Annotated in this window: 215 protein-coding genes and 1 riboswitch (1 of these 216 only partly in view); of the genes, 120 read left to right on the top strand and 95 right to left on the bottom strand. The window is 59.8% G+C overall.

From position 1 onward, the window contains the following. The first annotated feature begins 101 nt into the window (after nt 1-101). Together AB1E34_RS07145 and gad are read left to right on the top strand one after the other, a co-directional pair. Complete coding sequence (locus AB1E34_RS07145; RefSeq protein WP_372571649.1) at nt 102-1,529, top strand: amino acid permease; 1,428 nt, start codon at nt 102-104, stop codon at nt 1,527-1,529. After that, on the top strand, nt 1,526-2,911 hold the full coding sequence (gene gad, locus AB1E34_RS07140) for a glutamate decarboxylase (protein ID WP_372571648.1): 1,386 nt from the start codon (nt 1,526-1,528) through the stop codon (nt 2,909-2,911). Before AB1E34_RS07145 ends, gad begins: the two co-directional genes overlap by 4 nt. 123 nt (nt 2,912-3,034) lie before the next feature. Here the strand turns inward: gad and AB1E34_RS07135 are convergent, their stop codons facing one another. Further along, on the bottom strand, nt 3,035-4,858 hold the full coding sequence (locus AB1E34_RS07135; RefSeq protein ID WP_372571647.1) for a BCCT family transporter: 1,824 nt from the start codon (nt 4,856-4,858) through the stop codon (nt 3,035-3,037). A 328-nt stretch (nt 4,859-5,186) separates the two neighbouring features. Here AB1E34_RS07135 and AB1E34_RS07130 point away from each other — a divergent pair, with 328 nt between their 5' ends. After that, on the top strand, nt 5,187-6,071 hold the full coding sequence (locus AB1E34_RS07130) for a LysR substrate-binding domain-containing protein (RefSeq protein ID WP_372571646.1): 885 nt from the start codon (nt 5,187-5,189) through the stop codon (nt 6,069-6,071). A 150-nt stretch (nt 6,072-6,221) separates the two neighbouring features. Here the strand turns inward: AB1E34_RS07130 and AB1E34_RS07125 are convergent, their stop codons facing one another. Next, the gene (locus tag AB1E34_RS07125; protein WP_372571645.1) at nt 6,222-7,460 is read right to left on the bottom strand and encodes an MFS transporter; all 1,239 of its coding nucleotides are present in this window, start codon (nt 7,458-7,460) and stop codon (nt 6,222-6,224) included. A gap of 72 nt (nt 7,461-7,532) precedes the next feature. Between AB1E34_RS07125 and AB1E34_RS07120 the strand changes: the two genes are divergently transcribed. Then, nucleotides 7,533-8,399 carry a LysR family transcriptional regulator gene (locus AB1E34_RS07120; protein WP_372571644.1) on the top strand — a complete coding sequence of 289 codons (867 nt, stop codon included), beginning with the start codon at nt 7,533-7,535 and terminating at the stop codon, nt 8,397-8,399. Between the two features lie 93 nt (nt 8,400-8,492). On the opposite strand, the gene AB1E34_RS07115 is transcribed toward AB1E34_RS07120, so the two are convergent. The 13 genes from AB1E34_RS07115 to AB1E34_RS07055 all read right to left on the bottom strand — a co-directional run bounded on the left by AB1E34_RS07115 (nt 8,493) and on the right by AB1E34_RS07055 (nt 17,718). Then, entirely contained in the window at nt 8,493-9,023 is a 531-nt protein-coding gene (locus tag AB1E34_RS07115; RefSeq protein ID WP_372571643.1) for a hypothetical protein, read from the bottom strand. After that, nucleotides 9,013-10,011, bottom strand: coding sequence for a hypothetical protein (locus AB1E34_RS07110; RefSeq protein ID WP_372571642.1), 999 nt, complete (start codon nt 10,009-10,011; stop codon nt 9,013-9,015). The genes AB1E34_RS07115 and AB1E34_RS07110 overlap by 11 nt, the downstream gene beginning before the upstream one ends. Next, nucleotides 10,008-10,571: a hypothetical protein gene (locus tag AB1E34_RS07105; RefSeq protein ID WP_372571641.1), complete on the bottom strand. Its 564-nt coding sequence runs from the start codon at nt 10,569-10,571 to the stop codon at nt 10,008-10,010. Before AB1E34_RS07105 ends, AB1E34_RS07110 begins: the two co-directional genes overlap by 4 nt. A gap of 11 nt (nt 10,572-10,582) precedes the next feature. Further along, nucleotides 10,583-11,164: a hypothetical protein gene (locus AB1E34_RS07100; protein ID WP_372571640.1), complete on the bottom strand. Its 582-nt coding sequence runs from the start codon at nt 11,162-11,164 to the stop codon at nt 10,583-10,585. Between the two features lie 9 nt (nt 11,165-11,173). Continuing rightward, nucleotides 11,174-12,166, bottom strand: coding sequence for a polyprenyl synthetase family protein (locus AB1E34_RS07095; protein ID WP_372571639.1), 993 nt, complete (start codon nt 12,164-12,166; stop codon nt 11,174-11,176). Nucleotides 12,167-12,237: 71 nt separating this feature from the next. Next, nucleotides 12,238-13,077, bottom strand: a complete 840-nt coding sequence (locus tag AB1E34_RS07090; protein WP_372571638.1) for a class I SAM-dependent methyltransferase — start codon at nt 13,075-13,077, stop codon at nt 12,238-12,240. Then, on the bottom strand, nt 13,074-13,577 hold the full coding sequence (locus AB1E34_RS07085) for a hypothetical protein (protein WP_372571637.1): 504 nt from the start codon (nt 13,575-13,577) through the stop codon (nt 13,074-13,076). Before AB1E34_RS07085 ends, AB1E34_RS07090 begins: the two co-directional genes overlap by 4 nt. 3 nt (nt 13,578-13,580) lie before the next feature. Beyond that, nucleotides 13,581-14,222 carry a hypothetical protein gene (locus tag AB1E34_RS07080; protein WP_372571636.1) on the bottom strand — a complete coding sequence of 214 codons (642 nt, stop codon included), beginning with the start codon at nt 14,220-14,222 and terminating at the stop codon, nt 13,581-13,583. Continuing rightward, on the bottom strand, nt 14,219-14,947 hold the full coding sequence (locus tag AB1E34_RS07075) for a hypothetical protein (RefSeq protein ID WP_372571635.1): 729 nt from the start codon (nt 14,945-14,947) through the stop codon (nt 14,219-14,221). Before AB1E34_RS07075 ends, AB1E34_RS07080 begins: the two co-directional genes overlap by 4 nt. Continuing rightward, nucleotides 14,940-15,383 (bottom strand): hypothetical protein, encoded by a 444-nt coding sequence (locus tag AB1E34_RS07070; protein ID WP_372571634.1) that lies wholly within the window; start codon nt 15,381-15,383, stop codon nt 14,940-14,942. The genes AB1E34_RS07075 and AB1E34_RS07070 overlap by 8 nt, the downstream gene beginning before the upstream one ends. Nucleotides 15,384-15,604: 221 nt before the next feature. Further along, nucleotides 15,605-16,126 (bottom strand): cupin domain-containing protein, encoded by a 522-nt coding sequence (locus AB1E34_RS07065; protein WP_372571633.1) that lies wholly within the window; start codon nt 16,124-16,126, stop codon nt 15,605-15,607. Further along, the gene (locus AB1E34_RS07060; RefSeq protein ID WP_372571632.1) at nt 16,123-16,665 is read right to left on the bottom strand and encodes a sigma-70 family RNA polymerase sigma factor; all 543 of its coding nucleotides are present in this window, start codon (nt 16,663-16,665) and stop codon (nt 16,123-16,125) included. Before AB1E34_RS07060 ends, AB1E34_RS07065 begins: the two co-directional genes overlap by 4 nt. Before the next feature lie 105 nt (nt 16,666-16,770). Continuing rightward, on the bottom strand, nt 16,771-17,718 hold the full coding sequence (locus tag AB1E34_RS07055; RefSeq protein WP_372571631.1) for a hypothetical protein: 948 nt from the start codon (nt 17,716-17,718) through the stop codon (nt 16,771-16,773). 390 nt (nt 17,719-18,108) lie between these two features. On the opposite strand from AB1E34_RS07055, the gene AB1E34_RS07050 reads away from it, so the two are divergent. Continuing rightward, a complete protein-coding gene (locus tag AB1E34_RS07050; RefSeq protein ID WP_372571630.1) occupies nt 18,109-20,844 on the top strand; it encodes a trypsin-like peptidase domain-containing protein in 2,736 nt (911 codons plus the stop codon). 6 nt (nt 20,845-20,850) lie between these two features. Here the strand turns inward: AB1E34_RS07050 and AB1E34_RS07045 are convergent, their stop codons facing one another. Genes AB1E34_RS07045 through AB1E34_RS07035 form a run of 3 tightly spaced genes read right to left on the bottom strand, consistent with a single transcriptional unit; the run spans nt 20,851 to nt 22,903 of the window. Then, a complete protein-coding gene (locus tag AB1E34_RS07045) occupies nt 20,851-21,648 on the bottom strand; it encodes a metal ABC transporter permease (protein WP_372571629.1) in 798 nt (265 codons plus the stop codon). Continuing rightward, the gene (locus AB1E34_RS07040) at nt 21,648-22,388 is read right to left on the bottom strand and encodes a metal ABC transporter ATP-binding protein (protein ID WP_372571628.1); all 741 of its coding nucleotides are present in this window, start codon (nt 22,386-22,388) and stop codon (nt 21,648-21,650) included. Before AB1E34_RS07040 ends, AB1E34_RS07045 begins: the two co-directional genes overlap by 1 nt. Before the next feature lie 2 nt (nt 22,389-22,390). Then, nucleotides 22,391-22,903 carry a transcriptional repressor gene (locus AB1E34_RS07035; protein ID WP_372571627.1) on the bottom strand — a complete coding sequence of 171 codons (513 nt, stop codon included), beginning with the start codon at nt 22,901-22,903 and terminating at the stop codon, nt 22,391-22,393. A gap of 56 nt (nt 22,904-22,959) precedes the next feature. Between AB1E34_RS07035 and AB1E34_RS07030 the strand changes: the two genes are divergently transcribed. The 5 genes from AB1E34_RS07030 to AB1E34_RS07010 all read left to right on the top strand — a co-directional run bounded on the left by AB1E34_RS07030 (nt 22,960) and on the right by AB1E34_RS07010 (nt 27,551). Next, nucleotides 22,960-24,072 carry a zinc ABC transporter substrate-binding protein gene (locus tag AB1E34_RS07030; RefSeq protein WP_372571626.1) on the top strand — a complete coding sequence of 371 codons (1,113 nt, stop codon included), beginning with the start codon at nt 22,960-22,962 and terminating at the stop codon, nt 24,070-24,072. A 240-nt stretch (nt 24,073-24,312) separates the two neighbouring features. Beyond that, entirely contained in the window at nt 24,313-25,437 is a 1,125-nt protein-coding gene (locus tag AB1E34_RS07025) for a CobW family GTP-binding protein (RefSeq protein ID WP_372571625.1), read from the top strand. Further along, complete coding sequence (locus AB1E34_RS07020; protein WP_372571624.1) at nt 25,430-26,644, top strand: GTP-binding protein; 1,215 nt, start codon at nt 25,430-25,432, stop codon at nt 26,642-26,644. The genes AB1E34_RS07025 and AB1E34_RS07020 overlap by 8 nt, the downstream gene beginning before the upstream one ends. Continuing rightward, nucleotides 26,641-27,276, top strand: coding sequence for a DUF1826 domain-containing protein (locus tag AB1E34_RS07015; protein ID WP_372571623.1), 636 nt, complete (start codon nt 26,641-26,643; stop codon nt 27,274-27,276). Before AB1E34_RS07020 ends, AB1E34_RS07015 begins: the two co-directional genes overlap by 4 nt. Further along, nucleotides 27,276-27,551, top strand: coding sequence for a DUF6525 family protein (locus tag AB1E34_RS07010; RefSeq protein WP_372571622.1), 276 nt, complete (start codon nt 27,276-27,278; stop codon nt 27,549-27,551). Before AB1E34_RS07015 ends, AB1E34_RS07010 begins: the two co-directional genes overlap by 1 nt. A gap of 157 nt (nt 27,552-27,708) precedes the next feature. Here AB1E34_RS07010 and AB1E34_RS07005 read toward each other — a convergent pair whose 3' ends face one another. The 3 genes from AB1E34_RS07005 to AB1E34_RS06995 form a co-directional block, all read right to left on the bottom strand. After that, on the bottom strand, nt 27,709-30,501 hold the full coding sequence (locus AB1E34_RS07005; RefSeq protein WP_372571621.1) for a bifunctional aconitate hydratase 2/2-methylisocitrate dehydratase: 2,793 nt from the start codon (nt 30,499-30,501) through the stop codon (nt 27,709-27,711). Nucleotides 30,502-30,722: 221 nt separating this feature from the next. Further along, nucleotides 30,723-31,589: a CobW family GTP-binding protein gene (locus tag AB1E34_RS07000; RefSeq protein WP_372571620.1), complete on the bottom strand. Its 867-nt coding sequence runs from the start codon at nt 31,587-31,589 to the stop codon at nt 30,723-30,725. Continuing rightward, nucleotides 31,582-33,162 (bottom strand): amidohydrolase, encoded by a 1,581-nt coding sequence (locus AB1E34_RS06995; protein WP_372571619.1) that lies wholly within the window; start codon nt 33,160-33,162, stop codon nt 31,582-31,584. The genes AB1E34_RS07000 and AB1E34_RS06995 overlap by 8 nt, the downstream gene beginning before the upstream one ends. A 165-nt stretch (nt 33,163-33,327) precedes the next feature. Between AB1E34_RS06995 and AB1E34_RS06990 the strand changes: the two genes are divergently transcribed. From AB1E34_RS06990 to AB1E34_RS06950, 9 genes are all read left to right on the top strand, one after another. Then, on the top strand, nt 33,328-34,260 hold the full coding sequence (locus AB1E34_RS06990) for a LysR family transcriptional regulator (RefSeq protein WP_372571618.1): 933 nt from the start codon (nt 33,328-33,330) through the stop codon (nt 34,258-34,260). Between the two features lie 199 nt (nt 34,261-34,459). Beyond that, on the top strand, nt 34,460-36,040 hold the full coding sequence (locus tag AB1E34_RS06985; protein WP_372571617.1) for an ABC transporter substrate-binding protein: 1,581 nt from the start codon (nt 34,460-34,462) through the stop codon (nt 36,038-36,040). Nucleotides 36,041-36,094: 54 nt separating this feature from the next. Continuing rightward, nucleotides 36,095-37,072: an ABC transporter permease gene (locus tag AB1E34_RS06980; protein WP_372571616.1), complete on the top strand. Its 978-nt coding sequence runs from the start codon at nt 36,095-36,097 to the stop codon at nt 37,070-37,072. Continuing rightward, complete coding sequence (locus tag AB1E34_RS06975) at nt 37,069-37,935, top strand: ABC transporter permease (RefSeq protein ID WP_372571615.1); 867 nt, start codon at nt 37,069-37,071, stop codon at nt 37,933-37,935. The genes AB1E34_RS06980 and AB1E34_RS06975 overlap by 4 nt, the downstream gene beginning before the upstream one ends. After that, the gene (locus AB1E34_RS06970; protein ID WP_372571614.1) at nt 37,932-39,575 is read left to right on the top strand and encodes an ABC transporter ATP-binding protein; all 1,644 of its coding nucleotides are present in this window, start codon (nt 37,932-37,934) and stop codon (nt 39,573-39,575) included. Before AB1E34_RS06975 ends, AB1E34_RS06970 begins: the two co-directional genes overlap by 4 nt. A 993-nt stretch (nt 39,576-40,568) precedes the next feature. After that, nucleotides 40,569-41,201, top strand: a complete 633-nt coding sequence (locus AB1E34_RS06965) for a DedA family protein (RefSeq protein ID WP_372571613.1) — start codon at nt 40,569-40,571, stop codon at nt 41,199-41,201. 92 nt (nt 41,202-41,293) lie between these two features. Then, nucleotides 41,294-42,259 (top strand): HlyD family secretion protein, encoded by a 966-nt coding sequence (locus AB1E34_RS06960; RefSeq protein ID WP_372571612.1) that lies wholly within the window; start codon nt 41,294-41,296, stop codon nt 42,257-42,259. Beyond that, nucleotides 42,256-43,182 carry an ABC transporter ATP-binding protein gene (locus tag AB1E34_RS06955; protein WP_372571611.1) on the top strand — a complete coding sequence of 309 codons (927 nt, stop codon included), beginning with the start codon at nt 42,256-42,258 and terminating at the stop codon, nt 43,180-43,182. Before AB1E34_RS06960 ends, AB1E34_RS06955 begins: the two co-directional genes overlap by 4 nt. Next, the gene (locus tag AB1E34_RS06950; RefSeq protein ID WP_372571610.1) at nt 43,179-44,324 is read left to right on the top strand and encodes an ABC transporter permease; all 1,146 of its coding nucleotides are present in this window, start codon (nt 43,179-43,181) and stop codon (nt 44,322-44,324) included. The genes AB1E34_RS06955 and AB1E34_RS06950 overlap by 4 nt, the downstream gene beginning before the upstream one ends. A 52-nt stretch (nt 44,325-44,376) precedes the next feature. Here the strand turns inward: AB1E34_RS06950 and AB1E34_RS06945 are convergent, their stop codons facing one another. The 5 genes from AB1E34_RS06945 to AB1E34_RS06925 all read right to left on the bottom strand — a co-directional run bounded on the left by AB1E34_RS06945 (nt 44,377) and on the right by AB1E34_RS06925 (nt 49,795). Beyond that, nucleotides 44,377-45,654, bottom strand: a complete 1,278-nt coding sequence (locus tag AB1E34_RS06945) for an amylo-alpha-1,6-glucosidase (protein ID WP_372571609.1) — start codon at nt 45,652-45,654, stop codon at nt 44,377-44,379. 9 nt (nt 45,655-45,663) lie between these two features. Then, complete coding sequence (locus tag AB1E34_RS06940; protein ID WP_372571608.1) at nt 45,664-46,707, bottom strand: ABC transporter ATP-binding protein; 1,044 nt, start codon at nt 46,705-46,707, stop codon at nt 45,664-45,666. A gap of 30 nt (nt 46,708-46,737) precedes the next feature. Continuing rightward, on the bottom strand, nt 46,738-47,574 hold the full coding sequence (locus AB1E34_RS06935; RefSeq protein WP_372571607.1) for a carbohydrate ABC transporter permease: 837 nt from the start codon (nt 47,572-47,574) through the stop codon (nt 46,738-46,740). Then, nucleotides 47,571-48,416, bottom strand: coding sequence for a carbohydrate ABC transporter permease (locus AB1E34_RS06930; RefSeq protein ID WP_372571606.1), 846 nt, complete (start codon nt 48,414-48,416; stop codon nt 47,571-47,573). The genes AB1E34_RS06935 and AB1E34_RS06930 overlap by 4 nt, the downstream gene beginning before the upstream one ends. Nucleotides 48,417-48,523: 107 nt before the next feature. Further along, on the bottom strand, nt 48,524-49,795 hold the full coding sequence (locus tag AB1E34_RS06925) for an ABC transporter substrate-binding protein (RefSeq protein WP_372571605.1): 1,272 nt from the start codon (nt 49,793-49,795) through the stop codon (nt 48,524-48,526). 212 nt (nt 49,796-50,007) lie between these two features. On the opposite strand from AB1E34_RS06925, the gene AB1E34_RS06920 reads away from it, so the two are divergent. After that, nucleotides 50,008-51,015 carry a LacI family DNA-binding transcriptional regulator gene (locus tag AB1E34_RS06920; RefSeq protein ID WP_372571604.1) on the top strand — a complete coding sequence of 336 codons (1,008 nt, stop codon included), beginning with the start codon at nt 50,008-50,010 and terminating at the stop codon, nt 51,013-51,015. 838 nt (nt 51,016-51,853) lie between these two features. Here the strand turns inward: AB1E34_RS06920 and AB1E34_RS06915 are convergent. From AB1E34_RS06915 to AB1E34_RS06900, 4 genes are all read right to left on the bottom strand, one after another. Next, nucleotides 51,854-52,117: a hypothetical protein gene (locus AB1E34_RS06915; RefSeq protein ID WP_372571603.1), complete on the bottom strand. Its 264-nt coding sequence runs from the start codon at nt 52,115-52,117 to the stop codon at nt 51,854-51,856. A 55-nt stretch (nt 52,118-52,172) separates the two neighbouring features. Continuing rightward, entirely contained in the window at nt 52,173-52,484 is a 312-nt protein-coding gene (locus AB1E34_RS06910) for a MocE family 2Fe-2S type ferredoxin (RefSeq protein WP_372571602.1), read from the bottom strand. 29 nt (nt 52,485-52,513) lie between these two features. Then, nucleotides 52,514-53,647 carry a fatty acid desaturase family protein gene (locus AB1E34_RS06905; protein ID WP_372571601.1) on the bottom strand — a complete coding sequence of 378 codons (1,134 nt, stop codon included), beginning with the start codon at nt 53,645-53,647 and terminating at the stop codon, nt 52,514-52,516. Nucleotides 53,648-53,797: 150 nt separating this feature from the next. Further along, nucleotides 53,798-54,823 (bottom strand): LacI family DNA-binding transcriptional regulator, encoded by a 1,026-nt coding sequence (locus AB1E34_RS06900; protein WP_372571600.1) that lies wholly within the window; start codon nt 54,821-54,823, stop codon nt 53,798-53,800. A gap of 183 nt (nt 54,824-55,006) precedes the next feature. On the opposite strand from AB1E34_RS06900, the gene AB1E34_RS06895 reads away from it, so the two are divergent. The 9 genes from AB1E34_RS06895 to AB1E34_RS06855 all read left to right on the top strand — a co-directional run bounded on the left by AB1E34_RS06895 (nt 55,007) and on the right by AB1E34_RS06855 (nt 64,620). Then, nucleotides 55,007-55,735, top strand: a complete 729-nt coding sequence (locus AB1E34_RS06895; protein ID WP_372571599.1) for an SDR family NAD(P)-dependent oxidoreductase — start codon at nt 55,007-55,009, stop codon at nt 55,733-55,735. 12 nt (nt 55,736-55,747) lie between these two features. Next, nucleotides 55,748-56,911 carry a Gfo/Idh/MocA family protein gene (locus AB1E34_RS06890; RefSeq protein WP_372571598.1) on the top strand — a complete coding sequence of 388 codons (1,164 nt, stop codon included), beginning with the start codon at nt 55,748-55,750 and terminating at the stop codon, nt 56,909-56,911. Between the two features lies 1 nt (nt 56,912). Continuing rightward, entirely contained in the window at nt 56,913-57,827 is a 915-nt protein-coding gene (locus AB1E34_RS06885) for a sugar phosphate isomerase/epimerase family protein (protein WP_372571597.1), read from the top strand. A 57-nt stretch (nt 57,828-57,884) separates the two neighbouring features. After that, on the top strand, nt 57,885-58,922 hold the full coding sequence (locus AB1E34_RS06880; protein WP_372571596.1) for an ABC transporter substrate-binding protein: 1,038 nt from the start codon (nt 57,885-57,887) through the stop codon (nt 58,920-58,922). Nucleotides 58,923-58,992: 70 nt separating this feature from the next. Then, entirely contained in the window at nt 58,993-60,477 is a 1,485-nt protein-coding gene (locus AB1E34_RS06875) for a sugar ABC transporter ATP-binding protein (RefSeq protein WP_372571595.1), read from the top strand. Next, entirely contained in the window at nt 60,474-61,415 is a 942-nt protein-coding gene (locus AB1E34_RS06870) for an ABC transporter permease (protein ID WP_372571594.1), read from the top strand. Before AB1E34_RS06875 ends, AB1E34_RS06870 begins: the two co-directional genes overlap by 4 nt. Further along, nucleotides 61,412-62,419, top strand: coding sequence for an ABC transporter permease (locus tag AB1E34_RS06865; protein WP_372571593.1), 1,008 nt, complete (start codon nt 61,412-61,414; stop codon nt 62,417-62,419). The genes AB1E34_RS06870 and AB1E34_RS06865 overlap by 4 nt, the downstream gene beginning before the upstream one ends. Before the next feature lie 12 nt (nt 62,420-62,431). Next, a complete protein-coding gene (locus AB1E34_RS06860) occupies nt 62,432-63,508 on the top strand; it encodes a Gfo/Idh/MocA family protein (RefSeq protein WP_372571592.1) in 1,077 nt (358 codons plus the stop codon). Next, on the top strand, nt 63,505-64,620 hold the full coding sequence (locus AB1E34_RS06855) for a Gfo/Idh/MocA family protein (protein WP_372571591.1): 1,116 nt from the start codon (nt 63,505-63,507) through the stop codon (nt 64,618-64,620). The genes AB1E34_RS06860 and AB1E34_RS06855 overlap by 4 nt, the downstream gene beginning before the upstream one ends. 90 nt (nt 64,621-64,710) lie before the next feature. Here AB1E34_RS06855 and AB1E34_RS06850 read toward each other — a convergent pair whose 3' ends face one another. The 7 genes from AB1E34_RS06850 to AB1E34_RS06820 all read right to left on the bottom strand — a co-directional run bounded on the left by AB1E34_RS06850 (nt 64,711) and on the right by AB1E34_RS06820 (nt 73,678). Next, entirely contained in the window at nt 64,711-66,312 is a 1,602-nt protein-coding gene (locus tag AB1E34_RS06850) for a bifunctional aspartate transaminase/aspartate 4-decarboxylase (RefSeq protein ID WP_372571590.1), read from the bottom strand. A 16-nt stretch (nt 66,313-66,328) separates the two neighbouring features. Beyond that, nucleotides 66,329-68,032, bottom strand: coding sequence for an aspartate-alanine antiporter (gene aspT, locus AB1E34_RS06845; RefSeq protein WP_372571713.1), 1,704 nt, complete (start codon nt 68,030-68,032; stop codon nt 66,329-66,331). A gap of 180 nt (nt 68,033-68,212) precedes the next feature. Then, on the bottom strand, nt 68,213-69,205 hold the full coding sequence (locus tag AB1E34_RS06840; protein ID WP_372571589.1) for a nuclear transport factor 2 family protein: 993 nt from the start codon (nt 69,203-69,205) through the stop codon (nt 68,213-68,215). Between the two features lie 60 nt (nt 69,206-69,265). After that, on the bottom strand, nt 69,266-70,402 hold the full coding sequence (locus AB1E34_RS06835; protein ID WP_372571588.1) for a nuclear transport factor 2 family protein: 1,137 nt from the start codon (nt 70,400-70,402) through the stop codon (nt 69,266-69,268). 47 nt (nt 70,403-70,449) lie between these two features. Further along, nucleotides 70,450-71,334 (bottom strand): carbohydrate ABC transporter permease, encoded by an 885-nt coding sequence (locus AB1E34_RS06830; protein ID WP_372571587.1) that lies wholly within the window; start codon nt 71,332-71,334, stop codon nt 70,450-70,452. A 2-nt stretch (nt 71,335-71,336) separates the two neighbouring features. Continuing rightward, complete coding sequence (locus AB1E34_RS06825) at nt 71,337-72,368, bottom strand: carbohydrate ABC transporter permease (protein WP_372571586.1); 1,032 nt, start codon at nt 72,366-72,368, stop codon at nt 71,337-71,339. Nucleotides 72,369-72,445: 77 nt separating this feature from the next. Beyond that, nucleotides 72,446-73,678 (bottom strand): ABC transporter substrate-binding protein, encoded by a 1,233-nt coding sequence (locus AB1E34_RS06820; protein ID WP_372571585.1) that lies wholly within the window; start codon nt 73,676-73,678, stop codon nt 72,446-72,448. Nucleotides 73,679-73,962: 284 nt separating this feature from the next. Here AB1E34_RS06820 and AB1E34_RS06815 point away from each other — a divergent pair, with 284 nt between their 5' ends. From AB1E34_RS06815 to AB1E34_RS06735, 17 genes are all read left to right on the top strand, one after another. Beyond that, nucleotides 73,963-75,009: an ABC transporter ATP-binding protein gene (locus tag AB1E34_RS06815; RefSeq protein ID WP_372571584.1), complete on the top strand. Its 1,047-nt coding sequence runs from the start codon at nt 73,963-73,965 to the stop codon at nt 75,007-75,009. Nucleotides 75,010-75,116: 107 nt separating this feature from the next. Further along, nucleotides 75,117-75,653, top strand: coding sequence for an ester cyclase (locus AB1E34_RS06810; protein ID WP_372571583.1), 537 nt, complete (start codon nt 75,117-75,119; stop codon nt 75,651-75,653). Beyond that, nucleotides 75,653-76,600: an ester cyclase gene (locus AB1E34_RS06805; protein ID WP_372571582.1), complete on the top strand. Its 948-nt coding sequence runs from the start codon at nt 75,653-75,655 to the stop codon at nt 76,598-76,600. Before AB1E34_RS06810 ends, AB1E34_RS06805 begins: the two co-directional genes overlap by 1 nt. Nucleotides 76,601-76,609: 9 nt before the next feature. Continuing rightward, the gene (gene hisD, locus AB1E34_RS06800) at nt 76,610-77,938 is read left to right on the top strand and encodes a histidinol dehydrogenase (protein ID WP_372571581.1); all 1,329 of its coding nucleotides are present in this window, start codon (nt 76,610-76,612) and stop codon (nt 77,936-77,938) included. A gap of 6 nt (nt 77,939-77,944) precedes the next feature. Next, complete coding sequence (locus tag AB1E34_RS06795) at nt 77,945-78,997, top strand: ester cyclase (RefSeq protein WP_372571580.1); 1,053 nt, start codon at nt 77,945-77,947, stop codon at nt 78,995-78,997. Beyond that, complete coding sequence (locus AB1E34_RS06790) at nt 78,997-79,761, top strand: SDR family NAD(P)-dependent oxidoreductase (protein WP_372571579.1); 765 nt, start codon at nt 78,997-78,999, stop codon at nt 79,759-79,761. The genes AB1E34_RS06795 and AB1E34_RS06790 overlap by 1 nt, the downstream gene beginning before the upstream one ends. After that, a complete protein-coding gene (locus AB1E34_RS06785) occupies nt 79,746-80,774 on the top strand; it encodes a LacI family DNA-binding transcriptional regulator (protein WP_372571578.1) in 1,029 nt (342 codons plus the stop codon). Before AB1E34_RS06790 ends, AB1E34_RS06785 begins: the two co-directional genes overlap by 16 nt. Then, nucleotides 80,771-81,742 (top strand): ester cyclase, encoded by a 972-nt coding sequence (locus tag AB1E34_RS06780; RefSeq protein ID WP_372571577.1) that lies wholly within the window; start codon nt 80,771-80,773, stop codon nt 81,740-81,742. The genes AB1E34_RS06785 and AB1E34_RS06780 overlap by 4 nt, the downstream gene beginning before the upstream one ends. Before the next feature lie 152 nt (nt 81,743-81,894). Further along, nucleotides 81,895-82,857 carry a cupin domain-containing protein gene (locus tag AB1E34_RS06775; protein WP_372571576.1) on the top strand — a complete coding sequence of 321 codons (963 nt, stop codon included), beginning with the start codon at nt 81,895-81,897 and terminating at the stop codon, nt 82,855-82,857. Between the two features lie 69 nt (nt 82,858-82,926). After that, nucleotides 82,927-84,057: a cobalamin-independent methionine synthase II family protein gene (locus AB1E34_RS06770; protein WP_372571575.1), complete on the top strand. Its 1,131-nt coding sequence runs from the start codon at nt 82,927-82,929 to the stop codon at nt 84,055-84,057. A 152-nt stretch (nt 84,058-84,209) separates the two neighbouring features. After that, nucleotides 84,210-85,478, top strand: coding sequence for an ABC transporter substrate-binding protein (locus tag AB1E34_RS06765; protein ID WP_372571574.1), 1,269 nt, complete (start codon nt 84,210-84,212; stop codon nt 85,476-85,478). 58 nt (nt 85,479-85,536) lie between these two features. After that, nucleotides 85,537-86,415: a carbohydrate ABC transporter permease gene (locus AB1E34_RS06760; RefSeq protein ID WP_372571573.1), complete on the top strand. Its 879-nt coding sequence runs from the start codon at nt 85,537-85,539 to the stop codon at nt 86,413-86,415. Further along, nucleotides 86,412-87,239, top strand: a complete 828-nt coding sequence (locus tag AB1E34_RS06755) for a carbohydrate ABC transporter permease (protein ID WP_372571572.1) — start codon at nt 86,412-86,414, stop codon at nt 87,237-87,239. Before AB1E34_RS06760 ends, AB1E34_RS06755 begins: the two co-directional genes overlap by 4 nt. After that, nucleotides 87,239-88,300 (top strand): ABC transporter ATP-binding protein, encoded by a 1,062-nt coding sequence (locus AB1E34_RS06750; protein ID WP_372571571.1) that lies wholly within the window; start codon nt 87,239-87,241, stop codon nt 88,298-88,300. Before AB1E34_RS06755 ends, AB1E34_RS06750 begins: the two co-directional genes overlap by 1 nt. A gap of 123 nt (nt 88,301-88,423) precedes the next feature. Next, on the top strand, nt 88,424-89,452 hold the full coding sequence (locus AB1E34_RS06745) for a LacI family DNA-binding transcriptional regulator (protein WP_372571570.1): 1,029 nt from the start codon (nt 88,424-88,426) through the stop codon (nt 89,450-89,452). Between the two features lie 64 nt (nt 89,453-89,516). Further along, the gene (locus AB1E34_RS06740) at nt 89,517-90,212 is read left to right on the top strand and encodes an alpha/beta fold hydrolase (protein WP_372571569.1); all 696 of its coding nucleotides are present in this window, start codon (nt 89,517-89,519) and stop codon (nt 90,210-90,212) included. Then, entirely contained in the window at nt 90,197-90,907 is a 711-nt protein-coding gene (locus tag AB1E34_RS06735) for an RraA family protein (protein ID WP_372571568.1), read from the top strand. The genes AB1E34_RS06740 and AB1E34_RS06735 overlap by 16 nt, the downstream gene beginning before the upstream one ends. A gap of 188 nt (nt 90,908-91,095) precedes the next feature. On the opposite strand, the gene AB1E34_RS06730 is transcribed toward AB1E34_RS06735, so the two are convergent. Together AB1E34_RS06730 and AB1E34_RS06725 are read right to left on the bottom strand one after the other, a co-directional pair. Further along, entirely contained in the window at nt 91,096-91,650 is a 555-nt protein-coding gene (locus AB1E34_RS06730) for an ActR/PrrA/RegA family redox response regulator transcription factor (RefSeq protein WP_372571567.1), read from the bottom strand. 87 nt (nt 91,651-91,737) lie between these two features. Further along, the gene (locus AB1E34_RS06725; RefSeq protein WP_372571566.1) at nt 91,738-92,358 is read right to left on the bottom strand and encodes an SCO family protein; all 621 of its coding nucleotides are present in this window, start codon (nt 92,356-92,358) and stop codon (nt 91,738-91,740) included. A gap of 90 nt (nt 92,359-92,448) precedes the next feature. On the opposite strand from AB1E34_RS06725, the gene regB reads away from it, so the two are divergent. The 10 genes from regB (at nt 92,449) to AB1E34_RS06675 (ending at nt 105,087) form a co-directional block, all read left to right on the top strand. After that, nucleotides 92,449-93,846 (top strand): sensor histidine kinase RegB, encoded by a 1,398-nt coding sequence (gene regB / locus AB1E34_RS06720; RefSeq protein ID WP_372571565.1) that lies wholly within the window; start codon nt 92,449-92,451, stop codon nt 93,844-93,846. Between the two features lie 63 nt (nt 93,847-93,909). Continuing rightward, entirely contained in the window at nt 93,910-95,415 is a 1,506-nt protein-coding gene (locus AB1E34_RS06715) for a PAS-domain containing protein (RefSeq protein ID WP_372571564.1), read from the top strand. Nucleotides 95,416-95,456: 41 nt separating this feature from the next. Next, complete coding sequence (gene tsaE, locus AB1E34_RS06710; protein WP_372571563.1) at nt 95,457-95,939, top strand: tRNA (adenosine(37)-N6)-threonylcarbamoyltransferase complex ATPase subunit type 1 TsaE; 483 nt, start codon at nt 95,457-95,459, stop codon at nt 95,937-95,939. After that, nucleotides 95,936-96,937, top strand: coding sequence for an aminoglycoside phosphotransferase family protein (locus AB1E34_RS06705; protein ID WP_372571562.1), 1,002 nt, complete (start codon nt 95,936-95,938; stop codon nt 96,935-96,937). The genes tsaE and AB1E34_RS06705 overlap by 4 nt, the downstream gene beginning before the upstream one ends. Next, entirely contained in the window at nt 96,934-97,608 is a 675-nt protein-coding gene (locus AB1E34_RS06700) for a nucleotidyltransferase family protein (RefSeq protein ID WP_372571561.1), read from the top strand. The genes AB1E34_RS06705 and AB1E34_RS06700 overlap by 4 nt, the downstream gene beginning before the upstream one ends. Next, entirely contained in the window at nt 97,601-100,528 is a 2,928-nt protein-coding gene (gene addB, locus AB1E34_RS06695) for a double-strand break repair protein AddB (protein WP_372571560.1), read from the top strand. The genes AB1E34_RS06700 and addB overlap by 8 nt, the downstream gene beginning before the upstream one ends. Next, on the top strand, nt 100,525-103,884 hold the full coding sequence (gene addA / locus AB1E34_RS06690) for a double-strand break repair helicase AddA (protein ID WP_372571559.1): 3,360 nt from the start codon (nt 100,525-100,527) through the stop codon (nt 103,882-103,884). Before addB ends, addA begins: the two co-directional genes overlap by 4 nt. A gap of 61 nt (nt 103,885-103,945) precedes the next feature. Next, a complete protein-coding gene (trxA, locus tag AB1E34_RS06685) occupies nt 103,946-104,266 on the top strand; it encodes a thioredoxin (RefSeq protein WP_249708743.1) in 321 nt (106 codons plus the stop codon). A 105-nt stretch (nt 104,267-104,371) separates the two neighbouring features. After that, entirely contained in the window at nt 104,372-104,722 is a 351-nt protein-coding gene (locus AB1E34_RS06680) for a Lin0512 family protein (protein WP_372571558.1), read from the top strand. Beyond that, the gene (locus AB1E34_RS06675) at nt 104,719-105,087 is read left to right on the top strand and encodes a Lin0512 family protein (RefSeq protein ID WP_372571557.1); all 369 of its coding nucleotides are present in this window, start codon (nt 104,719-104,721) and stop codon (nt 105,085-105,087) included. Before AB1E34_RS06680 ends, AB1E34_RS06675 begins: the two co-directional genes overlap by 4 nt. Nucleotides 105,088-105,144: 57 nt before the next feature. Here AB1E34_RS06675 and AB1E34_RS06670 read toward each other — a convergent pair whose 3' ends face one another. Then, entirely contained in the window at nt 105,145-105,342 is a 198-nt protein-coding gene (locus AB1E34_RS06670; protein ID WP_372571556.1) for a DUF1127 domain-containing protein, read from the bottom strand. Between the two features lie 221 nt (nt 105,343-105,563). Between AB1E34_RS06670 and hslV the strand changes: the two genes are divergently transcribed. Next, nucleotides 105,564-106,121, top strand: a complete 558-nt coding sequence (gene hslV / locus AB1E34_RS06665) for an ATP-dependent protease subunit HslV (protein ID WP_372571555.1) — start codon at nt 105,564-105,566, stop codon at nt 106,119-106,121. A 176-nt stretch (nt 106,122-106,297) separates the two neighbouring features. Here the strand turns inward: hslV and AB1E34_RS06660 are convergent, their stop codons facing one another. Together AB1E34_RS06660 and AB1E34_RS06655 are read right to left on the bottom strand one after the other, a co-directional pair. After that, on the bottom strand, nt 106,298-107,539 hold the full coding sequence (locus tag AB1E34_RS06660) for an MFS transporter (protein WP_372571554.1): 1,242 nt from the start codon (nt 107,537-107,539) through the stop codon (nt 106,298-106,300). A gap of 148 nt (nt 107,540-107,687) precedes the next feature. Further along, nucleotides 107,688-108,083: a DM13 domain-containing protein gene (locus tag AB1E34_RS06655; RefSeq protein WP_372571553.1), complete on the bottom strand. Its 396-nt coding sequence runs from the start codon at nt 108,081-108,083 to the stop codon at nt 107,688-107,690. A 198-nt stretch (nt 108,084-108,281) separates the two neighbouring features. Between AB1E34_RS06655 and hslU the strand changes: the two genes are divergently transcribed. The 3 genes from hslU to AB1E34_RS06640 are packed head-to-tail and all read left to right on the top strand — an operon-like array spanning nt 108,282 to nt 111,994. Then, entirely contained in the window at nt 108,282-109,589 is a 1,308-nt protein-coding gene (hslU, locus tag AB1E34_RS06650) for an ATP-dependent protease ATPase subunit HslU (protein ID WP_372571552.1), read from the top strand. A 54-nt stretch (nt 109,590-109,643) separates the two neighbouring features. Then, nucleotides 109,644-110,756 carry an alpha/beta hydrolase gene (locus tag AB1E34_RS06645; protein WP_372571551.1) on the top strand — a complete coding sequence of 371 codons (1,113 nt, stop codon included), beginning with the start codon at nt 109,644-109,646 and terminating at the stop codon, nt 110,754-110,756. Beyond that, nucleotides 110,753-111,994 (top strand): MFS transporter, encoded by a 1,242-nt coding sequence (locus AB1E34_RS06640; RefSeq protein ID WP_372571550.1) that lies wholly within the window; start codon nt 110,753-110,755, stop codon nt 111,992-111,994. Before AB1E34_RS06645 ends, AB1E34_RS06640 begins: the two co-directional genes overlap by 4 nt. Here AB1E34_RS06640 and AB1E34_RS06635 read toward each other — a convergent pair. The 3 genes from AB1E34_RS06635 to AB1E34_RS06625 are packed head-to-tail and all read right to left on the bottom strand — an operon-like array spanning nt 111,958 to nt 114,250. Then, a complete protein-coding gene (locus AB1E34_RS06635) occupies nt 111,958-112,554 on the bottom strand; it encodes a Smr/MutS family protein (RefSeq protein WP_372571549.1) in 597 nt (198 codons plus the stop codon). The two genes, AB1E34_RS06640 and AB1E34_RS06635, sit on opposite strands and share 37 nt — an antisense overlap. Continuing rightward, nucleotides 112,554-113,597, bottom strand: coding sequence for a murein transglycosylase A (gene mltA / locus AB1E34_RS06630; RefSeq protein WP_372571548.1), 1,044 nt, complete (start codon nt 113,595-113,597; stop codon nt 112,554-112,556). Before mltA ends, AB1E34_RS06635 begins: the two co-directional genes overlap by 1 nt. Beyond that, nucleotides 113,594-114,250 carry a Tim44/TimA family putative adaptor protein gene (locus AB1E34_RS06625; protein WP_372571547.1) on the bottom strand — a complete coding sequence of 219 codons (657 nt, stop codon included), beginning with the start codon at nt 114,248-114,250 and terminating at the stop codon, nt 113,594-113,596. Before AB1E34_RS06625 ends, mltA begins: the two co-directional genes overlap by 4 nt. A 108-nt stretch (nt 114,251-114,358) precedes the next feature. Between AB1E34_RS06625 and AB1E34_RS06620 the strand changes: the two genes are divergently transcribed. Together AB1E34_RS06620 and secB are read left to right on the top strand one after the other, a co-directional pair. Continuing rightward, entirely contained in the window at nt 114,359-114,862 is a 504-nt protein-coding gene (locus AB1E34_RS06620) for an FxsA family protein (RefSeq protein ID WP_372571546.1), read from the top strand. Nucleotides 114,863-114,917: 55 nt separating this feature from the next. Further along, nucleotides 114,918-115,436 carry a protein-export chaperone SecB gene (secB, locus tag AB1E34_RS06615; RefSeq protein ID WP_306200829.1) on the top strand — a complete coding sequence of 173 codons (519 nt, stop codon included), beginning with the start codon at nt 114,918-114,920 and terminating at the stop codon, nt 115,434-115,436. 24 nt (nt 115,437-115,460) lie between these two features. Here secB and dnaQ read toward each other — a convergent pair whose 3' ends face one another. Genes dnaQ through AB1E34_RS06595 form a run of 4 tightly spaced genes read right to left on the bottom strand, consistent with a single transcriptional unit; the run spans nt 115,461 to nt 118,195 of the window. After that, the gene (dnaQ, locus tag AB1E34_RS06610; RefSeq protein ID WP_372571545.1) at nt 115,461-116,186 is read right to left on the bottom strand and encodes a DNA polymerase III subunit epsilon; all 726 of its coding nucleotides are present in this window, start codon (nt 116,184-116,186) and stop codon (nt 115,461-115,463) included. Beyond that, the gene (coaE, locus tag AB1E34_RS06605) at nt 116,179-116,769 is read right to left on the bottom strand and encodes a dephospho-CoA kinase (RefSeq protein WP_372571544.1); all 591 of its coding nucleotides are present in this window, start codon (nt 116,767-116,769) and stop codon (nt 116,179-116,181) included. The genes dnaQ and coaE overlap by 8 nt, the downstream gene beginning before the upstream one ends. Next, nucleotides 116,766-117,599: a shikimate dehydrogenase gene (locus AB1E34_RS06600; RefSeq protein WP_372571543.1), complete on the bottom strand. Its 834-nt coding sequence runs from the start codon at nt 117,597-117,599 to the stop codon at nt 116,766-116,768. Before AB1E34_RS06600 ends, coaE begins: the two co-directional genes overlap by 4 nt. After that, on the bottom strand, nt 117,596-118,195 hold the full coding sequence (locus AB1E34_RS06595) for a Maf family protein (protein WP_372571542.1): 600 nt from the start codon (nt 118,193-118,195) through the stop codon (nt 117,596-117,598). Before AB1E34_RS06595 ends, AB1E34_RS06600 begins: the two co-directional genes overlap by 4 nt. Nucleotides 118,196-118,597: 402 nt before the next feature. On the opposite strand from AB1E34_RS06595, the gene AB1E34_RS06590 reads away from it, so the two are divergent. The 7 genes from AB1E34_RS06590 (at nt 118,598) to AB1E34_RS06560 (ending at nt 125,958) form a co-directional block, all read left to right on the top strand. Continuing rightward, nucleotides 118,598-119,047: a CopD family protein gene (locus tag AB1E34_RS06590; protein ID WP_372571541.1), complete on the top strand. Its 450-nt coding sequence runs from the start codon at nt 118,598-118,600 to the stop codon at nt 119,045-119,047. Nucleotides 119,048-119,170: 123 nt separating this feature from the next. Further along, entirely contained in the window at nt 119,171-120,442 is a 1,272-nt protein-coding gene (gene rho / locus AB1E34_RS06585; protein ID WP_306200817.1) for a transcription termination factor Rho, read from the top strand. 30 nt (nt 120,443-120,472) lie between these two features. Next, the gene (gene mnmE / locus AB1E34_RS06580) at nt 120,473-121,759 is read left to right on the top strand and encodes a tRNA uridine-5-carboxymethylaminomethyl(34) synthesis GTPase MnmE (protein WP_372571540.1); all 1,287 of its coding nucleotides are present in this window, start codon (nt 120,473-120,475) and stop codon (nt 121,757-121,759) included. A gap of 12 nt (nt 121,760-121,771) precedes the next feature. Next, on the top strand, nt 121,772-123,640 hold the full coding sequence (gene mnmG, locus AB1E34_RS06575; protein ID WP_372571539.1) for a tRNA uridine-5-carboxymethylaminomethyl(34) synthesis enzyme MnmG: 1,869 nt from the start codon (nt 121,772-121,774) through the stop codon (nt 123,638-123,640). Continuing rightward, nucleotides 123,637-124,257: a 16S rRNA (guanine(527)-N(7))-methyltransferase RsmG gene (gene rsmG / locus AB1E34_RS06570; RefSeq protein WP_372571538.1), complete on the top strand. Its 621-nt coding sequence runs from the start codon at nt 123,637-123,639 to the stop codon at nt 124,255-124,257. Before mnmG ends, rsmG begins: the two co-directional genes overlap by 4 nt. Then, the gene (locus AB1E34_RS06565) at nt 124,250-125,053 is read left to right on the top strand and encodes a ParA family protein (protein WP_372571537.1); all 804 of its coding nucleotides are present in this window, start codon (nt 124,250-124,252) and stop codon (nt 125,051-125,053) included. Before rsmG ends, AB1E34_RS06565 begins: the two co-directional genes overlap by 8 nt. Nucleotides 125,054-125,064: 11 nt before the next feature. After that, entirely contained in the window at nt 125,065-125,958 is an 894-nt protein-coding gene (locus tag AB1E34_RS06560) for a ParB/RepB/Spo0J family partition protein (RefSeq protein WP_372571536.1), read from the top strand. Here the strand turns inward: AB1E34_RS06560 and AB1E34_RS06555 are convergent. From AB1E34_RS06555 to rph, 4 genes are read right to left on the bottom strand one after another with little or no spacing between them, the layout of a single operon-like run. Beyond that, nucleotides 125,948-126,301: a YbaN family protein gene (locus tag AB1E34_RS06555; protein WP_372571535.1), complete on the bottom strand. Its 354-nt coding sequence runs from the start codon at nt 126,299-126,301 to the stop codon at nt 125,948-125,950. The genes AB1E34_RS06560 and AB1E34_RS06555 overlap by 11 nt on opposite strands. Before the next feature lie 4 nt (nt 126,302-126,305). Next, nucleotides 126,306-127,463 carry a radical SAM family heme chaperone HemW gene (hemW, locus tag AB1E34_RS06550; protein ID WP_372571534.1) on the bottom strand — a complete coding sequence of 386 codons (1,158 nt, stop codon included), beginning with the start codon at nt 127,461-127,463 and terminating at the stop codon, nt 126,306-126,308. Beyond that, nucleotides 127,453-128,067 carry an RdgB/HAM1 family non-canonical purine NTP pyrophosphatase gene (rdgB, locus tag AB1E34_RS06545; RefSeq protein ID WP_372571533.1) on the bottom strand — a complete coding sequence of 205 codons (615 nt, stop codon included), beginning with the start codon at nt 128,065-128,067 and terminating at the stop codon, nt 127,453-127,455. Before rdgB ends, hemW begins: the two co-directional genes overlap by 11 nt. Next, entirely contained in the window at nt 128,064-128,777 is a 714-nt protein-coding gene (rph, locus tag AB1E34_RS06540; protein ID WP_372571532.1) for a ribonuclease PH, read from the bottom strand. The genes rdgB and rph overlap by 4 nt, the downstream gene beginning before the upstream one ends. 114 nt (nt 128,778-128,891) lie before the next feature. On the opposite strand from rph, the gene hrcA reads away from it, so the two are divergent. Continuing rightward, nucleotides 128,892-129,956, top strand: coding sequence for a heat-inducible transcriptional repressor HrcA (hrcA, locus tag AB1E34_RS06535; RefSeq protein ID WP_372571712.1), 1,065 nt, complete (start codon nt 128,892-128,894; stop codon nt 129,954-129,956). A gap of 10 nt (nt 129,957-129,966) precedes the next feature. Next, nucleotides 129,967-130,530, top strand: a complete 564-nt coding sequence (locus AB1E34_RS06530; protein WP_372571531.1) for a nucleotide exchange factor GrpE — start codon at nt 129,967-129,969, stop codon at nt 130,528-130,530. Between the two features lie 28 nt (nt 130,531-130,558). On the opposite strand, the gene mutS is transcribed toward AB1E34_RS06530, so the two are convergent. Next, on the bottom strand, nt 130,559-133,177 hold the full coding sequence (gene mutS / locus AB1E34_RS06525) for a DNA mismatch repair protein MutS (RefSeq protein ID WP_372571711.1): 2,619 nt from the start codon (nt 133,175-133,177) through the stop codon (nt 130,559-130,561). Nucleotides 133,178-133,333: 156 nt separating this feature from the next. Between mutS and AB1E34_RS06520 the strand changes: the two genes are divergently transcribed. Then, nucleotides 133,334-135,589: an NADP-dependent malic enzyme gene (locus AB1E34_RS06520; RefSeq protein ID WP_372571530.1), complete on the top strand. Its 2,256-nt coding sequence runs from the start codon at nt 133,334-133,336 to the stop codon at nt 135,587-135,589. Nucleotides 135,590-135,655: 66 nt separating this feature from the next. On the opposite strand, the gene msrA is transcribed toward AB1E34_RS06520, so the two are convergent. Then, nucleotides 135,656-136,318: a peptide-methionine (S)-S-oxide reductase MsrA gene (msrA, locus tag AB1E34_RS06515; RefSeq protein WP_372571529.1), complete on the bottom strand. Its 663-nt coding sequence runs from the start codon at nt 136,316-136,318 to the stop codon at nt 135,656-135,658. 142 nt (nt 136,319-136,460) lie between these two features. On the opposite strand from msrA, the gene AB1E34_RS06510 reads away from it, so the two are divergent. Continuing rightward, nucleotides 136,461-137,372 (top strand): D-amino acid aminotransferase, encoded by a 912-nt coding sequence (locus tag AB1E34_RS06510; protein WP_372571528.1) that lies wholly within the window; start codon nt 136,461-136,463, stop codon nt 137,370-137,372. Continuing rightward, a complete protein-coding gene (locus AB1E34_RS06505) occupies nt 137,369-138,082 on the top strand; it encodes a sulfotransferase-like domain-containing protein (RefSeq protein ID WP_372571527.1) in 714 nt (237 codons plus the stop codon). Before AB1E34_RS06510 ends, AB1E34_RS06505 begins: the two co-directional genes overlap by 4 nt. Before the next feature lie 14 nt (nt 138,083-138,096). Here AB1E34_RS06505 and AB1E34_RS06500 read toward each other — a convergent pair whose 3' ends face one another. The 3 genes from AB1E34_RS06500 to AB1E34_RS06490 all read right to left on the bottom strand — a co-directional run bounded on the left by AB1E34_RS06500 (nt 138,097) and on the right by AB1E34_RS06490 (nt 141,593). Beyond that, complete coding sequence (locus AB1E34_RS06500; protein ID WP_372571526.1) at nt 138,097-139,137, bottom strand: M48 family metallopeptidase; 1,041 nt, start codon at nt 139,135-139,137, stop codon at nt 138,097-138,099. 18 nt (nt 139,138-139,155) lie between these two features. Next, a complete protein-coding gene (locus AB1E34_RS06495; RefSeq protein ID WP_372571525.1) occupies nt 139,156-140,223 on the bottom strand; it encodes a YjgN family protein in 1,068 nt (355 codons plus the stop codon). A gap of 146 nt (nt 140,224-140,369) precedes the next feature. Continuing rightward, nucleotides 140,370-141,593 carry an argininosuccinate synthase gene (locus AB1E34_RS06490; protein ID WP_372571524.1) on the bottom strand — a complete coding sequence of 408 codons (1,224 nt, stop codon included), beginning with the start codon at nt 141,591-141,593 and terminating at the stop codon, nt 140,370-140,372. A gap of 166 nt (nt 141,594-141,759) precedes the next feature. Between AB1E34_RS06490 and AB1E34_RS06485 the strand changes: the two genes are divergently transcribed. Both AB1E34_RS06485 and ilvA read left to right on the top strand, forming a co-directional pair. Then, nucleotides 141,760-142,485 (top strand): hypothetical protein, encoded by a 726-nt coding sequence (locus AB1E34_RS06485; RefSeq protein ID WP_372571523.1) that lies wholly within the window; start codon nt 141,760-141,762, stop codon nt 142,483-142,485. A 59-nt stretch (nt 142,486-142,544) separates the two neighbouring features. Then, nucleotides 142,545-143,771: a threonine ammonia-lyase IlvA gene (gene ilvA, locus AB1E34_RS06480; protein WP_372571522.1), complete on the top strand. Its 1,227-nt coding sequence runs from the start codon at nt 142,545-142,547 to the stop codon at nt 143,769-143,771. On the opposite strand, the gene AB1E34_RS06475 is transcribed toward ilvA, so the two are convergent. Then, nucleotides 143,772-144,101, bottom strand: a complete 330-nt coding sequence (locus AB1E34_RS06475; RefSeq protein ID WP_372571521.1) for an Hpt domain-containing protein — start codon at nt 144,099-144,101, stop codon at nt 143,772-143,774. A 159-nt stretch (nt 144,102-144,260) separates the two neighbouring features. On the opposite strand from AB1E34_RS06475, the gene AB1E34_RS06470 reads away from it, so the two are divergent. Beyond that, nucleotides 144,261-145,532 carry a PP2C family protein-serine/threonine phosphatase gene (locus tag AB1E34_RS06470; protein ID WP_372571520.1) on the top strand — a complete coding sequence of 424 codons (1,272 nt, stop codon included), beginning with the start codon at nt 144,261-144,263 and terminating at the stop codon, nt 145,530-145,532. Between the two features lie 8 nt (nt 145,533-145,540). On the opposite strand, the gene AB1E34_RS06465 is transcribed toward AB1E34_RS06470, so the two are convergent. Continuing rightward, a complete protein-coding gene (locus tag AB1E34_RS06465) occupies nt 145,541-145,987 on the bottom strand; it encodes an NUDIX hydrolase (RefSeq protein WP_372571519.1) in 447 nt (148 codons plus the stop codon). A 77-nt stretch (nt 145,988-146,064) separates the two neighbouring features. Between AB1E34_RS06465 and hslO the strand changes: the two genes are divergently transcribed. From hslO to AB1E34_RS06425, 8 genes are all read left to right on the top strand, one after another. Then, the gene (hslO, locus tag AB1E34_RS06460) at nt 146,065-147,057 is read left to right on the top strand and encodes an Hsp33 family molecular chaperone HslO (protein ID WP_372571518.1); all 993 of its coding nucleotides are present in this window, start codon (nt 146,065-146,067) and stop codon (nt 147,055-147,057) included. Beyond that, complete coding sequence (locus AB1E34_RS06455; RefSeq protein WP_372571517.1) at nt 147,038-147,646, top strand: CoA pyrophosphatase; 609 nt, start codon at nt 147,038-147,040, stop codon at nt 147,644-147,646. Before hslO ends, AB1E34_RS06455 begins: the two co-directional genes overlap by 20 nt. Continuing rightward, the gene (locus AB1E34_RS06450; protein WP_372571516.1) at nt 147,643-148,800 is read left to right on the top strand and encodes a CCA tRNA nucleotidyltransferase; all 1,158 of its coding nucleotides are present in this window, start codon (nt 147,643-147,645) and stop codon (nt 148,798-148,800) included. Before AB1E34_RS06455 ends, AB1E34_RS06450 begins: the two co-directional genes overlap by 4 nt. A 198-nt stretch (nt 148,801-148,998) precedes the next feature. Next, nucleotides 148,999-150,837 (top strand): ABC transporter ATP-binding protein, encoded by a 1,839-nt coding sequence (locus AB1E34_RS06445; protein ID WP_372571515.1) that lies wholly within the window; start codon nt 148,999-149,001, stop codon nt 150,835-150,837. Continuing rightward, nucleotides 150,834-152,666, top strand: coding sequence for an ABC transporter ATP-binding protein (locus AB1E34_RS06440; protein ID WP_372571514.1), 1,833 nt, complete (start codon nt 150,834-150,836; stop codon nt 152,664-152,666). The genes AB1E34_RS06445 and AB1E34_RS06440 overlap by 4 nt, the downstream gene beginning before the upstream one ends. A 38-nt stretch (nt 152,667-152,704) precedes the next feature. Further along, nucleotides 152,705-153,937 carry a class I SAM-dependent RNA methyltransferase gene (locus AB1E34_RS06435; protein ID WP_372571513.1) on the top strand — a complete coding sequence of 411 codons (1,233 nt, stop codon included), beginning with the start codon at nt 152,705-152,707 and terminating at the stop codon, nt 153,935-153,937. A gap of 20 nt (nt 153,938-153,957) precedes the next feature. Further along, nucleotides 153,958-154,743 carry an ion transporter gene (locus AB1E34_RS06430; RefSeq protein ID WP_372571512.1) on the top strand — a complete coding sequence of 262 codons (786 nt, stop codon included), beginning with the start codon at nt 153,958-153,960 and terminating at the stop codon, nt 154,741-154,743. Nucleotides 154,744-154,804: 61 nt separating this feature from the next. Further along, the gene (locus AB1E34_RS06425; protein WP_372571511.1) at nt 154,805-155,317 is read left to right on the top strand and encodes a L,D-transpeptidase family protein; all 513 of its coding nucleotides are present in this window, start codon (nt 154,805-154,807) and stop codon (nt 155,315-155,317) included. Here AB1E34_RS06425 and AB1E34_RS06420 read toward each other — a convergent pair. The 8 genes from AB1E34_RS06420 to cysQ form a co-directional block, all read right to left on the bottom strand. Further along, nucleotides 155,314-156,747: a sulfotransferase domain-containing protein gene (locus tag AB1E34_RS06420; RefSeq protein WP_372571510.1), complete on the bottom strand. Its 1,434-nt coding sequence runs from the start codon at nt 156,745-156,747 to the stop codon at nt 155,314-155,316. The two genes, AB1E34_RS06425 and AB1E34_RS06420, sit on opposite strands and share 4 nt — an antisense overlap. Nucleotides 156,748-156,753: 6 nt before the next feature. Continuing rightward, on the bottom strand, nt 156,754-158,454 hold the full coding sequence (locus AB1E34_RS06415) for a DUF5927 domain-containing protein (RefSeq protein ID WP_372571509.1): 1,701 nt from the start codon (nt 158,452-158,454) through the stop codon (nt 156,754-156,756). Further along, on the bottom strand, nt 158,451-159,437 hold the full coding sequence (locus tag AB1E34_RS06410) for a glycosyltransferase family 2 protein (protein ID WP_372571508.1): 987 nt from the start codon (nt 159,435-159,437) through the stop codon (nt 158,451-158,453). Before AB1E34_RS06410 ends, AB1E34_RS06415 begins: the two co-directional genes overlap by 4 nt. A gap of 224 nt (nt 159,438-159,661) precedes the next feature. Further along, nucleotides 159,662-160,423: an FkbM family methyltransferase gene (locus AB1E34_RS06405; protein WP_372571507.1), complete on the bottom strand. Its 762-nt coding sequence runs from the start codon at nt 160,421-160,423 to the stop codon at nt 159,662-159,664. 113 nt (nt 160,424-160,536) lie between these two features. After that, nucleotides 160,537-161,589: a glycosyltransferase family 2 protein gene (locus tag AB1E34_RS06400; protein WP_372571506.1), complete on the bottom strand. Its 1,053-nt coding sequence runs from the start codon at nt 161,587-161,589 to the stop codon at nt 160,537-160,539. 1 nt (nt 161,590) lies between these two features. Further along, nucleotides 161,591-162,574, bottom strand: a complete 984-nt coding sequence (galE, locus tag AB1E34_RS06395) for a UDP-glucose 4-epimerase GalE (protein WP_372571505.1) — start codon at nt 162,572-162,574, stop codon at nt 161,591-161,593. 39 nt (nt 162,575-162,613) lie between these two features. Continuing rightward, the gene (locus AB1E34_RS06390; protein WP_372571504.1) at nt 162,614-163,414 is read right to left on the bottom strand and encodes a 3-deoxy-manno-octulosonate cytidylyltransferase; all 801 of its coding nucleotides are present in this window, start codon (nt 163,412-163,414) and stop codon (nt 162,614-162,616) included. Next, a complete protein-coding gene (cysQ, locus tag AB1E34_RS06385) occupies nt 163,414-164,211 on the bottom strand; it encodes a 3'(2'),5'-bisphosphate nucleotidase CysQ (RefSeq protein ID WP_372571503.1) in 798 nt (265 codons plus the stop codon). The genes AB1E34_RS06390 and cysQ overlap by 1 nt, the downstream gene beginning before the upstream one ends. Before the next feature lie 120 nt (nt 164,212-164,331). Between cysQ and AB1E34_RS06380 the strand changes: the two genes are divergently transcribed. Next, nucleotides 164,332-165,153 carry an ABC transporter permease gene (locus tag AB1E34_RS06380; RefSeq protein WP_372571502.1) on the top strand — a complete coding sequence of 274 codons (822 nt, stop codon included), beginning with the start codon at nt 164,332-164,334 and terminating at the stop codon, nt 165,151-165,153. Nucleotides 165,154-165,170: 17 nt separating this feature from the next. Next, complete coding sequence (locus AB1E34_RS06375) at nt 165,171-165,746, top strand: peptide-binding protein (RefSeq protein WP_372571501.1); 576 nt, start codon at nt 165,171-165,173, stop codon at nt 165,744-165,746. Here the strand turns inward: AB1E34_RS06375 and AB1E34_RS06370 are convergent. Beyond that, a complete protein-coding gene (locus AB1E34_RS06370) occupies nt 165,743-166,345 on the bottom strand; it encodes an alpha-ketoglutarate-dependent dioxygenase AlkB family protein (protein ID WP_372571500.1) in 603 nt (200 codons plus the stop codon). The genes AB1E34_RS06375 and AB1E34_RS06370 overlap by 4 nt on opposite strands. Before the next feature lie 216 nt (nt 166,346-166,561). Here AB1E34_RS06370 and dnaK point away from each other — a divergent pair, with 216 nt between their 5' ends. The 13 genes from dnaK (at nt 166,562) to radC (ending at nt 178,123) form a co-directional block, all read left to right on the top strand. Then, on the top strand, nt 166,562-168,472 hold the full coding sequence (gene dnaK, locus AB1E34_RS06365; protein WP_372571499.1) for a molecular chaperone DnaK: 1,911 nt from the start codon (nt 166,562-166,564) through the stop codon (nt 168,470-168,472). Nucleotides 168,473-168,547: 75 nt separating this feature from the next. Continuing rightward, nucleotides 168,548-169,696 carry a molecular chaperone DnaJ gene (gene dnaJ / locus AB1E34_RS06360; RefSeq protein ID WP_372571498.1) on the top strand — a complete coding sequence of 383 codons (1,149 nt, stop codon included), beginning with the start codon at nt 168,548-168,550 and terminating at the stop codon, nt 169,694-169,696. Nucleotides 169,697-169,810: 114 nt separating this feature from the next. Continuing rightward, a riboswitch (TPP riboswitch) is annotated at nt 169,811-169,911 on the top strand. A 45-nt stretch (nt 169,912-169,956) separates the two neighbouring features. Beyond that, complete coding sequence (gene thiD / locus AB1E34_RS06355; protein ID WP_372571497.1) at nt 169,957-170,760, top strand: bifunctional hydroxymethylpyrimidine kinase/phosphomethylpyrimidine kinase; 804 nt, start codon at nt 169,957-169,959, stop codon at nt 170,758-170,760. Continuing rightward, nucleotides 170,757-171,734: an FAD-dependent oxidoreductase gene (locus AB1E34_RS06350; RefSeq protein WP_372571496.1), complete on the top strand. Its 978-nt coding sequence runs from the start codon at nt 170,757-170,759 to the stop codon at nt 171,732-171,734. Before thiD ends, AB1E34_RS06350 begins: the two co-directional genes overlap by 4 nt. Beyond that, nucleotides 171,718-171,912, top strand: a complete 195-nt coding sequence (gene thiS, locus AB1E34_RS06345) for a sulfur carrier protein ThiS (protein WP_372571495.1) — start codon at nt 171,718-171,720, stop codon at nt 171,910-171,912. The genes AB1E34_RS06350 and thiS overlap by 17 nt, the downstream gene beginning before the upstream one ends. A gap of 3 nt (nt 171,913-171,915) precedes the next feature. Beyond that, entirely contained in the window at nt 171,916-172,686 is a 771-nt protein-coding gene (locus tag AB1E34_RS06340; RefSeq protein ID WP_372571494.1) for a thiazole synthase, read from the top strand. Continuing rightward, on the top strand, nt 172,683-173,279 hold the full coding sequence (locus AB1E34_RS06335; RefSeq protein ID WP_372571493.1) for a thiamine phosphate synthase: 597 nt from the start codon (nt 172,683-172,685) through the stop codon (nt 173,277-173,279). Before AB1E34_RS06340 ends, AB1E34_RS06335 begins: the two co-directional genes overlap by 4 nt. Further along, entirely contained in the window at nt 173,276-174,241 is a 966-nt protein-coding gene (locus AB1E34_RS06330; RefSeq protein ID WP_372571492.1) for a ThiF family adenylyltransferase, read from the top strand. Before AB1E34_RS06335 ends, AB1E34_RS06330 begins: the two co-directional genes overlap by 4 nt. Nucleotides 174,242-174,257: 16 nt before the next feature. Beyond that, complete coding sequence (locus tag AB1E34_RS06325) at nt 174,258-175,193, top strand: ABC transporter substrate-binding protein (RefSeq protein WP_372571491.1); 936 nt, start codon at nt 174,258-174,260, stop codon at nt 175,191-175,193. Then, on the top strand, nt 175,190-175,873 hold the full coding sequence (gene tenA / locus AB1E34_RS06320; RefSeq protein WP_372571490.1) for a thiaminase II: 684 nt from the start codon (nt 175,190-175,192) through the stop codon (nt 175,871-175,873). Before AB1E34_RS06325 ends, tenA begins: the two co-directional genes overlap by 4 nt. Beyond that, the gene (locus AB1E34_RS06315) at nt 175,870-176,598 is read left to right on the top strand and encodes an ABC transporter ATP-binding protein (protein ID WP_372571489.1); all 729 of its coding nucleotides are present in this window, start codon (nt 175,870-175,872) and stop codon (nt 176,596-176,598) included. Before tenA ends, AB1E34_RS06315 begins: the two co-directional genes overlap by 4 nt. Next, entirely contained in the window at nt 176,595-177,329 is a 735-nt protein-coding gene (locus AB1E34_RS06310; RefSeq protein ID WP_372571488.1) for an ABC transporter permease, read from the top strand. The genes AB1E34_RS06315 and AB1E34_RS06310 overlap by 4 nt, the downstream gene beginning before the upstream one ends. A 35-nt stretch (nt 177,330-177,364) precedes the next feature. Next, the gene (radC, locus tag AB1E34_RS06305; RefSeq protein ID WP_372571487.1) at nt 177,365-178,123 is read left to right on the top strand and encodes a RadC family protein; all 759 of its coding nucleotides are present in this window, start codon (nt 177,365-177,367) and stop codon (nt 178,121-178,123) included. Nucleotides 178,124-178,172: 49 nt separating this feature from the next. Here radC and AB1E34_RS06300 read toward each other — a convergent pair whose 3' ends face one another. The 3 genes from AB1E34_RS06300 to secA all read right to left on the bottom strand — a co-directional run bounded on the left by AB1E34_RS06300 (nt 178,173) and on the right by secA (nt 183,587). Further along, nucleotides 178,173-179,732, bottom strand: a complete 1,560-nt coding sequence (locus AB1E34_RS06300) for a substrate-binding domain-containing protein (protein WP_372571486.1) — start codon at nt 179,730-179,732, stop codon at nt 178,173-178,175. A 23-nt stretch (nt 179,733-179,755) separates the two neighbouring features. Further along, a complete protein-coding gene (locus AB1E34_RS06295; RefSeq protein WP_372571485.1) occupies nt 179,756-180,736 on the bottom strand; it encodes a hypothetical protein in 981 nt (326 codons plus the stop codon). 100 nt (nt 180,737-180,836) lie between these two features. Beyond that, nucleotides 180,837-183,587 (bottom strand): preprotein translocase subunit SecA, encoded by a 2,751-nt coding sequence (gene secA / locus AB1E34_RS06290; protein WP_372571484.1) that lies wholly within the window; start codon nt 183,585-183,587, stop codon nt 180,837-180,839. 174 nt (nt 183,588-183,761) lie between these two features. On the opposite strand from secA, the gene AB1E34_RS06285 reads away from it, so the two are divergent. Genes AB1E34_RS06285 through mutT form a run of 3 tightly spaced genes read left to right on the top strand, consistent with a single transcriptional unit; the run spans nt 183,762 to nt 186,240 of the window. Next, nucleotides 183,762-184,613 carry a peptidylprolyl isomerase gene (locus AB1E34_RS06285; RefSeq protein ID WP_372571483.1) on the top strand — a complete coding sequence of 284 codons (852 nt, stop codon included), beginning with the start codon at nt 183,762-183,764 and terminating at the stop codon, nt 184,611-184,613. 5 nt (nt 184,614-184,618) lie between these two features. Next, the gene (argJ, locus tag AB1E34_RS06280) at nt 184,619-185,845 is read left to right on the top strand and encodes a bifunctional glutamate N-acetyltransferase/amino-acid acetyltransferase ArgJ (RefSeq protein ID WP_372571482.1); all 1,227 of its coding nucleotides are present in this window, start codon (nt 184,619-184,621) and stop codon (nt 185,843-185,845) included. Next, entirely contained in the window at nt 185,842-186,240 is a 399-nt protein-coding gene (mutT, locus tag AB1E34_RS06275; RefSeq protein ID WP_372571481.1) for an 8-oxo-dGTP diphosphatase MutT, read from the top strand. The genes argJ and mutT overlap by 4 nt, the downstream gene beginning before the upstream one ends. Before the next feature lie 404 nt (nt 186,241-186,644). On the opposite strand, the gene infB is transcribed toward mutT, so the two are convergent. The 12 genes from infB to AB1E34_RS06215 form a co-directional block, all read right to left on the bottom strand. Next, a complete protein-coding gene (gene infB / locus AB1E34_RS06270) occupies nt 186,645-189,131 on the bottom strand; it encodes a translation initiation factor IF-2 (protein ID WP_372571480.1) in 2,487 nt (828 codons plus the stop codon). A 9-nt stretch (nt 189,132-189,140) separates the two neighbouring features. Then, the gene (locus AB1E34_RS06265; protein ID WP_372571479.1) at nt 189,141-189,764 is read right to left on the bottom strand and encodes an RNA-binding protein; all 624 of its coding nucleotides are present in this window, start codon (nt 189,762-189,764) and stop codon (nt 189,141-189,143) included. Between the two features lie 22 nt (nt 189,765-189,786). Beyond that, nucleotides 189,787-191,415 carry a transcription termination factor NusA gene (nusA, locus tag AB1E34_RS06260; protein ID WP_372571478.1) on the bottom strand — a complete coding sequence of 543 codons (1,629 nt, stop codon included), beginning with the start codon at nt 191,413-191,415 and terminating at the stop codon, nt 189,787-189,789. After that, nucleotides 191,415-192,083 carry a ribosome maturation factor RimP gene (gene rimP / locus AB1E34_RS06255; protein WP_372571477.1) on the bottom strand — a complete coding sequence of 223 codons (669 nt, stop codon included), beginning with the start codon at nt 192,081-192,083 and terminating at the stop codon, nt 191,415-191,417. The genes nusA and rimP overlap by 1 nt, the downstream gene beginning before the upstream one ends. Nucleotides 192,084-192,244: 161 nt before the next feature. Continuing rightward, entirely contained in the window at nt 192,245-193,345 is a 1,101-nt protein-coding gene (locus tag AB1E34_RS06250; RefSeq protein WP_372571476.1) for a flagellar basal body P-ring protein FlgI, read from the bottom strand. After that, nucleotides 193,342-194,349, bottom strand: a complete 1,008-nt coding sequence (locus AB1E34_RS06245; RefSeq protein WP_372571475.1) for a flagellin — start codon at nt 194,347-194,349, stop codon at nt 193,342-193,344. Before AB1E34_RS06245 ends, AB1E34_RS06250 begins: the two co-directional genes overlap by 4 nt. 3 nt (nt 194,350-194,352) lie before the next feature. Then, nucleotides 194,353-195,804 carry a flagellar hook-associated protein FlgK gene (flgK, locus tag AB1E34_RS06240; protein WP_372571474.1) on the bottom strand — a complete coding sequence of 484 codons (1,452 nt, stop codon included), beginning with the start codon at nt 195,802-195,804 and terminating at the stop codon, nt 194,353-194,355. Nucleotides 195,805-195,840: 36 nt separating this feature from the next. Beyond that, nucleotides 195,841-197,139 (bottom strand): flagellar hook protein FlgE, encoded by a 1,299-nt coding sequence (locus tag AB1E34_RS06235; RefSeq protein ID WP_372571473.1) that lies wholly within the window; start codon nt 197,137-197,139, stop codon nt 195,841-195,843. An 88-nt stretch (nt 197,140-197,227) separates the two neighbouring features. Continuing rightward, complete coding sequence (locus AB1E34_RS06230) at nt 197,228-198,076, bottom strand: flagellar motor protein MotB (RefSeq protein ID WP_372571472.1); 849 nt, start codon at nt 198,074-198,076, stop codon at nt 197,228-197,230. Between the two features lie 98 nt (nt 198,077-198,174). After that, nucleotides 198,175-198,864 (bottom strand): DNA-3-methyladenine glycosylase I, encoded by a 690-nt coding sequence (locus AB1E34_RS06225; protein WP_372571471.1) that lies wholly within the window; start codon nt 198,862-198,864, stop codon nt 198,175-198,177. A gap of 267 nt (nt 198,865-199,131) precedes the next feature. Next, nucleotides 199,132-200,238, bottom strand: coding sequence for a Gfo/Idh/MocA family protein (locus AB1E34_RS06220; RefSeq protein ID WP_372571470.1), 1,107 nt, complete (start codon nt 200,236-200,238; stop codon nt 199,132-199,134). 10 nt (nt 200,239-200,248) lie between these two features. Next, nucleotides 200,249-200,959, bottom strand: a complete 711-nt coding sequence (locus tag AB1E34_RS06215) for a GntR family transcriptional regulator (RefSeq protein ID WP_372571469.1) — start codon at nt 200,957-200,959, stop codon at nt 200,249-200,251. A gap of 103 nt (nt 200,960-201,062) precedes the next feature. Between AB1E34_RS06215 and AB1E34_RS06210 the strand changes: the two genes are divergently transcribed. The 6 genes from AB1E34_RS06210 to AB1E34_RS06185 are packed head-to-tail and all read left to right on the top strand — an operon-like array spanning nt 201,063 to nt 206,829. After that, nucleotides 201,063-202,217, top strand: coding sequence for an LLM class flavin-dependent oxidoreductase (locus tag AB1E34_RS06210; protein ID WP_372571468.1), 1,155 nt, complete (start codon nt 201,063-201,065; stop codon nt 202,215-202,217). Beyond that, nucleotides 202,217-203,107 carry an aldo/keto reductase gene (locus tag AB1E34_RS06205; protein WP_372571467.1) on the top strand — a complete coding sequence of 297 codons (891 nt, stop codon included), beginning with the start codon at nt 202,217-202,219 and terminating at the stop codon, nt 203,105-203,107. The genes AB1E34_RS06210 and AB1E34_RS06205 overlap by 1 nt, the downstream gene beginning before the upstream one ends. Then, entirely contained in the window at nt 203,107-203,622 is a 516-nt protein-coding gene (locus AB1E34_RS06200; protein ID WP_372571466.1) for a flavin reductase family protein, read from the top strand. The genes AB1E34_RS06205 and AB1E34_RS06200 overlap by 1 nt, the downstream gene beginning before the upstream one ends. Nucleotides 203,623-203,673: 51 nt before the next feature. Further along, nucleotides 203,674-204,264 (top strand): TRAP transporter small permease, encoded by a 591-nt coding sequence (locus tag AB1E34_RS06195; protein WP_372571465.1) that lies wholly within the window; start codon nt 203,674-203,676, stop codon nt 204,262-204,264. Then, nucleotides 204,265-205,740, top strand: a complete 1,476-nt coding sequence (locus AB1E34_RS06190; RefSeq protein WP_372571464.1) for a TRAP transporter large permease — start codon at nt 204,265-204,267, stop codon at nt 205,738-205,740. 24 nt (nt 205,741-205,764) lie between these two features. Continuing rightward, entirely contained in the window at nt 205,765-206,829 is a 1,065-nt protein-coding gene (locus tag AB1E34_RS06185; RefSeq protein ID WP_372571463.1) for a TRAP transporter substrate-binding protein, read from the top strand. 98 nt (nt 206,830-206,927) lie between these two features. On the opposite strand, the gene AB1E34_RS06180 is transcribed toward AB1E34_RS06185, so the two are convergent. Further along, nucleotides 206,928-207,395 (bottom strand): tetratricopeptide repeat protein, encoded by a 468-nt coding sequence (locus AB1E34_RS06180; RefSeq protein WP_372571462.1) that lies wholly within the window; start codon nt 207,393-207,395, stop codon nt 206,928-206,930. A gap of 18 nt (nt 207,396-207,413) precedes the next feature. Here AB1E34_RS06180 and AB1E34_RS06175 point away from each other — a divergent pair, with 18 nt between their 5' ends. The 5 genes from AB1E34_RS06175 (at nt 207,414) to AB1E34_RS06155 (ending at nt 214,176) form a co-directional block, all read left to right on the top strand. Further along, complete coding sequence (locus AB1E34_RS06175) at nt 207,414-208,682, top strand: cytochrome-c peroxidase (protein WP_372571461.1); 1,269 nt, start codon at nt 207,414-207,416, stop codon at nt 208,680-208,682. A 169-nt stretch (nt 208,683-208,851) separates the two neighbouring features. After that, nucleotides 208,852-210,438 carry a peptide ABC transporter substrate-binding protein gene (locus AB1E34_RS06170; RefSeq protein WP_372571460.1) on the top strand — a complete coding sequence of 529 codons (1,587 nt, stop codon included), beginning with the start codon at nt 208,852-208,854 and terminating at the stop codon, nt 210,436-210,438. Between the two features lie 64 nt (nt 210,439-210,502). Beyond that, complete coding sequence (oppB, locus tag AB1E34_RS06165; protein WP_372571459.1) at nt 210,503-211,420, top strand: oligopeptide ABC transporter permease OppB; 918 nt, start codon at nt 210,503-210,505, stop codon at nt 211,418-211,420. Then, complete coding sequence (locus AB1E34_RS06160) at nt 211,413-212,543, top strand: ABC transporter permease subunit (RefSeq protein ID WP_372571458.1); 1,131 nt, start codon at nt 211,413-211,415, stop codon at nt 212,541-212,543. The genes oppB and AB1E34_RS06160 overlap by 8 nt, the downstream gene beginning before the upstream one ends. Before the next feature lies 1 nt (nt 212,544). Further along, nucleotides 212,545-214,176 carry an ABC transporter ATP-binding protein gene (locus tag AB1E34_RS06155; RefSeq protein WP_372571457.1) on the top strand — a complete coding sequence of 544 codons (1,632 nt, stop codon included), beginning with the start codon at nt 212,545-212,547 and terminating at the stop codon, nt 214,174-214,176. Here AB1E34_RS06155 and AB1E34_RS06150 read toward each other — a convergent pair whose 3' ends face one another. Next, entirely contained in the window at nt 214,177-215,076 is a 900-nt protein-coding gene (locus AB1E34_RS06150) for a LysR substrate-binding domain-containing protein (RefSeq protein ID WP_372571456.1), read from the bottom strand. A gap of 96 nt (nt 215,077-215,172) precedes the next feature. On the opposite strand from AB1E34_RS06150, the gene AB1E34_RS06145 reads away from it, so the two are divergent. The 3 genes from AB1E34_RS06145 to phnY are packed head-to-tail and all read left to right on the top strand — an operon-like array spanning nt 215,173 to nt 219,087. Next, entirely contained in the window at nt 215,173-216,360 is a 1,188-nt protein-coding gene (locus AB1E34_RS06145) for a 2-aminoethylphosphonate--pyruvate transaminase (protein WP_372571455.1), read from the top strand. A gap of 18 nt (nt 216,361-216,378) precedes the next feature. Then, entirely contained in the window at nt 216,379-217,623 is a 1,245-nt protein-coding gene (gene phnA / locus AB1E34_RS06140) for a phosphonoacetate hydrolase (RefSeq protein ID WP_372571454.1), read from the top strand. Nucleotides 217,624-217,638: 15 nt separating this feature from the next. Beyond that, nucleotides 217,639-219,087 (top strand): phosphonoacetaldehyde dehydrogenase, encoded by a 1,449-nt coding sequence (gene phnY, locus AB1E34_RS06135; RefSeq protein WP_372571453.1) that lies wholly within the window; start codon nt 217,639-217,641, stop codon nt 219,085-219,087. A 47-nt stretch (nt 219,088-219,134) separates the two neighbouring features. On the opposite strand, the gene AB1E34_RS06130 is transcribed toward phnY, so the two are convergent. From AB1E34_RS06130 to AB1E34_RS06105, 6 genes are all read right to left on the bottom strand, one after another. Then, a complete protein-coding gene (locus tag AB1E34_RS06130) occupies nt 219,135-220,778 on the bottom strand; it encodes a DUF4139 domain-containing protein (protein ID WP_372571452.1) in 1,644 nt (547 codons plus the stop codon). 132 nt (nt 220,779-220,910) lie between these two features. After that, entirely contained in the window at nt 220,911-221,102 is a 192-nt protein-coding gene (locus tag AB1E34_RS06125) for a hypothetical protein (protein ID WP_372571451.1), read from the bottom strand. A 52-nt stretch (nt 221,103-221,154) separates the two neighbouring features. After that, entirely contained in the window at nt 221,155-221,334 is a 180-nt protein-coding gene (locus AB1E34_RS06120) for a hypothetical protein (RefSeq protein WP_372571450.1), read from the bottom strand. A 46-nt stretch (nt 221,335-221,380) separates the two neighbouring features. Beyond that, on the bottom strand, nt 221,381-221,617 hold the full coding sequence (locus AB1E34_RS06115) for a hypothetical protein (RefSeq protein WP_372571449.1): 237 nt from the start codon (nt 221,615-221,617) through the stop codon (nt 221,381-221,383). Between the two features lie 332 nt (nt 221,618-221,949). Next, complete coding sequence (locus AB1E34_RS06110) at nt 221,950-222,972, bottom strand: aspartate-semialdehyde dehydrogenase (protein WP_372571448.1); 1,023 nt, start codon at nt 222,970-222,972, stop codon at nt 221,950-221,952. 111 nt (nt 222,973-223,083) lie between these two features. After that, nucleotides 223,084-224,121 carry a glycosyltransferase family 4 protein gene (locus tag AB1E34_RS06105; RefSeq protein WP_372571710.1) on the bottom strand — a complete coding sequence of 346 codons (1,038 nt, stop codon included), beginning with the start codon at nt 224,119-224,121 and terminating at the stop codon, nt 223,084-223,086. A 146-nt stretch (nt 224,122-224,267) separates the two neighbouring features. Between AB1E34_RS06105 and AB1E34_RS06100 the strand changes: the two genes are divergently transcribed. After that, on the top strand, nt 224,268-225,425 hold the full coding sequence (locus AB1E34_RS06100) for a DUF3095 domain-containing protein (protein WP_372571447.1): 1,158 nt from the start codon (nt 224,268-224,270) through the stop codon (nt 225,423-225,425). Here AB1E34_RS06100 and AB1E34_RS06095 read toward each other — a convergent pair. After that, the gene (locus AB1E34_RS06095) at nt 225,418-226,185 is read right to left on the bottom strand and encodes an HpcH/HpaI aldolase family protein (protein ID WP_372571446.1); all 768 of its coding nucleotides are present in this window, start codon (nt 226,183-226,185) and stop codon (nt 225,418-225,420) included. The two genes, AB1E34_RS06100 and AB1E34_RS06095, sit on opposite strands and share 8 nt — an antisense overlap. 136 nt (nt 226,186-226,321) lie before the next feature. Between AB1E34_RS06095 and hpaR the strand changes: the two genes are divergently transcribed. After that, nucleotides 226,322-226,759 (top strand): homoprotocatechuate degradation operon regulator HpaR, encoded by a 438-nt coding sequence (hpaR, locus tag AB1E34_RS06090; protein ID WP_372571445.1) that lies wholly within the window; start codon nt 226,322-226,324, stop codon nt 226,757-226,759. Nucleotides 226,760-226,803: 44 nt separating this feature from the next. Here the strand turns inward: hpaR and iolB are convergent, their stop codons facing one another. Further along, a complete protein-coding gene (gene iolB, locus AB1E34_RS06085; RefSeq protein WP_372571444.1) occupies nt 226,804-227,631 on the bottom strand; it encodes a 5-deoxy-glucuronate isomerase in 828 nt (275 codons plus the stop codon). A 22-nt stretch (nt 227,632-227,653) separates the two neighbouring features. Further along, nucleotides 227,654-228,655, bottom strand: coding sequence for an inositol 2-dehydrogenase (gene iolG / locus AB1E34_RS06080; RefSeq protein ID WP_372571443.1), 1,002 nt, complete (start codon nt 228,653-228,655; stop codon nt 227,654-227,656). 198 nt (nt 228,656-228,853) lie between these two features. Here iolG and AB1E34_RS06075 point away from each other — a divergent pair, with 198 nt between their 5' ends. Beyond that, nucleotides 228,854-229,243: the 5' end (the start) of an adenosine deaminase gene (locus tag AB1E34_RS06075; RefSeq protein ID WP_372571442.1), read on the top strand. The gene runs 630 nt beyond the window's last position; the window shows 390 of its 1,020 coding nt (coding positions 1-390); its start codon is at nt 228,854-228,856; its stop codon lies off the right edge, out of view.

Raw genomic sequence — 229,243 nt, 5'->3', positions numbered from 1 at the left:
TTAGATAGGAAACATGTTTAGTTGAGGACGTCGGAATACATGAACGACCTATTGAATCTGAACTTGGGCAAACCAGAGCCTGACTAGGTAGGGCACTTTCGTTGACTGAGACCACACACCAGATTGGTGTCATCACTTTGACGTTGATCACTGCCGCCTTGTTTCTGACGTTACGCAATATGCCGATGATGGCACAGACCGGCATGAAAATGGTCGCCTTCAACGCCATCACAATTGTTGTCTATCTTATCCCGGTCGCACTTGTTTCGGCCGAGCTTGCGACGGGTTGGCCGAAAAATGGCGTCTTCCATTGGGTTGAGGCTGCCTTTGGACCTCGTATGGGATTCCTGGCAGTGTGGTTGCAATGGGCCCAAAGCATCTTTGGCATTACATCTATTGTCGCGTATGTCGCCGCATCGCTTGCCTACGCGCTTGATCCCACACTGGGATCAAGCAAGTACTTCATCGTTACGGTTATCCTCGTTGTCTATTGGGGCGCCACGCTGGCAAATTTTCGCGGTTCGAAAAGTTCCGGCATGATCAGCAGCGTTGCTGTGTCCATTGGTGTTTTATTGCCTACAGTCATTCTGATTATCTTGGGTCTTGCATATGCTCGTGCAGGAAACCCGTTGCAAATTGACACAGCACTTACCGCCGAAAACTGGGTGCCATCGATCGGCGAAACCGGCAACTTGACTCTCTTCCTCAGTTTTATCTTCGGATTTGTGGGGGTCGAAGTTTCAGCGAGCCACGCCCGTGAGGTCAAAAACGTCCACCGCACCTATCCGTTGGCGGTATTCAGTGCAGCAATCATCGGGTTTGTGCTGACATTGCTGGGTGGCCTTGCCGTCGCGGCGATATTGCCGGTGGCTTCGATAGACCAGATCAACGGTGCAATGCAGGCCTTTTCCGCGTTTTTCGAGCATTTTGGCCTTGTGTGGCTAACGCCGGTTGCTGCGGTGCTTGTCGCGCTTGGTGCGGCGGGCCAAGTCAGCACCTGGATTGTGGGGCCGGTCAAAGGAATACTTGCGGCAGGGCAAGCGGGCTATCTTCCGATCTGGGCGCAAAAGGTAAACGGCAAGGGCGTGCCAACGAATCTTCTGATTGTGCAGGCATCATTAATCTCGTTGATAGCCATGTCGTTCTTGCTGGTAGACGATGTAAACACAGCCTTTCTGATCCTGACTTCGATCGCGGTCCTGATCTACTCGCTGATGTATGTGCTGATGTATGCGGCGGCCATTCGTCTGCGGTACTCACATCCGGAAGTCCAGCGCGCCTACCGGGTCCCAGGCGGCAACGCCGGAATGTGGATTACAGCCGGACTCGGGTTACTTGCCGCGCTCGCCTGTTTTGCAATCGGGTTTATCCCGCCAGCCGTCGGAGCGCTTTCCATCCTGTCATTCGAGCTGATGATGGCAATTGGTGTTATCCTCGTCTCATCCGCGCCAATCCTAATCTACGCGGCTCGTCGCCCTGGTTGGGCTTCCAAGGGGGCTGTGCAAGCGACAACAAAGGAAGAAACATGACCAAAAAACGAAGCCCCTCGTCTCATTCGGAGTCTGCGTCGGTCCTAACTCCGGCCTATGGGGGACGCTTCATGCGCGAACCCATTCCCAAATTCACGCTGCCCAAAGATGAGATGGACGCGGATTCCGCTTATCGCCTGATCCATGATGAACTCATGCTGGACGGCAACGCGCGTCTGAACCTCGCCACCTTCGTGACCACCTGGATGGAACCGCAGGCACAACGCCTGATGTCGGAAACATTCGACAAGAACATGATCGACAAGGATGAGTATCCCAATACGGCGATGATCGAGGAACGCTGCATCAAGATCGTCGCGAACCTGTTCAACGCGCCGAGCGAGGCGACGGGATCATCGGCCATCGGATCGAGCGAGGCCGTGATGCTTGCTGGTATGGCGATGAAATGGAACTGGCGCGCGCGCCAGCGGGCCAAAGGCAAACCGACAGACAAGCCGAACCTGATCCTAGGCACGAACGTGCAAGTGGTTTGGGAAAAGTTCTGCCGTTATTGGGATGTTGAGCCGCGCTATGTACCGATGGCGCCCGATCGCTATGTGATCGACCCGGAAGACACGATTTCCAAGATCGACGAGAACACGATCGGCATTGTTGCGATTCTGGGCACCACCTTCACCGGTGAATATGAACCGATCAAGGAAGTGCATGACGCACTGGTGGCCTCCAATGCCAGTACCGGCTTTGAGGTTCCGCTGCATGTCGATGCGGCAAGCGGTGGATTTGTCGCGCCCTTCCTGCAACCGGAACTGGAGTGGGACTTCCGGCTACCGCTGGTCAAGTCGATTAACGTGTCCGGGCACAAATACGGGCTGGTCTATCCCGGAGTTGGCTGGGTTGTCTGGCGCGACAAGTCAGAGCTTCCGGAAGATCTGATTTTTCACGTCAATTACCTGGGGGGCGATATGCCCACCTTCACGCTGAATTTCTCACGCCCCGGCAACCAAATCGTGGGCCAGTACTATAACTTTCTGCGACTGGGCCGGACTGGCTACAAACAGGTTATGGAGAACCTGGGCAGCATCGCTCAACAACTGTCAGCCCGAATTGCGCAGATGGGGCCGTTTGAGTTGCTGAGCGATGGCAGTGCAATTCCCGTGTTTGCGTTCAAAGTAAAAAACCCAGAAGATTACAGCGTATATGACGTGTCAGACCACCTGCGGGCGTATGGATGGCAGGTGCCTGCATATTCCATGCCAGAGGGTGCCGAGAGCATTCATGTGTTGCGCATCGTTGTGCGCGAGGGCTTTAGCTACGACATGGGAGAAATGCTTCTCGCGGACTTGACCAAAGTGATAGAGAAGCTGGAGCAGAATTCGAGCGCGCAATCTAACGACAATTCGGGCGGCTTCGCGCATGTCTGAGTCGCGCATCCTCCCATAGCAAAGACCGGTTTCGGCTTTGATGGAATGGACGTCCGCTGATCTCTGATTTGAAAAACGGCGCCTATTGATGGCGCCGTTTCCAATGTCGGGAGTTTTGCTATGTCACTCGGCAGGCTGACTGGCTTCCGCGCTGTCGAACTTGTCGCGAAGACCGTCTCGGTAGAGAGCTTTGGCAAGTGCGATCATCATCAGCGCCATCACCAAGGTGAACGGCAGCGCTCCGATGATCATAGCGTTGGCGAGCGCATCAAGCCCGCCGCCGCCAGCAAGCAGCAAGGTGCCAATGGCCGCGGTGAGGATAACCCCCCAAATGATGCGGTGTTTGACTCCGGTTTCCTGCTCACCTCCTGACATGATGGTGTTCATCACGAGAATCCCCGAGTCCGCTGAGGTCACCAGGAAGGTCATGATGAGAACCACGCACATCACGGTAAGCGCCGACAGGAGGGTGCCATCGATCATTTGAGCCAGTGTCACGAAGAGCTTGGCTGTGTTGGACGCACCGATAATGGTGCCATCGGCCCCACCGGTCATCTCCAAGTCAATGGCTGTGCCGCCCAAAATGGTCATCCAGGCAAAGCAGACCATCGCAGGCGCTATCACGCAGCCCAGGATGAATTCACGCACGGACCGTCCACGCGAGATGCGCGCCAAGAAGAGGCCCACAAACGGAGAGAAGGCGATCCACCAGGCCCAGTAGAAGGTCGTCCAGCCCGCCTGCCAGTTGAACAGGCGTCCACCGGTTCCCGCTTCGTAGGCTGCGATCAGTGTCGCCTCATCCAATTGGGCTGCGGCACCTTCTAAACCAGACCGGAAGCCCTCAAAATCTCCCCAGGCGTTTGTTGCACCCGAATAGAGATCGGAGGCCAGCGGCATCGCTGCCTGCGGCAGCGCGGCAGCAAACTCTCCCTCGGATACCGGACCATATGCGGCGAAGCTCAAAGAGAAGAAGTGAATGAGGTAGTCAATGAGGGCCGACACATAGGTGCTCATCGCGAAGAGGAAGGAACCGAATATGATGAAGGTTGCCAGCAAAATAATCGACAGGACCAGATTGAGGTTAGAGAGGTATTTCACCCCGCGCCCCACCCCGGAAACAGCCGATAAAATGGACAGGCCCATAATGACGATCAGACCAGCGATCAGGCCAACCTTGCCTGGAGCGGGTGCGTCACCGGTCATATTCATCATCCACTCCATGCCGGTGATCGCATAGAGACCGTCGATGAACTGGCTGACGCCGTAACCAATGGTCACCGACACGCCGAGAATCGTCGCAATAACGCCCAGAACGTCGACGATATGGCCCAGTACACCGTTCATCGCCGAACCAAAGAGCGGAGTTAGAGCAGAGCGAATGGTCAGAGGCATGTCGCGCGTGTAGGCATAATAGGCCAGCGAAAGGCCCGTCACCACATAGATGGCCCAGGCATGGAAGCCGTAATGCGCAAAGACGTACCGGTAGCCGGACTTCAGTGCCTCTTCGCTATTGGGCTCAACGCCGCCCGCGACGATGACTGGGTTCGAGCCCCATAATCCCAGGGGCTCTGCCGTCGCGAAGACCATAAGGCCCACGCCCAGGCCAGCTCCGAACATCATGGAAAACCAGGAAAAGTCAGAAAACTCCTTTCCCTCACCAGGGCGCCCCATGATCCGCTTTCCGGTTGACGGAATAATGGCGACAGCTGCGAGAAAGAAGAAGAAGACGCCGACGATAATGATGTAAAACGTGTTGAAGCCGTTCAGCAGCGCCCATTTTGCGCTTCCTAAAACCTCATTGGCGTTCAATGGCCATACCAGCGCCCAAAGCACAACAGCGACCATAATCCCTTTGCTGATTAAGGCGATAGGAAGACTATACCCCTCATAGAATCCAGCTGGGGATTTCTTAATCTCCAGGTCGGTAAAAGGTGGTTTTATTGACATCTATGTCGCGCTCCTCAGCAATTGACTGAATGTGCTATCTGGTTGGGATAGCTGAACAACAACCCGGCGCGGACCGCATCTAAGCTCTGATGCGCTTTGGATACTCTGCATCGGCTTCTGATTTTTTGGTCAGATGCGTAAAGGTGGAGTGATCGCGCCAGCCAGTGGTAGGGGCACTTTAGGGGTGTTAAAGGTTGGTTACTCAAAAAGATTTCGGTGAACACTTGGCTGGAATATTTTCGTCGCCTGCTGGGACCAAAAGTGCAAGTACACTAGTCACGCCGATTGAAACGACGTCCGAACGGGCAGGCCGGAAAGCTATCTACAGATGAAGTATCTTCCCCACTTCACATTTCTTCGATCATTTGAAGCAGCCGCCCGGCACAAGAGCTTTACGCACGCAGCCAAAGAACTGAACTGCACCCAGGCGGCCGTGAGCAACCATGTTCGGTCCCTGGAAGACTTTCTGGGTCGCACCCTCTTTGTGCGCACAACCCGATCACTCGTTCTGACAGAAGCCGGAAAAGCGTATCTGCCGTCAATCCGCGCTTCGATCGAAGAAATTAACGCAGCCACCGAACTCCTGGTCGGTAAACCCAATGCACGAACGGTCGTTGTCTCATGCCCCGTCTCTCTGGCAGCAAGCTGGATGCCCGGACTGATCGCGAGATTTCACGAATTGCATCCCAAAATCGAACTGGAAGTTCATGGGATCATCTGGTCCGAGGATGATGATCTGGTGTCCGATATCAGCATCACGATGGAGGACTCCCACGAAACGAAGTCGTCAGCGCATAAACTGTGGCAGGAAGAGATCTCACTGGTATGTGCTCCGGATTACAATGCCGGAGGGGAGCCGCTCAGCCGGGTCGAGCAGTTGCTGGAGTGCCGCTTGCTGGTTGCCTTGTCCAGATACGCCTTTTGGGAACGGCTTGCGGTGGCGCTGCAATACGACGCATCCCGTATTATGGGCATCGTTCAAACCAACGTTAACAGCCTCGCCTTGGAGATGGCCACAAGCCGGTTGGGCTGCGCGGTGACGCCACGCTCTGTTGCGGCGCCCTATATTGAACGAGGGCTTTTGATCGAGCCTTTCGACATTTCGGTCGAGTGTCCTTGGAGTTTCTTCGCACGCTGCGATTACTCTGCGGCGTCGCCCTCAACCAAGACGTTCTGGAACTGGCTTGTCGAAGAGCACCAATGCAATCCCTAGATGTTCGGTCCCGGCATCTGGTGGATTCGATCGAATGTGATTCTCTCAGGTTCTGAGGCCCCGGTTTTGCAGGAGTATTTGTAGGTGTGAGACCGCTGAGGGTCTTGAGACGGTGAACGAAGTTGCAGGCGTCCAGAGCGCTCGAGATGTTCAACCGGAGCATCCGTCGCTCCGCCGCCGGAAGCTGTAGTTTGTAACCGCCAGAGCTATCGCAGCGGCCATAGAACCAAATGCGATCCGGTACGCGCTTTCATCGCCTACACCGGCACTACGCGCTAGGTCGAGAACAAGACCGAAGGCAGTCTGCATGACCGGTATCGCGCCGATCGCAATGAGCATCTTTAATGCGTTGGCACGACCAAATACCGAGGCAGGCACCGTATCTCTCAATCGCACTCCCAAGGGAATATAAAACTGTTGGAGGAATACTGAGCCTGCCAAAAGTGCCAAAGCACCCAAAAGCGGTGGTGTCGACATCAGTGCCATGACAGCGAGGCATGTGGCCGAACCCGCTGCCGCAAGCACAATCACCTTGTCGCGCCCCCGCCCGGTGCGGTCGATACGGCCAAAAACGACTCCGGCAGCGATTGTTGTGGCAAACAATCCCATGAGAGCTTTGCCGGACTCTTCAGGGCTTAAACCGTGCACATCGTGCAGGTAGGGCCCACCCCAAAGACCGGTGATTGTGACGATGGGCGCATAGGTTACGGCACCAAGACAGAGTATGCGGCGCAGCTCGCTATCCTTGAGCAAAGCGATGAACCCCGTATTTGTCTGGCACTGCTCTGCCTTTTCGGGCGCGGTTGGCTGCAGAAACCATGCGGCGATCCCCATCACGAGAAGAGCCAAAACTGCGCCAAATCCAAAAACAATGATCCAGGGGAGGCGCTCCAACGCGACCGCCAGCGGCCACGTTCCAACGAGGCCGCCGACACCCCCGAGTGTCACGAGCAGGCCGGAAGCGTATCCGTAATCGCCAGATGGCAAGTTCTGCGCAAGCATCATCTGGACGCCTGCTCCGGTTGCGGCAAGCCCCACACCAATAAGAACACGCGCGGCCAGCAATGCTGGCCATGCCGCGTTGCCCAATCCAGGCGCGATCGCAAATAGCGCGTTACCAACGGCCACCAACGCGAGAGTCCAAAGGATGACGCGCTGTGGTCCGAAGCGGTCAAGCGCGATGCCAGCCGGGGCCTGAGACGCGAGCGTCGCTGCGAACATTGCCCCTACGAGGACCCCCAAAGCCGTCGCTGGAATACCTAGTTTCTCAGACAGGACAGGGCCGAATATACTCCCGGATGCACGCTGAAACTGACCCAGTGCAAAGACAGCGATGCACGCAAAGAGTGTCGAGCGCGCGCCGGGAGATGGGGCTGATACGGTTTTCATCCCACCCGTGTAGCGCAAACAAAGAAATCATAATAATATCACATAAGTACCAATTGATACCTGTATGAAATCATGCCCGATGCCCTCGATCACCGCCTCCTTCGTCAGTTCGTCGCCGTTGCGCACGCCGGTGGATTGAGGGCTGGCGCGTCCGCCTTGAACATGAGCCAACCGCCCCTGTCGCGCACCATCAGAGAGTTGGAGACCGCGTTGGGAGTATCGCTTTTTGAGCGCTCCAAGAGCGGTATGACCCTAACGGCTGAAGGCAGCGTATTGTTGGAAGAGGCCGAGGCAATTCTTGCCGCGCTAAGCCGTGCTGAGGCTCGGATAAAACGCATGGGAATGTACTCAAAACCATTGCGAATAGGCTTCGTCTCCGCTGCACTTGATTCACATCTGCCGGATCTTCTGTCGCGCATCTCCGCGCGAGGGTGGCCTGCCCCTGAACTGATCGAGACACCTACGAACCCGCAGGCCAAAGCGCTGGCGCGAGCAGAACTTGATCTCGGCCTTTTGCATCCACCCGTTGATGCTGCGCGCGGCCTTTCTCTGGCGTCGCTGGGCGAGGACGAATTCTTGGTTGCCCTGTATGAAGGACACCCATTGGCCGAACGTAAGGCGATCCGTTCTGCAGATCTGGCGAACCACCCTCTTGTACTGTTCCCGAGGTCACAAGGTCCTGTTCTGCATGCAGCGATAAGGGACGCCCTTGCGCCATATGGCGAGTTGAAGATCGGCGCAGAAGCGGCGCGAAGCCATACCCAGCTGGCACTTATAGCAGCCAAGGTAGGGATCGGCTTGATCGGCGCATCGGTTGCCCGGACGCTAGACTATCACGGTGTCGTCCTTCGTCCCTGGGTCGACCGACCAAAGATGGTTGCGCTGCAATGCTCGATAATGGGGTCAGAAGCGCTGTTGGCAGAACTTAACTATACCTGATCGTCCGAGCCGAACTTTCGGGCAGATTGAAGTGGTCCCAGAAGACTGGGCAGCGATGACAAATCAGGGGATGCCCATTCCATCAGAGCCGTTTCAGTCGAACGAGTTGATCAAGCGCTCGCGACCCAAAAGCGCTCTCTCGCGCTGGGCGGTGGCTCTTGCCGTCGCTATCCGCCTGCGCCGGTCCGAGCGCGGCGCCTCACTATCGGTCGTTGCCAAGAACGTATCGGCAAGCTTTTGAAGGGCCGGGATGCGGGTGCTCGCGTCAACAAGGATCTCGATGATGGCGCAGATTGCCATGACCTCATCCGTCGTGCCGCGTAGACGAACGTAATCCTGCGAGATTGCTTCTGAAACTTCCATGTATCCCAGAAGAAGCGCGGTCACTGTTTGCCTGTCAGTCGCGCCGTTGGGGCTTTTCAGTTTGGCTGTCGCGCGCAACCGGGTGACCCGCAGAACCTCGTCGTGAAATCGCACGGTGACCCGGTCGTCATCCAGTATCATACGTGAAATCTGACCACCGGCGAGTTTGCGGATAGCCCGAGCGCGGTGCGGCGCGGCCTCTTCCAATGCCGCATACAGCGCGATGATCCAGTCACGCAGATGGCTGGGGCTATTCGACATATTCAAACACGCCCACACCTTCGGCCCGCAATAGGCCCTGATCCAGCGTGGCAGTCAGTTTGCATCGCCCCGCCAGTTCGTTGATAAACCCCGCGCCCGGACGCATCGGGTCAGACAGCAAAAGCTGCGCCGCCGTGCCCGTTTCAAACTCCAGCTCAAAGCGGGCCAACGGGCTATCGGCGCGCAAGGTCACGGTTTGCGGCAGATCAGGCGATCGGCGGTCAGGGTAAATAGCTGCCAGGGAACCCGGCAGGCGGCGCATTGTCCGCGTTGGTCCCGCCTGATAGGAAAGCGCGATCTGGTTTGGCGTGAAACCGTAGACGCGGCTGCCATGCACGAGAAAGACATGCGGCGGCTGGCGATTGAAATGGGCCTTGTCCGTGCCGCGCGCCGCAACAATCGTGATGTCGTCACCAAGAACCCATGCGCCCCATTCCCAGGCCACATCCTCGCCCCAGAACCAGCGGCCCCAATTGTGGTCGTGATAGCCCCGCGCATTTTCAAGAGCGATCACCTCGCCGTCGAGTGTCAGAGTGCCCGAGATTGAAAGGACAGGGATCGCGCTCCAGCCGATCCAGCCGCTGCCGAACGCGGCAGTCAGATCGAGGGCCGCGGCAGGCAGCAGCGGCCGGGCCACGATATCGGCCTCAAACCCGTCCCCAGGCCGGGCGACGCGGGCGTGAAGCGCTGCGCCATCGCGCGTGACGGCGATCGAGAGCGTGCTGAGAAAGATGGCTTGCGTATCAATCGTGCTGTCAGCGAAGGCCGCGACCTCGACACCGCCGATCCAGTCACCATCAGCCGCACTTGCCAGCGCCACGCCAACCACGCGGGCGCGATTGTCCCAGGGCGCGCCATGTAATGAAAGGTTTATTAGAACGACACGCCCGCTCTCTGGCAGGAAGATGTTGAGATGGAACCAGTCCTTATAGGCCGCCGCCGTCGGATCGCCGATTGCCGGCGGCCGGAGCGTATCGAAGCGGGTCACCGCAGGATCGGGCCGCGATGCACGGCATCGCCGGGCTCGACCGTGTCCGCGTCCGGTGCGCTGCGGGCAAGCGCCTCGACCGATTGCACGATCTCGCGCGAATGAATCCAGAGACCCATCAGCGTATCGATGAAGGTAATCGCTGCCGGTACGGTCTTGCTGCGATGCACCTTGTTTTCCAGCGGGGCGGGGACGTTTTCGATGGTCTCAGCGAGGTCTTCAGCCAGCAACAGTGCCAGATCGTTGCGGATGTGATCCAGCACCGGTGCTGCAGGCATCCCCTCGGTCCAGCCGGTCACGCGCAGAGCGCTCCACAGTAATTCGCCATTGTCCTTGACCGCGCTGGCCTCAAGCGCGCGGCGGATGCGGGCGCCCTCGGCGGTTTTGGAAATCTCGCGCCCGGCCTCGGCCAGACCGGCGAGGGTGGAGCCAATCACGCTGACCCCGGACGTATAGTGCAGCGTGATCAAACGGCTGGCCAGCGAGGCGAAGAGGCTTGCCGTGGTGCGTCCCGCATCTTCGGGCGGGTCGATGAGGCGGATATTCGCACGGTCGGGCATGGATCGGCTCCTCAAGAGGTTTTGGTGGATTTCGCAGGCTTGCGCGTGGCGGCCTTCTTGGCGGGGGTCTTTTTGGCGGTCGTTTTGCGTTTCGCGGCCGCCGCGCGCGTGGCCTTGGTGACGGTGACTTCCAAAGGAACCACCCCCTCGCTGCAGCCATAGATCATGACGGCCCCGCGATAGACCCCCACGGGCATGTCAGCGGGCGCATCCAATGTCAGCGCAAATTTCAGAACCTCATCGGTTGCCAGAAGCGCCGTGGGGGGCGAGAACGCGGTCTGCGCGAACCATGTCGCGCCGGTATCAGACACCAAAGGCGTGATCATCGGCGTGACCATGCTGTGCACGCGCTGGCGGTTCTCGACATTCACCACCGCCTTGGCCTGCCCCCCCGGTTTCATTTTCAGATCGATGGTGCTGCCCTCGACCTGCTGCACCACCGTGCCCGGCGTGACCGGCCCCACGATCCCCTGCAACTGGCGCAGATACTGCATCGTGGCCTCGCTGAGGCTTTGTTGAAACGCGCTTTGCAGCTTCATCAGCTCTTCGAACGGGCTGGACGGGACGGTTCCGGGGTCATGGTCATGTGGCATGTGTCGTCCTCACTTCAGTCTTGCGATTACATATCTGAGCACTTCGCGCAGAAACTGGCGATGCCGGGTTTCGGGCATGAAACTCAGGTTTTCCGCCTCGAATTTCAGCGCCCGCGTGATGAAATCCTGCGCCAGTTCGCGCCCGTGATCGATCGAGCCCGCCTCGTGCATGGCCTGCAGCAGCCAGCGCACCTCGTCTGGCTCTTTGTCGGCGCGCGGCTGGGTCAACAGCCGGATGGCGCGGCTGCGCTGACGCTTGGGGGCGGTGCGCAGGAAATGTAGCAACATGACAGTGCGCTTTCCTTCATAGAGATCGCCGCTGATCTCTTTGCCATAGAGCACCTCATCGGCGGTGAGGTTCAGCAGATCGTCCTGCACCTGAAACCCGATCCCGGCCAGATAGCCAAGCTCCATGACATCAATCAGCGCTTCTTCGAGATCGGCCACCAGCGACGGGCCAGAGCCCGCCACGATCCCAAGGCGCAAAGGCGCGATCATCGTGTACCAGCAGGTCTTTTTGTAGGCCATGCGCAGGTAGTCTTCGGTCTCCAGATCGAAGCGCGCGTTGCGGATCCAGTCCAGTTCGATCGCCTGCCCCTCGACGGATTCGCGGCTGAGACGTTCGAAATCCTTCAGGATACGCAGCGCCTTGCGCACGCCAAGCTGCTCGACATTGTCCAGGAGCAGCGAGAGGCAGAACACGAAGGTCGCATCGCCGGTATTGATTGCGATGGGAACGCCGTGGCGGCGGAACAGCGTCTCATCCCCGCGGCGAAAGTCAGAGATATCCTCGATATCGTCATGCACCAGCGCGCCGTTATGGAAAAGCTCGATGGCCGTGGCGGTGTTCTCGGCCTGGGCCTGCGTTCCGCCCATGGCCTGACAGGCGGCATAGACCAGCGCCGGGCGCAGGCCCTTGCCCACACGGAACGGATAGTCGCTGATCTGGTCGTAAAGCACATCCATCCCCGTTTCGCGCCGCGCATTGAAAAAGCGGGTCATCGCCTTTTCGGTCCGGGCCCGCGCCGATTTGAGGACCTGCTCAATGAGGTCCCGATCATAGCCCGGATCATTCAAACCGGCTTCTGCGCGCAGGCGATTCCGAAACCGGGAACAAGGTCAATCCAGCCCGTGTTTTCGAACCCTGCCGCCTCAAAAAGGGCCATGAACTGTTCCGGCGTGTGGAACCCGATCCAGCCGGGATCGGCCCAGAGCGCCAGCCCTGACGAGCGTTTCACGAACCATTCAGGCCCGGCATCGATCACGGTGTAGTACCCGCCGGGCCGCAGGGCGCGGAAAATCTCGCGCGTGGCGGCGGGCGGATCGGGGTAGTGATGATGCGCGAGGCAGGAATAGACCAGATCGAACCGGTCGGTGAACACCTCGGGCAGCGCGCCCACATCGGACTGGAAAAAGGCGGTATTGTCGAAAGCCTTGGCGCGCGCCGATTTGTGGGCGGCGTTGACCATGCCAGCGGCCAGATCAATGCCCACTACCTCACCCTCGGGCACCAGCCGCGACAGGCGGCAGAGCTCGCGCCCAGCGCCGCAACCGGCATCGAGCAGGCGAAAATCGGGTTTGATATAGGCCGAAAGCTCCTCAACCGCTGCGTTCATGATCGGGGTTGAGAACGGGCGCACATAGGCGTCGTAGATCTCGCCCATGCGATCAAATTCTGAAACCAGCGGATCGTTTTCCGTGGCATGGCCGAGCAGGACGGGACGATCATAGGTCTTGCAGAAATGTTGGCCCAGACCGTCGCGATTCAGCGGGACGGGCAGCGTACCCATGCTCGTCCGCTCGATCAGGCCCGCGTTACGCCCCTGTTCATAAGGTTTCATCACCAGCGCGGAATAGAGGTGCATGGCCTGCACCAGAATGCCTTCGGCCAAGATGCCTCCTGGGGCGCTCATGGCTTCTTGGCTTTCGCGGCAGCGGCCCCCGGCAGGCGGCGCAGGACAACCGGGATCTCTCGATTGCCGAAGGGGTGAACGCTGACCGAGCCGTGAATGTCCTGATCCAGCTTCATCTTGCCAGTTGGTTTTCCCTTCAAGGTGAACACCGCCTCTTCGCCATGCGCCACCATGCGCCCTGCGGGCTCGACCTTAACGCCCGCTGCGGCGAGGGCATCTGAAACGGCGGGGTCCGCAGCGACCTCCTTGCCGGTATTATTGGTGACCGCAAAGCTGGCCGAGGCGATCTTGTTTGCTTGCGCAGCCAGGATCAGCGGCTGCACTACGGGGGCTGCAGGAGCAGGTCGCGGCGCGGGCGGCGTATCTGCCGCCGCCCCCTTTTCAGCGAGATCGCGCAACGCGCCCAGATAGTCGCGGGTCACGTCGAACAACCCGCCGTAATACTTCATATTCAGGCGCATGGCCTGGCCGAAGAGCTCCTTGAATTGCGAATTTGACATGGCTTACCCGACCGTATCCTTGCCCGGCGTCGGGCGCGTGGACCGGCCATAACAGGAGCGGACACAATAGAAATGGTCGTACCAGTGGTGTTCATAGTCGGGCTGATCGAAGACCTCGACATGATGGCAGCAGGCGCGCGCGGTCTTGCCCACATCCACCGTCCAGCGCAGATAATGGCTGTGGCAGCCGACGATCCAGATCAGCGCCTCGAATTCCGCGCAATGGACCGAATCGTCCAGTTTCGTGTCGAACTCTGCGCGTATCGTGCGGCGTTCTTTGGGGCCAAGGTTAAAACTGTTGGGGGAAAGCTTGACGCGCCCGGCATCAGGTCCCCCTGCAACGGCAGTAAAATTGCGCGGGCGAAAGTCGGTATTGGTCACCCGGATCTCGATGATCCCGGTGCTGCCGGGGCAGAGATCGCAATGGTATTCGCCAAGATCCTTCGGCATCCAGCACGGTTCCGGGATGTCACAGCAGTTATGCGCCTTCTGGCCCTGTGTCAGCGACGACAGAAAGCGCTGCGCGGTTCCGGCGAGGCTATCGACGATCTCTCCGGTCAGGTCCATCTGCCGCAGCATGATATCGGACATGCTGTCCATGGTGTCGCGCATCTCTTGCGCGGTGTCCTTGTGCTTTTTCTTCATCTGCTGTCCCCTTTCTTTTTCGGAGCACTCAGGGTCACGCGAACCACAAGCCGCAGGTGCTGCATGACCAAAGTGGCGTGGAACCGGCGGCCGGTACCAAGCGGTGTGCCGGGGTTCAGTGGCTCGGGCAGCGTGAACTCTCCGGTGATGTCGCGCGCCTCGCCGGGGGGCAGCGGTTTCTTGCTCTTGGCGGTCAGTTTGACGTGCATCAGCCCCAGATAAGACCGGCGCAGGCCCAGAATGAATTCGCCAAACACCTCAAGCGGTGCTTCGGCGTTCGAGCCATAAGCAGCGGCAAACGCACCGGCCAGCCCGTCAGAAGCAAAAAGCCCGGTGACACCGCCCGCAGGCACCGTCAACGCGACATTTCCGGTGTTCTTCACGAGAAACGACGCTTGCACGCTGTCGCCCGGACGCCCCGTGATCTCGATCGAGGAGGGGGACAGCCGCAGCTTTTTCTTTTCGGGCACATCCACGACAACCGGAAACTCGCCCGCGTCGCTGACCAGCACGGCCTTGTGCGCTCCGGGAGGCGCGCCGGTGCCGATCCGGGCCCTGATCCGTGTCTGGCCCTTGCGCGGCAAAAGCCTGGCCTTGACCTCGGCCCCAAGCTCGGACTTCAGATCGCCGTCAAGTTTCAGGACGGCCGAATGCGCGCGCTGCACCTCAAACGGGGCTATGCCCTGGCCCTTGCGCAGGCTGATGGTGTCGCCAAGATCAGCCATCGTCTTCAACGAGGTCTATGCGGTTCACGCTGCCTGCGATGGCCCCTGCGCTGTTGGTACTGCCCACCGGCCCGCAGATTTCGCAGGGGTTGGGCTTGTAATCTTCGGTGATGACTTGGGCCTCGCCACACAGATTGATGCAGAGCAGCTCATTACCGAGCAGCGACAGGCCGACCTTGAAATTCGCAGGCAAATGCGCCCGGATCGCGGGGATTTCTTTGAGCCTGAGCGAAAGGTCAATCGGATCGACGCCCAGCTGCACTTTGGGCAATTCCGTAACGCCGATCTTGATCTCTGGCAGTTCCAGCACCTTCAATTCGATTGTGGGCAATTCACGAACTCTAAGGTCCGTATCCAGGGACAGATCGCCATCAATTGTCGTTCCGCCGCTGAGGGTGAGGTCGATCTCATAGTCGTCAGGTACATCAACGCCCATGGTATTCTCCTTATTCGGGTCGGACCAAGGTATTGACGTTAGGTTAACAGAGATTTGAGATTCTGCGAAGGACGGCGTCAAGATGACCTGCGAGCGGGTTTGTTGTCACCCAATCATCGGGGCTGAATGTGCATCGTGAATTCGTGAAGCGTCGCAGAGACTGCCGTCCCAAAACGCACAATCACGACCAGCGCTGACCTGTCTGGTCAGGCCAAGACGTATCAGAGCGGCCCGTGAATGAAGATCAGAGCGGGCGTTTCGGCGATGACGGGCGGATGAGGGTGGCCACGCTCTGCGAATTGGTAGGCCCCGGCTCCAAAAGTCTGCGATCCAATCCTCAGCGTTCCTTCCAGCACCACGCAATGCTCGTCAACGGGATGTTCGTGCCTCGGGAGCTGACTGCCCTTGGCAAGTTCCACAAAGTAGCTGGCGCGCCCGGCATCGGCATCAATATGCACGATCTTGCGGCGCAGGCCGTCACCAAGCGTTTCCCAGATACCATCGTCGCTTTGCACGGTACGGATTCCTGGAGCGATGTTGGTCTGTGCGGCGATCGACTCCCACAATGCCGCAGGCGGTGGTGGGGCGTCGCCGGTCTCAAGCGCCAGAAAGTGGTCGGCCCAGGCCAATATGTCCGCCTCGGCGGGTGCATCCCGGTCCTGGTCATCGCCATCCAGCCCCAAATATCGCAACGCGGCGTCCGCGTCTGGCGTATCCTTGGGTTTTGTTTCGCGATCACTCATCTGGTCAGGCATTCCTTCAATGCAATCAAGCCACGCCGAAGCTGACTTTTCAATGTCCCAAGCGGCAGGTTCAGATTTTGACTCAGCTCGCTGTGGGTCAGCCCATAGAGATAGGCAAGGCGGATCGCGGAACGGATATGTGGCGCGAGCTCTTTCAGGCACTGCTCCAGCGCCATCCTCTCTTCCGAACCGGTCGCCTGCGACGGGCCAGCCTCATCGGGCCGGATCGCAACCTCCCTGTGCAGCCAGGGGCTTGCTCTCAACCTGTCGAGCGCGCGCCGCCGGACGATGGTGCATATCCACCCCATTGCCGATCCGTTTTCGGGACAAAAGCGCCCGGCACTTTGCCAGATGGATACAAACGCGTCATGCACCGCTTCCTCAGCCAGATCATCGCGGCCCAGAATGCGCCTGCAGATGGCGAGTTGAAGTGCTGCGGTCCGGTCGTAGAGCGCCTTGAAAGCGGCCATGTCACCATCTGATGTCAGGCTGAGTAGATCTTCGAGCGATGGCTCTTCGCGGTGCACAAGCTGGCCCATTCCGGTCTCCGGTCGCTACCTTCATGGTAGGCCAATTCGGGCAAGCTGGCTAGGTCGGCGGCCACACCCCGACACTTGGTCGGGATGCAGCTTCTTGCGCAACAGTTAGGGCTTTATGCACCGGTACAGGAACCTGCGGGCCGTGCGGAACGGATTGACCGCGTCACCTATCAGCGTGGCACGTTCATTCGTTATTCCAACGATCCGCCCACGGCAGTTGGGTCCACAGCGTCTCTGGGCTTCCTGCATGGCATTGACCATCGCATTGTTCAGCGCAAGTTGCTCGGTCGCGCCGCTGCCACCGATTATGAAGTCCCTGACACCAAGAGCCGCACAAGGATCGACCGGCGGAACTGGTGGCGCAGGTGGGACGGCTGGCGGCGTCACCGGTGTCGTCGGCGTGCTCGGCCGAGGCGTGCCGCCCGTACTGGGCAACTTAAGCCCGCCCTGTCCGCGAAAGTCGATGAGGATCAGAACGTTCACAATCGTAATGACAAGGAATTCGGTGTCGCGACGACGCAGGAACACGACAACTGTCACCAGAATAATGATGATCTTGATCATTGTCGGCGGATGCAGTCCGACCTCGGAAAGCGGAATGCCAAAGGAGGCAAGACACTCGACAAGTTCCGCCCTTTCGGGTGTCGGGCGAACCTGCAACGCGGCGGGTGTCAGTTCCAGCACGCGAAACAGCGCGTCCTCGCTTTGCCCGAGAAACCCGGTGAATACGGCCATGTCGTCCATATCCGGAAGCGAGGTCGCCCCGCTCGCGGCGTCCTGACAAAAGACATCGATGAGTGTGCTAAGCGTGTCGACCGCAGGCGCAACGCGCTCTCCCAGTTCGCCATTGTCCCTATCGCCCGGTTTGACCGGAGAACCCAGCCTGCCGTTCAATGACTTGACCGTCGATGTAAGCTTGTCGGCAGCCGTCACGACACCGACATCGCTGTCATCCTCGAAAGGCATCAGCTTCACCGCGTCCGCAAATCGCTCGGTCTCTGCCGCAAAGGCCAAAAATGGTTGTGGTAGCTCAGATGTATTGATCTTAAGCATTTGTAATCTCCTAGTGAAAATACGAAGCCTCTGTTGAGTGCTTCACCCATTAGATCGAGCGCGGAGGCGAAATGGATGCATTGCGCTTGCAAAAAAATCAGAAAGGCGGGCTGCAAAGATGGATCTGATGGGGCTTTGTTGAGGTATTTTACCTGACGATGCCGACCTCAGCGTTTCCTGAGTTCGTTGCGCCCTTCCTTCGCGTTTGGCGTGCATAAACGCTCTGGTGAAAGACCCGCACCTGTCACGCAGTGGCAGGTCGTGAGGGTGTCGACGTACTTGAGTATCAAATGGTGAGATTGTCGCCGATTTGTGCTATATTTCCCTTGTTTATTGCTACCAGCGCTGCGCCGCTGATGATTTTTTATTGAACATATCGGAGGATTTTTCATGCCGAAAATTACACTGAACGATCTTCGTCAAATGATTTTGGATGAAACGGTTTCTGAGGACGAAATCGCCCAGTACCTGATGGAGGACACAGACGCGCCTCCTGCATTTTCGCCACGGGTCAGTATCAATCCCGAGATGGTCGACGACCAGGGGCTTGAAGCTGACGTTGCAATGGCCGCATTTAACTCCTGGTCGAGACGGCGGAGACAACGGAAATACCGCCGCAAGATTGCAGGTGGTTGGACTGGGTTGAAAATCGTCTCGGAAGGCGACTCGTGGTTTCAGTATCCATTCCTGCTCAAGGACACGATTGATCATCTCTTTGATGACTATGCCATATACAGTCTTGGGGCAGCAGGAGACCTGGTCTCTGCCATGCTTGCACAAGACGAAATGCATGACGCGATCCGGGCCGAAAACCCGCATGTCTTTTTGCTCAGCGGTGGCGGAAATGACCTTTTGGGCGACGGGCGGCTTGCCACGGCCGTGCACCCTTTCGACCCGGCACGCGATCCCAAGGATTATCCGAACCAGAATTTTGCCGCGCGCCTCAACGAGGTTCTTGGGATTATGCGTCAGATTTTCGGAAGTCTGACGGCGGAGTTTCCGTCACTGAAAATCCTCTGCCACGGGTACGATTATGCAATACCGGACCGGGGCAAATGGCTCGGGCGACCGATGGCGCAGCTTGGTATCGAAGATAGCGGGCTTCAGGCCGCGATCGTGCGTGTCATGATCGATCGCTTCAACACGGGCCTTGTTGACCTAAGCGATGAATTTCCCGGCAGGGTCCATCGGGTAAACTGCACCAACGCGGTTGGTGCTGATGAATGGCATGATGAGCTTCATCCCGACCGGGACGGATTTGGAAAGGTTGCGGATCGCTATCGAGACCTGATCAACCATCTTTTCTCGGGGGCGGAAAGCCTGCGCAAACCTGCAGAGCCACTTTCACCCGGTCGAGAGGCGATGATCGCAACCGCCAAAGATCTTGGCGCATCAGAGTTCCGCGCCTTGGTGGATCACCGCGGCAGGGAGCTGTTGTCGAAACCACTTGCGCCGACAGCAAAAGAAGGAACCCGGCGAGAGATCGAGCGAGAGATATCAGACCATTTCGAAAAGATCTCGGGCGGAGCTGACTTTTTACCCGCGCATTTCCTGAGCAGAGGCGATACCCGCGCCCGGGCGGTGTGCAAAATCAACCTGCCTGGCGGTTCCGGGTCAGGCTTCCTGATTGGCGAGCGTGGCTTCATCATGACGAACAACCACGTTATCGCATCGATAGATGAAGCCCGGGACGCAATGGCGGAGTTCGACTTTGAAGAAGGGGCATCCAGTTTGACGGTAACGCTGGAACCTGACCGGTTCTTTGTCACGTCGGTTGAGCTTGATTTCACCATCGTCGGCTGCGACCCCTCGGCGGTATCACAAATCGAGCCGATCGCTCTGTTGCGAAGCCCGGCAACCATCACGCGGAACGAGAGGGTGAATATCATCCAGCACCCTCGCGGACGGCAAAAAGAAGTCGCCTTGCATGACAACAAGGTCAAACGCGTCAAAGACAAAGTCGTTTGGTACACGACGGATACCGAGCCGGGATCATCAGGGTCACCGGTTTTCAACAACGAATGGGGTCTGGTTGCCCTGCATCATGCGGGCTGGTTTGAAGCGGATGGAACAACCACGAACGAAGGTGTGCGCATGGCCGCCATCGTCTCGCATCTCATTGCGCTGTCTGCGGCGAATGAAAGCTCGTCAAACCGGTTGCGGGATCTGCTTTCGACCATACCCGATACCTCTCCGCATCTCGGTTTCTTTGATATTATGGGTATCACCGGCGCTGGTGTGCATGAGGTCGAGATTCCTGAATATCGCGGGTCTCAGGAATTTGCCGATGTGGGGTTCTGGAATATCGAGCATTTCAACGATCGGATTTCAGATGCCCGGGTCGACCAGGTGGCCGAGGTGCTGGCACATCTGTCACTGGACGCCATCGGACTGGTCGAGGTGCAGCGCGACGCGATGGAACGTGTGACTACCGCACTGCAACGCCTCGGCTACAGTTATGATTTCAAATATCTGAACGTACGCGGAAGCCAGGATCTGGCAGTTCTGTTTGACAGTTCGACGACTGAAGTCACGATAGCGCAGGACCTGCTGAACCGTCATCGTGATGCCTGGAACGCAAGAACCGCATCAGGGCACAGTGCCTTTCCCCGCCGTCCGATGATCGCCCGGGTAAAGATCGAGCACAAGGTTGCGCCCGCTGGGGCTCGCGAAAACGCCACAGTAGAGTTCATCATGATTGCCGTTCATCTCAAGGCGTTCGGAGATCCCCAAAGCCGATCGCGACGGCGACTGGCGTCGAACATTCTGGCCGAAGTCATAGAGGATATTCGCACGAGCGAAAACCTGCCCGTTGTATTGGGCGGAGACATGAACGAGACACTGAACACCGATGTTCTGAACGCCCTAACCGATGCACCCGATTTGATCGCACTGACGAGCGATGATGCCGACGATAATGCCCTTTCTTATGTCGGGCCGCGTCACCGGTCTTTGATCGATCACATTGTTGTCTCTGATGACGTGAAACTCGCGGATATCAGCGGTGACGATGCAGCCATCGTTCGACTGGACAAAAGCGTTTCCGACTTCGTCTCCGACATTTCGGATCATGTGCCTCTCGTGATCAGGATGATCAGCCGGGATAGCCCCCTGCAATTCAATTGAGGCGCTTTAAGCCCCACGTCGCGATTGCCATCCGATCAGGCTGAAGCATGCAAACAGGATTGCGGCGACGCAGACGATGGATGGGCCTGCCGGGGTGTCAAACAGGTAAGCTGATCTCAGCCCGGCAACAGCAGAAAAAGCGCCGATCGCCGCTGCGATCAACGCCATCGATTCCGGGGATCGCGCCAAACTGCGTGCGGCAGCGGCCGGGATGATCAGCATCGCAGCGATCAGCAAAACACCCACGACCTTGATCGCAACCGCCACGGTTACGGCAAGCGACAAGGTCAGGATCAACTGCTCGCGCTTGGGATCAAAACCGCTGGCATAGGCCAGTTCTTCGTTCAGGGTGGCCGTCAGCAGCTGCGACCATCGCCACGCGATCAGAGCCACCACAAGTGATGCCCCGCCCCAGATCACCGCCAGGTCGGCGCGTGACACGGCCAGAATGTCGCCAAACAGATAAGCCATCAAATCGATGCGAACACCGGACAGGAACGAGACGGCAACAAGACCAAAGGCCAGTGCAGAATGCGCCAGAACGCCCAGAAGCGTATCCATCGCATAGCCACGGCCAGTCAGCAGCGTCACGGTCAGTGCCATGATCAGTGCAACGGCCAGCGCACCAGCGAATATCGACATTTGAAACGTCAGTGAGAGTGCAACGCCGAGGATCGCCGCATGTGCCGTGGCATCCCCGAAATACGCCATGCGGCGCCACACGACAAAGCACCCGAGCGGTGCTGCGGCAAACGCAACGCCAACCCCTGCAAGCGTTGCACGCGTCATAAAGTCATCAAGCATTATTCTGCGGCTTCCTTGGGGTCTTCACCGTGGTCATGATGGTGATCGTGATGGTGCCGATACAGGGCGAGCGCGCCGCCTGTGCCGGTTCCAAACAGGGCGCGATATTCCGGGGCCGAGGCGACGACGGCAGGCGAGCCTTCGCAGCACACGTGCCCGTTGAGGCAAATAACCCTGTCTGATGCGCTCATGACCACGTGCAATTCGTGGCTGATCATCAATATGGCACAACCGGTTTCGCGGCGTACCGTTTCAATCTGTTGGTAAAAGGCCGCTGAACCCCGCTGGTCCAAACCCTGCGTCGCCTCGTCCAGCAGCAGAATGTCGGGCTGGTTTATCAGCGCCCGAGCCAGCAGAACCCGCTGAAACTGCCCACCCGAAAGCTGTGACATCTGGCGCTTCAGCAGATCAGGAACGCCAGCAGAGTCGAGCGCATCCATGCAGCGCTGCCGTGTTACAGGATTGGTCAAGCGCATGAACCGTTCAACCGTGATCGGCAGCGTAGGATCGATATGCAGCTTTTGTGGGACATACCCGATCTTGAGCCCCGGCTTCTGGATGACGCGCCCCGCATGGGGTTTGGTCGCGCCAATCACCGCGCGCAGCAAACTAGTTTTGCCAGACCCGTTTGGCCCCACGATGGTCACGATCTCGCCGGGTTCGATTGTCATGTCGACATGATGCAGAACGGTGTTGGTACCATAGCGGACACTGAGACCTTCGACAGAAACAAGAGACATCTTCAGGCCTTCTTGGTGCAATCGGGGCAGACGCCTTCGGCTTCTACAACCGTTCGCTCAATCTCAAACCCAACCGCGCGGGCGGCAGCGCCAAGCGCCCCTTTGGCCGGGGCAGATTGCGCCTCGGCCACCGCGTCACATTTGCGGCAGATCATGAAAGCAGGTGAATGGGTTGCTCCCGGATGTGCGCAGGCGACAAATGCATTCAGGCGTTCGATCTTATGCACGAACCCGTTCTCGACCAGAAAATCAAGCGCCCGGTACGCCACCGGTGGCTGCGACCCGAAGCCTTCTTCGCGCAAGCGATCAAGGATCGCATAAGCGCCAAGTGCCCGATGTTCCTGCACCAGCATCTCCAACACCTTGCGGCGAACCGGAGTCAAACGCAGCCCTTCTTCCCGGCACCGTTTCTCGGCGTTTGCCAGCGCTGTCTCAACGCAGGTCTCGTGGTCATGCTGTTGAAACCCGATCAGGGCCGAGTCATCGGCTGGCACGGGTCGCGTATCACTTGTCATGTTATTCCATATCATGTATGCCGCTCGCAATGTTATACAATCACATAGAGGGTCTGATGTCCAGAAAGCTCCTTCCAGTTTCGATCACCGCTGCGTTAATGGGTGGAACGGCAATGGCGGATGTTCCGAATGTCGCGGTCGATATCGCACCGGTGCATTCGCTGGTGGCGCGTGTCATGGATGGGGTTGGAACACCTGATCTGATTGTTCAGCCGGGCGCCTCGCCCCATGAATACAACCTGCGCCCCTCCGAGGCGGCAGCGCTGCAAGAGGCGGACCTTGTGTTCTGGCTTGGCGAGGATCTGACACCCTGGATGGGGGGTGCGGTTGAAACCCTTGCTGACGGCGCAACTGTCACGACTCTGCTGGAGTCCGACGGCACTGTCCTTCTGGACTTCCGCGAAGGGGCTTTGTTCGAAGCGCATGACCATGACCACGGCGATGACGAGCATGGCCATGACGATCACGATGATCATGACGCGCATGCCGAAGACGAAGGGCATGAGGGCCACGATCATGAAGAGCACGCGGAAGACCACGGGCACGAGGACCACGGGCACGAGGACCACGCCGAAGACAGGGATCATGACCACGGCGACGAGCATGCGGAAGGGGAAGATCACGCCGGGCATGACGATCACGATGATCATGCCCATGGCGATCACGACCCTCACGCCTGGTTGTCACCTGAAAATGCGAATACCTGGCTGAACCTGATCGCAGCGCAGCTCTCCACTGCCGATCCGGACAATGCAGGCGCTTATTTTGCCAATGCGGCAGCGGCACGCGCAGAAATGGATGCGCTTTCCGCAGAGGTGGCCGCAACGCTCGAACCAGTGCGCGGCGGCAGCTTCATCGTATTCCACGATGCCTATCAGTATTTCGAGAATGCCTTCGATTTCCCGGCTTCGGGTGCGATCTCAATCGCGGATGCGACGGACCCCAGCCCCGCACGCATCGCCGAGATTCAGGCGCGCATCAAGGATGAGGGCGTTGACTGTGTTCTGGCTGAACCGCAATTCAACCCCGGAATTGTCGATACCGTACTCGACGGAACCGATGCCAAGACCGGTGTGATCGATCCGCTTGGATCCGATCTGAACCCCGGAGCGGGCCTGTATCCGCAGGTTATCCGCAACTTGGCCACCACCCTGGCCGAGTGCCTTTGAGCCACGTTATCGGCCCGGTCGAAATGATCCTTCGGTCGGGCCAAGCAACGTCAGGGACAGCACAGGTTAACAGGTACCGTGCCTAAAGAGTCGTCGTTGTCCCTGGCGCCAAAAGGTCGAGCACTCCCAAATCGCTTGATCACCAGTGTTTTCAACTTGAGCTGTCACGATGATTTGGCCCGTTTGTTTTTTCTCCACAAGAAATGTGATGATATTACATAATGAATCAAGGAGAAAGCAGTGATTTCCCAAGCAACAAACAGTGTTGAGGACATAACGGACCGGCGGATACCGGTCACCGTTCTGACCGGCTTTCTGGGGGCCGGAAAGACGACGCTTCTGAACGCGGTGCTATCCGAATCCTCGACCGGGAAAATCGCTGTGATCGTGAATGAATTCGGCGAAGCCGGGCTGGACCACGACCTGATCGAATCCGTTGAAGACGAGATCGTGCTAATGCAGTCGGGCTGCCTGTGCTGTTCCATTCGCGGCGATCTGTCCGGGACCATCGCAGATCTGATCGAGCGACGAGATGACGGAGTCCTTCGGTTTGAACGGATCGTTATCGAAACGACCGGCCTTGCGGACCCGGGCCCTATTCTGCAGACGCTTCTGGTCGATCCCGAACTGGCGCGCGCCACCCGCATGGACGGGCTGGTCACCGTTGTTGACGCGGCCAACGGGCCAGCCACACTGGACGCGCAGTTCGAGGCCGTTTCCCAAGTTGCGATGGCTGATCTCATCCTGCTCAGCAAGACAGATCTGGTCCCACCCGCCGCAGCAGATGCGCTTGCACTCCGCCTGAGTGGTCTGAACCCCACCGCGCAGATCGAACGACCGGTTGGCGGGCGCTTCAAGCTCAACAAACTGTGGGGGCTGAGCGGCCTGCGCAAGGACATCAGCCCGAAAGATGCGATTGCGTGGACCACACCTGCGCTGCCGCCTGAATTTGACCCGCTTGGCAACCTCTCTGGCCTCTCCGGCCCCAAGGCATCGCCCATGGCCATGCCTCCTCATGACAAACGGATCAGCTCGGCCTCGATCGTGCTGGACGCGCCGCTGAAAGACGCGGCTTTTGACCTTTGGCTGGACTCGCTGATCGCGCTCAAGGGCCCGGACATTCTGCGCGTCAAGGGCATCGTGTTCCTCAATGGTATCGAAACACCCTTCGTGTTCCATGGCGTCCAACACATTTTCGACCCGCCCGTCCCGATGAAGAACTGGGAGGGCGACGACCGCCGCTCGCGCATTGTGGTCATCGCCCGCGACCTTGGCCGTCCCGAGTTGCAGCGCAGCCTCGACATGCTGCGCGCCCATCAACCCGATTCCACCACGAAAGATAAGGTGTTTCTGACCCATGACTGATACCCGTCTTCCCGTCACCGTGTTGTCCGGCTTCCTGGGCGCCGGAAAAACCACCCTGCTGAACGGCGTGCTGAACAACCGCGAAGGCAGGCGTGTCGCTGTGATCGTAAACGATATGTCCGAGGTGAATATCGACGCCGATCTTGTGCGCGCCGAAACCGAGCTGAGCCGCACCGACGAGACGCTGGTCGAGATGTCGAACGGCTGTATCTGCTGCACCCTGCGGGATGACCTGCTGGCCGAAGTCCGGCGGTTGGCTGTTGAAGGCCGGTTCGATTACCTGCTGATCGAGTCGACCGGCATCTCTGAACCCTTGCCCGTGGCTGCGACCTTTGACTTCCGCGACGAGCATGACGAAAGCCTGTCGGATGTCGCCCGTCTCGACACGATGGTTACGGTTGTGGACGCGGTGAACCTGCTCAACGATTTCTCAAGCCATGATTTTCTGCGCGACCGTGGTGAAACACTCGGGGACGAGGATGAACGCACACTGGTTCACCTGCTGACGGACCAGATTGAATTTGCCGATGTCGTCATCCTCAACAAGGTGGACGATGCGGGCCCGGATCGTACCGATGCTGCGCGAAAGATCATTCGCAGCCTGAATGCCGATGCCCAAATCATCGAGACGAACCATTCCGAGGTTGCAAGTTCAGCAATCCTGAATACCGGGCTGTTCGATTTCGACGCCGCCCACGAACATCCGATGTGGGCCAAAGAGCTTTACGGCTTTGCCGACCATGTCCCGGAAACCGAAGAATACGGCGTTTCATCTTATGTATACCGCGCGCGCCGTCCGTTTGAGCCCGAGAAAATCCTGGCCGTGCTGAACGACGACATGCCCGGCGTGATCCGCGCCAAAGGTCATTTCTGGATCGCATCCAGACCCGCTTGGGTTGCCGAATTCTCGCTTGCCGGTGCGCTGTCAAGCGTCAAACCAATTGGAACCTGGTGGGCATCGGTACCAAAGGAACGCTGGCCCGATCACCCATCGGCGTTGAACTATATTGAGCAGCATTGGATGGCCCCCTGGGGTGACCGGCGGCAGGAGATCGTCTTTATCGGCGCGGATATCGATTGGCTGGCCCTGAAGTCGAGGCTCGACGGCTGCCTGCTGCCCGAAACCCTTGCCGCAGACCCGGAGAGCCTTCCGCAGGACTTGCCGGATCCCTTTCCACTGTGGCGCCGCGTGGAGGATGCCGCATGAGCTACGCCCGGACCGAGATCAAAAACGCAGCGGTGGGTGTTGGCATCACCGATAAACCAGACGGGTTGGCACGAATTTCTCAGGCCGGATGCGCGGCGACGCTCTGGCGTCGCCAGCTTGCCTCTGAATTTCAAACTTGGATCAATGCACTGGATCCTTCGAAACTGCCCAAGGCGCGGCTCGTGCTGCGCCCGGACGCCGCGAAAAATGCAGTGCGCCACCTATGCGATACCTCGGATATCGAAGACGTCCCCGAACGCGCCTGGCTTGAAGAGGATATCTCGGACCTCGCCACGCGTTTTGCAGAGATGATGCGCGCGCCCTATCTGCGCCTTCGCCTGGATGTGATCACCACAGACGCGTGCAAGAAGTTCCACATCGATGCAATTCATGCCCGGTTGATCTGCACCTATCGGGGAACAGGAACCCAATATGGTATTTCGCCAGATGGCGAAGATCCTAAACGGGTCTTCACCTTGGGCACCGGAGCGCCAATGGTCATGCGCGGCACGCTTTGGCCGCAAAGCCCGCCCTCTGGCCTGCTGCACCGTTCGCCACCCATCGCGAGTACGGGCGAAACACGTCTGGTTCTTGTGCTTGATCCGGTCTTTGACACCGATGAGGTCGAGTGATGGGTCGCAACCTTGGCCAGACAAAACTCCGCAAGCGCCGCCGCAGAGAAGATCCAATGCGCGAATTTGACCGGCTCCCACCGGTTTTGCGGGCCTGGATTACGCAGGCGGCCTTGCCCTGGCGACCGCGTTCGGTCCTGCGCGCTTACAACAAGGCGCTTGCCCAGACAGGAGACCAAAGCCGGGCATTGGACGAATTGGGGCACCTTGAGGCGGCACAGATAGCAAAAGATAGCCAGTTGGCATGTCAAGGAAGCTTTGGCGCCGCCACATGATTTAAACGACTGACCTTACGCGCCTTGAAGGCGCCTCCGATCCCTTACCTTTATGAGTCCGTTCAGTGATAGGAGACAGGTTACGGCCCGGCCGCCCAAGCCCGGCGTCCAAAGGAAACCCTGCCAGCGCTGACCGACAGGGTGAGGGGCAAGCCCGTTAGAAATGCGCAGACCGGCTCAGGGCGGGTTTCGCCAGCGGCGGCGCGAACTTTGTCAGATCGATACCCTCAACGGCGACCTTGTATTCGTCCAAGGTGGGCGTTCGGCCCAAAATCGCGGAAAGGACCACAACCGGGGTCGAGCCCAGCAGGGACTCGCCTTTCTTGGTTGCGGAATCCGCCACAACCCGCCCCTGGAACAGCCGTGTTGAGGTGGCAAGCACCGTGTCGCCCTTGGCCGCCTTTTCCTGGTTGCCCATGCACAGGTTGCAGCCCGGGCGTTCGAGATAAAGTATGTTCTCATACTCTGTCCGCGCCGTCTGCTTGGGCGCGGCGTCATCGAACTCGAAACCGCAATACTTTTGTAGGATGGCCCAGTCGCCCTCTTCCTTGAGCTCATCAATGATATTGTAGGTCGGAGCGGCAACCACCAGAGGCGCCTTGAATTCGACCTTGCCGTATTCGGCCTCAAGGTTGCGCAACATCTGGGCGACAATCTTGATATCGCCCTTATGCACCATGCAAGAGCCGACAAACCCAAGATCGACCTTCTTTTCCGCGCGGTAAAACGAGATCGGGCGGATCGTGTCATGGGTATAGCGCTTGGACACATCCGCGTTGTTCACATCGGGATCGGCAATCATCGGTTCGATGATGTCGTCCAGATCGACGACCACTTCGGCAAAGTATTTGGCGCTGTCATCAGGAGTCAGCGCCGGTTTTTCACCAGATCTGATCTGGGCAATCCGCTGGTCGGCGATGTCGATCAGCGCCTGCAGCATCCGGGCATCATTATCCATTCCCTTTTCGATCATGATCTGGATGCGCGACTTAGCGATTTCCAGCGACTCAATCAGCGTGTCATCGTTGGAAATACAGATCGACGCCTTCGCCTTCATTTCGGCCGTCCAGTCGGTGAAGGTAAAGGCCTGGTCCGCCAGTAGAGTGCCGATATGGACCTCGATAATCCGACCCTGAAAGACGTTGTCGCCGTGCTGCGCCAGCATCTGCGCCTGCGTGGCATGGACCACATCGCGGAAATCCATGTGCGGGGCCATCTGGCCCTTGAAGGTCACCTTGACCGATTCCGGGATGGGCATCGTCGCCTCACCGGTCGCCAGCGCCAATGCCACGGTGCCGGAATCCGCGCCAAAAGCCACGCCCTTGGACATGCGGGTGTGACTGTCGCCGCCAATAATGATCGCCCAGTCATCCACGGTGATGTCATTGAGCACCTTGTGGATCACATCTGTCATCGCGTTATAAACATTCTTGGGATCGCGAGCGGTGATCAGGCCGAACTTATGCATGAACGCCATAAGCCGCGGCGTATTTGCCTGCGCCTTCAGATCCCAGACCGAGGCCGTGTGGCAACCAGACTGATAAGCGCCGTCCACCGATGGGGACAGAACCGTGGCGGCCATGGCCTCAAGCTCCTGGCTGGTCATCAGGCCGGTGGTGTCCTGACTGCCCACGATGTTCACCTTGACCCGCACATCCGAACCTGCGTGCAGAACCTTGCCCGGTGTGTTGCCCCGTGCATTGGCGTTAAAGATCTTCTCAACTGCGGTAAGCCCCTGACCCTCATGGCTGATTTCCCTGGAGCGTGCGAAGGCGGATTTGAGCTCGACGCCCAGCGCCTCGCAGGCAAACGTCTGGAGCTTTTTGCCAAAGACAATGGCATAGGAGCCGCCCGCCTTCATGAACTCCATCTTTTGCGGCGTGAACGAGCCAGCCATGTCCACCAGTTCCTGGCTGCCATCCGCATTATAGAGCTTCTTGTCTTTGGTATTGATCGTCAGGACCGTGCCTGTTTCGACCGAATATTTCTGCTCAAGAATGGGGTTGCCATCATTGTTGAGGATCGGTTTGCCGTCCTCATCGGTTTTCCTGACCCAGTTCTTCAGGTCGACACCGATCCCGCCCGTCACGCCGACAGTGGTCAGAAAGATCGGAGAAATTCCGTTTGTCCCGGCCACAACCGGCGCGATGTTCACGAACGGCACATAGGGGCTGGCCTGTTTGCCGGTCCACAGCGCCACATTGTTCACCCCCGACATCCGCGAGGACCCGACGCCCATGGTGCCCTTTTCGGCAATCAGCATCACGCGTTTGTCGGGATGCTGAAGCTTCAGCGCTTCGATCTCTTTCTGCGCCTCTTCTGAAATCAGGCATTTGCCGTGCAACTCGCGGTCAGAGCGCGAATGTGCCTGGTTGCCGGGCGACAGAAGGTCGGTGGAGATGTCGCCTTCGGCCGCGACATAGGTGACAACCTTGACCTCCTCGTCCAGCTCGGGAAGCTTGGTAAAGAACTCGGCCTTGGAATAGCTGTCAAGGATATCTGCAGCCATGGCGTTGCCCGCATCAAAGGCTTCTTTCAGCCGATCGGTATCCGCCTCGTAGAGAAACACTTGTGTTTTCAGAACCTCGGCCGCATCACGCGCGATCGCCGCATAGGTTCCAAGCGCCAGATCCAGCAGCACCCCAACCGATGGTCCACCCTTCATGTGGGACAACAGCTCGAAAGCAAAGGCCGGCGTGATTTCTTCAACAACCGCCTGACCCAGAATGATCTCTTTCAGAAACCGGGCTTTTTCACCCGCAGCGCTGGTGGTGCCTGGCAGCGTATTGTAGATGAAGTAGTGCAGACAATCCTGACGATGCGCGCTGCTTGAATCCTTGATGTGAGCGATGACCTCTTTGGTCAAAGCGCCCTCATCGATGGGCTTGGGGCTCAGCCCCTGTTCCTTGCGGGCTTCAATTTCGGCTAGATAGTCTGTGTACAGGCTCATGAGGCGTTCCAAATGTGGCGGTCTGGGTAAGGCGTACGAGGCTCAGGGAGCTTCGGTTGTGACCATATGGTATACTTTCGTATACATTGCAAGCGCTGACTTATGCTCTGCGCAACCTTCTGCCCGGTCAGAAGCGGTAACAGGCAAGCAACCAGCACCGCCGACCAAGCTTCTGACCGGAAATACTCGCGGCTGAGGTTTTGCAGCGACTAGGCCAGAGCTCAACTATGGTCTTTCTGGATCACAACAACGCCCGGTTTGGCGGTGGGAGGTGCGCCAGTAATTGAGTAACGCCGACCGACCAACTGCAACGTCACGGGCTGCTGGTTTTGTGCGGAAATCATGTGGCCCTTGGCCCTCAGAATATCCGGATCAGCTGACAACGTTTGGGCAAAAGCCTCGGGGTCAACAGGCTCTGACATCGCAAGGACATTTGTAACGAGACGAATGCTATGTGCGCCTCGACTTTGCCCGGGTTTTTTGAGTGCCTCGATATGGCTTAGGATCAATTCGCTATTGACGTCTTGCCCCCGGCTTTCGACGACACCGGCCAAAGGGGCGTGTTCGTGGACGATGTCGAGGCTTCGGCGCATCTGATCTGGGGAGGCCAAATCGCTCTTCGTCAGGATCACAACGTCAGCAGAGTCAAGCTGCCGGCTGATGGTGTCAGCGATGTATGTGTCGTTGAGATGGCCAGGCAAGGTTTCTGCATCTGCAAGGATGACGATGCCATGGACCCGGATATCGTCCCCGAAAAGTCCTATTGCAGAGCCTATAGCGCCGGGCAATGCGACACCGGATGCCTCAAGCAGGACATGATCGGGCGCGGGATCGAGCTTCTGAATTTGCGTCAAGGCGAACATCAGGTCATCGCCATAGGAACAACAGACGCACCCCCCTGCCAGAACAGTCAGGTCACCTTCCTGCGCCTCGATCAGGTCGGCATCTATCGGCAGGCTGCCAAATTCGTTTACCAGAACCGCGAGGCGTTGCCCTTGCGCGTTTCGCAGCAGGTGATTGACCAGGGTAGTTTTGCCTGCACCGAGATAGCCACCGATAATCGTGAGGGGCAGAGCGGGGTCAGACATCACACGTTCCAAAGACCTTGCCGCCAAGCACGGTTCCCCAAACCCTTGTCTCGTTCAACCGCTCGACGCCCATTTCTTCGGGATCGTCTTCAAGCACCGCAAAATCCGCGCGTTTGCCTGTTTCAATCGACCCGAGTTCCTTGTCCAGATGCAAGGTGTAAGCCGCCCCCAAAGTAATCGCGCGCAGCGCCTGATCCAGGGTGATCTTCTCGGCCTCGCCAAGAATACGGCCGGACGCTGTCCGCCGGTTCATGGCGCACCAGGCCGTGAACAACGGGCCCAGCGGCGTTATGGGCGCGTCGGAATGGACGGCAAAGGGAACACCCTCGCGCACGGCGGTTCCCGCAGCGTTCATGCGTTCGGCGCGCTCTGGTCCAACGGTCAGTTCATAATGCTGATCGCCCCAGTAGTGGTGGTGATTGGCAAACAGGTTCACGCAAAGACCCAGCTCCTTGATTTGTCGGAACTGCGCTGTATCCGCAAGTTGGCAATGTTGCAGCGTAAACCTGTGATCGCGCGCCGGGGCCTTTCGCAAGACGCGCCGCATGGTATCCAGAACCAGCTGTGTGGCCTCATCACCGTTGGTGTGGGTATGGACCTGGATTCCCTTGCGCAGCGCGTGTTCGAGAATATAGGCCAATTGCTCCGGCGCGATGTACCAAAGCCCGTTTGGCGCACCATTGTAATATCCCGGCGCACGCAAGCGGGCCGTAAACCCCTGGATCGAGCCATCGACGACGATCTTTATCCGCCCCAACCGTAGCTTGTCGGTGGATTGCGGCGCCAGCGCCTCGACATGCGCGATCAGGTCTTCCGGGCTGACGCCGTGATGGAACCGCAGCGGTACGATGCGTGCCGGATAGCGGTCGTTTCCGGTTACATGTCGCAGAGTTTCAACCGCATCTTCTGGCAATCGGGCGGCCAGATCGGTTGCGGTGGTCACACCGGCACGTACACACAGCCTGCCAAAGCGCCACATACCATGTTCGTCGCAGGACAGCATATCCCTGTCAAAGCCGACATGGATCGAAACCGGGCTCATGACGTCCGGACCTCTGAGCTCACCCGTTGGCAGACCATCATTCCCAAGGGGCACCCCCTCGTGATTGATACCGGTGCGCATCAGGCCGGCCAGTTCCAGTGCTTTGGAATTGACATTCATGATGTGACCGGAGGCATGCATGACACCAATCGGGCGCGTGCTTGAAATCGCATCAAGCTGGTGGCGGGTGATTTTCTGATTGTCGAAATAGATGGGATCAAGCGACCAGCCGGGAAGCGGCGCGTCCGGACTATCAAGCCTTGCTTCCGCGGCGGCAAGTTTGGCCAGCATTTCATCGACGGTTTTGCACCCTGCCTGCATCTCACCCTCAGGCGACATTCGGTCAAAGAAGCCGACATAGGTGTGGGACCAAAGGGCACCTTCCTGCAAATGGCAGTGACCTTCCACGAGGCCCGGCATAAGAACCTTGTCGGCAAACCGGTCATCTATCCTGTGCTGGCCCCAGCCTCGGAGTTCTTCCAAATCGCCCGCGCCCAGAATGACGCCGTCTCTGATAGCAACATGCCTCACGACAGGACGCCGAGGGTTCATGGTCAGGATTTTTCGGGCGGAGAAAATTGTAATCATTGGCGTGACAGTCCCAGGATGCCTGCTGCACCTGTGAAGCTATGAGGTTTTCAATGCAGCAGAAACTAGATTTAATGATCAGAGAAACTCTGTTTTTTGGAGGAATCCATGTCACTGGCTCTGACCCTGAAACAGATGCGCTATGTCGAGGCTGCCGGGCGCCTTGGATCGATCACTCGTGCCTCCGAGGCGATGAGCATTTCGCAAAGCTCGGTAACCGCCGCGATTGACTCGCTTGAGGCAGAGTTGGGTTTCGACATTTTCAACCGCGTCCCGGCGAAGGGCCTGCAGGCGACACCCGCAGGGCTGGATGCGCTGCGGCTTGTCAGTCGCTTCCTGTCACACCACCGGGATTTCGAGACAGAGCTTCAGGCGATCGGCGGCGTATTGACCGGCACGATACGGCTGGCCTGTTTCGCAACAGCCGCGGCGACGTTTCTTCCACCAGCGATCGAACGGTTTCAGGCAGATATTCCGGGCGTTCGGTTTGAGCTGGTTGAAGGCAATATGGACACTGTCATTGATTTTCTGGAATCCGGACAGGCTGATCTGGCCTTCAGCTACAAAGAGGTCATCACCGATCAGCAGAGTTTCGAACTGATGGTGGATCTGCCCCATTACGCCATGGTGAATGCGCAGGATCCGCTTGCCCGGCAACCCTCGGTCCGGCTGGCTGATCTGACCAATCTTCCGATGATCAGTTTAAGTCTGCCGCGTTCCCGCGCCTATTATTCAGACCTTTTTGAAAAAGCGGGATTATCGGTCAATGTGGTTCATACTTCATCATCGGTGGAAATGATCCGTACTCTGGTCGCATCGGGGTTCGGCTTTACCATCCTCAATGCACGGCCCGCGACGTCGTCGCTGGCGCAGCGTGGATGCTCGGTTGTTCCGATCTCTGATCCGATCCCGGCGCGGCCCTTCGGGATCGTGACCCAATCGCGCATCGTTTCGCCAAGGCCAGTACGGCATTTTATGGAACATTGCACCGCCTTGCGCGACGAAGGCGTGTTTGAAGAGATGGCCGTAAGATTGCCCTGAACAACCCCTCGAAATCTCGGCCGAGGCGCGACAGCTGGCACCTGTCTTGGACATAGCAACCGTGTTTGATCTGACCCGCATTCACCATAAAATGTGGTATATGGCCTCATTAAATCTATTTTGCCGTGGCCATGGCTGAGCCTACGCTCTCAGAAAATCCAACAAAAAAGCTTCTGTTTCCAACCGAGGAGGTCCTACGATGACCACATTTCTAAAGGCATTGACGCGTTCAGCGGTCGCTGCGGCGCTGCTTGTCAGCGCGGCCTATGCCGATGAACCGGTCAAGGGCGGCACTTTGATCACGACTCTGCCGCAGACACCCCGCCACCTGAACCCTGCGGTTCAATCCGGCATTGTGACAGGTGCGCCAGGTGCGCAGCTCTTTGCAGCGCCGTTGCGGTATGACGAAGACTGGACGCCGCAGCCTTACCTTGCAGAAAGCTGGGCCTGGTCCAATGACGGTTTGTCGATGACCCTGAATCTGGTGAAAGATGCGCGCTTTCATGATGGCGAGCCCATCACATCCGAGGATGTGGCGTTTTCGGTAGAGACGATCAAGGCCAATCACCCGTTCAAAACCATGTTCGGTGTCGTCGATTCAGTCGAGACCCCAGACGAGCACACGGCTGTATTGAAGCTCAGCCAGCCCCACCCGGCACTTTTGCTCGCGATGTCTTCACAGCTGATGCCGATCATCCCCAAACATATCTACGGTGATGGACGAGACCCCAAATCCCATCCGCGAAACGGTCAGGATGTCGTTGGCTCTGGGCCCTTCAAATTCGTGGAATTCACACCCGATCAACAGGTTATCCTTGAGCGCAATGATGATTTTTTCATCGAAGGCCGCCCCTATCTGAATCGTATCGTCTATCGCATCATCAAGGATGCCGCCGCGCGCTCCATCGGTATGGAGAATGGCGAACTGCACATGACCACCTTTGAAAACACCGTGCGTAACATCAAACGGATGTCGGAGAATGAAAACATTACCGTCACCGACGAAGGCTATGCCGCGATCGGACCGATCAACTGGCTGGCCTTCAACACCGGTCAAGACGGTCCGCTCGCCGACAAACGGGTGCGTCAGGCTATTGCTTATGCCGTGGACAAAGAGTTCATCCTGAACGCTATCATGCTGGGCCTGAGTCAGGACGCCAAAACGGGTATTCACCCCGGGTCACCGCTCTATTACGAAGGCGTAAACGGATATGACTTTGATCTCGACAAGGCAAATGCGCTGCTGGATGAGGCCGGATATCCGAAAGACGCAAACGGTATTCGTTTTGCCCTGACCATAGATCACGGAAACCCGACCACGAAACCGCAGGCTGAATTCACCAAAGCATCGCTGGCCAAGGTCGGCATTGACGTCACGGTTAACTCCTTCGTGGACTTTCCCACATGGGCCAGCAAGATCTCGAACCACGATTTCGACATGACCTGGGATACCGTGTTCAACTGGGGCGATCCCGTGATCGGTGTGCACCGCACCTATGACAGCCAGAACATCAAGGAGGGGGTCATCTGGTCCAACACGCAGCAATATACGAACCCCAAGATTGACGAGTTGATGAACGCCGCCGGGCAAGAGATCGACTCGGAAAAACGCGCGGCGCTTTATCGCGAGTTTCAGGAGATTCTCGCCGAGGACCTGCCAGTCTACTGGACCAACACGCTGCCCTACCACACGGTTTATTCCAACAAGGTGGGCAACCCGCCTCTGGGGATCTGGGCGTCATCCTCGCCCTATGACCTTGTTTACCTGAAAGAAGAATAAGACAGTCAAGTAACCCTGTCCCGAGCCTCGGGGCAGGCAACTTCGGGGTTGGGCATGGCGTTTTTGAAAGTTCTGGCGCAGCGCATTGGTTACGCAGTGGTGCTGCTTATCGCCGTGCTTGTCCTGAATTTCACGATGATCAACCTCGCCCCCGGCGACGTGGTTGACACGATCGCCGCCGATATGGGCGGCGCGAATGCCGAGTTGATGGCGCAAATCCGCGCCGAATACGGTCTGGACCAACCGATCATTGTTCAGCTTGGGCAATATATCGGCAGGGTCTTGCAGTTCGATCTGGGTTATTCGTATTTCTACAACCGACCCGTCACCGAACTGATCTTCGAACGCCTGCCAGCGACCCTGCTGCTGGTATTCGCGGCCCAAATCTTCGCATTGATACTGGGCATCCTGCTGGGCGTATTCGCGGCCCAAAAGCCAAACGGACTGTTCAGCCATATCGTGACGCTTTTTGCGCTATTCGGATACGCGGCCCCGGTTTTCTGGACCGGAATACTGCTTCTGATTGCCTTCTCGCTCAAGATTCCACTATTTCCGGTGGCCGGTATGCGCGACGTGACGATTGAGGGCGGGTTTTTCCCGCAAGCACTCTCCATCGCGCATCACCTCGTTCTGCCGATGCTCACACTGGGCTCGATCTTCATCGCGCTCTATTCAAGACTTTGCCGGGCTTCGATGCTGGAAGTTCTGGGGTCGGACTATGTGCGGACCGCCAAGGCCAAGGGCCTGCGCCCACGCGATGTCGTCATGAAGCACGCGTTAAAGAACGCCTTGCCGCCGGTCGTGACACTGGCGGGTTTACAGTTTTCGGCGGTGATCTCTGGCGCGGTACTGGTCGAGACCGTGTTCTCCTGGCCGGGTCTGGGACAATTGGCGTTGACCTCGATCCTGGCCCGGGACACGCCTACGATATTGGGCATATTGTTTTTCTCGGCGCTTGTCGTGATCGTCGGCAACCTGTTGACGGATGTTGTGTTGCGCATGATCGATCCCAGAGTCAGGGGGCGCGGATGAGTGATCAGAAGACGATAAAGGCGCGGTCGCCCTTTGCCGAGGCGTTCGAGATGTTCCGCCGTAATCATGCGGCTGTGGCAGGATTGATCGTCTTGCTGTTGATCGTCGGCGTCGCGATATTCGGACCGCTGGTCTATCCCGGCAACCCGTTCGACATGGTCTGGGCGCCTTTCACGCCTCCGGGGCAGGATGGGTACCTGTTAGGCACGGACTATCTGGGCCGCGATATCCTGTCGCTGCTGATCCACGGCGCAAAGGTCTCGCTGACCGTTGGGTTGGCGGCCGCCTTTGTGACCGTCACGATCGGCATCACCGTTGGGGCGCTTGCGGGGTTTTATCGCGGATGGGTTGAAGAAGTGCTCATGCGCTTTACCGAGTTCTTCCAGGTATTGCCGACACTGCTTTTCTCGATGGTCATCGTGGCACTTTTCGGCGCGTCGTTGACCATGATCACCATCGCCATCGGTCTGGTCAGCTGGCCCGCCGTCGCGCGGATCACCCGCGCCGAGTTTCTGCGCATCCGCGAGCTTGAATACGTGACGGCCGCGCGCGCGGGCGGGGTGCGCAATGGTGGTCTGATTTTTCGGGTGATTTTGCCAAACGCCTTGCCGCCGATCATTGTTCAGGCGGCGCTCATGGTCGGCTCAGCGATCCTGTTCGAAGCGGGTCTGAGCTTTCTGGGGCTGACTGACCCGAACGTGGCCAGCTGGGGCCAGATCATCGGATCCAATCGCGAATACATCCTGGATGCGAGCTATACGGTCACGGTGCCGGGTGTGGCGATCTTTGTGACCGTTCTCGCCATCTCTCTCGTCGGGGACGGCCTGAACGACGCGCTCAATCCAAAGCTGAGACAACGATGACCAGCCCGCTTCTGTCCGTCGAAAATCTACGTATTGAACTGGCCGCGCGCGAGTGGATGGTTCCCGTTGTCGATGACCTGTCAATTTACCTGAACGCTGGCGAAACGCTCAGCATCGTGGGTGAATCAGGCAGTGGCAAATCCATGACCGCGCTTGCCGTCATGGGGCTTTTGCCCTCAATCGGTCGGATCGCACAAGGCCGCATCCTGTTTGAAGGCCGCGATATGACCCATATGGATGACGCGTCGCTGCGCGCCATCCGGGGCAACCAGATCAGCATGATCTTTCAGGAGCCGATGACCTCGCTCAACCCGGTCTACACCGTGGGCGAACAGATCGCCGAGGTTTTGCGTCTGCATAAGGGTCTCAGCAATCAGGACGCCTGGTCCCGTGCAATCGATTTGCTGGATGCCGTGCGCATTCCAGATGTCCGACGACGCGCAAAGGCGTATCCGCATGAAATGTCGGGCGGGCAGCGCCAGCGGGTCATGATCGCCATGGCGCTGGCCTGTCGACCAAAGATCCTGATCGCGGACGAACCCACGACCGCGTTGGATGTAACGGTGCAGGCAGAGATTTTCGAGTTGATGCGCGAGCTGGCACGCGAAACCAGAACCGCAACGATCCTGATCACGCACGACATGGGCGTGGTTGCCGAAATGGCCAATCGCGTGGTGGTGATGTATCGCGGTGAGAAGGTCGAGGACGGAGAGGCAGAGGCGGTGATTCAACGTCCTCAACATCCCTATACGCAAACCCTGATCGCAAGCGTACCGCATCTGACGACCGAAGCCGCGCCGACCGTTGCCACGCAGGCGCCCAACACCGAAAAGCCACTGCTCTCGGTCCGCGACCTGACCGTGCAATTCCCGGTGAAGAAGCGGTTCGGAAAGCGCGAAATGTTCACCGCCGTCAATGGAATAAGCTTTGATGTGATGCGTGGGAAAACGCTTGCGATCGTCGGCGAAAGCGGTTCGGGAAAGACAACTGCGGCGCTGGCTGTGGCCCGCCTTGTTGATGCACAGGCCGGACAGGTCACGCTGGATGGGACCGACATGCTTGGGCTTGAGGGGGAAGACCTGCGCCGGGCCCGCGCCAAGGTTCAGGTCATTTTTCAAGATCCCTATAGCTCGCTCAACCCGCGCCTGCGCGCTGGTGACATCGTTCGCGAACCGCTCGACAATCTGGGAACCCTGCCCGCCTCTGAACGCGATGACAGGATCGCCGAGTTGTTTGACAAGGTCGGGCTGCACCGGGATCAGATGCGGCTGTTCCCCCATCAGTTTTCCGGCGGTCAGCGCCAACGTATCAGCATCGCGCGCGCACTTTCTACCAATCCGTCCCTGATCATCTGTGATGAGGCCGTTTCGGCCTTGGACGTGGTCATTCAGGCGCAAATCCTCGATCTCTTGCAAGATTTGCAGCGTGATTTGAATTTGACTTATTTGTTCATCAGCCACGACCTCGGCGTTGTTCAGCAGGTCTGCGACGAAATCGCCGTCATGTATATGGGCGATGTTGTTGAGTTTGGCGATCGGCAAACGATCTTCTCCAATCCAAGCCAAGCCTATACGCGCAATCTGCTCGCGGCGGTGCCGACGATCGATCGTGCCCGCAATGACTCACCTGCCACGCCCTAGCCCGGATCTTTGCCGTAGATCCTGATCGTCCGGTCCGAAGGGCCGCCGATTCATCCGCTAATACGGGTCATGCCTGTGTGCCTTGTGAGCGCGGTGGTTACGGCAAGCTCCGTTGGAGCGGCAATCACGTTGATTTCGGCCACGCGTCCTCGATCGTCTGAATCATGGGGTTGGTTTGAGGTGGAAATAGGCGGGCTGGGGGGCAAACACACACCCACCCGGCCCTGGCCACAACCGACGCACCCCCCAACTCACACAAGGCTCGATCAATGGCTGGAAAAGAGCGTTATTCACTGGCGAGAAGCGTAGCAAGTTAACTTTCGGGCCTGTTTTTGCCACAAATACGCGACTCGCCCGAAGTGGCTTTGCAATCCAGAGATTCCTGAGGTTTCCGGCACTCTGCGGCGGTTTTTTGGCATAGGACCATCTGAGCTTTTGAAAGAACAATCCAAGCCATTCTGAGCAATTGTCGCCAGCTTTTGCATATAGCGCGCATGCTGGTGGGTTTGCGGCGACGCTATCACCGAACAATTGGCGGCTATACGATCCGCCCGCCGGTGAAGATAAATTGAAGTATCCCACCTTAATGCAAATATTTAACAATGGGTTAGCGTCATGCCATTGGCAGGAAGTCTCAAACAGGAACAATACACTCACGAACCGAGAGTCTGAATATTCCTGGTCCTACGGGAATCCCCCAATAGCGCGGTGTTAGCCGTCTGTTTACCACTTTGGACATGAGGTTCGACAGCCCCCTCTTCGGACCTCAGGCTTTGAGGGGATCGATCAATTACAGGTCGATCCCCCTAACTTTTCTGCGAGCCGGTTATCCACTCGACCAACGCACCGGTTCTACTCCGGCTTTGCTGTTCCAACTCCCCGCTGCACTCTCTGAAACAACCTGCGCGCGCTCTTGTTGAGGGACGGCGCAAGAACTGTCGGAGATGATCGGACTTCCCTTCGACCGCCGTTACGATAGAGTCCGATTTCAAGATGCATCACCTTCCAGAACACTTCGCAAGCCTGATCGAAAGTTACGGTCTCATTGTACTTTTTGTGACGCTGTTCTTTGAAACGTTTGGGCTACCGCTACCCGGAGAAAGCGCACTGGTCGCCACGTCCGCTGTTGCGGCCAATGGATCTCTTAACATCGTGGCGGTTGCTGCGGTCGCCGGCCTTGCCGCCATTGCAGGCGACAACGTCGCCTACCTGATTGGCCGACGCTACGGTCGCGCGCTGATCCTGGCATATGGTGGCCGCTTCGGTATCTCTGAGGCGAAATATCAGGCGGCAGAACGCGCAACGGAGAAATATGGCGCCTATGTCGTGGTCTGTGCCCGGTTTTTTGTATTGCTTCGGCAACTCAACGGTCTGGTTGCTGGCTCGGCAAACATGCCCTGGCCAAGGTTCTTTGTTGCCAACGTAGTGGGCTCCGCGCTTTGGGTCTCATTCTGGGCAACACTTGCCTATCAGTTCGGGCAGCACATCTCTCTGCTGCCGAAAGCCCTTCACCACCTGTCGTTGATTGCAGCCATACTGATTCCGGCAATCCTGGTGCTGGTGTTTGTTTTCGGTCGCAGCGGTCTGAAAGCGCGCAGTTCGGGCGCCAGGGAACCATCTCCATGACGCACCACCCAGCCTACACCTAGTGCTTGTTAGATCTTGGCATGGGCCTGTAACCTACCACGAAAAGGAAGCGGTTCAGAGGAGCCAAGCTGTTGTTGAATATATCTGCGCCTTTTTCTCTTGTATTTCTGGCGATCGTCCCTGCCGCCCTGCTGGATCGATGCACTGGCCCGGACTCCAGCGCGGCTCTGGGTGTGCTGGCCCGGGACAGGGTGGCGTTGACCGCGACAGCCAATGAAATCGTTGTCGACCTGCCGATCGCCGAGGGAACGCCGGTAGAGATAGGCGACGTTCTTGTGCAGCTCGACAATACGCTGCAAAGCGCAAAGCTGAATTTGGCGCAAGCAGAGCTTGAGAAATCAAAGGCGACGCTTCTCAAGCTTGAGATCGGTCCCCGTGAAGAAGAAATTGCCATCGCAGAGGCCAAGGTGGCAGGCGCACAAGCACGTCTGTCAGATGCAGAGGCGATGTATGACAGAAACGCGCTACTGGTGCAGAACTCGGTCGTGACCGAGGCGCGCCTCGAACAGGATCTTGCGCTTCGGGACACGGCCCGTGCCGAGCTTGCCAGTGCCATGGAATCTCTCAAGGAACTCCAGAATGGAACGCGAGCAGAGGATCTTGCCGTTGCCGAAGCAAACGTTCGCGCCGCCGAAGCGCTGGTGGAAGCCGAACAGAATGTCCTCGACAATCTGACGGTCGTCGCAACCCGGGACGGTGTTCTGGATTCATTGCCCTGGAATCTCGGGGAACGCGTCACCGAAGGCAGCCCGGTTGCGGTGATAATTTCCGGGGATACGCCCTATGCCCGCGTTTATGTGCCCGAGCCACACCGGGTCAGCATTTCACCGGGCGACATGTTGCAGGTTCATGTAGACGGCCTGCAGGACGCACTGGATGGCACGGTTCGATGGATCAGCGATGACCCGTCATTCACACCGTATTACGGGCTGAACAAGGATGACCGCACGCGGCTTGTCTATCTTGCTGAAATCGACCTGCCCGGCGCGTCACCCGATCTTCCCGCAGGGGTGCCCGTTCAGGTCGAAATGCCATGACCGATCTGGTGGTTGCCACCAACGGGCTGACGCGCCGGTTCGGAGAAAAGACCGCCGTTGACAACCTCGATCTCGAAATCCGAACAGGCCAGATCTACGGCTTCCTTGGCCCGAACGGGTGCGGAAAAACAACCACCATGCGCATGTTGACCGGCCTGCTGACGCCCAGCAGTGGATCAATATCGGTTTTGGGCCGCCCCATGCCCGACTACGCCGAACCTCTCAAGCACGAGATCGGCTATATGACCCAGATTTTCTCCTATTACCGAGACATGACGGTGCTGGAAAATCTTCGCTTCGCGGCCGAGATCTATGGGATGCCGCGCCGAACCACCAAGGATCGGATCGACGAGTTGCTGGGCACCTACGACCTGACGGAAAACGCCAACCAGCTCACCGGCAGCATGAGCGGTGGGCAACGCCAAAAGCTCGCGCTGGCTGCAACTGTCATGCACCGCCCGAAATTGCTGTTTCTGGATGAACCCACATCTGCCGTAGACCCCGAAACCCGCCGCGCATTTTGGGAGCAACTGTTCGATCTGGTCGATCAGGGCGCGACGATGATCGTCTCGACCCATTTCATGGACGAGGCGGAACGCTGCCATCGGCTGGCCATTCTGGAACATGGCGTCAAGAAAGCGGACGGAACCCCCAGGCAATTGATGAATGATCTGAACGCGGTCGTCGTCGAGGTCGAGGGGGATGGCCTGCGCCAAGTCAAACGCGCTTTGGATGGGACCGGCAAAACACTGTCGACCGCTCAGGTCGGTGCCCGCCTGCGCGTACTGGTCGAAATATCCGAAACCGATCCTGTGGCCATGCTACATTCCGTGTTGCAGGGTTTTCCGGACCTGTCCTTGTCCGTGCAGCGTCCAAACCTTGAAGATGTGTTCGTCAGCGCAACGAAGGGAACCTCGTCGTGATTTCCCCGCGCCGCATCACCGCCGTCCTGAAGAAAGAGCTGCTGCAATTGCGGCGTGACCGGATGACGTTTGGCATGGTGATTATAATACCCCTGATCCAGTTGCTGTTATTTGGCTATGCAATCAACACGAACCTGCGCCATGTGCCCGTCGGCCTGGTGGACCAGGCCAACACCGAATTGTCGCAAACGCTTGTACAGATCGTGCAGGCCACCCAAGTCGTCACCGTCAAAGAGGTGTTCCTGACGCCGGAAGACGCCGAGCAGGCAATCACGGAATCAACGATACGCGCCGCATTGATCATACCGCCCGACGTGGATAGCCGTCTGGCGCGAAGCCCGGCAGTCGGTCTTGGATTGCCCGACGCTACGGACCAGACGAGCAGCCGCCCGGTGGCCCACTGGATCGTCGATGGCTCTGACACGATGGTCGCCAGCGCGATCAAATCTCTGCGCACGATGCCCCTGACCGAGTTGCTGAGACTGCCGCCAAACCGCCAGGTTCCGACATTCGAAGTGACGCTCTATTTCAATCCCGAGCAGCGCTCGGCGGTGAACATTGTCCCGGGCCTCGTCGGCGTCATACTGACCATGACCATGATCCTTTTCACCTCGTCCGCAATCGTGCGGGAACGGGAACGCGGAAACATGGAAATGCTGATCAACACACCGATCAAATCCGTGGAACTGATGATTGGCAAGATCATTCCCTATATCTTCCTCGGGCTGATCCAGGTGGCAATCATACTGGGCCTCGGGCATGTCCTTTTCTCAGTGCCCATTCATGGTGGGCTGGGAACGTTGCTGGTCGTGACACTTCTGTTCATCATCGCCAGCTTGTCGCTGGGGCTGGTGATCTCCACACTGGCGCAGAACCAACTTCAGGCCATGCAGATGACGATCTTTGTCCTGCTGCCTTCAATATTGATGTCCGGCTTCATGTTCCCGTTTGATGGTATGCCGAAACCGGTTCAGGTGATTGCCCAGGTTCTGCCGGCCACCCACTTCATGGACATGATCCGTGGTGTGGTGCTGCGCGACGCATCGCTTTATGCGTTGCGCGGCGACATCTTGTGGATGGTCGGTTTTGCAGTTGTGGGGCTACTGGCCGCAACACTACGCTTCAAAAAGCGGTTGGGGTGAGAACCTGTCCAATGTCAGCGCGGATGGGCCAGCTTAGCGTGATCGGATCAATTCACGCCGCAATCTGCTGTGTTTTCAGAATTTCAATCACCATTGCAGCGGTCCAGGTGAATTGGGTTCCACCGCAAGGCGCGCCGGTTGTCGGGTCATAATACTCTGCAAATCCACTTTCATGGATCAATCGCAGGCAATCCTGCCTGATGCGGTCCGCCATCGCAACCTGACTGGCATTATACAACCCGTCGGCGATCATGTAATTCACGATTAGCCAGACCGGGCCGCGCCAGTACCGACGACCGTCAAATTCTGCGGCGTCGGGGTCATGGCTGGGTACCAAATATTCACATCGTTCCGACAGATCACCGATCCTTTGGGCGATTGCTTTGGCCTTGTCTTCCGGGGTGTCCGCGAACACAGCCAGGAGCCCCGCGATGGAGGGGCTATCAATCAGCTTGCCGGCGGTCCTGTCAAAACAAAGATACTGGCCCAGCTTATCGTTCCAGAGCGTGTCCATGGCGGCGCGTCCCTTGCTGGCGAGGCTACGGGATTCTGCGGCGATTTCCGACTCGTTCAGGCGATCCGCAAGCACTGCAAGTTCGGCGCAGGATCTCTGCAAGATCGCATTGAAACCCGGGTCGACGACCTGAAATGGTGAAGCATCGTGCAGCTTGACATTGTCCCACCCAAGGCTCCGGAAACGTTGAACCAGCCAGATGTAGCGCAAATACTGCTCGTCCGTCGGGCGATGGTCGGGATCGGCATGCTGCAGATCTCGACGCTGGAACGGCTGGACATCATCGGTGGGCACCCGTTCAAAAACGTCGTCCCAGTCAACCGAATTATCGCGGCCCGATTCCCAGGGGTGGATGAGGGCAACCAGGCCGGTTCCTTTCGGATCGCGGCACTCAAAGAACCATTTGTGCCAGGCGTGAATACGCGGCAACAGGGCGCGGGCTTGTTTGGTCGCAAGCTCCGTGTCGGAGGCGCGATCAAACATCTTGCTCGCTGCAAATCCCGCAACCGGCGGCTGAGTGATGCCAGATGTCGGCACCGCCGCGCCGGTGCCCCAGATGTCCGGCCCCGGAAAATACCCCTCGTCATGTTCGTGGAAGATGATGTGGGGCACCATCCCATCCTCCCACTGATGCTCAAACAAGGTTTGGATCTCGGTCCAGGCCCGCGCTTCGTCAAAGTGGGAGAACCCCAACGCGCTCAGGGCGCTGTCCCAGTTCCATTGAAAGGGATACAGCCCATGGGTTGGAACCGAGTAGGCCCCTCGATCGTTGCGGCGCAGGATCTCTTTGGCCTGCTCTATCAGGTGATCGCTCATCTCTGCTCCTCAGGCGACGGCGCGTGTTGTCTGAGGGTCAAACCAGCGGATGCGATCCTCTTGGGGCGCCAGTTTCAGCGTATCACCGGCTTTGACGCTCAGATCGCTGTCCAGAACTGCACGGAACATTGACCCTTCAACCTCGCAGGTCACCAGCAGATGCGCGCCCAGCGGTTCCACGATCTTCGCGGTAACTGGAAGGCCCGCTTCATCGATCCGGATATCTTCGGGGCGGATCGCAAATTCCAGCGAGCCGTTGCCGGTATCGGGCCCTGCAAACTGCTGTCCCGCAACATTCCATTTGTGATCACCTGCCGGGTTGGCGGGCAGGAAGTTCATCGGCGGATTGCCGATGAAGCCCGCCACGAAGCGTTCGGCAGGGTTGCGATAGACCTCGACGGGCGAGGCCGCCTGCACGATACGGCCCTCATGCATGACTGAAATCCGGTCGGCAAGGCTCATCGCCTCGACCTGATCGTGGGTCACGTAGATCGCGGTGGTGTTGCTTTCGGCCAGCACGCCCTTGAGTTCGGCGCGCATTTCCAGCCGCAAAAGCGCATCGAGGTTCGACAGCGGTTCATCCATCAGGATCACGTCCGGTTCCATCGCCAAAGCCCGCGCCACGGCAACCCGCTGGCGCTGACCGCCCGACAACTCGCCGGAATAGCGCTTCAGCAGTTGGTCGATATGCATCAGCCCGGCGGTGCGTTCGACCCGGCGTTTGACCTCGTCATCTGGCAGTTTCTGCATCCGCAGGCCAAAGCCAATATTTTCGAACACGGTCAGGTGTGGAAAGACGGCATAGTTCTGGAACACCATGGCGATGCCCCGATCGCGCGGCGGCAGGTGGTCCACTCGGCGCCCGCCGATCCAGACCTCACCCTCAGTCGCAGTTTCCAGCCCGCAAATGATCCGCAGCAGCGTGGATTTACCGCAGCCCGAAGCACCCAGAAGGACCATGAATTCCTGATCGGCAATGGTCAGGTTGATGTCATGCAGCGCCTGATACTCTCCGAAACGCTTTGCGACATTCTTGATTTGAATCTCAGCCATTGTCTTGGCTCCTATCCTTAGAGTTTCGGCTTAGCGGTTGGCGATGCCCCACATCGCAAACAGGTATTTGCGCACCGCAAAGATGAAGATCAGCGCCGGTACGACCAGAATGAACCCGCCCGCAAATTTCAGATGCATCGGCGAGGTATCGAGGTTTTGCAGCAGGAACGCGGTCAGCGTCCGGTTCTCGATGGTCAAAACGGCGGCCGCGAACACCTCGTTCCACGAGATCACGAAGGCAAAGATCGCGGACGCCGTGATGCCCGGCAGGATCAGCGGCAGCACCACCTTGGTGAATGCGGTGACCCGGTTGCATCCCAGCGTCCATGCAGCCTCTTCCAGTTCCAGGGGGATGCCGGAAAAGAGCGAGAAGGTGATCAGCACTGCAAAGGGAATGGCCAGCGTGGTATGGACCAACGCCAGACCAAACACCGTGTCATCCAGGCCGACCCGGATGAACATCACCGCCAAGGGCAGCGCCAGCAGCGGCAGCGGAAAGGCGCGGGTCAACAGGATCAGCATCCGGAACAATCCCTTGCCCGGAAACTCGAACCGCGACAGGGCGTATCCGGCTGGCGCGCCGATCAGGATCGACATGATCATCGTCATGCCCGCCACCAGAATCGAGTTCTTCAACGCGGTCAGAATGCCTGCGAAATTGGCAAAGAACGCGAGGCTGCCAAAGTTGAACTCAGGAAGGAACGGCTTGGGAAAGCTGTTCACGGTTTCGGGTGAAGACAGGGTGTTGATCAGCAGGAAATACAGCGGAACGATTACCCAGGCGCAAAGCAGCACAACAGAGGCCACGTAAAGCTTGCGCCCGGATTTCTGCGTATCGGCGGGGGTATCGGTTGCGACGGCGGTCATACTCCGGCTCCTTTCGGGACGCGCAGGGCGCGCAGGATGACAAGGGTGAAGGCGATCGAGATGGCGAGGATGATCAGCGCCATCGCGGCGGCCGCCCCGCTATCGAGCAGGTCGAACTGATAGGCATAGGTTTCGCCCATGAGCACCGGGAAAAGCGTGCCACCAAGGGCCGCGACCACGGCAAAGACCTCGAAGGCGAGGATCACGCGCAGCACCAGTGCGGTTTGCAGGGACGGGCGCAGCATCGGAAGGGTGATGCGCCAGAAGCGTTTCCATGGCGACGCGCCAAACACCTCGGCGGCCTCATAATATTCCTTCGGGATAAGACCGATGCCCGCCACAAGGATCACCAGCATGATCGCGGTTGCTCGCCAGATCTCGGCCAGTGCGATGGCGAGGAAGACGATGCCCGGATGCTGATAGGACAGGAAGTTCACCGGGCGGTCGACAATGCCCAGCCCGCTCATCATCGAGTTGAGGAAGCCGGATTGTTCAAAGATTGCCAGCCAAATGATACCGGCGGCCAGATCGGAAATGCCCAGCGGGATCGTCCAGATATAAAGGACCATATCCCGGCCCTTCTGCATCCGGTTGACCATCGTTGCCATCAACAGCGCCAGCGCCAACTGCACCGGCACCACGGCCGCCGCCAACAGCAGCGTGTTTTTCAATGAGATCGGGAATTTCCAGTAGGTGACAACGTCGCGAAAGTTGTCGAGGCTGAACCCGTTCTCGCCACTGAAGGCCTGTTGCGAGACGAGCACGAAGGGGTAGAGGAAAAACAGGCACAGAAACAATGTGACCGGCAGGATCAGAACATAAGGCAAGAACCGGGCGTTCATCGGCTTACTCCGGATAAATTTCAGCTGTTGGAGTCGACTTCTCAGGGGTCCGGGCCGCTAATGTGGCCCGGACAGCGGCGCAAAGATGATGCTTTGCACCAGGGAGATTATTCGACCGGGCAGGCCCCGTCGGAGGGTGCATCCGGCGCCCAGCACGGCGCGCCGGTCTCGTCCATAATTTTCTGCAGGGCACCTTTCTGGTCGTCCAGCACGGCGCGGATGGGCTGACCAGCCAGCACGATCCGCTCGAACGAGTCGGTGAAGACACGGTTAAAATCACCGCCCTGATCACCCAGCCCCGCAGGCAGCAGGCCCGGATTGGCGTCCGCCGCGCCGCTCATCTTGGCGATGGCAGCACCGGAGGCCTGAACCGAGGGCGGCAGGTCGGAGGGAAGCTCAACTTCAACCACCGGGAAGAAGTTGGTGGCCCTTAGCGTTGCGATCTGTGTTTCGGGCTTCAGCATATGCGCGACCAGCGCTTTGGATGCATCCATGTCCGGCGCAGTACGCGGAATGGCAACGCCCGCAATCACCGGCATGAAGCCGCGACCCGCCGGGCCGGCCGGGGCCGGGAATGCGACAAAATCGTCGGGCCGCTCATTGAACGCCTGCGCCAGACGCGAGGTGTGGTCAAAGGCGATCCACGCATCCCCGTTCAGCAACTGTTCCTGCAGGAACGAGAAGTTGGTCGAGGCGGGGTTGGTATGCTCCCACAATTCGAGGAACTTCTCCCACGCAGTCACCGCCTCATCTGAAGCGAAAGTACGCACGACGCCGTTGGTGTAGGACGGGTAGAGATAACCCTGGAAAAACCGGTGTTTCAGCCCTTGGGGGCCTGCGGGAAAGCCGAACTTGGCTTCGCCGGTCGCCTCATGCACATTGGCCGCCCATTCGATCAGTTGATCATAGGTCAGTGCGTCCAGGTCGGCGCCCTCGGGTAGGTAGGGCAGCGCCTCTTTGTTGGCTGCCATGATATAGCTGGCCTGCATCCACGGGATATATTGCATCCCGTCGCCACCTAGCTTGGCAAGGTTGTTGAACGTGTCGCTGGAGGCGGCAACGCCCAGATCATCGAGATCGACCAGATCATCGGTGTTCATGGCCGAGAAATCGCCATGCAGCGCACCCAGCACACCGATCGAGCCATCACCGGCCTGCAGTTCGGCCTGCAGTCGTGTCAGCCAGGGGCCCGCATCGTTCGGCTGATAGTCAACGCCGCCGTCATGGCTGCCAAGTACTTGCTCGCGCATCGCCTGCGCCTCTTCCACCGGCTTGGCCTGGGTGGACCAGAACAGCACGTCGTCGGCCTGCGCCGCGACGGCCGAAACGAGAATGGCGGCACCGGACACGGCCCCCGCCAGAGTGACTCTGAATGACATTTGCTCCTCCGCATTGGTTTTGTGCGCGTTCCCCCGGGCTCTGCGACTCGGAAGACGGCACTGGGTGAAGCATGGTATAACGTTATACCATCCGTCAACTAAAATTACATTTGATCCAGGCTTGAAATCAACGATTCCCATTGGATTTCGGTTGATCTTTGACCTGAAACCCACAAAACTTGCCAAAACGTAATATCTACTGACCCAAAGCGATGCCTGAAAAACCCAAGCTTGAAACCGTTGCCAAAGCTGCAGGCGTGTCCACCGCGACCGCCAGTCAGGTGATGCGCGGAACTGGGCGGATTTCCGAAGGCACCCGCAAAAAGGTTCTCGCTGCGGCACAGAGACTCCATTACGTGACTGACGGGCGGGCGGCCTCGATGCGGTCGGGCGAGAACCGCGAGATCGGTTTTGCCATCCACCAGATCGCCAACCCGTTCAATGCCGAGGTGATCAGCGGGGTCAGCGATTTGCTGGAAACCGAAGGGTATCTGGTCTCGGTACTCGACAGTCGCGACGATACGGACCGCCAGCGGCGCAACCTCGAAGCCTTCATTCGCAGCTCGCGGGGTGGGTTGCTGTGGGTGCCTGCCGAAGACACGGAGGACAGCACATTCGATCTGCTTGCCGCGCATGACTTGTCGACGGTGACCTTTTTACGTCGATCAGGTGCAGGCCGGTTCGATCATGTCGGGATCGAAAATGCCGCTGCAACAGCCAAAGCGACACAGTACCTGGCTGAACTGGGTCATCGCCATATTGCCTATTTCGGCGGAGTAGCCAAGGCGGGCGTGCGCAGCGAGCGCATCGCCGGGTATGAACAGGCTCTTGTCGATTTCAAACTCGACCTCCCCATCGTTTGGGACTGCTTTGACGACAAGATAAGCGGCCTGAGCGCACTTAAGGAGCTCCACGCCGCGCATCCAGAGATTACTGCGCTGGTGTGCAATGGAGACATGGTTGCCATTGGAGCCTGCCTGGGCATCAGCCAGTTAGGGATGCAGCCAGGTCGGGAAATCTCGGTGATCGGATTTGACGACATTCAGGACGCGGCCGTTGCGACGCCGCCCCTTACGACAATGGCAGTGTCGCCCTACCAGATGGGGCGGAAACTGGCGCGCGTGGTTCTGAACCGCATCAAGGACCCGGAGATGCCCAAATCCATTTCATTGATCCCGGCAGAGCTGGTCGTGCGCGAAACCACCGGACCAGTGGGCTGAGCGCACCCCGGTTCGCGCCGGATTTCTGAACTGCTTTGGGGCGGGCTCGATCAGATCGAGTTGATCATGTTGGCTTGGATTGGCACGGACACGCTTTCCTCCCTCGCGCCGCAGATCCAAAGCCCGTCTCCGGTCAAGTCAATGGAACGCACAGCCGACCCACTTGGCCAAGGGATCGCCCCAATTACATGTGCGACCTCAATTGTACCGGTGGGCGTCAACGCGACGCTTCCACCCCTGGATGCCTCATTCGTCAGTTGACCATTCAGGATATGCCCCGCCGCGCCTTCTTCAACACCCAGGCAACCAAAATGCCGGCCAGACCAGGGCGGATAATCCCTGCCTCCGTTTGAGTGCCAGAGCATCGTCATGGGGAGCGCGGAAGCGGAGCGAAGCGAGAGGAACAAGTCCCCCTCAACGGGTCTTGTGACCGCCGTCCAACCCAATTCGTGCCCCGGGGCCTCCAGACCGGCGATAAAGTCCTCGTGGTTTGGGAACCATGGATACCGGGTTAAATCCACATCTCCGCCAATGCCGGGAAAGGCAGAGAGCGAGGGGCTTTTGGCTGGATACACCAGACCTGATCTGCCCAAGCTAGGATCCGTTTCGAGTGCAACATTGGGAGTTCTCCAGCACAGTTTCGGTGAGGTGCGGATAACTCCCCCATTCGGCAAAGCAACGTTGGTGTGATTTGCGACCGGCACATGCCCCTCACCGCCTAAAAAGACATGGCGTTGGTAGACGAATGGATGGTTCGGGCGCAGCGTGATCTCCTTGCGGAGCGTGGCACCAAATACGGTCCGCCTCAGCTCGACGCTGAGGTGGTCGCCGGTATGCTTCAACACGCGCCACGGAGAGTTTGCCGACCAGCCATGCAGCGCTGAACCGCCTTCCGTGCCGGCAAAGGGCGCACAGAAAAGTCTCCGCCGAGCTTCTTCAGGTGCGGCGCTATATCATCGGGCAAGGTCTCGCCCGATCCCACCCATGGCGCAAGGTGCAGGGGCGCGATCTCTTTTTCGCGATCAGACACATGAAAGCTCTGGATTATGCCCAGGTCAGGATCGAAGGAGAGGCGGATGCCTTTCGAAGAAAGTTCAATCACGCAACATCCCCCAAACTGGCCGTCGTCCCAGCACGTCAGGAACAAGGATCACATGTTAGCTGATCTGGATCAGTACGCGACCGGCCTCAACCTTGGTATCGTAGGTGGCAAGGTTCGCGCAGACCGGCGCGCGCAAGGCTTCTCCGGTGCGATAATCAAAAACCCCATTGTGCCGGGGGCATTCGATTTCGTTGTCCATGACAAGGCCGTCCGCCAGATGCACCTGCTCATGCGTGCAAAGACCATCGGTGCAATAGAATGTACCATCCAGGCTTCGGTAGATTGCATAAGTCCGGTCATCATGATCCCAACGTATGACATCTTCTTCCTCGACGTCGTCTATGGCGCATGCGTCAATCCAGGGCATCGATCATTCCTTCTATCCGCATCGCGATCTCAGGCCGGGGACCGCTCTGGAACCTCATTGTGCAGGGCTTCGTTGTAAGGCTGCGCAGTTGGAGGAAGCTCTTTGCGCAGCGCGTAATCCGGGTCCTGCCTCTGGCGCATGACGGCGTCCATCATTTCGCGATAGCCATCCCAGATTGACGTGTTTGGCTTTGGTAAGTCGTGCTTGATCTGCTCGTGAAGCTCCGGCAGCGCGTGATATGGAACCATCGGAAACATGTGATGTTCCACATGATAGTTCATGTTCCAATACAGCCAGCGACTGATCGGGTTCATATAAAGGGTGCGAGAGTTCAAACGATGGTCTATGACGTTTTCCGCAAGGCCGCCATGTTGCAAAAGACCGGTCATAACGAAATGCCAGCACCCATAGACCCGTGGCCCGCCGACCAGCAGAATCGGGATAATGCTGGCCCAGCCCTGTCCAGCGACCAGCATGCCGATTGAGATGCAGAGAACGGCCACATAAATCGCCATATGGACCCGCGCCCAGAAGATCGCTTTGGGCCATTCGCTTTCGGGAATATAGGTCTGTTCCTCGGGCGAGACATGACCCATCGCGTTTCGCGCCAGCACCTTCAGGGATTGCCAGGTTTCAACAACACCAACAAAAGCCAACGCCTTCAAAACGAGGCCGATCGGGTGCATCCAGGCGATCTCGGGATCGCGACCAACGATGAGCGTGTCGGTATGGTGGCGCGCGTGGCTCCAGCGCCAGTTGATCGGGTTTCGCATGACCTGAAACGAGGCGATGTGATAGACCACATCATTCATCCATCGCGTGCGGAATGCCGTCCCGTGTCCACATTCATGCCACCGGCTGTCACATGCCGACCCGTACAGAACGCCATAGGCAAACCAGAATGGCACGCACAGCCAGGATCCCCAGAAATATATCCCTCCGGCGGCAAACAGGATGTGCAGCCCGACCCAGATTGCGGTGTCGCGCATCGCCGGACCGTCGCGCCGTTTTATAAGTGTCTTGAACATCTTACGTGGCACGTCGCTATGATACCATTCTGCCGCTGCCAACCCGATCTCAACGGCCCGGACCCCTGATGGGCCGGTCAAGGAATAATCCCGCGCCAGTGGTGCGGTGTCATGCAAAGGGACCGTGTCGCTCATGCGTCCTCCCCAGGGAACGGCTGAATCTCGAAAACACCAGAGATATCCGGTGAAGCTTGGCAACTCATCCACGCTTGCTCAAGAGATTTCCGTATCCGGCCCGGTTGCTGCAAAGAATAGACACCGTTAGCCCATGGCTGGCACGCCGGTCTAATCTGTAGGTGGCGCTGTGCTTGCGCGAATGACAAGTTCAACGGGCATCGCGGGTTCCCGGCCGCTCTGGTCATTTGCCTTGGCCAACCGGTCCAAGAGAACCTCTGCTGCGCGACGCCCCAAACCATGACGATCCTGCCGGATCGTGGTAAGGGCAGGAACAAACGAGCCCGACATTTCAATATCGTCAAATCCGACAACCGAGATGTCCTCCGGAACCCGCAAGCCGCCCGCGATCAGACCGGCTATGAGCCCGAATGCCACCATATCGGCGGAACAGAAGACCGCCGTGGGCCTGTCACGCATCGCGAGAATTCGATGTGCCGCCTCATGGCCGGACTCTAGTGAGAAATCACCGCGAATGATCCATTCCGAACGCACCGGCAGTCCAAGTCTCTCTCGTTCGGCCACCATCCCCTCACGCCGCGCGGTGGTCAGAATATTCCCATCCGGCCCCGTGACATGGGCAATCTTCTTATGGCCGAGATCATGCAAATGACGGATGGCAAGCCGCGCGCCTTCTGCGTTATCGCTTGAGATCACCGGGAAATCCTGGCCCTCCACCCATTCACACAAAAAGACAATCCGTCCCCCCGCCCCACAGCGGGTGCATTGGGCAAGCGCCTCGGCAGACAAGCCTCCATCCAATGAGATTGCCCCGTCAATTCGGCCATCGATGAAATACCCCGACAGTGTCGCGTCCTGAAGCGGATTGCTTTCTGTATCGGTTATCAGCACGGCGTAGTCGGATCCTACAAACCCCTCGCTGATGCCGGCCAGAATGCCGGAGTAAAACGGCTTGCCGAGGTTGGGGACAAGGATCAGCACGGCGCCTGCCCGCTGCATGCGCAGATTTCGCGCCGCCTGGTTGACCCGGTAACCCGTTTCCTGGACTGCGAGCAAAACGGCCTCGCGGGTACGCTCAGAAACGAGGCCGGGGTTTGACAAAACGCGGCTGACCGTTGCTGTCGAGACGCCTGCAGCGCGGGCGACGTCCTGAATTGTGGCGGGTTTCTGGAACATGTCGATGGCCCGTCAGAGAATTTGCAGCTTGACTCGAATCTTTTGCCAAGGCGACTATGCAATCGATTTCATGCTCTGAAAAGGGGTTTTACCGGACATGAAATCGATTGCATAAACTCAGTACGAAACATGAGAAGATCTGGGGAAACACATCTGCCACCGTAACGCGATAGGATTTTTCGGGTGACCGCCGCTGTGGCTTTCGACTTCGCGGGCGCCAAGGTGCTTGTGATCGGGGCCAGTCGGGCCGGTATCGGCGCCGCCATTGCGCGCGCCTTTCAGGATGCCGGTGCACAGGTTGAAATCACGGGTGTCGAGCCAAACTGCGCGCCAGTGGATGCAGACCGCTTCACCTATACCCAACTGGACGTCACGGATACCCAAGCGGTGAAGGCTTTCGCGCAGGCGCATAGCAGCGTGGATGTCCTGATCAATTGCGCCGCAATCACCCGTCGCGGCGAAGAAATGGCGCCGGATTTCTTTTCGCATGTGCTTGATGTGAACCTGACCGGCACGTTCCGGTGTGCAGAGGCGCTCTACCCTGCCCTGTCCAAGGCCCGAGGCCGCGTGATCAACATTGCCTCGATGTATGCCCGCTTCGGCTCGCCAAAGAACCCGGCTTATGGCGCGTCAAAGGCGGGTGTCGAACAGCTTACCAAGTCGCTGGCAATTGCCTGGGCGCAGGATGGCATCCGGGTGAATGCGATCGCCCCGGGGTTCATTGTGACCGAGCAATCCGCCAGAGCGCGGGAAAACCCGGATTTCACCGCAGCGGTAGAGGCGCGCACGCCTTTGGGGCGCTGGGGTCAACCCAATGATATTGTCGGTGCGGCACTGTTTCTGGCCTCGGATGCGGCGGCCTTCCTGACCGGCGCCTGCATTCCGGTGGACGGAGGGTATTCTGTTGTCTGAATGGGTGTGGACGTGAGGGGCATAGCCGAAACCGGAGCCGCGGTCATAGGAACAGGGTTCATCGGAACCGTGCATGTGCAGGCTCTGCGCCGTCTGGGTGTTCAGGTGCGTGGCGTCCTCGGCTCCTCACCGGAGCGCGGCGCGGAAAGAGCGCGCGAAATCGGCCTTTCCCACTCCTATGCCTCGTTGGAGGAGTTGTTGACCGATGACAGCGTGAGCGTCGTGCATGTCACCTCACCCAATCATGCGCATTACCCGCAGGTGAAAGCCATTCTGGAAGCCGGAAAACACGTGATCTGCGAAAAGCCGCTGGCGATGACCTCCGCCCAAAGCGCCGAGATGGTCGAGATTGCAAGAGCGTCCGGCAAGGTCGCTGCGGTCTGTTACAACATCCGCTTTTATCCCCTGAACCAACAGGCTCATGGGATGGTGAAAGCGGGTGATCTGGGCGATATACGCTTTGTCACCGGGCATTATCATCAGGACTGGCTGGCGAAACCAACCGACTGGAACTGGCGGTTGGAAAGCGAGATGGGCGGCGCGTTGCGCTCGGTCGGCGACATCGGCACGCATTGGGTGGACCTGACGAGTTTCGTCACAGGGCTGAAGGCCGCATCACTCATGGCGGAGCTGACAACCTTCCTGCCCGAACGCGAGAAGCCCACCGGCCCGGTAGAGACCTTTTCCAGCGCCGCTGGCGCAACAGAGCGGGTCGCAGTCTCAACCGATGACGCGGCCATGATCATGATCCGCTACGACAATGGTGCACGCGGCGTGATGAGTACCAGTCAGATCAATGTCGGTCGCAAGAATTCGCTGCAATGGGATATCGCAGGGTCCACGGCAAGCGCGGCCTGGGACAGCGAGACACCCGATCACTTGTTCCTTGGTCATCGCGACGGCCCGAACCAAACCCTGATGCGGGACTTTACTCTGATGAACGAGGCCGGAGTTGCAGCGGCTACCCTGCCCCCCGGACACGTGGAGGGGTTCGCAGACTCCTTCTTCAACTTCTTTCGCGCCGTTTACTCGGATGTTGTGCGGGGTGGCCGACAGCCCGGCAGCACCTGGGCGACCTTAGAGGATGGGCATTACGAGATGTTGTTCTGCGATGCGGTGCTGAGATCGTCACAAGAACAGCGCTGGGTTGACCTGAGCGAGATAGGAGAGGGATAAAATGAAACTGGGCCTGCTGACCGCTCCTTTCGAAGATACGGATTTGACAGATGTCGCGGCGTGGTCCGGTGCCAACGGGTTTTCCGCGCTTGAGATCGCTTGCTGGCCCGCAGCAGGAGGCGAAAAGCGGCGTTATGCGGGAACGAGCCATATCAATGTTGACGGATTGACCGCCTCTGAGGGTTCCGATGTCAAAAGCCAGCTTGCCGAGCACGGGATCGAGATTTCCGGCCTTGGCTACTACCCCAATCCGCTGCACGCGGAGGCAGATCACCGCGAAGACGTCATCAGCCATTTGAAGAAAGTCATCTCCGCCGCTGGTGTGATGGGGGTCGAAGTGGTCAACACCTTTGTCGGCGGAGACCGCTCCTTGAATGTCGATGAGAACTGGGTGCGAGCCACCGAGATTTTTGACCCTATCGTGCGACATGCACAGGATGCGGGTGTCAGGCTGTGTTTTGAAAACTGCCCGATGATCTTCAGCTATGATGAATGGCCCGGCGGTCACAACATTGCCTACAGCCCCCGAATCTGGCGACGCATCTTCGAGCAATGGGGCGACGGGGTCGGCATGAATTTCGACCCGTCGCACCTGATCTGGCAGTTCATCGACCAGACCCGTTTCATCAAGGAATTCGGGCCGCATATGGGTCACGTGCATGCCAAGGACCTCATGGTGGATTACGATGGACTCTATGAACACGGCATCATGTCGGTAGGGATGGGGTGGCAAATACCCCGGCTCTGCGGTCTCGGCGATGTGGACTGGTCCAATTTCTTTTCCGGCCTCTATCGCGCCGGGTATGATGGGCCGGTCATCATCGAACACGAAGACAGGTTGTTCGAAGGCACAGATGAGAAAGTGAAAAGGGGCTTTCTTCTGGCGCGGGACGTTCTGCAACCCTTCATCAAATAGAAAAGAGCGTGAAGCGCCGGGAACTCAAAACAGATTGTGAACTGGGAGGAACATAAAATGAAGACATTACTATCAGGCGTCGCCGCTTTTGCGCTCGCTGCGTCCTTGTCGTCGGCGGCATTTGCCGACGCGCATAAAGGCTATACGATTGGCGTTTCCAACACCGTGCAGGGCAATGGCTGGCGCGAACAGATGATCTGCGCGATGCGTGCGCAGGCTTTGGTCGAGGGCGACGTAGACAACATCATCGTGGCGCATCGCAATACCGACAGCGCGGGCCAGCTTGAAGACATCAACAACCTCATCGAAGCCGGTGTCGACGCCATCGTCCTGAACCCATCGAACCCTGATGCTCTGAACTCTGCGCTGGAACAGGCCATGGCGCAGGATATCGTGGTGGTCGCGGTAGACGCGGGCGTTACCGCAGAGGGCGCTTATATCCTCTCCAACAATCAGGAGGAATACGCCTATCTCGGCGCCAAGTGGCTGTTCGAGCAGCTCGGCGGCAAAGGTGACGTGGTCTATATGCGCGGCATTGCTGGCGTGTCAGCTGATACCGACCGGGACAACGGTTTCAAACGCGCTTTGGAAGAGTTCCCGGATATCAAGGTTGTCCACGAGGTTTTCACCGGTTGGCAGCAGGATCAGGGCAAGCAACAGATGTTCGATTTTCTTGCGACAGGTATCCCGTTTGACGGGGTCTGGACCAGCGGGATCGACAATGTGATTGTCGATGTGTTCACCGAATCCGGCGCGCCGCTCGTGCCGATTGTCGGTGCCGATAACGCGGGTTTCGTGCAATATCTGACCGAGGTGGATGGCCTCAAAGGGGCCGCCGTGACCAACCCCGGTTCGGTTGGCGGCGCGGGAATTGCGCTCGCGGTCGACATTCTGAACGGAGAGGCACCAGACAGCAAAACCGTGCTTGTCGATCCCGTACTCTGGGAAAATACCACCGACGACGGTGTGGCCACAATTTCCGCGGCGCAGAACCCCAACCTAGATCCAGAATGGCCTGTTTCCGTGACTGTTCCGGGCTGGACCGACTATACCATGGAACAGATCATCGCCTGCGAAGGTCCGGGCGAAGGCTGATTCAAAACCAGGTTGGCCCCCAAATCGATGCGGGGGCCACCCGGCGACCAGCAGGCAACCAGAGATCTTCATGACAAACACAGCCCTCCTTGACGCGTCCGGCGTGGCCAAGAGCTTCGGCGCCGTGCGGGCGTTGACTGATGCGCGGCTGACGGTAGCTGAGGGAGAAATCGTTGCTCTGATGGGCGCCAATGGGGCCGGGAAGTCCACCTTCGTCAAGATCATTACCGGCGCTTTGCAACCCGACACCGGCCATGTCCTGATCCGCGGCAAACCGGCACTGGTGGGCAGCCCAGCAGAGGCGCGCAGATCAGGTCTCGTCCCTGTCTATCAGGAACCCTCGCTCATTCCCGATCTCAACGTGACCGACAATCTGCGCCTGACCGATACACCCTCCGAGCCCTTCCGACATTGGGTTTCTGAACTCGGCATCACAGATCTTGCCCAGTCGGACATGATAAGCGATCTGCCTTTGGCAACCTTGCGCATCCTTGATCTTGCGCGTGCTCTGGCCGCCGACCCCGACGTTCTGCTTCTGGACGAGATGACGGCGGCATTGCCGACCGATCTTGTCGACCGCGTGCTCAAAACGGTACGCGGCAAGGCAAATGACGGGATGGGGGTGATCTATGTTTCGCACCGCTTCACGGAAATCTCTGATCTCTGTGACCGCGCGACTGTTCTGAGGGATGGTCAGACCGTCGGTGATCTGGACATCGAAGAGGGGGTAGAGGATCGCGTGGTCGAACTGATGCTCGGTCAGAAACTTGATCTTGGCCAGAGGGCGATGCCACAGACGACACTCGCGCAAAGCCAGACACCGCGCCTCAGTGTCAGGACGCTGGCCGCCGAGCCAAAATTCTCCGATGTCTCCTTTGATCTCTACCCCGGCGAGGTACTGGGTGTCGTCGCATTGGAAGGCCAAGGGCAGGACGAGTTGTTCGACGTGCTTGCAGGTTTCGAAAAGCCCAGCGCGGGCAGGATCGAGGTTGATGGCAGACCTGTCAGTTTCACCCATCCCGCTGACGCCATCGCTGCTGGCCTCACCTTCGTGCCGGGAAACCGGGCTGACGCCCTTCTGTCCCAACGTTCGGTGAAAGAAAACATCGCGCTACCATTCGCTGCCCGGCTGGCCAATTGGGGACCGCTGAACCGGCGCCACGAACGTGAGCGGGTGGGATATGCCATCGAGAAGCTGCAGATCGACACGCGCGCGCAGGGTGAAGTGCAGCGTCTGTCGGGTGGCAATCAGCAGAAAGTGACGATTGGGCGCTGGCTTGCAACCGGCGTCGAAACGCTGCTGCTGTTCGATCCCACGCGCGGCATCGACGTGCGCACCAAGCGACAGATTTATCCCCTGGTGCGCGAGCTTGCCGAACAAGGGGCGGCCATCCTGTTCTATACGTCAGAGCTTGAAGAGGTGCCGCTGGCCTGTGACCGCGCCGTCGTCATTTTCAATGGCCGGGTGGTCGATGTGATCGACGCAGCCGAGGCTGACGAACAGACCCTGATGCGCGCCGCTTACGGCTTGACCACAACCGAGGGCGCGGCGTGAGCCGGTTTGTCCGCAAACATGCCTGGGTGTCGGGCCTTGCGGCCCTGCTGGTTGTCCTTCTGGTCGTCACAAAGCTCATTCAGCCGTCTTTCGGTGTCTCCGGGCTGGAAAGCATTGCCCGCGCCGCTTTGCCCTTTGCCTTTGCCACCGCTGGCATGGCGGTGGTTGTGATCGTCGGCGGCATTGATCTGTCGGTCGCTTCGATGATGGCCGTCTGCGCCGTGACAGCGGCTGTGCTCATGGAGCGCATGGCGGGCATCCCGGCGCTGATCATCGTGCTTGGTCTTGGGCTTGCCATGGGTGTGATCAACGGCGCCCTGATCGTCCTCACCCGTGTGCCTGACATCGTCGTGACGCTTGCGATGCTCTTTGTCTGGGAGGGCGCGGCCCTTTTGATCCTAGAGAGCCCGGGCGGTGCAACGGCCGATTGGCTTGAACACGCCATCCGCGGAAGTTTTGTTTTCAACGGCCTCCCCAAGGCATTTTTGGTCATCGCGCTTGGCATTGCCATCGTCTGGCTTCCCATTCGGCGCACCAAACTTGGGCTATCCATCTACGCTACCGGGTCGGACGAACTCGCCGCGTTCCGTTCCGGCGTTGCGGTAGGGCGCACCAAGATCGCGGCTTACGGGATTTGCGGCCTGTTTTGCGCGATGGGCGGCTTGAGCCTCGCCGCCCTGACCGGAATCGGAGAGCCCGTTCCGGGACCCTATCTGATGGCGTCGGTCGCGGCTGTGGTGCTGGGCGGGGTTGTTCTGGGCGGAGGCAAGGGCGGTTTGCTCGGACCGATCATCGCCGTGTTCATCCTGCGTATCATCCGCACGATCCTGACGCTGCTGGCTGTTGATCCAAACGTCACCACGATCATAGAGGGAACCATCATGGTCGCGGTCGTGATGCTAGGGACCGCCGCATCCTTGAGAGGTGCACGCCGATGAGTACCCACAACGCAGACACTCCAGTGGTTCGGTTCGGTCGATACCTACGCGACAACCCGATCATCCCCCTGCTGGTCTTTCTTGTCCTGATGATCGCGGTGCTTGAGGTGTTGCGTCCGGGAATAGTCATGCCGATCCGCGCCGGTCGAGACGGGCTGATCTCGACCTTCTGGGTCGGCAACCTCATCAAGTTTGCAATCCCTCTGGCGATGCTCGCGGCCTGTCAGGTGCTGACGATGCTCACCGCCGGGATCGACCTCTCGGTCGGGGTCGTGGCCACGGTATCCGCTTTTGTCTGTGCCACGCTGAGCGCTGTTTGGGGCGTCACGCCAGCGATCCTTGTCGCCCTCGCCGCTGCGCTGGCTGTTGGCGTGGTGAATGGCATCGGGGTGGGTCTGGTGCGGGTGCATCCTTTGATCATGACGCTGGGAACCGGGCTGATCGCCACCGGCTGCCTGCAGGTCTATCAGCGCCTGGTCATCAATGCGGGCACGCATATCCCCGAATTCCTGGCATGGCTCGGCACCGGTCGCACGGCGGGCATGCCAAACGGTCTGATTGTCTTTGTCCCCTTCGCACTCTTCATTCTATGGCTCATGCGGTATACGGGCTTTGGCCGCCTGCTCTTTGCCCTTGGGTCGAACGAACATGCGGCGAAGCTTTCGGGCGTGCGGGCCTGGCAGGTCTATCTGGCGCTTTATGTGCTCTCCAGCCTCATTGCAGCACTTGCCGGTCTGCTCTATCTCGGGATGATCCGGCAGACCTCGTTGAGCCTGGCCAATCCGCTGCTCTTGCCATCGGTTGCTGCTGCGGTGATTGGCGGCACATCGATCTTTGGCGGGCGCGGAAGCTATGCGGGTGCAATCGTCGGCGCGCTGATCCTGCGCGTCCTCGATACGATGCTCACGCTCTTGCAGATGCCCGAGGGCGCACGCACGGCGCTTTTTGGACTTATCATTCTCGCAGTTACCGCGCTCTATGTAAGGATCACCGGCACACGTTGACAGGAGGCTCCCATGTCCAAAATCCGTATCGTCGGCATCAGCTTTGATCATATGCATATGGGGGATCTGTTGCGCATGGTGCATGAGCATCCAGATGCTGAAATCGCGGGACTCTTCGATCCCGACCGCGCCAGGATGCAATCCGCGATCGAAACATTTGCCATTCCCGAGACGGCTGTTTTCACCGATTTTGACACCTGTATGGCAGCTGGGCCCTATGACATGGCGATACTCTGTGCGGCCACGGCAGATCATGCCGATTACGCCGAGAAGCTAGCGCCGCAAGATCTTCATCTCTTTGTCGAAAAACCCTTCGCTGCGTCGATTGAGGACGCCCGGCGCATGATCGCGGCGATGGACGGGTCGGGCAGACAGATGATCATCAACTGGCCGCTGCGCTGGGTCGAAAGCCATGTGACCGCAAAGCGCTTGATCGATGAAGGCCTGATCGGAGAGCTGCGCGAAGTTCATTTCTATGACGGCAATCGCGGCCCGCTCTATCATCTTGCCGACAAGGTTGAGGTCAGCGCCGAAGAGGTCGAACGTCAAAAGCCCGAGTCCTGGTGGTACAAGAAGGCGTCCGGAGGGGGTTCACTGCTTGACTACCTTGGCTACGGCGCGACGCTTGGCACCTGGTACATGAATTGTGAGGCCCCGCTTGAGGTGACCTGCACTGTTGACGAAACCCCCGGCATCGAGGTCGACCAGCACGCCATCGCCGTTTGCCGCTATGCGAAGGGTCTGTCGAAGATGGAGACCCGCTGGGGCACCTTCACCGATCCCTGGACGACGCAGCCTCAGCCCACCTGCGGGTTTGTCTTTGTCGGCACCGATGGAACCATCTCATCGCCTGACTACGCAGACCATGTTACCGTGCAGACCCGCACCCGGACTGCGCGGCATGATATCCCCGCCGACCCCTTGCCGGAGGGTGAACGCAACGCCATCGAATATGTTCTGGGGTGCCTCGCACAAGATAGGCCGGTGAGCGGCCCGCTTGATCCCGAACTTTGCCTGACAGCCCAGCGAATAGTCGACACCGCCGTACAATCAGCCGCCGAGAAGCGGACCTTGGGGCTGCTCCAATGACCTCAGATTCTGCGGATACCGACACCTATGCCCTGAAATCGGCGGGCTTGCCCGCAATCGAAGCGCCCTCATTGCCCTACCGTCCGCCACACCCCAAGACCTATCGGCCCAGGATCGGCATGATCGGAACCGGTGGAATCTCTGCCAGCCATCTGGACGCCTATCGCAACGCCGGTTGGGAGGTTGCCGCGCTCTGGAACCGCACCCGAAGCAAAGCAGAAGAAAAGGCTGCTGAATATTGCCCCGCGGCGCGGATCGAAGACGATTGGCAATCACTTCTGACGGATCGAAATATCAGTGTCATCGACATTACCCTTCACCCAGAGCATCGCCTGCCGATCATCGAAGCCGCTCTGAAGGCCGGCAAACATGTGCTGAGTCAGAAGCCTTTCGTAACAGACCTCGACATTGGCGAAGACCTCGTGAAACTCGCCGACGACCATGGCGTGAAGCTTGCGGTCAACCAGAATGGCCGCTGGTCGCCGCATATGTCCTGGATGCGCGAAGCTGTTCAAGCGGGTTTGATCGGAGAAGTTCTTTCGACACATATCTCGATCCATTGGGATCACGGGTGGACCGCTGGCACGCCCTTTGATGAAATCGAGGATCTGCTTCTCTATGATTTCGGCGTGCATTGGTTCGATTTCTTAACGTCTGTGACCGGGGACCGCGCCCATAGCGTCTTTGCCGCCTCGGCGCGCGCGCAGGGTCAGCCCAATAAGGTCCCGCTGCTCGCGCAGGCCCTGGTGCAGCTTGATGGCGGCCAGGCAAGTCTTGTTTTCGATGGCAGTACCCCCCATGGCGCGCGCGACACGACCTATATTGCCGGAACGCGCGGCAGCCTGATGTCAGACGGGCCGGATCTTTCTTCCCAAGCCCTGACGCTGACCATGGCAGAAGGCATCGCGCGACCAGAGCTTGAGGGTCAGTGGTTCAATGATGGGTTCTCTGGCGCCATGGGCGAACTCCTCTGCGCAATCGAAGAGGATCGCGACCCGATGAATTCGGCGCAATCCAACCTAAGGTCGCTGGCCCTGACCTTTGCCGCAGTTCAATCGCGCCGGACAGGCCGGGCGGTCAAAATCGGGTCGGTGCGCAAGTTGATGACCTGAACCGTCTCCATGCGCCGCGCTGGGTTTTTCTTCGACGCAGACGCTTGTCAGAGCGCGGTTTGGTGTGGGCCGGACCCAGACAGGATGGCACTAATGCGATCCGGTCTCACGGCTGTAGTCAGCATGGTATTCGTCGATCACCCTTCGGGCGAATTTGCCGATGCTGGCGTAGTCGTGTTCCGTCAGGTTCGCGAGTGAGACGCGAGCCGAAGGGTCGACCACCTCAAACCCTTTGCCGGGCAGCAGAACCACCCCCGTCTCGTCCGCCAGTCGGAACAAAAAATCCGTGGCCTTGTTGTTGTCCTCAAACCACGTGGCAAAGCCGCCGCCATGGAGGCGGGCAGCCAGCTTCTTGAGGTCGATCAATGTGTAATAAGCGATGTCGTTGTCGTCCAGCTCAGGCGTTGTGCCCATATGTTTGTAGAGCGTATCGAAACGGTGCCGCACAAGACGTTTGGCGGCCTCCTTGTAGCGACCGTCGATGTCCATCAGCCCGTTCAGCGCGAACAACGTCATCTGAAGCTGTTGAGGCAGCGACAGACCCGCCGTGTGGTTCAGTGCCACGGCGCGGCTGTCTGCGACAAGGCGGTCGATGAAGCGCAGGGCGCGGGGCTCGGTCGTCAGGGACATATAGCGCCGGTCGAGGGTTTGTTTGGCGTCCTCCGAAAGTTTCGCAAGCGCCGTGTCGATCGCATTTTCTTCGTGCAGCCCGATCACGCCAAGCCGCCAACCCGTCGCACCGAAATACTTTGAGAAGGAGTAAACGCAGAGCGTGTTGCGCGGGCAGCGGGCAAAGAGCGACACGAAGTCATCTGCAAAGGTGCCATAGACATCGTCGGTGATGATGATCAGGTCTTTTCGCGGGCCGTTCACCAGATCGGCGATCTGGTCAAGCGAAGCCTGCGACAGCTTTGCGGAAGGCGGGTTGCTGGGATTGACCACGCAAAACACCTTGACCGCCGGGTCTTCGAGTTTCTTGATCTCGGACTCGGGGAACTGCCAGTCATCCTCTTCATCCATGCGGATATCGACGATCTCAAGGTCGTATCCAGGTAAGGGAGGAATTTCGAGATAGGGTGAAAAGATCGGTGTGCCCAGCGCAACCTTGTCACCGGCATCGATCAGGAGGTTGTTCTTGAGCGTCTGGAAAATATAGGTCATGGCCGCCGTGCCACCTTCGGTGGCAAAGAGCGAGAAGTCACCTTGCTGCGGGACTGGCCCATACATTTCCTGCGCGATATAGGCTTTCACGATCTCTTCGGCATGGCTCAGCATTCTGGGCGGCACCGGATAATTGCAGCCCAGAAACGCCCCAACCGCTTCGCTGAGGAACGCCTTGCGGTCCAACCCAAGTTGATCGCGCACATAAGAGATCGCCGACTGGATGAAGGTCACACCGGGGTCGGAAGCGTTGTGGTTCGAAAAGGCGTCAAAGCGCTGGACGATGCCCTCGGCGTCAGGCAGCCCCCCAAATCCACTGTTGAGGTAGGAATAAGACCTCTCGGCCTCCTGCATCGCAAACTCGCCCAGTCGCAGAAAGGCGCGCCGAGGCAAGGTGGCAAGAAAGTTCGGGTTCCCGCGCCCGGCATTCAGCATCATCCGGTCCGCATCCGAGCTGGCAATTTCGATCAGCTTGTCCTTCAGCTCGAACGGGCTGAGATCGGCAAGTTTGGCAATATCCAGGTCGTCCATCGGACATCTCCTTGGGTTAGGGCGACGGGTTGGTGTTGATCACGCCGATGATGATCGGCCCCCAAAGCGTCAAAAATACATTTGCGACCGCATAGGTGACGGTGAATGACACCACAGGCGTGGCGTTACCCGCCTTGTCCAGAAGTGCGGCAAAGCCGGGATTGGCGCTGCGCCCGCCAACAAGACAGCCAAGAGCCTCGATCGGGTTCTGAATGCGCAGCACGTAGTAGGAGAAAAAGAACACGACGATCTGCGGAATGATGGTCACCGCGACCCCGAGGAAGAACAACGTCAGGCCGGACTCGCGCAGCGTCTCAAGCGCTTGCGGGCCTGCGGAAATGCCTACGGCACCGACAAACACCGCCAGTCCAAAATCCCGCAGAAAATTCGAGGCCCCCACCGGCAGCGCGGCAAACCGCTGATGCGTGCTGTGCAGCCAGCCAAACAGCAATCCCGACAGCAGGCAACCGCCGCCGGTTCCGATGCTGACCGGAATGCCCGCGATCTTGAACTCGATCATCCCCAGGAGGAAGCCGACAGCCAGCCCGAGACCGAAGAATATGAAATCGGTAACCGCCGCTGCCGAGATCTTGTAGCCGAGCAGCTTCTGCATCCGATCCAGATCTTTCGGCGCACCGGTGAAATGCAACTCATCGCCCCGTCGCAGAGCCAGTTTCGGCGCAATCGGCAATTCCCGTCCAAGCCGCCGGGCGCTGGTGAGAAAGACGCCGTGGCGGATGTCGGCGCCCACCTTGTCATGCACCTCTTGCAAGTCCAGCCCGACAAGATCGCGGTTGGTCAGGATGATCTCGCGGCTTTCCTGAACCAGTTCGAACCCCTCGGGCGCGATCACTTCCGGACCGAAATAGTCTGCGGACTTCTGCACAATGGCGGTGGGGCCGGACAGGGCAATGACGTCGCCTGCGGCAATGATTGTTGCTTCGGACAGATCGAGTGCGGCGCTCTCGCGTATCACCGACTCGATGGCTGCATCCGCGACCGCCGCATCCGCAGCCAAGACCTGCTGACCTATCGCGGCGCTGCCTTCGGACACCAGATAGAACCGCGTCACCACATCGCGCACCGCGTTGAACTGTCCCGGCCCCAATACCGTGCGCCCGCCAGCCATCGTTTGTTCCAGCTTGATCGCCTCGGCGCGAATATCCCATTTCATCACCAAGGGAATGAGCCAGGTTGCGATCAGGATCGGGCCGAGCGAGCCGAAAATATAGGTCACCGCATAGCCGACGGCGACGTTGGTTTCCATCGTGCGGATCAGATCGGCGGAAACATCCAGCTTGGAGATTGCACCACTTGCCGTACCGATGATCGCCGATTGAGTGAGCCCACCCGCCGCCAGCCCCGCTGCAGTGCCCCGATCAAGCTGAAACAGCCAAGCCGCCGCAACAACGCAAATCAGGCCAGCAAAGCACATGACAAATGCCGAGATGAGCTGGTTGAGCGATCGCAGATTCAGGGCATGGGCGAACTGCGGACCACCCTGATACCCCACCGCATAAATGAACAGCGCAAAAAAGATCGTTTTGACGCCGGGGTCTATGGTGACGCCAAACTGACCAACCCCGACACCAACCAGCAGCGTTCCCGCAATGCCGCCCAGAACAAAGCGCCCTATGGTCAGCTTTCCGGCAAGGTATCCAAGGGAAATCGCGACGAATAGAGCCAGATATGGCAAGGCTTCAAAGAGCCGATCAATCATTTCGATCAAATCGTCGTTCTCCTTTGGGCCCGCACGCGTCCGCTGAGGGAAGCCTATCGACCAACCTGCACCCTGACAACCTTGCGCTGAGCTGGCTACCTAGCTGCGATATGATCGCTGAAAAAATTGGCGCGCTTAAACCTTGGTAACGGAGCCCCCGTCCAATTCATCCCTACCCCTTTAGCTGCGCATATGCGGAATGCGTGAAAGCAGATCGACTCCTTGCTGATTCCAAAAATGCAGCAAGTCGATAAATATCCAGTTTTCCGTCAGCTTGTCGCCGCTCCGCCGATACATATCAATCACCCGCATATCGCTGAGTTTGTCAGTGGCAGGCATACCCATAAATCCACCCGATGGCCTGAGCGTGAGATTTGGCCAGCCGAAAAAACCACCGAATTCACCTTCGGCTATACGCGCGATATGGCCGTTGAAGGCGCGATCAGCCAAGCCATCGCGAAAGGGCCCTGAATGCTGCTTGATGTATCGTTCAATCGTATAGGTCGCCCCGATACCAGTCGGACCCCACCAGATCATGTCGTCATTCCAGCTGCGCGGCAGCTCTTCTTCCAGACCGAGTTCCTCACGGCCTGTCCAATCGCGAATGTCATCGATCATGAACTCGATCGCGGCGAGTGTCTTGCGACCCTCTTCAGAATCCTGCGCGTCGAACATGACGCCCGTATGTGTCATCGGACCGGGTTGCACCAATTGCGCACCGGTCTGGGACGGAAACACCTTCAATCCTGCCTGAGCCATGAGATGCGGAATGTCGAAGAACATTGCCGTATCTGTGATCCTGTCTCCGTCTACGCGATGAAATTCCGCATAGCGCAGCATGGCAATCTTGTTGGTGTGGGGGATACCCAGCCAATCCGCATCGAACAGACCCATCAGGTGGCCCATCGAAGCGACCCAGACACCACCCGCCTCAAGATGATTGTCTCCCGCCATGAAAATATCCAGCCGGCGCTGCATCCTGCGCAGACTGTTTTGCAGCGGCCTCCAGAACCGTTCGGCCACCTCGACCGGGTCGTGGATTTCGTGGAACGGATGGTAACCGCGCCAGATCGCATTCGGTGCAAAATGGCGCTTGGCCGCAGCTACCGGATCGTTGTCGAGCGCCTCAAAGTAAGCCCGCACGAGGTTTTTTGCAGATTGTAAATCCGACATGTCTTTTCTTTCGTGTTTCAGATTGTGCCGTCGGTTGCACCCGCCGGAGTGTGGTATGTCTCAGACCGTATCCCGGCGCGCTCTGGCGATCTGCATCATCAGATCCAATTCGTTGAAAAGCTGCCATTCCTGTTCTACCCGTCCATCCTTGACACGCCATTGGGTGATGCCCCAGATCTGACAGGCCGCGCCGCTTGCCGCGCGATACATATCGGTGTCGCCGTCATGCGTGGCCTCGGCGCTCCAACGGGTCGAGATCAGCCAACCGTCATCGTCATTGCCCATCCAATACACTTCATCCACCTGAAGCGAGAGGTCGGGAAAGGCGCGGCGCAGGCTGTCGACATACTCCTTGTAGGCGGCGCTGCCTTTGAACCCGCGTTCCGTCGTCCCTTCAAAGGGCAAATCGGAGACATAGCTGGCATCGACCATGCTCATGTCGCCATTCCAGATATTGTCATGCAGATCCCGCGCAAAGGCATCGGGGTCAAAGCCGTCAACCGGATCAGTGGCCGAGAGCGGCTGCGCAGGGGCGGCAGACCGGCGCAGGTCGTCCCAGATCTGCGCGCTGCGCGGCCATCCCGGAGGCGGGTCGGTCGCAAGCCGGTCGGCCTCGTCCCACAGGTCAATGCCAAGCTGCTGCAGCATGGCTGATGTGTTGTAGAGCACATGTTCAAGGAAGATGTCATTCTCCAGCGCCACGCAATTGGCGATGACCATGACGCTGACCTTCTTGCCGGTTGCCGGTCCATAGCGGCTGTCACCGGTATTGGTCCCGATGATCCGCGTCAGGTGCGACGTGTGAAAGCCGACCGAGTCATCCCCGGCCCAGATCACCTCTTCCGCATCCAGGATGATGTCGGGAAAGGCGCCGGTTGTATGATGGGTATCGGCAATGATCTTCTTGCTGCCAGTCTGCAATCCATAATCGTCGTAGATCAGAGAGGTCGGAGCATAGCAGGCCGCGATATAGTCGACCTCGCGCGCTTCGGTTTCCCAAATGCGATGGGTAATGCGGACGATATAGTCGATGATATTGTTGTAATCAGGATCAAACCCGCGAAGGCTTTGCTTCGGACCGAACTCATCCGGGATGCGGATGGTACGGTTGTTCGTATAGCGTCGCAACGACACATCAAAGAGCGTGGGCATATGTCGGCGCTTGAGTGGCTGCGCCGATCCATAGTCGCGTGACATTTTCCCTCCTGTTCAGAACAGCAGGGCCGACACGACCCCGCTCGCTATTATCCTTTCACCGCACCGGCTGTCAGGCCGCTGACAATCTGGCGCTGGAAGAACAGCACAAGGAAGAACAGCGGGATCAGCGCACTGACTGCTGCACCGACCGCGAACATGACGTCGCCGGTTTCGCGCACGGTACCGAGGAAGCTGGCAATTTTCGGAACCATTGTCTGGTTTTCCGAATTCAGCAGCACTGCACCGATAGTAAAGTCATTATAGGCCAGCAGGAAGCTGAACAGCCCTGTGGTAATCACACCTGGCCACATCACCGGAATGATTACGTGCCGAAAGGCCTGAAATCGCGTGCAACCGTCGACCATGGCGCTTTCATCCATGTCTTTTGGGATGTTCAGGAAAAATGAGTGCAGCATCCACAGTGTGAAGGGTTGATTTATTGCGACCATTACGACGATCGTCGTTCCCAATTTGCCCCAGATGTTCCACTCAAAGAACGGTAGCAAATAGCCCGAGACAAGTGTGATATGCGGCATCGCGCGGAACACCAGCGCCAGCATCAGCAACCAGAATGCGTAACGATACCCTGACCTCGCCAGAGCGTAGCCGCCCAATGTACCCAAGGTCAGCGAAATGATGACCGTAAAGAACACCACAATCGCGGTGTTTAGGGTATTCCTCCAGAATTCCTGCTCAACCCAAGCGCCGTAGTATCCGGCGCCTGTAAACGCGCTGCCGGTTTCGGCTTTCGTCGCGACGCCATAGAGCGCATTCGTCCAGTCCGACTTTGAGAAGAAATCAGGCTGAACCTTGAATGAGCCCCAAACCGTCCAAAAGAATGGCCCGGCGGCGATCAATACCCAAAGGAACACAAAGCTGGTGGTAAACCAGATCAACCCCTTGGAGCGTCTGTTTGCGACGGATGTTGACATGATCAGGCCCTCTTCCGGTTAAAGTCGCGCCAGGTGCGGATCAGCACCGGAGCCAGCAGGATGGCCACTCCGATAATCGTGATGATCGACGTGGCACCGGCTGACCCAAAGGACGGGATGTCACCGCCCCGCAGGTCATTGTAGATTATGTAGGACAGCGAGGTTGCCTTGGCCGAGGCCTGGAAAGCAATGATTGGCTCCAGCACCCGGAAGTTATCCATCAGCTGCATCAAGGTGATGAACACCACCAGCGGCATCATGTAAGGCACGACCACATAACGAATGGCCTGCCAGCGCGAGGCGCCGTCGATCTTTGCGGCCTCAAGCGTCTCGGACGGAACGGTCTGCAGCCCTGCGTAAAAAACAATGAAGCTAAATGGGGTTGAACTCCAGATGCCGTATACGATCAACATGATCCATGTCAGCGGTGTTGACGCTTTAAGCGACAGGTTGGGATCGTTGAAGATTCTTTGCAAAGTCGCGCCAATGATTCCGTCTGCATCAACCATCCAAAACAGGATCAGTGCGCCGATCAGCGGTGTTACGATCATCGGCAGAAGTGATACGAAGATTGTCGGCCCTTTCAGCAAGCGCGGCACCGTATTTACGGCAAGCGCAACACCGAGACCTAACACGATCACAAAGGGCGTAACGACAAAGGTAAAAGTCAGCGTGAAGATAAGCGCTTTGTAGAATGGGAGATTCAGCAACTCGGACAAGAACTCGCCAATACTGTCGGTTTCGTTCCAGGTGACACCGACCTGCTCAAACGCAAGGTGCTTACGGTTCGTATATGTCCCCAATCCGTTGAACCGGCCCAGAGGCGCTTCTTCCTGCAGGGCTGCGGTGGCCTCGGTATCGACCTGCAACACCGTTTCACATTTGAACGGTCCGCAGTTTTCAACCTCGACCATGATCTGCTCGTGTTCCACGAATAGCGACTGCACGGCTACTGACACGATGGGCAGCGCAATGAAAAAGATCATCGCAGCTAAGGACGGCAGGATAAACCAGAAGAAAGTGCGGTGTTTCATAGCCCGATTCCTACGTCAGCATAACGATCTGGGTGGAATGTTCCGGGGCGGCGCGTCGGCAGCCCCGGAGATGACCTTTAGAGGTAACCGGCCTCTTTGGCCGCCGCGACATAGGCGGCCTCGATATCTGCCAGCGTCTGCTCTGCGCTTTCATTGCCTTGCAGGAAATCGGGCAGTTCCTCAAAGGCGGCCTGATGCAACAGCCCCATATAGGGCAGCATCGGATAGGGCTCTGCCCCCGCTCCGGCCGTCTGCGCAACGCCTGCTGCCGCTGGTCCCGGAGTGTAGGAGTCCATCAACCAGACGGCGGCATCGTTGTTGGCCTTGACCATCTTGTCCGAAATGCCATGCATCATTGCCAGAAAAGTCGCCTCGGCATCCTCATCCGAGATGTTCTTTGCGATGGTGAAACCATCCCACCACAGCGAAGATGCGGGGGTGGAGCCCCCTGCAACCGTCGGGGCACCGACAAGCACGGTGTTTTCGGCCACGCCCTCTTCAGCGCCCTCACCGCTCAGCAGTTCGCCGCCGCTTGACCCCCAAAGCTGTGCGATCGCCAGATCGCCCGACTTCCAGATCGGCACGACGGTCGCGGTGTTGTAGGTCAGGAAGTCCGGGTTGGACAGCGACACCAGCTCTTTCATCATGTTCAGAGTGGCGACACCCAGTTCGTTGTTGATCGCGGGTTCAGCTGTTCCGGGCTTGAAGAATTCGCCGCCATGCCCGAGATACATGTTCACGAATTCCTCGCCGAGGTTCCAGTCAGACATGCTGAGGAACGCGAAGGGGTGATCCAGGATACCCGCGTCTTTGATCGCCTGACCGGTTTCAACAACCTCTTCCCAGGTTGCCGGGGCCGGCTTGCCAACCTGGTCCAGGATATCCTGACGGAGGAACAGATGCTGGGCATTGGCCATGAAGGCGATCGCCATGATCTTTCCATCAATGGTGATCAGTTGGTTCTTGGGAATGCCTTGACCATGCTTGGCGACCAGATCGTCAAGCGGGCGCAGCAGGCCTTCGTTCAACAACGGAACGATGGAGGAGTTCGCGACAACAACGGAGGTGTATTCAGCCGGATTTGGTGTCAGCGCCTGGACGGTGATGTTGCGGAAATCCTTGTTGTGGTTGGCCGATATTGTTGCACCGCCACTTGCACATTCGGCGGCAGTCTCCGTGATCGCCTTTAGTGCCGGAAAATCGTTCGCCAGAACGTTGACATTACCGCTGCTGATTTCGCATTCGGCATAGGCCGCAGTGGCCATAAGCGCCGCAACCGCGCCGGTCGCAAAGCTTTTCATTAAAGACATATTGGTTCCCTCCGGTTGGACCCTGTTTCGCAGGCATCCGCCTGCACAGTCATGAGAATCGCTGCTTTTTGATATTTTATGCATTCGCAGTCATCATTATGCCGAAATTCTTCACCATGACAAGAAAATCCTAGTTAAGGCAAATTATGTCATATAAATATAGGCATCATGCCTATTTTATAACCTCATGTGATAGGCCACGATTGCGGTTAGTATTTTCTTCTTGCCAAAATTTGCATTCGCTGACAGTTTTATTGGGAACGCATGCAAAAGGTGGAACCGGGATGGCCGAGATTCAGCTGAAGAACATTTCCAAGCGTTGGGGATCGTTTGTCGGGGTGCAGAATTTCGACCTGACAATCGCCGATAAAGAGTTTTTGGTTCTGCTCGGCCCGTCAGGCTGCGGCAAGACCACGACCATGCGCATGATCGCAGGTCTTGAGGATGTCAGCGAAGGTGAAATCACCATCGATGGCCGCGTGGTCAACGATCTGGACCCAAAGGATCGCGATGTTGCGATGGTGTTCCAGAGCTATGCGCTTTACCCCAATCTGGACGTCTACGAGAACATCCGCTTTCCACTGAAGGTGCGGAAATCAGACCCGTCTACTCATGACGAACGTGTCAGGCGCGCGGCAGAGATGGTAGAGTTGACCGATTTCATGCATCGCCGCCCCGCCGAATTGTCGGGCGGTCAGCGTCAGCGCGTTGCTTTGGCCCGTGCGATTGTGCGGGAACCCAACGTGTTTCTGATGGACGAGCCGCTGTCAAACCTGGATGCCAAGCTGCGCGTGTCGACGCGGCATCAGATCAAGAACCTCAGCCACGAATTGCAGGTGACCACGATTTACGTGACCCACGACCAGATTGAGGCAATGACCCTCGCGGATCGCGTGGTGGTCATGAGCAAAGGCGTGGTGCAGCAGGTCGGCACCCCGACCGATATCTACGACACCCCCGCCAATACCTTTGTCGCCAGCTTTATCGGCAGCCCGGCCATGAACCTTCTGGAAGGTGAGGTTTCGGGCGGCACATTCACCGGCCAAAACGTCTCGATCAGCGGGCTTTCAACCAGGCATGAAGGGAAAGTGACCCTCGGTTTCCGGGCAGAAGACGCCGAACTTGACCCCAATGGGGCATCCGCGGCACCGCTCTATTCGCTTGAATTGCTGGGTGATGCGACAATTGCCACATTGAAGATGGGTGGAACCATTGCGTCCATCCGGGCGGCCAAGGACTACCGGGCCGAGATTGGCGACCACACCGCCGTGAACATCCCTGCCGAGATCTGCCACCTCTTCGACGCCAAGACCGGCGACCGTCTGGAATGACTCATCATGGTGACATGGTCGAAGAATGCGCCCGGCTTTTGTGATGGCGGGGCGCCGCGCTGACCGCGCGCGGCGACACCTGTTTGTTTAGGCATGGAGGAAACAGCATGAAGGGGTCCCGACCGGAGCAGGCCGTGCTGAGCCGCGATACGGATCTCAGCAAGACCGAAGAGACGCGCAAAGTCATCGAAACCATGGTGGATGGGCTGAACGACCACCGCATCGACGACATTGGCGACTTTTTCGCCCATGGCTTCCGCTGGATGGGCAATTTCGGCTGTGGCACCAAGACCGGGCTGAAAGAGTTTCAGGACAATTGGCAGCGCCCGTTCCAGGCCGCTTTTTCCGACAAGGTGTGTGTTGATGAAGCGCGTCTCTACATGGGCGAATGGGCTGCCGCATTTGGGCGGCAGGAGGCGACTCATTCGGGCGAGTTCATGGGGTTGGCCCCAACCGGCAAGCGCGTCGACATCCGCTATATGGATTTCTGGAAGGTCGTCGACGGCAAGATCGTCGATAACTGGGTCATGGTTGATTTTCCGCACGTGCTGTCACAGCTCGGGCATGACGTCTTCGGCGGCAAAGGGTGGGAGGCATTCGACCGCGGAGACGCCATTCCGCCCCAGCCCACGGAGCCTGCGTAATGGGCGCAGTTCTGGATCTGGTCAAAGACATGGAACAGGCGCTCGGACGGTCTGAGACCGACATGTCGCCCTGGTTCCACGATGACTTCATTTGGGACGGCAATGTCGGGTGTGGCCGCAAGTCGGGACTAAACGCCTTCGAAACTGGGTGGCAGCAGCCCTTCAGAGCCGCATTTGGCAATCGCCGCTTTGACACGCCGATTTGGCTTGAAGATGACGACTGGGCCGCCTGCGTCGGAACCTGCCATGCCACCCATGCGGGCGCGTTCATGGGCATGCCCGCAACCGGTCGACCGCTGCGCATATCTTACGTGGATTTCTGGCAGATCCGCGACGGATGCATTGCCTATAATAAGGTCAGCGTCGATCTGGCCGGTGTTGCCGCGCAATTGGGCTGGGATGTGTTCGAAGGCAAAGGCTGGGACCGTCTGGACCCACCCGTGGCCCGTTTATGGCGTGGTCAGCGGGGTCGGGGCGCAGCCGCAAAGCCACTGGATGTCGTTCACGCAATGGAGGCCGCGCTGCAACGCTCCGATGTTGACGTCTCGGACTACTTTCACGACGACTTCGTCTGGGACGCCAATTATGGCTGCGGGCTCAAACACGGTTTGCAGGAGTTCGAGCAGGGCTGGTATCTGCCGTTCCGCGAGTTCTTCGGCAATCGGAATTTTCAAACCGAGCATTTCATGCAGGACGGGGATTGGGCCGCCTGTTTCGGTGCGTGCCATGCGACGCTGGAAACCGACTTCATGGGCATCCCGGCCACCGGTCAGGCCATCCGTATCCCCTATATCGATTTCTGGCGCATCGAGGGCTCGAAAATCGCCGAGAACATCGTGCGCGTCGATTTTGCCAGTGTTGTGGAGCAGTTGGGCGGTGATGTCTTTTGCGGCATGGGTTGGGAAAACACGATTCCAGCCGATCGAAACGCGCATCCTGCCAATTAGGAGACGAACATGTCGATCCAGTATCTCAAGACCAACAAACCCGCCGCGGCGCGCGCCGAAGACGACGCAAAGGTGCGCAAGGTTGTCGAGACGACCCTGGCAGATATCGAAACCCGGGGTGACGCGGCAGTCCGCGATCTGAGCGAAAAATTCGACCGCTACAGCCCGGCATCGTTTCGCTTGAACGCGTCCGAGATCGAAGCCGCCATGCAAAAAGTCTCGACCCGCGATATGGAAGACATCAAGTTCGCCCAGTCGCAGATCCGCCGCTTCGCCGAAGCGCAGCGCGCCTCGATGACGGATATCGAGACCGAAACCATGCCCGGCGTCATTCTGGGCCATAAGAACATTCCGGTGCAATCCGTCGGCTGTTACGTGCCCGGCGGCAAGTTCCCAATGGTGGCGTCGGCCCATATGTCGGTGCTGACCGCGCAGGTTGCAGGCGTGCCCCGGATCATCGCGTCAGCGCCCCCGGTGGATGGCGCACCTCATCCCGCGATCGTTGCCGCGATGCATTTGGGCGGCGCCCATGAGATCTATGCTCTGGGTGGAATCCAAGCCGTTGGCGCTATGGCGATCGGAACCGAAACCATCAATCCCGTTCACATGATCGTCGGCCCCGGCAACGCCTTTGTGGCAGAAGCCAAGCGCCAGCTGTTCGGCCGCGTCGGTATTGACCTGTTCGCGGGCCCGACGGAAACCATGGTCATCGCCGATGACACCGTAGATGCCGAGCTGTGCGCAACAGATCTGCTGGGACAAGCCGAGCACGGCTACAACTCGCCTGCCTGCCTGATCACCAATTCACGCAGCCTCGCCGAAGGAACGATGGCCGAAATCGACAGGCTGCTCAGCATCCTTCCCACCCGTGAAACCGCAGCAGCCTCCTGGCAGGATTATGGTGACGTGATCCTGTGCGACACCCATGAAGAGATGCTCGATACAGCCAATGAGATGGCTTATGAGCACGTGCAGATCATGACCGATCGGGACGACTGGTATCTTGAGAAGATGCACTCCTACGGCGCGCTGTTCCTCGGCCCGCGCACCAACGTGGCCAATGGGGACAAGGTCATTGGCACCAACCACACGCTGCCAACCAAAAAGGCCGGCCGCTATACTGGCGGTCTTTGGGTTGGCAAATTCCTGAAGACACACAGCTATCAGAAAGTGACGACGGATGAGGCCGCTGCCCTGATCGGCGAATACGGGTCGCGCCTTTGCATGCTTGAGGGGTTTGTGGGTCATGCCGAGCAGTGCAACATTCGCGTGCGACGCTATGGTGGCCGCAATATCCCCTATGGCGAACGAGCCTTGCCGACCGAGACCGTCGAGTAACGCCGCATGTCAATGCCCCATGACGCCAATCGCAAATTGCTGACACCGCTGCGGGCGGCGCTTTACGATTGGGATGAGAAGCTGATCCGGGGCCTGCTTGCGTCGCTTTGCGCCCCTGACGCGCTGTTCCATTGCTGCCATCCCTTCGGGGATCAGGTTGGCCCCAACGCGTTTTTTCAGAACGTACTGACCCCGCTCCGCGCGGCGTGGCCGGATGCGGAGCGACGCGACTGGCTGGTTATGGCCGGACAGGACGAACATGGCGGTGACTGGATCGGGTGCGGGGGCCATTACGTCGGTACATTTGCAGGTCCGTTTCTAGATATTCCTCCGTCCGGGCATCTCGCGCATATGCGGTTCCATGAATATTGTCGGATCAAGGACGCCAAGATCGTCGAAATGCAGATGATCTGGGATTTGCCCGAGGTTATGATGCAGGTTGGCGCGTGGCCGATGGCGCCCTCTCTGGGGGCCGAAATATTCATCCCCGGTCCGGCGTCGGGCGATGGCCTTGCACGCTCAGCGCGCGACGAGGCCCAAAGCAACGCGAGCCGCGATCTGATCGTGGATATGCTCGACCACATGAAGCGGCACCCTTCGCAGGGCGGACCCGAGGTCATGGAGATGTCGCGGTTCTGGCACGAGAACATGAACTGGTACGGGCCTGCGGGTATCGGAACGTGCCGGGGTATTCGCGGGTTCCGCAATTGGCATCAGATCCCTTTTTTGTCGGGCATGCCCGACAGGGGGCAGTACCTGGATGAAATCACCTATCACTTCTTTGCCGACGGGCCATATGTGGCGGTCACCGGCTGGCCTGACATGATCCAGACACTCACCCAAGATGGTTGGATGGGTATCGCGCCATCGGGCAAGCGACTCTCGATGCGCAGTCTGGATTTCTGGCGCGTTGAGCAGGGCCGCATTCGCGAGAATTGGGTGATGGTTGATCTTCTGGACGCCTACCGGCAGTTGGGGGTGGACGTCTTCGCCAGACTGCGCGAATTCAACAAGGCCCGTGTCCCGGGACGTGTGCCCTACCCTGTTGGAGATCCCTGATGAACCTGCCCCCTGCTCCGTCCTTCCGCCTTGATGGCAAGCGCGCCCTTGTCGCGGGGGCCTCCTCCGGGATTGGCCTGGCTTGCGCGACGGCACTGGCCAGCCACGGCGCCGAGGTTACACTGGCCGCACGCTCCGGGGACAAACTGAAAGACATCGCCGAAGCCTTTGCGGCAAAGGGCTGGGCGGCTCGAAGCCTAGTCATGGATGTTGCAGACGTCGCCGCGACCGAGGCTGCGGTGGATGCCTGCGATCCGTTCGATATCCTGATCAACTCTGCCGGTCTGGCCCGCCATTCTCCGGCGCTGGAAACCGCCGAGACTGATTTCGATGCGGTGAGCGATCTCAACTTCAAGGGGGCCTACTTTCTGACGCGTGCGGTTGCACATGGCCTGATCAGGGCGGGACTGCCGGGCAGTCTGATCAACATCACCAGCCAGATGGGTCAGGTCGGCGGCATAGACCGGGCGGTTTATTGCGGGACCAAGCATGCGGTCGAAGGATTCACTAAGTCGATGGCGATCGAATGGGGGCCGCTTGGCATCCGCGTAAACTCGATTGCCCCAACTTTCATCCGCACGCCTCTGGCCGAGCAGACGCTGGCCATTCCCGAACGCCGCGCCTGGATTGAAGAAAAGATCAAACTGGGGCGCGTGGGCGAGTTGAGCGATATCACCGGTGCTGCGGTCTACCTTGCCTCGGACGCTGCAAGCCTTGTCACCGGTACCGCCTTGCTGGTCGATGGCGGATGGACGGCGGACTGATGGCGGACAAGGTCACATCCTTCGACGTGGCCCGCCGCGCGGGTGTGAGCCAATCGGCAGTCAGCCGGGTGTTTACCCCCGGTGCCTCGGCCTCGGCCGCGACACGAGACAAGGTGACCAAGGCCGCCAAAGAACTGGGCTACCGTCCAAACACGCTGGCACGCGCAATGATCACCGGCAAAAGCCGCGTGATCGGAGTGGTTGTGGCCTATCTGGAAAACCAGTTCTACCCGATGGCGCTGGAATATCTGGATCATGCCTTGAAAGAGCGTGGCTATCACATCCTGCTCTTCATGGCCCAAAATGACGACAATGTCGGCAAGATCGTCGAAGAACTGATGTCCTATCAGGTGGATGGGATCATTACGGCTTCTGTAGACATGTCCAACGATATTGCCAAACGCTGCGACGATGCGGGCATTCCGGTGGTGATGTTCAACCGAGGGCAGGAAACCGGCACTCTGGCGCAGGTGACTTCGAACAATATCGAAGGCGGGCGCACGGTTGCGCATTTTCTTGCCTCTGGTGGCCATCAAAAAATTGCGCATATTTCGGGTTGGCAAGGCTCTTCGACCGGACTTGATCGCACGCGCGGATTTGTCGACGGACTCAAAGATCACGGGACCGAACCCGTCGCGATCGAGGATGGCAGGTACAGTCAAGACGAGGCTGCGACAATCGCCCGAAAACTTTGTGGGGCCTCGGATCGGCCAGACGCGATATTTGTCGGAAATGACCACATGGCGTTTGCGGTAATGGACTGCTTGCGTTTCGAGCTTGGTCTATCTGTTCCCGAGGATGTCAGTATCGTTGGGTATGACGATGTCCCTATTGCAGCCTGGCCCGCCTATGACCTGACGACCATTCGCCAGCCGATCAACAAGATGGTCACCGCCACCGTAGAAATTCTGCTTGCCCGGATCGAGCAGGGCGCAGCCTCTGAACGCGTTCAGATTCCCGGCCCTCTCAAGATCAGGGGCTCGGCCAGAAAACCAAAGGGTTTCAGCACATGACCTATGCCGAGAAGTGGAAGGACTTTCCCGATTACATCCTCGGGATCACCAAAGAGATCTGGGAGGACCGGGGGACGGAAACGCTCAACCGCTATTACGCGGCCGACATTCCTGTGCGTACTCCGATGGGCGTCAGCCGTGGCAATCAGGGCGTCATCGCGGCGACGATGGCAACCTGCCATGAATTTCCCGACCGACAGCTTTATGGCGAAGACGTTATCTGGTCTCAGTCCGAAGAACATGGGGCTTTGTCCTCTCACCGGTTGCTGACCACCGCCACGCATTTGCAGGATGGTCAGTTTGGCAAAGCCAGCGGCAAGAAATGGACGGTCCGCGTCATTGCTGATTGTGCGGCCAGGGGTGAGACGATTTATGATGAATGGCTGGTTCGCGACTATGGCGGCCTTGTGCGCCAGTTGGGATTTGAGCCGGAAGGCTATACCCGCGACCTGATCGCAGCCGAGGGTGGCCCGGAACAAGCCGGGCGTCCCTTCACGCCCCAGATCGATGTCGATGGCGGTTATCACGGCACCGGCAATGACAATGAGTGGGGCGCGCGATATTCCGACACGCTCACCCGGATCATGAATAAGGATTTCAACCACATCCTTGCGGATTACGATCGCGCGGTGATTGGTGAATATGCTGGCGCGAAACAGGCGATCGGGCGCGAGGCGGTCAGCCGGTTCTGGGTCGGTCTGCGGTCCTCCTTTCCAAATGCGGCGTTCAACATTCACCACCAGATCGGCATGAATAACGGCATGATGCCCCCGCGCGCCGCGATCCGCTGGTCTCTGGACGGGCTCCATGACGGCTGGGGCGCCTTTGGTCGTCCAACCGGCGCGCAAGTGCATGTCATGGGGATGAGCCATGCCGAATTCGGCCCCTGGGGGCTGCGCAGAGAATTCTCGCTTTATGACGAGGTGGCCATCTGGAAACAGATTCTGCTGCACGCCGGAGAGGTTTGAGTGACCCGCAAGGTGTCATATCTGGATGCCAGCCAGGCTACGCGGCGGTATCATACCCACCGCGCCTCGCTGCGCGCACGGCGGTTGAACAACCACCCTCCGGGGAATGGGGGCCTGATCCGAATACCCCCCAATTCCGAGGAGAGAACACCATGAGCACAATCCAGCAACGCATCGTCCGCTACGGCGAGTTGAAACCCTGCAAAACCGCCTTCATTGACGCCCACACGCCGGGATCGGACCAGAAGGAAAACTTTACAATTGTCGGTGGTGGCGTATCCGAAAGCCCCGACCAGCATGTCCACATCACCGACAAGATCGGCTTCAACATTGGTGCGGCGGGTCAACCGCCGAAATGCCGAAACTCGCTGCACAGCCACACCACGGCCGAGGTCTTCTTTGTCGCCAAGGGCCGCTGGCGCTTTTTCTGGGGCCGCCACGGCACGGATGGCGAGTTCATTGCCGAAGAAGGTGATATTTTCAACATCCCCACCGGTATTTTTCGCGGGTTCGAAAATGTCGGCCAAGATTACGGGATGATCATGGCAATCCTGGGTGGCGATGATGCGGGCGGAGGCGTGACATGGGCGCCTCAGGTCATCCAGGACGCGCAGGCGCATGGGCTGATGCTGGGAGACAACGGCGTCTTATACGACACGAAACAGGGCCAGGAACTGCCCCACAATGTGGGTCCGATGCCGCTATTGACTGAGGAACAGCTCAAGGCCTTTCCCGAAGTACCGGTTGAGGACGTGATTGGCAAATATGTCGCGCGTTACTGGGATCTGATGGCGCTTGCTGCCAGCAAGCCAGTCATCGTGATTGGCGAAAACGGTCTGATCAAGGACAGGCCCGGCTTCGAAGTCGGTTTCCTTGGGCGCGGGTCCGACATCCCGGAGCCGGTCGCGGCGGAAAAACCTGTGGTTCTGATGCCTGCAAGCGGTCATTGGCGCGTTACCGTCGATGGGTATGAGGCCACATTGTCCGGTGGTGACACCGCACTGGTCTTGCCGGGCGAAAGCTATAGCGTTGCGCCGTCGATGACGGGTCAGGCGGGGCTTTATCGCGTCACCGCGACCGACGATCCGGCGGGTGCAACCTGGACGGGGAACTAGGCACAAGTGCTTCTCCCCGGTGAAATCAGGGACCAGCGCAGAATCAAATAGGTGACAGGGGAGACCAAGATGACCCGAGTTCTGACGACCCATGTGGGCAGCCTGCCCCGCACGCAAGATGTCGTGGATTTTATTTTCGCGCGAGAACGGGAAGAGCCCTTTGATTCTGCTGCGTTTGATGCCTGCATGACGGCGGCGGTCTCAACCACCGTAAAGCAGCAGAAAGAGGCCGGTCTCGACATCGTGTCCGATGGCGAGACCTCCAAGATCAGCTACGCGACTTACGTCAAAGACCGCTACACCGGTTTTTCCGGCGACAGCCCCCGGAACGCGCCTGCCGATCTGAAGATGTTCCCAACCTTCCTTCAGCGGCTGGCGGACTCCGGCGGCACGCCGCAATACGCGCGCCCGATGTGCACAGGCGAAGTCCGCTCGAAAGGGCAAGAGGAGTTGAACAAGGACATCGCCAACCTGAAGGCGGCGATGGCAGAGCATGGGATTGAGCGCGGCTTTATGAATGCAGCCAGCCCTGGTGTCATCTCACTCTTCCTACAGAACGATTTTTACAAATCGCGCGAGGCCTATCTTGCCGCGCTTGCCGACGCGATGAAGCAAGAATACGAGACGATTGTGGCCTCTGGCCTGGATCTGCAACTGGATTGCCCGGACCTAGCCCTGTCGCGGCACATGTTGTTCACCGATCTCTCGGATGATGAATTCGTCAAGGTGGCGCAGATGCATGTGGATGCGCTGAACCATGCCTTGTCCGACGTTCCGAAGGATCGCGTGAGGGTGCATATCTGCTGGGGCAACTATGAAGGCCCCCATCTTTGCGACATCCCGATGTCGAGGATGTTTGACACGCTCATGGCCACAAAATCGCGCTATGTCCTGTTCGAAACGTCCAACCCTCGCCACGGGCACGAATGGACCGTGTTCCGGGACCGAAAGGCTGACATCCCGGATGACAAGGTTTTGGTACCGGGTGTTGTCGACACAACGACAAACTTTGTCGAGCATCCCGAGCTCGTCGCGCAACGCATCGAACGCTTTGTCGATATTGTTGGCACCGATCGGGTGATTGCAGGCAGCGATTGTGGGTTTGGCACCTTTGCAGGGTTCGGCGCGGTCGACCCAACGATTGCTTATGCCAAACTGGCGGCCCTGTCAGAAGGGGCTGCCGCCGTTTCGGGCACATAGACGCTTCATAAGAATGCGTATTCACATAAGTCTTGAATACGCATTCATCGCGCAGGTAACGTAAGGTCAACAGATGCGATTCGTCAGGGAGGATGGAAATGCGCAAACGGAGTTTCTTGAAAGCCGGGGTGGCGGCGGCTGCCCTCACGCTCATGCCACTCGCTGTAACTGCAGATGACATGCCCTACAATCTGCAGGAGGGAAAACCCTTTGCCGGCACCAAGCTCAACATTCTAAGCGTGGTCACGCCCCAGTTCGATGGGCTGATGCTGCGCGATGGAGAGTTCACCGAGCTGACCGGCATCGAAACCGAATGGACATTTATTCCCTTCGGATCGCTGCAGGAAAAGATCAACGCCGAAGGAATTGCCGCCAACGGCACTTTCGACGTGGTCAATTATCTCGACAGCTGGGGGCCACCCAACGCCCATTGGCTGATGCCGATCGACGAGTTGATGGCGCGTGACGGGATTTCGATGGATCGTTATCCGGCAGCCTTTGCGCGATCCGCGCAGTTTGAGGGCAAGACGCTTGGCTTTCCGCTGCGCGCACATCCGCAGCTCATGTTCTATCGCAAGGATCTGATCCCCGAGCCGCCCGCAAGCTGGGAAGAAGTGATCGAGATCGGCAAGAGCCTTAAAGAGACAAACCCGGATGTCGCCCCGCTTGCGCTTTATTACAACAATGACGGCAACCGGCAGAACCTCTTCATCTGGATCAATTTCCTCTGGGCAGCAGGTGCGGATGTCTTCAACGATGACTGGACCGCCGCCTGGACAAGCGAAGAGGCTCTCAAAGCCACGGAGGACTACATCGCGCTTCACACGGTGCATGGGGTAACCAACCCCAATAGCCTTGCCTTTGTCGAACAGGATGCCCGGCAGAGCTTTATGCAGGGCAAATCGGCCATGATCCCGGTCTGGTGGTGGGCCTATTCCGGTTTCTATAATCCGGATTCCTCGACCCTGACCAAGGATCAGGTCGGCTTTGTCGGCATGCCCTCTTACGACGGAGCCACCAAGACCTACGCGATTTCCATGCCCTTCTCGGTCTCGGAGTATTCCAACAACAAAGAAGCGGCCTGGGAGTTCCTCAAGTGGCTCTCCAACCCCGAGATGGACAAGGCCAACGCGGTCGAGCGCGAGGTCGCTGGCAAACCCATCGTCAACAATGTGGTGACCCATATCTCGTCTCTGCAGGACGAAGAGGTAAATGCCGCAAATGATGGTATCCAGGCCGCGGCCTGGGACTCGCTTGAGGAGTCCGACATCATGCCACAGATTCCCGAATGGCCAGAGGTTGGCGACATCCTGTCAGCGGCCATTGCCAAGGCCGCCGCCGGTGGTGATGTCCGCGCACTGATGACCGAGGCCGCTGAACAGTCCAACCGCGTTCTCAAACGCGCCGGTCGCATCCAGTGACCTTCTTTCGGGTGCGGCTGATGAAGGTCGCGCCCACCCTCATCAGATTGGACGCGTGATGCGTGACAATACGCTGAAATACCTGCTGGTGCTGCCAGCAGTGCTGGTGGTCTTTGCCACCGCTATATGGCCCCTGATCGAGTCGCTCCGTCTTTCTTTTACGGTGGGGCGCTTGAACAGGCCGAATTTCCCGCAAGGCTACCTGGGCGCCGAGAATTATACCTGGGCCTTTCTTGACGAGCCTGCCTTCTGGAATTCGGTCTGGGTAACAGGGGTCTACACCGTTCTGACAGTCGCGCTGACAACCCTTCTGGCACTTGGCCTGGCAATGCTTCTGGCGCCGGGCGGCAAACTGCGATCCGGTGTGCAGACGCTGCTGATCCTGCCGTTTGCCATGTCACCCGCGCTGATTGGCGTCTCGTTCCGATTCATGTTCAATCCTGAATTTGGCCTGTTTGATGCCTTTTTCGGGACGGTTTTCCCGCCGCTGGCGGACGTAAGCTGGCTGGCCCATCCGCAACTGGCCTTTGCGGTCTGCGTCATGGCGGATGTCTGGGGCTGGATTCCATTTCTGACGCTGGTCCTGATCGGCGGCCTGGCGTCGGTCCCGCCTGAAACGATCGAGGCGGCGCAAGTGGACGGGGCCTCGGGTTGGCGTGTTTTTCGCGACGTGACTTTGCCGCAACTTGCGCCGGTCCTTGCGGTGGTCATCATCTTGAAATCGATCTTCAGCCTCAAGACATTCGACCAGATATTCATGCTGACAAACGGAGGGCCAGGCACAGCCACCCAAACGCTGAGCCACTACATCTATTTCAACGGCATGAAGTACGGCCAGATCGGATATTCCGCTGCCGTTGCCTGGCTGATGGTGATCCCGATGATCTTTCTGACCTATGCCTATGCCAAATTCGTGTTCCAGAAGAGAACATCATGACCGGACGGCAGAAAAAGCAGATCATCAACGCGATCCAGATCATCCTGATCCTGATCGCCATTTTCATAATGCTGGTTCCGATCCTCTGGATCTTTCTGGCGGCCTTCAAGAACCACGTGGATGTCTATCAGTTGAAGCTCTTCTTCACGCCCACGCTGGAGAACTTCGGAACTGTCTTCGACGCACCCTACCATCTGGGCGACAAGCTGATGAACTCAACCATCGTTGCTCTGGTCACGGTTGTCTTTGCGATCCCGATCGCGACACTGGCGGCCTATTCTTTCTCGCGCTTTCACCTGACGGGTGAGACGGCCATGCTGGTGATGATCCTCGCCACTCAATTCGTTCCCGCCGTGGTCATTATCCTGCCCTTCTTTGTGATGTTCCGTGATATCGGGTTGCTGGATACCCGCCTCGGCCTGATCCTGGTGAACCTCGCCATAGTGATGCCCTTTGCCATCTGGATGATCAAAGGCTTCATTGATGGCATTCCCTTGGACACAGAAGAGGCCGCAATGGTCGACGGGTCTTCACGTATGCAGGTGATCGTTAATATCGTCTTGCCAATGGCGGCTCCGGGCCTGCTGACCGCTGGTATCTTCTGCTTCATCATCGCCTGGAACGAGTTCCTTTTTGCGCTAATCCTCACCAACAAGGATGCGGTGACGCTGCCCATCGGGCTTGCCCTCTTCAAGGGCGAGGAGGGGGACCTCTGGAACCTGCTGAGCGCAGCCGGCATCATCATCATGCTGCCAATGTTCGTCCTTGCGCTGATCATCCGGAAATACTTCGTGCAAGGCATGACAATGGGGGCGGTGCGCTGATGGCCGAAGTTGTACTGAAGAACCTGACCAAACGTTGGGGCGATTTCGTAGGCGTCGACAACCAGTCGCTGGCCATTCAGGACCGCGAGTTTCTGGTACTGCTCGGCCCCTCGGGTTGCGGCAAGACCACGACAATGCGGATGATTGCAGGGCTCGAAGACCCTACAGACGGAGAGATCTGGATCGGCGACCGTATGGTCAATGACGATCTGCCGAAAGATCGCGATGTGGCGATGGTGTTCCAGAATTACGGTCTCTACCCCCATATGTCGATTTTCGACAACATCGCGTATCCACTGAAAGTGCGTGGCACACCGAAGTCGGACATCGCTCCCAAGGTCCATGAAGCCGCCGAAAAGGTCGAACTGACCGAGTTTCTGGATCGCAAGCCAAAGGCTTTGTCAGGTGGGCAGAGGCAGCGCGTGGCGCTGGCCCGCGCGATCGTGCGCACGCCCAAAGTGTTTCTGATGGACGAGCCGCTATCCAACCTCGACGCCAAGCTGAGGGTGACGATGCGGGCAGAGCTAAAGCACCTGAGCCGTCAGATGAAGATCACCACTGTCTATGTCACCCATGATCAGATTGAAGCAATGACGCTGGCGGATCGTGTGGCGGTGATGAAGCATGGCGTGATACAGCAACTGGGAACGCCCGATGAAATCTACAACGACCCGGCCAACCTGTTTGTGGCCGGTTTCATCGGGTCCCCGGCGATGAACCTGATCAATGGCTCGGTTCAGAACGGCATGTTTGTCACGACCGGCGGCACGCGATTGGTTCAGGTGGAAATCCCAGATCGTTCTGCAGTCATTCTTGGGGTGCGCGCCGACGACATGAAGGTGTTCGACCCCGGTGAAGGAGACATAGATGTGTCGATTTATGCATTTGAGAACACAGGCGAAAACACCTTGCTGACGGTTCAATGGGGCAAGCAACGCGTGATCGCACGCGGTGACCGGCACCTGCGGAAGAACCAGGACGATATCGTCGGGATTTCGCTGTCGACCGAGCATCTCTACCTCTTCGATCCGGAAACCGGCAACCGAATTCGGAAGGATTGAGAAGATGGCCGTCGAGCATATCAAACTCGGTATGTCGGATACCAATCGCGTCGACGCCAAGACATGCAATGTATGCTCCTGTTGCGGCGACGCCGCGCCAGTTCTGCAGCTATGGCTCCGCTAATGCGTAAGACACGGGTGACAGCAGCAGAGGTGGCCAAACTGGCGGGCGTCAGCCAGCCCACCGTCAGCCGTGTTTTTACGCCGAATTCCAAGGTCTCCAAAGAAAAGCAGGAATGGGTCCGTGATGCTGCGCGGCAGTTGGGCTACCTGCCCAATACGCTGGCCCGGTCACTGAACACCGGCCGATCTCGGACCATTGGCATCGTGCTCGCCTATCTGAAGAACCCGTTCTACACCGAGGCGCTGGAAAAGCTCTCTGCCGGGTTTCGTGCCCATGGCTATCACATCATGACCTTTTTTGCGTCAAACATGGCCGAAGACGTCGACGAGGTTGTCGAAGACTTGCTGGCCCATCAGGTCGACGGGATCATCCTTGCCTCTGTCAGCATTTCAAACACTCTGACGGAGCGTCTGCAGCATTACGGCATCCCTTTCGTGCTGTTCAACCGTGGCCAACCGGACCGCGCGCTGGCTTCAGTGACGGCTGCGAATTTCGATGGCGGCAGGCGCGCGGCCGAGTTTCTTGTTGCGGGCGGTCATACGCATATCGCCCATATCGCTGGATGGCAGAAATCGCTCAACGGTCGAGAGCGGCGCGCGGGGTTTCTGGCCGGGCTGCAAGAAGCCGGACTCGCGCCTTTTCACGTGGTGGATTGCCACTATCGCCGGGCCGTTGCAGTCGAGGCCACGCGCAGTCTTTTTTCCGGCCCAGAAGTGCCAGACGCAATTTTTGTTGGTAATGATCACATGGCCTTCGCGGTGCTGGAGACCTTGCGCGAGGATCTTGGCCTCGATGTTCCCGGCGATGTCTCGGTTGTTGGCTATGACGATGTCGCCATGGCCGCCTGGAAGACATTCGATCTGACCACGCTCCGCCAGCCCGCAAACCGCATGGCAGAAGCCACCGTCAGCATCCTGCTTTCGATGATCGAGGATGGCGCCCCGTCGCCTGGACGGATCGAGATTGAAAGTGCGCTTGTCATACGCGGCTCTGCCCGAATTCCCAAAGGGTTGACCCGCGATGCCTGAGCCAAACCTGATACAGATCGGAGCTTTGAGATGATCCCGCAGACCAGACCACGCCGCTAGTCTGATGCACGAGCCTATTGTTCTGCTGCCCGGCATGATGTGTGACGGGCGGCTCTTCACCCCGCAGATTGCCGCGTTTTCCGGCAACCACCCAGTGATGACCATGCCTCTTACCGGCCACAGCAACGTCGCAGGGCTGGCCGCCGACATCCTGTCGCGAACACCTGAACGCTTCGCTTTGGCAGGGCTGTCGATGGGGGGTATCGTCGCGATGGAGGTCATCCGCCAGGCACCGGAACGGGTGTCCCGGCTCGCGCTGCTCGACACCAACCCCAATGCCGAGCTTGCGGAGGTCGCCGCCGGGCGAGAACCACAGATCCAATCCGTTCGCGCCGGTGGGCTGCGCAAGGTCATGCGGGAAGAAATGAAACCGAAATACCTTGCCGAGGGGGCGAACCGGCAGCCAATTCTCGATCTCTGCATGGAGATGGCGACCTCACTCGGCGCGCAGGTCTTTGTGGACCAGTCGCGCGCGTTGCAAGTCCGCCCCGATCAGCGAGAAACGCTAAGCCATGTTCGCGTGCCAACGCTTGTCCTGTGTGGCGCACTTGACACCGTTTGCCCGCCACAACGGCACGAGCTTATGCGCGACCTGATCCCCGGCGCGGAGCTTGCCCTGATCGACGGCGCAGGCCACCTGCCGGTTCTGGAACGCCCCGACGAGACCAACAAGGAGCTATTGCGATGGCTGAACAGATAATCCCGGACGACCTGCTGACGCTACTGCGCGAGGTCGACACGCCCACCGTCTGCAACGCGATCGAAGTCGCGCAAGGACGCAGGGGCTTCAACCGCTTCACACGCGGCACCATGCTGCATTCGCGTCCGGGCGAACCGGCGATGGTCGGCTTTGCCCGCACCGCCCGGATTTCGGGTCTGGCCCCGCCACAGGAAGATCCCGAGGTAATCCGCGCGCGCCGCATGGATTATTTCCGGTCCATGGCTGCAGGACCTCGGCCCGCAGTTGCAGTGGTCGAGGATGTCGACTTTCCTAACTGCGTCGCCGGATGGTGGGGGGAAGTCCATGTCGCGGTACATAAGGGGCTGGGGCTCGCCGGAGCAGTGACCAACGGCGTGATGCGCGATCTTGACGTCATGGACGAGGGCTTCCCGGTACTGGCTGGCTCTGTCGGGCCAAGCCATGGCTATGTTCACACAGTAGATATCGACGCACAGGTGAACATCTTAGGAATGCGCGTCTCTCAAGATGACCTGATTCACGCAGACCGCCACGGTGCCTTGGTAATACCCGCCGAGGTTATCCCCACCCTCGGGACCGCGATCAGAACCGTTGTTGCCAGCGAGGCAATTGTCCTTGGCCCGGCCCGGGAACCAGATTTCGATATCGACGTGCTGCAAAGAGTTTGGGCAGACTTTGAAAACGCCAGGACCTAGAAGGGTCTGCCGCAAGGTTCCGGGGTTGATGCCAGGGTTGCCTGTCGAGAGCGCCGGAGGTCCGTTCAGGCTTGCACCAACGCCACGCAAATCAATTTGCGGAATTTTTTAACTCTACCCGGACATTGCTGAATTTGGCGTAGCTGTCCGATCCCGCCCCAGCAGTCAGACGGGTTGGCTCGAAATCGCTACCGCGGGCTGCGTTTTGCCAATATCCGCTGCAAGGTCCGGCGATGCATGTTCAGGCGCCGCGCGGTCTCGCTGACATTGCGGTCGCAGAGCTCATAGACACGCTGGATATGCTCCCAGCGTACCCTGTCCGCGCTCATCGGGTTCTCCGGCGGCGGGGGCAGTTCATCGCCGCTTGCCAGCAGCGCGTTCATGATATCCGTGGCATCCGCCGGTTTCGACAGATAATCCGTCGCGCCGATCTTCACCGCCGCCACGGCGGTGGCAATCGCGCCATAGCCGGTCAGCACCACCACCCGGCTGTCGGGGCGTTTCTCGCGCAGCACCTCAACCACATCCAGACCATTGCCATCCTCCAGCCGCAGATCGACCACCGCATAGGCGGGCGGGCGGGCTGTGGCGATGGCGCGCCCTGCGGCGACAGACCCTGCGGTCTCGATCTCGAAGCCGCGCTTTTCCATCGCCTTGGCCAGACGCCTCAGAAACGGCTCATCATCGTCAACCAGCAAAAGCGATTTGTCTGGCCCGATTTCAAGCTGAGAAGTGTCGGCCATAGTCGTTCATTCCATTGTTCTTTGGGCTCGATGTGGCTGCGCCGAGTATTAACGGCGCAACCTGAAAGGTCAAACACGGCAAGACAGTCACGCAGCGTCTAGAAAGCAGCCGATCTGGTCGGCCATCTTTGCTGGCTCAATTTCGCGGCGGAAGAACTCAACGAAGCCATGTTCGGGCAGAACCAGATAGCTGAAGGTCGAATGATCGACCAGATAAAACTCATCGGACTTATCCTGAGCCTTGTAGTAGGTCTTGTAGGCTTTGCTGGCCGCCTTGACCTGTTCGGGTGATCCGGTCAGGCCGATCAGCCGTTCATGCAGGTTCTCGGCGTAATCGCCGACCACCTCGGGCGTGTCGCGCTCGGGGTCGATCGAAATGAAAACCGGCGTTACCATCTGCCCCCGGCTTTCCAGCTCGTCCACCGCGTCGGCATTGCGGGCCATGTCGAAGGGGCAGACATCGGGGCAGAACGTATAGCCGAAATAGATCAGCGTTGGTTCGGTGATCACATCCGCGTCCGTGACCGTCTGGCCCTCTGCGTTGACCAGTTCGAACGGGCCGCCGATTGCGCCCGCCCCACCTGCGATCTGGCTGGCGCGGCATTGCGCGAACTGATCATCCGATTGCCCTCCGCGCGTCATGAACCAGGTTACGGCAAGCAAGAGCACCACAAAGACGGCGGCCAGAACAGCGTAGAGACGGGGCATGGCGTTGAACCTCTAAGAATGAGATGTTGAACATACTGGCCGTGAGACCTATCAACTTGGTCGGCCTTTGCAACGGGACATAGTTGACCAATGGCGATTTCCAATAGCAACCTCTGGCGCGGCCAGGAACGCAGCGGCTGGATTCGGCTGCGCACTTTGATCCTGCTGCGCTGGGTCGCAATCATCGGCCAGCTGGGCGCAATCACCGTCGCTCAGCGCGTCTATCACCTGCAGCTTGAGCTGACGCTGTGCTATCTGGCCGTCGGCATTTCGGTGATCGGCAACCTGATAGCTATCTTCATCTTCCCAGAAAACAAGCGCCTGACCGAGTTCGAGAACTTTCTTATGGTCCTGTTCGATCTGCTGCAGTTGGGTTCGCTGCTGTATCTGACCGGCGGCCTCAACAACCCGTTTGCGCTGTTGTTGCTGGGGCCGGTGACGATCTCGGCGAATGTGCTGGGGCTGCGCTCGACCCTGATCATCGGGGGGACGGCGATTGTGCTGGTAACGCTGCTGTCAGAGTTCTACCTGCCGCTGCGCACCGCAAGCGGGATGATCCTGCAGGATGCTGATATCTTTGTTTTTGGCAACTGGATCGCCATTATCATCGCGATTGTCTTTCTGGGCCTTTATTCCTACCGGATCAGCACCGAGGCGCAATCCATGTCCGAGGCGCTGTCAGCGACGCATATGGCGCTGGCACGGGAACAGAAACTCACCGATCTGGGCGGCGTCGTTGCAGCCGCCGCGCACGAGTTGGGCACACCGCTGGCCACCATAAAGCTGACCAGTTCGGAACTGATCGAAGAACTGGATGATCGCCCGGACCTGCGCGAGGATGCCGAACTTATCCGCGAGCAGGCAGATCGGTGCCGCGATATCCTGCGCGATATGGGCCGTGCCGGAAAAGATGATCTGCATTTGCGGCAGGCCCCGCTGTCGACCGTGATTCACGAATCCGCCGAGCCGCATCTGGATCGTGGCAAAGAGGTGCATTTCCACGAAGGTCCCGGCGAGGGTGGCGATATGCAGCAGCCCTCTATCCTGCGCCAGCCCGAGGTGATCCACGGGCTGCGCAACCTGATCCAGAACGGCGTCGATTTCGCCCGCAGTGCGGTCTGGATCGAATCCGAATGGACCGAGGACCGGATCGTCATCCGCATCATGGATGACGGGCGCGGCTATCCGCCGCATCTGATCCGCAGGATCGGAGATCCGTTCATGCGGCGCAGGCGTGGTGAGAGCGAGCAGCGGACAAGGCCGGAATACGAAGGGATGGGGCTTGGCCTGTTCATCGCCAAGACGCTGCTGGAACGCAGCGGCGCGACGCTGTCTTTTGCCAACGGCTGGGACCCGAGCCAAACGTTAAGTACTTCACCCGAGCGCTTGGGGGCCATCGTGCAGGTTGCCTGGCCCCGCAACAAAATCGACGCGCGGATGGGCGAAAATCGTGTTCCCGTTGGCCACAACCAGCAGATCCCCGTCTGATTAAGCAGCTGTTAACCTCTCTGGGTCCAGTGTCGCGGAAACGGTTTCGGCAAAGGATCGGATATGGCGGCAGGCGATTGGATCACCCTGACAAGCATCTGCGTGCTCTCCGCCATATTGGCCGCGCTATGGATTTCGCCCAGGCGCGCATTGGCGGGCCCCGCCGGACATCTGCTGCGCTTCAATCCGCGCCGCAAGACGGTGTACCTGTTCGATGGCGAGGATTTGATCGGAATGTCCGATAACGGCCCCGGCCTGCAGGATTCGGTAGTGGATTGGGACACGCTCCATGCGCATTTGTCGGTCGACTTTCCCGGTTTTCCCGACAGCCCGGAAAAAGTCCGCTGGCATGGTGAAATCCGGGTGCCCCCTATCGATGGCAGCAACCAGACCGAGGTGTTCTGCGAATGGATCGACGGGGTGACGCGGGTGGAACTGCGCGCGGCCCGTCCCGACACGGCCTGCGACGAAACCGCACCGATGCGGCTCGCCATGGACAAGGCACCGTATCCGGCCTGGTATCTGGACGGGTCCAACCGGGTGACATGGTGCAATACGGCCTATTCGATGCTGGCACGAAAGGTGCGCGACAACCGACCCCGGCTCGAAGACCCGTTTTTTCCCGATCCGCAGGCTCTGGGCGCGTTGGATCGCAAGAAACGCATCAGCATCGAAACCGAAGATGGTCAGCACAAGCTCTGGTATGATTTCACCGCGTTGAAACAACAGGGCGGCTTTCTGTGCTATGCCGTGGATGCCCATGCCGTGGTCGAGGCCGAGGTGGCGCGGCGCGATTTCGTCCAGACCCTGTCGAAAACCTTCGCGCAGCTCTCCACCGGTTTGGCGATCTTTGACCGCAACCAGCAACTGGCGCTGTTTAATCCCGCGCTGACCGACCTGACCGCGCTGCCCATCGATTTCCTCAGCGCCCGCCCCAGCATCGCCAGTTTTTTCGACCGGCTGCGCAACAACAACATGATGCCCGAACCCAAGAGCTACAGCAGCTGGCGTCATCAGATCGACGCCCTGCTGCAGGCGGCCGCTGACGGGCGCTATCAGGAAACCTGGTCGCTGCCCTGCGGCTCGGTCTATTCCGTCAGCGGACGGCCACATCCTGATGGCGCGGTGGCTTTCCTGTTCGAAGACATCACCGCCGAGATCACCCTCACCCGCCGATTCCGCGCGGATATGGAGCTGGGCCAGACCATCCTCGATCACCTGGACGACGCCATCGCGGTGTTTTCCGCCGATGGCGCGCTGAGCTATTGCAACCGGGCCTTCCGCACCCTCTGGGAGGTGGACCCGGACGAAAGCTTCGACCAGATCTCGGTGTTGGATGCGACCCGGATCTGGCAGGAACGCTGCACCGCCACGCCGGTCTGGGGCGACATACGCGATTTTGTCGCCGCGCGCGAAAATCGCAGCGATTGGTGGGCACAGGTCCAGCTTCGCAAGGGGCATCCGCTTGCAGTATCGGTCAGCCCCCTGCCGAACATGGCGACGATGGTAAGTTTCAACCATGAAAGCGCTCCGGCGGACGTGCAAAACAAGCGACTCACCAGGGCCTGAAGCCGCTTGCAGCCGGGTTGCGCCAGCGTCATTGTGGCGCCATGAATTCGGGCAGCCTATCGACACTTACCAAACACACACGCTCCCCCGCGGAAACAACCGCTCTGGCACAGAAACTGGGTCTAACGCTGGAGCCGGGGGATTGCCTGTTGCTCATCGGTCCGATCGGCAGCGGCAAGACCCATTTCGCCCGCCACCTGATCCAGAACCTGATGAGTGAGGTCGAGGATGTGCCCTCGCCTACCTACACGCTTGTCCAGACCTATGAGACCCGTCAGGGCGAGCTGTGGCATGCCGACCTCTACCGTCTGACCAGCACCGCTGAAATCGAAGAGCTTGGCCTAAGCGATGCGTTCGAGACCGCGATCTGCCTGATCGAATGGCCCGATCGCCTGGCCGAGCTGACGCCGGACACCGCCCTGCAGATCACCTTCGACGCCGACCCCCAACAGACTGAGGCGCGCGATCTGAGCTTTGCCTGGAGCGATCCGAAATGGCAGCACCGTCTGGACGGTCTGGCATGAACGCCCGCGACGCACTGCTGACGGCTTTTCTGCAGCATCACGGTTTGCAGGATGCGCCGACACAAGCGCTGGCGGGCGATGCCTCGAGCCGCCGCTATCTGCGTCTGACCGACCCGACAGGCAACCGGCTGATCCTGATGGATGCACCCCCGGAAAACGGCGAGGATGTCAGACCGTTCCAATCCATCGCGCGGCATCTGCACGAAATCGGCCTGAGCGCGCCCGCGATCCACGCTGCCGATCCAGCGGCGGGCTTCCTTCTGCTCGAAGATCTGGGCAATGACCTTTTCGTGCGCCTGATCGAACGCGACGAGACGCTTGAAATCAGTCTCTATCAAGCGGCAAGCGATGTCTTGATCTCATTGCGATCCGCACCAACACCTTCTTTGGCTCGGCCCGATGCCACCCATCTCGCGGCCATGACCGGCATCGCGTTTGAGAAATACGCCGAAGTGATCACCGGACGCGATCACTTGCAGGACGCCGCCGAATTCCAAAGCCGTTTCCACAAAATCCTCAACCAAATTCTGTCAGACCCACCCGTTCTGGCGCTACGGGACTACCACGCGGAAAACCTGATCTGGCTGCCGGATCGCAACGGCCCGGCCCGCGTCGGCCTGCTTGATTTTCAGGACGCGTTTCTGTGCCATCCCGCTTATGATCTGGTCTCGCTGCTGCAGGATGCCAGACGCGATGTGTCGCCCCCGACGGAGGCAGAAACGATCCGCTATTACATCGAACGCACGGGCTGTGAAGCCGACCCTTTCACCACCGCTTATGCGGTACTTGGTGCCCAGCGCAACCTGCGCATTCTGGGTGTGTTCGGACGGCTCTGCCGGGACTACGGCAAGCCGCATTATGTCGACCTGATCCCGCGTGTTTGGGGCCATCTGATGCGCGACCTCGACCATCCGGCGCTGCAATCCGTGGCGGGCCTGCTGCGCAACAACCTGCCCGAGCCCACACCAGAAAACCTGTCCAGGCTGAGGTGCCCATGACCAACATCCTTCTATTTGCCGCCGGTTTCGGCACAAGAATGGGCACCCTGACGCAGGACCGTCCCAAACCACTGATTCCGGTTGCTGGCCGCGCGCTGATCGATCACACGCTCGATCTCGCACGCGCCGTCAATCCGGGCCTGATCGCCGCCAACCTGCACTACAAACCCGACATGCTGGCCGCGCATCTGGAGCCCCAGGGGATTACCGTAAATGTCGAAGAGCCGGATATTCTTGAGACCGGAGGCGGCCTGCGCGCAGCACTGCCTCTGCTGGGTCCGGCACCGGTGGTCACCATGAATACCGATGCGATCTGGGCCGGCCCCAACCCGGTTGCGGACCTGCTGAACGCGTGGGATCCGGACCGGATGGATGCGCTGCTGATGTGTGTCCCGATAGAACAGGCGATTGGACATACCGGGAAGGGCGACTTCACCCGCGATGAGGCTGGCCGCATCACCCGTGGCAGCGGGCTGATCTATGGTGGCGTGCAAATCCTGAAAACCGAGAGGCTGGCCGAAATTGACGCCCAGGTCTTTTCGCTCAACCGTCTTTGGGACCTGATGCTGGCCGACAAGCGCCTGTTTGCGCTCCGCTATACCGGTCGCTGGTGCGACGTGGGCACGCCCGAGGGCATCACGCTGGCCGAAACACTGCTGGCTGATGTTTGAGCCCAAAGACACCCCCCGCGTCTATGCCGTCCCGCCCGGCGCGGATTTCCCCAAGGCGCTGGTCGAAGGGCTGCGGGCGCGCTCGGCAGGGCATCCACCCGAAACGTTGGTGCGCACCGATCTGGTGGTGAACACCCGCCGCATGGCACGACGCGTGCGGGCGCTCTTTGATGCAGGGCCGCCCTGCCTGTTGCCCCGCCTGTCGCTGGTCACCGGATATGCCGATTCGGCTGTCAGCCAACCCTTGCCCCCGGCCCTGCCCGCGCTGCGGCGGCGGCTGGAACTGACACAACTGGTCGGAAACCTGATCGACCGGCAACCCGATCTGGCCCCGCGCGCCTCGCTTTTCGATCTGTCCGACAGCCTCGCCGCGTTGCTTGACGAGATGCAGGGCGAAGGTGTCTCGCCCGAGGCAATCCGGGCGCTGGATGTCAGCGATCTGTCGGGCCACTGGGCGCGCGCGCAAAGCTTTATCGGCATCGCCGAGCAATTCCTGCAAGCAACCGACACTGCGCTGGATCAACAGGCCCGGCAACGGCAGTTGGTCGAGCGCCTGAGCGCCGAGTGGCAGCAGAGCCCACCGCAACACCCGGTGCTTCTGGCCGGATCAACGGGCTCGCGTGGCACGACGATGCTGCTGATGAAGGCAGTTGCCCAGCTGCCGCAAGGGGCGTTGATCCTGCCGGGGTTCGACTTTGACCAGCCGAGCCATGTCTGGGACAAACTCGACGATGCACTATCGGCAGAAGACCACCCGCAATACCGGTTCGCGAAACTGCTGCGCGATCTTGATCTGACCCCGGCGGATGTGCAGCCCTGGACGGGGGCCCCAGCCCCCTGCCCGCCCAGAAACCGTCTGGTCTCGCTCGCGCTGCGCCCCGCGCCGGTCACCGATGCCTGGATGAACGAAGGCCCCACGCTGACCGATCTTGCAAAGGCAACCGATGAGTTGACCCTGCTCGAAGCGTCCTCGCCCCGGTCCGAAGCGCTGGCCATTGCGCTGCGTCTTCGCGCCGCCGCAGAAACCGGGCAAACAGCGGCGCTGATCACGCCCGACCGGATGCTGACCCGACAGGTCAGCGCGGCGTTGGATCGGTGGAACATCCTGCCCGATGACAGCGCTGGTCTGCCGCTGCAACTCTCGCCGCCGGGCCGGTTCCTGCGCCATGTTGCGGGCCTGTTCACCAAACGGCTGGATGGTGAGGCGCTGCTGACGCTGCTGAAACACCCGCTCTGCCATGATGGCGCGGAGCGTGGCGCGCATCTGCTCAACACCCGCGAGCTGGAACTGGACCTGCGGCGCAACGGGCCGCCCTTTCCCGATGCGGTTAGCCTTGCGGGGTTTGCCGAGCGCAAAAAGATCGCGCCGGACTGGATCGACTGGATCGTGCATCATTTCTGTGACCAGCAGGTTTCGGGACCCTTGCCGCTCGACATCTGGATGCAGCGACTGCGGCACTTGGCCGAGGGCATTTCCGCCGGGCATGCCGGGGAAGAAGGTGGTCTGTGGGACAAGAATGCTGGCCAGAAGGCGCGGTCGCTGATGGAAACGCTCGAGCATGAGGCCCACCATGGCGGCGACCTGTCCGCCCGCGACTTCGCCGATCTGCTTGGCGCATTGCTGGCAGGCGAAGAGGTGCGCGATCGCGACGCCCCCAATGAAAGCATCATGATCTGGGGCACGCTTGAAGCGCGGGTTCAGGGGGCTGATCTACTGATACTCGGCGGGCTGAACGATGGCAACTGGCCCGAGGCGCCCAGCCCCGATCCGTGGCTGAACCGCCAGATGCGCCACCGGGCGGGGCTGCTGCTGCCGGAACGCCGCATCGGCCTGTCAGCGCATGATTTCCAGCAAGCCATCGCCGCGCCAGAGGTTTGGCTGACCCGCGCGACCCGTTCTGATGACGCCGAAACTGTGCCGTCTCGCTGGCTGAACCGTCTGACCAACCTGTTGCGCGGTCTGCCCGCGCAAGGTGGCGATCAGGCGCTTGCAGACATGCGCGCGCGCGGCAAAACCTGGCTGCATCGCGCCGATCTGCTGGAGGCCGCGCCTGCGCTGCCCCCGGCCCAGCGCCCCTCACCCCGCCCGCCGTTTGCGGCCCGGCCCCGCCAGCTTTCCGTTACCGAGATCAAACACCTGATCCGCGACCCCTATGCGGTCTATGCAAAACATGTCCTGCGGTTGCGCCCGCTCGATCCGCTGGTACAGGCACCAGATGCGCTGCTACGCGGGATCGTGATCCATGACATCCTCGAAACCTTTATCAAGGGCAGCCTACGCGATGGTGCGATCCTGCATCGCGACGCCTTCCTGAAACGCGCATCAGCCCTGTTAGAGACACATGTTCCCTGGCCCACCGCGCGCAAGCTCTGGCTTGCCCGGTTGGCGCGCATTGCCGATGCCTTCATAGCAGCCGAGGTTGAACGCCGAAGCGATGGCGGTCCGATCGCCTTCGAGGCGCGCATGAAAAAACGCCTCGATCCGCTGGATTTCACATTGGTGGGCCGCGCCGACCGGATTGATCAGATCGAGACCGGCGCGCTGCGCATCTATGACTACAAAACCGGCACCCCACCCAGTGAAAAACAACAGGCGCGGTTCGACAAACAACTGCTGATCGAAGCAGCGCTGGCCGAAGAAGGCGGGTTCGAAAGCATTGACCCGATGCCGGTGGCGCGCGCGGTTTTCATCGGCATGGGCGGCACCTATTCCGAGGTTCAAGCACCCTTGGATAGCGAGCCCCCAGCACAGGTCTGGGCCGAGCTACGGCAGTTAATCGAGGCGTATTTCCAACCCGATCAAGGCTTCACCGCGCGCCGGATGCTGCACCGCGATACCGATCAGGGCGAGTATGACCACCTCGCCCGGTTCGGCGAGTGGGACCGCACCGCCATCCCTAACCCCGAGGATCTGACATGAGCGCCCGCAACGATGCCACCGAACGGCAAGTGCAGGCGGCACGACCCGATGCCTCGACTTGGCTGGCGGCCAATGCGGGCTCGGGCAAGACGCGGGTGCTGACCGACCGGGTGGCGCGGCTTTTGCTCAGCGATGTCGAACCGCAGCACATCCTGTGCCTGACCTATACCAAGGCCGCCGCCAGCGAGATGCAGAACCGGCTGTTCAAGCGTCTGGGCAAATGGGCGATGCTGGGGGATGCCCAACTGCAAGCTGAGTTGATCGATCTGGGGCTGGAGGGCAGTGTCGATAGCGCCCGGCTGGCCCATGCCCGCACGTTGTTTGCGCGCGCCATCGAAACACCAGGCGGGCTCAAGATCCAGACGATCCATTCCTTCTGCTCGGCCCTGCTGCGACGGTTCCCGCTGGAGGCCGGGGTCAGCCCACAATTCTCCGAGATGGAAGACCGCTCCGCCGCCTTGTTACGCGCGGAAATTGTCGAAGACTTTGCCGATGGTGATGAATCCGAACTCGTGGACGGCATCGCGCAATTTGTGACCGACACCGATTTCGACGCGCTGACACAGGCCATCGCCCAGAACCGGACCGGATTTCAGACAATACGCGACTGGGCGGGATTATTAGACCTGTTTGACCTGCCGCGAGGCTTTGACGAGCAGGCGCTGGCTGGCTCGGTCTATCTAGGTGACGAAGTGGAATTGATCCGCACGATCCGTCCCATCCTGACCGAAAGCGGTGGTAACAACGCCAAGGCCGCCGCCAAGCTTGCCACTTTCACCGAGGCGGCGCTGTCCCAATTGCCCGTTCTGGAAAGCGTTCTGCTGACCGGTGCCTCTGCCAAGGAACCCTTCAGCGCCAAGATCGGCAGTTTCCCGACGAAACCCGTGCGCGAAGGGCCGCTGGCAGAGCAGATGCCCCAGCTTGAGGCGCTGATGCAGCGGGTGGAGGAGGCGCGTGAACAGCGTCTGGCCCTGACCGCCGCCCGCAAGTCTTGGGCGCTGCATCGCTTTGCCACGGCCTTTCTGCCCGAATATGAACGCCGCAAGCAGCTACGTGGCTGGCTGGATTTCGACGATCTGATCTTCAAGGCGCGGCACTTGCTGAACGACCCCGCCGTGGCCGCCTGGGTGCTCTATCGGCTGGACGGTGGCATTGATCACATCCTCGTCGACGAGGCCCAGGACACCAGCCCGGCGCAATGGGATGTGATCGAGAAGCTGGCGCAGGAATTCACCGCCGGAGAGGGCGCGCGCCCGGATGTGGAACGCACGATTTTTGTGGTAGGCGACAAGAAGCAGTCGATCTATTCCTTTCAGGGTGCCGACCCCGACGCCTTTGATCAGATGCAGGCGCAGTTTGGACAGAGATTGCAGAATTCAGGCTCTAACCTGCAGGATTTGACGTTGGAATACTCCTTCCGCTCGTCCCCGGCGATCCTGCGGCTGGTCGATCTTGTCTTTACCGAGCAGCCTGCGGCCGGGTTCCGAAAAGAAGCGCAACATCGCGCCTTCAAAGCCGACCTGCCGGGCCGGGTTGACCTCTGGCCGGTGGTCGAGAAGGTCGAGGAAGACGAGGATCGCGAGTGGACCGACCCGGTGGACCGGCCCGGCGCGCAGCATCATACCGTCGTGCTAGCCGACCGGATCGCGCGCGAAATCAAGGCGATGATCGACGGCGACGCGACCATCCCCGAAGACGGCGATAAACCCGGCCAGTTTGTGCGACGTAAGGTGCGTCCGGGCGATTTTCTGATCTTGGTGCAGCGCCGCTCTGACCTCTTTGCCGAGATCATCCGCGCCTGCAAAAAGGGCGAGCTTCCCATCGCCGGGGCCGACCGGCTAAAGGTGGGCGCTGAGCTTGCGGTCAAGGATCTGGCCGCGCTGCTGAGCTTTCTGGCAACCCCCGAGGACAGCCTGTCGCTGGCCACGGTGCTACGTTCACCACTCTTTGGCTGGAGCGAGCAGCAACTCTTCGATCTGGCGCATCGCCGCGAAGAGGTATTCCTGTGGCAGGCGCTGCGGGGCAGGGGCAAGGAATTTCCGCAAACGCTCGCCATGCTCAGCGATCTTATGGCGCAGACCGATTTCCTGCGCCCCTATGACCTGATCGAACGCATCCTGACCCGCCATGACGGGCGGCGAAAGCTGTTGGGTCGGCTGGGGGCCGAGGCCGAGGATGGGATCAATGCGCTGCTGTCACAGGCGCTGGCCTATGAACGCAGCGATGTGCCCAGCCTGACCGGGTTTCTGGTCTGGATGCAGACCGATGATCTGGAGATCAAGCGCCAGATGAGCGGGGTTGGCGACATGATCCGGGTAATGACGGTGCATGGCGCCAAGGGGCTGGAGGCCCCGATCGTCATCCTGCCCGATACCGGCCCGCGCCGCGCGACCACCGATGCCGAGGTGATGCGGGCAGGGGATACGCCTGTCTGGCGGGTCTCGAAAGACGCCTCGCCAGCAGTGATCGCCGCAGCGCGGGCAGAGGCGCGCGAGAAGCAGATGAATGAACGCTTGCGCCTGCTATATGTGGCTCTAACACGAGCGGAAAAGTGGCTGATCGTGGCCGCAGCGGGGGAATTGGGCAAGGCGGGTGACAGCTGGTATCAGATGGTGCAAGCCGCGATGGGTCCGGCTGGCGCGACAACGCTGCCGGATGGGCAGACCCAGCGATTGGAACATGGCGATTGGAGCGGTCTGCCGTTTGTTGAGGAAACTGAGGCCTCGAAGCCCAGCGCCGATCTGCCCGAGTTGTTCCTGCGAAACCCGCCCGAACCCACGCCGCAGCCAAAACCGGTCAGCCCGTCCGATCTGGGCGGTGCGAAGGCGCTGCCGGGGGATCAGGGCCAGGACGAAAACGCAGCAAAGCGGCATGGCACGGCGGTGCATCTGTTGTTGGAGCATCTGCCGCGATGTGATTCTGCGGAATGGCCTGCGCGCAGCGAAACCCTGCTGCCCGATTATGACAAGGCAGAGCGCGATCTGGCGTTGAGCGAAGCAAGCGCGGTTCTGCGAAACCCGACGCTTGCCCCTGTCTTTGCCCCCGAGACACTGGCCGAGGTTGCCGTGACCGCCCCGATGAACGGCCATCGCATTCATGGAGTCATCGACCGCCTGATCGTGACCTCCGATCATGTTCAGGCCATTGATTTCAAATCGAATGCCACGGTTCCCGATACTCCCGAAACCTGCCCCGAAGGCTTGCTGCGCCAGATGGGGGCCTATGTCTGCGCGCTGGAACAGGTCTATCCCGGACGGCGGATCGATGCCGCGATCCTGTGGACGCGGACAGGCAGCTTGATGCCCCTGCCACACGATCTTGTGACGGCTTCGTCGCACCGCACCCAGATATCTTGACGTTACATAGCAGGCTACCTAGGTTCACTGCCCAGACCCTTCCCATTCAGGAGACATCATAATGTCCACCGTAGCCGTCACCGACGCCACTTTCGACGCAGAGGTCAAGAACTCCGACATTCCCGTCGTTGTGGATTTCTGGGCCGAATGGTGTGGTCCCTGTAAGCAGATCGGCCCCGCTCTGGAAGAGCTGGCCAGCGAGTATCAAGGCAAGATCAAGGTCGCCAAGGTCGATGTCGACAGCAACCCGAACGCCGCCGCCGCCATGGGCGTGCGCGGTATCCCGGCGCTGTTCATCTTCAAGGACGGCCAGGTGGTGTCGAACCGCGCAGGTGCCGCGCCTAAGGCAGCGCTGCAAAGCTGGATCGACGACTCGATCTAAGCCCGGTCTGACCCGATCAATCAAAGGCGTCCCGCGGGGCGCCTTTTTTATTGCCTCGGGCGAGCGGTTGGTGAAACTGCGCGCAATGGATCAAGGAGGGTCAGCATGGCCAAGACACGGGTTCTGGTAGAGTTCGGCATGGGCACGTCGCTCAGGCGCGCGGATTACACCGAAGCAGCGGCGCGCGCGCTCAGGGATGCGCTGTGGCGCAATTCGGTGAATATGGCCGAGCTTTTTGGTTTTCCCAAAGACGCGATGATCGTCGAGGCCCAGATTGGTGTGCAACAGCCCGATCAGGTGGATGTCAGCGCGCTCACCTCGATCTTTCCCTACGGGCAGGTACAGATCACGGTGGCCAAAGGCGGTCTGGATATCGACAAGCCCGATGACGCGGGCTGCACGGTGATGGCCAATGCCGCCATCTCGGTCTATTTCGACATGGAGCCCGCGCAATGAGCATGAAACGCATCATTCTGGAAATGGGCTTTGGCACCAACCTGCATGGCATGGATTACACCAAGGCCGCCCGCCGCGCGGTGCAGGACGCGCTGCATCATTCCTCGATCACCGTGATGTCGTCGCTGGGCATGGACCATAAAGAGATGCAGGTTCAGGTGACCATCGGCGTGCAGCAGCCCGATCTGGTCGATTGCGATCTGGTTGCCGCCGACCTGCCACGCGGCAAGGCGCTGTCAGTGCGTGCGGTCAGAGGCGGTCTGGATGTCGAGGACCTGCCGACGGGGGATCGCCATATCATGGCAACCGCCGCGATCGAGGCGTTTCTACCGGATCAGCAGGGCGCCTATGAGCTGACCAGCTAAAGAAAAAGCCGCTCGGGGTCGAGCGGCTCATCTATCTTGACGGTTCCGAGAACCGGATCAGATCTGTGCGATTTCTTCGCGGGTCAGTCCGATATCGTCCAGTTGAGCGTCGGTCAGGCTGGACAGTTCGCGGCGGGTCAGACGGGCGTCGTTCCAGTCTTTGACCGGGCGAACCATCGAGACGATTGCGTCCGCGACGCGGTAGATGCTGATTGCGCCCAGCGGCGCGTGTGCTTGTACAGAGGCGTTTGCCATTGCGCTGTTCCTTTGATGTGTGTTTTCCGATCTCGTCGGCATGAGGCTCATCTAGACCCGCCAGGCGAGTCTCACAATTGCCCATTCGACAGCCCCGAATTGCACGCCGTGCATAACAAATAGGCAGCGTCAAAACCGGCCCCACCATCCGCGCGGCGACGACGCCCCTTGTGCGCCCGCACCGCCCGATCCATATAGGCGACGATCAGATGGAGGCATTCATGGCGGATAACGACTTTCCCGGCTGGCACGGCACAACGATCATCGGCGTCAAGAAAGACGGCAAGGTGGTGATAGCCGGGGATGGGCAGGTCTCGCTCGGCCAGACCGTGATCAAGGGCACAGCGCGCAAGGTGCGCCGGCTCAGCCCGGGCGGGTTTGACGTGGTGGCCGGATTTGCCGGATCGACGGCCGATGCCTTTACCCTGCTGGAACGGCTAGAGGCCAAGCTGGAGGCGACGCCGGGGCAGCTGGCGCGCGCCAGTGTCGAGTTGGCCAAGGACTGGCGCACCGACAAATATCTGCAAAAGCTCGAAGCGATGCTGATCGTCACCGATGGAACCGACATGTTCGTGATCACCGGGGCAGGCGACGTGCTGGAGCCTGAACATAACGTGGCTGCCATCGGGTCAGGCGGCAACTTTGCCCTTGCTGCCGCGCGCGGCATGATGGACAGCGACCGCAATGCCGAAGAGGTGGCGCGCGCCGCGATGGCCATTGCTGCCGATATTTGCGTTTACACCAATGGCAACCTGACCGTGGAATCGATTGGGGGCTGAGTTTCTGCCCTCAGCCCCCGGGCTCCGCGCGTGAGTGGTGGTGCCCTTGCTTCGCGCTTCCGGGGGGTTGCACGAAGACTTAAATGACATGATAGGGCCGGGGCCGGTTTTGTACCCCTGCTCACAACAGGCTGATATGCCGTGTATGCCCGCGTGAGGTCACGTGACTGCGCATATTATTCCAGCAGCGTTTTCAGCTCTTTGCTGCGCCAGCCGCGATAGGTGCCGATCAGGCCAAGGGTGGCCGACACGAAAACTACGTAAAAGGGCAGCCTTATATCAACGCTCATCAGCCCGCCGCCGATCAGCGACATGATACCACCGGCAAGGCAGAACACCGCCGTTGTCACGCCCATGACCCAGCCCTGATGCGCCTCGGCAACGCTGGAGGAAAACAGGCCCAGCAAGGTGGGGTAGGCGATACCGAAGAAGAAATAGAACAGGAAGACGGGCACATAGGTCAGGGCTCCGTAGGGGCTGAAAGCAAAACCCAAAGTGCAGAGCATCATCGTCGTCAAAGAGACGCGCAAGATGGTGTGTTTGGTAAACCGCTCCTGCGCGGGTTTGACCAGAAAGGTGCTGGAAAAGGCCAGAGCAAACCCAATGGTCACCATCAGGACGCTGGCCCCGACAACACCATAGCCAAAAGCGCTGGTCTGAAAGTTCTCGGCAAAGACATAGAATGTGACGTTGGCGATCATGAAGAACGCGTAGACCGGTAGCAGTTTCAGCACCAGCGGGTGATCTTTCACCGCGATCAGGCTGTCGGTGATGTCGGCGGGACGGAACACAAAGGGCGCGCGTTCCGTGCGCAGGTCCTTGAAAAAGAAAGTCACCAGAAAGATCGCGATCAGCACCAGCAGAAAGGCCCCATAAAACGGCGTCTTGAGGGATGCGGCCCCGCCAAACAAGGCCAGGTTCGACAGCGCTGCGCCGATCAGCGGGCCGCCCACCAGACCAAAGCTGATGCCGGTAACGATATAGCCCATGTTGCGATCGCGGTCGGCAGCATCGGTGCTGCCATCAATCATCGCCGCCTGCGCGATGGGCTGGTTTCCGGCGGTGAAGCCGGTGATGCTGCGCCCCAGGATCAGCAGCAACAAACTATCGAGATAGAGCGACAGGATCGTCAGCGCATAGCCCACCAACGCCCCGCCAAGGCAGATCAGCAGCGCGTTCTTGCGCCCGATCGCATCGGACACTTTCGAGACATAGACGACGCCCAGAAACCAGGCGAGAAAGAAGCACCCGATCACCAGCCCGTAATAGAAATGCCGCCGGCCATCCGGGGTCCCCTCGGGCAGGAACCCGGAATCGGGTAACATGATCAGCGAGTTAATGATCGGAAAGACCAGCCCCTGGCCAATCAGGTCGACGAAAACAACAAAAAGCAGGGTGATTTTCGCGATTTTAGTCATAAGTTTGCCCCGCACCATTGGTTGATCCCGGCTCCAGCCTAGCAAATAGCTGGATTATTTCCATAATTTCCGGGTTGCGCGGGTATCGATATGTGAAAGGGGGCCGAACCTCCGTTCGACCCCCCGGCACAGAGCAGGTGAGTGGCGCTCAGTTAATCTTGGCGACGCCCAGCGGCACACCGGCAACCTCGCACCAGATATAGACCTCGTTATAGGCCGAAGCGTCCCAGGGTTTGGGCACGGCATATTGCTGCTTGCCGGTCAGGTTCAGCAACGCGCCCAGCTTGGTGTCGGGGTCATAGGTGCCGTCCCTGCCAAAGGCGACGCGAGGGTCGGGGCCACCATCCAGCGAAAAGTCATCGCCCAGTTCTACGATATACCGGTCGCCTTCCTTGAAAACCCGGACCGAGCCGGAAGTTTCGTGATTTGAGCGGCCTTCAAAGCTGCCCTTGGCGCCGCCAGCAATGGCGCTGCCCGCTGTGGCAAGCGTCATGGCAGCACCCGAGGCAGCGGCGGTGATAAACAATGAACGGCGGGTCAGCATGATGGGGGTCCTTCCTGGCGAGACGCGGGCTTAATTGCCTTGTGCTGATCTGTGGGCGGGTTGCGAAAATAAAACCACGCATCACAAACCCCTGAAAACGCGTGTTCATTCCGTGTGAGCACGTGAGATTGCCGTGATCTGCTTGCGTTTTCCCCCACCATGCTTAGGTTCCCAGCGAAACAAAGAGACCGAGAGATCATGACCGACCTGACGCCACGCGAAATCGTATCCGAGCTGGACCGTTTCATCATCGGCCAGCGGGACGCCAAGCGCGCCGTCGCTGTGGCCCTGCGCAACCGTTGGCGGCGCAGGCAACTGAGTGATGATCTGCGCGATGAGGTCTATCCCAAGAACATCTTGATGATCGGCCCCACCGGTGTCGGCAAGACCGAGATCAGCCGCCGTCTGGCCAAACTGGCTCGCGCGCCCTTCATCAAGATCGAAGCCACAAAGTTCACCGAGGTCGGCTATGTCGGTCGCGATGTCGAACAGATCATCCGCGATCTGGTCGATGCCGCCATCATCCAGACCCGCGAATACATGCGTGAAGACGTCAAAGCCAAAGCCCATGCCGCCGCGGAGGAACGGGTGATAGAGGCCATCGCCGGATCCGATGCCCGCGACTCGACCCGCGAGATGTTCCGCAAAAAGCTCAAGGCGGGCGAGTTGGACAATACCGAGATCGAACTGGAGCTGACCGACAGTTCCAACCCGATGTCGATGATGGAAATCCCCGGCCAGCCCGGCGCCAATATGGGCATGATGAATCTGGGCGATATCTTTGGCAAAGCCTTTGGCGGGCGCACCGTGAAACGCCGGATGACGGTATCCGACAGCTATGAGGTTCTGATCAGCGAAGAGGCCGACAAGCTGCTGGACGATGAAATCGTCAATCGCACCGCGATGGAAGCGGTCGAGCAGAACGGCATCGTCTTTCTCGATGAGATCGACAAGGTCTGCGCCCGCACCGAGGCGCGCGGTGGCGATGTCAGCCGCGAAGGCGTGCAGCGCGACCTGCTGCCGCTGATCGAGGGCACCACGGTCAGCACCAAACATGGCGCGGTGAAAACCGACCATATCCTGTTCATCGCCTCGGGCGCTTTCCACATCGCCAAACCCTCGGATCTGCTGCCCGAATTGCAGGGCCGCCTGCCGATCCGGGTTGAGTTGCGAGCGCTGACCGAGGAAGACTTCGTGCGTATCCTGACCGAAACCGACAACGCGTTGACCCGGCAATATACCGCGCTGATGGGCACCGAAGAGGTGACCGTCACCTTCACCGATGACGGTATCGCCGCACTGGCCAAGATCGCGGCTGATGTGAATCAGAGCGTCGAGAATATCGGCGCGCGCAGGCTCTATACGGTGATGGAGCGGGTTTTTGAGGAGCTGTCATTCACCGCACCCGACCGGTCCGGCGACGCGGTCACCGTCGATGCCGGGTTTGTCGAGGCAAATCTGGGCGAATTGACGAAATCAGCCGATGTCAGTCGCTACGTTCTCTAGACCTCGGCGTGGAATCGTCTAGCGTGGGGCCGCATTCAAACCGGAGTTTTGCTCATGCGGCCCGTATTGCTCGGTCTTTTTGCGATTATCCTCACCGCTTGCGTCGATCGCAGCATCAATCCGGTCGTGCCCGAGGCGTTGGATGTCGGCGAGCCCTACACCGTCTTCGTGGCGTCGAGCCGGGCGAAAGAGGCGGACGGAACCTATGGGTTTCGCCGCTCTGACAGTCTGAGCCTGCTTGAGCTTACCGTCTCTATCCCGCCTGGGCACAAGCCCGGCGATCTGAACTTTTCTTACGCCAACCCGGACCCGGAACAGCAGTTTGCCCTTGCAGCTCAGAAGGAGTTTGCAACGCAGAGCGATTTCAACACGCGCGTGAGACAGCAGATGCGCAGCTTTGATGCCGACAACCGCGAGGTGGTGATCTTTGTCCACGGCTATAACACCACACAGGTCGAAACCGCCTTTCGCGCTGCGCAAATGGCGCATGACGTGGAAATCCCCGGCCAGATCATGATGTATTCCTGGCCCAGTCGCGGCCGCGCCTATGGGTATGCCTATGACCTCGACAGCATGTTGTTCGCGCGTGACGGGCTGGAAAGCTTCGTCAATCAGGTCAAAGCAGCGGGGGCGAAACGGGTCATATTGGTGGCGCATTCCATGGGCTCGGCCCTGACGATGGAAATGCTGCGTCAGGCCGAGCTCAAGAACCCCGGCTGGGCCAGTCGCACCTTTGAAGGCGTGATCCTGATCTCGCCCGATCTGGATATCGACCTGTTCCGCGAACAGATGGATGAGATTTCGAACGTGCCGCAACCCTTTGCCATCATGGTCTCGGAAAAGGACAAGGCGCTGGGGTTTTCCGCCCGCTTGCGCGGCACCGCTGACAGCGAACGCTTGGGCAATATCAGCTCAATCCAGAAAATCGCCGATCTGCCGGTCGAGGTGATCGACACCACCGAATTCAGCGACGACGCGGCCTCTTCGCATTTCGTGGCCGCGACCTCTCCGTCGCTTCTCGCGATGTTCAAATCTGTGCGCCCGCTGAGCCAATCCCTTGAATCCGAAAGCTCGGGGTTCGAGGCGTTGGTTCCGGTGGGTCTGCGCAACACCTCTGGCGCAACCGAGGTCAGACTCAGCGCACCGCTTTCCGGCGACCAGAGATGAGCGATGGCGGGTTGCGCGGATACCTGATCCGCAATGCCCGGTGGCTGGCTGCGGGAGGGTTGCTGACCTTTCTGTCCTGTTTCGGCCAAACCTTTTTCATCTCGGTTTTCGCCGGAGAGATTCGCGCTGAATTCGACCTCAGCCATGGTGGCTGGGGCGGCATCTATGGGATTGCCACGGCGCTATCGGCCGTTGTCATGATCTGGTCCGGCGTGATGACCGACTGGTTTCGAGTGCGTATGCTCGGCCCGATTGTGCTGCTCGGGCTGGCCGTTGCCTGCCTTGGCATGGCCCTGAACAGCTGGGTGATCCTGCTGCCGGTCGTGATCTTTGGCCTGCGCCTGTTCGGGCAGGGGATGAGTTCGCATATCGCGCTGGTCGCAATGGCCCGCTGGTTTCAAGCGACGCGGGGCAGGGCGCTGGCCATCGCAACGCTTGGCTTTGCCTTCGGCGAGGCCGTGCTGCCATTTGGTTTCGTCAAAGCAATGGCGCGCTTTGACTGGCGTGATCTCTGGATATTTTGTGCACTTGTCTGCGTCGCGGGGATTCCGGTTCTGATGTGGTTGCTCCGCCGTGAGCGCACGCCGCAGAATCTGGCCAAGGGCGAGTCGAGCACCGGCATGAACGACCATCACTGGACGCGGGGCGAGGCCATCTCGCATCCCTTGTTCTGGTTCATCGTGCCGTCCATCCTCGGCCCGTCGGCCTTCATGACGGCGACGTTTTTCCATCAGGTCCACCTTGCCGAGGTCAAGGGATGGGAGCATCTGACATTTGTTTCGATGTTCCCCGTCTATACCGGGCTGTCGATCCTGACCGCCATCGCCACCGGCGTGGCCTTGGACAGATGGGGCACCGCGCGCATGATGCCGCTGTTCCAATTGCCCATCATCCTGGGCTTTCTCATGTTCGCATTCGGCAACGGCGTCGGGGCGCTCTTGCTGGGATTTGTGCTGATGGCGATGACCACAGGGGCAAATACAACCCTGCCCAGCGCCTTCTGGGCCGAATTCTATGGCACCGCCCATATCGGATCCATCAAGGCGCTTGCTACGGCGGTCATGGTGTTGGGGTCCGCCATCGGCCCGGTTCTGACCGGCGTGCTGATCGACGTCGGCATTGGGATGGAGACGCAATTCCTCTGGTTTAGTCTCTATTTTCTGATGGCCTGCCTGCTCGTGCGGGTCGGCATCAGCCGCGCTCAGACCCCGCCGCGCGCGCGTCGCAGATACACGTAATAGGCGCCGTCGCCGCCATGGCTGATATGCGCAGGTGTAACCTGAAGCACCGCTTGCGCCAGAGGTGGCAGGGACAGCCATTGCGGCACCTGATTGCGCAGCACGCCGCGCGGTGTTGGGATCGGGCCGGGTTCATCGCGATCCTTGCCCTTTCCGGTGATCACCAGCACCAGCCGCTTGCCTGAACTCTGCGCCGACAGGATGAACCGCACCAATGCCGGATGCGCGGTGTCGATCCGCATCCCGTGCAGGTCCAATCGACCCTCGGGCTTGATGCGGCCGCGCTTCATCTTTGCAAATGCTTTTTGATCCATTTGCAGGGGCAGGGCGGCGAGGCGATCCGTGACTGCGGGCTTCAAATGGGGGCGCTGGGGTTTCTGCTTGGCCGATTGGCCGATATCAAACGCCTCGATCCGGGGCAGAGGAGTCTTGGAGGGTTTGGGTTTCGGCAGTATCGCAGGGCGCATCGGTTCCACCTTTTGCGGATGCAGCCGCTCGGTGCGCTCAACCACCTTTTTCCAAAGGTCGATCTCGTCCTGACGCAGTTTCCGCCGTGTCATCACAGCCCATCCGGTGCCAACGCATAGGCGCGTTGAATGGGCAGTAAAACCACCATCCGCCCGGGATCCCTGAGCTTGCCAGCCGCCCGGCCGGCTGTGTCACCGGTGCCAAAAAAGATGTCGGCTCGCTGTGCGCCCTTGATGGCCGATCCGGTATCCTGCGCGATCATCAGGCGGCGGATCGGACCGGCGCCGTCTTTCTCCAGCCAGACCGGCGCACCCAGCGGGACAAAGGCAGGATCAACCGCGATGCTCCGCATGGCCGTGACCGAGCGGTTCATCGCCCCCAACGGGCCAACGCTGGCAGGCAAACGTTTGAGTTCGCGAAAAAAAACGTAAGACGGGTTGTGGAACAGCAGCTCCGCCCCGGCCGCCGGATTGCTGCGCACCCAGCGCTTGATCACCTCGGCGCTGACCTGATGCGCGGCAAAGATACCCTGCCGTACCAGCTCGCGCCCGACCGAGCGATAACTGTGCCCGTTGGCCCCGCCATACCCGACCCGAACCGTGTGACCATCCGCCATGCGGATACGCCCAGATCCTTGGATTTGCAGGAAAAACAGCTCCACCGGGTCATCGACCCAGGCGATCTCAAGGCCCCGGCCTTCCATGACGCCACTGGTCAGAATATCGCGGCGATGCAGCCACTGGCCGGCCTCCCGCGCCTCGGGCGGCATCTTGTAGATGGGGTATTTGTAAGGGCCACCGGGGCTGCGCGCACCATTCAGTTCGGGTTCAAAATAGCCGGTGAAAAGCGGATCGGCACCGTCTTCGATCAACACGGGACGAAAGAAAAGCTCGAAAAACGATCGCGCGCCCGCCGCATCCTGTTCCCGGCCCAAGGCGCACAGCGCACGCCAATCGGGATCATCCAGATCGCCGCAGGTGTTTAGAAAAACGGAAAGAGCGGCGGAGTGATCATCCGCCGCCCAGCCATCCAGACTGTCATAGTCCAGCACGGTATGCGTGGTCTCTGACCCGGAAGGTGTTCCCGCAACCATCACGACACCTGCCAGAAAAACCGACCGGAGCGCTGCAATCATGCGTCCGTGGCGACAAGCAGCCAGTTGGGATCATCGGTGCCCATGGTGCGCGCAAAGGTCCAGGTGTCTTTCTGGCGTTTGACCGTGTTGGGGTTGCCCTCGACAATCTCGCCGTCGCTATTGCGCACGACCGAGGTCAGCTCGCCCACAAAGCGCATGCTGATCTGGGCCAGATTGGTATCCTTGTCGAATTTGACATCCGCCACGGTAGTTTCGCGCACGCCCACAAACTCGGACTCGATGGTCAGGCCCTGATCCTCGCGTGCCGAGACAACCGAAACGAATGTGTCGAACACATCCTCGGCCAGAAACGGTTCGATCTCTTTGAGGTTGCCATGTTCGAACCCCATGACAATCATCTCATAAGCGCCGCGCGCGCCCTGCACGAATTCACCGACCGAAAAGGCCGGTTCGATCCGCTTCATCGCCGCCAGCGCTTCGGCCTGATCGCTGCCTTCGGCGACGTGATCGGTGATGTCGTGGTCGGGCCCGCCTTCGATGACTTCGAAATCGCGCCCCGCGCGCCCTTGCGGCTGCTGCGGAACAGGCGGTTTTTCAAAGCCTTCGCGTGTGCCCAGAACACTTCTGAGGCGCAGGATCAGGAAGATGGCAATGCCGGCCAGCACAAGAAGCTGGATCAGGGGAGAGTTCATTTTGTCCTCGTCTTAGACGTCAGGCTTTGTAAGCAGAGCCTCTCGTCATTATGTAGGGGCTAGGCGGGGGCAAGTCCACCGCTCAACCCGAGGGAAAGGACCCTGAAAATGTATCTGTTGCTGGCATTCTTGCTGATACCGGTCATTGAGATCGCGCTGTTCATCCAGGTGGGCGGTCTGATTGGGCTCTGGCCAACGCTGGCCATTGTGGTTGGCACAGCGTTTTTGGGCACCTGGCTGGTAAGGACACAAGGCCGTATGGCCATGGGAGAATTGCAGCGCGCGTTTTCCGAACTGGACGATCCGACCGAGCCGCTGGCCCACGGTGCGATGATCCTGTTGTCGGGGGTTCTGCTGCTGACACCGGGGTTTTTCACCGATGCGGTTGGCTTTGCGCTGCTGATCCCGGGCGTGCGGGTGGCGGTATTCCGCTATCTGCAGAAACGGATGGTGGTCACGCAGTTCCGGATGGGTCCCGGTCCCGGCATGCGTCCGGATTTCCATGATCGGGGCAATGGCGATGTGATCGACGGCGAATATGAAGAAGTCGTCCGGCCCCGCGACCCGAACGAACCGCCATCGGGCTGGGTCGAAGGTCCTGACCGCCATTGAGGTGCATGGGCCAAGCTGCTAAGCATTGACTGGTTTTTTATTCAGGAGTGGTTTCATGGCCGAAGACGACGCTGCAGCAGATCAGGAACAGCAGCAGCAGCCCCCGCAGGTCCAGATGCGTGTTCTTGCGCAATTCATCCGGGACATGTCCTTTGAGAATGTCATGGCGCAAAAAGGCGCGTCAGGTCAGATTGAACCGGACATCAATGTTCAGGTCAGTGTCGATGCCCGTCGACGTCAGGTCGAACACCAGTATGATGTGACGCTCAAGCTCAACATCACCAACAAGGCCAAGGGCATGGACGATATCCTGTTCCTGATGGAGCTGGACTATTACGGTATTTTCCATGTCGAGGGCATTCCGTCAGAGCAGCTGCAGCCGTTTCTGCTGATCGAATGTCCGCGCCTTCTGTTCCCTTATGTGCGCCGGATCGTCAGCGACGTGACCAGTGATGGTGGCTTCCCGCCGCTGAACCTGGATCAGATCGACTTTGTTCAGATCTATCGCCAGCGCCTTGCACATGTGCAGGCACAGGCTCAAGCGCAGCAAAAAGATCAAAAGGCAGACGCCTGATCTTGCCTCCCGCGCCTGACCGGATCAGTCGCGGGACCACAGGGCGTTTTCGCCCAGCTTTTCCACAAAAGCCTCATGCGCAGCGCGTTCTTCATCGCTGATCCGTGACGCAAGGGCCGCGGGGCGCGGCTGCGGGCGCCAAGTGTCTTCGCTGGAAGACCCTCTCTGACCTGATGCGTTTGACAGTCCGAAATCGGGTTGCCGCCCGCCGATCAATTCCAGATAGACCTCGGCCAGAATCTCGGAATCGAGCAAGGCCCCGTGCAACGTGCGCGCGGTATTGTCGATGCTGAACCGACGGCACAGCGCATCCAGCGTGGCGGGCGAGCCGGGAAACCGTTTTCGGGCAATGGCCAGCGTGTCGATGGCCTGCTCCCACGGGATCTCTTCGACCCCCATCCAGCGCAGTTCAGCATTGAGGAATTTCATGTCAAAAGCCGCGTTGTGGATCACCAGCTTTGCATCCCCGACAAAGTCCCGGAAAGCCTGCCCGATCTTGGCAAAAACCGGTTTATCCTTCAGCAGCACCGCACCGGGGGCAGGTGTTTGCGGCGGCTCCAACAGGTCGGGACCGATCCCGTGCACCTCGAACGCTTCCTGCGGCATGGAACGTTCTGGATTGATATACTGGTGATAGGTCCCGCCCGAGGCGACATGGTTCCAAAGCTCGACCGCACCGATCTCGACAATCCGATCACCGCTTTGCGGATCGAACCCCGTGGTTTCGGTATCGAGTACAATCTCACGCATTTGCCAGCCCTGTCCGTATCTGCCCGACAATCTTTGTAACCTGCCGCCGGGCGTGATCCAATGTGTCAGTCATAATGACATAATCCGACCGGGCACATTTTTCATCATTCGGCATCTGTTTCACCCGGATCTGTTCGAACTGTGCTTCGCTCATTGTGCCACGCTCCAGAACCCTTTGGCGTTGCAAATCGGCGGGGATCGTCACGCAGGCCACCGCATCCATCGCCGCGTCGCCGCCCGTTTCGAACAATAGCGGGATATCGAAGACGAGAATATCAGCCTGCGCCGATTGGCGGAACGCGGCCCGGTCTTGCGCCACGAGCGGATGCACAATCGCCTCAATCTCTTTCAGCGCGGTCGGATTCTCGGCGATGATCCGCTTCAACGCAGCGCGATTCACAACGCCGTCATCAACTGAATCGGGAAAGCGCGCCGCGATCGGCGCAACCGCGGCGCCCTTGTCATAGAGCCGATGCACAGCCGCATCCGCATCCCATAGCGCGCAGCCTTCTTCGACGAACATGGCGGCCGTGGTGCTTTTGCCCATCCCGATAGAACCGGTCAGCCCAAGGCAGAAACTCATCTGAGCGCCGCCGCCCGGGTTGCGTCATCGACAACGGGGCGCTGCCCAAACCAGCGCTCGAAACCCGGCACAGCCTGATGCAGCAACATGCCCAGGCCATCGACCGTGGTGCATCCGGTCTCTTCGGCGACGCGCAGTAGCCGGGTCTTAAGCGGCGTATAGACCAGGTCGGTCACCACGCAATCGGGCGACAACCCGTCCAGCGGCACGCGCAGTTCGGGGTTTCCGACCATGCCCAATGAGCTTGTGTTTACCAGCAGCTTGGCCTCTTCGACCACATTGCCCGCTTGCACCCAATCGGCCACCACCACGCGCTGGCCGAAATCATCCTTGAGCCGCTCAGCGCGGGAGCGGGTGCGGTTGGTCAGGATGATCTGTGGCACGCCAGCCTCGGCCAGCGAAGCAATCACCGCCCGCGCCGCGCCGCCTGCGCCGAATACCACCGCAGGGCCGGCGCCTGGATCCCAATCCGGCGCGCCCTCGCGCAGGTTCGAAATAAAGCCATAGCCATCGGTGTTGTCCGCAAGAATCGTTCCGTCGGGTCGAAAGATCAGCGTATTCGCCGCGCCGATCAGGATTGCCCGGTCCGTGACTTTGTCGGCGATGGACATCACCGCCTCTTTATAGGGGATCGTCACGTTGAGCCCGACAAACCCGGCCTTGGGCAGGGTGCGAATGACGGTTTCAAGATCCTGCCCGGCAACATCCATTGGGACGTAAAACCCAGAAATCCCCATCGTGGTCAGCCAATGACGATGAATGAAGGGCGACTTGGAATGCGCGATCGGGTGCCCGATGACACCAGCCAGTGGTATCCGCATGTCTGTCATTGGTCGATAACCCCCCGCAAAGCCAGATAGTTGAGCAACTCCAACAAAGGGATACCCAAAACGTTAAAATAGTCGCCGTCAATGCTGGTGAACAGGCGCACGCCTTCTTCTTCCAGCTTATAGCCGCCCACTGCATGACGGATGCTGTCCCAGTTTCGCTGGACGTAACCCGCCAGGTAAGCATCCGTACTGTCCCGCATCCGCAGCCGCACCTGACCCACATGGCGCCAGACCGGCTTGCCACCTTCATATATCACAGCCGCCGACAATAACATGTGCCGCTTGCTGCGCATCGCTTTCAGCTGCTCCAGCGCCTCCTCCGGCGTGTTGGGTTTCGACAACAGCTGCCCCTCGAAATCCAGCACCTGATCACAGCCCAGAACCATTGCCTCGGGGTTCCGTTCGCTGATGCGGCGCGCTTTCCATTCGGCCAGCGTATCAGCGATATCGCGGGGGGCTGCGTTCTCGGCCAGCAGCGCCGCCTTGATCTGATCCTCGTCCACGCGCGGCACTTGTACGTCAAACGGGACAGCGGCGTTGCGCAACAACTGCGCCCGAATGGTCGACCCGGAAGCAAGCAGGAGTGGGACAGACATGTGGAAAACCCCGTGAGAAAGACTGTGTTTCGATGTGAACCCTTTGCATGATTTTAAGCAAATCGCGCAAGAGCCATAAAAGGCGCAGTTACGTCCCGAAATCACGCATCATCTATCCAGCCGGGACAAGGATAAGTCGCAACCGGTGATCAACCGCGATCTTCCAGAGTTATCTCGATTTTATCCACATGTCACAGAGCTGTCATGTTCCTTAACTAACTGTGAAAAAATGATAATTTACTCCGTCAACATATCCCGTCCCTTAACTGCTCAACTTTTCCCTGCTGGGGACAAGCCCGGGTAAAACCCAATAATCCACCGAAATCCTTTCCCCAACAAAACCATCATCCTTTTTTCTTTCTTTCTTTTTTACTAAGGAGAGATCGAGCAAGGCGGGACAACATGACCGATTTTCTTTTCATTCTCTATCCATGGATCAAGTCGCTACACATCATGGCAGTGATATCCTGGATGGCCGGCCTGTTCTACCTGCCCAGACTTTACGTCTATCACGTCGAAAACGCCAAAGACGTCGACGGCGCATCAGCAATCTTCGAGACGATGGAACACAAGCTGCTGCGGGTGATCATGCAACCGGCAATGATTGTCAGCTGGGTCTGCGGACTGATCATGGTGATGACCCCGGGCATCGTTGACTGGAGCTACATATGGCCTTGGACCAAGGGCGCATCGGTGATTGCAATGACATGGTTTCATCATTGGCTGGCAATCAGACGCAAAGACTTTCTGTCTGGGCGCAACAGGCTGACCGGGCGGCAGTTCCGCATGATGAACGAGGTCCCCACCGTCCTGATGGTGATCATTGTGGTCTCGGTCGTGGTAAAGTTTTGACAGGCATTTGACTCCGCCGCGCGCGCCACCTATGTAAGCCGGGATCCATCCGTCCGGGTGGCGTGTTTTCCAAGTCCATGAATGTCTGTGCCGCCCCTCATTGCGGCCAAGGGTCCTATAACCATGACAACCGAATCCCTCAATCTTGCCGATCTCAAAGCCAAGAGCCCCAAAGATCTTTTGGCGATGGCCGAAGAGCTGGAGATCGAAAACGCCTCGACCATGCGTAAGGGCGAGATGATGTTCCAGATCCTGCGCGAACGTGCGGACGAGGGATGGGCCATTGGTGGTGATGGTGTACTTGAGGTGTTGCAGGACGGTTTCGGCTTTCTCCGCTCGCCTGAGGCGAACTACCTGCCGGGTCCGGACGACATCTATGTCTCGCCCGACATGATCCGCCAGTACAGCCTGCGTACCGGGGACACGATCGAAGGGCAGATCAAGGCCCCCAATGACAACGAACGCTATTTCGCGCTGACCAATGTCACCAAGATCAATTTTGAGGCGCCCGAAAAAGCCAAGCACAAGATCGCCTTCGACAACCTGACGCCGCTTTACCCCGATGAGCGTCTGAAGATGGAGATCGAGGATCCCACTATCAAGGACCGCTCGGCCCGGGTTATCGACCTGGTGGCCCCGATCGGTAAAGGCCAGCGTTCGCTGATTGTGGCCCCGCCGCGGACCGGTAAGACGGTGATCCTGCAGAACATCGCGCACTCGATCGAGAAGAACCATCCGGAATGCTACCTGATCGTGCTGCTGATAGATGAACGCCCCGAAGAGGTGACCGATATGCAGCGCTCGGTGAAGGGTGAGGTTGTGTCATCGACCTTTGATGAACCGGCAACCCGCCACGTGGCCGTATCCGAGATGGTGATCGAAAAAGCCAAGCGTTTGGTGGAACATAAACGAGATGTTGTTATTCTTCTCGACTCGATCACAAGACTTGGTAGGGCGTTCAACACTGTGGTGCCGTCCTCGGGCAAAGTTCTGACCGGTGGTGTGGATGCGAATGCGCTGCAACGCCCCAAGCGGTTCTTTGGCGCGGCACGGAATATCGAAGAGGGCGGGTCGCTGACCATCATCGCCACCGCGCTGATCGATACCGGCAGCCGGATGGACGAGGTCATCTTCGAAGAATTCAAAGGCACCGGTAACTCGGAAATCGTGCTGGATCGTAAAATCGCAGACAAGCGCGTCTTCCCGGCCATCGACATCCTCAAATCCGGTACACGGAAAGAGGACCTGCTGGTCGACAAGGGCGATCTGGCCAAGACCTTTGTTCTGCGCCGGATTCTCAACCCCATGGGAACCACCGACGCGATCGAGTTCCTGCTGTCCAAGCTCAAGCAGACCAAGACCAATTCCGAGTTCTTCGATTCGATGAACACCTGATTCTTTCGTGACCATCGCGAGGCCATCGGTATGGATACCATCTTTGCGCTGGCCAGCGCGCAAGGCAAAGCCGGCGTTGCCGTGATCCGTATCTCCGGGCCGCAAGCCCGGAGCGCGGCCGAGCAGATATGCGGCGCCCCCTTGCCCGCGCGTGGCATGCGATTTCATAAATTGACGGATTCGTCCGACGCGGTTCTGGACGAGGCCTTGGTGCTGTCATTCCAGGCGCCCGCCAGCTTCACCGGCGAAGACGTGGTTGAGTTTCAAATCCACGGCAGCCCCGCCATAATCACGGCGGCGCTGCGGGCCTTGTCGGACCATGATTCGCTGCGTTTGGCGGAACCGGGCGAATTCACCCGCCGCGCGATGGAGAACGGTAAACTTGATCTGGCACAGGTCGAAGGTCTGGCCGATCTCATTGATGCCGAAACCGAGGCGCAGCGAAAGCAGGCACAGACGATCCTAGCGGGTGAGCTTGGCAGGCTGGCGGAATCCTGGCGTCGCGATCTGATCCGTGCGGCCTCGCTGTTGGAGGCGGTGATCGACTTCGCTGACGAAGAGGTGCCGACTGATGTCACGCCTGAAGTGCGCTCGCTGCTCGTTGCTGTTACCGCAGACCTTGAGCGAGAGGCAGCCAGCGTCAAGATTGCCGAACGCATCCGCACCGGGTTTGAGGTTGCGATTGTCGGCCCCCCGAATGTGGGAAAATCTACCTTGCTCAACGCCTTGGCCGGGCGAGAAGCGGCGATCACCTCGGAGTTTGCAGGTACAACCCGCGACATTATCGAAGTGCGCATGGACCTGTCCGGGTTGCCGGTGACCCTGCTGGACACGGCCGGTCTGCGCGACACCGAAGACTATGTGGAAGGTATCGGAATCCAAAAGGCCAAGGATCGCGCCGACCACGCTGATCTAAGGGTATTCCTTAGCGATTCTTTGGATGACCTGAAAATCACACCGCAGCCCGATGACATTCATGTCCGTCCCAAGGGTGACTTGCATGGGAATCAGCCCGGGTTCATATCGGGGTTGACCGGGACGGGGATCAATCAATTGGTCACGCAAATCTCGGAGCGACTGCTCAACCGCGCCAGCAGTCGTGGCATTGCAACCCGCGAACGCCATCGCACCGCGATGATTACTGCAATGGCAGCGCTGTCAAATGTCTCTTTGATCCTCGACTCCGGGCCAGATCAGTATGATATAGCTGCGGAAGAACTGCGCACGGCAATCCGTGCGCTTGAATCTCTGGTGGGCCGGGTAGATGTCGAAAACTTGCTGGACGAAATCTTCGCGAGTTTTTGCCTGGGTAAGTAAGGAGTGTTTCACGTGAAACATTCAGAGTTTGATGTTGCTGTCATCGGGGCAGGGCATGCGGGTTGCGAAGCAGCCCATGCCGCCGCGCGGCTTGGCGTTCGTGTTGCGCTGATCACGCTGAAGCAAGACGATATCGGTGTGATGTCCTGCAACCCAGCCATCGGGGGTTTGGGTAAGGGACATCTCGTCCGGGAAATCGACGCGCTTGATGGTGTTATGGGCCGCGTCGCGGATTACGCTGGTATCCAGTTCCGCCTGCTGAATCGCCGTAAAGGACCGGCGGTCCAAGGACCACGCGCTCAGGCGGATCGCACGCGGTACCGCTCAGGAATGCTCTCGGAAACTTTGAAACAGCAAGGCCTGACCGTCATTGAGGGCGAGGCCGTTGATTTCCTGATGAACGGCGCGGCTGTTGCGGGTGTTCTTCTGGCCGACGGATCGGAGGTACGCTCGCGCACGGTTATCCTGACTTCTGGTACGTTCCTGCGCGGGATTGTTCATATCGGGGATGTCAGCCATCCGGGTGGCCGTATGGGGGACAAGCCGTCCGTGAAACTCGCCGAACGGCTCGACTCCTTTGATCTGCCACTCGGACGCTTGAAAACTGGCACACCGCCACGACTTGACGGGCGCACGATTGACTGGAGTGATCTGCAGATGCAGCCGGGCGACGATGATCCGGTTCTTTTCTCGTTCTTGTCCAACGCCCCGGCCGCGCGGCAGATATCCTGCGGAATCACGCATACAAACGCGCAAACTCATCAGATCATTGCTGACAATCTTGAAAGGTCGGCCATGTATGGCGGTCATATCGATGGGGTGGGCCCCAGATATTGCCCGTCGATCGAGGATAAGATCGTCCGCTTCGCCGACAAGGAGTCGCATCAGATTTTCCTTGAACCAGAAGGGCTTGATGATCACACCATCTATCCGAACGGGATTTCCACCTCGTTACCGCGCGATGTGCAGGATGATTACGTCCATTCCATCAAAGGGCTTGAGCAAGCGGTCATTCTGCAACCGGGCTATGCTATCGAATATGATTATGTCGATCCTCGGTCGCTATCCAACCGCCTGTCTCTGGAGTCGGTGCCGGGCCTGTTCCTGGCAGGACAGATTAACGGGACAACGGGGTATGAAGAAGCTGCCGCGCAGGGGTTGGTTGCTGGTTTGAATGCAGCGTTGGAGGTCAAAGGCGCGGAACCTGTGCTGTTTGGCCGCTCCAACAGCTATATCGGTGTAATGATTGATGATCTGACGACACGGGGCGTGACCGAGCCCTATCGGATGTTTACCTCACGGGCGGAATTCCGATTGTCTTTGCGCGCGGACAATGCCGATCAGCGGCTGACACCTGTTGGAATAGAGCTCGGCTGCATAGACGATTGGCGTCGGGAGCAATTTCTGGAAAAAATGGCACAAATCGATGCTGCGAAATCGATGCTGACGGAACATACATATACCCCAAAGCAATTGCAGGACGCGGGTATATCTGTGAACCAAGATGGAAACCGGCGGGATGGGATGGCCGTGCTGGCTTTCCCGGATGTGTCTTTCGAGGATCTTCTGCCAGTGATCGACGGTTTGGGTGCGGTGCAGGATCCGATCCGCCGTCAGGTTGAACGCGATGCGCTATACGCAAATTACATTGCGCGGCAGCAAAAGGATGTCGCGGCGCTGAAGCGCGACGAAAACCACCGCATACCGGCCGGTTTTGACTTTTCGCGCCTTGAAGGGCTGTCCAGCGAGCTGAAACAAAAGCTTGTCTCGGCTCGACCGGAAAATCTGGCCCAGGCTGCGCGAGTCGAAGGGGTTACGCCCGCAGCGCTCGCGTTGATTCTCGCCCATCTTCGGCGGCTGGATCGGGTGCGCAGCGCATGAGTGACGCGGCGGGGGCCCTGGCGGGTTTCGATGTTTCACGTGAAACAATCGAAAGACTGACAATTTATGCGGACCTGGTCAGGAAATGGAATCCCAAGATCAATCTGGTTTCCAAACCTAGCCTTGAAACTCTGTGGACACGTCATTTTGTGGATTCCCTCCAGGTTGCCCAAATCGCGACCCCTAACGGCCATTGGGTTGATATCGGGAGCGGTGGAGGGTTCCCCGGGCTGGTCGTTGCAATAGCGGCGATGGAGATCGAAGCAGACCTTCGCTTCACATTGATCGAAAGCGACCAAAGGAAATGCGCTTTCCTGCGCACCGTCCTTCGCGAAACCGGTTGCGAGGCCAAAGTTCTGGCCAAGCGCATAGAATCCGTCGATCCGCAGCAGGCAGATATTGTCTCTGCCCGAGCTCTCGCCGATCTGGAGACACTTTTTTCCTTTTGTGACAGGCATTTGAAACCGGAAGGCGTGGCGCTGTTTCCCAAGGGGGTCAGTTGGAAAAAAGAAGTGGATAACGCAGCGAAGCAATGGAATTTCACGGCGGATGCGATTACTAGTTTAACAGAACCCAATGCGGTCATTCTGAAAATCCGAGGAAATGCGCGTGTCTGATCTGTCTCGTCCCGAGGGCCCCCGTATCATCGCGGTTGCAAATCAGAAGGGGGGCGTTGGGAAAACCACCACGGCAATCAATCTGGCTGCGGGTCTAGTCGAGCAGGGGCTGCGTGTTCTGGTGGTTGATCTCGATCCTCAGGGCAATGCCTCTACCGGTCTTGGTATTGATGAGCGTTCGGGCACGACTTATGAGCTGTTGATCGACGAAGCGCCGTTGACCTCGGTCATTCGGGATACGGACATTGAAGGCTTGTCTATCGTTCCGGCAACGGTCGATCTCAGTTCTGCCGATATCGAGATGATGTCCAACGAAAAGCGCAGTTTCCTTTTGCATGATGCGTTGCGGCAGACGGCGATGGACGCGTTTGGCTGGGATTTTATCCTGATCGACTGCCCGCCATCGCTAAGCCTTCTGACTGTGAACGCCATGGTTGCGGCCCATTCGGTGCTGGTGCCGCTGCAAAGTGAGTTCTTTGCGTTGGAAGGGCTGTCGCAACTGATGCTGACGATCCGAGAAGTGCGGCAGACGGCGAATCCCGACCTCAGAATCGAAGGTGTTGTGTTGACCATGTTCGACAAACGCAACAACTTGTCCCAGCAGGTTGAACAGGATGCGCGTGACAATCTGGGTGCGCTTGTGTTTGACACCAAGATTCCGCGTAATGTACGACTGAGTGAAGCCCCATCCTTTGCGCTGCCGGTGATGAATTATGATCCAACCTCGCAAGGTGCTGCGGCCTATCGGGCGCTGGCCGAAGAATTGCTGCGCAAACATAACAAAGTCGCCGCATAAGGCGGAGAGGAGTGAGCATGAAAACCTCAAAACCACGCGGGCTTGGGCGCGGTCTTTCTGCGTTGATGGCGGATGTGACTCCTGAGCCTGTGAATTCCGAATCCGCTCCGACTCGGTCCGACATTGCGGTTCCAATCGAAAAGCTGCGCGCCAATCCGGATCAGCCGCGACGCAGTTTCTCGCAGGAGAATCTGGATGAGCTTGCCGCGTCGATCCGGGAGAAGGGGATTCTGCAGCCGTTGATCGTGCGTCCGGTGGATGGTGGTGAATACGAGATTGTTGCCGGCGAGCGCCGGTGGCGCGCGGCGCAGATGGTGCAATTGCATGAAGTTCCCGTGCTTGTCCGTGATCTGGACGATACCGAGGTTCTGGAAGTCGCCATTATCGAGAATATTCAACGGGCCGATCTGAACGCAGTGGAAGAGGCGGCAGGCTATCGTCAATTGATGGACAGGTTCGGCCATACTCAGGAAAAGCTGGCCGAGGCGCTTGGCAAAAGCCGAAGTCACATTGCGAACCTGCTGCGGTTGCTCTCGCTGCCGTCGGATGTTCAGAGTTTTGTGGTGGATGGCAAACTGTCAGCCGGGCATGCGCGGGCTCTTATTACGGCGGAAAACCCCTCTGATCTGGCGAAACAGGTGGTGAAGGAGGGGTTGTCGGTTCGGGCGACCGAAGCGCTGGTCAAGAAGCAGCAACAGGGCGAGGCAGGAAAAACCCCAACAGCACTACGTCCATCAGCCCCAACCAAAGATGCCGATACCCGCGCTTTGGAGCGCGACTTGTCGGCGATTCTGGCAATGAAAGTGGCAATCAATCACAAGCCAGGCGCGGAATCGGGCCAGGTTGTACTGACCTATGAAAACCTTGATCAACTGGATGATCTTTGCGCCAAACTCAGCCGTTAGGGCGGGTCCAGATAAAGATCAGCACGCAGCTCAACACCAGCGCCTGAATGATCAGTACATAGCCGGGCGCCCCAAAGATAAGTGACAGCAAAAATACGGCGGCGACTGAGAGGGTGGCCGTTTTTTTTGCGCCGGGCCGGATCGCGCCGGAGCTGTGCCAGTCGTCGATCATCGGACCAAACAGGCGATGGCTCAGCAACCAGTCATGCAGGCGGCTTGAGGAGCGGGCAAAGAAGAACGCCGCCAGAAGCAGGAACGGAACTGTCGGCAGCAGGGGCAACACCACGCCGATGACAGCAAGGCCAACACAGATCAGACCCAGCGCTGCCCAGAGATACTGCATTCGATCAGCCCACCATCAATTCGCGCAGGATGGCATTCAGGACGGGGCGTCCGGTTGGCGTCGCCCGCAGCATAGCGCCGTCCTGTTCGATCATGCCGAGCTCGATAAGTTGCGACATTTTGTGTGAGTTTATCGGACTACCCGAAAGATTGGTGTATCTATCGATATCTAGACCTTGAGACAGGCGCATACTCATCATCATGTATTCCTCGGCCTGTTCAGCGCTGGAAAGCGGTGTTCTGAGAGTATCGCCAGAGCCGGACTTGACCGCCTTCACCCATTCGCTTGGCATTCGATAGGTTTCGGTGGCGTATCGCTGCCCGTCAATCGTCAGCCGCCCATGGGCGCCGGGGCCGATGCCCAGGTAATCACCATAGCGCCAATAGATCTGATTGTGCCGCGATTCCGATCCCGGGCGGGCGTGGTTCGAAACCTCGTAAGCGGGCAGGCCGTGGCGGGCGCAGATCTCTTGCGTGGCCAGATACATGTCGGCGGCGGCGTCGTCCTCGGGCAACCCCCGCAGTTTGCCCCGCGCATACCGATCGCCAAAGGCGGTGCCGTCTTCGATCGTCAACTGATAGAGCGAGAGGTGATCTACCGCCATGGACAGCGCTTGGGTCAGTTCTGTTGACCAATCTTCATGCGTCTGGTCCTGGCGCGCATAGATCAGATCAAAGCTGACGCGGTCAAAGCAATTGCGGGCGATGTCGAAAGCCGCACGCGCCTCATCAACCGTGTGGATTCGGCCTAAACGGCGCAGATCATCATCGTTAAGCGATTGAATTCCCATGGAAATACGATTGACCCCGGCATCACGGTATCCGGCAAACCGCCCGGCTTCGACCGAGCCGGGATTGGCCTCAAGCGTAATCTCAAGATCATTGGCAACCGGCCAGTGTTTGCGCGCAGCCTCGATCACCGCCGCCACGGTTTCAGGTTCCATCAAGGAGGGCGTGCCGCCGCCGAAAAAGATCGTGTTCAACACCCGGCCCGACAGCGCGGGCGCGGTGCGGTTTAACTCGCTCAGGTAGGCGTCGACCCAGACCCGTTGATCGATCTGCGATGAAACATGGCTGTTGAAGTCGCAATAGGGGCATTTGGCCTGACAGAACGGCCAGTGCACATAGAGGCCAAAGCCACCCTGTTGCCAGTCATCCGTCAAAACAGCCGGTCACGAATTTCGCGACCGCATCGGCGCGATGGCTGATCTTGTTCTTTTCCCAACGATCCATTTCCCCGAATGTCTGGTCATAGCCTTGCGGCACAAACATGGGGTCATATCCGAACCCGTCAATGCCGCGCACGGGCCAGACCAGATGGCCGGGTGCCACGCCTTCGAACACTTCGTCGTGGCCATCAGGCCAGGCCAACACCAGCGTGCAGCGGAATTGCGCGTGACGGGGATGGGGGGTCTCGCGCGCCTCAAGCTCATTATGGGCACGGGTCATGGCCACCATAAAATCGCGACCGTTGCCGGTTTCGGCCCAGTCGGCAGTATAGACACCGGGCGCGCCGTCGAGCGCGTCGATGGTGATGCCGGAATCATCGGACAGCGCGGGCAGGCCGGTCGCCTTGGCTGCGGCATGGGCCTTGATCCGGGCATTGCCGATAAAAGTGTCCTCGGTTTCCTCGGGTTCCGGCAGGTCCATCTCACCAGCGCCGATGACCGTGACCCCAAAAGGTGTGAGGAGATGCGCCATCTCCTCAAGCTTGCCCTTGTTGTGGGTCGCGATCAGCAGCCGGTCGCCGGTGAATTTGCGGGTCATGCGGCGGCGGCCTTTTGTGCGGCGGCCAGTTCCGAGACGCCTTTTTCCGCCAAATCCATCAGTTGGTTCATCTGGTCGCGGGAAAAGATCGACCCTTCCGCAGACATCTGTACCTCGATCAGTTTGCCCGATCCGGTCATGATAAAATTGCCGTCAACGCCTGCTTCGCTGTCTTCGGGGTAATCCAGATCAAGCACCGGTTGGCCTGCATAAATCCCGCAGGATACCGCCGAGACCGGATCGATCAGCGGATCAGAGATCACGTCGCCCGTCTTCATCAGTTTGTTCACGGCCAGACGCAGCGCCACCCAGCCACCAGTGATCGAGGCGCAGCGGGTACCGCCATCAGCCTGGATCACATCACAATCGACGGTGATCTGACGTTCGCCCAAGGCAACCCGATCCCCACCGGCACGCAGGGCGCGGCCGATCAGGCGCTGGATTTCCACGGTGCGTCCGCCTTGCTTGCCCGAAGACGCCTCACGTCGCATGCGGGTGTTGGTCGAACGGGGCAGCATGCCGTATTCGGCGGTAACCCATCCCAGCCCCGAGCCCTTGATGAAGGGCGGCACGCGATCCTCGATGGTGGCGGTGCACAGCACATGCGTATCGCCCATGCGGATCATGCAGGAGCCTTCGGCATGTTTGGTCACGCCGGTTTCAATTGAAACCGGGCGCATTTCGTCTAATTTTCGTCCAGAGGGTCGCATCGGAATTCCTTATCCTGTCCGGCCTTGGGATACCGTCCGCGGGATGGCAAGCGCAACCCCAATTGACCTTTGTATCACATGGGTTTTAATGACCGCCCGACCGAGGATGCGCGTATGAACGATGCGACGAAACTGTTGGAAGACATGAACGAACGCTCGCGCGAAGTGTTCCGTTTGATCGTCGAGTCCTATCTGGATAGTGGCGAGCCCGTGGGCAGCCGCACCCTGACCCGGACGCTCAGCGAAAAGGTCAGCGCCGCCACCGTGCGCAACGTGATGCAGGATCTGGAATATCTGGGCCTGCTCGACAGCCCTCATGTCAGTGCCGGACGGGTGCCGACGCAGATGGGTCTGCGGATGTTTGTCGATGGTTTGCTTGAGGTTGGCGAGCTTGAGGATGCCGACCGGACGCGTATCGATTCCACGCTTGGCAATGAACATTCCGATGTCAGTGGCATGCTCGACCGGATCGGCTCTGCCCTGTCGGGGGTTACGCAGGGGGCCTCGCTGGTGCTGACGCCCAAGCATGAGGCCGAGATCCGGCATATCGAATTTGTCTCACTCGCCCATGACCGTGCCTTGGTGGTTCTGGTCTTCTCCGACGGGCATGTGGAAAACCGCCTGTTTACCCCGCCGCCCGGGCAGACCCCAAGCTCGATGCGCGAAGCGGCCAATTTCCTGAACACATTGATCGAAGGGCGCACGATCGGCGCGGTGCGGCGCGATATTCAAAGCCAGATCACGACGCGCCGACAAGAGATTGATTCGCTTGCGCGCGAGATGGTCGAAAGCGGGCTGGCGGCCTGGGACAGTCAGGATTCAGACTCCGCGCGGCTGATCGTGCGGGGCCGGGCGAATCTGCTGGGGGAAACCGATCAGGCCGAAGAGCTGGAGCGGATCAGGACGCTCTTTGACGATCTTGAGCGCAAGCGCGACATCGCGGATTTCCTGGAACTGACCGAAGAAGGCGAGGGTGTGCGCATTTTTATCGGCTCAGAGAACAAACTTTTCTCACTTTCGGGTTCCTCTCTGGTGGTGTCTCCATATATGAACTCTGATCGAAAGATTATCGGTGCCGTGGGTGTGATTGGACCCACGCGCCTGAACTACGGACGGATCGTGCCGATTGTGAATTATACGGCGCAACTGGTCGGGAAATTGATTTCCGACCGGAGCTAGAGGTGAAAAGATGGCAGAGCCCAAAAACGAAGATTTTCTGGACGATATTGCTGAGGTCGAGGCTGAGGAGCTTGCCGAAGAGCTGAGCGAGATCAGCAGCGAAGAGGCCGAGCTGGACGCGCTGCGCGCCGAGCGGGACCAATACAAGGACCGGTTCATGCGCGCGCTGGCCGATGCCGAGAATTCTCGCAAACGCGGCGACAAGGCGCGGCGCGATGCCGAGCAATATGGCGGCTCGAAACTCGCCCGCGATATGCTGCCGGTCTATGACAACATGAAGCGCGCTTTGGAGGCCGCGACCGACGAGCAGAAAGAGGTCTCAGCCGCTTTGATCGAAGGGGTTGAACTGACCATGCGGGCATTGCTGGACGTGTTTTCCAAGCATGGAATCCGCGTCGTCTCGCCCGAGGTGGGCGACCGGTTTGATCCGCAGATGCACGAAGCCATGTTCGAGGCGCCGCTGCCGGGCACCCGCGCGGGTGATATCATTCAGGTCTCAGCCGAAGGGTTCATGCTGCATGACCGTCTGCTGCGCCCGGCGCAGGTTGGCGTGTCATCGATGCCAGCGAGCTGATTTTTCGCGAGCCAGATAAAAGGGGCGGTCAGGATCTGGCCGCCTCTTTCAGTTTGTAGATCAGGTCAAGCGCCTCGCGGGGCGAAAGGTCATCCGGCAGAATCTCGTCAAGCATGTCCAGCGCGGGTGAGGGCGCGGCTTTCATGACGGGCGCAGCGGGGGGTGCGGCAGAGAATAGCGGCAGGTCATCGATCAGCGTCTGTTGCTTGCCGCCCTCGCGCTCGGTCTTTTCCAACTGCTCCAACACGATACGCGCGCGCTCCACGACCGAGGCGGGCAGGCCGGCAAGCTGCGCGACCTGCACGCCGTAAGAGCGATCCGCAGCACCTTTGCGGACCTCGTGCAGAAAGATCACCTCACCTTCCCATTCCTTGACCGAAACGGTGGCGTTTTCGACCCCTGAGAGTTTCCCTGCAAGTGCGGTAAGCTCATGATAATGCGTGGCAAACAGTGCGCGACTTTGGTTCGCGGCGTGCAGGTGTTCCAGCGTGGCCCAGGCGATGGACAGCCCGTCATAGGTAGCGGTGCCACGCCCGATTTCATCCAGGATCACCAGCGCGCGATCGTCAGCCTGGTTGAGGATGGCGGCGGTTTCGACCATCTCAACCATGAAGGTGGAGCGCCCGCGCGCCAGATCATCAGACGCGCCGACGCGGCTGAATAGCTGGCTGACCAGCCCGATATGGGCCGCATCCGCCGGGACATAGCTGCCCATCTGCGCGAGCAAAGCAATCAGCGCATTCTGGCGTAGAAAGGTCGACTTACCGGCCATGTTTGGCCCTGTCAGCAACCAGATCGCGGCACCGTTTTCGGTGCTGAGGTCGCAATCATTGGCCACAAAGCTCTCGCCGCTTTGTTGACGCAGGGCCTGTTCCACAACCGGGTGACGCCCCCCATCGATGGCAAAGGCGCGGCTGGTATCGACGGTGGGACGGCACCAGTTTTCGCCGGTGGCCAGATCGGCCAGCGCGGTGGTCAGGTCGATCTCTGCCAGCCCGCGCGCGGCCTGGTTGATTTCTGCGGCCTCATTCAGAATCGCATCAGAAAGCCTTTGATAGAGCCGCTTTTCGATCTCCAATGCCAGATTGCCCGCGTTCAGGATGCGTGTTTCGATCTCACTCAACTCAACGGTGGTAAAGCGGACCTGATTGGCGGTGGTCTGGCGGTGGATATAGGTCTCGCTGAACGGCGTGCTCAGCATCTTGTCGGCATGGGTGGCGGTGGTCTCGATGAAATAGCCCAGCACGTTGTTGTGCTTGATCTTCAGCGAGGTGATGCCGGTATGTTCCGCGTATTTCTGCTGAAACCCGGCAATCACAGACCGGCCTTCGTCGCGCAGGGTGCGGGCTTCGTCCAGTTCGGCATCGAACCCTTCGGCAATAAACCCGCCATCACGGGCCAGCAGCGGGGGGTCCGCCACAAGCGCGGCATCGAGCAGGCCCAGCACATCATCGAAGCCGGAGAGGTTGCTGATGGAGTCGCTCAGCAGCGGCGGCAGCTCCTGTTTCCCGGCGATCTGAGCGATTGCCTCGGCCTGGGTCAAGCCGTTTCGGATCGCGGCCAGATCGCGCGGGCCGCCGCGGTCCAACGCCAACCGCGATAGGGCACGATCCAGGTCGGGGGTCTTGCGCAAAGCCTCGCGCAGGTCAGTGGCGGTCAGGCGGTCCTCGGTGGCGAAGCTGACGGCATCCAGACGTTTTGTGATCACATCCAGATTCCGCGACGGGCTGGACAGGCGCTGTTCCAGCAATCGCGCGCCGCCGGGGGTGACCGTGCGGTCGAGAACGGCCAGCAATGACCCGGCGCGCCCACCCGAGAGTGACCGGGTGAGTTCCAGGTTGCGGCGCGTGGCGGCGTCGATCTGAACCACGCGATCTTGGGCCTCTTTCACCGGCGGTTGCAGCAGCGGCAGTTTGCCTTTTTGCGTGATCTCAAGGTAGTCGATCAGCCCGCCCATGGCCGAGACCTCGGCACGGGAAAACTGCCCGAACGCGTCCAGCGCCCCCACGTTGAACAGCGCGCATAGCCGCTTTTCCGCCGCCGTGCTGTCGAAACTGGCACGCCCCAGCGGGGTCAGCGGCACACCCATATCAGAGACTATTTCGGCGAATTCGCCCTCCGACCCGTCTGCGACAATCATTTCGGCGGGGGCAAGGCGGGCCAGTTCCGGGCCAAGTCGCACCGGGGCCAGCGGCATCACATGAAACGCCCCGGTCGAGATATCGGCCCAGGCCAGCGCAGCAGCATCGCGCACCACTGCGTAAGCCGCCAGGAAATTATGCCGCCGCGCTTCCAGCAGTGATTCCTCGGTCAGCGTCCCGGGGGTAACCAGCCGTACCACATCGCGTTTCACGACTGACTTGTAGCCGCGTTTCTTGGCCTCGGCAGGGCTTTCCATCTGTTCGCAAACGGCGACCCGAAACCCCTTGCGGATGAGCGTCAGCAAATAGCCTTCGGCGGCATGAACGGGCACGCCACACATCGGGATATCGTTGCCCTCATGCTTGCCGCGTTTGGTCAGCGCGATATCCAGCGCCTCGGCCGCGGCGACGGCGTCGTCAAAAAACATCTCATAGAAATCGCCCATCCGGTAAAACAGCAGCGCATCCGCATGCGCCGCCTTGATGTCGAGATATTGCGCCATCATCGGCGTGACTGTGGTCAAGGCCTGTCTCTCCGTGGGTGAACCGGCGCGACCTTACAAACCCGTTTGATGTGACGAAAGGTGAAAACGTAACGCCGTTGAGGCGGCAGCCATGCTGCGCTATGAGGCATTGGCCCCTATAGCAAAAAGAAGACCCACATGCCCAAAGCGAAGATCAGCCGCGAAGAAGCGCTTGCCTTTCACATCGAACCCACGCCGGGCAAGTGGGAGGTGCAGGCCACCGTTCCCATGACGACGCAGCGCGATCTGTCGCTGGCCTACAGCCCTGGCGTTGCGGTGCCTTGCGAGGAAATCGCCGAGAACCCCGAGACTGCGTATGACTATACCAACAAGGGCAATCTGGTTGCGGTGATCTCGAACGGGACGGCCGTTCTTGGGCTTGGCAATCTTGGCGCGCTCGGCTCGAAGCCGGTGATGGAGGGCAAGTCGGTCCTGTTCAAACGGTTCGCTGATGTGAACTCGATCGATATCGAGCTGGACACCGAAGACCCGGATGAGTTCTGCCGCGCGGTGCGTCTGATGGGGCCGACCTTTGGCGGCATCAACCTGGAAGACATCAAGGCGCCGGAATGTTTCATCATCGAGCAGCGTCTTAAAGAAGAGATGGATATCCCCGTCTTTCACGATGACCAGCATGGTACGGCGGTGATCTGCGCCGCCGGTCTGATCAACGCGCTGCATCTGAGCGGCAAAAAGATCGAAGACGTCAAGATCGTGCTGAACGGTGCCGGGGCGGCGGGGATCGCCTGTATCGAGTTGCTGAAGTCGATGGGGGCAAAGCATGACAACTGCATTGTCTGTGACACCAAGGGCGTGATCTATCAGGGCCGGACCGAGGGGATGAACCAGTGGAAATCGGCCCATGCGATCAAAACCGAGCTGCGCACGCTGGATGAGGCGATGAAGGGCGCGGATGTGTTCCTGGGCGTGTCGGTCAAGGGTGCGCTGACCCAGGCAATGCTGACCGATATGGCCGATAATCCAGTAATCTTTGCGATGGCGAATCCCGACCCAGAGATTACGCCGGAAGACGCTCATGAGGTGCGCGCCGATGCCATCGTCGCGACGGGTCGCTCTGATTATCCCAATCAGGTCAACAACGTGCTGGGCTTTCCCTATCTCTTTCGGGGCGCGCTGGATATCCATGCCCGTGCGATCAATGACGAGATGAAGATTGCCTGCGCCAACGCGCTGGCCGCGCTGGCGCGCGAAGATGTGCCGGATGAGGTTGCCATGGCCTATGGCAAAAGCCTGTCCTTTGGCCGCGACTATATCATCCCGACGCCGTTTGACCCGCGCCTGATCCACCGCATTCCACCCGCCGTGGCGCGGGCCGGGATGGACACCGGCGCGGCGCGACGTCCGATCGTGGATATGGATGCTTATGAGCTCAGCTTGAAGTCCCGGATGGACCCGACCGCCAGCATTCTGCGCGGCATGAATGCACGGGCGCGCGCGGCGCAAAGCCGGATGATCTTTGCCGAAGGTGACGATCCCCGCGTGCTGCGTGCGGCGGTGATGTATCAGCGCTCGGGCTATGGCAAGGCGCTGGTCGTCGGGCGACCCGACGATGTGAAGGAAAAGCTGGAAAGCGTCGGGCTCAGCGACGCCACCCGTGAGATCGAAGTGGTGAATGCCGCCAATACGTTACATCTGGATGCGTATAAGAGCTTTCTCTACGAGCGCCTGCAACGAAAGGGCTTTGACGAGAAGGACGTGCATCGTCTGGCCGCGCGGGACCGGCACGTGTTTTCCGCTCTGATGCTGGCGCATGGGCATGGTGATGGTCTGGTGACCGGCGCGACGCGTAAATCTGCCCATGTGCTGGATCAGATCAACCATGTGTTTGATGCCGATATTCACAGCGGAACGGCGGGGATTACCGCGCTGTTGCACAAGGGGCGTATTGTTCTGATCGGCGATACGCTGGTGCATGAATGGCCCGAACCCGAGGATCTGGCCAATATCGCCGAACGCGCGGCAGGTGTCGCCCGCCATATCGGGCTTGAGCCGCGCGTGGCCTTTGTCAGCTTCTCTACCTTTGGCTATCCCATCTCGGAACGCGCCGAAAAGATGCACCAGGCTCCCCAGGTGCTGGAGGCACGCGGCGTGGATTTCGAGTTTGAAGGCGAGATGACCGTCGATGTCGCGCTGAACGCGCAGGCGCAGGCAGGCTATCCGTTCCAGCGGCTGACCGGTCCTGCGAATATCCTGATCGTTCCGGCCCGGCATTCGGCCTCGATCTCGGTCAAGCTGATGCAGGAGATGGGCGAGGCCAATGTGATCGGTCCGATCCTGGCTGGGATCGGCAAACCGATCCAAATCTGTTCCACCGGCTCGACTGCCAATGACATTCTGAACATGGCGGTGCTGGCCTCGAACGATCTGGGCTGACGGGGTCACCAGACACAAGAAACCCGCCGATGAGAATCGGCGGGTTTCTTTGTTTCGGCTGGCCAATCAGCTACCGGCAAACGGTGCGGCGCTTCCCCAAAGCTGTTTCACTCGCGCATCCCGACCACAGGCCTCGCGATAGAGCTTATAGGCGGTTTTCTGACGTTTGGGTCCAAAGCGGGTGATGACAAGGTTTTTGCCCTTGTAATAATCCTGATGCGACGCATCGGCCGGATAAAACGCGCCTGCGGATTTCACCGGCGTGACGATCTTTTGCCCCAGATCGGACTGGGCTTCGGCTTTGACCCGCTCTGCAAGCGCCTTTTCGCTATTGTTAGAGACGAATATCGCCGTGCGATAGCTGTCGCCCCGGTCGCAGAACTGGCCGCCCGCATCGGTCGGATCAACCGAGCGCAAGAACATCTCAAGCAGGCGTTCGCGCGAGACTTTTGCCGGGTCGAACGTGATCTGAACGGCCTCGTAATGTCCGGTGCCGCCCTTGGTGACCTGCTTGTAGGTCGGGTTTTTGACGGAGCCGCCGGTAAAGCCAGACACCGCGCCTATCACGCCGGGGACTTTCTCGAAATCGGATTCGACGCACCAGAAGCAACCGCCAGCGACAGTCAGCGTTTCGGCAGGCGCGGCTGAGGCGGGCAGGCTGCGCAGCGCGGCGGCGAAGACGATCAGGGTGAAGAGGGCAACGGGTTTGATGTGATCGGTCAGGGTCATGTCGGGTCTCCTTTGCACGGATGGTGTGGCGGTCAGCCGTCTCAGGCAAGGGTGTGACATGGTTTGTCACATGCAGGTGACCTGAGTTTACCCCTTGGCCCGCACGCCCGGCGGCAGTAGCGTGCGCGCCGGAGGAGAAGTCATGGCAGACAAGATGAGCACGCATCAGGCCGAGGAAGATGCGCGGAACGAGGCTATTCTGATCTACCTGAATGGTCAGATCGTTCCGAAAGCAAAAGCCGTGGTCAGCGTCTATGACAGCGGTTTCATGCTGGGCGATGGCGTGTGGGAGGGGCTGCGGCTGTATAACGGGCGCTGGGCGTTTTTGGACGAACATATCGACCGGCTGTTTGAGGCTGCCAAGGCGATCGATCTGGATATCGGGCTGGATCGTGACGGGGTCATCAACGCGCTGCTGGATACGCAGACGGCTAATGGCATGACCACGGATGCCCATGCACGGCTGATGGTGACGCGCGGAGTCAAGACACGACCCTTCCAGCATCCCTCGCTCAGCCGGCAGGGGCCGACCGTGACGATCATCATGGAACATTCCCGCCCGAACCTGCCGCGTCCGATCCGGCTGGCCACCGTGCCACATCTGCGCGGGCTGCCGATGACCCAGGACCCGAAGCTGAACTCTCATTCCAAGCTGAACTGCATTCTGGCCTGTATTGCTGCCGAAAAAGCAGGTGCGGATGAGGCGCTGATGCTGGATGTGAACGGGTTCGTGAACACGACCAATGCCTGCAACTTCTTCATCGTGCGCAAGGGCGCGGTTTGGACCTCGACCGGGGATTACTGCATGAACGGGATCACGCGGCAGAAGGTGATCGACCTGTGCCGGGCCGACGGCATACCGGTATATGAGCGCAATTACTCTCTGGTCGACACCTATGGCGCGGATGAGGCGTTTCTGACCGGAACTTTCGGCGCGCAGACTCCGGTGAGCGAGATTGACGGGCGTGTGATTGGCACTGGCGAGATGGGGCCGATGACCAGCCATATCCGCACACTCTACAAGGCACTGATAGACCGGGAGGGCGCAACATGAAGATCGCCATGTGGTCCGGGCCGCGCAACCTGTCGACGGCCATGATGTACAGCTTTGGTGCGCGCACCGATTGCGCGGTGATCGACGAGCCGTTTTATGCCGCTTACCTCGCGCGCACCGGCATCGACCACCCGCTGCGCGGTGAGGTTCTGGCCGCTCACGAGCAGGACGCCGATCAGGTTGCGCGCTATCTGTCCGGCCCCCATCCGGGCGCGCGGCCCTATTGGTATCAGAAACACATGACCCAGCACATGGTCGAGGGCATTCCCCGCGACTGGATGCGCGGGGTCTGCAACGTCTTTCTGATCCGCCACCCCGCGCGGGTGATCGCCAGCTATGCGGCCAAGCGCGAAAACCCGGTGCTGGACGATATCGGGTTTCGCCAGCAGGTGGAGCTGTTTGAAGAGGTCAAATCCTGGGGCGGAACGCCGGTTGTGGTCGACAGCCACGACATCCGCGCCAACCCCGCCGCGACGCTGGAAAAGCTCTGTGACGAGATCGGCGTGCCGTGGTCTCCGCATATGTTGAGCTGGCCCAAGGGGGGCCACAAGGCGGATGGCGTGTGGGCGGCGCATTGGTATGGCGCGGTCTGGCAATCCACCGGGTTTGCCGAACCCGAGGGCCCGCTACCGGATGTGCCGGAAGAATTGCAGCCCCTGCTGGCGGCCGCGATGCCCTATTACGAACAGATGACCGCCAGCCGCGCTTAAACCCGAGGGGCTAGTCACCGCAGGTCGTCAATCCGCCGCAGATTGCGTTTGCGATCCTCGAACCCCGGATGGGTGCTGAGCCAATCCGCCGACCCTTCCTGTTCCGGCTGGTCGAGGCTGTCGAAGAAATCCAGTAGCCCATTGGGATCATACCCGGCCTGTTGTGCCAGGCGGGCGCCAAAGCTATCGGCTTGCAGCTCATGCTCCCGGGAGTAGGACAGCGACAGGATCAGGTTGCCTTGCAACAGCGCGTCTTCAAGGATCGGGCCGGTATCGCCCGCCAGCATGGAGATCAGGACAAAGCCACCGACCGAGCGATAGACCTGCTTGAGCCCGTGATGCCGCGCGACGTGACCCATCTCATGCCCGATCACACCGGCTAGAGCATCGGCAGAGGCGGTCTCGGCCAGCATATCGGTGACGATGATAGTGCCACCCGGCAGAGCAAAGGCGTTTGGCCCCATGCCGGGCATGTGGCGGAAGGCAAGCTGGGTGTCATGGGCGGCGCCCTCCGGGGCGAGATGCTCCTGCAAATGGTCGAAGATCCGTTGCACCTCGGCCCGTGTCTCAGCGTCGAGTCGGCTGGGCGCGCTCATCACGTGGTCCATGCTGGCCAACATGCCTTGATCCATCGCACTGACGACTGGGCCGGGCGTCAGCCAGACCGCCACATGCACCAGCGCGGTCAGGCCGTATTTCCACATCGCCCAGGCACCTATGATGCAGGCCAGCACAACAGCGATCAGTCTTGGGTGAAACTGCTCGACCCGGTGCAGCGCGGCGTGATTTCCCAACAGAGTGTCCACCGTGTCGTGGTCCGCGGTCAGAAACAGCGTGCCGTCGGGCAGGATAATGCGGCGTTCCGCTTGGCCCAGGCGCGGCTCGACCTTTACATCTGTCAGGTCCGACTGGGTCAGAATTTTCTGCCCCGGATCGATCAGCCAGACCCGACCCTGCCCGACCGCCAGCCGTGCGCGCAGCTCTCGCGAGCTGAGCGGTGGATAAGCGCGCCCCTGGATCGAGACACTGCCTTGGGTTGAGCGGATGAAGGGCATCGGCGCGGCCTGTCGCGGTTACACCGCGACCTCAATCCCGAACCCTTCGAGATCACCATAGGCGTCGCCGACGGCATTTCCGCTTGCGGTTTCCTCATCCACGAAGTCATCCAGAGATCCGCCAGGATAGAGCGTTGTGTGAGCTGCCAGATAGCGCGCGCGTCGCACATGAGCCCAAGGCATCATCAGGCCGAGCGTCAATATCACCACAAAGAAGTTCGACACCGAAATCCACATCAGCTTCAACGGCGAAACGCTGGAGTGAAAGCTGTGTGCTTTGTCCAGTGTGAGGTTGTTATAGACCGTGTTGCGCACCATCGCGTGATAGATGAGAGCCGACGGTACAATGGCGACCAGAAAGACGACATAGATCAGCCCCACATCGATCAGGGCCGCAACCTCATCCGAGCCGGAGTCAAAGGCCTGTAGCGCGCGCGGGATGTCCAGGTTGGTGCCGACGATGGCATAGAGTAACATCAGCGATCCAAGACCCCAGATGATGGCTGCGACCAACGCCTTGTAGAAGGGGCCAATCGCGCTGCTAAAGCTGAACCGCGTGGTGCCAAGCCCATGACCATTGGCCAGAAAACGCTGAGTGGCGCGGGTAACGAAGGGCCAAGCGGTATAAAGCGACAGGGCGGCCAGGAAGGGGTAGAGGTAATAGACCTTCAGCGCAGAGCCAAAGCTGCCGTGAAAGGTGAAGCGGATATTTGACCAGCTGGACATGCGCGCATTGAAGCGCAACGACCGCACCAGCAGATAGGGGATCAGGGCAATCAGACCCAGGATCATCACCACCGCCGCAATTTCATTCGTGCTGAGCAATGCGTAAGCGACAATCCCGGCAATGACGATCAGCCGCCCGATCATGATCTGCATGCCCGTCGCGTGATAGTCAAAGTTGCGCCCGGCCACATAGGTGCTCTGGTAGAAGTACTTTTTGGTCCGCACCTTGGCCCAGGCGCTATAGATGCCAAGCGTCAGGATCGACAGCAGCAGATTGACGATCCAGATCCCGAAAAACTCCCGCGCTGTGCCGCGAAATTCGAACCCCGCCTTTGATGTAAATGAGCTGCTTCCCTGCATGTCTGCCTCTGTGTTCTGCCAGATACCCGTTACGCGGACCGCCCGGTTTCACCTTGGGCGGCCCGTATTCGGGATTCGCAGAACAAAGGGGCAAATATTTGTCAGAGTTGTAGCAGTCCGGGGGTATCTACAACTCTGGCGCGTATTTACTTCAGGCGCTTGTCGCGTGCGGCCAGCAGTTTCAGACGCAGCGCGTTCAACTGAATAAAGCCTGCCGCGTCTTTCTGATCATAGGCACCGGCATCTTCCTCGAAGGTCACATGTGCCTCGGAATAAAGCGAGTGATCCGACCAGCGGCCCACGGTCGAGGCAAGGCCTTTGTAGAGCTTCACGCGAACGGTCCCGGTGACATGGCCCTGGGACTTGTCGATTGCCGCTTGCAGCATTTCGCGTTCAGGGCTGTACCAGAAACCGTTATAGATCAGTTCCGCATATTGCGGCATCAACTGGTCTTTCAGGTGCATCGCGCCGCGATCCATGGTGATCGATTCGATGCCGCGATGCGCCTCCAGCAGGATGGTGCCGCCCGGAGTTTCGTAAATGCCGCGCGATTTCATGCCCACGAACCGGCCTTCAACCAGATCGAGGCGGCCAATCCCGTGCTTGCCGCCATATTCGTTCAGCTTGGTCAGGATGGTTGCAGGGCTCATCGCCTCGCCATTGATGCTGACCGCGTCGCCTCTTTCGAAACCGATCTCGATGAATTCCGGCTCGTTCGGCGCGTCCTCGGGATGCACCGTGCGCTGATAGACATAATCGGGGGCCATATCAGCGGGGTCTTCCAGAACCTTGCCCTCGGAAGAGGTGTGCAGCAGGTTGGCATCGACCGAGAACGGCGCCTCGCCACGTTTGTCCTTGGCAATCGGAATCTGGTTGGCTTCGGCAAATTCCAGCAGACGGGTTCGGCTGGTCAGATCCCATTCGCGCCACGGCGCGATGACCTTGATGTCGGGGTTCAACGCGTAAGCTGCCAGTTCGAACCGCACCTGATCATTGCCCTTGCCGGTCGCGCCATGAGCGACGGCGTCGGCACCGGTGGCTTCGGCAATCTCGACCAGACGTTTGGAAATCAGCGGGCGCGCGATCGAGGTTCCCAGCAGGTAGAGCCCCTCATACTGCGCATTTGCGCGGAACATGGGGAAGACGAAATCGCGGACAAATTCCTCGCGGATATCCTCGATATAAATGTTCTCGGGCTTGATCCCCAGCAGCTCGGCCTTCTTGCGCGCCGGCTCCAGCTCTTCGCCTTGGCCCAGATCGGCGGTAAAGGTCACTACGTCGCACCCGTATTCGGTCTGCAGCCACTTCAGGATGATCGACGTATCAAGGCCGCCGGAATAGGCCAGCACAACTTTCTTGGGCGCGGACATGGAATTTCCTCTCAATCGAATGACGGATGGCCCCTAGCGGTTTTTTGGCAACAGGGCAAGCTGGTGCCGACATGTCGCCTTGGCGTCGCGGGTGAATTCAGAAAGATTGGCGCACGAATAGATTGAGAGGATTGCCATGAAGGGTTGGAGCTTTTTTCTACATTCCGTGAAGCTGGTCTTTCGGAACCTTCAGGAAGCCCTGCAGATCGGGCTGGTTCCCTCGGTGATCATGGCGTTTCTGATTGCCCTCATTTTTAGCCAGAGCGGCCTCTCCATGGGTCAGATCTCGGGCGATGCCGCAGTAGACTTGGTCGAATCGCAGGCCGAGATCAGGCCCGGCTGGCTGTTTCTTGGCGGTCTCGTCTGGGGTCTGATCACGCTTTGGATTTTTGTGGCGTGGCACCGGTTCGTCTTGCTTGAAGAATACCCAAAGGGCTGGGTGCCACCGCTCCACTTTGACCGGATGCTGGGATACTTCGGGCGCGGTTTCATGATTATCGTTCTGATTGCTGTGATCGGTTTGGCCGCGTCGCTCATTTCAGCTTTGCTCGGCCCGCTCGGTGTCGTGGTGATGATCGCAGTGTGGATTTTTCTCATCGTTCTGTTCTATCGGTTGAGCGTTGTGCTGCCTGCTGTTGCCATTGGTCGCCCGATGAGTTTTGGCGATGCTTGGCGGGCAACCGAGGGCAGTACCGGAGCAATTTTGCTTCTGGTCGTGATCATGGCGATTGTTCAGCTGGGCTTGCAGGTGGTCTTCGGTGTCGCAATTTCGATCCTCCCGATCCTTGGTATCGCGGTTCAGGTCATCGTGACGCTGATCTTCTCCCTGATTAACGTCAGCATTCTGACCACGCTTTATGGTCACTATATCGAGGGCCGCGCGCTCGACTGATCCCCTGTACACGGATGTATTCCTTGCCATGAGCGCGCGCATGCGGCAGTGACGCGCTCATGACTGATTTCATGACCCGCGCGCGCGCCGCCGAGCAGGCGATGCGTTCTGTCTTTCCGCCGACGCCGCTGCAGCGCAATGCACATCTGTCCGAGCGCTATGGCGCTGATATCTGGCTCAAACGCGAGGATCTCAGCCCGGTGCGCTCCTACAAGCTGCGCGGGGCGTTCAACGCGATGCGCAAACAGCAGGGGCAGGACCTGTTCGTTTGTGCCAGTGCGGGCAATCACGCGCAGGGTGTGGCCTTCATGTGCAAGCATATGGGGGTGCGGGGTGTGATCTTCATGCCGGTCACCACGCCGCAGCAGAAGGTCCAGAAGACCCGCAAATTTGGCGGCGAGCAGATCGAGATTCACCTGACTGGCGACTATTTCGACGACACGCTGGCCGCAGCACAGGATTGGTGTGCGCAAAATGGCGGGCACTTCCTGTCGCCCTTTGACGATGAAGACGTGATCGAAGGTCAGGCCTCGCTTGCAGTGGAAATCGAAGAGCAGATGGGTGGCGTGCCCGATCATGTGGTGCTGCCGGTGGGCGGCGGCGGCATGTCCTCGGGCGTGGCCACCTGGTTCGGGGACCGCACCCATTGCCTGTTTGTGGAACCGGCGGGCGGCGCCTGTCTGCGGGCGGCGCTGGCGGCGGGGCATCCGGTGACATTGGGTCATGTGGATAACTTTGTGGACGGCGCGGCGGTGGGCCGGATCGGGGAAAAGACATTTGATCTGCTGCGAAAAACCCATTTGTCGGATGTGCTGGTTCTGTCCGAGGACCGGATTTGCGTCACCATGATCGAAATGCTGAACGTTGAAGGGATCGTGCTGGAGCCCGCGGGCGCGCTGGCCATCGATGCGGTAGAAGAGGTGCAGAGCTTTGTCCGGGGCCGCAGCGTGGTGTGCGTGACATCGGGCGGAAACTTCGATTTTGAGCGGCTGCCCGAGGTAAAGGAACGCGCCCAGAGATATTCCGGCGTGAAGAAGTATTTCATCCTGCGTTTGCCGCAAAGACCGGGTGCTTTGAAGGAGTTTCTGGGGATTCTGGGCCCCGAGGACGACATTGCACGGTTTGAATACCTCAAGAAATCCGCGCGCAATTTCGGGTCGGTTCTGATCGGGATCGAGACCCTCAAGCCGGAAAACTTCGAACGTCTTTTCGCCCATCTGGACGATGCCGGGTTTACCTATACCGACATCACCAACGACGAAACGCTGGCGCAGTTTGTGATCTGATCAGACCAGATGTGCCTTGGCTTCGGCCTGAAAGGCGATCCGGGAGCTTTCAAATTCGGCAATGATTTCGGCGATGTCCACGGTTTCGGCATTGCCGCTTGCGGCCTCTCGCTCGCCATTCTGGCATAATGTGGAAAAGGTTTTGAAACCAAGGCTGAGCGCGCCACCCTTCAGGAAATGCAAATCACGCTCCAACGTGTTGCGATCGGGGCTCACCCGCAAACGCGCGATCACCTCGCCGACCTCTTCCAGAAACAGGTCGAACACCTCTTCGAAATCATCCTCGCCAACCTCGTCGCGCAACTGGGCGACGCGGGACCAGTCAATCATCTTGCACCTCACGGGGCTGTTCTGCCCTGCGCGCAGTCTGGCGAAGAGGTCGTAAACACAAGGTTAAGATTTTCGCGCAATCGTTGTTTCATAAGATGTTAAGGTAACGTGCCTAGGCTCGGCCCGTGTCGGGATTAAAATCGTGTCCGGGGTTTAACGGTGCTGCAGGCTGGATCGGCAGAAGAGCATTCGCAGAAGGTATTGGGTTCGATTCGCCATGTGCTGGTCGTCGATGACAGTCGGCTGCAACGGCGCATCCTTGCCAGCTCGCTCAAGAAATGGGGGCTGGAGGTGATCGAGGCCGATAGCGGCGAAGAGGCTCTGAGAATCTGCGCCGAAAATCCGCCCGATCTGGTGCTGAGCGATTGGGTCATGCCGGGCATCAGCGGACCGGATTTCTGCCGCGCCTTTCGCGATCTTGAAACAAACTGGTATTCCTATTTCATCCTGCTGACCTCGAAGAGCGAAAAGAACGAGGTCGCGCAGGGGCTGGATGCCGGGGCAGATGATTTTCTGATCAAACCTGTCAGCTCGGACGAGTTGCGCGCACGCATATCAGCGGGCGACCGTGTGTTGGGCATGCAGCGTGAATTATCCGAAAAGAACCGGCTGATTGAAAAGGCACTGGAAGAGCTGAAGCTGGCGCATGACGCCATCGACAAGGACCTGATTCAGGCCCGCAAGATCCAGGAATCGCTGGTCCCGGAACTCAGCCGCGAATTCGGCGCCTCGCGGGTCAGCCTGCTGCTGGAACCCTGCGGGCATATCGGCGGCGATCTGGTGGGGATGTTCTCGCCCGGTGCGGGGCGGCTGGGGTTCTACAGCATCGATGTCTCCGGGCATGGTATCACCTCGGCGATGATGACCGCGCGGCTGGGCAGCTACCTGTCGGGCAGCTATCTGGATCAGAACCTGGCGATGGAACGCCGCTTCGACAAATTCTATTCCCTACGCCAGCCGGAAGAGGTTGCGCGCATCCTCAACGCCCGCTTGCTGACCGACCGGGGCGTCGAGGAATATTTCACCATGGCCTACGGAATTGTTGATCTTGAAAGCGGCATGTTGCGACTGGTTCAGGCGGGCCACCCGCATCCGCTGTTGCTACGCCGCGACGGCACGACCACGTTTCTGGGCGAGGGCGGTGTGCCGATCGGCTTGTTGCCGGACGTGCCTTACAACCAGATAGAAACCAAGCTGGAACGCGGCGACCGGGTGTTGATGTATTCCGATGGGTTCACCGAATGTCGGCTGGAAAACGGCGAGATGCTGGATGAGGATGGCCTGCTGGACCTTGTGCATGCCTGCGACCCCGAGGTTCAGGGCAGGGCGTTCCTGGACGCGCTCTATGACAAGCTGAGCCAGCGTATGTCGCCAGAGTTTGGAATGGAAGATGACGTATCGGCCACGTTGTTCGAATTCAACGGGCCGTGAGGGGGGGATCACAAATCGCCGATGCAATACTTGCGGGCAAAGAACCGGTCGCCCGCATTGCCCAGCATCTGCGCGGCGTCCGGTGCGCTCATCCAGATCGCTTCGTGAAACGCCTCTGTTGGCGGGCCGAGGCGGCGGACGGGGCGGGCCATGTAGATAAGGCAGATCTTTTCGGCCCAGAGATCATATTCCGGCAAGTAGGCAAAGCGACGAAATGCGCCAACCCGGCGGGGTGCGGCGATCTGCCAACCGGTTTCCTCATACACCTCGCGATGCAAGGCAGGCAGCGGCGATTCGCCCGGATCAATGCCGCCGCCGGGGAGTTGCAGGTCCGGCCCCGGATTTGTCTGGCAGGTCAACAACAGAGATCCTGAGCGTGGCAGCAGGGCATACGCGCCCGCGCGCCGGACATAGTGACGCCCCGGTTCGGGTCTTTCGCCAAAACGTCTGATCATGTATGCGCCTCTTTCAACTCGGCTTGCCCACCCTATATGGTCGCGGTATGCCAATCTGTGGCGCGTAAGGAAACCCCATGACACTCAGTACCAAAATCGCGTGGGACGATACGGTCCTGCCATTTCAACTTGATGTTCCGGACATGCGTGGCCGGGTTGCCCGCCTGGACGGTGTCCTTGACGGGATCCTCAAGCAGCATGACTACCCGCCAGTGGTCGAGGCGCTGGTGGCCGAGATGGCTTTGCTTACCGCCTTGATCGGTCAGACCATCAGCCTGCGCTGGAAGCTGTCGCTGCAGGTGCAGTCCAAGGGCCCGGTGCGGATGATCGCAACCGATTACTACGCCCCTGAGAAAGAAGGCGATACCGCCCGCATCCGGGCCTATGCCAGCTTCGACCGCGACCGGTTGAGCGACGGCGCCCCCTTTGATCAGGTGGGTGAGGGCTATTTCGCCATCATGATCGATCAGGGCAGCGGCACCCAGCCCTATCAGGGGATCACGCCCCTGGCAGGCGGATCGCTCAGCGCCTGCGCCGAGGCTTATTTTGCTCAGTCCGAGCAATTGCCAACCCGCTTCTCGTTGAGCTTCGGGCGGTCCTCGGAACCTGGCACGGCAGAGCATTGGCGCGCCGGTGGCATCATGTTGCAGCATATGCCCAAAGCGTCGCCATTTGTGGCCAGCGCTGAAGGCGAGGGCGGCGGCAACATCCTGAGCGCCGCCGACCTGGTCGAGGGCGAAACCGGCGAGAACTGGAACCGGGTCAATATCCTGCTCGACACGGTCGAGGATTTGGAGCTGATCGGGCCGTCGGTTCCACCCACCGATCTGCTGGTACGGCTGTTTCACGAGGAACAGCCTCGGGTCTATGATGCCCAGCCGGTGCGCTTTGGCTGCACCTGCACCGAGGATCGCGTCCGCCAAAGCCTGTCGATCTATTCGGCGCAGGATATTGCCACGATGACCACCGATGACGGCGTCGTGACCGCCGATTGCCAGTTCTGTGGCGCCCATTACGTGCTGGACCCGAAAACGGTCGGGTTCGAGGCGGATGCGGACCCCAGTGACTGATCTGGTCGAAAATCTGCGCGCGGCCCTGGCCCGTCCCGGGCTGGGGTCGAGCGATTTCGATCTCAACCCCGAGGCCGTGCTGCCCGAGGGCCGCAAATTGCGACCGGCCGGGGTTCTGGTCCCGATCCTGAAGCAGGAGGACGGGCCAAGGCTGATCCTGACCAAACGGTCCTCGGCCCTGAAACACCATCCCGGCCAGATCGCCTTTCCCGGCGGCAAGCAGGATGACGGCGACACGGATGTGACCGCCGCCGCGCTGCGCGAAGCACAGGAAGAGATCGGCCTGCCCCGCGACTTGCCGCGTGTGATCGGCCACCTGCCCTCGCATGAAACGGTGACCGCGTTTGATGTCACCCCGGTTGTTGCGGTGCTGGATCGACCTTTCGATATCGTGCCCGAATACGGCGAGGTCGACGAGGTCTTCTCCGTCCCGCTTGCTCATGTCACTGAGCCCGCCAATTTCCTGGTCGAAGCGCGGCGCTGGCGTGGGCAGCGGCGAAAGTATTTCGTGGTGCCTTATGGCCCCTACTATATCTGGGGCGCGACCGCGCGTATCCTGCGCGGGTTGGCGGCGCGGATGAACCCGTGACGCGGATTCGCGATAGCTGGCTAACACGCTCGGCCACGCAGGCCGTGTGCCGTGCTCTGACGGATGGCGGGGCGCAGGCGTTTTTTGTTGGCGGCTGTGTGCGCAACGCGCTGTTGGGCGCACCGGTCTCGGATATCGACATCTCGACCGATGCTGTGCCGGATCGCGTGATGGAACTGGCGCAGGTGGCGGGAATCAAGGCGGTGCCAACCGGTATCGACCACGGCACCGTCACGCTGGTCAACGGTGGCATCCCGCATGAGGTCACCACCTTTCGCCGCGATGTGGCAACCGATGGTCGCCGTGCCGTCGTCGCCTTTTCCACCGATCTGGCCGAGGATGCGGCCCGGCGCGATTTCACCATGAACGCGCTCTACGCAAAGCCTGACGGCACCGTGCTTGATCCGCTGGATGGGATCGAGGACCTGAACGCCCGTCGTGTCCGGTTCATCGGCGCGGCGCAGGACCGTATCCGCGAGGATTATCTGCGCTCGCTGCGCTATTTCCGGTTTCACGCCTGGTATGGCGATCCGGCGCTGGGGTTCGACCCAGACGCGCTGTCGGCAATTGCCGAAAACCTGGAAGGGCTAGCGACGCTCTCGCGCGAGCGGGTGGGCTCCGAGATGCTGAAACTGCTGGCTGCCCCCGACCCGGCCCCCTCGGTTGCCAGCATGCGTGCTATCGGGGTTTTGACGGCGGTACTGCCGGGTTCGGACGATCGGGCGCTGGCCCTTCTGGTTCATCTAGAATCCGAGGCGGGTCTTACCCCCGACTCGCTGCGTCGGCTTGCAGCGCTGGGCGCGCCTGAGCAGCTGGAAACCTTGCGTCTGAGCCGGGCGCAGATTGGGACCCTTGCAAAGCTGCATGAGGCCGCAACGGGCACCGCACAGGCGGGTGAACTTGGCTATCGGATCAAGGCAACACTGGCGATGGATTCGCTTGTTCTGCGCTGCGCTTTGCTGGAGCAGCCCTGGAATCCCCAGTGGAAATCACAGGTCGAGACCGGGGCCAAGGCGCGATTCCCGGTGGCCGCGCGCGATCTTATGCCAACCTATCAGGGACCGGCACTAGGCGCGAAATTGGCCGAGTTAGAGACGAAATGGATAAGGTCTCAGTTTGAAATTTCGCGTGACGAACTGCTTGGAATGATGTGATTTTTGCCGAGCAAAAAATTTCAGGGTGACAATGCGCCCGGTTTCCAGTTAGCTTGCGCTCAGTCACATGAAGGGACGGCTGCGAATGTATCACGGGATCTGGTTCCGCTAACGCTGGGATAACCGACCCGTTCGGGTGGTGTCCTGGCACCGCCGCTTTCGCATGTCTTTCTATCTGCTCACTCCGGAGCACGTTTCATGTTTCGTTACTTCGAAAATCTCGTCGACCCTTTTGTTGCCTATCCTGAAAACGACCGGCCGCCGCGCAAGCTCTGGCCGTTCATGCTGGAGTATTCGCAGCCGTTCAAGCGGGTCTTCGTCTGGGTCTCGATGATCTCGGTCGTTGTTGCCGCGATCGAGGTCGGGCTGATCTATTACATGGGTCGCGTCGTTGACCTGCTGACCGGTGATCCGCAACAGGTCTGGGCCACGCATGGTACCGAGCTGATCCTGGTGGCTTTGTTCATATTGTTCCTGCGGCCGATCATCCAGTTCGTCGATGTGCTGCTTCTGAACAACGCGATCCTGCCCAACTTTGGCACCCTGATCCGCTGGCGGGCGCATAAACATGTGCTGCGCCAATCGGTCGGCTGGTTCGAGAACGACTTTGCCGGGCGCATCGCCAACCGGATCATGCAGACGCCGCCCGCTGCCGGCGAGGTGGTGTTTCAGGTCTTTGACGCGATCTCTTATTCGATTGCCTATCTGATCGGCGCTGCGATCCTGTTGATGGCGGCGGACCCGCGGTTGTTGGTGCCGCTGCTGATCTGGTTCGCACTTTATGCCTGCCTGGTGCGCTGGACGGTGCGGCGGGTTGGTCCGGCCTCCAAGGCGGCCTCGGACGCGCGGTCGGCTGTAACGGGCCGGGTGGTCGACAGCTATACCAATATCCATTCGGTCAAGATGTTCGCGCATCACAATCTGGAACTCGATTATGCCCGCGAGGCGATCGAGGAAACCCGCCGGACCTTTCAGGTCGAGATGCGGATTTTCACCACGATGGATGTGGTGCTGACCCTGCTGAACGGTTTGCTGATCGTTGGTGTCGTCGGTTGGGGCATCTGGCTTTGGTATCACGGGTTGTCGACGGTTGGAGTTGTGGCGGCGGCAGCGGCGCTGACCCTGCGGCTGAGCGCGATGACCGGCTGGATCATGTGGGCGCTGACCAGCTTCTTCCGCGAACTTGGCGTTGTGGCCGAAGGGATGGAGACCATTGCCCAGCCCATCGATCTTGTGGATGCCCCCAAGGCCGAATCCCTGCGCTTGAGTGATGGCCGGATCGAAATCCGCGAACTGTCGCACCACTACGGGCGCGGCGCGGGTGGCCTGGACCGGATCAACATGGTGATTGAACCCGGCGAAAAGATCGGCCTGATTGGTCGATCTGGTGCCGGAAAATCGACCCTGGTCAAGCTGTTATTGCGGTTCTATGACGCCGAATCCGGTGAGATCCGCATCGACGGTCAGTCGATTGCTGGTGTGACGCAGGACAGCTTGCGGCGCAATATCGGCATGGTCCAGCAGGACAGCTCGTTGCTGCACCGCTCGGTACGCGACAACATCCTCTATGGTCGTCCCGAGGCGAGCGAGGATGAGATGATCGCGGCTGCCAAACGGGCCGAAGCGCATGAGTTCATCCTTGATCTCGCCGATCCCGAGGGGCGTCATGGTTATGACGCCAAGGTTGGTGAGCGCGGGGTAAAGCTCAGCGGTGGTCAGCGCCAGCGGGTGACATTGGCGCGGGTGATCCTGAAAAACGCACCAATTCTGCTGTTGGATGAGGCGACCTCCGCGCTAGATTCCGAGGTCGAAGCGGCCATTCAGGACACGCTTTACGGCATGATGGAAGGAAAAACCGTGATTGCGATTGCCCACAGGCTCAGCACGATTGCCCGGATGGATCGTATCCTGGTCATGGATCAGGGCCACATCGTCGAGCAGGGACCGCATGCCGAATTGTTGGCGCAGGGTGGGCTCTATGCTCAGTTCTGGTCGCGGCAATCGGGCGGGTTCATGAACCCGGAGGCCGCGGAATGAGGCTGGCGGACCTGATCGATCCGTTCCGCAAGATTGACACGCCCCCGCCCCCGCGGCTGGGGGCGTTCATGCGCTGGTGTCTTTCGGGGGCCTGGCCGATGCTGTTTGTGGCCGCCGCATTTTCGACGACGGCTGGCATCATGGAGGCGGGCACCGCCTGGATATTGGGCCGTGTGATCGACGCCGCGACGATGGGCGGGCAAGAGGCGTTCTTTACTGCCCAGAACCTCGGCATGATCCTGGGCGCTGTTGTGTTTTTCCTGCTGATCCGGCCGGTATTCTTCGGCCTCACAGCCCTGTCGAACAACTATGTCGTCATGCCCAATATCCCGCCGCTGGTTCTGGCGCGGCTGAACCGCTGGACGCTGGGCCAGTCGGTGACATTTTTCGACGATGATTTCGCCGGTCGGATCGCGCAGAAACAGATGCAGACCTCGAACGCGCTGGCCTCGATCGTGTCCGAAACGATCAGCGCGATGGTCTTTGCGCTGGCCTCGCTGGTTGGTACGCTGGCGCTGCTCGGCTCGATCCACCCGCTGGTGCTGCTGCCGTTCATTGGCTGGTTGGGGGCCTATTTCTTTCTGATCCGCTGGTATCTGCCGCGCATCCGCAAACGCTCGGCAGCGCGGGCGGGGGCGCGGGCCATGGTCTCGGGCCAGATCGTCGATGCGATCACCAATATCAAGACGGTCAAACTGTTCGCTCATGCCGATCATGAGGAAGGCGCGGCACTTGAAGCGCTGGGTGAGATGCGCGAGCGCTCACTGGAATTCGGCAAGCTCTCGGCCAGTTTCCGTTTCATCCTGATGTGTCTGGCGGGGATTCTGCCGGTCATGTTGCTGGGGGTCACGCTGCTGTTGTGGCAATCGGGCAGTGCCACGACAGGCGACATCGCCGCTGCGGGGACCATCTCGATCCGGATCGCGCAGATGACCGGCTGGGTCAGTTTCACGCTGATGGGGATGTACGCAAATGTGGGCGAGGTCGAAAACGGGATGAAGACGCTGGCTGTCCCCAATCGGATCGAAGATGCGCGCGGGGCCGATGATTTACGGGTCACGGCGGGCGAGATCGTCTTTGACGATGTGGGGTTTGCCTATGGGCGCAATATTGGCGGGGTGCAGGGCATCGACCTGACCATCAAACCGGGCGAAAAGCTGGGTATCGTCGGCGCTTCAGGGGCAGGAAAGTCGACCTTGGTTTCGCTGTTGATGAGGCTCTATTCAGGCGAAAAAGGCGCAATTCGCATTGATGGTCAGGATATCGCGACGGCCACGCAGGACAGTTTGCGCAGGCAGATCGGCATGGTCACGCAGGAAACCGCGATGTTCAATCGTTCCGCCCGCGACAATATCCTTTATGGCCGTCCTGACGCGAATGAGGCCGAGTTGATCGCCGCTGCGGAAAAGGCCGAGGCGCATGAGTTCATTCTGGGCTTGCAGGACGGGCAGGGCCGCACCGGCTATGAGGCGCATCTGGGCGAGCGGGGCGTGAAGCTGTCTGGCGGGCAACGCCAGCGGATCGCGCTGGCCCGAGCGATCCTGAAAGACGCGCCGATCCTGGTGCTTGACGAGGCGACCTCGGCGTTGGATTCCGAGGTCGAAGCCTCGATCCAGACCGCGCTCAGCCGGGTGATGCAGGGCAAGACCGTGCTGGCCATTGCGCACCGGCTGTCCACGCTCAGCGAAATGGACCGGATCATCGTGATGGATCAGGGGCGGATCGTCGAAAACGGCACCCACGACGCTTTGCTGGCGAAAGGCGGGCTTTATGCGCAGTTCTGGCACCGGCAGTCGGGTGGGTTCATCCGGACCGAAGCAGCGGAATAAGGGTTTTTTGTCGCCCGTCGCCCCTGTATCAGCGGGTCATGAGCCAGATTTACCATATCGAGCGATTGGGGCATCAGGGCGATGGGATCGCCGAAGGCCCTATCTATGCGCCGCGCACCTTGCCGGGCGAACGGGTCAGCGGTTTGCTGGACGGGCGCAACCTGACCGAGATCCGGATCGAAGAACCTTCGGGCGAAAGGGTAAAGCCGCGCTGCCGCCATTACCGCGCTTGCGGGGGATGCCAGTTGCAGCATGCCAGCGATGGGTTTGTGGCCAACTGGAAGCAGGAGGTGGTGCGCACTGCGCTTGCCGCTCAAGGCATCGAAGCTGAACTGCGACCGATTCATACCTCGCCCGCTGCCTCGCGCCGCCGGGCGACGCTTGCGGTGCGGCGGACCAAAAAGGGCGCGCTGGCCGGGTTTCACGGCCGCGCGTCGGGGGTGATCACCGAGATCACCGACTGCCAACTGCTGGATCCGGCCCTGCTACGCGCGATCCCGGTTGCCGAGGCGCTGGCACTGCTGGGCGGCAGCCGCAAAGGCGCGCTTGCGGTGACGCTGACCCTGTCCGATGCCGGTCTGGATGTGGCGGTGAAGGGCGGTAAACCGCTGGACGGGCCGCTGGAACTGGCGCTTGCGCAAGCCACCGAACACCACGGTCTGGCCCGGCTCGCCTGGGAAGATGAGGTGATCGCCATGCGCGACCCGCCCGTGCAACAATTTGGGAATGCGACTGTCTTACCGCCACCCGGTGCGTTTCTGCAGGCTACCAAAGATGGCGAACTAGCATTGTTAGAGGCTGTTTCGGAAGCTGTCGGAGACGCGAAACGGATCGCCGATCTGTTTGCCGGAAGCGGCACCTTCAGCCTTCCGCTGGCCCGTAACTCCGAGGTTAACGCGGTCGAAGGCGAGCGCGAGATGACCCGCGCGCTGGATGTCGGGTGGCGCAAGGCAAGCGGTCTCAAGAAACTCACCACCGAGGTGCGCGATCTGTTCCGCCGTCCCTTGATGCCGGATGAATTAGCCAGGTTCGACGCGGTTGTGCTTGACCCGCCACGCGCCGGGGCGGAGGCACAGGTGGCCGAGATTGCCGCCGCCCGCGTGCCGGTGCTGGCCTATGTGTCTTGCAATCCGGTTAGTTTCGCGCGCGACGCAAAGACACTGATGGGCGCAGGTTACGCCCTGAACTGGGTGCAGGTGGTCGACCAATTCCGCTGGTCGTCCCATGTGGAGCTTGCGGCCTCATTCTCGATCGCCCATATGGGCGCCTGACTGAGCAGGAGCAGATAGATATGGGGTTCAGAGAGCGATTGGGCGCGTTTGTGGAACATGCCCGGTTTGGGCAGTTCATCACCGCTGTCATCATCGTCAACGCGGTGCTGTTGGGGATGGAGACGTCGCCCGCATTGATGGACGGGTTCGGGCCACTGATCGTCTCGCTGGACACGGTCTGCCTGGGAATTTTCGTCATCGAAATTCTGATGAAGCTGATCGCGCGGGGCCATCGATTTTTCCTCAGCGGTTGGAACGTCTTTGATTTTCTCGTGGTGAGTATCGCACTGGCACCCGCCACCGAAGGGCTGTCGGTGCTTCGGGCGCTCAGGATTCTGAGGGTGTTGCGTGTGATCTCGGTCGCACCCAGCCTGCGCCGGGTGGTAGAAGGTTTTGTCAAAGCGCTGCCGGGCATGGGCAGCGTCTTTGTCCTGATGGCGATTATTTTCTATATCGGCGCAGTGATTTCGACCAAACTGTTCGGCCATAGCTTCCCGGACTGGTTCGGTGATCTGGGCCTGTCGGCCTATACGCTGTTTCAGATCATGACGCTGGAAAGCTGGTCGATGGGCATCGTGCGCCCGGTGATGGAGGCCTATCCCTATGCCTGGGTCTTCTTTGTGCCCTTCATCATGGTGACCACATTTGCTGTGGTGAACCTGCTGGTCGGCCTGATCGTGAACTCGATGCAGGACGCGCATCATGCCGAAGATGAGGTCAAAACAGATGCCTATCGCGACGAAGTCCTGATGCGGCTGGAAGCCATCGAAGCCCGCCTCGCTGAGCAATCACCGACAAAAAAGTGATTTTGATATTTCGTGATTTCGTTTTATGCGGGTAAAAAAGAGAAAAACGAGGCAGACGGCAATGGATCGGCGGACATTTTCACTGGGCGCGGTCGCGACGCTGAGCGTTTCGGCTTGCGGTACCAGTTCGGCAAGGCGGTTTCGTACCTATAACGGGCCCGAGGTGACCTCGGTTGTGGTTAACAAGGGCGCGCGGCGGATGTATCTGATGCATAACGAGCAGATATTGAAGGAATACGATATCGATCTTGGCTTTGCGCCTGCTGGCGACAAGCGGATCAAGGGCGACGGCAAGACGCCGGAAGGCACCTATTGGATCGACCGCCGCAACCCCAATAGCAGCTTTCATCTGTCGCTGGGCATTTCTTATCCCAACTCCAAGGACATCGCCGAGGCCAAGGCGATGGGGAAAGAGCCGGGTGGCGACATCTTCATTCATGGCGAGCCGAACCGGAACCGGCGCAAGGCCAGAAGCCCGGATTGGACTGCGGGCTGCATCGCGGTGAAGAATGAAGAGATGGAAGAGATTTATGCGATGGTCACCGACTGGACCCCGATCGCCCTACGTCCCTAGGGCGCGCGCCAGTTGGTGAACCCGAACTGGATATAGTCGCGCTGATAGGTATTGGCGCAGGTTTTTTCCAGATCAGCATCATAGATATCGGCCAGCGCATAGGGCTCGTCCGCTGTTCTGGTCAGCAGCGCAGGCGGGTCGGGATGGCCGAGTTGACGCGCGAGCGCGGGCAGTTGTGCTTGTATGTCATCCTCGCGCAGCACCATGTCCGGCAGCGCAAAACTGGCGAAACCTGCCAGCGTTTCGGTCTGACTACCCCAGCTTCCATCCACCCGGATTGAGGTCTGCCCGGCCAGATTCAGACGCAGAAATCCCAAAAACGCCTCGAACGCTGCGCGGTGATCTTCTTTGGTATAGCGGTCATCCGGTGCCTCTTGCGGCAGCGGGAGCTTGTAGTGGTCCCTGAGTATGCGCCGAATCCGCAGATAGCTGCCTTGTTCGGTTGCAAGGATTTTACGGCAAAAGACGGTGTGCGCCCGCGCCAAAGGATGGCAGACCAGCGTGAAACGGCGGTGTTCTGGCCGGTCTCGCATCCAGCGGCGGATGGCTTTCTGGTTGGCGCCAGATGTCAGATTGCCCTCGGACACATCATCCAGCGCTGCCATCCAGTGTCTGACCAAACCGTCCGGCCCGCCCGCCACGGGCATGAACATCAAAGGCGTTTCGGCCCCCAGAACATAATTCGGAACGGTCGGGCCCCGGCGTGGTTCGAAATTTGGTGTGCGGGTCAGGTTGAACCGGTCCAGCTTGGCCAGGGCTTTGGCCATGCCCTTTGGGTTCGAAACCTTGGCCTCGACCGGGTCGGGATTCTGCCGCACCAGGCTCTGATCCAGCTCTTTCAGGCGCCCCTTGACGCCAAGCCAGGCGGCGAGCCCGTTCAGAACCTCGACATCCTGCAGGTCTTCGTAGTCCAGATAAAACGCCGTCTGCCCCGTCTTCTGCAGCGCGTTCAGCAAGGTTACCTGAAAGGACTGAATGGTTTCGACGTGGTCCAGAAATTCCTGCCCGTCGAATTTGGCCTTGGCCTCTTTTCGGCGCTTTATGTTGGTGAGTTGCCATTGCTTGGTAGCGCGCGCGATTTTCCATGAGACATAGCTGTCCAGCGGATTGCGGGTCAGAATGATCTTGGCGCAGCGCGGGTCGGATAGCGCATGTTCCAGAATTCGCGGATCGTGATCGTGGAAATAGCGAAACCCGCCCAACGTGCCGGGGACATCACGGATCGCTGCAATCAGGGAGAGCGGATCGCGGTCGCGCGCCTCTTGCGAGATGTTCAGGATGTCGGAGTATTTCGGCCCGCCGATGAAATGCGGGTTGAACGCCTCGCCATAGCTGGTGATGCCCGGCAGCGCGTTCAGGTTGGCCTCAAGAAAATTCGAGCCGGTGCGCATCTCGGCGAAGACGATGAAATAGTCGAAGGCAGCGGGCATGTCGTGTCAGCGCACCAGATAGGGTTTGCGCAGCGGCCGCGACTGATTGACCAAATCCGGTTCGACCGGGAAATCGCCCATCAGATAGGGGTGCATACCCTGGTTCTTGAGGTTTTGCAGGAACTGCCCAAAGCCGCTCAGATCAACCATCGTCGGGGCCTCGGTCAGTTGGGGCGTCGGACCTGTGGCGATCTCATCGATGATCATCTGAACCGGTTCCATCGGTGATTCCACAAACTCGGCCATGGACCAAATGCGCACCCGCGCCTTGGTCAGGGGCGAGCGCAGGATGGTCAGATGCTCGCTTTCGATTTTTTGCAGCCGCGCCGCTTCGGCGCGCAGATCAGCGAAGTTGCGGTTTGACCGAAACAGCGGCACTGCCCAAGCACCGGTGATCACCGAGACTTGCGCGTTGGTGTCACGAGCGACTAGGTCGTTGATCTTCTGATTGTCGCCGGGTCCGAACTGGAAACACTGCCGTTCGCCGCGGGTATTCCAAATCAGGTTGGTCAGAAAGGCGGTCGGGTTATAGTCGCGCAACACCGCATTGTCGCAGAGCGCGCCGTTGATCATCGTGTCACCACAGGCGAAATTGACCCGTTCGGCCGCAAACAGGTGACCATGCACGCGCATCCCGGTTGCCTTTTTCAGCCAGGGCTCAAAATCCTCGAACAGCTCGGCAAAGCCCTGAAAGACCGAATAGGGATTTGATGTGAGCCCATTTTCATTGCCATGGCGGGGAAAGCGGCTTTGCATATAGAGCCCGTCACGCCCGCGTGTCCGCCGTTCCACCGCCTTGGCAAAGATCCGGTCGATCTTGCCGGGGTTGGGCTCGGTCCGTTTCATCGCCTCGGACTGGTCGGTCAGGAACGCCTGATAAAGCCGGTTGGCGCGGGGCCAGATTTTGCGGGCCACAAAGCAGTCAGAGCGCCGCAAAAGCTGCAGGTGGTCGTCATAGAAGATATGCGGCTTGCCCCTGAAATCGAACTTCGACAGGGTCAGCGAGCGGCTTTCGATGCGGCTGGAATATTGCCGCGCAAGGGTCTGGTAGTAACTCTCGTCAGGGATCCAGACCTGCCGGAAATACCGGTCATAGGCGGCGCGTTTGGGATCCTGCAGAATCGCTGACAGGGTATGACGGGTCAGGCACCACCACTGGCTGCCCATATGCGGTGTCAGCCCTTCGGGGATCTTCCGCTTCAGGCCCAGCGCGCGCTGAAACTCGACATATTTGTCGAACAGAAACCGGTTTTTCCGCCAGGAGAACGGAAAGCGCAGCGTGAACCTTTCGCTGTCCAGACCGCCAACGGTCCAGGGCACATCGGCGGTGGTGGCGCTTTCGATGAAGTCGGTGCGTGGCCGCTGGTCTAGATAGTCGATCAGCTCCTGCACCGGGCGCAGCGGCAGGCAGGCCCCAGACGCCAGAAAGACGTGGCGTACATCCGCAAAGCTCTCAAGCATCAGTTCGGAAGCGGATTGCGAGGCTGCCACGATCCCCCAGCCACCCCATTCACATTTATGGCGCTTGCTGAACCGAATATCGGGGTCATCGGCGCAGGCCGCGCGAAAGGCGTCATAGATCGGGCGGGGGACCTTTCGGTCGACATGGATGACCACCGGACAGCCCGCCGCGCGCCAGTGACGCGCCACCTGTTCTGCGCGATCCAGCGCAGTATGAACCAGCATGACAATGCCGACGCTGCTCATGCCCAATTCCCCTTGGACATGAGGCCCAGAATCTCAAGCTGGCGCCAGTTGATGTAGCGCTCTGACCATTTGCACCACATGTCGGGCTGATCTCGCATGTCCATTTCATAGGCGCGGTACTCTGCCGACTTGGCATAATGCTGGTTGCGCTGCAATTCCTCTGCGGCCTTGGCGGAAAACGTGTCCAGAAACTTGGTATGGAGCAGTGCGCCGCTGGCTTTTTCGCCGCCCCATTCTTCGTAAACCTGGTTCAGCCCGCGCGGTAACAGTGCATGGGTGGAGCTGACATAGGCGTATTTGCGCTGCCATTTGACCAGCGGTATCTTGTTGAGCGCCGGCGCTTTCCTGGGTGTATCGGCAAAGAACATCCGGCTGCGCGGACCGCCCTGTATCCACAGGTTGCCATAGGTCGGGTTCTTGGTGATCGAATAGTTGCCGCTGTCAAACCACTGCGCAATCTCCAGCGGGTCCTGACCGGGCTGATAGGACACGTCGCTCAGTTTTCCCTTGGGATAGATATCGACCAGCATTGCGCCAAAACTGCGGATTGAGGAGCCATCCAGCCAGTCGGTCAGCGCCTGGATCGGGCGGGTGTCGCAAAACGGGTAGATAAAGAACTCGTCCGGGTCGACAACCAGCGTCCAATGACCATGCGCATAGCTGCGCTTGAGGTAGTTCATCCAGTCGACACCATGGGCCGCGCGTCGATAGCTGTGGCGTGTGTGCCAGACCGAGATGTCGCTTTGCCCGGACAGGTAGTCCAGCGTGCCATCGCTGCTGTCATTATCGACCAGCAGGAAATGGTTGATGCCCATCTCTCTGTAATATTTCAGGAAATAAGGAAGCCTGATCTTTTCGTTGCGGATGGTGCTGACCAGCAGGACGTCGCCGGGCTTGATCGCGCTGGTATTGTCCTGAACCTTTGACAATTCACGACCCTTGCGCATGCATCGCAAAAGGCGGCGCTTGCGCCGCAACCTCATACGATACGAATCCCACAGACCCACGAAATGTCCAACCCTTGAGTGGTGCGACCGGACGAGCCCCCGACGGACGATCCGGCAAGGACAGTTGGCGCAACATATAGCCCATTTATTCGTATTGAATATTAATGGGTTTAAAATGCGTTATCATTTGGGCTTTTGTGCCACGCTCCAGTGCATACGTGATGCTCAAAATCCAATCGAGGGGAAATCTGGCTTGGCCGTCACCCCTTGAGCAGGAAACTGGGAAACTGCCCCAGTGCACGCGGGGTCTGAAAGGCCTGCGCTATGGGGCCTTTGGCCTCTTCGCTTTGGCAGTGCCCATAGAACTCTAGGCTTTCGCCAAGCGCACGCATCGCCTCGGGGCGGTCCTGTTCGTCGATGAAGGGCGCATGAGTCGACAGGTAGAGTGCCGGGCGCTGGGCACGCAGCCAGGGCAACAGCGTCGGCAGCAGCGAAAACTCTGCCCCCTCAACATCCATCTTGACCAGCGACACACCGCTCAGGTCGACGGATCGCGCAAACTGATCCCAGGCCAGACTGATCACATCGGTGCCCCGTTCCGGATCACCCAGCACCGAGGTCATCGAATCTCCGGCCTCGCCGCCGAGGCTGGCCATGCGGACGATCCCGGTGTCCTTCCAAAGCGCGACGCCAAAGGCCGAGACATTGCGGATATCGTTCAGCTCAAGGTTCCAGATCAGATGGCGATAGGCCACCGGATCAGGCTCGAAACACCAGACATGACGCGCGCGGCGTGAGGCATAGAGAACGGTCGGTCCGATCCAGGCGCCGATATCGACATAGTCGCGGTCGGGCGACAGGTTTTGGTCCAGCACGGCAAAGGTCTCGGGCTCCCACTGACCTGCGGTGGCCTTGCGCCAGAACTTGGAGTGATAGGGGTCCAGCCGGAAGGGCTCACCATTCAGCCTGCCGTTGTAATACCCGCGCGCGCGGTAGAACATCTTACGCGCTTTGGTCAACATGGCCTGCCTCCGTTTCGTTTCTGCGCCGGCGTATCTTGTGGTCGCCTGGCCCCGGTCCGGCCTGCCTTACCCAGATCGCGTGGCAAGGTCGATAGGTCTTTGACCGCCCCGCACTACAGACCCTCCCAACCGCCGCTGCTGAGCAGGCCCAGCCGGTGCAACTGCTGCCAGCCCTCGTACCGCTGCGATTGTGGGGTCCATAGGGTCGGCGCGGCTGCAATCCGGTCGTAATAGGTGCTAAACTCTTCGGGATGGGTGAAATGCTGTCCGCGCTGTTTCTCAATGGCGGATTTCGGAAGGATTTCGGGCAGGAATTTGGTGTGGAGCAACACGCCCGAAGGGGCGGTACCGCCCGGTCCGTCATAGGCGCAGTTCAGATCGCGCGGTAGGATCGAATGGCAGGAATTCACATAGGCATACCGCCGCGACCAGCGGATCAGCGGGATTTTGTTGAGCGTGGGCGAGCGTTCTGGGCGGTCGGCAAAGAACACCCGTTCGCGTGCGCCGCCCTGCACCCAGAGATTACCCAGCGGGTGCTGCCACTGGCCGCGATACGGGCTTGGATCGAACCCGTTCACCACCTCCAGCGGATCGCTGCCCGGGTTGTAGTCTTGCGCACCAATCGGCTCATTCGGGTAGAGGTCCAGCATCAATGCGCCAAACACCCGCCGGTTTTGCGCATCAAGCCAACCGGTCAGGTCGCGCAATCCAAGGCGGTCACAATGGGCAAAGACCAGCAATTCGTCCGCATCCGCCATCAGCACCCAATGCCCATGGGCATAGCGCATCTGCAACCATGTCACCCAGTCCAGACCGAACCGCGCGTCTCGATATGAAGCATCTGTATGCCAGAGCGAGACGTCCGGCTGACCGCGTAGCAACTCGGTAGTGCCATCGTCGCTGTCGTTATCGACGACTAGGAAGTGATTGATCCCAAGGTCGCGGTAATAGTTCAGGAAGTGCGGCAGCCGGGTGATCTCGTTGCGCATGGTGGCTACCAGCAGGATATCATCCGGCTTGATCTGCGCGGTCCGGTCCGCCAAAGCGCGCAGGTGATGGCGGCTGCGAAAAGACCGCCAGAGCAAGCGCCGCCGTTTCCACCGCAAGCGATAGGCATCTGTCCAGCCAATCGCGGTCGGCGGTTCGGAGGCGACGACGCGCGCCACCCTACTTCTCGTAGTGCCCGTTTTGGTGCCAGCGCCAGGCATCGGCGATCATCTGGTCCAGTTTCGAGCGTTCCGGTTTCCAGCCCAACTCCTGCAGGGCGCGAACCGAGCCCGAGACCAGCTTGGTGCAATCCCCGGCGCGGCGCGGGCCGACCTCATAAGGGACCTCGCGATTGGTGACCGACTTCGAATGATCGATCACCTCGCGCACCGAAAACCCCGATCCGGTGCCCAGGTTGAACACCTTGCTGCCCTTGCCGTCACGCAGCCAGTTCAGACCCAAAACATGCGCATCCACCAGGTCGCAGACATGTACATAGTCGCGGATGCACGTGCCATCGGGCGTGTCGTAATCGGTGCCGAACACCGTCAGCGCGTCGCGTTTGCCATCAATGGCGTCCAGCATAAGCGGCACCAGATGGGTCTCGGGGCGGTGGAATTCCCCCACTTCACCCTCGGGATCGGCGCCCGCCACGTTGAAATAGCGAAAGATCACATGGCGCAGCCCATGCGCGGCCTCGAAATCGACCAGAATATCCTCGATCGCGCGTTTCGAGGCGCCATAGGCGTTCAGCGGCAGTTGCGGTGTGTCTTCGTCCAGCACCACATTGTCATGCTCGCCATAGGTGGCGCAGGTCGAGGAGAAGACGAAATCCAGACATCCTGCGGCCACCGCCGCCTCGATCAGGTTCAGCGAGCCGGTCACGTTGTTTGACCAGTAGCGACCCGGCTGCGACATCGCCTCGCCGACCTGGCTGAGGGCCGCGAAATGCATCACGGCAGCGGGCTGGTAGGTGGCAAAGACCTCATCCAGCCGGGCGCGATCCAGCAGGTCGCCCTGCTCGAAAGGGCCGAATTTTACCGCGTCCTGCCAGCCGGTCACCAGATTGTCGAAGGTGACAGGGGTGAATCCCTCTGCCGCCAGCGCCTTGCAGGCATGCGAGCCGATATAGCCCGCGCCACCCGTTACCAGAATATTCGTCATGCGCCGATTTGCCTTATACAGTGTCTGCTACGGGCCCGTTTATTCGAGGCCCATGTCTTTCATCATCGCTTCCAGCCGGGGTACATCCTCGGGGTTGTTCAACTCCCAGAACTGGCGGCCTTTGGCTTCCACCTCGACACAGTGCACCCGGTGGCCCTGTTCCATGAAGCGCAACTGTTCCAGACCTTCCAACTCTTCCAGCGGACCGATGGGCCAGGTCGGATAGGAGGACAGCGCCTCGGGCCGGTAGGCATAGACGCCGACATGGTGAAAGACCGGGGTGGGCGCATCATCGGCATAGGTCTGGCTGGTGAAGGGGACCACTTCCTTAGAGAAATACATCGCTGTGTGATTGGCCGAGAACACTGCCGTCGTACCGCCGACCCGACCGTGTTTGCGGTCATGTAGAAAGCTGTTCAGCGCCGCACCGTCGCAGCGCAGCACAGGGGTTGCGACACCGGCACCGGGGCTTTGACGCAGGGCGGCCACCAGATCCTCGACAAACCAGTGCGGGGTCAGCGGCGCGTCGCCCTGCAGGTTCACGATGATCTCATAGCCACCGCCCAGCGCCTCATGCGCCTCGGCGCAGCGCTCGGTGCCGTTGCGACAGGTGTCCGAGGTCATCACAACCTCGGCCCCGAAACCCTCGGCCGCGTCGCGAATCCGGTTGTCATCTGTTGCCACCACCACACGATCAACGCCCGAGACCGCACAGGCAGCGCGCCAGGACCGTTCAATCAGGGTTTGCGACTTGCCGGTCGCGCCCTTGAGCGGCACTAGCGGTTTGCCGGGGTAGCGGGCCGAGGGATAGCGCGCGGGGATGACGATCAGGACAGACATCAGGCCTCTTTCAACTCCACACCGGGGGCGTAGGCGATAAAGAACGGGTTGGCATAGCCGTCCTTGCCATAGACCAGCGGTTCATGCGTGTCGAAGCGCACCACCTTGCCGCCCGCGCCTGCCAGCACTGCGTGCCCGGCGGCAGTGTCCCATTCCATGGTGCGGCCCACGCGGGGATAAATATCAGCCTCGCCAGTGGCGACCAGACAGAACTTGAGCGACGATCCCGCGCTCTTGCTGTCCTTGACGCTGTACTTGTTGATGTAGTCGTCGGTGGCCTGATCGCGATGCGATTTCGAGGCGACGACCATCAGCGCCGAATTGTTCGCGTTAGAGACTGTTATCGGCGTGGTTGTCCCGGCCTGATCCTTGTCCAGAGCGCCGCTTTCTTCGACCGATTGGCCATCGGCCTGCGTATAGAATATGCGCCCCTTGGCGGGGGCGTAGACCACACCCCGCGTGGGCGTGCCGTTTTCGACCAGGGCAATGTTGACGGTAAAGTCACCGCGCCGGTGGATGAACTCCTTGGTGCCGTCCAGCGGGTCGACGATCAGAAAGGTGTCGCCCTTGGCAGAATGCGAGGCCGCCTGTTCCTCGGTGACCAGCAGGATATCGGGAAAGGCGGCGCGCAATCCTGCCGAGATAAGCGCATCCGCCGCCTCGTCCGCTTCGGTGACCGGGCTGTCATCGGATTTGACCTTCACGTCGAAATCGTCGGAGGTGTAAATCTCCATGATCTTGTCCCCGGCTTCCAGGGCCAGCCGCCGAATGACAGGAATTAGGTCTTCGTAGGTCACAAAAAAGCTCCGATCTTGTGATTTGTTGCTCTGAGGCATTGGTGCTCTTATGCTGTTCCTGTAACGGAACGGCAAGATTTCCGTGCGAGATTTTGGGCAGCATTACGGGACGAGCCAGACGTGTTTCGATACCGCCGGAATACATCTCTGCTGAGCGGCGCGCTCACGATGGCCGAATTGGTCTTTCATTCGGTGGCGCGTAGCGTGCGGTCCAAACACAACAATGCGTTCCTCGCGCTCGGGCAGAACATGTTGCAGGTGGTCGTCATGGTGGCGGCGTTTTACTTCATGTTCCAGCTCTTCGGGATAAGAACCGCGCCGCTGCGCGGGGACTTCGTTTTGTTTCTGCTGACCGGTGTTTTCCTGTTCATGACACACGTTAAGGCGGTCGGTGCGGTGATGGGGGCCGAAGGGCCGACAAGTGCGATGATGTTACATGCACCGATGAACACCATCATCTCGATCAGCGCCTCGGCGCTGGGTATTCTATATATCAATATATTGACGGTGCTTCTGATCTTGTTCGGATACCATGCGATATTCGGTGCGGTCGAGATTCAGCACCCCGCTGGCGCCTTTGGGATGCTGCTATTGGCTTGGTTCACAGGTTGCGCAGTGGGGTTGATGTTTCTATCGATAAAGCCTTGGTTTCCGACAACGGTGGGAATCATGTCGACGGTGTATCGTCGTGCACAGATGATCGCATCGGGCAAGATGTTCGTTGCAAACGCTATTCCGGCATCAATGCTGGCTGTGTTTGACTGGAACCCACTTTTTCATATCATTGACCAGAGCCGTGGTTTTGCCTTCCGTAACTACTTCCCGCATGTCACCAGCTGGCACTATGCGCTTGGCGTTGGTGTGGTGCTGATCATGCTGGGACTGATGGGCGAGTTCTATACCCGCCGCCATGTATCGGCCAGCTGGTACGCCAAACGATGAGGATGGTTGGCGCGCTGATGATCCTGCTGATAACCGGTCAGGGTGTTGCGGCAGATCCATGGCCGCGGCTTTACGAGGTGACGGGCGTTGCCGCAGACGATGTCCTCAATATCCGCAGCGAACCGCGCGCCAGTGCTGACGAGATTGGCGCACTGGCCCCAGATGCGCGCGATGTCGAAATCGTGCGGCGCGATGAAAGCGGTAGTTGGGGTCGGATCAATGTCATGGAACATGGCGGCTGGGTCTCGATGCGGTACCTTGCCGCGCAGTCCCCCGGTTTTGACGCAGGTTATTCCGGACCGTTACATTGTTATGGGACCGAACCGTTCTGGTCGCTGAGCGCCGATCCGGGCGATACAGCAGAGTTTCGGTTCTTTGACGCCGAACCCGCAGCGTTGAGTGCAGGTGCCCGCCAACCGGCCATGGGCTATTCCGACCGATTGCGGTTTGCGCTGGGCGACGGCGGACAGGCGATCATCCGACGGGCGGAGTGTTCCGACGGCATGTCCAACAACGATTTCGCGCTTGAGATCGATCTGGTCCTGGATGACGACCGCTTCCTGACCGGGTGCTGCTCGATCGCCGCGCGCTAGGTCACAATCCGCAGGGTCAAGTTGATCCGGCCGCCCTTGGGCAGCAACCGCGAAGAGCTGAAGCGGATGCGATCGATCCCGTGATAGGTCAGCCGCGCAGGTCCGCCCATCACGACCACATCGCCCGAGTTTAGCCAGATCGATTCCGTCTTGCCGCCGCGCGTAGTGTTGCCGATGCGGAACAACGCGTCATCGCCCAGCGAAACGGACACCACGGGCCAGGAAAAATCCGCCTCATCTTTGTCCTGATGCAGCCCCATGCGCGCGCCTTCGCCGTAGTAGTTGATCAGGCAACTGTCGGGCCGCCGGTCAAGCCCGGTCAGCTCCTGCCAGATCCGCAGCACGTCCTCGGGGATCGCGGGCCAGGGCAGCCCCTTGGGATGCTGCGCCTCATAGCGATACCCGGCCCTGTCAGTGATCCAGCCAAACTCTCCGGCCGAGGTCATGCGCACCGACATTTTCTGCCCCCGCGACGTCACCGGAGAGATGAGTGGCGCCGCTTTCAGAATCGGTCGCAGCGCTTCGATCAGGCCCGCCTGCGCGGTCCCATCCAGATACGATTTCCTGATGTCGAACCCGCGCAAAAGCAGCCTGTTCATCCCGGACTTCCCATTCCTTGCCAAAGCCTTGCCAAAAAGGTCGCAGATTCACGAAAACCCTCGTTTCAGAGTGCTTGCAGCGCCTGTGCCCGACCCCTATATACGCCGGGACGCGCGATGGTGTAGTGCTGTCGCGCAACACTGAATCGGGATTTGAATGCCAGAACGGGTTCAAGTGCCGGGACATCGCCTTGAGATAGAAAGGGATCGAAACGCATGAGCAAAGTTATTGGGATCGACCTTGGGACCACAAACAGCTGTGTCGCCATCATGGACGGCTCGCAGCCCAAGGTTATCGAAAACGCAGAAGGGGCGCGGACCACGCCCTCGATCGTCGCCTTCACCGATGAAGAGCGTCTGGTCGGTCAGCCGGCGAAACGCCAGGCGGTCACCAACCCCGACAACACCGTGTTTGGCGTCAAGCGCCTGATCGGTCGTCGTTACGACGACGCGGCGGTTGCGAAAGACAAGAAAATGGTGCCCTACGCCATCGTCGATGGCGGCAATGGCGATGCCTGGGTCGAGGCCAAGGGTGAGAAATACTCGCCCAGCCAGATTTCGGCTTTCACGCTGGGCAAGATGAAAGAAACCGCCGAGAGCTATCTGGGCGAGGAAGTCACGCAGGCCGTCATCACCGTTCCGGCCTATTTCAACGACGCCCAGCGTCAGGCCACCAAGGACGCGGGCAAGATCGCCGGTCTGGAAGTGCTGCGGATCATCAACGAGCCGACAGCTGCCGCGCTGGCCTATGGTCTGGACAAGGAAGAGACCCAAACCATCGCGGTCTATGACCTTGGCGGCGGCACCTTCGACGTGACCATCCTGGAAATCGACGATGGCCTGTTCGAGGTGAAATCCACCAACGGCGACACTTTCCTGGGTGGTGAAGACTTTGACATGCGGATCGTCAACTACCTGGCGGACCAGTTCAAAAAGGAAAACGGTGTCGATCTGTCGAAAGACAAGATGGCCCTGCAGCGTCTGAAGGAAGCTGCGGAAAAGGCCAAGATCGAACTGTCCTCGACCTCGCAGACCGAGATCAACCAGCCGTTCATCTCGATGGACCCGTCCTCGGGCCAACCGCTGCACATGGTCATGAAACTGACCCGCGCCAAGCTGGAGCAACTGGTCGGCGACCTGATCAAACGCTCGATGGATCCGTGCAAGGCGGCTCTCAAGGACGCTGGCCTGTCGGCAGGCGACGTGGATGAGGTGGTTCTGGTCGGTGGTATGACCCGGATGCCGAAAGTGGTCGAAGAAGTGACCAAGTTCTTCGGTAAAGAGCCGCATAAGGGTGTGAACCCTGACGAGGTCGTCGCCATGGGTGCCGCCATTCAGGCCGGTGTTCTGCAGGGCGACGTCAAGGATGTTGTGCTGCTGGACGTGACCCCGTTGTCGCTGGGCATCGAGACGCTGGGTGGCGTGTTCACCCGTCTGATCGACCGCAACACGACCATTCCGACCAAGAAGTCGCAGGTCTTCTCGACTGCCGAGGACAACCAGAACGCCGTGACCATCCGCGTGTTTCAGGGCGAGCGCGAAATGGCCTCGGACAACAAGATCCTCGGTCAGTTCAACCTCGAAGATATCCCGCCCGCACCGCGCGGCATGCCGCAGATCGAGGTGACGTTCGACATCGACGCCAACGGCATCGTGTCCGTGTCGGCCAAGGACAAAGGCACCGGCAAGGAACACAAGATCACGATCCAGGCCTCGGGTGGTCTGTCCGACGAGGACATCGATCAGATGGTCAAGGACGCCGAAGAGAACGCCGAAGCCGACAAGGCCCGCAAGGAACTGGTCGAAGCCAAGAACCAGGCGGAAAGCCTGATCCACTCGACCGAAAAGTCGGTGGAAGAGCATTCCGACAAGGTGGACCCGACCACGGTCGAGGCCATCGAGCTGGCGATTGCGGCGCTCAAGGACGAGCTTGAGACCGAGAATGCCGACAAGATCAAATCGGGCATCCAGAACGTGACCGAAGCGGCCATGAAGCTGGGCGAGGCGATCTACAAGGCAAGCCAGGAAGAAGGCGATGACGAACCCGCCGCAGCCGACGCTGCACCGGGCGAGGATGACATCGTGGACGCCGAGTTCGAAGATCTCGACGACGACAAGCGTAACTAACGGGTAAACCGTGCCTGATTGGGCCGGTCCGGTATCCGGACCGGCCCATGCTCGTTGAGGCAGAAGGAAAATCGGATGTCAAAACGCGACTATTACGATGTGCTCGGCGTGTCCAAGGGCGCTTCGGCGGATGAGATCAAGAAGGGCTATCGCCGCAAAGCCAAAGAGCTTCATCCCGATCGCAACAAAGACAATCCCAATGCGGAATCGCAGTTCAAGGAAGCCAACGAAGCCTATGAGGTTCTGAAGGACGCCGACAAAAAGGCAGCCTATGACCGCTTTGGCCATGCGGCCTTTGAAAACGGCATGGGCGGCGGCGGCCCGCGCCCTGGCGGTGGTTTCGGGAACGGCGATTTTTCCAGCGCGTTTTCGGACGTGTTCGACGATCTGTTCGGCGATTTCATGGGTGGCCAGCGTGGCGGCGGTGGCCGTCGCGCGGCGCGCGGCTCGGACCTGCGCTACAATCTTCGGGTCTCGCTTGAGGACGCATATGCGGGTCTGCAAAAGACCATCAACGTCCCGACGGCAGTTGGCTGTTCCGCTTGCGAGGGCACAGGGGCCGAAGGTGGCGTCGAACCCACCGCTTGTCCAACCTGTTCCGGCATGGGCAAGGTGCGCGCGCAGCAGGGTTTCTTTACCGTCGAACGCACTTGCCCGACCTGTTCCGGTCTGGGCCAGATCATCAAGAACCCCTGTAACTCCTGCCAGGGCGCGGGCCGCGTCGAAAAGGACCGCGCGCTGTCGGTGAATATTCCCGCAGGTGTCGAAACCGGCACCCGTATCCGTCTGGCGGGCGAGGGTGAGGCCGGGATGCGCGGCGGTCCTCCGGGGGATCTTTATATCTTTGTCGAGGTCGCGCAGCATGATCTGTTCGAGCGCGACGGCGTGAACCTTTATTGCCGCGTGCCGGTTTCGATGGCCAAGGCCGCACTTGGTGGTTCTATCGAAGTGCCGACCATCGACGGCGGTCGAGGCCGGGTTCAGGTGCCCTCGGGCAGCCAGTCAGGTCGCCAGATGCGCCTGCGCGCCAAGGGCATGCCTGCGCTGCGCGGTGCGGGCGTCGGCGATATGTTCATCGAACTGGCGGTGGAAACCCCGGTCAACCTGACCTCACGCCAGAAGGAACTGCTGCGCGAGTTCGAAGAGATCAGCGATGACAACAACCCGGAATCGCACAGCTTTTTCTCTTCGGTCAAATCCTTCTGGGACGGCATGAAGGGCTGAAACCTGCAAATTTCCCTGTGTTAGAGCCGGTCCATTGGGTCGGCTCTTTTGCTTTGAGCTCGTAACGCCGCGTCATTTCCCCCTTGATTCTTTCCCGCGACCCTGAGATGAACGCGCAAACCGTTGGGGTGCCTCCGGGCTGAGAGCCGCATCTGCGTCAACCCATCGAACCTGATCCGGGCAGTGCCGGCGTAGGAAACGGTCTCAGAATATCGAGCGTGCCCACCGCCCATTGTCCACCCGAAGCGGGAGAGCAATGGATGACACCGATCGCCCTGACCATAGCCGGATCCGATAGCGGAGGGGGAGCAGGCATTCAGGCCGACCTCAAGGCGATGTCCGCGCTGGGTGTTTATGGCGCCAGTGTCATCACCGCCGTCACCGCGCAGAACACACAGGCCGTGACCGCCGTGCATGGCATCCCGCTGGACGTGATCCGCGCCCAGATCGACGCGGTGCTCTGCGATCTGGATGTGGGCGCGATCAAGATCGGCATGCTGGCCTCGCCCGAAATCATCCATGCAGTTGCTGAGGCGCTGGGCGGTTATGAAGGCCCCGTTGTCCTGGATCCGGTGATGATCGCCAAATCCGGTGATGCGCTGCTGGCCAATGAGGCGGTCGCGACCTTGCGCGACGTTCTGATCTCACGCGCCACCGTCATCACCCCGAACCTGCCGGAAGCGGCGCGCTTGCTTGAGGTCAAACCGGCCGAGACGCAGGAGCAGATGTTCGCGCAGGCACAGGCCTTGATCGGGCTGGGCGCGCAGGCGGTGGTGATGAAAGGCGGTCATGCCGAGGGCCCGGTCTGTCACGACATGCTGGTCAACGGCGTGGGTCTGCTGGCCGATTACACCGCGCCGCGCCGCGCCACGATCAACACCCATGGCACCGGGTGCACGCTGTCCTCGGCCATCGCGGCGGGGTTGGCAAAGGGGCAGGATCTTGAAGAGGCCATGCAGCGCGCCCATGGATACCTGCAGGGCGCTATCCTAAAGGCCGACGATTTGAAGATCGGTCAGGGTCATGGGCCGGTGCATCACTTTCATCAGGTCTGGGAACAGTGACGCTGCATTCTGTCATAGGGGCCGGCGTCGCCGGTCTGACGGTTGCGACCGAGCTTGCCGCGCGCGGCGCGCAGGTGCAGGTCTTTGACCCCGCCGGTCCACCAGGCCCGCATGGCTGTTCCTGGTGGGCGGGCGGCATGCTGGCGCCCTGGTGCGAATACGAAAATGCCGAGGAGCCGGTGCTGCGCCACGGCCAGACCGCCATCGACTGGTGGGAGCGTTACACGCAAGTGGATCGCGCCGGTACGCTGGTGGTGGCCCATCGCCGTGACCTGCCCGACCTGCGCCGTTTCTCGCGCCGCACCGAAGGTTATGCGCAGGCAGATCGCGATCAAATCATCCAATTAGAGCCTGATTTGAGTGGTTTCGAAGCCGGGCTGCACTTTCCACAAGAGGCCCATCTCGATCCCCGTTCTGCGTTGAAAAGCTTGCGCAAGGCGCTTGTGGCACAGGGTGTCCCTTTCTACGCCGAACCCGCGCCTGAGACGCTCGAAAACGCCATCGACTGTCGGGGTTATGCCGCCCGCGACCAGCTGAGCGATCTGCGCGGCGTGAAGGGTGAGATGCTGGTTATCCGCTGCCCTGATGTGACGCTCAGCCGTCCGGTCCGGCTGCTGCATCCGCGCATCCCGCTTTATTTGGTGCCGCGCGGCGAGGGCATCTTCATGCTGGGCGCGACCATGATCGAAAGCGAGGACAAGACGCGGATCACCGCCCGCTCGATGCTGGAACTGCTCAGCGCCGCCTTTGCGCTGAACCCGGCCTTCGGCGAGGCGGAAATCCTGGAAACCGGTGTCGATCTGCGCCCGGCTTTCCCCGACAACCTGCCCCGTATCCGGCGCCGGAACGGGCGCATCTATGCCAACGGCCTCTATCGGCACGGCTATCTGCTGGCTCCAGCACTGGCGCAGGGCGTGGCCGATCTGGCGCTTGAGAACAAACATTCGGAGTTCGTCGATGAAGATCATCGTTAACGGTGACCCCCGCGAGGTGGCAGCCACAACCCTGTCCGAGTTGCTGAGTGAATGCGGCTATTCTGGCCGGGTGGCCACGGCGGTGAACGAGGTCTTTGTCGCCTCCTCCGCCCGGATAGGTCACGTGCTTGCCGATGGTGATCGTGTCGAAATCCTCGCACCGATGCAGGGGGGCTGAGCGATGCGCTGCTTCTACGGCACCCAACTGGCCAACCCGCTGATGCTGGGCACGGCGCAATATCCCAGCCCCGCAATTCTTGAGGCGGCGTTTCGCGAGTCCAAGGCCGCCATCGCCACCGTCTCGCTGCGGCGCGAGGGGGCAGGCGGTGCAGGACAGAGCTTCTGGCAGATGATCCGCGATCTGGATGTGCATGTCCTGCCCAACACCGCGGGCTGCCATTCGGTGAAAGAGGCCGTGACCACCGCCCATATGGCCCGCGAGGTGTTCGACACGACTTGGATCAAGCTCGAACTGATCGGTCATACCGACAGCCTGCAACCGGATGTCTTTCAACTGGTCGAGGCCGCGCGCATTCTGACCGAGGACGGGTTTCAGGTCTTTCCCTATACCACCGAGGATCTGATCGTGGGCGAGCGTTTGCTGGGCGCGGGGTGCGAGGTGCTGATGCCCTGGGGCGCGCCGATCGGGTCGGGCCGGGGGCTGGCCAATGAATATGCGCTGCGCGCCATGCGGTCCGAATTCCCTGACACGCCGCTGGTGGTGGATGCCGGGATCGGCCTGCCCAGCCATGCGGCGCATGCGATGGAACTGGGCTTTGATGCCGTCCTGCTCAACACCGCCGTCGCCCGCGCCGGTGATCCCGCCGCGATGGCCCGCGCCATGGCGCAAGCGGTCGAGGCGGGCAGGCTGGCCCACCAGGCCGACCCGATCGAACCGCGCGATATGGCGACACCTTCGACGCCCGTGATCGGAAAGGCGTTCCTGTCATGACGCTCGACCGGTTTTATCCGATCTTCGACGACGTTTCCTGGCTGGCGCGCATGCTGCCTCTGGGCGTCAAGCTGGTGCAGCTACGCATCAAGGACCGCCCTGAGGCGATCATCCGCACGCAGATCCGCACCGCGGTTGATCTGTGTCGAACCCATGACGCGGTGCTGGTGGTGAATGACTATTGGCAGATCGCCATTGATGAAGGTTGCGACTGGCTGCATCTGGGGCAGGAGGATCTGGACGAGGCCGATCTACCTGCGATTCGAAAAGCGGGTCTAAAGCTGGGGCTTTCGACCCATGATGATGCGGAATTGGACCGCGCCCTGTCGCTTGACCCGGCCTATATCGCGCTTGGCCCGGTCTATCCGACGATCCTGAAAAAGATGAAATGGCATCAGCAAGGCTTGCCGAAAGTCACTGAATGGAAGGCCCGCGTCGGGTCGGTGCCCCTGGTAGGCATCGGCGGCATGAGCGTCGAACGCGCGCCCGGCGTGCTGGAGGCGGGGGCGGATATCGTCTCGGTCGTAACCGACATCACGCTGAATCCTGACCCTGAGGCGCGTGTCCGGGAGTGGATCGAGGTCACGCGATGAGCCGCTATGCGCGTCAGATGCAATTGCCCGAGGTCGGCGCTGACGGACAGGCGGCGCTGTCCAACGCCCGTGTATTGGTGATCGGCGCGGGTGGGCTTGCCGCACCGCTGCTGCCGCTGTTGGCGGGTGCGGGTGTGGGGCATCTGACCATCCTCGATCCGGACGCGGTTGCGTTGTCGAACCTGCATCGACAAACCTTGTTCACCGAAACAGATTGCGGTCAGCCCAAGGCGCTGTCCGCCGCGATGCGCTGTCAGCAGATCAACGCTGAAATCTCTGTGATTGGCGTGGTGCAGGCCTTGACCCCTGCAAACGCGGGGGAACTCGTCCAGCAGGCGGATATCGTGCTGGATTGTGCCGACAGCTATGCGGCGAGCTATGTGTTGAGCGACACCTGTCGCGGTCTGAAAACCCCACTGATCAGCGCCTCGGCGCTGGGGCTGAGCGGTTATGTCGGCGGGTTCTGCGGCACTGGCCCCAGCCTGCGCGCGATGTTCCCCGAAATGCCCGACAACACTCAAAACTGCGCCACATCGGGCGTGTTAGGGCCTGTTGTGGCCATCATCGGCGCGCTGCAGGCGCAGATCGCGCTGTCGGTGTTGCTGGGGTTTGATCCCTCGCCCATCGGTCAAATGGTGCAGGTGGAGGCGAAGAGTTTTCGCCTCTCGACCTTCCGGTTTGACTCCGCGCCCGAGCCCGAGAGCGGCTTTGCCTTTGTTGCCCCGACCAGCCTCGGGGCGCAGCACAAGATCGTCGAACTTCGGGACATTACCGAAGCACCGGTTCCGGCCCATCCCGACGCCGTGCGGATCACGCCGGATCAGGTGTACGCGGCCCTTCCTGACCCCGATACTCCGCTTGCGCTGTGCTGCGCCACCGGTCTGCGCGCCTGGCGGGCGGCAGAGCAGATCACAGAAATCTGGCCAGGCGAGATTGTCCTCGTCGCGGCCTCCACTTCATGAACAGGATATTGATAACATGAAGAAAATCCTCACCACCCTGACGCTCCTCGCTGCGACCCCGGCTTTTGCCGAAGACAAGATGACTGTCCTGCTGGACTGGTTCGTGAACCCCGATCACGGGCCCATCATCGTGGCACAGGAAAAGGGCTATTTCGCGGATCAGGACCTTGATGTTGAAATCATCGCCCCCGCCGATCCATCGGCCCCGCCGCGTTTGGTTGCGGCCGGTCAGGGCGATCTCGCGGTCAGCTATCAACCGCAGCTGCACCTGCAAATCCATGAGGGCCTGCCGCTGAAACGTGTCGGCACGCTGGTGGCCACACCGCTGAACTGCCTGCTGGTGCTCAAGGACGGGCCGATCAAGACGCCCGCCGACCTGAAGGGCAAAAAGATCGGTTTCTCGGTCGCCGGTGTCGAAGAAGCAGTGCTGAGCACGGTTCTGGGCAATTACGGCGTCAAGCTGGACGAGGTTGAACTGGTTAACGTGAATTTCTCGCTGTCGCCGTCGCTGATGTCCGGCCAGGTCGATGCGGTGATCGGGGCCTATCGGAATTTCGAGTTGAACCAGATGGATATCGAAGGTCACCCCGGCACCTGCTTTTACATCGAAGAAGAGGGCGTGCCGCCTTATGATGAGCTGATCTATGTCGCCAACCCGGACATGATGGATGCCGACAAAGTGGCCCGTTTTCTGGCCGCAACCGAAAAGGCCACGCAGTTCATCGTGAACCATCCGCAGGAAAGCTGGGAAATCTTCTCTGGCACCTCGCCGGAACTGCAGGATGAGCTGAACAAGCGCGCCTGGAAAGACACGCTGACCCGCTTCGCGCTGCGCCCCGCCGGGCTGGATGCCGGCCGCTATACGCGGTTCGAGGAGTTCCTCAAGGACAAGGGCCTGACTGACAGCGTCAACCCGGTCAGCGACATCGCCATCGACGTGACCGCGCAATGAGCGCGGCGCCGGACTATGGTCGCGCCTTCGGACTGATGCGCGCGGCCACTGGCGAGACGTGGCGGAACTATACCCGCCACGCCTTTGTCGAGGGGTTGAGCGACGGGAGCTTGCCGAATGACGCGTTTCTGCATTACCTGCGGCAGGATTTCGTCTTCCTCACCCACTTCTCGCGTGCCTGGGCGCTGGCCGTGGTCAAGGCGGACACCCATGAAGAGATGCTGGTAGCCTCGTCCACGGTAAACGGGCTGATCCATGAAGAGATGATGCTGCATGTCGGCGTCTGCGCCGAGGCCGGTATCTCGCATGAGGAGCTTGCCGCAACGCCGGAACGGCCCGAAAACCTCGCCTATACGCGCTATGTGCTTGAGGCCGGGTATAGCGGTGACTTCCTGAATTTGCTAGCCGCGCTCGCGCCTTGCGTGATGGGCTATGCCGAGATCGGTCTGCGACTGAAGCAAGAGGCGCGCTCGGACATCTATCAACAGTGGATCGACACCTATGCGGGCGATCAGTATCAGGCCTATTGCCGCGATGTCGGTGCCATGATCGACAGCGCTGTGACCCGCCGTCTGGGCGAGGGGTACGATCAACTGCCGGTCTGGCAGAGCCTATGCAAGACCTTCCGCACCGCCACAGAGCTTGAGGTCAAGTTCTGGGAAATGGGCCTGAACCCGTGAATTCGGCACCCGAGATCGTGGTCGAAGGGGGCGCCTCCATCGACGGCGTGCCCCTTTTCGCGCCACTTTCGCTCGTTCTGAAGGCGGGGGAATGGACCTGCCTACTGGGCGGCTCGGGTGTTGGGAAATCGACGGTTCTGCGCCTCATCGCCGGGTTGCAGACCGGGGCGATGTTTGGCGGCACCATCCACGCCTCGGACGGGCAACCTGTGGTACCGCGCGTGGCCTATATGGCGCAGGACGATCTGCTGCTGCCGTGGGCGGATGTGGCGCGCAATGTAACTCTGGGCGCTCGTTTGCGTGGCGAAAAGCCCGATGCGGACCGGTTGACGAGGTTGCTGGGGCGTGTCGGCTTGTCCGAGCATGCGCATAAGAAACCCTCGGAACTGTCTGGCGGGCAGCGGCAGCGCGCGGCACTGGCGCGGACGCTGATGGAGGACAAGCAGATCATTCTGCTGGACGAGCCATTCTCGGCGCTCGACGCCCGGACACGGGCCGATATGCAGGAACTGGCGGTCGAGTTGTTGCAGGGTCGCACCGTTCTGCTGGTGACCCATGATCCGGGCGAGGCCGCACGTCTGGGCCAGACCATTGCGGTGATGTCGCATCGCGGCCTTGATCATTGCGCGGTGCCGACCTCGCCCGCGCCGCGTCTGGTGGATGATATCGAGATGCTGGAAACCCAGGGCGCATTGCTGCGTCTGTTGCGAGAGCGCGCGGCATGAGGATCGGTGCCCCCCTTGCGGCGACCGTGTTCGCGCTGCTGCTCTGGCAAGGGGTGGTGATGTTCACCGGCCTGCCGCGCTTTATCCTGCCGGGTCCCGTGGTGGTGGCCGAAACCTGGTGGGCAAACCGTGCGGTGATCGCTGAAAATACGCTTGTGACCGGGCTGGAGGTTCTGATCGGCCTCGTCGTCGGCTCGGCGCTGGGGGCTGCAACAGCGATTCAACTGGCCTCGTCGCGGACTGCGCGGGTGCTGGTGCAGCCGATGCTGGTCTTCACCCAGGCGCTGCCGGTCTTTGCCTTGGCTCCGATCCTGACATTGTGGTTTGGCTACGGGTTAGGGTCGAAAGTCGCCATGGCGGTGCTGATCATCTACTTCCCGGTGACCTCGTCCTTTTTCGACGGGCTGATGCGCACCCCCGAGGGCTATCTGGATCTGGCGCGCACGATGCAGGCCAGTCGCCGCGCAATCCTGTGGCAGATCCGTGTGCCTGCCGCACTGCCCTCGCTGGCCTCGGGCCTGCGATTGGCTGCGGTCTATGCGCCGATCGGGGCAGTGATCGGCGAGTGGGTCGGGTCGTCGCGCGGGCTGGGCTATCTGATGCTGCTGGCCAATGGCCGGGCCAAGACCGATCTGATGTTTGCCGCCATGCTGACGCTGGGTGTTCTCTCGGTGCTGCTGCATCTGCTGGTGCGCAAGCTGACCGCGCGCATGGCGGGGGAGGCGCGTTAACCTCTCAGAAAGTGATTCCCGCGCAGCCTCGCGACATGTCCAATAAAAACGCGTTTCAAGAAGCCCCGATGCTGTTCGACCCGGATGAGGCCCCGACGGTTGCGCTGCCCATGGGCCGTATGCCGTCTTACATTAAGGATCACCGCAAACGCCTGCGCGATCGGTTCATGTCGGGCGGGGCGGCGGCGATGCCGGATTACGAGATGCTGGAGCTGGTATTGTTCCGCGCCATCCCGCGTCAGGATGTGAAACCGCTGGCGCGGCTGCTGCTGGAGACATTCGGGGATTTCAACCGGGTGCTCAGCGCGCCTTTGGAACGTTTGGCCAAGGTCAATGGGGTTGGAGAGGCGGTGATCACCGAACTCAAGATCGTCGAGGCCAGCGCGCATCGGCTGGCGCGGGCGCGCGTGCTGCAACGCCATGTGCTATCGGGCTGGGACGCGCTGCTGGATTATTGCCATACCACCATGGCCCATCGCGAGACCGAGCAGTTCCGCGTGCTCTACCTGGATCGCAAGAATGTACTGATCGCTGATGAGGAACAGGCGCGCGGCACGGTCGATCACGTACCGGTCTATCCTCGTGAAGTAGCGAAGCGGGCGCTGGAGCTGAATGCCTCGGCGCTGATTCTGGTGCATAACCACCCTTCCGGCGATCCGACACCGTCGCAATCGGATATCGACATGACGATGCGCATTCAGGATGCGTGTCAGGCGCTGGGGCTGGTGCTGCATGACCACCTGATAATCGGAAAATCGAACGAGTTGAGCTTTCGCAGTCAAGGGTATCTCTGACGCGCAATCCAAAAGTGGCCCCCGGGTTTCGGCGCAAATTGCGTCTGTCCTAACGGGTCCAGACTTCGACCCGGCGGTTCACCTGACGGCCCCAGTCGCTGTCGTTGCACGCCATCGGCATCGCCTCGCCAAACGCCTCGACACTAATTTCCACTCTGTCCAGATTGGCGGTTTCGGCGGCCTCAATCACCGCGTCGCGCACGGCCTTGGCCCGGCGCATGGCGATATTTTGATTGCCAGAGGCCGGGCCGACCCCATCGGAAAACCCGACAAAGACCAGTTTGCGCGCATCATAAGTGCCGGTTTCCAGCGCCTGTGCCAGCTGCTGGATGTTCGAATGGGATTGCGCATCGGGGCGTGATGATCCGGCCTCGAACCGAAACGAGGTGGTCAGACGCGCCAGTGGTGACAAGGTTTGCATCAACCGCTGCAATTCGGCCAGCGGCACTTCGTCTCCCGCTGTTGCGATCGCATTGGCCAGGCGGGCGCCCTGTGCGTCAAGTTCGACCAGTTCCGGCACTTGATCGACGAACCCTGCCTCTCGGATGACCAACTGAGCCGACGGGCCGCGTGTATAGACCAGAAATTCGCGCGCGGTTTTCGGCAAGCGACGGGCAGGAATGTAGAGGAACATGGGCGAATTAAGCGGGTAATCCTCGGTCTTGATCGACCGGCGGGAGGCGGCAAGCGTATACCCGCAAGCCCCGCTGAGCGTAAGGGGGCTGGCAGTGCCGATCTCGGCAAAACTTGCAATTCCGAGGGCGAAAGGGTCGGCCTTGACCGCGCGGGCTAGGTGGCTGCCCCGACCGTGGCGCACTGCATCTGCCGTTGCCACCGCGCTGGCTGGTTTCAGAATGCGATCCTCGACCGCTTGCGCCAGGCCCGACCCGTCGCTGGGCAGATGTACGGCAATGGGCGCATCCGGCCCACCCAATTCGGCCCAGTTGGTCACCGCGCCGGATAGGACCCGCGCCAGATCATCGACCGACAGGCTGCGCACAGGATTGCCGGGTGCAACGATAGGCACCATGGCGTCAAGGCTCAGAACGCGGCTGCGATTGGGCTGTGTCAGGTCGCCGAGCCCGGCTTCGCGGGCGCGCTCCTGCTCCTCGGGTCGAATTTCGCGCAACGCCAGGGCGATGTCCGCACGGCCATTCAAGAGCGCGTCGATGCCCTGATCGGTGCTCGATATCTGAAACAGGAACCGGGCTGCAGGCAGGGCCCGGTCCGGCTGGCGCAGCTCATAGATGAACCCGATGTCGGGCAGGGGCACGCGCTGGGTTATGTAGCCATTGTGGCGCGCGAACCCCTCAAGCAAGGCAGGCAGCAGCACCTCGGCTATGGTGGGCGACCCGGCGAGCGTGATCTCGGCCACGAAATCGGTCAATTTGGGGCAGGCGGGGCCATCGCAATTGACGCCCGAGGCATCGACTGTTAGTTCACCGAATTTGGTCTCGACGCGATAAAACTCGCCGTCAAAACCCAGAAACGCGCCGGTGATTGCCACCGCGCCATCGCGCGAGGTGAGTGTCACATCCTCTGCCAGACCGGGACGGACGGTGCCAGAAACGAAAAGCGCGGCGCAAACCGCCGCACGGAGCCAATTCATGGGAAACCTGATTTGCCTGCGGGTTATTTTTCCGCGATCTTCAGGTCTTCGACAAGATTATTCAACACCAGAAAGTCCCCCGTCGCGTCGCAGCTTGGCATCGACAGGGTCAAATCACGCATCCGCAAGCTGCGGTTTGCACGAAGTTCCAGCGATTGTGCGGCGATGTCGCGGTCGCAATTGGCGGCGGTTACCTGGGCCTCGATCGTCAAAGAGATCGCATCCGATTGCGACAGATGATCGCGGGGGAAGCTGTATATCTCGGCTACGCGAGAGCTGCTGTTGCCCAGTTTGCCCAGGCGAACGACGTCACCATAGGCACTTGGATTTGTGTCTTTTTTCCTCACCCCATCATCGCCCTTGGCGTTAATCTGCAGGCCGGACTCGCCGCCCCATTGGATCGCCACACGCTCGAAATCCAGCAGTTCGTCCACCTCGGCACGGGCAACGGCCCCGGCCCCGTTGTCAAACTCGATGATGAAAACCGCATGTTCCGACAGGGCCGGGATGGTGACATCAAGCATACCTTGCCCATCAGTGCTGTCGGTAAAGAAGAGGCCGCTATGATGCACCGTCACCCGCTGGTTCGGAAAACAGGGCGCATCCACGGATAGGCCCACACGTGCCAGCGGCAAGACCGAGGATGCCACGGTCACGTCACATCCCAGCTTCGGCAATAAGGGGTCGGCCTGCGACTCTGGTAGGGTCAGAAACTTGGCGGAAACCGCGCCGTCGGTCACATGTTCCAGCGTTGGTTGCTGCAGCCGCGAGGGGAGCGGCAGGCCGGGCAGTGTCGAGGTCAGCTTGATATCGCGAACCTCAAGCATGCCGTATTCATCCACCTCGGCGCGCGCAAATGGGGCAAGAACGCGTTGTTGCAACCCGGACGGATGCGGGATCATCGATGCGTATTGCACCGTCACGTCGCGCTGCATGAAATACCCGATCGCCAGTGCGCAGAAGGCTGTTCCGCCGACTGTCATTAGGTTGCGTGTCCGAATCATCACCGTTCCCCCGGCTGTGTTCGGATTAACCTTCCTTAAAAAAGGCGGCCAGTTTGTGGCCGCCGGGGGGAGTCATTTTGTCCGAATAAGGGCAGCGCCCTCAGGTCAGGCGCCCGTGGCAGTGTTTGAACTTCTTGCCAGAGCCGCAGGGACAGCGATCGTTGCGCGAGGGTTTGCCCCAGGTTTCCGGGTCATCCTCGACAAAACCGGGGGCCGCCTGCGCGCCGCTCTCGGCGGCCTGATCCGCGCCGGCCAGTGCCGGTTCCTTGGCTTTCCCATTCGGTTGCGCCTCGCTTTCGCCGGACGCGGCACGCTGCATATCCGCCTGCTGGGCGGTCATCTGGGCCAGCATCTCGCGCTGTTCTTCTTCGGTCAGCGGACGGACCCGTGACAATTGCTGGGTCACCGTTTCGCGCAGACTGTCCAGCATCCCTTCGAACAGCTGGAAGCTTTCGTTCTTGTATTCATTGAGCGGGTCGCGCTGGGCGTAGCCCCGGAACCCCACGACCGAGCGCAGATGTTCCAGCGTCAGCAGATGTTCGCGCCAGTTGCTGTCGATGGTTTGCAGCAGCACCTGTTTTTCGATGTTGCGCATGTTCTCGGGGCCGAAATCGACCGCCTTTTTCGCCATGTTCTCATCGGTGGCCTTGATCAGACGCTCGCGGATCTGTTCGTCATCGACCCCTTCTTCATCCGCCCAATCGATGATCGGCAGATCGACGCCCAGCTTTTCGATCACGGCGGCATAAAGCCCCTGCATGTCCCACTGATCGGCATAGGATTTCGGCGGCATATGCTGATCGATGATATCGTCGATCACTTGCTCGCGCATATCCGACACGATCTCGGACAGGTCTTCGGCGGCCATGATCTCGCGCCGTTGGCTGAAGATTACCTTCCGCTGGTCATTCATCACGTCATCGAATTTCAGGACGTTCTTGCGCATGTCGAAATTGCGGCCTTCGACCTTGGCCTGCGCCCGTTCCAGCGATTTGTTGACCCAGGGGTGAATGATCGCCTCGCCTTCTTTCATGCCGAGTGTTCGGAGCACCTTTTCCAGACGTTCCGAGCCAAAGATACGCATCAGGTCGTCTTCGAGGCTGAGGTAGAACACCGTGCGGCCCGGGTCGCCCTGACGGCCCGAGCGGCCACGCAGCTGGTTGTCGATGCGGCGGCTTTCATGGCGTTCCGACGCCATGACGAACAGCCCGCCCGCCTCAAGCACCTTCTTTTTCTCGGCAGCATGCTTGGCCTCTTCGGCGGCGCGCAGCTCGGCAGGGTCGGCTTCGGGGTTTTCCGCCAGAGCGGCGAGCACCTTCATCTCGACATTGCCGCCAAGCTGAATATCGGTGCCGCGACCGGCCATGTTGGTGGCGATGGTGACCGCGCCCAGATGGCCGGCCTCGGCGACGATCTGCGCCTCTTTTTCGTGCTGGCGGGCGTTCAGGACGTTGTGCTTGATGCCCTCCTCGGTCAGCAGCTGGCTGAGTGTCTCTGACTTTTCGATCGAGGTGGTACCGACCAGAACCGGCTGACCTTTTTCGTTGGCTTTCCGGATTTCCTTGATCATCGCGCCATATTTCTCGCCAGTGGTGCGGTAGACCTGATCGTCCTCATCCTCGCGCATGATCGGCTTGTTGGTCGGAACCTCGACCACGCCCAGACCGTAGATTTCGGCAAATTCCTCGGCCTCGGTCAGGGCGGTGCCGGTCATGCCGCTCAGCTTGTCATAGAGCCGGAAGTAATTCTGGAAGGTCACGCTGGCCAGTGTGACGTTCTCGGGCTGGATCGGGGCGCCTTCCTTGGCTTCGATGGCCTGATGCAGACCCTCCGACAGGCGGCGGCCGGGCATCATCCGGCCGGTAAACTCGTCGATCAGCACAACCTGACCGTCGCGGACGATATAGTCCTTGTCCTTCTGGAACAGCTTATGCGCCCGCAGACCCTGATTGACGTGATGTACGATGGACGTGCTTTCGGGATCGTAAAGCGATTGCTCATCGCTCAGCAGATCACGCGCCTTGAGCTGGTTTTCCAGAAACTCGTTGCCCTCGTCGGTAAAGGTCACGTTCCGGGTCTTTTCGTCCAGCTCATAATGGCTGTCATCCAGCGTCGGAATCACCGTGTCGATGGTCAGGTACAGGTCAGAGCGGTCCTGCGCGGGACCCGAGATGATCAGCGGCGTCCGCGCTTCGTCGATCAGGATCGAGTCGACCTCATCCACGATGGCGAAGTTGTGCTGTTTCTGGAACAGCTGATCCAGCTCTGACTTCATGTTGTCGCGCAAATAGTCGAAGCCCAGCTCGTTATTGGTGGCATAGGTGATGTCGCAGTTATAGGCGGCGCGTTTTTCATCCTCTGGCATACCGGTCCAGATCACGCTGGTACTCATGCCCAATGCGCCAAACACCTTGCCCATCCATTCGGCGTCGCGCTTGGCCAGGTATTCGTTCACGGTGACCACATGCACGCCCTTGCCGGTCAGCGCGTTCAGATAGGCCGGGAAGGTGGCAACAAGGGTTTTGCCTTCGCCTGTCTTCATCTCAGAGATATTGCCCTGATGCAGGAACGCGCCACCCATCAGCTGCACGTCAAAGGCGCGCAGGCCCAGCGCCCGCTTGGCCGCCTCGCGCACATTGGCAAAGGCTTCGGGCAGCAAATCGTCCAGGCTTTCGCCATCCAGGGCGCGCTTGCGCAGGTCTTCGGTCTTTTCCTTCAGCCCGTCATCGGACAGCTTTTCGAACTCTTCTTCCAGCGCATTGATCTTTGCGATCAGCGGGCGGGTCGCCTTGATCTTGCGGTCATTCGGCGTTCCGAACACCTTTTTGGTGAGCGTTCCCAGTCCCAGCATGTTCACTCCAGCGGATCTATTCTTATCGAGGTTGCGACAGGCTTGCCCGCCCTGCGCGCAACCCATAGATACGGGGGGTGAAGGCGGCCCTGTCCAAGGCTTCAACGCATGTAAGCGGCGGGTCTCAGAGTGTCAACGCCGCGCCCCGTCGCGGCCTGAATATAGGATGAATACATGCCCAAAGGCTTCACTTTTCTGCCATCTCTGGCGCTCGCTGCCGCGATGGCGCTGCCTGTGGCCGCACAAAGCCAGCCAGATGCCGACACTGTTGTCGCATCGGTCAACGGCGAAGACATCACGCTTGGGCATCTGATCCTGGCACGGGCGGCGCTGCCGCCAGAATATCAGCAGGTCGAGGATCAGGCGCTCTATGACGCCATTCTGGATCAGTTGATCCAGCAAAACCTGCTGCGCGATGCGCTGGGCGACGAGATGCCGCGTCAGGTCGCGCTGACGCTGGAAAACGAGGAACGCTCGTTGATGGCGGTGACCATGATCGACCGGCTGACCGCAGATGCCGTGACCGACGAGGCGCTGCAGGCCGCCTATGACGCGCAGTTTGCGGATTGGGAAGGCGGCGACGAATTTGACGCCGCTCATATTCTGGTCGAGACCGAGGATGAGGCCAAGGAGATCAAGACCGATCTCGACAACGGGGCCAATTTCGCCGAAACCGCAAAAGAGAAATCTACCGGCCCCTCGGGTCCGAATGGCGGTGCGCTGGGCTGGTTCGGCGCAGGTCAGATGGTGCCCGAATTCGAGCAGGCGGTGATGACGCTGGAACCGGGTCAGGTTTCGAATCCGGTGCAGACGCAGTTCGGCTGGCATCTGATCATCCTGAACGACAAGCGTAAATCCCAGGCCCCGACGCTGGATGCTGTACGCGGAGAACTGGCGCAGCAGATCCAGCGTGATGTGATCGCTGCGAAAGTGGCGGAACTGACCAGCGCTGCGAAGGTGGAACGCCCCGAGGTCGAAGGCCTGACGCCCGAGATCATCAAGCAGCTCGACCTCGTGCAGGAGTAAGCGCCTTGGCGACGATCACCCAGGTCTCACCGCTGGCGCCAGCGGGCTTTCCCGATCTGCCGCAAATAGCTGGCGTGCGCTTTGCCACCGCCGCTGCGGGTGTGAAATATACCGGGCGCACCGATGTGATGCTGGCGGTTCTCGACGCGGGAACGTCGGTGGCGGGTGTGTTCACCCGCTCTTCGACCCGCGCCGCGCCGGTGCTGGATTGCCAGCAAAAGCTGGGCGGTGACAGCACCGGCCCCGCCGCGATCCTGGTCAATTCGGGCAATGCCAACGCCTTTACCGGCCATTACGGGCAAGCTTCGGTCACCGAGGTGACCCAGGCGGTTGCAAAGACCACGGGTGTGCCGGTGAGCCGCGTCTTCACCGCCTCAACCGGCGTGATTGGCGAGCCGTTGCCCCATGATCGGATCGTGTCGCGTATCGAAGACATGAACGCGGGTCTGTCCGGTGATGCCATCGAGGGTGCCGCGCAGGCGATCATGACCACCGACACATTCCCAAAGGGCGCAAGCGCCCAGGTCGAGATCGACGGCAAGACCGTGTCCATCGCGGGAATCGCCAAAGGATCAGGCATGATCGCGCCAGATATGGCGACGATGCTGGTCTATATCTTCACCGATGCGGGGTATGATCAGGCGGCACTGCAAAGCGCGGTTTCGGCCATGGCTGACCGGACTTTCAATTGCATCACTGTGGACAGCGATACCTCTACCTCGGACAGTTTGCTGGTCTGTGCCACCGGCGCGGCGGGCGTGGACGCGACAGGCGATGCCGGGTTTGATGCCGCCCTAGAACAGGTGATGCGCGATCTGGCGCATCTGGTGGTGCGCGACGGCGAAGGCGCGACCAAGTTCATCGAAATCCGCGTCACCGGCGCCATGTCGAATGCCGAGGCCAAAACGCACGGTTTGTCAGTCGCCAATTCACCGCTGGTCAAGACCGCGATCGCGGGCGAAGACGCCAACTGGGGGCGCGTCGTGATGGCAATCGGCAAATCCGGCGCCACGGCGGACCGGGACCGGCTGAGCATTTCCTTCGGAGATATTCTGGTGGCGGAAAAAGGCTGGGTCAGCCCGGATTACCGCGAAGAAGACGCAGCCGCATACATGAAAGCGCCGGAGTTGGTGATCGCCATCGATCTGGGGCTGGGCGCGGGCAAAGCCACCGTCTGGACCTGCGATCTGACCCACGGATATATCGAGATCAACGCGGACTACCGGTCGTGAAAATCATACTTGTCTCGGCGGTTGCGCTGATCGACACCGATGGCCGGGTGCTGCTGGCGCAGCGCCCCGAGGGCAAATCCATGGCCGGTCTATGGGAGTTTCCGGGCGGCAAGGTCGAATCGGGTGAAACGCCAGAACTGGCGCTGATCCGCGAGCTCGAAGAAGAGCTGGGTATCAACACTTGGGAATCCTGCCTTGCCCCGCTGACATTTGCGAGCCACGGATACGATGATTTCCACCTGCTCATGCCGCTTTTTGCCTGCCGTAAATGGGAAGGCATCCCGCAATCCAATGAGGGCCAGCGGTTGAAATGGGTGCGGGCAAAAGATCTGCGCGACTACCCGATGCCACCCGCCGATATTCCGCTTATTCCGATCCTGCGAGATTGGCTGTGATCTGACTTGCGAGGTTTTCTTTCTGCTGTGGAGCTGCGCCACTCACGGTGTTTTGTATGTAATATCCAATTTCCACGCTACATATAGAGTTGCAGCGCCAGGTCCTTCGATCACCTGACGCTAAACAGTGTCTATTTTTGTTTTTTCGTGTATAATGATGAAATCCAAATACCTATTTGGGAGGATGTCACGTGCTACGGACAATTACGATCGGCACGTGTGTGTTCGTACAGGGCACATATGTGCGTGCGCTATCTGATGGGCGCATCGAAGTAAAAGTCGGCAAAAAGCTCTATTCGGGGCGTCCGGTCAAGGCTGCGGCCTGACGAAACGGCAAACTGCCACTCACACGACAAGGGGTTGGCCCATCGGCCAACCCCTTGTTTTCGTTCTGCAGGAACCGATCAGTCCAGTGTGCGGGTGACTTCTTCGCGTTCAAAGATCTCGATCACGTCACCGGTGCGAATGTCGTCATAGTTCTCGAACGCCATACCGCATTCCTGACCCGACTGAACCTCGGCCACTTCGTCCTTGAAGCGTTTGAGGGTCTTTAGCGTGCCTTCGTGGATCACAACGTTGTCGCGCAGCAGGCGGACACCGGCCGAACGACGCGCAACGCCTTCGGTCACGAGACAGCCCGCAACCTTGCCAACGTTGGAGACCTTGAACACGTCCTTGATCTCGGCATAGCCGATGAAGTTTTCCTTGATCTCGGCGCTCAGCAGACCCGAAGCGGCGGCTTTCACGTCATCCACAAGGTCGTAGATCACCGAATAATACCGGATCTCGACACCTTTCTGGTTCGCCGTGTTCCGTGCCGAGGTATTGGCCCGCACGTTGAAGCCCATGACCGGCGCGCCAGACGCTTCGGCCAGACCGATATCGGTTTCGGTGATGGCCCCGACGCCGGAATGCAGCACACGCACGCGCACCTCGTCATTGCCGATCTTTTCCATCGCCTGAACGATGGCTTCGGCAGAACCCTGCACATCCGCTTTGACCAGAATCGGCAGTTCCGAGACGTTCTCGTCTTCCTTGGCCTTCTGCATCAGCTGCTCAAGTGTGGTCGCGGCACCGGCGGCGGCGCGTTTGTCCTTGGCGGCCTGTTCACGGTAATCCGCAATCTCGCGCGCCTGCGCTTCGGTATCGGTCACGTTCAGAACGTCCCCGGCCTCTGGCGTGCCGTTAAGGCCCAGAACCTCGACCGGAACCGACGGTCCAGCCTCTTTCACGCGGTCACCCTTGTCGTTGATCAGCGCACGGACCTTGCCGTACTGCTCACCCACAACAAAGATGTCGCCCTGACGCAGCGTGCCTTTCTGAACCAGAACGGTCGCGACGGGGCCGCGGCCCACATCCAGCTGCGCCTCAATCACGGCGCCCTGGGCGGCGCGGTCGGGGTTTGCTTTCAGTTCCAGAATTTCGGCCTGCAGCGCGATGGCTTCAAGCAACTCGTCCAGGCCCTGGCCGGTGATGGCGGAGACTTCGACATCCTGTACCTCACCCGACATCTTCTCGACGATCACCTCATGCTGCAGCAGGTCGGTGCGCACCTTGTCCGGGTTGGCCTCTGGTTTATCGACCTTGTTGATCGCCACAATCATCGGCACCTGCGCCGCCTTGGCGTGGTTGATGGCTTCGATGGTCTGCGGCATGACCGCATCATCCGCAGCTACCACAAGCACGACGATATCCGTCACCTGCGCCCCACGCGACCGCATCGAGGTAAAGGCGGCGTGGCCCGGCGTATCGAGGAAGGTCAGCGTGGTGCCGCCATCGGTTTTCACCTGATAGGCGCCGATATGCTGGGTGATGCCGCCCGCTTCGCCGGCAACAACCTTGGCGTCGCGAATCGCATCCAGCAGCGAGGTCTTGCCGTGGTCGACATGGCCCATGATGGTGATGACCGGCGGACGCGGCTGCAGATCGCCCTCATTGTCTTCGACATCAGCGATGACGTCTTCGACATCGGCATCCGAAACACGCACCACCTTGTGGCCGAATTCCTCGATGATCAGTTCGGCAGTGTCCGCGTCAATCGACTGGTTCTGCGTGACCATCATGCCCATGTTCATAAGTGACTTGACCACATCACCGACGCGTTCTGCCATCCGGTTGGCCAGTTCGGAGACCACAATGGTCTCCGGCACCTGCACGTCGCGGATCACCTTTTCGCGCTCGACCGAGCCACCCATGGCTTTCTGCCGCGCGCGTTCCTGTTTCCGCTTCATCGCGGCCAGCGATTTCTGGCGGCCACCTTCGCCGCCCGAAAGCGCCTGGTTCAGCGTCAGTTTGCCCGAACGGCGGTTGTCATCACGGCCCTTGCCACGCGACGGGCGCTGTTCGCGATCGCGACGCGGCGCTTCGGCGGGGGCGGGGCGACCAGCCGGCGCGCTGCGCTGTTCCGGCTTGGGCGCTTCTTTGGCAGAGGCGGCCTCGGCAGCGGCGCGGCGCGCGGATTCTTCGGCTTCCTTGCGCTGGCGTTCTTCGTCGGCAGCTTTCTGCTTGGCACGCTCTTCGGCCTCGCGCTGCTCGCGTTCCTTCGCCTCGGCCTCGGCCCGGCGACGCTCACGCTCTTCGGCGCGCGCCTTTTCCTCAGCCGCGCGGCGTGCGGTTTCCTCTGCCTCACGCGCCTTGGCGGCCTGAACCGCTTTCAGGCGGCGGGCCATTTCGGCGTCAGAGATCCCGGCCGGGCGACGCGAGGGATCACCTGAGGGCGCGCCAGACCCGGCCCCGGGCTTTGACGCACCGGGCTTGGGGACCACAACGCGCTTGCGCTTGGTTTCCACCACGACATTCTTGGTCCGTCCGTGGCTGAAACTCTGTTTCACATTCCCCGAGCGGGGCGCTCCACGAAGACCCAATGTCTTTTTGCCGTCACTATCGCTCATCAAGCTTACTTACCCTTCCGCGCGGCCGTTGCCGCCGTCATCCGTTTCGCGCAAGCCACGCAGGCGCTGCGCTTCCTCTACAACACGTTTGGCGAGTCCACCAGAGGCCAGCGCCGCATGTATCACTGTTTGGCGTCCAAACGCCATGCCCAATTCGTCTGCGGTGAGCCAACCGATGTATTTACCAAAATGCGGCGTGCTCAATTTCGTCTTTCCGCGCGCCGATCCATCGCTGGCCTGAAGCAGAACCTGGGCCTCTTCCTTGTCGAGCCAGGTCTTGACCTTTTCAAAGCCCGCCACCGCATCACCCGACTTGCGGGCCAAGCTCAGCAAGTCGACAACACGGCGCGACAATTGCCGCTCGACCTCGTCGATGAGCCCGTCGGGGACCTTGGCCTGCATTTTCAGGCCCCGGCTGAACAGTTTCTTGTCCACGGCCCGTCCCAAGGCCGCACGATCAGCTGCGACATAAACGCCGCGACCCGGCAGCTTGCCCATTACATCGGGCACAACCGTGCCGTCCGGCCCTGCCACAAAGCGGATGAGTCCATATTTAGGACGCACCTCGCCCGTGGCGACGCATTTGCGTTCGGGACCGTCCGACCGGTCTTTCGAGGCGCCACCGCGACTCATCTCGACCCAACCGGGCCTGAGATCAGGCCCCGGCCTCCGCGCTGGTTTCTTCGCCGTCCTCAGACTCGACTTCTTCTTCGTCTGCCTCAAGCTCGGCCGGATCGACCCAGCCCAGCAGAACGCGCGCGGTCATGACCATCGCCTGTGCCTCTTCCAGGCTCATGCCGAACGGTTCCAGAATGCCGTCATCCTTGACGCGCTCGCCATCCACAGTGGTCCAGCCGCCCGCCAGTTCCCAATCGGCGCAGGTGGCGAAATCTTCCAGCGTCTTGACGCCGTCTTTGGCCAATGCCTCGATCATCTGGGGTGACAGACCCTCGAATTCAACCAGGCTGTCCTCAACACCCAGCGCACGGGCATTGTCCAGCGCCTGCTTGGCCTGCGCTTCCAGATAGTCGCGGGCGCGGGCCTGAAGCTCCTGTGCCGTGCCTTCATCAACGCCGTCGATGACCAGCAACTCGTCCAGCTCGACATAAGCGACCTCTTCGAGGTTGCCAAAGCCTTCGGAGACCAGCAGTTGCGCAAAGAACTCGTCCAGATCCAGTGTTTCCATGAACAGGCTGGTGCGTGCCTCGAATTCCTTCTGGCGACGTGCCGATTCTTCGGCCTCGGTCATGATGTCGATGTCCAGATTGGTCAGCTGGCTCGCCAGACGCACGTTCTGACCGCGGCGACCGATCGCGAGCGACAGCTGCTCCTCAGGCACGACGACCTCGATCTTGCCGGCCTCTTCGTCCAGAACCACCTTGGAGACCTCGGCGGGCTGCAATGCGTTCACCAGGAAAGTCGGCTGATCTTCGTTCCACGGGATAATGTCGATCTTTTCGCCTTGCAGTTCGTTGACCACAGCCTGAACCCGGCTGCCGCGCATACCCACACAAGCCCCGACCGGATCGATCGAGCCGTCATAAGAGATCACGGCGATCTTGGCGCGTGAACCGGGGTCGCGGGCGACTGCCTTGATGTCGATGATGCCGTCATAGATTTCCGGCACTTCCATCTTGAACAGTTCGGCCATGAATTCCGGCGCGGTGCGCGACAGGAAGATCTGGTGCCCACGCGGCTCGCGGCGGACCTCTTTGATATAGGCGCGCAGACGGTCGTTCGGGCGATAGCTTTCGCGGCCGATCTTGTCGTTGCGGCGCAGCACTGCCTCGCCGCCGCCGATATCGACGATCACATTGCCGAATTCTTCGCGCTTGACCTGACCGTTGATGATGGTGCCGGCGCGGTCCTTGAATTCCTCATACTGACGGTCGCGCTCTGCTTCGCGCACCTTCTGCAGGATCACCTGCTTGGCCGATTGCGCGGCGATGCGGCCCATTTCAACCGGCGGGACCTCTTCGACGAACTGATCACCAACGGCAGGGTTTTCCATATACTGCTTGGCCTGATCGACGGTGAATTCGGCCTGATAGTTCTCAAGCTCTTCATCCTCGACCACGGTACGGACGCGGGTAAAGGTGGCCTTGCCGGTCTTGCGGTCGATGCTGACGCGGATATCCATCTCAGCGCCGTAGCGGCTCTTGGCGGCACGGGCGAGGCTTTCTTCCATCGCCTCGACCACCAGGCCGGGATCGATCATCTTTTCCCGGGCCACGGCCTCGGCGGTTTGCAGCAGCTCAAGCTGGTTGGCTGAGGTGATTGCCATCAGTTCGTCTCCTCTTCGGACCCTTCCCGGGGTGCGATTTCGTCGCCCCGCAGGGTCGCGCTTGTAACGTCATCGCCCGGCAGGGGCGCATCTTCAACTATTTCGTCGAATTGGTCTTCGTTCAGGTCTTCGGGCAGCGCGCCTGCTGCCTTGCGCTGGCGCAGCATTTCCTTGATCAGATCATCGGTCAGCACCAGCTTGGCATCGCTCAGCCAGTCGAATTGCAGCCCAATGGTGATCGTTTCTCCGTGCTCGGGGATGTTGATCAGAACCTCATCGCCCTCGACCCCGGCCAATTCCCCCTTGAAGCGGCGGCGACCGTCGATCAACTCGGCGGTTTCGATCTTGGCCTCATAGCCCTCGAACATGTCGAAATCCTTGAGCCGGGTCAGCGGCCGGTCGATGCCCGGGCTCGATACTTCCAGCGTGTAGGCGTCCAGGATCGGGTCTTCGACATCCAGCGTGGCACTGACCGCATTCGAGATTTCGGCGCAATCGTCCACTTCGATGCCGCCATCGGGTTTGTCGGCCATGATCTGCAGCGTCGATTGCTTGCCGCTCATCAGACGGATGCGCACAAGCTCGAACCCCAGATCCTCGATCACGGGGGTGACGATCTCGGCCAGCCGCCGGTCAATCGCTGCCTTTGCTATCAGGTCGTTGCTCATCTTGGTCCAAACACAAAAAAACGGGCCCGCGGCCCGTCGATATTTCCCGGTGGAGCTTCAGGCCAGAGCCCGACGCGCCGCTGTTGAGAGGCATATACGTGGTGGCGGGTGAGTCTGCAAGAGGCGAAAACGCCCCCACCGCTCACCACCGCGCGCGCGTCTCAGCGCACGACAAATTCCGCGTGCAGCGCCCCGGCCGCCTTGATCGTCTTGAGAATGTCGATCATGTCCCTGGGCGAGACTCCAAGTGCGTTCAAACCGGCAACAACCTGCGACAGCGAGGTTCCTTCCGGCACCTCGGCCAGCTTGATGCCTTCGTCCTCTTCAAGTTCTGCAATGGTGCGGGGGACAACCACGGTTCGCCCATTGGCAAAGGGGTTTGGTTGCACGACCAGCGGTGCCTCTTCGATCCGCAGGGTCAGATTGCCCTGCGAAACGGCGACGCGCGAGATGCGCACATCATCGCCCAGCACGATTGTGCCCGATCTTTGATCGACCACCACGCGTGCCCGGCGCTCTGGCGTGACAAGGATGTTCTCAACTCTGCCGATCGCATGAGCCACCGAGGCCGACCGTGTCGCTGCGACATCAAGCTCGACCGTTCCGGAATCGCGCATCACCGCCACTGGGCGCCTGAATTCGCGGTTCACGGCTGTTTCGATGCGCCCCGCTGTGGTGAAATCAGGCTCCCGCAAGGCAAGGCGCAGGCGGGTCAGCGATGACAGGTCGAAATCGATCTCTTTCTCGACCCGTGCGCCCGAAGGGATGACCCCCGAGGTGGGCACACCGCGCACGACCGAGGCCGCCTCCCCCTCGACACTGGCGCCACCGGCCAGTACGGTGCCCTGCGCGACGGCATAAATCTGCCCGTCAGCGGCGTTCAGGGGCGTCATGATCAACGTCCCTCCCAGCAGGCTTTTGGAATCACCGATTGCGGAGACGGTAACGTCGATCTGCGAGCCCACCCTTGAGAATGGCGGCAGGCTGGCCGTCACGAACACGGCGGCGACATTCTTTGGGCGAAACTGCTCTCCGGTGACGTTGACGCCCAGACGTTCCAACACATTCGACAGCATGTCCTCGGTGAAGGGCGAATTGCGCAGCCCGTCGCCGGTGCCGTTCAGACCTACAACAAGGCCATAGCCGATCAGGTCGTTGCCCCGGACGCCATCGAAATCGACAAGATCCTTGAGCCGGATTTCTTCGGCGCTGGCGGGCAGGGCCAGAAAGAAGGTCAGGGCAAGAAGTCTGAAAAGGGTCATCTGAGGTAATTCACCAGGGACAATTGCGAGGATCGGACCGTTGCAGCATAGAGGCTTTCCAGCTGGAACTGGGCCGCCTCCAGATGCGTTGCCGTGTCATAGGGATCTGCCGCCAAAAGGCTGTTGTGGGCAAATTCGGTGGCCGTTGCGGTGGCAGCGTTTTGGGTTCGCGCCGCCTCGATCCGGGATTCCGTATACCCCAGATCAGCCTGTAGCAGGGTCAGGTCATCCTGGCTGCGCAGCAAGCTTGCGCCGGTTCTGTTCAGCAGATCGGATTGAACCGTTTCCGAGAGCCCCAATGCCGGGTCGGTTGCAAGAGCGGCCAAAGCGGTATCGCGCAGGAGGGCGCGGAATGTGGGATGATCGGCGCGCAACGGCAGGTTGGCGTTCTGGGTATCGGACAGCTTGATCGGGTCCAGGCTTTGATCGGAGCCCTGATAGATGACCGCCTCAAACCCTGCGGGATCGTTGAACCAGTCTGTGGCGGCCTGGATGATATCGACCGGCGTGGGCTGACCGCTCACCGCCGCGCGCAAGGCCGTCAAAAGCGCCGTGTCATCGGCCAAGGGTGTCGTATCAACCGCCTGCCCGGCAAACAGGCTGCGCCCGCCGGATCGTGTGTTCAATGTCGAAACCAGGATTTTGAGGTCATCGGCGGCCTGATTGCTCATATGCTGGCGGGTGACCTCTTGGCCGGGTGTGGTAAATGTGACCAGCTTTGCCGACAGATCCCCGACCCGGTCATGCAGGTTGGCAAGGCTTGTCTGCATGCCGCTGGCCCAGGCCCCTGCTTCGGCGGTGACCGTGTTGAAGGCCTGCACATGGCGCAGCCGACGATCCATGTCCGCCAGTTGTGAGTAATCACCTGCAAGACGCGTGTTTACATCCTTGGTCCGGCCCGAGCTAAGCTCATCGGTCAGCGTCGCAATCCGGGTTTTGATGTCAGCGCTGCGGGTGCGCAATACCAGAGAGCTGGCCAGATCGCCGATTGATGTCAGGGGCATGGGTCAGATCCTCAGCAATGTATCCATCAGGGTTCCGACAACTTCCAGAACCCGCGCATTGGCGGCGTAAGCCTGTTCGATCTGCATCAGGGATTGCAGTTCCGCGTCGGTATCCACGCCGATTTCCTGCTCTATCCGCTGAAATTCGGTGAAGGTGGCCGAGGCAAAGCTCGCACGCTGTTCGGTCTCGGCCGTGGCCTGCGAGGTGATTGACAGCATCGCGGTTGCGGCCCCACCGGCGGTCATCACGCCGGTTCCGAGATTTCCGCTCGCCAGCGTTCGTGGGTCTGTCAGCGCGGCGCTCATTGCTTTTAGCAAGGCAGCATCACCCTGTGCGCCCGAACCTGCGGCATTTAACCCGTCGCGCAGCCGCCAGCTGTCACCACCTTGGGACGGATCGACAACGGCGTTGAGTGCCAGCCGGTTCGACAGGCCAACCTCGTTGGCCGGCAGAAAGGCGGCACCAGCGTCGGTAAACAGGCCGGGGTCGGTGGCGGCCAGCGTCGGGTCAACCGCAGGGTCGGCAAAGCGGTCGATCAGGTCACGAGCGAGGGCATCGAGATTCTGCTGAGCCTCGACGGCAAGTTCGTCGCGAATCTGGAAATTGGCGGCCAGGGTGCTGCCACGGATTGGCGATGACCCGCCCTCGGTCCGGATGGCCATGCCGTTGATCTCAAGGCCCGAAAGCAATCCGTTTGCGTGGGTCATATGCGGTTCGGCAGAGGCGGCGGTGGTAAAGCTGAGCGTGGCGGCGGAGCCATCCAGCAGTATCGCGCCCCCTTCGCTGTAGAGCGCAATACGGCTATGGTCACGGGCCGCGATCTTGACCGGGATGATAGTATTGACCTGATCCACCAGTTGCTGACGTTGATCAAGTAGTGAGGCGGTATTCGCACCCGAAAGCTCCACCCGCCGGATACGGGCGTTCAGCGCCTCGATATCCTGTAGCGTGCCGTTCAAGTTGTCGACCTGCTGGCCGATATTGCGGTCGGCGCGGGTGCGCAGGTCGCGCAGGCCCGTGCCCGCCGAGCGGATCGACTGCGCAAGATCTTTGGCGGCGTTGACCGTGGCATCCAGACGGCTAGGCGCGCTGGGGTTGCTTGCGGCGGTGATCAGAGACGCCTCAAGCTCCGCTACGCGGTTGGTCAGCGCACCGGGGTTGTCGGAAGGGCCGATCAGAGCCCCGAAATCGGCATGAAATCGGGCCAGATTGTCCGCATTCAAGGACATGGCCTCGGCGCTGCGCCGGTTGTCTGTCAGGACGGGATCGGTGCGCCGCACCACCCCCAGGACGCGCACGCCCTGACCGGCAGTTGCGTTCGAGGTCAGTTCGAGGCTGCGCTTCGCATAGCCCGGGGTCAGTGCATTGGCGATATTGTCCGAGATCACGCCCGACGCGCGACCGCTGGCCGTGAGACCGCTGAGTGCGTTGCTGAACGCTGCCGAGATTGTCATATCCGCCCTCCTTCCACGGCCCTAACGGGCACCATGTCAGCGTTTGATATTGGTGGTTTCCTGCAGCATCTCGTCAACGGTCTGGATCACTTTGGCGCTGGTCGAATAGGCGCGCTGCGTCTGAATCATTGCGGTCAGTTCGGTTGCGATATCGGTCTTGGATTCCTCACGCGCAAAGGACACCATGTCGCCGGTCGGCCCGTCACCCGCATCCCACAGGAAATAGGTGCCGCTTTCGCGCGATGGTGCATAGGTCTGCTGGTCGAGTGAGAACATGCCATTGGGATTGGGCAGATCCACCAGGGGAACCTGGTAGACGCGCTGCGAGACGCCGGAATCGAAGAACGCGTAGACATAGCCGTTTTCGTCGATCTCTACCCGGGTCATGGTGCCCACCGCCGACCCGTCCTTGGTGGTGGATACCGGCGCAAACGTGTCAGAAAGCTGCGAGATGCCGTCCGTGTCGCCCAGCAGGCCGATATTGATCTCCATCGGGCCGCCCGCAACGTTGACCACAAGGCTGCCCGTTGCGGGGTCATAGGCCCCGCCGGATACGGTTGTCACGCTTGCCAGTGTGCCGCCGGTTGTTCGAGCGTCGTTGAAGGTCAACGTGTATTCACCGATCACCGCCCCGCCGGAACCTGTGTCGCGCAATGTCATGGTCCATTCGTTGCTGGCACCGGTCGCGGGCACGGTTGGAACCAATTCGATCTGCACGTTCTCCGATTTGCCCAGGTTGTCGAAATACTCGACCGAGAGGGGCTGGGAATCACCAGGCGCGCCGGCCTCAGTCGCGGTGGCGGGCAGGTTCATGCGCAGGCTCATCCGGGTTGTCGGAGACCCCGAGACCTGGTTCACGCCCATCTGAATCGGCTGCAAGCCTTCGGACGTATCGCGCGGATAAGACGGCATCGAGCCATCCGCAGCGGCGGGCCAGCCCAGCAGAACCAGACCCGATTCGGTCACCAGATACCCTTGCTCATCGGTTCGGAACGACCCGGTCGTGGTCAGCAGCATCTGCGACGAGCTGGCATCTGAAATCTCTGAGGTGCGCCGCACCGGCAACATGCCGCGCCCCCGGATGGCGAGGTCGGTGGCATTGCTAGTCGACACGATCGAGCCGCCCTGATCGATCAGGCGCCGGTTGGTCGTGCGCACGCCGCCCGCGGAGTAATTCCCGCCCGAGGACGAGGTGACCATCGAATGAAAATCCGTTTCAACCCGCTTGTACCCGAAGGTCGAGGCGTTTGCGATATTGTCCGAAATGGTTGCCAGTCGATTGGCATTGGCTGACAGCGCAGCCACGCCTGCGTTCAGCGAAGAGGAAATGGACATCTGAGCCCCTTTTGTTGCTTTGGTCATTCGGCCTGATGCCACAGCTACGCGCTGAGGTTTAACAGCGCGCTAACAAGTAAAATGCGAGCTATTCCGGCGGCTGATCGCGCAGCAACGTGATCTCGACACGGTTGTTGCGGGCGGCCATCGGGTTCTTGTCCTGCAGCTTGCGATCGGCATGCCCGGTCACGCGCTGAATGCGCGCCGGGTCCAGCCCGGACTGTCCCAGAAGTGTCTTCGCCGTTTTGGCCCGCCCCATCGACAGGTCCCAGACCGGGCTGCGCGCCAATACAACCGGTCGCGCCTGCACATGAGCGGCGATTGCGACATCGTTGGTGACATTTGCCGTGGCTTTCGCGACAAGCGCTGTCAATTCCCGCAGCGTCGCCGTCGGCCTGTCGGAATGCTGATCAAAGAGCGGCACCTGATCGGTTGCCGAAAGCTCGATGATCAAGCCTTCGTCGGTGACCCGCGTGACGATATGTTTCAGCAAACGGTCAGAGACCTGGCTTTCGCCGCTGCGCCCCTGAAGCATGTTCTGTACATCGCTGAACGCCTCTTCCGAGGCGGCCTCGTCCCCGTTTCGGTCAACGCCGGTTGCGCCCCGTGCCCGGCGCGACTCCGTCAGGTGCTGCTTTATCGCACCCCGCCCGTCCAGAACCACGGCATCATCCGAGAATACGTTCTCGCCCCCGAATGCCCCATCGCCACCGCCTGAGACGGGGCTGAGCGGGATCGATGGCGAAAAGTAATCCGCCAGGCCCTTACGTTGCTTTTCCGTCGTTGCGTTCAGCAGCCACATCAACATGAAGAACGCCATCATGGCCGTCACGAAATCGGCATATGCCACCTTCCATGCGCCACCGTGATGGCCACCGCCACCAACGACTTTCTTCCGTTTGATGATGACTGGTGCCGCATTTGATTGCGCACCCATCTCCACCACCTCTTATCACCCGTCTCCGTGGTAACGAAGCAGTTGTTAAAAGGGGGCTAACAGATAAAATTGTCGGAGCATTCCCGATCGCGCTGAGGTCAGACGCTATAGGCCAGAACCTGACTGATCTGCGTGAGCCCGCGCCCGGATTGCTCTGCCCAGCTGTTGAATGCGGCCTGAGTCGCGGCCATATCGCGCTTGCTGGTCGGTGGCTTGTCGACCACATCCTCGGCGACGAGGCGGGCGCTGACATCCGGGGACAGGATGAACCCGTCCTTGCCCATATTGCGCAGCATCCGCTGGCCGGTTGTGCCGCCCAGCCGCGCACCGGATTTCGAAAGAAGCTGCAAAAGCCCGATATGATCGGCGCCGGGCCACTCGGCAAAAAAGGCCGCTGCAGAGCCGTGTTTTGCGGCCAGATCCAGTACGAAGCGGGCATTGGCGATCACCGCTGCAATCTTTGCTCCGTTGCGCACGATGTCCCGATCGCTCAGCAGTCGGTCGATATCGTCATCATGATAGAAGCCGACCCGGGCGGGATCGAAACCATGAAACGCAGCTTCGAAGCTCGGCCATTTCGCGTTGATGACCTTCCAATTGAAACCGGCCTGAAACAGACAGCGCGCCATTTCCGACAGCCACCGGTCATCGGGGATCGCGCGGAGTGCCGCCCTGGAGCGCGGAGTGCTCAGCAACGCCTCCAGCGCGTCGGCACCGCCTTTTCGGCGAGCGGCGATATCGTAGATCTCATCGAAGTGCCGCATCTCGCCGCCTTTCTTGGATTTCACGTCATTTTTCCGGCAGGACGGTTTTATGTAAACCCTCGCCGGGTAATCGCGCCGCGAGTTCGACCCGAGTGGGAAATCTTTCAGGCGCGCGGGAACGTTTCTGGACTTTGGCGGTGCTCTGGTAGCCCCTGTGGTCCCGTCGGGTCGAAAACTGCGGCTTGCTCTGGCCTGTGCATCGGCGACACAGACCGGGGTTTTGTTTCTGGATGATCCGTTGCAAGGCCGTAATCCTGGCTCGGGTGGCGGTTTGCTTGGCCTATTCGCAGCTCAAGAAACAGGCTCTAACAAGACGGATTCGCCGCTTGCTGCGGATTGCTGCGCCGCCAGCCCCATTCGGACGGCCATCCAGCCATCCATCAGCGAGACATCCGGTGCGTCGCGTTCGCCGCGCAGAAGCTGCAGGAAGGCCTGATGCTGATAAAAGGTCGATCCGTTGTGATCACCTGCCTCCAGCAGGTTCCCGTCGACCGGGATATCAGTAGTTATTGGGCCCTTGGGTGCGCGTGGGCTGACGATCAGTTTCGGCGTGGGGGGATCGCCCAGATGCGTGGGCCAGAAGCGGCCTGGTCCGGGCACCAGCGCCTCAATCTTGCCGGTGGGGCCGATGGCGGAAATCTCTTCCTGATAGGTCGCGCCCTCAGCAAACATGCACAGTTCCAGCATTGCGCGCGCGCCATTGTCGAAATCGATGATCACATACCCGTTGTCGAGAATATCAGGCGCCTCGCCGTCATAGCGCTCGTCCAGATGATTGACCGACTGCGCGGCCGAAGCCATGACGCGGACCGGTTCGGCCCCCAACGCCAGCCGCATCAGGTCGAAGAAGTGGCAGCACTTCTCAACAAATGTCCCGCCACTGTTACGGTTGAAGCGGTTCCAGTGGCCGACCTTCTCAAGAAACGGAAACCGGTGTTCGCGCAGCGTCAGCATTTTGATGCCGCCAGTCGCTGAGCCGGCCTGTTCCAGAAATGCCGCAATGGGTGGCATGTAGCGATACTCCATCGCCACCCAGATCGGGGCCGGATAGCTGTCGCGCAGCGCCATCATCGCTTCGGCATCTGCCGGATCAGTAAATAGCGGCTTTTCGATCAACAAGGGCAGGGCGCGCGTTTCCGCGATCTGCAGGACTTGTTCGACATGGCAGTGATTGGGGCTGACGATCAGCAGGCAATCCAGATCGGGCAAAGCAAGCAACGCGTCGAGCGAGGGCACAAGCAGCGCCTCGGGCGCGATCCGGCCAGCGATCTCAGCCATCCCGGCATCGGGTTCATAGATCGCGCGGGCGCGTGCGCCGTCAAGCAACGCGATATTTTTCAGGTGTTCCTGCCCCATCATGCCGCAGCCGATGATCCCGTAATTGATCTGTCGGGTCACGCCCCTCTCCTTATCTGAGCCGTTGGACATAAAGCGCGCGGTCCGGATCAAACCATGTGCGCGAGAACTCGACCGGCTGGGGCGTATCCGCCCAACTGAGTCGTTCGATGTACCCAATGGTCGTCCCGCCGGGTTTTGTAAACTGCTCGGGCGCCCAATCCGGCACCGTCCCGACCGAGACCCGGTCTTCGGCGCGCCGGATCCAGAAGCCAAGCTGATTCTGGTAGTAGTGATAGAGCGAATCGGACAGGTTCTTGCGTCGGATCGCCCCGGCAGAGGCATCGAGCCAGATCTCTTCCACTGCGATCACGATGTCATTGAGATAGCGCAGCCGACGCACCCGCGAACCCCTGTCCGAAGTGCCAAAGCCCGGCAGATCGTCGGGTTTTGGTAGCAGATCGACCGATAGCACATCTGCGCGGGGCAATCCGCCACCCTCGGGCAGTTCCAGCCGGAACATCGCATAGACGCTTTTGGTTTCCGCCCCGCTGCGCACGTAATTGCCCGAGCCCTGTACCCGTTCCAGCAACCCGCGTTCGGTCAACTGATGCAGGGCTTTACGCAGGGTTCCAACCGAGGTGTGCAACTGCTCGGCCATCTCGCGCTCGGGCGGCAGGCGCTCTCCGTCGATCAAGCGGCCCGCCGCGATATCGCGGGTCAGCAGCTCGGCAATCTGCACATAGAGCGGCAGTGCATTCGGGCTTGGGCCGGGCTGTGTCACGGGTTGCGGCGTCCTGTCGCGGAAAAAATTGATACACTATTGATCTACATCAAAGCGCCTGCTACGCAAGACAAAACGCGCGCCCTTTGCGGAGAAAACCAACATGACCATTGTGCCCATCACATCTCCTGATCTGGATGCTGCCGAGGTGTCGTGGTTTTCGGCGCTGTGTTCGGATGATTATCAGTTTCTGGGGCGCCCCGATGGTGCCTTGCGGTCCAGCTGGGAACACTGCTCGGACATCGTGAAAGAGGCCGAGGCGCAAGGGTTTCGCAATATCCTCTGCCCGTCATCCTATCAGGTTGGGCAGGACACATTGTCCTTTGTGGCGGGCTGCGCGCCGATCACCGATCGCATCAACCTGCTGGCCGCCGTGCGCTGTGGCGAGATGCAGCCGATCATGCTGGCCCGCACCATCGCGACACTCGATCACATGCTGAAGGGGCGTCTGACGGTCAATATCATCAGTTCCGATTTTCCCGGCGAAAAGGCCGAAAGCAATTACCGCTACCAGCGTTCGCGCGAAGTGGTCGAAATCCTGAAACAGGCCTGGACGCAGGAAGAGATCAACTATGAGGGCGAAGTTTACAATTTCTCGGGTCTCACCACCGATCCGGTCAAACCCTATCAGACCGGCGGGCCGCTGCTCTATTTCGGCGGCTATTCCCCGGCGGCGTTGGAGCTGTGCGGGCAGCATTGCGATGTCTACCTGATGTGGCCCGAGACCAAGGACGCACTGGAGGGCCGGATGCAGGCGGTCAACGAGGTGGCGCAGCGCTATGACCGGACGCTGGATTACGGTCTGCGTGTCCACATGATCGTGCGCGATACCGAGGCCGAGGCGCGCGAATATGCCGAATATATAGTCTCTAAATTGGACGATGAGTACGGTCGGCTGATCCGGGAACGGGCGCTTGATTCCACCTCTCTGGGTGTGTCGCATCAGGCGCGGGCACGGGAACTGGCCGATCAGTTCGGCTATACCGAGGATCACCTATGGACCGGCGTGGGCCGGGCCCGGTCGGGCTGCGGCGCGGCATTGGTCGGGTCGACCGATCAGGTCATGTCCAAGATCGAAGAGTACCAGAAGATGGGCATCCGCGCCTTTATCTTCTCGGGCTACCCGCATATCGACGAGGCCCGCCATTTCGGCAGTCGCGTCTTGCCGAATCTGAAAACCTGTTCGCTGCCCGAGGCTTATGGCCGGGTGCCTGCGAACACGCCTGCAACGCCGCTGGGCAACGGAGTACGCCGCTGATGGATCGCGTCAAACTGGGCACTGAACTGGAGCTGAGCCGCATCGTCTATGGCATGTGGCGGCTGGCCGATGGTGCTGACACCTCGCCGCAGCATGTGATCGCCAAGATCAATGCCTGTCTGGATCAGGGGATCACCTCGTTCGATCAGGCCGATATCTATGGCGACTATGGCGCCGAAGAGGTGCTGGGCAATGCGCTGAAATCCGATCCCGCCCTGCGCAACCGGATGGAGATCGTAACCAAATGCGGGATCGTTGCGCCTTGCGGGCGGTACTCGGACGCCAAGGTCAAATACTACGATACCTCGCGCGCCCATATCGAGGCGTCCGTCGATCACTCGCTGCGGCTGATGGCGATCGATCATATTGATCTGCTGCTGATCCACCGGCCCGATCCGTTCATGGATCACCATGAGGCCGGCGCGGCGCTGGATGCGGTTGTGGACTCGGGCAAGGTGCGCAGCGTTGGCGTGTCGAATTTCCGTCCCTGGGACTGGTCGCTGCTTCAATCGGCGATGAAGACGCCGCTGATCACAAATCAGATCGAGATATCCCTTTCCGAAATAACACCTTTCTCGAACGGCGATCTGGCTTATCATCAGCAGCACGGCCATCCTCTGATGGCCTGGTCCCCACTGGGAGGGGGTGCGCTGATGACCGGACAAAGCAAAGCCGCGCAGATCGCAGACGAGATCGCTGCCGAGGCGGGCGTGGACCGGTCTGCGGTGGCCGTGGCGTTTCTGCTGGCCCATCCTGCGGGCATCCTGCCGGTGATGGGCACCAACAAACTGGATCGGATTGCCCGTATCTCGGACGCGCTCAAGGTCACGCTCGACCGGGAAAGCTGGTTCCGCCTCTATGAGGCCGCTCTGGGCAAGGAGGTGCCGTGATGAACGCCTTCTCTCCAAAGACCCCGGTGGTGTTTGAACCCGACACCGCCAACCCGCGGCAATTGCGCGACGCGTTTGCGAAATTCGCCACGGGCGTGACGGTGGTGACCTGCGCCGGTGACAACGGGCCGCTTTGCATCACCGCCAACAGTTTCTCATCGCTGTCACTGGACCCGCCACTGGTGATGTGGGCGCCCAGCAAGGGCTCTCGTCGGTTTCCACTGTTCCGCGATGCAGAGCAATTTGCGATTCACGTCTTGGCGTCGGATCAGAGTGAGCTGTGCTGGGCCTGCTCGCAGGATGCGACGGCGCTGAATGATTTTGATTATCTCGAAAACGAAGCCGGTGTTCCGCTGATCCCCGGCTGTCTGGCGCGGTTCGTCTGCCGTCATGTAGCGTGCCACGAGGCGGGCGATCACGTGATCATAGTAGGAGAAGTAGACCAGGTCGAAATGTCCGAAGGGGACGCATTGGCCTTTTTTGCCGGCAAGTTCGGCCAATTCGCGCAGCAATAAGCGCAGCAAGCCCTGTCGAACCCGGCAGGCACCAAAGGGAGGGCGATCCGCATGGGCGGATTATTGTCGGTGCTTGCACCGATTGGCTTCGTGAACGAATTCGCATTGCGGATCGGTCGTGCCATTGGCGTTGTCGCGATTGCCGCGATGGTGCTTGCGATCCTGATTCAGGTGTTTTTCCGATATGTTCTGAACAACGCGCTGCCCTGGCCGGATGAGGCCGCTCGGTTCTGCATGTTGTGGATGACCGGCCTGATGGCGCCCACAGCGTTCCGGCGCGGCGGCTTTGTCGCCATCGATATGTTTGGTCGCGCGCTGCCCAGCATTCCGGGGCAGATCCTCAGCCTGTTTCTGCTGATCGTCTCTTTGCTGGTGCTGGTTGTTGCGATCGGGATCGGATGGGGTGAAGTCACCGGGTTCGGGGGCAAGTTCACCACCGCGTCGCTCTACCTGCCGGTCTCGATTTCCTTTGACGACTGGTACCGGATACCGCGCAGCTGGATGATGGCCTCGTTGCTGGTCGGTGTGATCCTGCTGACCTCGGTCAATATCGAGCTGATCCTGCGAGGTCTTGTGACGCTGATGGGGGGCGGAGACCGTTTGCGCCCCATCGATGATGTCGAAATGCTGGGGAGTGAATAGATGCTGATCTGGTTCCTGCCCGCCTTTCTGTTCTTTCTGCTGATCGGGCTGCCCGTCTTTTTCGGGCTGCTTGCAGCGCCGGGTTTGCTGTTGTGGCTCAGCGGGCAGGAAAAGGACATCACGCTGCTCTATCGCAACGTCTATAATGGCATGGACAGCTTTCCGCTGATGGCGATCCCGTTCTTCATGCTGGCGGGTGAGATGATGAACCGGGGCGGCATCACCATCCGGCTTGTCGAGTTCAGCCAGGCCCTAATGGGGCATCTGCGTGGCGGGTTGGCGCAGGTCAATATCCTCAGCTCGATCCTGTTTGCCGGGCTTTCGGGCTCGGCGGTGGCCGATACCTCGGCGCTGGGCTCAATGCTGATCCCGGCGATGGAGAAAGAGGGCTATAGCCGCAAATTCGCCGCCGCAATCACAGCCGCCAGTTCGGTGATCGGCCCGATCATCCCGCCCTCGGGGATCATGATCATCTATGCCTATGTGATGGGCGAAAGCGTCGCGGCGCTGTTTCTGGCCGGGATTGTGCCGGGTATTCTGGTTGGTGTCGGGCTGATGGTGATGGTCCGGCTGATGGCCGACAAGTATGAACTGCCGCCGGCGCATCGGGTGGTGTTGACCGGTACCAAGCTTGGCAAAACCGAAACCTGGGTATCCTTCCTGCTGGTGCGGTTGAATCTGGGGCTGCTGCTATGGTCCTTCATGCCGGTGGGCGCTGAGGCGAGCGGTGCGATCCAATGGGGCCTGCTGATCGGTGCGCTGCTGATTGCTCATGGCATCTTCCTTGGGCTGCGCCGTGTGGTCAGCCATGATTTCCGCATGGTCTGCAAACGCGCCATGGTGCCGCTGCAAACACCGATCCTGATCCTGGGCGGCATTCTGGCCGGTGTCTTTACGCCGACCGAGGCCGCCGCCGTTGCCGTGGCTTATGCGGTCTTTGTGGGGTTCTTCATCCTGCGCAGCCTCAGCCTGCGCGACATGCCGCAGATCCTGACCAATGCCGGGATCACCTCGGCCGTGGTGCTGCTGCTGGTGGGCGCGGCGATGGCCTTCAAAACCGTGGTCAGCCTCAGCCATGCGCCCGAGCAACTGGCGGGGTTCATCCTTAATCTCAGTGAGAACCCGCTGATCCTGCTGTTCCTGATCAACCTGCTTTTGTTCATCGTGGGCATGTTTCTGGATGCCGGACCCGCGATCATCATCCTTGGGCCGATCCTTGGCCCGATCTTTACCGATCTGGGCGTCGACTCGATCCACTTCGCCATTATCATGAGCGTCAACCTGACCGTTGGCCTGGCCACGCCACCGATGGGGCTGGTCTTATTCGTGGCGGCGGCGGTGTCAAAAGAGAGGGTTGAGACTATCGCAAAGGCCATTCTGCCATTTCTCGCCGTGGAAATTCTGGTGATTTTCCTGATCACCTATGTCCCGGCCATATCAATGACGATCCCGAGACTGACCGGGTTCGCACAATGAGTATCTGAACAGGGAGGAAACGCTGTGCTCAAAACTGCCTTAAAATCGGTGGCCGTGGCGGCCATACTGGCTGGCTCTGCCATAACAGCGTCAGCGGCGGACTTTACGCTGCGGGCGACCGCCAACTCGAACGAAAATGACGAGGACTATGACGGTCTGGTCGTCTTCAAGAATTATGTCGAGGCCGCCTCGAACGGTGCGATCGAGGTCGAGCTGTTCATCGGTACGCAGCTTTGTTCGAACGGTGCCGAATGCCTGCAGGGCGTGGCTGATGGCAATGTGGATATCTATATCTCCACCTCGGGCGGCTCCTCGGGGATCTTTCCCTTCGTGCAGGTTCTGGATCTGCCTTACCTGATGGCTGATGACCGGGTGGCCGAGGCGGTGCTGGCCAGCGACAGCGACTTCATGCAGTCCATGAAGCAGATGGTCTCGGATGGCTCGGGCGGCGCCATACGCCTGATGACCATCGGCAACACTGGCGGCTGGCGCAACTTTGCCAATACCCAGAAACGTATTCAGGGACCTGCCGATATGGAAGGTCTGAAGATCCGCACTGTGGTGGCGGACCTGCCGCAGGTTCTGGTGGAAGCACTTGGCGCATCGCCGACCCCGATCCCATGGCCGGAACTGTTCACCAGCTTTCAGACCGGCGTTGTAGAAGGCTCTAAAAACGGCATTACCGACATCATGAACATGAAGTTCCCCGATGCCGGGCTGCAATATGTCACGCTGGACGGGCATGCTTATATGGGCGCGCTGTGGTTCATGAACAACGAGAAGTTCATGTCGCTGCCGCCGGAACTGCGCACTGTTGTGGTCGATGGATTTTATCAGCTTCAGCAGGCGACTTTTGCTTCGCCCAAGCGCAAATCCATTCAGGCCTATGAGGATTTCGTAGCCGGTGGCGGTGACCTCTATGTGCCGACGCCTGATGAAAAGGCGGCATTCAAAGAGGCGGCAACACCGGTTTACGAGTGGTTCACGAGCAATGTGGATGGCGGCCAGCAGGCCTATGATGCGCTTGTGGGCTCCGTGGCCCAGGCCGAAGAGCGGATCAATGCCAGCCGTGCGGCGGATACGCAGTGACCTGACAGCGGGCCGGGCGGTTCAGGCCGCCCGTCTCGCCTTTTGATCACGCACTTTCAAGGAGCGCAAAACTGGCCTCCACTTTTGCGCGCCGTGCTTTAGCGAAACGGGTACATCCAGGGTTGATAATCGTCGATCAGTTCCTGCGCCTTGGCGATCTCTTCCGGCGTCATCTTCTTGACGACTTCTTCCAGGCTGATCGCCGCATCGGGGTCACCGCCAATCGCCGAGAGTGCATACCACAAATAGGCGCGGGTCAGGTCGGGCGCGGGCAGCCCTCGGCCGACCTCGTAATACCACCCGATTCCCGATTGCGCGCCGGGATGCCCCTTCATCGAGGCGCGCAGATACCAGTCGAAGGCCCGCATGTCGTCCCGCTCGACGCCCAGACCCATGGCATACATCACGCCGATCAATTCCTCGGCGTCCGCGTTGCCGGATCGCGCGGCTGGCCAAAGCGCCTCATAGGCCGCTTCGAAGTGTCCCGCTTCCATCAGATCGCGCGCCTCTTCGATATCACCAAGGGCGGGTTGTGCCAGGAACAAAAGAAACAGCAGGCGATACATGGCTTAATCTTCCTCGTCTTGTCATTGCCCGTCACGGCAGAGCCGCTGCCGCGCCCGCTGAGCGATGCGGATTTCATTCAGGCCGACCCGAAACAGGCAGCGCTGGGTCACCAACTCTTTTACGATCCGATCCTGTCGGGCAACCGGAATATCACCTGCGCCCATTGCCACCACCCCGATTTCGGCACCTCCGACGGGTTGTCTTTGGGCATCGGCGAGGGCGGTGTCGGGCTGGGCACTGAACGGCATGCGGGGACGGGCGACAGCCGGATCAAGAAACGCATCCCGCGCAACGCGCCGGGCTTGTGGAATCTGGGTGCGCGCGATCTGCACACGTTTTTCCATGATGGCCGGTTGAGCAAGTCGGACCAGTTCGGCAACGGCTTCGACTCGCCCGCCGAAGAGTGGCTGCCACAGGGTTTGACCTCGCTTCTGGCTGCGCAGGCGCTGTTTCCACTGGTGGCGCAATTCGAGATGGCGGGCAATCCTGCGGAGAACGAGATCATCGGCGCGGTGCATGATCGGATCGACGCGGCCTGGCCGATTCTGGCCAAGCGGGTGCGCACCGATCCGAAGTATGAACAGGGCTTTGTGATGGCGTTCGACCATATCGAAACGCCGGATCAAGTGACGATTGTTGAGATCGGCAATGCGCTGGCGGCTTTCATGGCAGTCGAGTGGCAGAGCATCGACAGCCCGTTTGATGCGTATCTGCGCGGCGATAAGACTGCGCTGACCACCCCGCAGAAACGCGGGATGGAACTGTTCTATGGCAAGGCGGAATGCGCCGCATGTCATTCCGGGCCGCTCTTGTCCGATCAGAAGTTTCACGCACTTGGCCTGCCGCCCTTTGGCCCCGGCAGAACCCGCCGCTTTGATCCATACGCGCGCGATGTCGGGCGGATGGGTGAAAGCGACCGGCTTGAGGATGCCTATCGGTTTCGCACGCCAATGCTGCGAAATGTGGCTCTAACAGGACCATATGGCCATAACGGAGCCTATCCCACGCTGGAAGGGATCATACGCCATCACCTGAACCCCGAGTGGGCGCTAGCTGAATGGACCCCCGAATTGGCGCAGCTGCCCGAGGCGGAATGGCTTACGGCCACCGATTTCGTGATCTGGCAAGACGGGCGCGAAATCCAGCGCCAGAGCTTGGCGCGAGATATCGAATCGCTGACCCTGAATGACGATGAAATCGCCGATCTGGTTGCGTTTATGCATGCCTTGACCGGGCGGAATGCGGATAAAACGCCTTTTGGCGTGCCTTCGAGTTTTGCGCCATGACAGGCTCATCATGACACAATCGTAAAGGTTGAAGCCAAGGCGCGACATTATTGTTCGTGTTAGAGATTGTTCGGGCCCAATGGGGCTGATTGTTTCCTGTCGGGGTTGTGTCGGCCCGAGACTCGGCAGTAGGAAAGGGGATGCGAAACGTTATCAGGGAGGGAGAACCATGATGACTCTATCGATCAAAACCACACTTCTATCCGCCACCATCCTCGCAGGTCTAACAAGCGCAGCAAGCGCGGCGACCTATATGCGGGGCAATTCGGGTAATCCCGAGACGCTGGACCAGCATAAGACATCGACCACCGTCGAGGCGCACATCCTGCGTGATCTCTACGAAGGTCTGGTCATCTACAACGAAAAGGCTGAGGTCGTGCCCGGCGTGGCCGAGGAATGGGAAGTGACCGATGACGGTCTCGTCTACACATTTAAGTTGCGTGAGGATGCGCAATGGTCGAATGGTGACCCGGTGACAGCGGGCGATTTCGTCTTTTCGCTGCGGCGGATCATGACGCCCGAGACCGGCGCGAAATATGCCAACATCCTCTACCCGATCCAGAACGCAGAGGCGATCAACAAGGGTGAGGTTGAACCGTCGGAATTGGGCGCTAAGGCGCTGGACGACAAGACGCTGGAAATCACGCTGGCGCAAGCCACCCCGTTCTTTATCGAACTGCTGACCCACCAGACTGGACTACCCCTGCATCCGGGCACGGTTGAGGCGCATGGCGCGGATTTCGTGCAGCCTGGCAATATGGTGTCGAACGGGGCCTATACGCTGAGCGAGAATATCCTCAACAACAAGGTCGTCCTGACCAAGAATCCCAATTTTCACGATGCCGCGAATGTCGCCATCGACCAAGTCAACTTTCTGCCATTCGAGGATCGGGCGACATGCGTGCGTGCTTGGGAAGCGGGTGAAGTACACAGCTGCGACGACCTGCCCGCCGAAGATCTGGAACGTCTCAAATCCGCACATGGCGATGCCACGCGCATCACGCCCTATCTGGGCACCTATTATTATGCGCTCAACCACGAGGACGAGGTTCTGGCCGATCCCGAAGTCCGTCAGGCCCTTTCCATGGCGATCGACCGCGAGTTTCTGGCGGATGAGATTTTCACCAACATGATCGCCGCCGAGAGCTTTGTGCCGCCTGGCATCGGCAACTATTCAGTCGGCTCGCCGGAGACCGAGTATTTTGGCATGTCAATGCTGGACCGCGAAGACAAGGCCGCCGAGATCCTGGCCGCCAAGGGCATCTCGCCCGACAGCCCGGTCACCATTGAGATCATGTATAACGCCTCGGAAAACCACAAGAACGTGGCCACCGCGATCGGCGATATGTGGGCCAATCTGGGCGTGAATGTAGAATACAATGTGCGCGACATCTCGGCTCACTACGCACATCTGCGCGACCGCGGCGATTTCGACGTGGCACGGGCTGGCTGGATCGGGGATTATTCCGACCCGCAGAACTTTCTGTTTATGGTCGAATCCGACAATGACGGGTTCAACTATGCCCGCTACAATAACCCCGAATATGACGGGTTGATGGATCAGGCCGCCGCTGAAACCGATCTGGACAAGCGCGCGGCCCTTCTGCAGCAGGCCGAAGGTCTGTTCATGCGCGATCTGCCGTTCATCCCCTTGCTTTACTACACGTCGATGAATCTGGTTTCGCCGAAACTGTCCGGTCATGAGAGCAATATTCAGGACGTACACCCGACGCGCTTCATCAGCCTGTCCGAGTAAACCCTGACCTGGGTGCCGGGGCCTGCGCTCCGGCATCAACCCATTCTACTCCTTTGGCAAATCCATGCTCAGCTATGCGTTAAGGCGGCTCCTTTCCGCCATACCGACCCTATTTATCATCGTCACCGCAGCGTTCTTCATGATGCGCCTTGCGCCTGGTGGCCCCTTCGATCAGGAGCGGACGCTTGAGGCCACGGTGATGGCCAACCTCAACGCCACGTTCGGCTTGGACAAGCCCTTGTGGCAGCAATACGGAATCTACCTGAGCAACCTGTTTCAGGGTGATATGGGCCCGTCCTTTATCTATCGCGACAAGCGGGTCCACGAGATTCTGGCCGAAGGGCTGCCGATCTCGGTACAGCTTGGGGCGACTGCTCTGATCCTGGCGCTGGTCCTTGGCTCGTTGCTGGGCTCTATCGCTGCGCTGCGCCAGAACACCAAGACCGATTTCGCGGTGATCGCGGTGGCGACCTTCGGCATCACGGTGCCGAACTTTGTGGTTGCGCCGGTTCTGTCGCTGGTCTTTGCGGTGATCCTGAGCTGGTTGCCCGCGCAGGGCTGGGGCCAGTGGAACCAGATGATCCTGCCGGTGATCGCGCTGGCCCTGCCGCAGATCGCGGTGGTGACCCGGCTGATCCGTGGTTCGATGATCGAGGCGCTCCGGTCCGACCATGTGCGCACCGCGCGAGCCTATGGTCTGCCCACCCACATGGTGGTCGGCAAACACGCGCTGCGCGCCGCCATTCTGCCCGCGATCAGCTATCTCGGCCCCGCCGCTGCAGCGCTGCTGACAGGCTCTATCGTGGTGGAACAGGTGTTCAACCTGCCAGGCATCGGGCGCTATTTCGTGATCGGCGCGCTGAACCGCGACTACACGCTGGTGATGGGCACGGTGGTGATCGTTGCCGTCTTTGTTGTGGTCTTCAACCTGATCGTCGACCTTCTTTACGCCGTTCTCGATCCGAGGGTGCGCTATGACTGATATGACTGTTGATAACACGCCCGTTCAGGGCGAAAGCCGGTCGCTCTGGGCGACGGCGATGCTGCGGCTGCGGCGGAACAAGGCCGCGATGGCCTCGATCTTTGTGCTGATCATCCTGGCGCTGGCGGGGATTTTCGGGCCGATGGTGGCACCGCATTCCTATTCCAAGGTCTACCCGGAATTTGTGAAGGTGAAGCCCTCGCTCGAATCCTATCCGCAGGAAGAGCAGGTAATCCCGGCCGCCGAATCCGCGCTGCGCCGGGCGCGCGTCGATCTTGGCGCGATTGATGTCGAGGATGGCAAGGTCAGGATCGAGGTGTCCAGTGACAGCCGTGATATCGACCCACGCATTTCGCGCTATCTGGACCGCTCCAGTGTCTTTTCGGATGCCGAGATCACCATTGACCCCGCCGACCCCAAGAAAGGTGTGATCAAGGCCTCGGTGCAGCAGCTGTACTTCCTGATGGGCACCGACGCGAACGGGCGCGATCTGTTTTCGCGCATCCTGATCTCGCTGAGGATTTCGCTGATGATCGGCGCGCTGGCCACGGCTGTCGCACTGACGATCGGGGTGATCTATGGCGCGACTGCAGGGTTTATCGGCGGCAGGGTCGACAACGTGATGATGCGCTTTGTCGACGTGATGTATTCGTTGCCTTTCGTGTTCTTCGTGATCCTCTTGGTGGTGTTCTTTGGTCGCAACCTTGTGTTGATGTTCCTTGCCGTGGGTGCAGTGGAGTGGCTGGATATGGCGCGCATCACGCGCGGCCAGACCCTGTCGCTCCGCCGGCGTGAGTTCGTGCAGGCGGCCGAGGCGCTGGGCGTGTCAGGCAAATCCATCGTGCGCCGGCATATCATTCCGAACACCGCCGGGACGGTGATCATTTATATGACACTGTTGATCCCCAAGGTAATCCTGCTGGAAAGCTTCCTCAGCTTCCTGGGCCTTGGCGTGCAGGAACCGCTGACCTCGCTGGGTGTGCTGATCTCAGAAGGGGCCAAGAACATGCGCAACGCGCCGTTCATGCTGTTCTATCCGGCGGCGACAATGACAATCCTGCTTTTTGCTCTGAACTTCCTGGGCGATGGCCTGCGCGACGCGCTTGATCCGAAGGACCGCTGACATGGCAAAGGAAATCCATAAAGACCGCGTTCTTGAGATCGACGATATCCGCGTCAACTTTGACACGCCCGACGGCACGGTCGAAGCGGTGCGCGGCGTGTCGATGCATGTCCGGCGTGGCGAGACGGTCGCTGTTGTGGGCGAAAGCGGGTCGGGCAAAAGCCAGATTATGATGTCGGCCATGGGGCTTCTGGCCTCGAACGGGCATGCGACCGGGTCGGTGCGCTATCGCGGGGACGAGATTCTGAACCTGCCGGTGAAGAAGCTGAACAAGATCCGCGGTGCCAAGATCTCGATGATCTTTCAGGAGCCGATGACCTCGCTCGATCCGCTCTACACCATTCAGGATCAGCTTTGTGAGCCGTTGATGGTGCATGGCGGGATGTCGCGGTCCAAGGCGCGAGCGCGGGTGCTTGAACTGCTCAAGCTGGTGCAGATTCCCGATCCCGAGCGGCGCATGAAGTCTTATCCATACGAGATGAGCGGCGGGCAGCGGCAACGGGTGATGATCGCCATGGCACTGGCCAATGATCCCGACCTGCTGATCGCGGATGAACCAACCACAGCGCTGGACGTGACCATTCAGGCCGACATCCTGCACCTGCTGGCCGAGCTTCAGGCGCGGCTGGGCATGTCGATCCTGTTCATCACCCATGATCTTGGCATCGTCGAGGCATTTGCCGACCGGGTCTATGTCATGCGCAAGGGCCAGTTGGAAGAAGAGGGCGCGACCGAGCAAATCTTCCATAACCCCGCCACCGATTACACCCGCATGCTGCTGGATGCCGAACCTTCGGGCGAGAAAGACGCCCCAGCTGCAGATGCTGAGGTGATGCTGTCAGGCAAGGATGTAGTGGTGACCTTTGGCTCGCCGGGTGGCTTTCTGACCAAGGACACGCAGTTCACCGCCGTCAAAGGCATTGACGTCGCCCTGCACCGGGAACAGACCATCGGTATCGTGGGTGAAAGCGGCTCGGGCAAATCGACGCTGGGTCGTGCCCTGCTGCAATTGCTGCCTTCGGATGGTCGCGTGGTCTATCTGGGGCAAGAGATCAGCGGGCTGGACCGGGCCCATATGAAGCCCTATCGCGATGGGCTGCAGATGGTGTTTCAGGACCCTTACGGGTCGCTCTCACCCCGGATGACGGTGAGCGAGATCATCACCGAAGGGCTGCTGGTTCACGAACCGGGCCTGTCCCAGCGCGAACGCGCCGACCGCGCGGCGCAGGCGCTGGACGATGTCGGGCTGGAATCCTCGATGCGCAACCGTTTCCCGCATGAGTTCTCGGGCGGGCAACGGCAGCGGATCGCGATCGCGCGCGCGGTGGTGCTGCGGCCCAAGGTGATCGTGCTGGACGAGCCGACCTCGGCGCTGGACCGCTCCGTGCAGAAACAGGTGATCGAGCTATTGCGGCGGCTGCAGAAGGAACATTCGTTGTCCTACCTCTTCATCAGCCACGATCTGGCCGTGGTCCGGGCGCTGTCGGACTACGTGATGGTCATGCGCGAAGGCGAGGTCGTCGAACAGGGGCTGACCGAACAGGTCTTTGATAACCCGACACAAGAGTACACCCGCAACCTGATGCGCGCGGCCTTCGATCTGCGGGAAATCCTGCGCGAGAAACTGGCCTGATCAAGGCTCGTGTGGCCCGTGTACCTCGCGGGCCACGTCCATGAAGGCGCGGATCACTCGCACATCGCGGCGCTGGGCAAGATGCACGATGGCCTCGCTCATCTCGGCCCGGATATCGCTGAGCGGGATTTGGCGCAGGCGGGCATCCTCGACATATTCTGCCCGCGAGACAAAACCGATCCCTGCGCCCGACGCGACCACCTCGCGCACCGCTTCGCGCCCTTCGGCGGTGATGGCCGGTTTCAGGTGAAGGCCGCGCGCCTCAGCCTGTTCTTCGAGCTTTTGACGCGTTTTAGAGCCTGCTTCGCGGAAGATCAGCGGATATTGTGTCAGGTCGGCAAGGGTCAGGTCGCGTTTGTGCGGCACCATATCGAGGGCTGCGAAGGCAGTGATCTCGGTCGAGGCCAGTTCGATCACCTCCATGTCCCGCCCCGGGGGCAAGCCACCGACAACCCCAATCTCGGCCGCGTAGCTGCGCAGATGTGCGACCACCTCGGCGGTGTTGCCCGAGCGCAGGGAAATCGTCACATTCGGATAGCGCGCCCGGAACCGGCCCAGCAGGTCGGTGACGTGATGGGCGGAATCCGCGATGATGCGCAGCTCGCCATCAATGGCGGCTCCGGATTCCGACATCACCTCTTCGATCTGCTGTTCAACCTCAAAAAACTGCCGCGTCAGGTGAAACAGGCGCTCTCCGGCCCCGGTCAGGCGGACGCGTTTGCGTTCGCGGTGAAACAGCAGCACGTCGTGATCCTGCTCAAGCTTGCGCACCTGCTCGGAAATCGCCGGCTGTGTCAAGTTCAACGCCTCGGCGGCACGCGAAAATCCACCTGTTAGAGCCACATTGTGGAAGGCTTTTAACTGACTGTAGCGGACTGGGACCGTCGCCGAATTGCGCATAAATGAAACCTATGGATTGATCGCTTAATTCAATTTCACATATGGACCCTGCTTTGGCAAATATGGCGGCAGCGCATCAGCTCGGGAATCGCGGCCATGACTTCGCAACATCGCAGGATCGAGGCACCGAGGCTGGGCGAACCCTATCTGCTGACGCCCGGCCCGCTGACCACGTCTTATGAGGTGAAAGAGGCGATGCTGCGGGATTGGGGCAGTTGGGACGATGATTTCCGCGCCATGACCCGCGAGTTGCGCACCCGATTGCAGGCACTCCTCGGCCCTGGGGCTGAGGCGTTCGACTGCATTCCCATTCAGGGCTCCGGCACCTATGCGGTCGAGGCGATGCTGGGCAGTTTCCTGCCCTGCGACGGCAAGGCGCTGGTTTTGGCCAACGGGGCCTACGGGCAGCGAGCGGTCAAGACGCTGGCCTGTCTGGGACGCGATCACACGGTTCTGGACAAGGGCGATTACCTGCCACCGCGCGGCACAGAGGTCGCCCGCCTTCTGGCCGAGGATCCTGCGATCACACATGTGGTTGCGATCCATTGCGAGACCTCCAGCGGTATTCTGAACCCGATCGACGAAATAGCCGAGGCGACCCATGCTGCCGGGCGCAAGCTGCTGATCGATTCCATGTCGGCCTTTGGAGCGATTGAGCTGCGGCCCTCGGATATCCGCTACGAGGCGATGGTCTCTTCCGCCAATAAATGCATCGAAGGGGTGCCGGGATTCGGTTTCGTCATTGCCCGCACCTCTGAATTGGAGGCAGCGCAGGGCAATAGCCACTCTCTTGCACTGGATGTATTTGACCAGTGGGAATGCATGGAGCGGACCGGCCAGTGGCGGTTCACCCCGCCGACCCATGCGGTCGCGGCCTTTCTGCAAGCGCTACGTGCCCATGAGGCAGAAGGCGGCGTTGCCGGGCGCGGCGCACGCTATACCCGGAATCGCGATGTTGTTGTCGACGGGATGCGCGCGCTGGGGTTCGAGACCCTGCTTGATGACCGCTGGCTCAGCCCGATCATCGTGACCTTCTTCTGCCCGGACGATCCGCGTTTTGACTTCAACCGGTTTTATGAGTTGATGAAAAACAGAGGGTTCATCATCTATCCCGGCAAGCTGACCGTGGTCGACAGTTTCCGGATCGGCTGCATCGGGCAGATGGACGAGCATGTGATGCGGCAGGTGGTCGAGGCCGCCAAAGAGACACTTGATGACATGGGGGTGGCCAGCGCCGCGCCGCCCGCCGCCGCCCTGAAAGAACGCGCCAAACTGGCCGCCTGATCTGACAAAGGAACCGAAATGACCCTGCATACCCCCGTCGAGGCCAATGAGCGCGTCTATCCGATGCCCAAAGTGCCCGCCATCGCCATCTGTCTGGATGGGTGCGAGCCGGAGTATCTGGACAAGGCTATCGCCGATGGGTTGATGCCGACCCTCAAACGCATGCGCGAGGCAGGCACCGACCGGCTGGCACATTCGGTGATCCCCTCCTTCACCAACCCCAACAACCTGTCCATCGCAACCGGGCGTCCGCCCAGCGTGCATGGTATTTGCGGCAATTACCTGATCGACCCGGAAACTGGCGAAGAGGTGATGATGAACGATGTCCGCTTCCTGCGCGCGCCGACCGTGTTCAAACAGTTCTACGATGCCGGTGCCAAGGTCGCCATCGTCACCGCCAAGGATAAGCTGCGCGCGCTCTTGGGGGCGGGGCTGAAGTTCGACGAGGACCGGGCAAAATGCTTTTCGGCGGAGCGCTCCGACAGTTCCACCGCTGCCGAGCACGGGCAGGACAAGGCCAGCGCATGGTTGGGCATGCCCCAGCCGGAGGTCTATTCCGCCGACCTGTCCGAGTTCGTCTTTGCCGCCGGGGTCAAGCTGCTGAAAGATTGGCAGCCGGATGTGATGTATCTGACCACGACAGATTATGTGCAGCACAAATTTGCCCCCGAGGATGCCGAGGCGAAATCCTTCTACGAGATGTTCGACCGCTACCTGACCGAGCTCGACGCCATGGGCGCGGCCATCGTCGTGACCGCCGACCACGGCATGAAGCCGAAACATCATGCCGATGGCTCGCCCAATGTGGTCTATGTGCAGGACCTGATGGATCAGTGGCTGGGCAAGGACGCCGCCCGCGTCATCCTGCCGATCACAGACCCATATGTGGTGCATCACGGGGCGCTGGGCTCATTTGCCACCGCCTACCTGCCTGACGGCGCGGACCGGGCGGATGTGATCGCCAAACTGCGGGCGACCGATGGCATCACCCATGTGCTGAGCAAGGAAGAGGCCATCGCGCAGTTCGAACTGCCCGGTGACCGGATCGGAGACGTGGTCATGGTTTCGGGCGAGAATATCTGCATCGGCACCTCGGAACATCGCCACGATCTGGCCGCTCTCAAGGAACCGCTGCGCAGCCATGGTGGGCTGACCGAACAGGAAGTTCCGTTTATCGTGAACCGCAGGATCGACCTGCCCTCGCAACCGGAGCTTCGCAACTTCGATGCGTTTTTCTATGCAACAACAGCGGCGGCGCTTTGAATGATGGATGGACCAATGAAAAAGGCTGACATTCGCAACGAAGGCATGCGCATCGGGGGTGAAATTATCTTCACCGACGATGTGGTGCCCGTGCACTATCCCTATACCGATGAGGTGGTGGGCACCGTTCCGGCCGGTACTGCAGAACACGCCAGGCGCGCCTTTGAGATCGCGGCGAATTACAAACCGACACTCAGCCGCTATGAGCGCAGTGAAATCCTCAAGCACGCGGGCGAGCTTATTGGTGAGCGTCGAGACTATATGGCCAAATGGCTGACACTGGAGCTTGGCATCTGTCATCAGCACGCCATCTACGAGACGAAGCGCGCCCAGGATGTTTATCAGTTTGCCGCCGCGCAGGCGATGCATGACGATGGTGAGATTTTCTCCTGCGACCTGACCCATAACGGCAAGGATCGCAAGATCTTCACCACACGCGAGCCGGTGCGGGCGATCTCGGCGATCACGCCGTTCAACCACCCGCTCAACATGGTCAGCCACAAGATCGCGCCGTCAATCGCGACCAACAATTGCATGGTCTGCAAACCGACCGAACTGACGCCTCTGACCTGTCTGGCGCTGGCCGATATCCTCTATGAAGCAGGGCTGCCGCCCGAGATGTTCCAGGTGGTGACCGGCTGGCCGCAGGATATCGGCGACGAGATGGTGACAAATGAAAATATCGACATCATCACCTTCACCGGCGGGGTTCCGGTCGGCAAGATCATCGCCGAAAAAGCGGGCTACAAGCGGCAGGCGCTGGAGCTTGGCGGCAACGATCCCCTGATCGTGCTGAACGACCTTGACGATGCGGATCTGGACAAGGCCGCCACGATTGCGGTGGCCGGGGCCACTGGCAACTCCGGGCAGCGTTGCACCGCTGTAAAACGCATTCTGGTGCAGGAAAGTGTCGCGGGTCGCTTTGTGCCGCTGGTGTTGGAAAAGGCCAAGGCGATCAAGTTCGGTGACCCGCAAGATCCAGAGACGCAGCTGGGCTGCGTGATCCATGCGCAGGCGGCGGAACTGTTCGAAAAGCGGGTCTATATGGCGGAAAAAGAGGGGGCTGAGATTCTCTATCACCCCGGTCGCGACGGCGCGCTGCTGCCGCCCATCGTGGTCGACAAGGTGCCCCATGACAGCGAATTGGTGATGGAGGAAACCTTTGGCCCCATCGTGCCCATCGTGCGCGTGCCTGATGATGATGCCGAGGTGATGCGGATTTCAAACTCGACCGAGTTCGGCCTGTCCTCGGGCGTCTGCACCAATGACCTGAATCGCGCCATCGCCTTTGTCAACGGGCTGGATGTGGGCACCTGCAATATCTGGGAACAGCCCGGCTATCGGATCGAGATGTCGCCCTTTGGCGGCATCAAGGATAGCGGCAATGGCGTCAAGGAAGGCGTCATTGAGGCAATGAAGTTCTTCACCAATGTGAAGACCTATTCGCTGCCCTGGCCGCGCTGACCCGGGATTGAGGGGTCGCCTCGAAAGCGGCCCTTCTTTGGCTCTAATCAACGCAAAACCATATCTTCCGGCCAACTCAGCGTGGTGTCGAGCTGGATGGTCTGGCTTTGCCCCGGCGCCAGCGTCAGATCCCAGGCCAGGATGCCACGCTGTTTGTCGACATTCATCTCGGAAGGTTTCGGGCGCGCGACCCACTGGATTTCCAGATCTTCCTGCTGCGAATAGGGCACGCGGTCGAGAATGCGCAGCGGCCAATCCTCTTCGGTGAGGTTTTCGACCTCAATCTCGACCCGATCCTCGCGCTGGTTCGAGCGGGTCAGAATGCCCCGATCCCCCTCGTTCTGGTCCAGAATATCCCGCGTCAGCCGCAACCCTTCGATAGGGCCAAACCCGATATCGGTCTCCTCGCCCGAGGTCAGCCCCTGGAATGCCTCAAACCCCACCAGTTGGCCATCCACATAATGGGTCGCGTGGCTGCTTGGGATCAACTCGCGCCCGGTGGAATTAACCATCCGGGCGACGCGATAGGCGGTTTGATCATAGATCGGCACCGCGACGGCCCGAACATCCGCTGCCTCGGTGAAGCTGTCCAACTGCAGCTTGAGGATATCGGCGCCGGAGGCAATCGAAACTGGTTCGGAATAGGTGAGGAGCAGATTGCTTTCGGACCACAGCTCAACCTCTTCGACGATGACGGGGGGTTCGACGACCGGTTCTGCCAGACTGCCGGCATCTGCCTCCATCGTCCTTGGTGCTGCGGCCACAAGTTCCCGTTGTTTCAGAAGCGGTCTGGGCTCTTCGATACGGCGCAGATATGGGAACAGCGTCTCGGCGGCGATCTGCCCCGTTGCCTCGGTTGTCGACAGGTGTAGTGTGACATCGGTCCAGTTTTCACCGGTCTCCTGTTGCACCAACGCGCTGCGTTTGATCTCGACGCTGGGATCGTCGCCGGTGATCAGGTTGAAATCATAGGTCGGGGCCCAACTGGTCTCGTAGTTGACCAGATAGCTCAGGGTCAGGTCCGAGGTCACAGGTTCGGTCGCGCTGACCTCGACCGCGATATAGAGTCTGTCTGCATCTTCCAGCGCAATTGCGGCAAGCGCTTGCTGCGCCTGTGCGAGGTCTTGGTTGAGGTCTTTCAGCGCCTCTTCGATCGCTCTGGCGCGAACCTCGCCATCCAGTGCGGTCTGGCTGGCCGCGCCTGCCTCTTCGCGGATCATGCGGGCAATGTCGCGCAGGGTATCCGCGCCAGCCTCGGCCATGCTTTCATTCTCGCCCAGCTTACGCAGAAACTCGATCGAAACCTCCGAGGCTGCCACCGCCGCGCGGGCCTGCGCCGCGTCGTCGCGCACGCTGCGGATGCGCTGTTCGATCTCTTCGATCCGCGTCTCGGCGGCCTTCACCTCGGGCGCGGTTGCGTCATGGGGCGGGCTGAAGTCATCGCGAATGATGGTGCCGATCTGACGCACGCCGCTGACAGTGACCCGCAGGCTTTCTGCCGCTGCGCTGTCGGGGACGCCGCGCAACACCAGCCGATGTTTGCCAGCAGGGATCTCGACACTGCCCGTGCGCAGGATCGTCGCGCTGTCGGGATGCATCGTCACCTCGGTGACTTTGCTGGTTGCCGGAATGACATCAGCCCGGACCGGCAGGGCACAGATGAGTGCAATCAATGAAATCGTGAAACGCATGGCTCAACCTCGTTGGAACTCGGGGTGAGCTTTGCAATCGGTAGGGGAATGCGCAAGGGTGCCGCCAAAAAAGCGAAAGACAACCTTTCGGTTGCCTTCCGCCACCGGGGGCTGTTGATCGAAGTGTAGGGGTCAGGCTGCCAAAGCTGTCTCGGCGGGTTTGCTGCGGCACGAGGTGAAGACCAGCGGTGGCATGCGCTCGGCGCGACGTTCCGCGAAGCTCAGGATATGCTCGCTGCGGGACGTGTTCTGGCGGGTGCGCTTCAGGTGGGCAAGAGCGGACAGGCGGTTGGCGCGGGCGGTTTCGAGAAACGATTGTGTCATGGTCATTCCTTGGCTGGGGGCGAAGATGTAAAAAGTGATCGAGGAAATTAGATCAGGCAGCGTCGCCCGAATGTCCCCACATGTTGGTGACGAAGAATACGCCATTTGGTGTGCGCACCGGATGGGGGCGGGTGCGCCAGTCCTCGATCGAAACGATATTGTCGGAGTGGTGGGGCTGCGATGTTTTAGGCGCGGTGGATGTGGTGGCGGTGAGGGCGATTACATTGGTCATGGTCTAATTCCCCTTTGATCAGGCTCTGTCCCGATCTGGTTGCGGCTCAGTCCGGTTGGTTCGGTGTGAGGGTTTGCGCGGACGGTTTGGGACTGCTCGGGGTTTCATCGCGTTTTGCGTGTTTGTTGGGCTCCAGCCGGTGGGCTTGATTGAACAGCTTTTCGAGCTCGGACTGTGTCAAATCCGGAAGCCGCTGGCGGCTGTCACCTGCTGTGGAATTTTCAATGCGCATAACCCGCGCCGCAACTTTACCGGTACTACGAGAGAGCGCGTTGGGAGCCATCCGCCATCTCCTTTGTTCGGTTTTTGTCGTCTATGGCCTCATGGTTCGGGCGAAATCTGCCCGGAATCGTGCAATTTCGTGGCGGAAATGTGGTAAATCACACTTTTAACGGGAAATTAACTATCTCTGTTCGCAATCTGGTCGCGAGATCGCCATGATTTTGAGACTCGGGCAGTATTTTGTTCGCGCTTAATACAAGAAACCGAATCGCTTCACCCTCGCCTCGCGCGTCGGTTGCACCTGTGCAGGGGGCCGCCGGGATGAAAACAAAACACCGCCCGATCCGATTTAGATCGAGCGGTGTCTCAAATTGACATTAAATTCTAAGGGGTTCAGCCCTTCTTGAGAACCTCACGGCCCAGCAATTCGGCGATCTGAACTGCGTTCAGGGCGGCGCCCTTGCGCAGGTTGTCGCTGACGCACCACAGGTTCAGCCCGTTGTCGATCGTTGAATCCTGCCGGATACGGCTGATGAAGGTGGCGAAATCGCCGACGCATTCCACCGGCGTGACGTAGCCGCCAGCCTCGCGCTTGTCGATCACCATCACGCCCGGTGCCTCGCGCAGGATATCGCGGGCTTCGTCCTCGTCGAGGAAATCCTCGAACTCGATATTCACCGATTCCGAATGGCCGACAAAGACCGGCACCCGTACGCAGGTCGCGGTGACCTTGATCGCCGGGTCCACGATCTTCTTGGTTTCGGCGACCATCTTCCATTCTTCCTTGGTCGAACCGTCTTCCATGAAGGTGTCGATATGGGGAATGACGTTGAAGGCGATCTGCTTCTGGAAGGTCTTGGGCGGATGTTCCGAGGTCGGGTTGTATACCGCCTTGGTCTGATCCCAAAGCTCGTCCATGCCGTCCTTGCCCGCGCCGGACACCGACTGGTAGGTCGAGACGACGACACGCTTGATCTTGGCGCGGTCATGCAGCGGCTTCAGCGCCACCACCATCTGCGCGGTCGAGCAGTTGGGGTTGGCGATGATGTTCTTCTTGGCATAGCCGTGGATCGCCTGCGGATTGCACTCGGGCACGATCAGCGGGATATCCGGGTCGTAGCGGTAGAGCGACGAGTTGTCGATCACCACACAACCAGCGGCGGCTGCCTTGGGCGCGTAATCCTTGGTCGCGGCAGAGCCCACGGCAAACAGCGCCATGTCCCAGCCGGTGAAATCGAAATTGGCCAGATCCTGGGTTGTCAATGTCTTGTCGCCAAAGCTGACTTCGGTGCCCAGCGAACGGCGGCTTGCCAGCGCGGCAAGTTCGTCCACGGGGAACTGGCGTTCAGCCAGAATGTTCAGCATTTCGCGGCCCACGTTACCCGTGGCGCCGACGACAACGACGCGATAGCCCATCTTATTGTCTCCTGGATTAAGGACGCGGCTACATAGCCGTGTTCATCGCGAGAAAAAAGAGGCAATAGCGGGATAATGGACAGATCACGTGACGTTTGTGCCGGTTTGTGGTCACGTTTCGCCGAGCAGGCCGCGATAGACCTCGATAATGGCGCGCGCCTCGCTTTCGATGGCGAAGTTTGATTCCACATGTTCGCGGGCGGCTATCCCCGCGCTTGCCAGAGCTGCGCGGTCGTCGATCATTTGACGCAGCGCCTCGGTCAGCGCATCTGCATTGTCCTTTTCGGCGAGCCGCCCGGTTTTGCCATCAACGATCTGGGCGCTGAAGGCCCCGACATCATGGCAGGCCACCGCAGGCACGCCCGAAGCCATCGCCTCAAGCGGGGTCAGGCCAAAGCCCTCATGCCGGGCTGGGGCGACGAAGAGGTCAAGCGCGCGGTAGGTCCTGACGATCTCGTCCCACGGACGCTCACCCAGAAAGCGCACACGGTAAGCGATCCCCGCTGCGGCCAGCTTCTGTTCCTGTTCGGCTTGAAAGGCTTCGAACTCTGAGGTGGCGCGCCCGGTAAAGACGATATGGATATCGGGTCGGGACGGCAGCAGGTCCACCGCCGCGTCCACCAGCAGGTCAACGCCCTTTTGCGGCCTGATCCGCCCGAAACAGCCGATCAGCAGCCCCTCGGGCAGGTTCAACTCGTGGCGCAGCGCGGCTTTGTCCTCGGCGGGATGAAACAGCTCTGTATTGACGCCGTGCATGATGACCCTTGCTGGATGTTCGAGAAACGAGGCGGCCTGCGGTGAGGTTGCGATCAGCCCGTCCATCTTTGAGATCAGCCATTTGGTATAGCCGGAATGATCTCGCTGCGCGGCAGACGTAAAGAGCAGTTTGAAGTTGCAGCGCAGGACATGTTTCAGGAACAGCCCCATGACCATCTCGGTATTGCGCCTTGCGTGCCAGACCCGCGACAGCCTGCGCGACAGGAATGGCACTTTGATCAGCGGGATATGCGGCACTTCGGGCGGCAGGCCTGGCCCGGTTGCGGCGATCCCGATCCACTGGCTTTGCAGTGGCACCAGACGGATCACGGTTGTGGTCACGCCGGACAGCCTGCGCTTGAGATTTGGGGCGATGACGCGCAGGTCCTGCATCAGTGACATATATCCTTTGGCGGCGGGTGCATCCGCACCCCGTCTGGACCGCGAATGTGATCCGGGCGGCATGGCATGCCGTATATCTCAAGACACCAGCAGGTTTCCATGGGTGTTTCAATTGGTTTAGATTGTATGTTCAGGTTATGGATCAGCACATTTCAAGCAGTGACTATTTCGCAGGACTGCCCCTGATCAGCCGTTTTGCTGACCTGACCGACCTCGCAAACTACACATCCTTGCCCGATGGCTGGCAGATCGGCACCGCGGATATCGTCGGATCGACCCGCCATATCGCCGAGGGGCGTTACAAAATGGTGAATATGGTCGGGGCGGCGGTGATCTCGTCCCAGATCAATGCCGGCGGCGGGCATGCCTTCCCCTATGTGTTTGGGGGCGACGGGGCGAGCTTTGCGGTCCCTCCTGAGTTTTCCGAAACCAGCCGCGCCGTACTTGGCGTCATGCGGCGTTGGGCGGAAGAGGAGTTCGGACTGGAATTGCGGGCAGCCCAATTCCCGATTGGCGAGATCAGAGAGGCAGGGCTGGATGTCGTGGTCTCGCGGTATCAGGCCTCGACAGGGGTTGATTATGCGATGTTCGGGGGCGGTGGCCTGTCCTGGGCAGAGGCGCGGATGAAGGAGGGTATGAACGCCATCCCGCTGGCCGATCCCGGTGCGCAGCCTGACCTGACCGGATTGTCCTGCCGCTGGAACAATGCACCCGCGCGCAACGGCACGATCCTGTCGGTGGTGATCCAGCCCTGTCCAGAGACCGCGCCGGGCGATTTCGCCGCCGTGACCCGGCAGATCGTGGCGGTGGTCGAAACGCTCAGCCGTGGCGGGCATCCGTTGCCGCTGGGCGGTCCCGGTGTGCGCTGGCCGCCACCGGGCCTCGCGCTTGAGGCGCACGTGTCGCGCGGGGGCCGGTCGCTGCTGCGGCGCAAGGCAGAGCTTCTGGTTGGCAATCTGATCGCATGGTTCTTCTTCAAGACCGGTGTGAAAGCGGGGGAGTTCGACCCGGTCCATTACGCCGATATGGTCACTAACAACGCCGATTTCAGGAAATTCGATGACGGGCTGAAAATGACGCTGGATTGCGATGCCGCGACGGTGGAGCGCCTGCGTCAGATCCTTGAAGCGGCCGAAGGCAGGGGCATCCTGCGCTTTGGCCTGTTCGAGCAGGACGAAGCGATGACCACCTGCTTTGTGCCCTCGGTGGTCCGCGACGATCATATCCATCTGGTGGACGGCGCCTCGGGCGGCTATGCGCGCGCCGCCGAGCAGATCAAATCCACGATCAGCTGAGCCATTGCCGCGCCTTTGCGCGCGCCGCCTGCGCCAGCAGAACCACGTCGAGCCCCACGGCCATGAATTGCGTGCCCATATCCAGATAGGCCTGCACCGCCTCGTCGGTCACGCCGAGGCAGCCCGGCGCCTTGCCGGATGCCTTGATACGGGTGATCGCGTCGGCAATCAGCGCGCGCACTTCGGGGTCGGCGCTGTTGCCATGCAGCCCCATATCGGTCGACAGGTCCGCCGGGCCGATAAAGACACCGTCGATGCCCTCAACGGCCAGAATGTCGTCCAGCGCCGCGATGCCCGCGCGGCTCTCGACCTGAACCAGCAGGCAGATCTCGTCTCCGGCGGTTTTGACGTAATCGGTGATCTCGCCATACCGCGTCGCGCGCGCCGCCGCGGCACCAACGCCACGCGTGCCGCTTGGCGGATAGGTCACGGCGCGGACCAGCTCGCGCGCCTGTTCGGCGCTGTCGACCATCGGGACCAGCACGGTTTGCGCCCCGGCATCCAGCACCTGCTTGATGATCCAGGTCTCACCGATGGGCACCCGGACCACCGGATGCGACGCGCTGGCCTCCAGCGCCATCAGTTGGGCGCGGATCGAGCGGATATCGTTGGCGGCGTGTTCGCCATCGATCACCAGCCAGTCGAACCCGGTCGTTCCCATTACCTCTGCCGTCACTTCTTCGGCAAAGCTGAGCCAGCAGCCAATCTGCCGTTTGCCCTGTTTCAGAGCCTGCTTGAATGTGTTTTTTGGTGCTGGCATTGTCCCGTCTCCCTTTGCCCCAAGCGCCCCGACAAAACGCGATCTGATGCGGGGATTGCAAGCGATTTGTCATTTAATCGTCATATGCTTACCCCTCTGTGGTTGCAGCCTACGGCGCTTTGGGTGACAGTGGGACATGACCAAGACTTTGCCACGTACCTCCCGTTCTCTTCCCATCGCGCTGCTGCGGGCGCGCGAGCAGGTGATGGGCCCGGTGCGTGCGATGCTGGCCGATGTGGGGATCACCGAACAGCAATGGCGCGTGCTGCGGGTGTTGAAAGAGGATGGCCCGCAAGACCCGACCCGGATTGCCGACAAGGCCTGCCTGCTGCTGCCCAGCCTGACGCGCATCCTGCAAAACCTCGAAGGCAAGGGGTTAATCGAGCGCGAAACCGACCAAACCGACCGACGCCGTCAGATCGTGGGCGTCACGAACGCGGGCGAAAAGATCATCAATGACAATCTCGACAAGAGCATCGCATTGCTTGAGGCCACCCGCGCGCGGTTGGGCGCGGAGAAATACGAGATGCTGCTGGATCTCTTGAACGAGCTCGACGACCGCAACAGCGAATGACAGCATATCTCTGGCTGCGGTAAAGCAATTGCCGGGCGCAAGCGTCAGGCATCACGTTGTGCGATCCAATCGTGATCGGGATCATTCTTGAACCGCCATTTGCGCAGCGGTCCGGCCATCACGTTCAGGTAGTACATCTCATACCCGTAAGGCGCGCCGCAGGGGTGATGCCCTTTGGGCACCAGAACCACATCGCCATCCTTGACCGCCATGGTCTCGTCCAGCGATCCATCCTCGGTATAGACGCGCTGGATGCCAAAGCCCTGACCGGGGTTGAGGCGGTGATAATAGGTCTCTTCCAGATAGGTCATGTCGGGAAAGTTGTCTTCGTCGTGGCGGTGGCAGGGATAGCTGGACCAGTTGCCGTCCGGCGTGAACACTTCGGTCACCAGCAGGCTGCCGGCGACATCGCGGTCTTCCATCGCGATGTTGTTGATATGGCGGGTGTTCTGGCCTTTGCCGCGCGGGGTCAGGGTGATGCCCTCGGGACCGAGCCGCTGTGCCGGATGGGTGCCGTGGCCCGGGGCGGTGCAGACCGCCAACACGCAATCACTTGTCGCCGTGGCGGACCAGTGATCGTCATCGGGGATATAGGCGCAATGGGGCGGGGTTTTCTCGAACACGTTCATCCGGTCACCCATCTCGCCGAAATCGAGACTGTTGCAGGCGATCTGCGCCCTGCCTTCGACCAGAACCAGAATGGTCTCGCGGTCTCCGGTCGGCTCTGACACCCGCTCGCCCGCTTTCAGATGATAGAGGCCAAATCCCACATAGGCCCAATCGGGGCTTTGCGGGCCGCGCGCGCTGCCGGGCGTGATGTCATGCACCTTGCCTGAGGTCCCGGAGGGCTTTCGCAGCAAATCACTTTTCAAGATGTGTCTCCCATTGGGTGCCTCAAGTGATCTCGGAGATCTTGACGCTGCGACCCTCGGCCACGGATTTCAGCGCAGCTTCGGCCAGTGCCAGCGCTTTCAGCCCGTCCTCGCCCGAGGGCGAGACCGGTGCGCCATCGCGGATCGTAGCGATGAAGCCCGAGATTTCGGCGGCGTAGGCCTCGGTATACCGCGTCATGAAGAAATCATGCAGCGGCGGGCGGGTATAGCCGGTGCTATTGGCGATCTCGATCGAGACCGGTCGCTGGTTCTCGGCCGAGACCATGGCGGTCGAACCATGTACCTCGATCCGCTGGTCGTAACCGTAGTTCGCGCGGCGGGAATTCAGGATCGTGCATTGTTTGCCGCTGGCTGTGCGCAGCATGACCATGGCGGTATCGAAATCACCATGATCGGCAACTTCCGCGTCGACCAGCACCGACCCGGTCGCCTGAACCGTCTCGACTTCTTCATCCAGCAGGAACCGCGCAATGTCGAAATCATGAATGGTCATGTCGCGGAAAATGCCGCCCGAGACGTCGATATACTCCATCGGCGGCAGGCCGGGATCGCGTGAGGTGATGGTGATCTGTTCCACCGCGCCAATCTGGCCTTCGGCAATCGCAGCTTTGACCGCAGAGAAATGCGGGTCGAAGCGCCGGTTGAAGCCCAGCATCAGCTTTGCGCCGGTCTCATCCACCGTAGCAAGGCAGGCGCGCACGCGGGCAATATCCAGATCGATCGGCTTTTCACAGAAAATCGCCTTGCCCGCATGGGCGAACCGCTCGATCAGATCGGCATGGGTGTTGGTCGGTGTGCAGATGACCACGGCATCCACATCATCAGAGGCTTCGACCTCGTCAATACTGCGCAGATCACAGCCGAACTCGGCGGCCACCGCATTGGCGGCCTCTGCAAACGGATCCGAGACCGAGACCAGCACCGCGTCCGCGTTGCCCGAAATTGCCTTGGCATGGACCTTGCCGATGCGCCCTGCGCCAAGCAGGGCCATTCTTACCTTCATGTCGTCTCTCTTTTCTTCTCGCGATCCGCACCAGCGCACAGACCCTTGCGTTGCCGCGAAGATGTCAGCGACGCGGGGTTATCGCAAGTTTGCTGTGACGCGAGGATGAATATTTGCTCAAATGACTTCCGCGGCCCTTGCCCGGTGGCGGCAGAGGACTCATCCTTGAACAAATCCCATTTTGCCCCGGAGGCCCGGATGACCGACCTAGCCAACGCCCTGATCGACACCTTGCCGAAAGCGGAGCTGCATCTGCATATCGAGGGCACACTGGAGCCTGAGTTGATGCTGGAACTGGCCAGGCGCAACAAGGTCGACCTGCCATATGAAACGGTCGAGGATGTGCGCAATGCCTACCAGTTCGACTGCCTGCAGGATTTCCTCGACATCTATTACCTTGGCATGTCGGTTCTGATCACCGAGCGCGATTTCCACGATCTGACCTGGGCCTATCTGATGCGGGTGCAGCAGGACGGGCTGACCCATGTCGAGATGTTCTTCGACCCGCAGGCCCACACTGATCGTGGCGTTGCCTTTGAGACCGTCGTCGCTGGTATCACTTCGGCGCTTGAGCAGGCTAGGCGCGAA

The sequence above is a fragment of the Ruegeria jejuensis genome (genome assembly GCF_041537905.1).
GTDB lineage: Bacteria > Pseudomonadota > Alphaproteobacteria > Rhodobacterales > Rhodobacteraceae > Ruegeria_C.
This window is presented reverse-complemented; position numbering and strand designations above follow the sequence as displayed.

Coding starts and splice junctions, on each gene's coding strand:
- gad (WP_372571648.1), top strand. CDS start 1,526: ATGACCAAAAAACGAAGCCCCTCGTCTCATTCGGAGTCTGCGTCGGTC.
- AB1E34_RS07135 (WP_372571647.1), bottom strand. CDS start 4,858: ATGTCAATAAAACCACCTTTTACCGACCTGGAGATTAAGAAATCCCCA.
- AB1E34_RS07130 (WP_372571646.1), top strand. CDS start 5,187: ATGAAGTATCTTCCCCACTTCACATTTCTTCGATCATTTGAAGCAGCC.
- AB1E34_RS07125 (WP_372571645.1), bottom strand. CDS start 7,460: ATGAAAACCGTATCAGCCCCATCTCCCGGCGCGCGCTCGACACTCTTT.
- AB1E34_RS07120 (WP_372571644.1), top strand. CDS start 7,533: ATGCCCGATGCCCTCGATCACCGCCTCCTTCGTCAGTTCGTCGCCGTT.
- AB1E34_RS07115 (WP_372571643.1), bottom strand. CDS start 9,023: ATGTCGAATAGCCCCAGCCATCTGCGTGACTGGATCATCGCGCTGTAT.
- AB1E34_RS07105 (WP_372571641.1), bottom strand. CDS start 10,571: ATGCCCGACCGTGCGAATATCCGCCTCATCGACCCGCCCGAAGATGCG.
- AB1E34_RS07100 (WP_372571640.1), bottom strand. CDS start 11,164: ATGCCACATGACCATGACCCCGGAACCGTCCCGTCCAGCCCGTTCGAA.
- AB1E34_RS07095 (WP_372571639.1), bottom strand. CDS start 12,166: ATGACCCGCTTTTTCAATGCGCGGCGCGAAACGGGGATGGATGTGCTT.
- AB1E34_RS07090 (WP_372571638.1), bottom strand. CDS start 13,077: ATGAGCGCCCCAGGAGGCATCTTGGCCGAAGGCATTCTGGTGCAGGCC.
- AB1E34_RS07085 (WP_372571637.1), bottom strand. CDS start 13,577: ATGTCAAATTCGCAATTCAAGGAGCTCTTCGGCCAGGCCATGCGCCTG.
- AB1E34_RS07080 (WP_372571636.1), bottom strand. CDS start 14,222: ATGAAGAAAAAGCACAAGGACACCGCGCAAGAGATGCGCGACACCATG.
- AB1E34_RS07075 (WP_372571635.1), bottom strand. CDS start 14,947: ATGGCTGATCTTGGCGACACCATCAGCCTGCGCAAGGGCCAGGGCATA.
- AB1E34_RS07070 (WP_372571634.1), bottom strand. CDS start 15,383: ATGGGCGTTGATGTACCTGACGACTATGAGATCGACCTCACCCTCAGC.
- AB1E34_RS07065 (WP_372571633.1), bottom strand. CDS start 16,126: ATGAGTGATCGCGAAACAAAACCCAAGGATACGCCAGACGCGGACGCC.
- AB1E34_RS07060 (WP_372571632.1), bottom strand. CDS start 16,665: ATGGGCCAGCTTGTGCACCGCGAAGAGCCATCGCTCGAAGATCTACTC.
- AB1E34_RS07055 (WP_372571631.1), bottom strand. CDS start 17,718: ATGCTTAAGATCAATACATCTGAGCTACCACAACCATTTTTGGCCTTT.
- AB1E34_RS07050 (WP_372571630.1), top strand. CDS start 18,109: ATGCCGAAAATTACACTGAACGATCTTCGTCAAATGATTTTGGATGAA.
- AB1E34_RS07045 (WP_372571629.1), bottom strand. CDS start 21,648: ATGCTTGATGACTTTATGACGCGTGCAACGCTTGCAGGGGTTGGCGTT.
- AB1E34_RS07040 (WP_372571628.1), bottom strand. CDS start 22,388: ATGTCTCTTGTTTCTGTCGAAGGTCTCAGTGTCCGCTATGGTACCAAC.
- AB1E34_RS07035 (WP_372571627.1), bottom strand. CDS start 22,903: ATGACAAGTGATACGCGACCCGTGCCAGCCGATGACTCGGCCCTGATC.
- AB1E34_RS07030 (WP_372571626.1), top strand. CDS start 22,960: ATGTCCAGAAAGCTCCTTCCAGTTTCGATCACCGCTGCGTTAATGGGT.
- AB1E34_RS07020 (WP_372571624.1), top strand. CDS start 25,430: ATGACTGATACCCGTCTTCCCGTCACCGTGTTGTCCGGCTTCCTGGGC.
- AB1E34_RS07015 (WP_372571623.1), top strand. CDS start 26,641: ATGAGCTACGCCCGGACCGAGATCAAAAACGCAGCGGTGGGTGTTGGC.
- AB1E34_RS07010 (WP_372571622.1), top strand. CDS start 27,276: ATGGGTCGCAACCTTGGCCAGACAAAACTCCGCAAGCGCCGCCGCAGA.
- AB1E34_RS07005 (WP_372571621.1), bottom strand. CDS start 30,501: ATGAGCCTGTACACAGACTATCTAGCCGAAATTGAAGCCCGCAAGGAA.
- AB1E34_RS07000 (WP_372571620.1), bottom strand. CDS start 31,589: ATGTCTGACCCCGCTCTGCCCCTCACGATTATCGGTGGCTATCTCGGT.
- AB1E34_RS06990 (WP_372571618.1), top strand. CDS start 33,328: ATGTCACTGGCTCTGACCCTGAAACAGATGCGCTATGTCGAGGCTGCC.
- AB1E34_RS06985 (WP_372571617.1), top strand. CDS start 34,460: ATGACCACATTTCTAAAGGCATTGACGCGTTCAGCGGTCGCTGCGGCG.
- AB1E34_RS06980 (WP_372571616.1), top strand. CDS start 36,095: ATGGCGTTTTTGAAAGTTCTGGCGCAGCGCATTGGTTACGCAGTGGTG.
- AB1E34_RS06975 (WP_372571615.1), top strand. CDS start 37,069: ATGAGTGATCAGAAGACGATAAAGGCGCGGTCGCCCTTTGCCGAGGCG.
- AB1E34_RS06970 (WP_372571614.1), top strand. CDS start 37,932: ATGACCAGCCCGCTTCTGTCCGTCGAAAATCTACGTATTGAACTGGCC.
- AB1E34_RS06965 (WP_372571613.1), top strand. CDS start 40,569: ATGCATCACCTTCCAGAACACTTCGCAAGCCTGATCGAAAGTTACGGT.
- AB1E34_RS06955 (WP_372571611.1), top strand. CDS start 42,256: ATGACCGATCTGGTGGTTGCCACCAACGGGCTGACGCGCCGGTTCGGA.
- AB1E34_RS06945 (WP_372571609.1), bottom strand. CDS start 45,654: ATGAGCGATCACCTGATAGAGCAGGCCAAAGAGATCCTGCGCCGCAAC.
- AB1E34_RS06940 (WP_372571608.1), bottom strand. CDS start 46,707: ATGGCTGAGATTCAAATCAAGAATGTCGCAAAGCGTTTCGGAGAGTAT.
- AB1E34_RS06935 (WP_372571607.1), bottom strand. CDS start 47,574: ATGACCGCCGTCGCAACCGATACCCCCGCCGATACGCAGAAATCCGGG.
- AB1E34_RS06930 (WP_372571606.1), bottom strand. CDS start 48,416: ATGAACGCCCGGTTCTTGCCTTATGTTCTGATCCTGCCGGTCACATTG.
- AB1E34_RS06925 (WP_372571605.1), bottom strand. CDS start 49,795: ATGTCATTCAGAGTCACTCTGGCGGGGGCCGTGTCCGGTGCCGCCATT.
- AB1E34_RS06920 (WP_372571604.1), top strand. CDS start 50,008: ATGCCTGAAAAACCCAAGCTTGAAACCGTTGCCAAAGCTGCAGGCGTG.
- AB1E34_RS06910 (WP_372571602.1), bottom strand. CDS start 52,484: ATGCCCTGGATTGACGCATGCGCCATAGACGACGTCGAGGAAGAAGAT.
- AB1E34_RS06905 (WP_372571601.1), bottom strand. CDS start 53,647: ATGAGCGACACGGTCCCTTTGCATGACACCGCACCACTGGCGCGGGAT.
- AB1E34_RS06900 (WP_372571600.1), bottom strand. CDS start 54,823: ATGTTCCAGAAACCCGCCACAATTCAGGACGTCGCCCGCGCTGCAGGC.
- AB1E34_RS06885 (WP_372571597.1), top strand. CDS start 56,913: ATGAAACTGGGCCTGCTGACCGCTCCTTTCGAAGATACGGATTTGACA.
- AB1E34_RS06880 (WP_372571596.1), top strand. CDS start 57,885: ATGAAGACATTACTATCAGGCGTCGCCGCTTTTGCGCTCGCTGCGTCC.
- AB1E34_RS06875 (WP_372571595.1), top strand. CDS start 58,993: ATGACAAACACAGCCCTCCTTGACGCGTCCGGCGTGGCCAAGAGCTTC.
- AB1E34_RS06865 (WP_372571593.1), top strand. CDS start 61,412: ATGAGTACCCACAACGCAGACACTCCAGTGGTTCGGTTCGGTCGATAC.
- AB1E34_RS06860 (WP_372571592.1), top strand. CDS start 62,432: ATGTCCAAAATCCGTATCGTCGGCATCAGCTTTGATCATATGCATATG.
- AB1E34_RS06855 (WP_372571591.1), top strand. CDS start 63,505: ATGACCTCAGATTCTGCGGATACCGACACCTATGCCCTGAAATCGGCG.
- AB1E34_RS06850 (WP_372571590.1), bottom strand. CDS start 66,312: ATGGACGACCTGGATATTGCCAAACTTGCCGATCTCAGCCCGTTCGAG.
- aspT (WP_372571713.1), bottom strand. CDS start 68,032: ATGATTGATCGGCTCTTTGAAGCCTTGCCATATCTGGCTCTATTCGTC.
- AB1E34_RS06840 (WP_372571589.1), bottom strand. CDS start 69,205: ATGTCGGATTTACAATCTGCAAAAAACCTCGTGCGGGCTTACTTTGAG.
- AB1E34_RS06835 (WP_372571588.1), bottom strand. CDS start 70,402: ATGTCACGCGACTATGGATCGGCGCAGCCACTCAAGCGCCGACATATG.
- AB1E34_RS06830 (WP_372571587.1), bottom strand. CDS start 71,334: ATGTCAACATCCGTCGCAAACAGACGCTCCAAGGGGTTGATCTGGTTT.
- AB1E34_RS06825 (WP_372571586.1), bottom strand. CDS start 72,368: ATGAAACACCGCACTTTCTTCTGGTTTATCCTGCCGTCCTTAGCTGCG.
- AB1E34_RS06820 (WP_372571585.1), bottom strand. CDS start 73,678: ATGTCTTTAATGAAAAGCTTTGCGACCGGCGCGGTTGCGGCGCTTATG.
- AB1E34_RS06815 (WP_372571584.1), top strand. CDS start 73,963: ATGGCCGAGATTCAGCTGAAGAACATTTCCAAGCGTTGGGGATCGTTT.
- AB1E34_RS06810 (WP_372571583.1), top strand. CDS start 75,117: ATGAAGGGGTCCCGACCGGAGCAGGCCGTGCTGAGCCGCGATACGGAT.
- AB1E34_RS06805 (WP_372571582.1), top strand. CDS start 75,653: ATGGGCGCAGTTCTGGATCTGGTCAAAGACATGGAACAGGCGCTCGGA.
- hisD (WP_372571581.1), top strand. CDS start 76,610: ATGTCGATCCAGTATCTCAAGACCAACAAACCCGCCGCGGCGCGCGCC.
- AB1E34_RS06795 (WP_372571580.1), top strand. CDS start 77,945: ATGTCAATGCCCCATGACGCCAATCGCAAATTGCTGACACCGCTGCGG.
- AB1E34_RS06790 (WP_372571579.1), top strand. CDS start 78,997: ATGAACCTGCCCCCTGCTCCGTCCTTCCGCCTTGATGGCAAGCGCGCC.
- AB1E34_RS06785 (WP_372571578.1), top strand. CDS start 79,746: ATGGACGGCGGACTGATGGCGGACAAGGTCACATCCTTCGACGTGGCC.
- AB1E34_RS06780 (WP_372571577.1), top strand. CDS start 80,771: ATGACCTATGCCGAGAAGTGGAAGGACTTTCCCGATTACATCCTCGGG.
- AB1E34_RS06775 (WP_372571576.1), top strand. CDS start 81,895: ATGAGCACAATCCAGCAACGCATCGTCCGCTACGGCGAGTTGAAACCC.
- AB1E34_RS06770 (WP_372571575.1), top strand. CDS start 82,927: ATGACCCGAGTTCTGACGACCCATGTGGGCAGCCTGCCCCGCACGCAA.
- AB1E34_RS06765 (WP_372571574.1), top strand. CDS start 84,210: ATGCCACTCGCTGTAACTGCAGATGACATGCCCTACAATCTGCAGGAG.
- AB1E34_RS06760 (WP_372571573.1), top strand. CDS start 85,537: ATGCGTGACAATACGCTGAAATACCTGCTGGTGCTGCCAGCAGTGCTG.
- AB1E34_RS06755 (WP_372571572.1), top strand. CDS start 86,412: ATGACCGGACGGCAGAAAAAGCAGATCATCAACGCGATCCAGATCATC.
- AB1E34_RS06750 (WP_372571571.1), top strand. CDS start 87,239: ATGGCCGAAGTTGTACTGAAGAACCTGACCAAACGTTGGGGCGATTTC.
- AB1E34_RS06745 (WP_372571570.1), top strand. CDS start 88,424: ATGCGTAAGACACGGGTGACAGCAGCAGAGGTGGCCAAACTGGCGGGC.
- AB1E34_RS06740 (WP_372571569.1), top strand. CDS start 89,517: ATGCACGAGCCTATTGTTCTGCTGCCCGGCATGATGTGTGACGGGCGG.
- AB1E34_RS06735 (WP_372571568.1), top strand. CDS start 90,197: ATGGCTGAACAGATAATCCCGGACGACCTGCTGACGCTACTGCGCGAG.
- AB1E34_RS06730 (WP_372571567.1), bottom strand. CDS start 91,650: ATGGCCGACACTTCTCAGCTTGAAATCGGGCCAGACAAATCGCTTTTG.
- AB1E34_RS06725 (WP_372571566.1), bottom strand. CDS start 92,358: ATGCCCCGTCTCTACGCTGTTCTGGCCGCCGTCTTTGTGGTGCTCTTG.
- regB (WP_372571565.1), top strand. CDS start 92,449: ATGGCGATTTCCAATAGCAACCTCTGGCGCGGCCAGGAACGCAGCGGC.
- AB1E34_RS06715 (WP_372571564.1), top strand. CDS start 93,910: ATGGCGGCAGGCGATTGGATCACCCTGACAAGCATCTGCGTGCTCTCC.
- tsaE (WP_372571563.1), top strand. CDS start 95,457: ATGAATTCGGGCAGCCTATCGACACTTACCAAACACACACGCTCCCCC.
- AB1E34_RS06705 (WP_372571562.1), top strand. CDS start 95,936: ATGAACGCCCGCGACGCACTGCTGACGGCTTTTCTGCAGCATCACGGT.
- AB1E34_RS06700 (WP_372571561.1), top strand. CDS start 96,934: ATGACCAACATCCTTCTATTTGCCGCCGGTTTCGGCACAAGAATGGGC.
- addB (WP_372571560.1), top strand. CDS start 97,601: ATGTTTGAGCCCAAAGACACCCCCCGCGTCTATGCCGTCCCGCCCGGC.
- addA (WP_372571559.1), top strand. CDS start 100,525: ATGAGCGCCCGCAACGATGCCACCGAACGGCAAGTGCAGGCGGCACGA.
- trxA (WP_249708743.1), top strand. CDS start 103,946: ATGTCCACCGTAGCCGTCACCGACGCCACTTTCGACGCAGAGGTCAAG.
- AB1E34_RS06680 (WP_372571558.1), top strand. CDS start 104,372: ATGGCCAAGACACGGGTTCTGGTAGAGTTCGGCATGGGCACGTCGCTC.
- AB1E34_RS06675 (WP_372571557.1), top strand. CDS start 104,719: ATGAGCATGAAACGCATCATTCTGGAAATGGGCTTTGGCACCAACCTG.
- AB1E34_RS06670 (WP_372571556.1), bottom strand. CDS start 105,342: ATGGCAAACGCCTCTGTACAAGCACACGCGCCGCTGGGCGCAATCAGC.
- hslV (WP_372571555.1), top strand. CDS start 105,564: ATGGCGGATAACGACTTTCCCGGCTGGCACGGCACAACGATCATCGGC.
- AB1E34_RS06660 (WP_372571554.1), bottom strand. CDS start 107,539: ATGACTAAAATCGCGAAAATCACCCTGCTTTTTGTTGTTTTCGTCGAC.
- AB1E34_RS06655 (WP_372571553.1), bottom strand. CDS start 108,083: ATGCTGACCCGCCGTTCATTGTTTATCACCGCCGCTGCCTCGGGTGCT.
- hslU (WP_372571552.1), top strand. CDS start 108,282: ATGACCGACCTGACGCCACGCGAAATCGTATCCGAGCTGGACCGTTTC.
- AB1E34_RS06645 (WP_372571551.1), top strand. CDS start 109,644: ATGCGGCCCGTATTGCTCGGTCTTTTTGCGATTATCCTCACCGCTTGC.
- AB1E34_RS06640 (WP_372571550.1), top strand. CDS start 110,753: ATGAGCGATGGCGGGTTGCGCGGATACCTGATCCGCAATGCCCGGTGG.
- AB1E34_RS06635 (WP_372571549.1), bottom strand. CDS start 112,554: ATGACACGGCGGAAACTGCGTCAGGACGAGATCGACCTTTGGAAAAAG.
- mltA (WP_372571548.1), bottom strand. CDS start 113,597: ATGATTGCAGCGCTCCGGTCGGTTTTTCTGGCAGGTGTCGTGATGGTT.
- AB1E34_RS06625 (WP_372571547.1), bottom strand. CDS start 114,250: ATGAACTCTCCCCTGATCCAGCTTCTTGTGCTGGCCGGCATTGCCATC.
- AB1E34_RS06620 (WP_372571546.1), top strand. CDS start 114,359: ATGTATCTGTTGCTGGCATTCTTGCTGATACCGGTCATTGAGATCGCG.
- secB (WP_306200829.1), top strand. CDS start 114,918: ATGGCCGAAGACGACGCTGCAGCAGATCAGGAACAGCAGCAGCAGCCC.
- dnaQ (WP_372571545.1), bottom strand. CDS start 116,186: ATGCGTGAGATTGTACTCGATACCGAAACCACGGGGTTCGATCCGCAA.
- coaE (WP_372571544.1), bottom strand. CDS start 116,769: ATGAGTTTCTGCCTTGGGCTGACCGGTTCTATCGGGATGGGCAAAAGC.
- AB1E34_RS06600 (WP_372571543.1), bottom strand. CDS start 117,599: ATGACAGACATGCGGATACCACTGGCTGGTGTCATCGGGCACCCGATC.
- AB1E34_RS06595 (WP_372571542.1), bottom strand. CDS start 118,195: ATGTCTGTCCCACTCCTGCTTGCTTCCGGGTCGACCATTCGGGCGCAG.
- AB1E34_RS06590 (WP_372571541.1), top strand. CDS start 118,598: ATGACCGATTTTCTTTTCATTCTCTATCCATGGATCAAGTCGCTACAC.
- rho (WP_306200817.1), top strand. CDS start 119,171: ATGACAACCGAATCCCTCAATCTTGCCGATCTCAAAGCCAAGAGCCCC.
- mnmE (WP_372571540.1), top strand. CDS start 120,473: ATGGATACCATCTTTGCGCTGGCCAGCGCGCAAGGCAAAGCCGGCGTT.
- rsmG (WP_372571538.1), top strand. CDS start 123,637: ATGAGTGACGCGGCGGGGGCCCTGGCGGGTTTCGATGTTTCACGTGAA.
- AB1E34_RS06555 (WP_372571535.1), bottom strand. CDS start 126,301: ATGCAGTATCTCTGGGCAGCGCTGGGTCTGATCTGTGTTGGCCTTGCT.
- rdgB (WP_372571533.1), bottom strand. CDS start 128,067: ATGACCCGCAAATTCACCGGCGACCGGCTGCTGATCGCGACCCACAAC.
- rph (WP_372571532.1), bottom strand. CDS start 128,777: ATGCGACCCTCTGGACGAAAATTAGACGAAATGCGCCCGGTTTCAATT.
- hrcA (WP_372571712.1), top strand. CDS start 128,892: ATGAACGATGCGACGAAACTGTTGGAAGACATGAACGAACGCTCGCGC.
- AB1E34_RS06530 (WP_372571531.1), top strand. CDS start 129,967: ATGGCAGAGCCCAAAAACGAAGATTTTCTGGACGATATTGCTGAGGTC.
- mutS (WP_372571711.1), bottom strand. CDS start 133,177: ATGATGGCGCAATATCTCGACATCAAGGCGGCGCATGCGGATGCGCTG.
- AB1E34_RS06520 (WP_372571530.1), top strand. CDS start 133,334: ATGCCCAAAGCGAAGATCAGCCGCGAAGAAGCGCTTGCCTTTCACATC.
- msrA (WP_372571529.1), bottom strand. CDS start 136,318: ATGACCCTGACCGATCACATCAAACCCGTTGCCCTCTTCACCCTGATC.
- AB1E34_RS06510 (WP_372571528.1), top strand. CDS start 136,461: ATGGCAGACAAGATGAGCACGCATCAGGCCGAGGAAGATGCGCGGAAC.
- AB1E34_RS06505 (WP_372571527.1), top strand. CDS start 137,369: ATGAAGATCGCCATGTGGTCCGGGCCGCGCAACCTGTCGACGGCCATG.
- AB1E34_RS06500 (WP_372571526.1), bottom strand. CDS start 139,137: ATGCCCTTCATCCGCTCAACCCAAGGCAGTGTCTCGATCCAGGGGCGC.
- AB1E34_RS06495 (WP_372571525.1), bottom strand. CDS start 140,223: ATGCAGGGAAGCAGCTCATTTACATCAAAGGCGGGGTTCGAATTTCGC.
- AB1E34_RS06490 (WP_372571524.1), bottom strand. CDS start 141,593: ATGTCCGCGCCCAAGAAAGTTGTGCTGGCCTATTCCGGCGGCCTTGAT.
- ilvA (WP_372571522.1), top strand. CDS start 142,545: ATGACTGATTTCATGACCCGCGCGCGCGCCGCCGAGCAGGCGATGCGT.
- AB1E34_RS06475 (WP_372571521.1), bottom strand. CDS start 144,101: ATGATTGACTGGTCCCGCGTCGCCCAGTTGCGCGACGAGGTTGGCGAG.
- AB1E34_RS06465 (WP_372571519.1), bottom strand. CDS start 145,987: ATGATCAGACGTTTTGGCGAAAGACCCGAACCGGGGCGTCACTATGTC.
- hslO (WP_372571518.1), top strand. CDS start 146,065: ATGACACTCAGTACCAAAATCGCGTGGGACGATACGGTCCTGCCATTT.
- AB1E34_RS06455 (WP_372571517.1), top strand. CDS start 147,038: ATGCGGACCCCAGTGACTGATCTGGTCGAAAATCTGCGCGCGGCCCTG.
- AB1E34_RS06445 (WP_372571515.1), top strand. CDS start 148,999: ATGTTTCGTTACTTCGAAAATCTCGTCGACCCTTTTGTTGCCTATCCT.
- AB1E34_RS06440 (WP_372571514.1), top strand. CDS start 150,834: ATGAGGCTGGCGGACCTGATCGATCCGTTCCGCAAGATTGACACGCCC.
- AB1E34_RS06435 (WP_372571513.1), top strand. CDS start 152,705: ATGAGCCAGATTTACCATATCGAGCGATTGGGGCATCAGGGCGATGGG.
- AB1E34_RS06430 (WP_372571512.1), top strand. CDS start 153,958: ATGGGGTTCAGAGAGCGATTGGGCGCGTTTGTGGAACATGCCCGGTTT.
- AB1E34_RS06425 (WP_372571511.1), top strand. CDS start 154,805: ATGGATCGGCGGACATTTTCACTGGGCGCGGTCGCGACGCTGAGCGTT.
- AB1E34_RS06420 (WP_372571510.1), bottom strand. CDS start 156,747: ATGCCCGCTGCCTTCGACTATTTCATCGTCTTCGCCGAGATGCGCACC.
- AB1E34_RS06415 (WP_372571509.1), bottom strand. CDS start 158,454: ATGAGCAGCGTCGGCATTGTCATGCTGGTTCATACTGCGCTGGATCGC.
- AB1E34_RS06410 (WP_372571508.1), bottom strand. CDS start 159,437: ATGAGGTTGCGGCGCAAGCGCCGCCTTTTGCGATGCATGCGCAAGGGT.
- AB1E34_RS06405 (WP_372571507.1), bottom strand. CDS start 160,423: ATGTTGACCAAAGCGCGTAAGATGTTCTACCGCGCGCGCGGGTATTAC.
- galE (WP_372571505.1), bottom strand. CDS start 162,574: ATGACGAATATTCTGGTAACGGGTGGCGCGGGCTATATCGGCTCGCAT.
- AB1E34_RS06390 (WP_372571504.1), bottom strand. CDS start 163,414: ATGTCTGTCCTGATCGTCATCCCCGCGCGCTATCCCTCGGCCCGCTAC.
- AB1E34_RS06375 (WP_372571501.1), top strand. CDS start 165,171: ATGATCCTGCTGATAACCGGTCAGGGTGTTGCGGCAGATCCATGGCCG.
- AB1E34_RS06370 (WP_372571500.1), bottom strand. CDS start 166,345: ATGAACAGGCTGCTTTTGCGCGGGTTCGACATCAGGAAATCGTATCTG.
- dnaK (WP_372571499.1), top strand. CDS start 166,562: ATGAGCAAAGTTATTGGGATCGACCTTGGGACCACAAACAGCTGTGTC.
- dnaJ (WP_372571498.1), top strand. CDS start 168,548: ATGTCAAAACGCGACTATTACGATGTGCTCGGCGTGTCCAAGGGCGCT.
- thiD (WP_372571497.1), top strand. CDS start 169,957: ATGACACCGATCGCCCTGACCATAGCCGGATCCGATAGCGGAGGGGGA.
- thiS (WP_372571495.1), top strand. CDS start 171,718: ATGAAGATCATCGTTAACGGTGACCCCCGCGAGGTGGCAGCCACAACC.
- AB1E34_RS06340 (WP_372571494.1), top strand. CDS start 171,916: ATGCGCTGCTTCTACGGCACCCAACTGGCCAACCCGCTGATGCTGGGC.
- AB1E34_RS06335 (WP_372571493.1), top strand. CDS start 172,683: ATGACGCTCGACCGGTTTTATCCGATCTTCGACGACGTTTCCTGGCTG.
- AB1E34_RS06330 (WP_372571492.1), top strand. CDS start 173,276: ATGAGCCGCTATGCGCGTCAGATGCAATTGCCCGAGGTCGGCGCTGAC.
- AB1E34_RS06325 (WP_372571491.1), top strand. CDS start 174,258: ATGAAGAAAATCCTCACCACCCTGACGCTCCTCGCTGCGACCCCGGCT.
- tenA (WP_372571490.1), top strand. CDS start 175,190: ATGAGCGCGGCGCCGGACTATGGTCGCGCCTTCGGACTGATGCGCGCG.
- AB1E34_RS06310 (WP_372571488.1), top strand. CDS start 176,595: ATGAGGATCGGTGCCCCCCTTGCGGCGACCGTGTTCGCGCTGCTGCTC.
- radC (WP_372571487.1), top strand. CDS start 177,365: ATGTCCAATAAAAACGCGTTTCAAGAAGCCCCGATGCTGTTCGACCCG.
- AB1E34_RS06300 (WP_372571486.1), bottom strand. CDS start 179,732: ATGAATTGGCTCCGTGCGGCGGTTTGCGCCGCGCTTTTCGTTTCTGGC.
- AB1E34_RS06295 (WP_372571485.1), bottom strand. CDS start 180,736: ATGATTCGGACACGCAACCTAATGACAGTCGGCGGAACAGCCTTCTGC.
- secA (WP_372571484.1), bottom strand. CDS start 183,587: ATGCTGGGACTGGGAACGCTCACCAAAAAGGTGTTCGGAACGCCGAAT.
- AB1E34_RS06285 (WP_372571483.1), top strand. CDS start 183,762: ATGCCCAAAGGCTTCACTTTTCTGCCATCTCTGGCGCTCGCTGCCGCG.
- infB (WP_372571480.1), bottom strand. CDS start 189,131: ATGAGCGATAGTGACGGCAAAAAGACATTGGGTCTTCGTGGAGCGCCC.
- AB1E34_RS06265 (WP_372571479.1), bottom strand. CDS start 189,764: ATGAGTCGCGGTGGCGCCTCGAAAGACCGGTCGGACGGTCCCGAACGC.
- nusA (WP_372571478.1), bottom strand. CDS start 191,415: ATGGCAATCACCTCAGCCAACCAGCTTGAGCTGCTGCAAACCGCCGAG.
- rimP (WP_372571477.1), bottom strand. CDS start 192,083: ATGAGCAACGACCTGATAGCAAAGGCAGCGATTGACCGGCGGCTGGCC.
- AB1E34_RS06250 (WP_372571476.1), bottom strand. CDS start 193,345: ATGACCCTTTTCAGACTTCTTGCCCTGACCTTCTTTCTGGCCCTGCCC.
- AB1E34_RS06245 (WP_372571475.1), bottom strand. CDS start 194,349: ATGCCCCTGACATCAATCGGCGATCTGGCCAGCTCTCTGGTATTGCGC.
- flgK (WP_372571474.1), bottom strand. CDS start 195,804: ATGACAATCTCGGCAGCGTTCAGCAACGCACTCAGCGGTCTCACGGCC.
- AB1E34_RS06235 (WP_372571473.1), bottom strand. CDS start 197,139: ATGTCCATTTCCTCTTCGCTGAACGCAGGCGTGGCTGCGCTGTCAGCC.
- AB1E34_RS06230 (WP_372571472.1), bottom strand. CDS start 198,076: ATGGGTGCGCAATCAAATGCGGCACCAGTCATCATCAAACGGAAGAAA.
- AB1E34_RS06210 (WP_372571468.1), top strand. CDS start 201,063: ATGACCATTGTGCCCATCACATCTCCTGATCTGGATGCTGCCGAGGTG.
- AB1E34_RS06205 (WP_372571467.1), top strand. CDS start 202,217: ATGGATCGCGTCAAACTGGGCACTGAACTGGAGCTGAGCCGCATCGTC.
- AB1E34_RS06200 (WP_372571466.1), top strand. CDS start 203,107: ATGAACGCCTTCTCTCCAAAGACCCCGGTGGTGTTTGAACCCGACACC.
- AB1E34_RS06195 (WP_372571465.1), top strand. CDS start 203,674: ATGGGCGGATTATTGTCGGTGCTTGCACCGATTGGCTTCGTGAACGAA.
- AB1E34_RS06190 (WP_372571464.1), top strand. CDS start 204,265: ATGCTGATCTGGTTCCTGCCCGCCTTTCTGTTCTTTCTGCTGATCGGG.
- AB1E34_RS06180 (WP_372571462.1), bottom strand. CDS start 207,395: ATGTATCGCCTGCTGTTTCTTTTGTTCCTGGCACAACCCGCCCTTGGT.
- AB1E34_RS06170 (WP_372571460.1), top strand. CDS start 208,852: ATGATGACTCTATCGATCAAAACCACACTTCTATCCGCCACCATCCTC.
- oppB (WP_372571459.1), top strand. CDS start 210,503: ATGCTCAGCTATGCGTTAAGGCGGCTCCTTTCCGCCATACCGACCCTA.
- AB1E34_RS06160 (WP_372571458.1), top strand. CDS start 211,413: ATGACTGATATGACTGTTGATAACACGCCCGTTCAGGGCGAAAGCCGG.
- AB1E34_RS06155 (WP_372571457.1), top strand. CDS start 212,545: ATGGCAAAGGAAATCCATAAAGACCGCGTTCTTGAGATCGACGATATC.
- AB1E34_RS06150 (WP_372571456.1), bottom strand. CDS start 215,076: ATGCGCAATTCGGCGACGGTCCCAGTCCGCTACAGTCAGTTAAAAGCC.
- AB1E34_RS06145 (WP_372571455.1), top strand. CDS start 215,173: ATGACTTCGCAACATCGCAGGATCGAGGCACCGAGGCTGGGCGAACCC.
- phnA (WP_372571454.1), top strand. CDS start 216,379: ATGACCCTGCATACCCCCGTCGAGGCCAATGAGCGCGTCTATCCGATG.
- phnY (WP_372571453.1), top strand. CDS start 217,639: ATGAAAAAGGCTGACATTCGCAACGAAGGCATGCGCATCGGGGGTGAA.
- AB1E34_RS06130 (WP_372571452.1), bottom strand. CDS start 220,778: ATGCGTTTCACGATTTCATTGATTGCACTCATCTGTGCCCTGCCGGTC.
- AB1E34_RS06125 (WP_372571451.1), bottom strand. CDS start 221,102: ATGACACAATCGTTTCTCGAAACCGCCCGCGCCAACCGCCTGTCCGCT.
- AB1E34_RS06120 (WP_372571450.1), bottom strand. CDS start 221,334: ATGACCAATGTAATCGCCCTCACCGCCACCACATCCACCGCGCCTAAA.
- AB1E34_RS06115 (WP_372571449.1), bottom strand. CDS start 221,617: ATGGCTCCCAACGCGCTCTCTCGTAGTACCGGTAAAGTTGCGGCGCGG.
- AB1E34_RS06110 (WP_372571448.1), bottom strand. CDS start 222,972: ATGGGCTATCGCGTCGTTGTCGTCGGCGCCACGGGTAACGTGGGCCGC.
- AB1E34_RS06105 (WP_372571710.1), bottom strand. CDS start 224,121: ATGCAGGACCTGCGCGTCATCGCCCCAAATCTCAAGCGCAGGCTGTCC.
- AB1E34_RS06100 (WP_372571447.1), top strand. CDS start 224,268: ATGGATCAGCACATTTCAAGCAGTGACTATTTCGCAGGACTGCCCCTG.
- AB1E34_RS06095 (WP_372571446.1), bottom strand. CDS start 226,185: ATGCCAGCACCAAAAAACACATTCAAGCAGGCTCTGAAACAGGGCAAA.
- hpaR (WP_372571445.1), top strand. CDS start 226,322: ATGACCAAGACTTTGCCACGTACCTCCCGTTCTCTTCCCATCGCGCTG.
- iolG (WP_372571443.1), bottom strand. CDS start 228,655: ATGAAGGTAAGAATGGCCCTGCTTGGCGCAGGGCGCATCGGCAAGGTC.